Here is a 230,686-nt window from a genome sequence, read left to right on the forward strand (position 1 = left end):
CGACGAGCGACGGCGCGTCGTCCTTCGAAGAAGTGGGCCAGGCCGGAAGCCTGCCCCGGTTCCGGCGGCGGGTGAGCGGCTGAAGCCAGACCCGCGAGACGGAGAGCATGACGCTGCCGGCCAGGAACACGGCCACGCCGGGCGCGAGGTAATACCATGCGCGGATCGCCGTATGGATGCCCGGATCGTTGTAGGCGATCAGGTCCAGATACGGGTTGCCGCCGATGGGCGGGAACGGCACGAGGATCGCGCGCACGGCCGCGACCGTCAGGGCGGCCCCGATGAGGACGAGCGTCCACGGCCTCATCGGCCGGATACCCTTCCCGGAGGGATCGCTGGCACGCTGGCGACCCCGGGAGGGCGGGGGCGGGTGGTGCGCAAGCACACCCGGCCCCGAACCCGTACCGAGCCCTCGGCGAGGGGGGTCGCTAGCGTCACGGCCTGTGACGCCCGCGCGGCACGGGCCGGACAGGCCGTCCCGGCGCAAGACGTTGCCGCGCCGCCGGGTGCGCGTCGGCCGGGGTGCGCACCGCGGAGGCGCCGAAGTGCGCATCGCACCCCCATGTCGTTTGCGCGTTCAGGTACGGCCGCAAGTCGAGGGACGCTCATCGGTAGCGGGCCCCCTGGAGCCGCACCGTCTGCCAGACGATGCCGCGGTCGATCGAGCCGCGCCCGCCCTGCCGCCGCGCCTGGCTTTCGAGCGCTATGCTCCGCTTCAGCGCGGCCTGGAGACCGCCGAACTCCTCGAGGATGTGGACCGCGCCCTGGAGGATCGCCCGTTCGATCCGGGCAAGCTCCTCCCGGATCTCCGGGTCGGGTTTGCGATGGCCGCTGGGCTCGGCCCACCCACGCGTCACGCGCCGCGCACGCTCGAGTTCGCGCGTGGTGCGGGCGACGGTCACGATCTCCGACGACAGGCCCCGGCTGCGGATCGCGCGCCAAAGTCGGGCGTGCGCCTTGCCCCAGGAGCGGAGCGCGGTCGCGGTGTCGTGGCCGGGCTCGGCGTAGACGAACAGGGCGCGGGCCGAGTCGAGCGCGACGGGCAGCTTCAGCGGAAAGTGGCGCCGGGTCGTGCCGGCGGCTCCGCGGTACACCTTGACGGGCAGCAGGTCGCGCTCGATGCCGAGCGCCTCGAACGCGGACACCTTCTCCTGCTCGGTCGGGAGCCACGGCAGGTCTGAGTGCTCGATCACGTAGTCGAGCGAGAGCAGACGCCGCAGCAGCACTTCGGGTGATGCCGTGCGGCGGTGGCGGATGTGCTCCGCGCCGAGCGCGCGGTAGAGACCCCGCGCGTAGATCCGGCACACCCGCCCGATCCCCCGGATGCCGGGCACGGTCTCCTCGGCCGCCAGCCCCTGACGGATCAGCGCGAGTACGAGCCGGCGCGCCCGCTCGTGGTGCGTGTCCAGGAACCGCGTCGCCTGCGCCCGGGTGAACACGCCGCTGTGCAGGCACACGAGTGCGATCCACTCGGCCTTGCGGCCGGTCCAGCCGAAGCGTCTGAGCGCCTTCTCGCGCCCCTTGAGATGCGCGATCACGGCGAATCTCCCGTCACGAGCGCGCGGTCGGCCCGCATGTAGGTGACGAGGAGCCCCATCGGGTTGTGGACGACCAGCTCGGGCGGGACCGAGTCGAGGAACTCGAAGCGCAGCGTGAGCGTCCAGCGTTCGCGCCGCAGCTCCTGTTCGCCGCGCAACTGCACGAGATCGAAGTCGGCCGTCGCGCCGTGCGGCGGCTCGGGCGCGGGATGGATGCGCAGCACGACCTGCTCGACTTCGAGTTCGGTCTCTGCCGTCCCCGCCGCGACGCTCGCGACCTCCGCCCCATCCCTCTGGAACGCCGCGTTCGCGAGATCGGTCGACAGGAACCGGAGGCTGCGTGTCCAGTTCTCCTGCGCCGTCGCACGGCGCCTCGAGTGGAAGTCGTGGACGAACCGGTTCAGGAAGTATTTCGTTGTCGGATCGAGCGGATCGGCCTGCGCGGTCGCTACCTCGTAGGCCAGCGCCTCGGCGCGGCCGACCTCATCCACGCGCACCACAATAGGCTTGGGCGGCTCGGCGCCCGCGATCCTGAGCAGCACCAGAGCGCCGAGAACAACGCTTGCCGAGAGGAAGATCAGGATCCGTCGCAGCTTCCGGTTCGCCTCGACCGCCTCGCCCCAGATCTCGGCGTACTCGCGGCCAGCGTCACGGTCTAGTTTCATCATTGGATCTCCTTCCGTTCAGACGGGGGGCTTGATGGGGGCGGCGGCCTTGCTGGCGCCCTGCATGACGAGGGCGACGAACCCGGACCCGGCGGAGCCGGAGCCGGAGACGAGCATCGAGGCGAGTTCGCCGACCTTGAGGCCGGCCATGAGGCCGCAGACGACGAGCGGCATGAGGACGACGGCCCAGAGCCAGAGCTCGAACGGGTCCGCCGTGCCGGTGCCCATCAGCGCATCGGCGTAGGTCGTGATGTAGCCCATGCCGACGCCCATGAAGACCCTGAGCACGGCCCCGGCGACGACGCCGTAGAGCGTGTAGACCATCATGGTCCGGAACCATCCCCAGAACAGGAACGAGAGCGGCTCGAACAAGAGGAACGCGATGAACACGGGTCCCAAGAGGATCGCGATGGCGATGGCGACCTGCGCCCAGATCACCTGCGCGTAGGTGACGCAGAAGAGCGCGAGCAGGCAGAACACGAGCGAGGCGCCCATCGCGAGCGTGACCAGCGAGGAGAAGATCACCGTGGTGCCGGCGGTCACGATCGAGAGCAGGTTGCCCGTCGACCATGCCGCGCTCAGGTGCGCCGAGTACGCCTGCACGAGCGCGGTCATCTCGGTGTAGCCTGCCGACACCACGTCGGAGAGGAACAAGTTCTGGAACCAGATCCCGCCTCCGGCGACCATGGCCGGGAAGGTGAGCCCCACGCCGGGGATCGGGACGATGTAGTAGTGGAGCAGCGTGCGGGGGATGGCGATCCCGATCACGAGCTTGACGATGTCCCAGGGCTGGAACGTGCCGCTGAACGCGATCTTGAGTCCCGTCCAGGCGACCATGACGGCCGCGAGCCCGCCCCAGAGCTGAAGTCCCAGCGTATGCACATCGGGCGCGGCTCCGCCGACGACGGTGTCGAGCACCACGTCGAGGAAGCTCTTGAAGTCCTGAAGCTGGCCGGGCGGGATCTGCGCCGGGACGTTCGGGTCGATCGACTGCGGAGGCAGTTGCATGGCCGTCGCGCCCCTACCGGTAGAACGAGGGGACCCGGAACAGTAGCCCGTCCCGGAGTGCGGATCGGTTCAGCAAGGCGGCATCCCGCATCGTCTCGGCGAACGTGTTCGCCCGAGCGTGGTCGTCGTGCCAACGGCCAAGCCACTCAAGGCGGGCGAGTTCGGCTTGCCTCGCCCGGCTTGCCTCGGCGGCGGCCTGGTGCGCGAGCACCTGTCCGGCGGCCGCGTTGATCCGGCCCTGGCTCAGAGCGGCGGCGACCCGGGCCTGCTGCAGGGCCGTGTTCGAGAGGTTCCTGTTCGAGGTCAGGTCCGCGAACGAGCCCTGCGCGCTCTCGATGGTCCCGGCGAGCGCGGCCGCCGCGTCCAGCGCTGCGTAGTCGAGGACCCGCTGCCGGTCGGCGGCCTCGCGGGCACGGCGGTAGTCCTCGAGCGCGCGCGTCGCGGCCTGCGGCGGGAGGTTCCGGAAGAGCGCCAGTACGTCAGCCTCCGTCACCCGATCGGCCGTGCCGTGCGCGGTGCGCCAGAGGTTGGTGAACGAGCGGCCGTTGCCGAAGCGCCGGACGGCGTCCACCGTGCCGCGGGCCTGTCCCGTGAAATCGGACCGCCAGCCGAGTCCGTCGCGCACGAGTCCGACGGGGTCGGCGGCGAGGTCGGAGAACGGTTGCAGAAGCGCGTCGATTTCGCCGCGCGCGGCGCGCTCCATGTGGTCGAGCTGGTCTTCAAGTTCCGTAAGCTGGCGGGCCATCGAGCGGATCTGGCTGACCTGGTGCGAGATCTGCGTGATCTGGTTCGCGATGATCGTGGCCCGCTGGAACCAGCTGCCGAAGTCGAACTGCGCGCTCGCGGGCCGGGCGCCCGAGAGGAGAAGCAGCGGAACGAATAGGGCGGGGGTGACGATGCGGCGGCGCATGGGGGAGTCCTTTCGTGTCATCGGGGTGTGGTGCGGGTGGGGGTTGGAACCAGGACATCGGAGGTGAACCAGACGCGGAGCCGGTGGCCCGCGCGGATCGTGATCTCCGGCAGCCGGTTCAGATACCGGTCCAGCATCGAGGCGGCGCTGCCGCCGAGCCCCTGGCCGACGCCCGCCCGGAGTCCGTAGGGCGAGGCCCCGGCAAGCGTGAGCCCGCTCAGCGCGCCGACCGCACCGGCGGCGGCGAACGTCGAGAGGTAGCGCCGGTTGACCTGGTCCCGGAGCGCGCTCTCGCCCGCCTGGTTCAGCCCGGCGAACTCGAGGTCGATCGAGCTTCCGTCGGGCAGCAGGAGCCGGTGGAACGCCACGGCGAGACGGCTCTGGTCGCGGTTCTGGACGGCGCTCGCGGTACCTACGACGCGGGCGCCGCGCGGGACCAGAACCCGCTGGCGGTCGGCCGAGTACAGCGGCACCGACACCATCGCGAGCACCGGGCCGGGGAACTCGCCGGAGAGTTGGGTGAGCAGCACCGCTTCGAGGAACGAACCCTCGGGGATGCGTTCCCAGCCCGGCGGGTCAAGCGGGCGGACCAAACGGCCGGGCTCGGATGTGCGGGGCGAGGGTGGAGCGGCCTGCGGGAGGGGGCCTTCCGCGTTGGGCGCGTAGTATTCTCCGGTTGCCAGCCCGGCCACCATGTCGGCCTCGAGGGCAGCCAAGGACTGCCCGAGGGACGCGAGCGCGCCGTCGAGTGCCGCATCGGGAGACTCGGGTTCCAGAGAAGACACCGCAGCCGCATCCAAGGCCCGGTTCGGATCCCGGTGCGACTGCGCGACCGGAAGCGACCGGAGCGAGCGCCTTCGCCGCTCGATCTCCTCGAGTCGGAGCGCCTCGCGTAGCTCGAACTCGGCTGGGCCGACGCCGGCCCGGGCATTGCCGGCATCCGCCTCCGCGTCTTGTCCGGCTCTCTCCCGTCCGGCGTCATCGGACTGTTGCCGCTCGCTGTCCGCATCGGCCGCCGCCTGCTGGCTCTGGCGCATCGTCTCGGCATCGAAGCGCCCGTCGAGCGCGCGGCCCGTGCGGTCGTCCACGGGCCGCTGCTCCGTGGGCGCGGCTCCCCCGGCCGTATCGTCGGGACGCGACAGCGACGAGGAGAGGAACAGCCCGGCGACGAGCACGGTGATCAGGGCGATCCCGGCCTTCGTGACGATGCCGCCCGGCAGCGCCCCCTTCGGCTCCTTCACCCACTGCTTCCAGCCGCTCATCTCGAACCCTCCCCGGGCTCGAACCGCCAGCGCAGCCGCTCCTCGCCGATCTGGAGCCACCCGTCGCCCAGCACCCGGCGGGCGATGTAGAGGCCGTCCTCGGTGAGGTCGAACGCGACCAGGCTCGGCTCGCCGTCGGTCAGTTCGTAGAGGGCCGGCGACTCCTGTGCGTGCGACCGGATGTAGGTGAAGAGCCCGTCGTGCCACATCGCCTCGATGAGGAATGGCCGCTCGGACGCGCCCCGGTCCAGCCGGTACTCGAACCGCAGGCGTTCGGGGTAGGAAGCGTGGAACGCTTCGATCTCCGCAGCCGCCTGCTCCTGCGCCTCGGCGATCCCGGCCTCGGCCTCCTCGCGTGCCAAGCCCGCGGCATCGGCGGCCTGGGCCGCCATCTGCCGGTACGCCGCCACTTCGCTCCGGGCCACGAACCCCGGAGTGCCGGACATGCCCGCCGCCTCCGCGCCCGCCTCGACGCGGACGACGAGGTGGGGCGGCTCCTCGCCGTGCTCGGAGACGAGGAACGAGTAGATGCGCCCCGACTCGCAGACGAGCGCGACGTTCGTGGCCGCGTCCTCGGCCAGCGGTTTGAGATATGCCACGTTCGCCGCGCCGGTCAGGTGCCAGTACTCCGAGTCGCCGGCCACGAAGTCGAGGATCCGCTCTTCGGTCGGAAGCACGATTACCGTCGTGTGGCGCACGCGCGCGCGGAGCCGGGGGATCCGCTCATTGCCTTCCTCCGGCACCGGCACGCGCAGGTAGGCGGCATCGGCGCTCGTTTGTTGCGCGCAGACGTCGGCGGGAAACGCCGCCACAAGCAGGGTCAGCAGGACGACGACGATCCCCGGCAGGATCGCGGCGGTGGGTGTCTTCATGGGGTCACGTCCTTTTCTTTCATGGGAGTGGGATCGGATGGGTTCGGCCAGGCGAGCACCTCCAGCCCCCGGACCAGTCCGTGCCTCGCCACGGCTTCGGCGCGCCTCTCGGCGTCCAGCGGCGAGGAGGTGTAGAGCCAGTAGCTCTCCGGATCGACTTCGAGCCGGAGCACCGCCGCCTCGTCCGGGCGGCGGAGATACAGTTCGCGCTTGGGCGTCAGCTCACGGATCCGGGCCACCTCCGACTCGTTCAACCGGAATAGCGCCCCGGCCTCGGCGGGCAACTCGGGGTTGGCGAGGAACAGCTTGGTGGGGATCGATTCCAGGAGCGCCGACGCGCCGGGCGTCCCGGTCACGTCCACGGCGGACTGCGTGGCGAGCACGAGCGCGGCGTTCTTCTTGCGCCACGTCTTGGCCGCCTCGGCCAGGTAGTTCAGCACGGCGGGGTCCTGCATGTACCGCCACGCCTCGTCCACGACCATCAGCTTGAGCCGCGCGGTCTCCGCCGGGTCCTCGATCTCGAGGCGCATGCGCTCCAGCAGGTACGACAGCGCCGCCTCGCACAGATCCGCGTGCTCCGCCGCGCCCGCCAGGTCGATCACCTGCCAGTCCCGGAACTCGATATCGGGCGCGTCCGCCGGGGGGTTATCGAAGAACGCGCCCCACGCGCCGCCCTCCGTCCAGCGGCTCAGCGCGGGCCACATCGCGGAAGGAAGCGAACCGGCCAGCACGCTCAGCGTGCGCCGCTCGGCCCCGAGCGCGTACAAGTCCTCGATCCGCGCACGGATCTCGCTCGTGTCCGCTCCATCGGCCTCGTATCCGCCCAGTCTCAGCAGCCGGAGCACCCAGCCTGTGAGGAACTGGAACGTCCTCGTGGTCGGGGGCAGCGCGAAGGGTTGAAGTCGGAGCGTCGGCTCCGCTTCGCCCGGTGCGAGTTCCAGATAGCGGCCTCCGAGGAGGCGGGTCAGCCAGCGGTACGATCCGCCCAGGTCCAGGATCAGGATGCGCGGATCGTACTTGAGCGCCTCGACCAACAGGAAGTTCAGGGCAAAACTCTTGCCCGAACCCGTCGCGCCCAGGATCAGCGTGTGGCCCACGTCGCCACAGAACAGGTCGTAGCGGTACGCCGTCCGCCACGGCGTCTCGAAGGCCGCCAGCGGCTCGCGGTCCAGATGCCGGCTCGTTCGGTTCCCCTTGGGCGGCCCGAACACGGGCGCGAGGCACGCGGCGAGCCCGGCCGATACGAACACCTTCCGCACCTGTCGGCGCCTCGGCTGGGCCGGGAGCCTGGCGAACCATGCGGGAAGCTGGCCGTAACCCTCGCGGATCACCTTCGCGTCGTGCGCGGCGAACAGGCGGCGCACGTCGCCGTCCAGCCGCTCGATCCCTTCGAGTGCGCCGTGGAGCGCCACGGTGAGCGACGCCTCGCCGTAGGCCACGCCGTCGGCTTCGAGTTCGACCAGAGCGCTCCCAAGCCGGTCCGACTCCGCGACCGCCGCCGAATCGACCATCGCCGCCGCCGTGCCCTGCGCGTCCTGCGCGTGCGCCATCATCGAGTAGCGCCGCGAGAAATAGTGGCGCTGTGCGCTTCGGATCCGGCGACGCGCCGATTCGACCGTCCACGGCCGCCATTCGAGCGAGACGGTCGTCACGGCATCGAGGCAGTAGAGGTCTTGGAGCAGGTTGGCATGCGCCTGCCCAGGCGGAGACAGCAGCGAGTACAGGATCACCGGCTCTCCGTCGAGCCGAAGATGCGAACGCTCCGCCTCAAGCTCCGAGAGCGCGAGCCGCCAGTTCATGCCGCTCCCCGTCGCGCCGTCCCAGAACGTGCCGGGCCTGTTGGTCAAGTCGGAAAGGAGGCAGGACGCCTCGTGCGCACCGAGCAGCTCGATGGGTGTGTGTTCGGCCACGAGCGAGCGGCCCGTGTCGATCATCGCCCGGAACCGGTCCGCCGCAGCCTCGATCTCCGAGGCGAGGTAGGTCGCCCCCGTCTTGCCGCCGCGCTTCCGAGGTCGCTTGAGCCGTGATAGCGGTCCCGACCGGGAACTCCCGCCGACCGGACGGAGGCCCGGGTTGTGCGTCCACACCACGAAGGCGTCGAGCCGCTGGACGCGCCCGGCGAGGAACGCGCTTCGCTTGCGCCCCGACAAGGACGCGATGTCCGAACCGTTGTCCTGAGGACTCTCGGCGCGGCTCGGGCCTGAGCATGTGGAACTGGAGGCGCGTGCCGGGACCGAGGCCCGAGAGCAACCTCTGCCAGAGTCCCAGCACGCGGTCGATCTGCTCCGGCGTGCGACCGTCCACCACGGCGGGCCGGATCCGGCCCGCCGCGATCAGCTCGCCCGAACGGGTCAGGCAGGTGCGGCCGTCTTCGAGCCAACCCCAGTAGGGCAGCTCCTCGGCCAGCGAGCCCGCCGCCTCGTGGGCCCGGAGTTCGTCGGCGACCCTCACCGCGAACTCCCACGGACCACGATGTGCCAAGGCTCGTCCGCCCACTTGCCCGGATCGTACCGGGCCGGGTAGCGCGCCGCCGCCCGAAGCACCGCGAGCATCGCCGGATCCCTCCGGCCCGCCAGCCATCCCGCGCCGTAGCAGACCGCGAAAACCAAGCCGCCCGCCACGAGCGAGGCCGTCGCGTTCCACACCGCGACCGCGAGCGTCGCTCCCATCAGGAACAGCCGCCGCTCGACGCCCAGCACCGTCAGCGGACGATTCAGCGCAGAGTAGCCGGCCCAGCGCGTCAGGCCTCGCATCAGAACAGCCAGCCCAGGAAGTTCACCGCCCCCACGGCCATCCCGATCCCGAAGATGATCCCGGCCAGCGTGCGCTTGCTCCCGCCCTCGCCGAACGCGAACATCAGCCCGCCCACCACGATCGCGATCAGCGACAGGCCGCGCGCGATCGGTCCCGTGAACTGCGTCTGAAGCTCGTTCACCGCGTCCACCCACGGGCTCGTGCCCTGCGCGTGGAGCGCACCCGGCGTCAGCATGAGCAGCATGGCCCACGCAGCTGCCCGCATCATCGTCAGCAACCTTCTCATCGTTTCCCGCCTTTCACTGAAGGGGTTGGTGGGCGACGACCTTCCCGCCGCCCCGGTTCGGTTTTCGGATCCCGCGAACGATCCGAGCCGTGCGTGTTTTCGTAGGCTTCCATGAAGGCCAGAATCCGCTCCACCGTCGCCAGCCTCGGCGAACGTCCCCGGCGCACGTCGCCCACGAACTTCCGGTCGCCGACCGCGCGTTCCCCGAACTCCGTTGGCGACATCCCCGTCCTTTGCAGGAATGCCGTCATGCGCCGCTCGAACTCCTTCGTCAGGTTCTTCATCGCCCGAAAACCAAAACACGGCGTGGGCAACGAGCGCAAGATAGTGGGAAATACCCTATTTCCCACGTCGTTGAGAGACAACGAGTTGCGGAATCGGGTTTCCGCACCCCTCCGCCAGCGGGGCGGAAAACACCCCGATGGCCTTGAACCACTGGGCTATCGTGGAATCAACCGACGCTATCCGACACGGTGCCTCGAAACTCCCGTGAAAGGGAATCGTGTGGGTGTCGGCTCGGGGGCTACCCCTACCTGTGGAAGGCGATCGTATTCGGATCGGTGTATGGATCCGATTGCGTTGGCATCGATAAGTGGGTAATTTCCCACTCATGGGACGAAGAAGGAAAGATGCCGATCAACTGGACCCGGTGCGCCGGAGGCTGCTCAGGCTGTTGGACGAGAGCCGCACGACCATGCGCACGGCCTCGCAGGCAATCCAGCGAAACGACGCCTACCTGCACCAGTTCATCCACCGGGGCACGCCCAAGGTGCTGGCCGAGGACGACCGCGAGGCGCTCGCCGAGCATCTGGGGTGCAGCCCCGACCTGCTCAGGCACGACCGAAGGTTGACGCGCCGGGCGCGTCCGAATCCGGCGCCGCCGAGTCCCTACGCGGCTCCGAGGGGCTACAGCGCGGTGCCGGAGATCAATGTGCGCGCGTCGGCGGGTCCGGGCGCGTGGAACGACGACTTCGAGGAGGAGACCGACACCTGGCTGTTCGCCGATCCGCTCATCCGCCACGAGTTCCGGGCCAGGCCAGAGGATCTGCGGATGATCACCGTGGACGGGGACTCGATGGAGCCGGTGCTCTCAAGCGGCGACCGCATCCTCATCGACGTGAGCCTCAAGGTGCCGGTCCCGCCCGGCATCTTCGTCATCTGGGACGGCATGGGGCTCGTCGCCAAGCGGATCGAGCACCTGCCCCACTCCGAGCCGCCCAAGGTCGTGCTCAAGTCCCTCAACCCCGAGTACGACAGCTACGAGTGTGCTGCCGAAGAGGTCCGCGTCGTCGGACGCGCCGTCTGGGCCTCCAGAAGGCTGTAGGGCGCGACGTTCGGATGGCACCCGACTGCACGATCCCGGAAGCGCGGAACGGACCTCGCACCACGCGGTCGCTCCGTGAAGGACGTGCGTTATATTGACGGATTCGATCCCGTACTTGGAGACGGCAGCCATGAACAGCTTGCCCACGCAGACCGGCGGCATGTCGGCGGTCGGCGATTCGCCCGGCGACGGGGCAACGGCTGGGCTGGCATGAGCGCTGCGCCGGTTGGCCCGCGGCCTCGCGGAGATCCAGAGCCGGCGATTTCCGGCGGCGTGCGGCAACTAAACCGATGAGTCGCCGCGAGCGGCTGGTGCGGACCATCCTCGGCGGCCGCTCCGACGCGGAACATCCGCTTCGATGAACTGCGGGCGCTGATGCGGCATCTTGGATTCAACGAGCGGGTGCGCGGCAGCCAGCACCTCTTCGACAAGGAAGGTGTCGTGGAGATCGTTAACCTTCAGAGCCGGGGCGGCCACGCCAAGCCCTACCAAGTGAGGCAGGTTCGGCGATTGATCCTCAAGTACAAGCTGGGAGCGGAAGACTGATGTACAAATTCGAAATCATTCTCTATTGGAGCAACGAGGACGAGGCTTTCGTCGCGGAGGCTCCCGAGTTGCCCGGGTGCATGGCGTACGGAGACGATCAGGAGAGCGCGTTGGGGAACATCAAGGATGCGATGCAGTTCTGGATCGACCGGGCACGGGAGTTGGGACGGCCCGTCCCGGAGCCCAAGGACGATCGTCTCATGCTTGCCTGACTCGCCTCATGAAACATCCTCCTACTCCTCGGCCTCGTGCGCGACGCGGGTGGACCTCGACGTCGAGGCAACGCAGCACTTTGGGGAGACGGCGGCGGCGCGGAGGAAACGGAGCCGATCGAGGCCGCCAACCGCGATGGTCGAGGCCCAACTCGAATCGGACGCAGCCGCCGAACGGATCACGGAGCACCGCAGAGGCCAAGCGGGAGGCCACGCCGATACAGGCGGGGGCCCTCCTCCGCCTCGGCGACCGGGCTGCCGTGGGCCGGTCGCTCTCCCCATGAGGACGGTACCAACGCTCTGGCGCGATCAAGCGCCTAAGCCCGCTTGGGGCAAGTACCGTGACGAGACCGGCGAGTTCCACCCGCTGGAGCACCATTCCGCCGATGTCGCCGCATGCTTCGAGGCCTTGCTTCGCGATCCGGTACTCCGGGAGCGCTTCACGCAGGCGGCGGGCGCGGAGGGCTTCAGCCGCCTCGCGGAAGCGCGGCTCTGTCTCATCGCCTTTCTTCACGACTTCGGGAAGCTGAACGTGGGGTTTCAGTTCGGCGTGCTGGGCGCTGGCTCGCCGGCACCAGAGAGGGTCAATCACATCAAGGCTGCACTCTGGGCTTGCGAGCGCATGGAAATGCTTCAGGCGCTCGGTCTCTTGGACATGGTCGCTTGGGGTGCCGAAGCACTGGAAGAATACCTCCGCGCAGCACTCGGCCATCATGGGACCCCGGGCCGTCAACCGGTTTCACGGCGAGGTCCCGACAAGATCTGGCGCCCGTTCGGCGACTACGACCCGGGCGCGGCCGCGCAATTGCTGGCTCAACGCGCGCGCGAATGGTTCCCGGAGGCGTTCGAAGCAGGTCCCGAGCTCCCGCGCTCGCCCGCACTGGCCCATCTCTTCGCCGGAGTGCTGACGCTCGCCGACCAGCTCGGGTCGAACGAGGAGTTCTTCCCCTTCTGCTCGTCCCCTGATCCGGATTACTTGCAACGGGCCCGTCAACACGCGCGGCGAGCGGTAGCTGAGTCGGGTTTCCGGCGAGAGGATTGGGCCAGCGAGGCGAGAGCTGCCGACTTTAGCGCGGACGCAGACTATCGGAAGGTCTTCGAGTTCGATTCCCCGCGGCCCTTGCAACGGGCTGTGGCCGATGTACCGGTCGACTGCCCGTTACTGATCCTTGAGAGCGAGACCGGGTCGGGCAAGACGGAAGCAGCGTTGATACGTTTTGCCAAGCTATGGAGGGCTGGAAAGGTCGACGGCCTGTACTTTGCGCTCCCTACCCGAGCTGCTGCAGCTCAACTCCATCGACGAGTCCACTCGGCGTTGGAGCGGTTGTTCCCAAGCCGCGCCCAGCTTTCGACGGTCTTGGCGGTGCCAGGCTATCTGAAGGTTGGAGAAACGCATGGGAAACGCGTCGGTCGGTTCGACGTGGCATGGACAGACGATCCAGGCGAGGCGGTGCTGCGTGCGCGATGGTCGGCAGAGAGCGCACGCAAGTTCCTGACTGCCACCGCGGCCGTGGGGACGGTCGACCAAGTCTTGCTTGCAGGGCTGCTGGCTAAGTGGGCCCATTTTCGAGGTGCTTCACTTGCTCGTAGTCTCCTCGTCGTCGACGAGGTTCACGCGAGCGACATCTATATGAGCGAGGTGCTTCGCGCGTTGCTCCGTGATCATCTTGCCGTGGGTGGCCATGCGCTACTCATGTCCGCCACCCTCGGTTCCAGAGCGCGGGATGCCCTCGTCAAGAATGCCACCGCGCGTCGAGACCCGCCCGGTCTACAGCAAGCCAAGGCTCATCCCTACCCTGCGCTGACGCTGGCTCGACGAGATCAGACCTTCTCCGTCCAGAGCTTCGAGCATACGGGGTACACCAAACGGGTTGGGATGACCGCCGAGCCACTGTTGGGGCAGATTGCGGGTATCGCCTCCCGGGCGCTGGGTGAGGCGGAGAGGGGTGGCAAAGTTCTCGTCATCCTCAACACCGTCGGGCAGGCGCAGGCCGTCTTCGCGGAGGTCTGCGGTCAGGGAGGTCAGCGGCTCTGCCTTCAGGTGGAAGATGGCCCCGCCGTCCATCACAGCCGCTTCGCGGTGGAGGACAGGCGACTGTTGGACGCTGCCGTTGAGAAGACGCTAGGAAAGAAAAGGCCGGTGGGCCGTCAGATCGTGATCGGGACGCAGACCCTGGAGCAATCTTTGGATATCGATGCCGACCTGCTCATCTCCGACCTTTGTCCCGTGGACGTTCTACTTCAACGAATCGGCAGGGTCCAGCGGCACGCCCGGACGGAGAGACCAGCTGGCTTCTCCCGCCCGCGCTGCGTGGTGCTCGTGCCGGCGAAGGGCCTCGATGCGGGTCTCGATGGAGGATTGCTCCGTTACGGTCTGGGCATGTCAAGGCATGGGGGGATCTATCGGGATCTCCGGGTGCTGGAACTGACCCGTCGGTTGATCGACACACGACCCCAATGGCTGATCCCGGGATCGAACCGGGAGCTCGTAGAGGAAGCGACGCACCCGGAACGGCTCGCGGCGATCGAGGACGAGTTGGGCGGCCGCTGGCTGGACAAGGCGAACGAAGCCATCGGTAGAGCTGCGGCGGAACAGCTGACGGCGAGGGCGCACCTGCTGAACCGCGGCAGCCGATTCTCCGACCTAGTATTCCCTCCGCTTGACGAGCGAGTGCGGACTCGCTTGGGCGACGACGGTCCGCGCATTAGTCTCTCGGAGCCCGTCGAGGGACCATTCGGCCGATCGGTCAAGACGTTCAATCTGCCGGCACACTTGTTCGGGAAACCCTCCGACCTCCCGTCCCGCGACGAGATCGAGTCGGCGAAGTTGGAGCGAACCGACGACGGGCTGTTTCTCCATGTAGGGTCGCGAACGTTTCCGTACGATCGCAGGGGGATCAGTCCGGCGACGGAGAAGGCATGAACGTCGGGTCGCGGACAACGGACGTTGAGAACCACCGGAAATCATCATCGAGGAAAGCGTCGATGCACAATCTCCTTGCTGAGCAGTTGATCCGTTTCCGCAGCGTGGACGGCTTGGTAGAGGTCGAGTCGCTGCCCGGCGTTTACGCAGCCATGGTTGCAGATCGCGTTGAGTCGTTCCCCGCATTGCGGCCGCACCAGCGGCACGCGTGGCATGCCTTCCTCGCGCAACTGGCCGTCTTGGCCTTGGTGCGAGCCCAGCGACACGAGCCGCCCCAACTCGAAGGCGAGTGGCGACAACTCCTCCGGGCGCTGACCCCCGCTTTCCGCGACGACGCACCTTGGTGCCTTGTCGTTCAAGACCCGTCTCGGCCGGCGTTCATGCAGTGTCCGGCCACCAGCGGGCTTGCCGAGTATAGGAAATCGGTGGACACGCCCGATGACCTGGATCTTCTCGTGACTTCCAAGAACCATGACTTGAAGTCGTCTGTTGCGGCCGAAGCTGCGGTGGACGATTGGCTATTCTCCTTGGTAAGCCTCCAAACAATGAGCGGGTATCCGGGTCGGGGGAACTACGGAGTTGCTCGCATGAACGGAGGATGGTCCTCGCGGCCCTGCTTGGGGCTTGCCCCGGCCGCTGGTGGTGTCGGTGCACATCTTGTCCATGACATCCGTCAAATGATTGATCAGCGGTCAGCTCTGCTCGAGCTATACGAGCAGTATTTCCTAACCGAGAGCGGCGTAGGACTGACATGGCTCGAGCCTTGGGACGGGAGGCATTCGCTACGGCTCGTGGATCTCGATCCCTACTTCATTGAGATCTGCCGACGAGTCCGAATGGTGAGCCACGGGCGGGGATTCGTAGCCCGCTGTGCTTCGTCAAGGGTCCGTCGAATCGCGGCGGCTGAGGCCAAAGGCGCTGTTGGCGACCACTGGACGCCCGTCAAAGTAGGCGACGAGACGAAGGCTTTCTCGGTTACCGAGGCGGGATTTCGTTACGACCGACTCGCCGAGTTGATTCTCGACCAGAGCGCCTACCTGCCCGTGCCGGCAATGTCCATCGGCTCGTCGGAGGGCGACTCTTGGCGCCTCGTAGCTCGCGGCGTAGCGGGGGGGCAAGGGGGTAAGACCAAGGGCTACCATGAGCGGGCCGACATCATCCTGTCCCCGCGAGTAGCCCGTTCGCTCTTTCTCGGAGGCGAGGACCGTCTGACCTTGGAGGAACTCGCAAGACGCCAACTCGCCGAGGTCAAGGAAGTCATCTCCGCCCTGCGCCGCGGGATCGCCATCGCAGCGAGTGGAGGGAAGGACGCGGGACCCGTCGACAGGACCGATCGGAAGGCGGCGGCACCGTACGCCCTGCGGCTCGACTCGTTCGCCGATGCTCATTTTTTTGAAGCCCTCCAGTCGCGCTTTGGAGTACCCGAGGAGCTACAAGCCGGAGCGCGTCGCCGGTTTGTGCGACGCCTGATCAGACGGGCGGAAGCGCTGCTCGGGGAAGCGATTCGAACGGTTTCTTCTTCGGCGATACATCGCTACAGGGCGGAGGCTCGCGCCAGGAGCGCATTTCACTGGCGCCTGCGCGGATCCGACAGCGTCTTCAGCGATCAACCAGATATCTTTGAGACCGAAAGCGAGGAGGAGCCACATGAGACCTGACGATGTTCCGGCACCGGCGGGGGATCGCAGCGCGGATCTCGGTTTGCTCGTTGTACGGTTGGCCGCTCACATCGTGCGTCTCAAGCCGGGACCGGCGGCGGCGCTTCGCCGAGGGCCCCTCGAAGGCGAAGGGAGCGCAGCGCTCTGGCAGTTGATGGCGACCAACGGAATTGAGGGGCGGGGGGATGATCTGCCCAAGTGGGGCACCATCATGCAAGCTATCGCAATACTCACCCCGAGGGGCGGCGACGACAGGAAGCGGTCCGCCCACGATGGAAGCAAGCCGATGGGCGCGGTGCTTGCCGAGGCTAACATATCGGAGTTGCGGCTTGCGCGACTCCTTGCGTCGCGGGGCGAGATGCGCCGGAAGCTAGCTGTCCGCACCTGTCGACGACTCGCCGCCAGTGAATCAGTCAGATTCGATCTGCGCACCCTCGCGAAGTTCATTTTGTGGGACAACGATGAGAGTCAAGCCCATTGGATCGCCCGTCACTACTATAGGATCCCCGCCAAGGCGAGAGACGCACAACTAGGAGATGCTAGCAAATGACGACTTCCCGTTTCCTTCAGATCCACAGCCTCCACGGCTACTCTTCGGTGCTATTGAATCGCGACGATTCCGGGCTGGCAAAGCGCATCGAATACGGTGGGTGTATGCGTACCCGCATATCGTCGCAGTGTCTCAAGCGGCACTGGCGGGTCGCCGATAGCGTGCATGCGCTCACTGGTATCGACGGTGCCCCCACGGCGACTCGCTCGCGCGAGATCGTCACTCTGGAAGTGGTGCGTCCGCTGCGCGAAGCCGAGCACGATGAGGATGTGGTGACCGTGGTGGACAAGGCCTTTCAAACCGCCGTGTATGGGGACAGGGGCGACCAGCGTAGCAGCCGTCAGCCGCTCCTCCTGGGCTCGCCGGAGGTCGAATTCCTCGCCAAGGAGGCGAGCCGGATCGCGGCATTGCCACCGGCGGAGGCGAAGGCTGCCGCAAAGGCTTGGGCAAAGAACTCCCGGGCTAACATGAAGGCGATGAGAGAAGAGTGTCGCCTGCCCGGCGGACTCGTAGCGGCGCTGTTCGGTCGGATGGTGACGTCTGACGTGGAAGCGAACATCCATGCGGCCGTACACGTTGCCCACGCCTTCACCGTGCACCGCGAAGAGAGCGAGAGCGATTACTTCACGGTCGTTGACGATCTCCGGCGGATCGAGGATGATCCCGGGGCCGACCACATTGGCGAGACGGAACTCACCAGCGGTCTCTTCTACGGGTACGTGGTGGTCGACCGTAAAATCCTGCTGAATAATCTGGCCGGGGACATCGAGATGGCGGGGGAGGTCTGTCGACGCCTGATCCACCTTATTGCCACGGTGACCCCCGGAGCCAAGTTGGGTTCGACCGCACCCTATGGGTACGCCAGTTGGATGATGGCGGAAGCCGGAGACCGTCAGCCGCGCAGCCTCGCTGGGGCCTTCCGGCGTCCATGCAGCGCCACCACTCAAGCCGCCGAGAAGGCGTTGAGCGGGCATCTTGCTCGTCTCGACGAGACCTACGAGACGGGCGAGGTGAGGAGAGCTTTGAGTCTCAACTGTGCGGCGATGCCCAATGCGGAACTGGTTTCACTAAGCGGGCTCGCGGATTGGGCGGCTGACGTCATGGCACGAGGGCAAACGTGATGCGGTGGTTGCATTTGAGGTTCGAAGCTCCCCTCGCTTCGTTTGGAGGGGAGGCGATTGATGCCCGAGGCGTGATTCGCGACTTCCCCGCTCAATCCATGCTCACGGGGCTCTTCGCAAACGCCCTCGGCTGGACCCGGGCCATGAAGACGGAGCACCAGGCGCTTCAGGACCGCATCGTGTTCGCGGCCGCCCACGACGAGAGCCCCGACATTCGGCGTCTTACGGACTACCAAACGGCACAGCTCGGCAAAGCTGACAGGGCTTGGACGACAAGGGGGACTCCGGTGGGACGTGAGAGCGCTGCCAGTACTCTTGCCGGAGCACACCAGCGCTGGCGGGATTACCATTCGGACCTCCGACTCTCCCTCGTCGTGCGTCTTGAGCCCGCTGAATCAACCCCGACGCTTGAACAACTCGCGCAGGCTTTGAAACGGCCCGCCCGCCCGCTGTTTCTTGGTCGAAAGCCATGCCTCCCCTCGACCGCGATGTTCCGTGCTTGGGTGGACGAGGCGGATGCGCACAAGGCACTCAGCGCAGTCCTTCCGGCCGGCAGGGACTACTACGCCATGTGGCCACCCCCGGAGACGACACGGGGAGTGCACGCGACAAGGCTTGTTGCGGATGAACGAAACTGGGCGAGCGGTCTGCACGGCGGAGCTCGCAGAATCTGTACGGGCCGCGTGGATGGACGGGAGCGAGTGCGATGACGCACATGGTGTATCTGCCCTACAGCCACGAGGCGTTGGGTCGGTGGAGCGGCGGCAGGCGCTTGATGAGGCATGGGGTTTTCGATGAAGGATACGCTCTCCACGTTCTCCTGAGCGCCGTCTTCGGAAAGGGCATGCTGCAGCCGTTCCGAACGTTCCGGCCATCGAGAGGAGAAGGAGGCGCTCTATACGCGTATTCGGACCTAGACCAAGAGGCCCTCTGCGCTGTGGCCGAGGCCGCTGCACCGCCAGACGGCTTGGAAGTGGTGGATGTTGCCGAACTCCGAACGAAGCCCATGCCTGACCGTTTCTCGCCCGGCCAACGGTTGGGGTTCGACGTTCGGATTCGCCCGGTGCGGAGACTCGCACGCGACCTGTCTGACTCGCAGTCGGGTAAAGTGATCCGCAAGGGCAGCGAAATCGACGCCTTCAGGCTGGAGTTGTTGCGCCGGTCCCCAGATGGATGGAAGGCGTCCGAGGAAGCTCCGGCCGCCCGCGTTTCCCGTGACCATGTCTATGCGGCTTGGCTGGCGGAACGGCTCGCGGGTGCTGCGGAAGTCGACGCTCGGTCCTTTCGGCTGGCATCTTTCCATCGGCTCCGCGTCATCCGCGGAGATGGGCGGGGTCCCGAAGGGCCGGACTCCGTCGTGCATGGCGACTGTGTCGTCGAGGACCCTGCCTCGTTCGCCGCCATGCTCGCCAAGGGTGTGGGGAGGCACAGGGCATACGGCTACGGCATGTTGATCATCCGTCCGCCGGGCACGCCTCCCCGAAGCCGATAGCGACTCATGCTGATTGGACGTTTGGGGCTGGATACCGCGCGAATACCGCATGCCGACCGGCACGGGTTACTGTGGCTTGCCCGAGGGACACTCACCGTACGAGATGGCACGTTGTCTTTCGAACGGATGGAGAAGGCCTCGTCGGGCGACGCGCTGGAACGGGGACGGTACACCATCCCGTTCCAAGGTGTCTCGATGATCCTTATGGGCCCCGGTTCGACCGTCAGCCACGATGCCCTTCGACTCCTTGCTCGGCACGGTACCGCTCTCGCGGCTGTCGGGACTGACGGAGTTCGAATGTACACCGCCCCGCCGCTGATGTCCGGTCGATCGGGTCTCGCGAGAGTCCAAGCACGCTGCTGGGCGGACGAAGAGGCGCGATTGGACATTGCGCGGCACATGTATTCCTGGCGCCTCGGAGAAGTGTTCGCTCACCGCAGTATCTCCGCCCTGCGGGGCATGGAGGGGGCACGTATGAGGGAGACTTACCGCCTCATCGCGCAGCAGGTAGGGATTGAGTGGCGCGGGCGCCGTTACGATCGACAGCGGCCGGGGGCCGCCGACCTACCGAATCAAGCGCTAAACCACGCCTCAAGCGCGGTGGAGGCCGCTGCGGCCGTCGCTGTGGCTTCCACCGCGACGATCCCTCAACTCGGCTTCATCCATGAGGACGCGAGCCAATCGTTCGTCCTTGATATCGCCGACCTCTTTCGCGACTCGGTCCTGATTCCGGCCGCTTTTCGCGCGGCAAAGCAGGCTTCTCAAGGGGCGTACGCGAACATCGAGAGGCTGGCCAGGGAGGAAACGGGCACTACCCTCGCAAGGACCGGGACGATCTCCAAGATGATCACCCGGATCAAACAACTGTTCCCCGACGATGCGGACTGAGTCAGATGCCGGCGACAGTTGTCGTGACAAGGGATGTTGAAGCTCGGTACCGCGGTTTTCTCGCCTCGGTGATGCTGGAGGTAGCGCCTGGCGTCTATGTGGGTCCGAACGTCTCCAAAGCGGTCCGTGAGCGGATATGGGGCGTGCTGGCCAAGTGGTTCAGCTTGCTCGGACGTGGAGCCATCACGATGGTACATCCCGACGCCTCAGCCCCCGGCAAACTCAGAATTTATCAGTTAGGAGACCCCCCAAAGGAGATCTGGGAGGCGGATGGGGTACTATTGGTCAGACATGGTTCGACCGACGAGTCCGATCCAACCTTGGACGCGGTGAGCGAACCGCGCCACGAATGATACGAGAAACACATATAAATACCTTCAGTCGACCTGGAAGTAAAGAGGTTCCCCCGCACGGGCGGGGATAGACCGACAGGACGCGGGGCGAGCACGAGATGCCTGGGGGTTCCCCCGCACGGGCGGGGATAGACCGCGTTCACGCGAGCTTACAGACCGTGGCATCCAGGTTCCCCCGCACGGGCGGGGATAGACCCGTGGACAACCGGATCGCCGATTGGGCGTGTCAGGTTCCCCCGCACGGGCGGGGATAGACCCCCGGCGTAGCTGACGGCGGTCCCAACCGACACGGTTCCCCCGCACGGGCGGGGATAGACCCTATCGGGGCGAGTTGGCCCGCAGCTACCGGGTGGTTCCCCCGCACGGGCGGGGATAGACCTACAAGGACCGGCGCGGCGTCTCGAAGTCGGCGGGTTCCCCCGCACGGGCGGGGATAGACCCCGCCCAGCTCGACGCAGCGGCAGATTGTCCGGGGTTCCCCCGCACGGGCGGGGATAGACCCTCGCGCCACGGCTGGCCTGCATCGACGAACATGGTTCCCCCGCACGGGCGGGGATAGACCGCCTGCAACCGACCGACCGACCGCTCTGCCGCTGGTTCCCCCGCACGGGCGGGGATAGACCGCAAGCAGGCATCCCACCCGAGGAAATGGGCGGGGTTCCCCCGCACGGGCGGGGATAGACCCTCGATGCCGATGCGCTGGCCAAGGCGCTCCACGGTTCCCCCGCACGGGCGGGGATAGACCCGGAAGTTCGGTGGGACGGGGGCGGCACAGCATGGTTCCCCCGCACGGGCGGGGATAGACCCCCGTTCGACGCAGTGCGCCAGCAACTCCTCCAGGTTCCCCCGCACGGGCGGGGATAGACCGCCGGATACGGGGTTCGAGGCGCGCGCGAAAGCGGTTCCCCCGCACGGGCGGGGATAGACCCGTAACCGCGACAACCCCAAGGGGGCATCATGGGGTTCCCCCGCACGGGCGGGGATAGACCCGAGTACCGCTGCGGGACCGCGCCAGCCTCCAGGGTTCCCCCGCACGGGCGGGGATAGACCGCCGAAGAAACTCCCACACCAAGTTGCCACGGTGGTTCCCCCGCACGGGCGGGGATAGACCGCTGAACGCCTCGCCGCCGTTGGGCGGGGCCGGGGTTCCCCCGCACGGGCGGGGATAGACCGACCGGGCATGTGATTCCTTGCGAGCCGACCCGGGTTCCCCCGCACGGGCGGGGATAGACCGCGGCCCGCTACTACGGGATCGTCACCGCCGGGGGTTCCCCCGCACGGGCGGGGATAGACCGACTGCACAGAATGCAGGGAGTGCCTGTATTGCGGTTCCCCCGCACGGGCGGGGATAGACCCGAGGGCGCGTGAGCGTACGCATATTCCAAGGTGGTTCCCCCGCACGGGCGGGGATAGACCGCTGGTAGACCCGCGCACCTACAAGAGCATGGTGGTTCCCCCGCACGGGCGGGGATAGACCCCGGACGCAGGTTGACCGGCTGTACTCGAAGGTGGTTCCCCCGCACGGGCGGGGATAGACCGGAATCGACGGAAGAGCGGATCCGGCGCGAGGCGGTTCCCCCGCACGGGCGGGGATAGACCTTGGGAGTCCGCAAAGGCCGAGATCATACGCGCGGTTCCCCCGCACGGGCGGGGATAGACCGTCCAAGCTCATCGGGATCGAGGTCGGAGCGACGGTTCCCCCGCACGGGCGGGGATAGACCGAGGTAGCCGGCGGCGAAGGCGAGGATGGGCGTGGTTCCCCCGCACGGGCGGGGATAGACCCATCGGGACCGGAGTTCCCCGGCACGAGATCCGGGTTCCCCCGCACGGGCGGGGATAGACCCGCTGGAAGGAACACTACCGGCGAGACCACGGCGGTTCCCCCGCACGGGCGGGGATAGACCTCCTACCGAACGACTCGGCGCATCCGGTCCCTGGGTTCCCCCGCACGGGCGGGGATAGACCCGCGCCATCCGCCTGCATGAAGACGCTCGCCGTGGTTCCCCCGCACGGGCGGGGATAGACCCCCGGCAGGACCACGGACGCGCGTTCCGTGCCGGGTTCCCCCGCACGGGCGGGGATAGACCCCCGATAAGCGCGCTTTGGCTCGCGGCGCTCCGGGTTCCCCCGCACGGGCGGGGATAGACCCCCCCCCAGCTGGAGCACCAATTTACCGCTAGCGGGTTCCCCCGCACGGGCGGGGATAGACCGTCGGTGCGTGACGAGCGGAGCAAGGCGTGGCAGGTTCCCCCGCACGGGCGGGGATAGACCGCGGGCGGCCGGGACGTGGGAGGATGCGGACAAGGTTCCCCCGCACGGGCGGGGATAGACCTCGGGCATAGCTCGATCAAGCCCCTCACGGGTTGGTTCCCCCGCACGGGCGGGGATAGACCCGGTCCTCAGGCGGTCGGCTCGGCAGAGTCGTAGGTTCCCCCGCACGGGCGGGGATAGACCGTGGGGAATCAAGGTCCAAGGGCAAGCGGGTGAGGTTCCCCCGCACGGGCGGGGATAGACCCTACACGCAGATCAGCCGGAAGCTGGTCGTGATGGTTCCCCCGCACGGGCGGGGATAGACCCTCCCCAACGTGCCACACCTGGAGCGTATCGCCGGTTCCCCCGCACGGGCGGGGATAGACCCGTAGTACCGCCTACACCGCCGACGCTCTGTCCGGTTCCCCCGCACGGGCGGGGATAGACCTCACCACCCGTGCAGGCCCAGCGCCCGACGATTGGTTCCCCCGCACGGGCGGGGATAGACCCAGCGTATTCCAATCGGCCACTACTTGGGGCAGGGTTCCCCCGCACGGGCGGGGATAGACCGATGATCGGCGTACACAAGAGGGCGTCATGCGGCGGCCGCCGTCGCCGTTCAATGGACGGGTTTGGTCTGCTTTGAAGTTGCCCCGCTTTCACGGACACCCTTCCATTGGGTCAACCAAGGAGGTGTGTCGTGGCGGCAAGAGCGGGGTGGTATCCGCGGGAGTACCGGGTGTCAGGTGATTACCGTGTCGGTAGCGGGTGAAAAAGTGACAGGTATGGCGGCCGAAAAAGTGACACATCGGTCGTTCCCGTAAGGCCGGGTGGAGCAGCCGCTCCGTCCGGGAACGCAGAACTTGGCGTCTTCCACTTCGAGAGGGAGGCGCCGGTGATCGGATGGGAGCGACGCGTGCTTTTGCGACACTACCTGGACGAAGGACTGACGGTGACGGAGATCTCCCGCGAACTGGGGATCAGCCGTCAGACGATCTATCGCTGGATCAACGAGGGGGAGCTGGACCGGGACCTCGAGGAGGTCCGCTACGGTCCGCGGCCCCCGGTGCCCACGAAGCTGGATCCGTACAAGGCGATCGTGCGGGAGCGGCTTGAGGAGTATCCGGAACTGACGGCGGTCCGGCTGCTGGCGGAGATCCGTGCAGCGGGATACCCCGGCGGCTACACGCAGCTCAGGGAGTACGTCCGGAAGGTCCGGCCCCGTGCTCCGGCCGACCCTCTCGTGCGGTTCGAGACGGACCCGGGAGTGCAGGGCCAGGTGGACTTCGCCCACTTCCGCTTCCCGTGGGGCCGCCGCTACCTGCTTCTGGTCGTGCTCGGCTACTCGCGGCTGTTGTGGCTCCGGTTCTACCCGCGGCAGGACATGTCGACGCTGCTCAAGGGTCTGGAGGCGGCCTTCGGCTTCTTCGGAGGCGTGCCGCGGGAGCTCCTGTTCGACCAGATGAAGAGCGTGATCATCCGGGATCTGAGGGGCGAGGGCGGCCGCGTGACCGAGAACGCCGAGTTCCTCCGCTTCGCCGCACACTGGGGCTTCCGGCCCAGGGCCTGCCGGCCCTACCGGGCGAAGACGAAGGGGAAGGTCGAGCGCCCCATCGGCTACGTTCGCAAGAGCTTCACCTACGGTCGCAGCTTCGCCGGCGACGCGGACCTGAACGCGCAGGCCGAGTGGTGGCTCGGGAGCGTGGCCAACGTCCGGATCCACGGCACCACGCGAGAGCGGCCCGCCGAACGGTTCGAACGCGACGAGCGCCAAGTGCTCAGGCCGCTCGCCCACCGGCCCTACCACTCGCTCGCGCTGCCCGCCGAACGGGAGCCCGAGAAGGTTCGCCGGCTCGCCTCGGTGCCCCGGGTCACCATCGAACGGCGTCCCCTGGCCGAGTACGACCGCCTCGCCGCGGGGGTCTCGTGACGCCCGCCAAGCGGCCAAGCCGCCGCGACCGGATCCGTGCCCAGCTCGCCGACCTCAAGCTCCCCGGCGCGCTCGAGGCCCTCGACCCCATCCTCTCCAGCGTCGACGGAGGCCGCTTCACCGCCGCCGAGGCGATCGAGAAGCTCCTCGCCGCCCAGATCGACCTGCGCAACAACCGCAGGCTCCAGGCCGCCATGCGCGCCTCCCGGCTCCCAGCCGTGAAGACCCTGGCCGACTTCGACTTCAGCTTCCAGCCCTCGATCAAGCGCGAGCAGATCGACTCCCTGCACGAACTCTCCTTCCTCGACCGCAAGGAGAACGTCGTCTTCCTCGGGCCCCCGGGCGTCGGGAAGACCCATCTGGCCATCTCGCTCGCCGTCGCCACCGCCGAGCGCGGACGGCGCATCTACTACGGCGCCCTGGCCGACCTCATCACCTCTCTCGAGGAGGCACAGGCCGCAGGCCGACTCCAGCAACGGCTCAAGGTCCTCACCCACCCGGCCCTGTTGATCGTCGACGAGATCGGATACGTCCCCATCTCGCGCACCGGAGCCACGCTCTTCTTCCAACTCGTCAACCGGCGCTACGAGACCGGCTCCACCATCCTCACCTCCAACCAGAGCTTCGAGGAGTGGGGCCGCATCTTCGGCGACGAGGTCATGGCCACCGCACTGATCGACCGGCTGCTCCACCACTGCCACATCGTCAACATCCGCGGTAACAGCTACCGCATGAGGCAGCACGCCGATGTCTTCAACACCCTCCGCAACAACCCCTCGACCACGGAGGCCGAGACGTCACCTTGAGGCTCGTCCCCTCCGGCCGGGTGTCACATTTTCACCCGCCGCATGTGTCACATTTTCGCCCGCCGTTGACATTACCGTACTTGTACCGACTGTATATCTCCACAAGTCTCGGCTGCACGGCTGCCTATCCGCCTACTGTTCTCTCGATCTGCCAAGGATGCGGCAGTTATTTCGATGTTTCGATTTGTGTGAGCCGGAGTCCCATAGGCGTGGGGGTTGTAACGATTGATAGGTGTCTGGTTAACAGAAATCTCTAAGGATCCATCAAATATGACTGCAGATATTGTCAATACTGAGAACCCTGTCACCATTTCACCCCTCACCGCAGCGCTGGGAGTGCTGGCCGTCAGCTCGTAGCCGGATCCGAACAGCACTCTCGCCACGCACTCGATGCTGTCTGGTCGCGCCGCGTAGGACCACTTGGTCGCACCACACCCAGCTATTGCTACTAGCGAGACAATCGCGGTCGCCGCCAGTGCTTTTGCTCGCTTCATTTCACCCACTACCGACCTCCGGGCTTAAGGCGTAGATAGGAAGCGCCAGAGTCCACGCATGAAGTCGTGAGCGAGCAGGTGGCAACAAGAGCCACCCCTAGGTCGTCGTGCGTTCTCCGGGTTCGGGATCCGCTGGCTGAAGAGGAACTGCAAGTCCTGCTAGCTCGCGGCGGCGAGGGGACCGGGGGACTGCTTCCGGCGTGGACGCGGCCCGATGTCCCTTCGCAACCTCATCCCACTCGTCACACAGGTAAGGTTATCGTGTACACCCGCGCCGCGCCACCTCCGCCACCAGCTTCGCGGGGCTGTCGTCGGGTGGAGTTACCCCGCTTTCACGGACACCTTTCCATTGGGCCAACCAAGGCGGTGTGTCGTGGCGGCAAGAGCGGGGCGGTACCCGCCGGAGTACCGGGAGCGGCTTGTCGAGCTTGCGCAGGCGGGTTGTAGCCCGGGTTTGCTGGCTCGGGAGTTCGAGCCCTCGGAGCAGACGATCCGGAACTGGGTCCGGCGGGCGGACGTGGACGAGGGGTTCCGTAGCGACGGGCTGACGACGGAGGCGCGCAACGAACTGCGGCGCCTGGAGCGTGAGAACAAGCGGCTCAGGATGGAGCGGGACATCCTAAAAAAAGCCGCGGCCTGACCACCGCTGCGCGGCGGTGCCCCGCGCAGGAGAGCGGATCGATCCCCGGCGGGGGTACGCGTTCATGAAGGCGCACCGGGCCGAGTTTCCGCTTCGGGCCATGTGCCGGGTGCTGGGTCTCTCCCCCAGCGGCTACTACGACTGGCTCAAGCGTCCTGCCTCGGACCGCGCGCGGCGGGACGCGCAACTCGAGGCGCGGATCGGGGCGATCTGGACCGGGAGCGGCGAGACGTACGGCCGTCCGCGGATCCACGCGACGCTCAGGGCCGAGGGCGAGCGGGTGGGCCAGAAGCGCGTGGGGCGGCTGATGAGGGGCTTGGGGATCGAGGGCGCGACCAGGCGGCGCTTCAAGACGGCGACGACGAAGAGGGACACCGAGGCCCGGCCCGCGCCGGACCTGGTGAGGCGGGACTTCTCGGCCTCCGGGCCCGACGAGCTGTGGGTGGCCGACATCACGTATGTGCCCACTTGGGCGGGCTGGCTGTACCTGGCCGTTGTGCTCGACGTCTGGAGCCGTCGCGTCGTCGGCTGGGCCATGGCGACGCACATGCGGACCGAACTCGTCGAGGCCGCGCTGGCGATGGCCCTCGCGCGCCGTCGTCCCCGGGGGCGCATCGTCCATCACTCCGACAGGGGCTCGCAGACACTTCTCTCGCCTTCGGGGAGCGCTGCCGCGAGTCGGGCATCGCGCAGTCCATGGGCTCGGCGGGCGACGCGTACGACAACGCCATGTGCGAGAGCTTCTTCGCGACGCTGGAGTGCGAGCTGATCTGGCGGCGCTCGTTCCGTACTGCGTCCGAGGCCCGGCGAGAGGTGTTCGGCTTCATCGAGGGGTTCTACAACACGCGCAGGCTTCACTCGGCCCTCGGCTACGAGTCGCCGGTCAGCTACGAGAGGAACCGTGCGGCCTGAGGCGCACCGCAGGCGCGCACCCGGAGCCTCTCTCCCGCGTCTGAGAAAGACTGACGGGAACAGCTCCGGAGGTGATCAACCACAGAAGTCAACCGTCCGTGAAAGCGGGACAGCTCCACGAGTAACGGGCGGCTGTTGGCGGGGGCAGTATCAAAGGCCATCGTCGAGGGGAGCGGAAACGCTGCACCCAGTCGTGCCAGTGTGAGTGAGCGACCCGGAGTCATGAGGTGTGGGTGGTCGGGGAGCCAATGGCTCTAACATATAGGTCCTTATGCGCCAAGATCCGGGTCACTAACCTCTCTCGTAGGTCTTCCATGTTTTTCCACATGATGTGGTTGTACTGGCGGGTGTCAAAGTGGGGCTCGGTGCCGTCGCGGCAGCAAAAAATGACCTCAAGCCCCAGGCCGTGAGCGAATCCGGCCTCATAGTAGACGCTTCCGCGCGCGCCGTCACTTCCGTGGCTGAAGTCGGCCACCAGAAACCGAGACCGCCGAATCTCCGCGATGACCTTGTTATCGATCTGACCTGAGAAGTGCTCCATGTCCACACGGTACGGTCTGTAGCCCGCTTCTTCGATGGCCGGTCTGATCGCTCGGTCGTAGACCTCCTCCATGGATTCGTCAAACCACATGGCCACAAACGCTTGCCGCGAATTGACCGATTCGGTCGCGAGTTCGGCGAGATGCCGGTACCCGTCCACCGTGACTCGGCAGACGTGGCTATTGGGCTTCAACCGACTGAGCCAGGCCCGCGAAACGAGGTACGCCTCCAAATAGGACAGTTCCGACGCATTGATGCTCTCGGAATGCGCGAGCGCCTCAAGGCCGTCGTCCTGCGTCGACTGGGATGGAAGTATGTAGTCGTGGCCGAGATGGTCGATCCGACCCGCTATGAATCCGAGAAGCCGTTCTGCGCGAGTCCACACCGGCAGGTCTTCGCCGTCCTTGGCCCATTGGAGGCGCTTGTCGTCGACCCGAGGCATTTCGTTCCCGCCGTTCCTCTGGTCAACGAGGAAGGTCGTCAAGCGGGCCTTCCATCTGTCGTCGCAGCTGTCGATCAGCGAGCCGGCGACCGTCCCCGAAATCCAGTATTTCCCGCCGGCTCGCGGAGAATCGACTATCCAATTGTCCCCCATGGGAGGATCGAACGCCGCTGCGGTCCCCCAGATCGGACAGCCATCTTGACATGGCATCACGGTGCCTCTCGTGTGACGCTACTGTTCTGCTGGTCACATCGGCCACCTTCCCGCTCGGCCGGGTGATCATGGGACGTTCCAGTGCCTCCCGAAAGAACGCCACCGGGGCTGCCAGCATTCGAACAGTCCGACCGGCGGACCTCCCCCATCTCGACGAGGCCGCGAATCTCATATCTGGCCTTGATCCATTTCATGACCTGGAAGCTGCCGGGCGGAGCCAGTGCCGGCAATCCCGGTCAACGTCTACAGTGGTGCAGGGGCCGGTCGATCAGCGCGGTGGCCGTGACGCCGAACTCTATCGCGCGAGCCGAACTTGAGTGTACCCTCTATTCATCATTCATCGTCAGGCGACCCAGCACGGGGCGTGCGTACCGCTCGCACCCGCACGACGGGGGGGTCACGTCGCCTCGACGCTTGCGGGCCCGGATTTGTGCGACGGGTCCAACCCACGTTAGCATTCGGGTCCGAAAGCCAAGGAGATGAGCGGATGGACGATGTGATGCTGGAACGCCTAATCGACCGCCTTAACCGCTTCCAAGCTGACGTCTTCGACCGTTTCGACACGATGGACGACCGCTTCAACCGGCTGGAGGCGAAGCTCGATGCCAACACCGACGGGATAAGGGCCCTTGCCGAGGCCGTTGAACTTGTAGCCGCCAAACTCTCCGATCAGATCGCGGTCACGACGGCAACCAGAAGCCCGTGAGATTTCTCACGAATCCACCGATGCAACGCCATGCCTCCGGGCGGCTTACGGTCTGCCTACGCTTTCGATTGACGCGAACAAACCAGCTTCCAGCCACAGGAGCAATCGCCCGCGATCCGTAGCTGCCGCCCCTTGATTAACAAGACGTCTGTACACCCGCCAGAATTGCCGCGTGGCGCGATGCAGGTGGTGCGTGTCGATTTGGATGGGTGGTGGCGGAGGTGCTGACGCGGTTGTTTCCCCGCCGCACGAGACGGCGAAGGCAACCGCCGCCGCGAGGGGTTCGGATTCGAGTCACTCGGCGTCCTCCGGCCCTTCGCTTTCCCCACGGCCCCGCCGAGAGACTCCCGACTTACGCGGTCTCGCCCTTCACAGCTGAACCGGCGAATCTTTCGGCCGAGAGATCGGTTTCATCTCATCCGGCAGCAGATCCAACGGGTAGGGAATTCCCGCTAAACGATCCGGTATTCCGGCTGTAGCGCGACGATCGCGTCGGGTGTCATCCAACGACAAGAAGCGCAGATCGTGCAGTCCCAGTTGACTTGAACGATTTCTTGTCGTGCATCACAAACGCCGATCGACGATTTGCAAGCAGGAGGTCGTCGGTTCGAATCCGATCGGCTCCATTCCCCGCCGTCGAAATCCGCAACAACTCTCCCCGCTGGTCGGATCGCAGGTTCTCCCTCACGTTCGGTGTGGCGCCAGTGTTGCAAACGTGCTAGCATATGTACTGCAATCATGTAGTTGTAAGTGTTGCAATCGTGTCAATGTGAGAAACCTGTCGCCGTCGGATTACCATGCGCCGACTCGAGTAGGGAGGATCACACGGTGGGCCGTCCCCTGGATATCCCTTCTCGATACGTGGTTCGTGAACGTCCGCCGGAGACGACGGGCGAACTCGGGCCGCGCGAGTATTGGCCCAGAGTGGCGGACCGTGAGCTCCGGCAGCGTCTCACCCGATCCGGCGCAGTCCTGATCGAGGGCCCCCGGGCCTGTGGCAAGACGGCCACGGCGAGGCAGGTAGTGGCCAGCCGCGTGATGCTGGATGCCGACGCTTCCGCCCGTCGAGCCGCCGCCGTCGACCCCGGCTTCCTGCTTCGGGGAGAAGCGCCACGTCTCATCGATGAATGGCAGGTCGTCCCTGAAGTCTGGAACCACGTCCGTCACGCCGTCGATGACCGTGCGGGCCGGGGTCACTTCATCCTTACCGGGTCGGCGGTGCCGCCCGACGACATCACCCGCCATACCGGCGCGGGACGGATCGGCCGCCTGCGTCTCCGTCCGATGTCCCTCCTCGAGTTGAAGCGCTCGACCGGCGCAGTTGCCCTGTCGAAGCTCCTGGCGGGAAACCCGATCTCCCCCTCCGCAGCTGAGTTGACCGTGGCCGATCTTGCGGCACTAGTTTGCGCGGGGGGCTGGCCGGGCCACCTGGGCTCGGCGCCCGGTGAGTCGCCGCTCTCCCTCGAGGATGCGATGGCCGAGAATCGCGACTACGTCGGGGAAGTTTGCCGGGTCGACGTCCGTCGCGTGGATGGGCGCGACAAGGACCCGGCCAGAGTGGGGCGTTTTCTTCAATCGCTGGCGCGGAACGTCTCTACCAATGCGAGCGTGGCGACTCTCGTCCGGGACTCGGGCGGCTCCGATCCTCCCCTCGTCAACCATACGGCCGGATCCTACATGAACGCGCTCACGCGCCTGATGGTGGTGGAGGATCAGCCCCCTTGGGCGCCGCACTTGCGGTCGCGGTCGCGGCTAAGAGTCACGCCCAAACGTCACTTCGTCGATCCCTCGCTAGCCGTCGCGGCCCTGAGTGCGACCCCCGAACACCTGCTCCACGACTTCGAGTGGTTCGGCTTCCTGTTCGAGTCCATGGTCGTGCGGGACCTGCGCGTATACGCCCAGGCGGCCGAGGCCCGCGTCTTTCACTACCGCGACAACACGGGATTGGAAGTGGATGCGGTGGTAGACGCCGGACCGGGACGGTGGGCCGCGTTCGAAATCAAGCTCGGCACGGGCCGCATTGACGATGGCGCGCGGACCCTCCTCAAGTTCGCCGACCGCGTAGATACGGAACGGTGCGGCGAGCCCGCGACGCTTGGGGTGATTGTCGGCAGTGGGTACGCGTACACCCGTCCGGATGGCGTGGGCGTGATCCCCGTGGGGGCTCTCGGACCGTAGAAGAGCGAAGACGGCTCAACGGGCCTCGATGAAGAGGTCGGCGATCTCGTAGATCACGTCTCCGAAGACGAGTGCGCCGCCCTGCGGATACCCGATGTCGGCGATGTTCGCGGCGACGGCGATGGCCACCCCGTCATCCGGGTAGATCATGAGCAGCGCGTTGACGCCAGCAGTCCCTGGGGAGTCAGTTCACGTCACGCGGGAGTCGCTTCACGATCACCGTCTGGACATCGAACCCGTCCCGTTCGATGAACGCGGCCAGGCCCTCGGGTCCGAAGGCATCCGGGATTCGCGTCGCCCCGGTGCGAAAGCTCCCCAGGTAGCTGCCGTCGGCCGTGAGGATGTCGATGGGGCCGTCTTCGTGAGGCTCCTCGCCGCGGCGCTGGACCCAGATCCGGCCTCCCCAGCTGGTGCCGAGCCCGCGCACCACCGGTACCTCCTCAAGAAACTCGATGGTCTCGGCCCGTTCGACCCAGCGGTTGCTCCCGCCACCCCCGACCGCGCGCACTCCACCAGGGGTCCGGGTGACGGAACCTCCTCCCGCCTCGGCGATTCTCCGGTCCCTTTCCGCTCTCTCAATGCGTTCGGTAACAGCTTCGGGGAAGAACGGTCGCGTGAGAATGTGGGAAACTCCGTCTTCTGCGCTTGCGATCTTGATTGCGTAGGCAGTGGAATCGGAGAATGCGACCTTCCCGCCGGGAAGCGGGCCCACCCAAAGGCCCGGCTCAAAGGCGCGACGCTCGTCCGCCTCTCCGCGTGGTGGACGCCATCCCTCCGCGATCGTCTCCCGAAGCACGTCGTCCCCGGTGAGAATCAGCCGTGCGATCGGACGCGTGAGCGGACGGGGAGTCCGCTCCGGTCCCCCCAAATACGACGCGCCGGCGAGTTGCGTACCCACGACGACAGACTCGCCGCCGCTCTCGGGCCACATCCAGAAGAACGATACGCGGGCTGGATCGCCATCCGGGCGAACCTGGCGTTCAAATCCTCCGTCCGGGTCAAATACCAGATACGCGCGCTGCCTGGAATCACCGACAACGATCCGACCGTCACGCATGACGGCCATCGTCGTTGCGCCTCCAAATTCGCCCGGTCCTTCGCCAAGTCGGCCGACCACTTGGAGGAGCCCCCCACCGGGTGTCACAACGATGACGCGACCGGCCAGAGCATCGAGAACGTAGAGATTCCCGGCCCCATCGAACGCTACCGTACGGACTCTCCCGAACTCCTGCCACGGCTCTCCATCGGCAGCCCCGACCCGGTAGACCTCCTGGAAGTCGGCCTCGAGCCAGCAGTCCTCGCCCGGGAGTTCGATGATCTCCTGAGCGCCCGCCCGGCCCGGTGCCGACAGCAATCCGATCGCAGCGACGCAGGCGCCAAGCCCCCCTGCTCTGAACTGATCTTTCACAAGCCTCACCGCCTCCGCAGACATCAGTTGACCGTGTGCGGGAGTCGCTTCACGATCACCGTCTGGACATCGAGTTCGTCCCGCTCAATGAAAGCTGCCAGCCCTTCGGGTCCGAAGGCGTCTGGAAGCTGCGTTGCTCCGGTGCGGTAGCTGCCGAGGTAGCGGCCGACCTCGCGCTTCCAGCCCGGCATGGCCGCGAGGTACGCCTGCACGGGCGCGTCCCCGTCACCCTTCGGAATCTGGGGATTGCCGCCGGAGAGAAGTCTCGCGACCAGACCGCTATTCCTCCGTCCGCGCGAACCTCAGGTTCCTGACTCGTCCCGCGTCGACTATCATCGCCTCGTAACGGTCGTCGACGAGTTCGGAGAAGCGGAGCGTCGGCCCGTCCTCGGTCGTGAGCTGCCAGTCCGACTCGGCCACGAGCGCGACCGGGTCCCACCGACCGAGATGCAGCGTTAGCCCGGCCGCGCCTTCCGCCACGATCCGATAGGTCGCGTCCAACTCGGGGCTGTAGAAGGATCCGGCGTAGCGCGTGCGATTCGGAATGTCATGGTCGGATGGAGCCTCCGCAGCATCCTCGCCCCCCGCGATCTCCTCCGTCGTCTGCTCCTCCTCCGCCTCGCCCTCCGCGACCTCCTCGGGCGGGTCCATCGCGTCTTCCAGATAGATCTCGGCCGTGCTCCTGATGAGGGCCGCGGGATCGATCCGTGATCGGTTGCACAGGGCCACGAACGAGTATCCGGTGTCGGGATAGCGAGTCATAGCCGTCCGGTAACCGACCCACGAGCCGCTGTGCCCGACCGTGGCCAGCCCCCGGTCCTCGCCGTGGGAGAGGCCGAAGGCGTAGGGAATCGTGTCGCCGGAGGTGAGCACGGTCCGCTCGTGCATGAGCGCCACCCACTCGAGCCCGCCGACCGTGCCCTCGGTCAGGTTGCGGTCCCACGTGGTCCACTCCTCCACCGACGTGTAGATGCCGCCGTCTCCGACCACGTCGAGCGTCGTCATGTTGATCCGGAAGCCGTCATCGGTCGGCGAATAGCCGGTCGCGCGGTTGGGGACGACCTCGTTGTGGTCGTCGTGGAAGTGCGTGTGCGGCATCCCCAGAGGGTCGAAGAACTCGGCCTTGGCGAACTTCCGCAGGCTCTGTCCCGTGACCCTGGCCACGATCTCGCCGAGCAGGACGTAGCCGGAGTTGCTGTACAGGTACTGGGAGCCCGGAGGAAAGTTGAGTTCGCGCTGCCGGTTGATCGCGTCGAGGATGTCCTCATTGGTGATGAAGTCCTCGCTCCGGTTCCCCGCCAGGTAGAAGAGCCCGAGGTAGTCACGCACGCCGGAGGTGTGGTGGACGAGGTGCCTGACCGTGGGAGGGTCGGTGTAGTCGGGGAATTCGGGGATGTAGCGCTGGACGGGCGCGTCCAGATCGACCTCTCCCCGGAGGGCGAGCAGCGCGATCGCGCCGGCCGTGAACTGCTTGGAGACCGATGCGATGCGGTAGATGGTCCCGGGGCCGTTCGGGATGCCGTACTCGAGGTTGGCGGAGCCGTAGCCGACGGCGTGGACCAGACGGCCGTCCCGGATCACACCCACGGAGCAGCCGGGGCCGTCGGCGCCGGCGTAGTCGGCGAAGACGGCGTCGACCCGGGCGGCCATCCCGCCGTCGCTATCGGGGGCGCACCCCGCGAGCGCGCGGCCCAGGGCTGCCGCGACCAGGAGCGCGGCGACCGCGGCCGGGCCGATCCGCCGAAGGTCGTCGCTCCGCGGGCGTGTGCTCATGACGGCGTCCTCGGCGCGAGGCTGAACGGTTCACGCGCGAACACGCGGCGGACCATGGGCTCGAAGAACTCCAGCGGTAGGGAATCGTAGTCGGGATCGAACGAGCACTGGTCCCAGCGGTGACAGAAGTCCACGGCGTCCTGATACCAGGCGTGGTCGCGGTACTTGTCGCGTGCGTTGGGGTCGCCGCCCACGTGGTGGGCATAGTAGACGCGCTGGAAGAGGCCGTGGTGCCGGACGACCCAGTGCGTGCGCTCGGTCACGAAGGGGCGCAGCAGGAGCGCGGCCAACTCCCCGTGGCTGTGCGGGGCGAGGAGGTCATCAATGTCGTGCAGGAGCGCCGCCACCACCATCTCCTCGTCCGCGCCGTCGCGGTGGGCGCGGGTCGCGCTCTGAAGGGAGTGCTCCAGCCGGTCGACCTTGTAGCCGCCCATGGAGCCGGACAACTCGCGGAGGTGCGCCAGCACGCGGTCGGCGGTCCCCGCGGCGAACTCCTCCTCAAGGCCCGCAAGCATCTCGTAGTCCTCGCGGGTGCCGTCCGCCATGCGGGTGAAGCTCACCACGGGATCGCTCGGCTCTCTGCTGGTCGTCGCCGTACGGGGCATGCCGGTCACACTCCCGGTGAGGGCTCTTCGGGGGGCTCTTCGCCGGGCAGCGTCGGCAGCGGCGCAGGGCATTGTCAAGGGCGCTCGATACCCGGTAGCGTTCGCTACCAGCCGGTCACAACGGAGGGAGGGGATCGACCATGCATCACTCGATCAGCAGCCTCGCGCGGAATGCGGACGCCCTGACGGCAGTCTGGAGCGGTGGCGAACGGACCGATCTTCCCTACCTCTGGCTGCGCGACAACTGCGGCTGCGGCGAGTGCTGCGTCGAGCAGACGACGGAGAAGCGGTTCCACATCTTCCACGTCCCGAGCGACCTGAGACCGTCGACGTCGAGGGTGCCGGCTCCGAGGACGAGGCGATCTCCATCGCCTGGCCGGACGGACACCGCACCCGCTACCGGTCGAGCCAGATCCACGCCCTCCTGAGCCCGCCCCGTCCCGGCTTGCAGTACTGGGACGGCCGTTTCCAGCCACGGAGGTTCGACTATCAGCGGTTCCTGGCGAGCGACCGCGCGGCGGCGGAACTGATCGAGGAGTTTCTCCGCACCGGGGTCTGCGTGCTCGTCGACGCTCCCACCGAACCGGATTCGCTGGAGCATCTCGCGCCCCGTCTGGGCCCGGTCCGCGAGGTGTTGTTCGAGCGCATCCACAACGTCAAGCTCGATCCGAAGGGATACAACATCGCGCACACGGCCCTGGCCGTCGGAGTGCACAACGACTTCACCAGCTACACGTGGCCCCCGAGCGTGCAGGCGCTCCACATGCTGGTGAACGAGTGCGAGGGTGGCGCGTCGACCGTCGTGGACGGCTTCGGCGTGCTCGAGGCGCTACGGAGCGAGCACCCCGACAAGTTCGACGTGCTGTGCGCGGTGCCGGTGCCGTTCCGCATCTTCAGCGACGAATACGAGTGCTATGCGGCCAACCCCATGGTCGACCTGGACAGCGACGGCGAGATCAGCATGATTCGCTTCAACACCGCTCAGATGCAGGCCATTCCCCTGTCGGAGCCCCGGCTGGGCGAGTTCTACGGCGCCTACCACGAACTGTCGCGTCGCGTCAACGATCCCGCCGCCCAGGCCCAACTCCGCCTGGAGGGCGGGATGATCCTCCTGTGCGCCGGACACCGGGTCCTGCATGGCCGCACCGAGATGGTCTCGTCCGGAGCGCGCCACCTGCAGGACGCCTACTTCGAGCACGACAACGTCCGCACCCACCTGAGGCTGCTGCGCCGCACCAGCCGGATCTGAGCGCCGGGATCAGGCCGATTCGGCGTCAAGCCAATTCGGGGTCAGGAAAATTCAGCGCGGACTTCGCTCAGCGGGACAGCTTCGATGTCCCGACCGAGCGAGAACCTCTCCAGACCCGGGTAGACGACGAGCTTGCGGGCAGGCCGCAGGTCCTCACAGGCGCTGTGGAAACCACGCGATATCCTGGGTGCGGTACTTCGCTTGATTTCCACCGCCCAGATCTCACCCGCACCAGCCTCGATGACGAGATCGACCTCCGCTCCGCCCACGGTCCGGTAGTAGCCGAGCGAGGCGTGCGCCGGAAGGGCGCTCGCGATGTTCTCGATAACCAGCCCTTCCCAGCTGCTTCCGGCCACGGGATGTCCCAGGAGAGAGTCCAGCGATTCGATTCCGAGAAGAGCGTGACAGACTCCGCTGTCCCGCAGGTACGTCTTGGGAGCCTTCACGAGTCGCCGGCCCAGATTCCCCCGCCATGAGACCAGCCGCCTCACCAGCAACAGGTCGACCATCAGGTCCAGATAACGGGCGACGGTCACGCCGCTGAGGCTCAGAGACTTGGCCAGACCCGCGGCATTGAACGTCTGTCCCTGGTTGTGGGCGAGCATCGTCCAGAAGCGCCGGAGCGTCTCACTCGGGATCCGCGGGCCCAGGGCCGGAATATCGCGTTCGAGATAGGTCTGAATGAAATCGAGCCGCCACTCGAAGCTGTCCGCGTCGTCTCCCGCCTCCAGGCTTTCCGGGAATCCGCCGCGAGACCACAGATCGTCAAGGCGCTCCGCGCCAACCTCCCCCACATTCAGCGATGTCATTTCGCAGTACGCCACACGTCCGGCAAGGGTCTCGCCGGACTGCCGGAGCAGGTCAATGGAGGCCGAACCGAGGAAGAGAAAGTGACCCGTGCGGCGGCCGTCCCGGCGGCGCCGGTCGATGACGCCGCGGAGCGGCTCGAAGAGACCCGGTACCCGCTGAATCTCGTCGAAGACGACCAGCCGCTCAGCGTTCCGGCGGCAGTACGCGTCGACATCGGCCAGCTTGGCCCGATCCGAGGGTCGCTCCAGGTCGAGGTAGGCGGCGCCCCGCTCACGTGCGATATCGAGGGCCAGGGTTGTCTTGCCCACCTGCCGCGGCCCGGTTAGCACAACAGCCGGGGCCCGCGCCAGCAGGCGCTCTACCCGCAACTTGCTCTCGCGTGGGATTATTCGCATCATAACCATGCAAATCTAATACGCCATGTAAGATTTGTCAGGTTGTTGAGGCTCCGCTACAGAAGGAGGATCGAGGCCCCTTGGAGGAGATGAGCCAAGCTCTGGTCTCGGCGCGCTGGGACGCGGAGTACCGCGAGGGGAGATACGCCGGAGAGCCCCCCCTGCCTTTCGTAGATAGAATCCTCGCCACGATACATGCCAGTTCGATGGCCGAGCGCAGGGGGCTCTACATCGGGTGCGGAAACGGTCGGAACTATCTTCCGCTCGTACGATCGGGACTTCATCTCTACGGACTGGATCTGTCTGCCGAAGCGCTTCGCCAGTTAGCTGCCCGGGAGCCTGCACTGGCCAAGCGCCTGATCTGCACGGACTTCCGGACGTTCGTCAGCCGATGCCGCTTCAGCTACGTCATCGCGATTCAGGTGTTTCAGCACGGCGTTGCCGCCGATGTCGCCGGGTACTTCGCGGGCGTCGGGTCCCTCCTGTCTCCCGGTGGCCTCTTCTTCCTCCGGGTCAACGCCGCATCGACTCAGGTACGTCGACCCCATACGGTCATTGAGCGGAATGATTCCGGCGGGTTCACGATCCGCTATGAGTCAGGTCCCAAGCAGGGTCTTCCTGTCCATTTTCTTACGCGCGACGAACTGCACACGCTGACACGCAATGACTTTGCTGTCGTAGCGGAACCCCGCGAGGGCGTGGCCGTGCGCACGCCACCCGAGACAGGTCACTGGGTGCAGTGGGAAGCGATATGGAAGCGCCTTGACGGCAAATCCGCATGGAGAGGACGGCGAAATGGGCCCTGAACTCTCTCACGATCCGGGAGATGCGCCCGACAACCCCTTTCGGAGGCTGCGTAGCCGAACGCTGATTCCGTGGGTGATCGTCGGCGGCATGGGCCTCGGCCTGGTCCTTGCCTTCGCGGGCCCGTCGTCGGCGATGGATCCCCTGGACTCCCCGGTCAGGGCTCTCATCTCCGGCCTCGCCCTCTATGGCCTCCCTTGGGCGTGGATCGTGTGGGCTTGCCGCAAGGCCGATGTCGATCCGGGCCGGCTCATCGGACGTGTCCCGGCGGGACATAACTGGCTTCCCGCGGCGGGACTCCTCGCGACCACAGTCATGTTCTCGTTCGGTTGGTCGTTTGTGGCCGGCTACGGCCTGTCGCAGCTCGCGCCGGAGTTCGTTGGGTCGCTGCTGACGCCGGAGGACGCGGTCGGGGATTCGATCGCCGTCAGCGTCGTGTGGCCGATCCTCCTGATCACGATCATCCCGGTGACGGAAGAGGTTCTCTTCAGGGGGGTCCTCCTCAACCGCTGGGGAGTGAAGTGGGGAATGGGGACCGGCATCGTCGCGACCGCGGTGATATTCGGGCTCCTGAACCGGTTCGACGCAGTAGAAGCAACGGTCTTGGGCGTTGTCGCCGCGCTGCTGTATCTGCAGTCTCGTACGCTGATTGTCCCGATCGCCTTCCACGCCGCCCACAACCTGGTTTCCAGGGTGGTGGGAGACGCTCTCGCGTGGGAAGAGGGGTTGGCTCCCGCCGCCAAGTTCGAGGAGATCGAGGCGATGGCGCTCCCGGGTGTGGCCATGCTGGCCGTGGCACTCCCCGTGCTCGTCTGGTATATCCGACGCAACTGGCCCTCGCGCGACGCCGGGATCCCCTACATGAGGGAGTAAACTGCCCGTCCCTCCACGACCTGCCTGCTGAGCCTCGGCGCCATTCCTGCCGCTGCGTCGTTGCCATTTCCGCCGTTAGATTGATGCCGAACCTGCCGCTGGACCGACCGAAGGAGGGCCCATGACGACCCCGAGCGATACCACACGCCGCGACTTCCTGATGAGTCTGGCGGGTGCCGGTGCGGTGCTGGCTGCCCCGCGCGCCGTGTTCGGGAACACGCTGTCGGCCCAGGAGACGCTTCCCACGCGCCCGATCCCGGGGACCGAAGAGACGCTCCCCATCGTCGGCTTCGGCTCCTCGAAGCCAGTGCTCGAGATCCCGACCGAAGGGACCGAGCCCGTGGCGGGCGTGATCCGCATGCTCCTCGAGTACGGAGGCCGGGTCGTCGACACCTCGCCGCGCACGCCGGACATCGACGCCGAGTTCGGCCAGGTCCTCGTGGCGCCGGAGTTCAGCGGCCGCCTCTTCGTCGCGACGAAGATCAACACGGACGGGGAAGCGTCGGGCATCGCACAGATGCGTCAGAACCAGGAACTCGTCGCCGGCAGCCGTACCCTGGATCTCCTTCAGGTCGAAAGCATGCGCGACCTGGACGTGCACTGGCCCAACGTGCGCCGCTGGAAGGACTCGGGAGAGGCGCGCTACATCGGCGTCACCACCTCCAGCATTGCCCAGCACGAGGCGTTCGAGGCGTTCATGAGGACGCAGCCGCTCGACTTCGTGCAGATGAACTACTCGGTGATGGAGCCGAACGCGGAAGACCGTCTCCTGCCCCTCGCCCAGGACCTGGGGCTGGGCGTCCTCACCAACCGTCCGTTCATGAACGGCACCTACTTCGGGCGCGTGAGCGGACGCGACCTGCCCGAATGGGCATCCGAGTTCGACTGCGCGAGCTGGGCCCAGTTCTCACTCAAGTACATCCTCGCCCACCCCTCGGTGACGTGCGCCCTCACCGAGACCACGAACCCGGAGCACATGGCAGAGAACATCGAGTCCGCTTTCGGCCGCCTCCCGGACGAAGCCACGAAGCGGCGCATGCGGGAGCTGGTTCAGGACTTCTGACGGTGGAGAGCGTGCCCACACGCCGTCGGTTGCCGGGCGGCGTGTGGAAGCGCCCCTCCGGTTATCGGTGGTATAGCAGCTCCAACCCATGCGCACAGTCAGCTGCAATTCGCAGCGTCGGCCCTACGACGACTGCGAGGTCGGAACAGCCGCCGGAATCGTAGATGAGCGTCAGACTGTCCCCTGACTGCGTCCACGTACCCGCGAAGTCCTTCGTCATCCCCATTCCCGTGGCCACATTCCGGGCGCTCATGTTGCCCGAGAACGTGTTCCCGGACCGGATATCCATGAGCGCGGAAGCAACCATGAACTGAGCGCCTCCAACGGAGACCGCGGCCGGAAGGCCTTCCGCGTTCACGGTCACCAAGTTGTATGACCCCACGGCATTCGGCGAGGCGAGCGAAGTCGAGGCTTTGGGCTCCGTAACCGAGGAGCACCCGCCCAGCACCAGCGCCACCAGAACGATTCGTTTCATCGTGACCCCCTCCCATGCCAGACCTGTCTTCCGTCTGATACCCCGTGTCGCCGTGGGGAGTTCGAACGAAAGGAGCCGCTCTTCTCCTCTCAGACGGCGGACGAAGAACGATCGGACCGCAGCCTCAGATCAGGATCTCACCCTCGAAGAGGACGGGTCCTTCGTCGATCCAGACGGTGGGTGCCCAGTTGATGGCGTCGAAGTGGGTCTTTGCGGAAACCGTGCCGCCGAGGTTGGCGGAGGTGCCGATGCCGATGTGGACGGTGCCGTTCACGCCTTCGTCGTTGAGCATCTCGCCGGTGAACTCGGTGCAGGCGGGGTTCAGGCCGAAGGCGAACTGGGCGAGGTTGTAGACCCAGGGGTCGTCCTGCCGGGCCAGTAGCTCGGCCAGGAAGGCGGCTTGGTCGCCGCCCTCGATGTCGGTGACGAAGCCCTTCGAGATGCGGAAGATCACGGGTTCGCGGATCGGTCCCACGCCGTAGTAGGGGATGCTCCCGTCGCAGACGAACACGCCTTCGGCGGTGCCCTGCGCGGGGGCGCAGTTGGCTTCGATGTTGGGGACTGCCGAAAAGCCGGGGCCGTCCAGCAGGCAGGCGTGGCTGTTCCCGGTCACGCCCTGGAGGCTCATGGTGAGATCAGTGCCGGCGGGATTCGTGACCCGCAGGCGCCCGCCAGCGGTGAGCCTTGCCGCAATGGCGTCACATAGCGGCTTTCGCGCGCGGAAGTCCGTGAACAGCCCGCCTTCGCGCATCATCCGCTCGGTGAATGCGGTCATCGAGAGAACTCGGGCTCCGGCGCCTATGGCCTCGCGGACCGCGCGGGTGTGTGCCAGCGCCAGGGTCACGGGCAGAAAGGCGACGTCGGCGGCCGAGAGCGCCGCGGCCACCGCGGCTCCGGGCTCTTCGTTATCGATCGAACGCTTGGGCGGCAGCACGATGCTCGGGACGGCCCCGGCTTCGAGTACGGCTTCCGCAACGGCCCGTGCGATGGCTAGCCGCTCCGGATCGGTGACGACAACCACGTGCTCGGCGGGCTGCACGTCGGCGCACGTCCGCACGAGGATCCCCGCACCCTCTCTCATGGGCGTCTCATCCGAGTCTCATACCAGAATCTGCTTGTCCTGTTGGACGATCCGGCCATCGACGGCGATGGTCGGCTCCCACATCAGCAAATCGTAGTGCGTCGGAGCCACGATCTCGCCGCCGAGAGTGTAGCTGGTTCCGATGCCGATGTGGATCGTGCCCATGACGCCCTCGTCCTCGAGCATCTCTCCGGTGAGGCGGGCGTTCGGGTTCAGGCCGACCCCCAGTTCCGCCACGTTGAAGCAGTGAGGGTCTACGAAAGACTCCAGGTGCTTGCGGAGGAAGTCGGCCTGCGCGCCGCCGGTCATGTCGACGATCGCTCCGTCGCGGATCGCGCAGACGATGGGCTCCTCGAGTATCCCGATGCCCAGATAGGGGACCGAGGCGTCCATGATGAGCGTGCCCTCGGCCGAACCCGTCACGGGCACAACGTTGACCTCGATGTCGGGCACCGGGGCCAGTTCTCCGGGGTCAGGGATGTTCGTCAGGACGTTCGCCACGCGCCCGGCGATCCCGAAGCGGAGATCTGTGCCGCGCGGAGAAGTGAGGCGCACGGACTGACCCTTCGTGAACGCCGCGCCCAGGCGGCGGCAGACATCGGCCTGCGCCTCGAAGTCCGTCTCGAGCAGAGCGGGGCTGGCCATGATCGCGTCGGTATAGGCCGTCATCATGCACACGCGCGCCCCCGCTTCCAGGGCGGTTCGCATCGCCCGGGTGTGCGTGATCGAGACCCGCACGGGGGAGTAGATCACGGCCGCCTCGGCCATCGCACGCGCGACGGGCGGGGGTGGTTCCTGCCCGTCCTGGTCCCGCATCGGGATGATGCAGACGGTCACGGCGGCGCCGGCTTCGCGGGCCGCTGCGGCGACGGCATCGGCGTAGCGCCGCATCGTCGGGTCGGTCACGACAACGACGACCTCCCCCGGCTGGACGCGCCCGTTCACGTGCACGAGCCGCCGCGCACCGGGGGACAGGTCCACGCCCGCCTCAGCCACCGTTCTGTCAGCCATGGACCCGTCGACCACCGTCCCTCGCGAAGAACTCGTCGAAGCGGCCGTCGAAGATAATCGCAGTGTAGCCGTCTCCGGTCGTGTTCGTCGCGGTGCGCAGCATGTCGGGGATGCCGCCGGAGAGCGCGACCCAGCTCGCGATGAACTCGCCCTGGGCCTGTCCCTCGAGCCCCAGCATGCTCGCGAACAGCGTCGCGCTCCACAGTGCGGTCCCCATCCCGGCCGGCAGTCCCGGGGCGGCGATCGTGAACAGGACGACGGCCGGCCACGCGGCGAGCATCATCATCCAGCTCAACTCGAAGCCGAAGATGTAACTCACGACGAATGGTCCGTATGCGACGTAGGCCAGCGCGCTGGCGTCGAGGTTCGCCACGGCGCCGAAGGGGAGGACGAAATCGGCCACCTCGTCGCGCACGCCGACCTTCTTCGCGTTCGCGAGGTTCACGGGGAGCGTCGCCAGCGACGAGCAGGTGCCCGCGGCGAAGAGGGCGGTCGGCATGTAGTACCCGCTCAGGACAGGCCCCACGGGCCGGCGTCCGACCCTCCGCACGAGGACGAACGTGTAGAACGCCCACCAGACGAGAACGAGCGCACCTGTGTAGGCGGCCATCGTGAGATAGTGCGAGAGGCCCAGGCTCGCCCCGAAGCGCACGCCCAGGGTGATGCCGAAGGCGAAGATGAGCGGGAGCATGACGTAGGCCAGCCTGCCGCCCGCTCGCTCGATGGCGTCGGCGACCCGCCGAAGCACCCGGTAGGTGGGATCGTGCCGGGCGCCAAAGGCTCCGAGCAGAACGCCGGCGAGGATGGCGAGCAGCGGCCACGAGGCACCGCCCTCCCCGAGGCTCCGCAGCATGGCCGCGGCCTCGGTCCACACGCCCCGGTCCCCGGTGGTTAGCGGGATGCGAAAGATCGTGGCGGAGGTCACGACGGCGATGAGCCCGGCGACGGTCGACGTGAAGACGTACCAGAGCACGACCGCTCCCGCGAAACGACCGGCGAGCCCCCGCCGCACGAGCGTGGCGATGGCCGGGCTGAGGGCGGCGAGGATCAGCAGCGGCACAACCGCGACGACCCAGCCGATGAGCGTCGACGTGGCGTCCGCCACCGGCGCCAACGACCCCGGGGAGAGCCCGCCCGCGGCCAGTCCCACCACCAGCGCCAGCAGGGTCCACACATACGTCGGGACGCTGCGAATGACCCCCGGCGTCACTCCCCGGTGTGTCGGCGAACCCGAGGGCGCAACGTCTCGAAGTAGGGCGACATGTTGATGGTATTCATGGCCGAAGCGTAGTGTCTTCAGGAAAAAGCTGGCAACGCCAAGGTCAACGTGCACCACCCCGCTGAGCCCGGAGGGCCCATGGATCGCCCGTCATCCCCTCTCCCGCGCCGCCGTTTCCTCCACCTGACCGGCGCCGCCCTGGGACTCGCCGCAACCTCCGGCTGCGCAACAGCCGCGAGGACACGCAGTACAATCACCGGTGGGCTAGCTGCCGGTGCAGCCACCGACCGCAACTACACTCCCCAGCGCTTCGACCCGTGGATCGAACTCGACCGCGCCGCCTGGACCCACAACGTCCGCGAGGCCGCGCGGCTGGCGAGCGGCCGCCCCATCCTCGCGGTCGTGAAGAACAACGCGTACGGCCTGGGCGACCGGGCGGTCGGGCCGCTCCTCGCCGGGATGCCCCAGGTGGGCGGCATCGCCTCCGTGCGGGTCGAGGAAGCGCTTGCCATGCGGGAGGAAGGGGTGACCAAGCCCATCGTGGTCATGGCCGAGGGATCCGAGGACGAGATCGAGGAGATGGCGCGGCACGACGTGCTCCCGTCCGTCTGGCTGGACGATGCGCCCGCGCGGCTGCGGAGCGTGGCCGGGCGCCTGGGCCGTCCCGTACCCGTCCAGCTCTTCATCGACACGGGGATGAACCGGGAGGGCATGCCGTACACGCGCGCGCGCCGCTGGATCGAGGAGCTCGTGCAGAGCGAATACGTCGACGTGAACGGCACCTACACCATGTTCACCCACGACCTGGACTTCGACCGCGAGCAACTCGCCCGCTTCGAGGAACTCCTCGCCTGGGCCCGTGGGAGGAACCTCCCGCTCGGCACCCTCCACGCTTCACCCTCGTTCGAGTTGTTCCACCTGCCCGAGGCGCACTACGACATGGTGCGGCCCGGGAACGCCCTGTTCGGAAACCACCCCGGCGGCGAGGGCGCTGCGGAAATGGCCGACCTCAAGCCCGTATTCCGCCTGAACACGCGCGTGGTGCGGGTCGAACGCCTCGAGCCGGGCGACAGCGCGGGCTTCAACCGCACCTTCATGCCCGACCGGGCCACCTGGGTGGCGCTGCTGCCGATCGGCCGCACCGACGGCTATCCGTCTCGGGCGAACGGCACCTGCGAGGTGCTGATTAACGGCCGTCCGTACCCGGTTGCCGGAGGGGTCAACTCCGCCCACACCATTCTCGACATCGGCTCGGAGAAGACGGTCGAAGTCGGCGATGTCGCCACTCTCATCGGCCCCGATCATCCGTCCGTGCTTCCCCACACCGTCGCCGAGCGGACGGGGCTCGGGTTTCTCGGCATCATCCAGTCCATGAATCCGCGCCTCCCCAGACGGGTTGTGTAGAGCAATCGCGTGGTGCATCCGCGACTGGATCCGTCCTCGACCGGTAACTTGTACAGGGCTCTGTTCACCGATCCGTTCACCGCACAGCGAAGACAGTTCCCATGAAGGTCGACACGCATAAGGCGAAGTCACTCTTATCCCGCTTGATCAAGCTGGCCCGGAAGGGGGAGGCACAGCGGCAGTCGGGAGGCCTCGAGGGGCGGATCGAGATCGGTCCTGATTTTGACGACGAGGACGAAGAGATCACTGCGGCGTTCGAAGACCCCGAACGCCGCTCAGGCGCACCGGTCTGAGATGGCCGCGATCGCGGAATCGATCTCGGCGCGGGTGTTGAAGAAGTGGACGAGAGGCGGAAATCGCGCTCCTGCCGGACCGGCGACGCGAGGATCCCCTCGTCCTCGCGCAGATCGTTGTAGAGCTGCGTGGCGTCGCACCCATCCGGGAGCTGAACCACGAACACGCCTGAGCGGTCCGGGCGCGACCGGGGGGACGACACCCCCAGCCCGTCCGTGGCGTCCACCGTCTCGATCGCGTGGTCGATCAGCGACTGGATCCGCTCCTCGATCCTCTCCAGGCCGATGTTCTCCATCCACTCCAAGGCGCGGGCGAAGCCGGCGAAATCCGCCAGCCCGCGGGTGCCGAACTCGTACCGCGCGGCGCTGGGGAGCAGCGTGTACTCGCCCTCGTAGTCCATCGTCGCGTGGCTGTGGGAGCCGGCCCAGCTCAGCTGCACGTCGTCCAGCAGTTCCCGGCGGACGAAGAGCGCGCCGGTGCCCTTGGGGCCGAGCAGCCACTTGTGACCGCAGGTGGAGTAGCAGTCGCAGCCGAGGGCGCGGAAGTCGGTGGCGACACAGCCGGGGCCCTGCGCGCCGTCGAGGTGGTAGCGCACGCCGCGGGAGCGCAGGAGGTCTCCGAGTTCGGCGGACTCGTCGGCCCGCAGCGTCCGCCCGTTGTTCCGCGACACGTGGCTGATGCTCACCATCCGCGTCCGATCGGAGAGCTGGCCGCGGACCTCGTCGATGAGGCTCGTGCCCGTGTTCAGGTCGATCTCGCGGATCACGATCCCGAACCGGTCCCTGAGGACGTACCACGGGATGACGTTGGCGGGGTGTTCCTGGTTGGAAATCACAACCTCGTCGCCCGGCTCCCAGTCAAGGCCCCAGGCAGCGATGGCGATCCCCTCGGAGGTGCTGTGTGTGAGCGCGACCTCCTCGGCCTCCGCGCCGAACACGCGCCCAAGCTGGGCCCTCAGGTCAGGCTCGATCCGGGCCATCTCGGTCGAGATGCGGGGCTCGGCCGGGCTCCTGTTCTGGAAGGCCAGCCGTTCCTGAACGTGTTCGATCACAGCCTCGGGAGCGGGACCGATCCCGCCGGTCTGGAAGTACAGGCTCTCCGTCGAGGCGGGGATCTCGGCCCGCGCCCGCGCCACCCACGCTTCCTGCGGATTCCCCGGACCGGCTGGCGAGCGGCTGGCAGCGTCGTCGGGCGCGCCGTCCGACCCGCCCTGGAGGGCAAGCCGTCGCACGGGCATGATCGGAGCCAGGGCCAGCGCGCCTGCCGACCGGCGGAGGAAGTGACGTCGACTCGTGTTCATGGTGCGTCCCCCGGCTCTCCTTCGCTGAGGATCAGCCACCGCAACCTCTCCTCGCTCACGGTTCTGCGCAGCGGAGCGGCCGCCCGGTAGAAGACGAAGCCCAGCGCGGACCAGGCGGCGAGCACGATCCACTCGGCGGGGATGCGCCCCCCTGCGGCGCGGAAGGGCTCCCACGCGGCGACGGCCGCCAGCCCCAGCGCGAGAAGGGCGCTGAGGTACAGGAACGCCCGACCTCCGGGCACGGTGTAGGGGCGCGGCTGATCGGGCCGCGTCTTTCGCAGCCGGAGGACGCCGAGCACGACGACGAGAAAGACCACTCCGGCCGAGATCGAGGCGCCGCCGACGATCACCAGGATCGCGTTTCGCCCGAACAGCGCGCCCACGGCCCCCATGACCGCGACGAATATCACGGCGGTCGACGGCGAGCCGTGTCGCTCATGCACCGCGGCGAGCCGGTGCGGGATCATGTGGGCCCGCGCCATGGCGAACACGATGCGCGTGGCCGCGAAAAAGAGCGCGTTCCATGTCGTGATCAATCCGCACAGCCCCGCGAACAGAACGACGCGCCCGAGAAGCGGTGACGTAAAGGCCGCCTCGATCGCCGCGGCGGCCGGGAGTTCCGCCGCGAGCAGTTGCGGGCGCGGAAGGCTCATCGCGGTCGCCAGGATCACGAGACAGTAGAAGAGGAGTGCGAACACGATCGAGGCGCCGATCACGCGCGGGAGGAGCCGCAGTCGGGCGCCCGACTCCACTTCTTCCATCGCCTGTGGGATCGTGTCGAACCCCGCGTACCAGAACCCGGCGGTCGCGAGCACCACGGCCACGCCGGCCAGCGCGGCGCCCGGTGTCGTCCCCGTGAACATGGGTTCGAGGTTGGCGGCGCTGCCTCCCGCCACCCCGGCGATGACGAAGATCAGGGTGAGGACGATGAGCCCGCCCGTCATCAGATCCTGGAACCAGGCGGCCGTCTTCCCGCCCCGGTAGTTGATGATCGCGATGACGGCCATGACCGCGAGCCCGAGCGCGAGGCTCCACAGCCGCACCTCCTGCCCCAGCAGCGTGTAGATGACCGGACCGCCGAAGCCCGGGACGAGCGCGGAGACGACCCATTCGACGGAGATCGCCTCGAAGGAGGTGGTGAAGATGTAGATGAAGCCGAGGAACCAGGCGCAGGCGAAGCTCCAGCGCGCGCCCCACGCCTCGAACACGTAGGCGACCTCGCCCCCCGTGACCGGGTACGCGGCGGCCATCTCGGCGTAGCAGAGGCCGATGGCGAGCATGCCGAGGCCGCCGACCACAAAGGCGATGATGGCCCCCAGCACCCCGGCGCCGCTCAGCCACGCACCCATGACAGTGATCCAGCCCACCCCGATGATCGTCCCGAAGGCGAGCGAGAAGAGGGAACGAAGCCGGATCCCCCTCCCGAGGACCTCCCGCTCCCGCCCGGAGTCCGACGCGCCGGGCTCAGCCATGGGTTCGGTCACTTGCTCGGTCACGCGCTCGCTCCTGACCTCAGCTGTACTGCGACGGGGTGGCCGAGAGGCCGAGCATCTCGCGCGCCTGCGCGGGCGTGGCGACCTCCCGGTTCAACTCGTGCGCGATCCGCACGGCCCGCTCCACGAGTTGCCGGTTGCTGCGCACTTTCTCCCCGCGCCGGTAGTAGATGTTGTCCTCGAGCCCCACCCGGACGTGTCCGCCCATGAGGGTGGCGAGCGCGGTCATCGGCAGCTGGTGCGGGCCGATGCCGGAGCAGAGCCACACCGATCCCTCGGGGAACTCCCGCACCATGTTCACGACGTTGTCCACCGTGGGCCAACTCGACGTCTGGTAGCCCATCACCGTCTGCACCCAGTACGGCGGCTCGATGAGATCCTGCGCGATGAGATCCCGGATCACCCACCCGCAGCCGGGATGATAGGTCTCGAGCTCCGGCTTGATCCCGCGCGCCTTCATCTCCGCCGCGAAGTGCGCGATCTGCCTGTACGAAAACGGCACGCAGTCGTCGTACTCGATCACCGGCCGGGGGTGCGTGAATTCCTCACCGCGCGGCTTGAGTCTGAACTTCCCCATGTCCGGGGCGAGGTTCAGCGACGCGACTTCCGGATTGGCGTCGAGGCAGGACAGGCGCTGTTCATCGTCCATCCACAGGTCGCCGCCCGTGGTGTTGTTGATGATGATCCCGGGGCAGCGCTCGCGCAGGCGGCGGTTCGCGTCCAGCCACACCTCGGGCGTCGTCGCGCCCTTCCACAACGTCTCGGGGTTCCGGGCGTGGATATGCACCATCGAGGCGCCCGCGTCGTACGCCTCACCCACGGATTCGGCCAGTTCCTCCGCGGTCTCGGGCAGGGCATCGTTGTATTCCTTGCCCTGGATGCCGCCGTTGGAGGCGAGGCAGATGATCACGGGGGGCATCCCGCCGGTGACCCGCTCCATGTAGGCGTAGGGATCGCCGTAGTTCCACGTTTCGCTCGCTGTCTCAGTCACTCGATTCCTCGGCATCTTCCCCCGTATCCGCTGGGTCGGGGGTTTGGGGTGAAGCGCTGGCTGTCGCCTCGCCGGAGGCTCATGATCGTCCCGGGAGCCTTGATCGCGGAACGCGGATTCACAAGAGGGATTCGCGAGAGCCATTCACAAGAGTCGGGGGATGTCATGTCCGAAGCGGTGGGGGTGGTACGGACCGTTGCCATCGTCGGCGCAGGCACCATGGGGCGCCGGATAGCCTACGGGTGCGCGGCGCGCGGCGTCCGTGCAAGACTCCATGATGTCTCCGGCGCGGCCCTCGCCGAGGCGCTGCCGGCTGTGCATCTCCTGCTCGAGGCCGATGCGGAACGCTCCGGCGCCACGCTCGCGGAGGCGCGCTCGCTGGTGGAGACCTGCGACGACCTGGAGGCGTGCGTGCGCGACGCCGACTGGGTCATCGAGACGGTGCCCGAGGATCTCGAACTCAAGCGCGTCGTCCTGGCCCGCATCGGCGCGGCGGCTCCGTCCACCGCCCTCATCGCCTCGAACACGTCATCCCTGCCGGGCTCGTGGCTCGCGGAATCCACGGGACGCCCGGCCCGGTTCACGAACATGAACTTCGGCACCCCGGAGCACCTCAAGGTCGAGGTGATGGGGCACCCTGGAACCGCTCCCGAGACGACCGAAGCCGCCAAACGGTTCCTCCGCCAACTGGGCCTCGTGCCGATCGTGGCCCGCCGTGAGATCCAGGGCTACCCGACGAACCGCATCTGGCGTGCGATCAAGAAAGAAGCGCTGCACCTGATCGCCGGGGGCTACCTGAGCGCGGAGGAGATCGACCGCGCGTGGATGCTCGACTGGGGGACCCCCATCGGCCCGTGCGGCCTGATGGACGCCGTCGGGCTCGACGTCATCCGCGACATCGAGAACGTCTACCACGAGGCGTCGGGCGACCCGTCGGACCGGCCTCCCGAATTCCTCGAGCGGATGATCGAGCGGGGAGAACTCGGTGTGAAGTCGGGGAAGGGCTTCTACACCTATCCGTCTCCCGCCTTCGAGCGGGAAGACTGGCTCACCAGCCCGGACGCCTGACGCCGGCGGGGAGGGCCCCGGACAACCGAATCGGCTTCCGGAGTTTCTCCTCTTACGAAGACCTTCGTTGACAGAGCACGAGGCACCACGTATCGTTTCGTACGAAGATGTTCGTACAAGATCGGTCGAGGGTGCCGAAGAGGGAGGTGGAAGCCGTGAAGGATCCGACGTTCAGCGACCGCGAGTTGGACATCATGAGCGTCCTGTGGCGCAGGGGGTCCGGTTCCGTGAGCGAGGTTCAGGATGCGCTCGAGGATGGGGTCGGCTACACGACGGTGCTCAAGATCCTCCAGATCCTGGAGAAGAAGGGCGCCGTCGGGCACGAGGCCGAGGGCCGCGCCTATCGCTACTTCCCGCTCGTCGCCTCCGAGGCGGCCGGAGAGACGGCCCTGTCCCGGATCCGGGACAAGATCTTCGGCGGGTCGGCGGAACTCGTTCTGGCCCAGCTCATCTCGGGTCGGGAGGTGTCGCCGGAGGAACTGGAGCGCATGCGGCGCATCCTCGATGAACTGGAGGAGAGCGAGCCATGACTCTCGCCACGATGATCTACGGACTGATTATCGCCGCCCTCGTCGGCGGGGCCGCGTGGTTCCTCGACCGGGGTCTCCGAGCCGCCGGACGTCCGACCCGGTGGATCTGGATCGGCGCTCTCGGGGTCGGCGGACTGGCGCCGTTCCTTCCCCGATTCCTTCCCGCCGCAACGCCCGGGGGCGGTCCCGGATCCTTCGCTCTGCCCGTCCACGCTCTCTACCAACTCGGGACGCCGGGAGCGGCGATCCCCGAACGGAGTGGGAACATGCTCGCCGGGATCGGGCCGGAGGACGCTCTCGGAGCCCTCTGGCTCCTGGGCTCCGTACTCGTCCTCATTTTCTTCGCCCTGCTTTGCCTCCGTCTGCGGCGACTGCGGGCGACGTGGGAGCCTCGGGAGGTCTGCGGAGAGGAAGTCCTGCGGTCGGAGCGGTTCGGGCCGGCGGTCGTGGGGCTGATCCGGTCCTGGATCGTCCTCCCGTCGTGGAGCTTCGGACTCGGCGAAAGGGAGCTCGAGATGGTCGTGCTCCACGAACGGGAGCATGTGCGGGCGCGCGATCCCGCACTCCTGGCGGTGGGGCTCCTGCTCGCCTCGCTCTCGCCCTGGAATCCCGCGGTCTGGTGGTCGCTCGCAAGGCTCCGTCTCGCCGTTGAAGGGGATTGCGACCGCCGCGTTCTGGCCCGTGGCACACCGGCGCGAGCCTACGCGCGCCTTCTCTTGACGGTCGCCGCCGGATGCCGGCGGACGCCGGATCCGGTGCCCGCCTTGATTCGTGGCGGTCCCTCCGTAATCGAAAGGAGACTGAAGATGATCAGCACTGCGACTCGGAGGCCCCGAATCCGGGCTTCCATCATGGCCGCCGCGGCCGGGTTGGGTCTGTTCGCGCTGGCCTGCGACACCCCGGTCCCGCAGGGCTTGGACGAGCCCGAGCGCGCCTCGCGTCTGGAAGGCGTCGTCAGCGTGGAAGGAGTCACTAGCGCGGAAACCACTGTCGGCTCGGAAAGAGGTGTCCGTCTGGAAGCGGAGTTCGGGTACGTGGAGGAAGATGGAACGTACCTGGTCCACTCGGGAGAATGGGCGGTCGATCCGGAAGCGGGCGTCGGGTACGTGGACGAAGACGAAGTCTTCCAGGCGCTCGAGCTCGACCCGGAAGTCGAAGCGCGCATGCGCGCAATGGTCGAGCGCCTTGAGGTTGAGGTCGAGAGTACGCGCGAGAAGCTCGCGGAACGCCTGCGAGCGGGCGAAATCAAGAAGGGAACGATCCCCAGAGATCTGTGGCTGCGTCTGGGAACCGTGGCGGACCACCTCGAGGAGTTGTCGGGTCCCGAGTTGAAGGAGACGACGACTGAGTTGGCCATGGAGGTGCGCCGACTCCACGCGGCCTTCGAAGCAGGCGAAATCACGCCCGAAGAGGCGCAGCAAATGCTCCGGACCCAAATGGAGGCCCGCAGGGTCCGTCTGCGCTTGCCCGACAGGCCGCACTGATCCGCGGCCCCGGGTCCGGAGACCGTTGCGGCCCGGCGTCCCCGACGGCACCGTAACTCTGTTCGGTCGCGCCTCCGAGCCTTGACCCGCGGGTCGGCTCGGAGGTGCTCGTCGCGGGACCCTCGGACCCGGGGAAACACATGACTCCGTCGCGTCGCTTCGCGGCTTCGTTTGCCGCCGTCCTGACTCTGGCCGCCTTCACCCCCGCCCCCGCGGCCGATCTCGTTCCCGCCCTCACATGCGACCAGCTGACCGCCATGTCGTGGAGCGGCTTTGTGCTCGACGAGGTATCGGAGGTCGAAGCCGGCGCGAACGACCCGGCGCACTGCCGCGTGCGGGGGACGATCGACGAGGAGATCCACTTCGAACTCCTCCTCCCGCTGGCCGAGGACTGGAACGGCCGCTTCCTCATGGGCGGCGGCGGCGGGTTCGTGGGGAGCGTACAGAACCAGGCGCTCCAGTTCGCGGGGCCGACCTCGGTCCTGAGCCGGGGGTTCGCCACGGCGGGGACGGATACCGGACACCAGGGCCCCGGCATCGACGCGAGCTGGGCCCTGGACCGGCCCGACCGCGAGGTGAACTTCGGCCACCGCGCCGTTCACGTGACGGCGGAGGCGGCGAAGACGATCATTCGCCTCTTCTACGAGCGCGACATCGAGTACTCCTACTTCATCGGCTGCTCCCGCGGCGGCGGCCAGGCGATGATGTCGTCGCAGCGATATCCGGACGACTTCGACGGCATTGTGTCCGGCGCCCCCGCCTACGACTGGCCCGGTCTGGGCGCCTTCTTCCTCCAGACGCAGCAGGCCCTGTATCCCGATCCGAACGATCTCACGACGCCGGTGATTACGGACGAGGCCGCGGCCACCCTCGAAGCCGCGATCCTCGACGCGTGCGATGGTAACGACGGCGTCGAAGACGGGTTCATGACGAACCCCATGGCATGCGACGTCGACATCGCGTCGATTTCCGGACTGACCGACGAACAGCGGGCGGCCGCGGAAGTGATCTACGGCGGCGCCCGCGTGGGAGACCGTCACATCTATCCGGGCTTTCCCTTCGGGGGCGAGACGGACGACGGAGGGTGGAAGCTGTGGGTCACGGGGCGCGAGATGCAGCTCGGTCCGGGCGGACCGAACCTCCACTACGCCTTCGGCACCCAGATGTACAAGTACATCATCTTCGACGATCCGGGCTTCGACTACTCCGCGTACGACTTCAGCGACTACTTCTCGTGGGAGGAGGACACGCGCCGCGCCCGCGGGATCCTGAACGCGACGGACACGGATCTGAGCGGGTTCAAGACGGCGGGCGGCAAGCTGATCCTCTGGACCGGATGGTCGGACTCCGCGATCCCCGCCAGCGGCACGATCAACTACTACGAGGGTGTGGCGGCCGGGGACGAGGAGGCGGACGATTACACCCGGTTGTACATGCTGCCCGGCGTGCTGCACTGCGCCGGCGGTCCGGGCCCGGATTTCGTCGACTGGATCGCCGCCATCCAGTCGTGGGTCGAGGTGGACGAGGCCCCCGAGCGGCTCGTGGCGACGAAGTTCGGCGAGGAGGGCGTGGAGATGCAGCGCCCCGTCTGCCCGTGGCCGGCCTACGCCGCCTACAACGGCACCGGTGACCCGAAGCGCGAGGACAGCTTCGAGTGCGTCGCTCCATGATCACGCTGCGGGTGAACGGCGAGACGCACACGGTCGATGTGGATCCCTCGACGACGCTGCTCTACGTCCTCCGCAACGACCTCGGACTGCGAGGGCCCCGGTTCGGCTGCGGTCTCGGCCAGTGCGGGACGTGCACCGTGCTCATGGACGGGCGCGCAGTCCGTTCCTGCATGCGGCCGGTGTCCCGCGCGACCGGCGAGATCACCACGCTCGAAGGGCTGTCTGCGGCCGGTGAACTGGATCCGGTCCAGCAGGCGTGGATCGACGAGCAGGTGCCGCAGTGCGGGTACTGCCAGAACGGCCAGATCCTCACCGCCAAGGCGCTGCTCGACCGCAATCCGACGCCGAGCGACGAGGAAATCCGCCAGGGGATGAACGGCGCCCTCTGCCGCTGCATGACGTACTACCGCATCCAGTCCGCGGTGAAACGCGCCTCCGAAGCGATGGCCGCCGAGGCCGGCGGGGAGGTGGATCGGTGAGGCCGCCCGCGGAGTTGCCGGCGGGGATCGACAGGGCGCTGGCCCCGTGGGAGGGGAGCACCTCCCGTCGCGACTTCCTGAAGACATCGGGGCTCTTCGTCCTCGGCTTCAGCGGCGTAGGAGGCATCGGCGTAGCGGGACTCGGCCGGCACGGCTCCGGCGATCCCGCGGAGGCGAACCCGTATCCCGATCCGGACTACCTGGTGCTCGACTCATGGCTCGTCGTCCATGAGGACGGCACGGCCACCTTCTACGTCGGCAAGACCGATGGCGGGCAGGGCACAGGGACCGCCATGCGGCAGATGATGTGCGACGAGCTCGACCTCGCCTACGAGCAGGCGACGCTCGTCATGGGCCGTACCGACATGACCGTGGACCAGGGCGGCTCCGGTGGATCCGACGCCATCGAGCGCGACGCGCTGGCGGCGCGGCGGGTCGCGGCCGAAGCGAGACGGGTCCTGCTGGAACTGGCCTCGGAGCGGTTCGAGGTCCCCGTGGGCGAACTCACGGTGAGTGAAGGCGTCATCTCGGCGGCTTCCGATTCCTCGCAAACGGCCACGTACGGCGAACTGATCGGCGGCCGGCGCTTCGACGTCGCCCTCACGGGGAGGAACGTCAACGAGACGACCGGCCTCGCGCCTATCAAGGCGGTCCAGGAGCTGAAGATCGTCGGCCAGTCCATCCCGCGGTACGACATCCCGGCCAAAGTCGACGGGTCGCTCGAGTGGGCGGTCGACGTGAAGCTCCCGGGCATGGTCCACGCGCGGAACGTGCGGCCTCCCTTCGCCGGCGCCCGCCTCGTCTCCGTCGACGAGTCCTCCGTGCGCGACGTCCCCGGCTTGATCCGTGTGGTGCGAGAAGGGAACTACGTCGCGGTCGTATGCGAACGGGAGGAACAGGCGATCCAGGCGGCGGAGAGCCTCGCCGTGGAGTGGGAGAAGCCGGAGACGGCGCCCTTCCCGTCCTCGGAGGACCTCTTCGACTACATGCGCGGAGCGACGCCCGTCGGCGCGGGCAACGGGAATGCTCCCCGTCCGCGCCTGGAGGGCGACCCCGACGCGGCGCTCGCGGGCGCGGCGACGGTCGTCGAAGCCGGCTATGACATCCCCTTCCAGGGGCACACGGCGATCGGGCCGGCCCACGCCTTGGCCGACCCCTCCGACGGGCAGATGACGATCTATACGAACGACATGAAGCCCTACAGCCACCGCACCGGGATCGCCGAGTTCCTGGGCATGCCGCCGGAGCGGGTGCGGGTGATCTGGATGGAGGGACCGCAGCTCTACGGGCGCACGGCGGCGGACGATGCGGGCTTCGAGGCGGCGTACCTGGCCCGCGAACTGGGCCGACCCGTCCGGATGCAGTGGATGCGGCACGAGGAGACGGCGTGGGATACGAAAGGCCCGGCCTTCGCCATTGACCTGCGCGGGGGTCTCGACGAGGCGGGGAACGTGGTCGGGCTCGACTACCGCGCCCGGATCGCCAACTACGCGCACGTCGGGTACAACCAGGCCGACACCGTGCTCATCGCCCAGCTCATGGGGATCCGGCCCGAACGGCCGCCTCCGGGCGGCGGCCGGGGGCCGGACGAGATGTACCACATCCCGAACCGGCGCGAGGAGACGCGGGCCGTCCGTTTCCCGCTCGCCTTCGAGACGCCGCTCCGCACCGGCAACCTGCGCGATCCCAACGGCCCGCAGACGGCCTTCGCCGGCGAGTCGTTCATCGATGAGATGGCGGCGGCCGCGAACGCGGACCCGATCGAGTTCCGCCTCCGTCTCCTGCGCGGCACGACCGATGACGACGCGACGTTCCGGAGGGCCCGCTCCATCGCCGTCGTCGAAGCGGCCGCCGAGGCGTACGGCTGGGAACCGAGGCCCTCGCCCCGCGCGCTGGGAGACGGGCGCATCCTCACGGGGCGCGGCATCTCCTACGCGTACCGCATACAGACGGCTGTTGCCACCATCGCCGAGGTGGAGGTCGACCGGGAGAGCGGGCGCGTGTGGGTGAAGCGCATGGTGTGCGCGCACGACTGCGGCCTCGTGATCAATCCGGACGGCCTCGAGAGCACGATCCAGGGCAACCTCCTGCACGGGATCAGCCGAACGCTGTACGAGGAGGTGCAGTTCGACGGGGAGCGGGTGACGAGCGTCGACTGGCGCACGCACCCGACGATCACACACAGGGACGCGCCCGAGCAGATCGATGTCGTGATCGTGAACGGCGATCCGAACCCGGACCGTCCGGATCTGCCGCACTACGGGGCGGGCGAGCCCTCGCACCGCACGGTCCCGGCCGCCGTGGCCAACGCGATCCACGACGCGACCGGCGTGCGCATGCGCCGCATCCCTCTGCGCCCCGAGCGCGTCCTCGCCGAACTCACGGCGGCGGGCGTCTCTTGAGAAATTGCTTTCGCACGTTTCTCATGCACTCGCGAAATCACCGTAACAGTCTAGGCCTCACGGTTCTAGTTTCGGCGTTCTGCGCGGGATCCGTAACCGCGCAGAGCGCCGAGTTGAGACTGGTCGAGGAGTTGCGGCTGGGACGGGTCGACGGGTCGGGCCCCGACGTATTCGCCAACATCGATGATCTTGCGGTCGATGCCGGCGGCCGGATCTATGTGGCCGACGTGGGCTGGAGGGAGGTCCGACTCTTTGACCGTGACGGACGGTTCGTGCGGCGGCTGGCGCCCGAGGGCGACGGACCGGGCGAGAGGCGGTACTGGCCCGCCGCGGTGTCGACCCGGGTTACGTGGGACGCACTTCGGGACCGGCTGTGGATCGATGACGGTCTAAATCTTCTCGTGCTGGATTCTCTGGGAGCGGAGTACGCGCGCGAAACGCGGGCACCGGGGTTTCTCCCAGGCAACAGAGAGCCCATGGGGACGGTGTTCCGAGTCGATGTACGGGGTCGCCTGTACCAAGTCCTGCAGGGGCCATCCGGGGGCAGCGATTCAACTTACGCTTACCTTGCGCGCGGGACGGCGGATTCGGAATTCACGTTCGTATCTGAGCGTATGCTTCGGATCGAGGCGCGAGCGGTCATCAGGGGACCGCCACGGACGCGGCGAACCCGGGGAGCCACCCACACCTATACCATCGACAGCCACGAGCCTCCGCAGACAGCCTGGGCGGTCTCGCCCGCCGGCGAGCTGTGGGGCACCGGCATCAACGAGCCGCGCCTGTGGGCACTCTCGTTCACGGGAGATACGCTACGCACGATGTCGTTGGCGGGCGCGGTCGGCTCCAAACGGATGGAACTGGACATCTCGCCGGAGGGCTGGTTCTGGATACGGCGCGAGCCCGGCTCCGATGCACGCAGCACCTGGGATCTGCTCGACAACTGCGGTGCGTACCGCGGCTCCGCATCGGTGCCGCACAACGTGTCGCTGACCGAAGTCGGCTCCGGCGGCCGCATCCATGTCGTGGCATCCGATGCACTGGGCGTCGAGTACGTCCTGCGTCTGCGACTGGAGGCGAACGTTGAGGCGCGGCCCTGCTAGGCTAGACTAGGCCAAGACATCCAGCCCCCGGCCCTGCGTCCCGGCGAGTTCGTAGCGCTCGTCGCCCTGTTGATGTCGCTCGTCGCGCTCTCGATCGACGCGATGCTGCCGGCGCTGCCTGCGATCGGCGCCGACCTCGGTGTGCTGCACCGGAACGACACCCAGTTCGTCATCACGGCGGTGTTCCTGGGCCTCGGATTCGGCCAGATCCTCTTCGGCCCGCTCTCCGACCGGATCGGGCGCAGAGCCGCCATCCATGCCGGTCTCCTCCTGTTCATGGCCGGCTGCCTCGTGAGCATCCTCGCGCCGAGCTTCGATGTGATGGTCGCAGGCCGCGTCCTGCAGGGCATCGGGGTGGCGGCCCCGCGCATCGTGACCATGGCCATGGTGCGCGATCAGTACGAAGGCCGCCGCATGGCTCGCCTCATGTCCTTCGCGATGGCGGTGTTCATCCTTGTGCCCACCGTCGCTCCGGCTCTCGGCCAGGGAATCCTGTGGCTCGGAGGCTGGCGGATGATCTTCGGCACGATCCTCGCCGTCGCTGCGATCGCGCTGGCGTGGTTCTCGCTTCGCCAGCCCGAGACGCTGCCCGCCGACCACCGCCGACCCTTCTCCCCGCGGGACATCGGCCGGGCCGTCCTCGAGGTCCTGAGGATCCGCGCCGCATTCGGATACACCCTCGCCGCGGGATGCGCCTTCGCGCCCTTCCTCGCCTACCTGAGTTCGTCCCAGCAGATCTTCCAGGACGCCTATGGAACCGGCGCGCTCTTCCCGCTCTGGTTCGGCGTGGTCGCCCTCTCATTCGGGTGCGCCTCGCTGCTGAACGGACGCCTGGTGATGAAGCACGGGATGCGGCGTCTCTCGAGGGGCGCGACGGCGGCGAGCACGCTGGTCTCGGCCGTCACCTGCGGCCTGTCCATCGTCTTCGACGGGCTCCCGCCATTCTGGCTCTTCATGGGCTACATGCTCATCGCCTTCTTCTGCATCGGGCTCGTGTTCGGGAATCTCAACGCCCTCGCGATGAAGCCGCTCGGCCACATCGCCGGCGTGGGAGCGGCCGTCGTCGCGTCGCTCTCCACGTTCATCGCGGTGCCGGCCGGCGCGCTCGTGGCCCACGGCTTCGACGGGACCATGTACGCGCAGATCGCCGCCTTCGCCGTCTTCGGAGCGGGGACGCTTGCCGCCATGTGGTGGGCCGGGAGCGGCGGGAGCGAGCGGAACGGTCCGTCCCCCGCGCAGGTCAGATCTTGATGTACGTACCGCGCCGGTGGAGGAGCCACATGACGCCCAGCCAGAACACGACCTGGGCCAGCGCCATCGCGAGCGATCCGCCGTAGTCGCCCGCCCACGACCTGAAGGCGTTCTCGTACAGCCACGCGCTCAGCGACATGCCTCCGTCGCCCCCGACCCGGATGCGGGTCAGCGTCTTGGCGAACATGCCGGAGGCGACGAACACCGCGATCGAATTCATCCCGTACACGACGAACGGCGTCACCCACGCCCCGCGCCAGCCGTCCCGGATCCGCTTCGCGTCGATCGCCCAGTACATGGCGCCGAACAGGAGCAGGGCCGTCCCCGCGCTGAACAGGACGTAGGAACTCGACCACAGGTTCTTGTTGATCGGGAAAACTGTATGCCACGCGAGTCCGAGCACGACGAGCGAGGCGCCGGCGATCCACATGCCGCGCGCGATCTTGCCTCTGGAGCGATCAGTCCGCAGCCATTCGCCGCAGAAGATCCCCAGCAGGCACGTCCCGACGGCCGGCAGCGTGGAGAGGAGTCCCTCCGGATCCCACGTCCCCTGCCACAGCCGGTCTCCCATCAGGAATCGGTCGATACGGGCGCCGAGATTACCGTCCGGCGACAGGTCCCCCGCCACGAGGGCCCAGTACCCGAACAGGAGCACGCCCACCGCGGCCCACCGCACGCGGGCGGACCCCCACAGATAGAGCGCCGCCGCCGCGCAGTACACGAGCCCGATGCGCTGCAAGACGCCGTAGAGGCGCATGTCGAACAGGTCGAAGTCCGGGATCGCCCGCATCGCGAGGCCCAACCCGATCAGAATGAGCGAGCGGCGTACGACGTGCCGGAACAGCCGGCTCCGGTCCGTGCCCTCCGCGAGGCGGCGCGAGAAGGAGAAGGGGATCGCGACGCCGACGATGAAGAGGAAGTAGGGGAAGATGAGGTCGGTGGGCGTCCACCCGTGCCATTCCGCGTGGGCGAAGGGCGCGTAGACGTAGCTCCAACTGCCGGGATTGTTGACGAGGATCATCGCCGCGATCGTCAACCCCCGGAACGCGTCGAGCGAGACGACGCGCCCACCCGCCGGTTCGGTCATGACGAACCCCGTGCTGCGCTGGAAGCTGTTCTTCGGGCTACCTGCGAGAGCGGTCTCCGCCGCGACCCCTGCCACCGGCGCCGGCCATGGAGCGGTTCCCGAGGTACCAGGTGAAGTTCAGCATCACGTACTGCGTGAGCGACTCGACCCGGCGCTCCTGGATGAATCCGGGCGAGTTCGTGTACGACACACCCTGATTCTGGCCCAGAAGGTCGAACCCCACCAGCCGGATCTCGGCCTGGTCGTTCAGGATGCGGCGCTGCAGGGAAGCCTCCCAGAGCGCGACATTCCGCCCCGGGCCGAACAGGTCCTGGTCGTAGAGCCTCCACTGGAACTCCGTGCCCAGCGTCCACGCCCCCAGATGGACATCCGCGCTCCCGTACAGCGTGGAGTTGACGTAGTCCTCGTTCAATTCCTCGTTCAGGGAATAGCTGACGTCGCTCAGCGTCACCTTGGCGCCGCCGCGCACGTCGTAGTCCTCCTTGGCGCGGTTCTCAAGTTCGATCCCGACGGTGTGCGAGAGCGACCGGCTCAGGTTCTCGACCTGGTTCACGAACTCGTTCGAACTGGAGTATCCGAGGTTGTAGTTCACGTCCACCTGCCCGCCCATCCAGCGCAGCGGCGTCCCGAAGCTCGCGCCCCCGTCCGCCGACCACGCGCGCCCGAGGTTCACGGGCGAGATCGTCTGGAGCCCCCGCTCCGTCACCGTCCGGGCCTGGGAGATGTCGTTCGTCGTGACGCTGACGTTCGCGTACGTGAACAGGTTGACGAAGCTGAACGTGTCGAAGAAGCGGTATTCCGTCCGCAGACGGTGCGTGTACTCCGGCTGCAGGTCCGGATTCCCCTCCCGGATCCGCAGCGGATCGCGATTGTCGACGAAGGGCTGGAGGTCCGTCATGCGCGGCTCGCGCGTCGAAGTCGAGTAGCGGAACTGAAGCGTGCGCATGTCGTCGAGCTGCAGCCGGTATTCGGCGTTGGGCAGGACGTGCGTGTATCCGTTGGTGATCTCCTCGCTGCGGTCGAGAATCGTGCCCTCGAGGTTCGAGCTCTGGACCCGCACGCCAAATGTGAGCCGTCCCGCCTCGTTGGTACGGTTGAAGCGGAAGCCCCCGCGCAGGTAGCTGTACGTGCGCTCGAATCCGGAGGTGAGGAGCGGGTTCAGCGTCCGGCCGTCAGGCCCGATATCGAACACCGACTGGTTCTCGTCCTCGTCGGTCGCGCTCCGTTCGCCGTAGACCTCGAGCATGGAGCCGGCGGGCATGGGCTGGGTCATCGAGAGACGGACCGAGTGCGTCAGCGTCTGCCCGATATTCGTCTGCTCCTGGAGCACGTCGCCAGCCCGGGCCCGCGGGTTCTCCACGTTGCCCTCGATCGACGACGCGAGGTTCGTCAGGCGGTCGGAATCGCTGAGGTTCACCCGGGCCTCCGCGAAGAGACTCCGTCCGCTGTCGTCGAGTCGCTTTCGCCACGTGAGTCGGGCATCGCCGCCCACGTCGTCGCTGTCCACGTCGTAGTTCGTCGCCGCGGCCGTGAGGAACTGCCCGGTGCCAGAGTGCGTGTCCTGGAAGTCCACGCGATCGAGGAGAGAGGTGCGCGCGTTCAGGTTCCCGCGGAGCCGCAGTTCATGGCCCTCCGCGAGCGTGAACTGAGAATTGAGGTTGACCCGATGGCTCGCGTTTTCGGTGTCCGTGCGCGTGGCGCGATCGACGAGGGAGGAAGCGCTCGTGCCGAGGAGTTGCTCCTGCCTTCGCGTCTCGTTCTGGAAGTTGTCGAGCGCGCTGAGACGGTAACTCGTCCGGATCCAGTTATCGTCGTTCCCGCCAAAATCGTGGTTGACGTTGAGCCCCAGCATGGCGGTCTCGGTGAGTCCGTCGTCGCCTCCGCCGCTGCGGCCGAAATCCCGTCCGCCGAACGACATCGCATCGCCCCACCCGAACCCGGCCTGGTTCACGTTGTTCGCGCTTCCGACGAGGGCAAGCTGCGTGGCGGGGGAGAAACGGTTGATCGACAGGGCGCCCGCGTACGGGATCCCGCCGGCCACCGTCCCGGATTCGCTGGTGGCGGGGAGCCGCGCGGTCGCGCGCTCGCCGAACCCGGGGGAGACGGACGCGTTCTCCACGTCCGCCCCGAGTCCGCCCGACGTACGGCCGAAATAGCCCGACCGCGCCTCTTCCTTGAGTTCCAGGTTGATCGTGCGCTCTTCCTCGCCGTCGGCGATGCCCGTGAACTCGGCCATGTCCGATTCCTTGTCGTAGACCTCCACTCGGTCCACGGCTTCGGCGGGCAGGTTCTGGGTCGCCATCGTGGGGTCGCCCCCGAAGAACTCCCTGCCGTCCACGAGGACGTTCTCGACCTCTTCGCCCTGCGCAGTGATCGACCCGTCGTTCTCGACCTCGATGCCGGGAAGCTGCCGCAGCAAGTCCTCGACCGTAGCGTTGGGCCGCGTGCGAAAGGCGAGCGCGTTGTAGCCCAGGGTGTCCCGCCGGTTCAGGAACGGGACGTGGTCGAGCGTAACGACGAGCGGGTCCATCTCCACCGCCATCACTTCGAGGTTGATGGTGCCGACGTTCACGTCCTCGCCGGTAAGCGAGAGGTCCTGCCGCACCGTTCCATGTCCGAGGAGCGTCACCTGCAGGACGTACTCGCCGGCTCCGAGGCCTTCGATGGCGAAGGCGCCGCTGCCGTTGGAGGTCGTGAACCGGGTCAGCACCGAGTCGGGCTTCGCCAGCGCCACCACCATGGCGCCGCTCAGACCCCCGCCCTGCGTGTCGGCGATCATGCCGCTCACCGTGTATTCGGCCTGGGCCTGGACGGCACGCGGGGTTAGCGCCGCGAATACGAGCCCGCTCGCGAGCAACGCCAGGATCATGCCCGGCCGCGCCACGGACGTCGAAGGAGTCGTCAGCCGCCTCATCGGAGCCCCCCGTCGAAGGGGCGACGCCGGTTGCCGGCGCCGCGCGTAGCTTGGATTTCCTCGATCTTCTCCGCCACGAGGGCTTCGTACTCCTCGCGCGTGACCATGTCTCCCTCCGTCGGCGGTGCGATCTCGACGTCGCCGAGTCCCTCGAGGTTCACTTCTGTCGCCGAGTAGAGCAGGTGCCCACCGTCGACGGAGAGCACGAGGATGAGCCCGGGAAGCCCCCCGAAGTCCGCCGGGCCCGCCTGCACCGGGATCTGGGGCGTGAACCAGGCTTCGATCTCCGCCCCGTTGTGGACGGCCGTCGCCTCCTGGACCATGTATCCGAGGAACTCGCGCTGCTCCGTGCCGAGTTTCCACTGGTACGTGGGCCGATCCCCCCGAGATGAGGAACGTGCGGCCCATGAACTCGCGCGTTTCCGTGATCGCCCCGCTCCCGAAGTCCACGTAGGCCTGGATCATGTCCTCCTGATCGCTGCGCGAAGCCGACTCCATCCGCAATCGCAGCGCCATCCCGAGCGCGCGGCGGTCCATCCGATCCGAGTCGCCGGCGCCGCTCCCGCGCGCCTCTTCCTCCTCCTCCGGATCCGGCATCATGATGGAGTGCGAGCCGTCGAAGAGAAGAACCATGGTGGCCGCGCTCTGCGCCGCGATCCGGTCGCGCAACTCCGCCCAGCGCTCCGGCACGTGAAAGTCGTACTGCACCGAGCGCAGGTAGTGCACGTGACCCGCCTGCGCGCCCAGCGCCGCGGGCGCGATGGCCGCAATGGCCACCGGCAGGGCCGCCGGAAGGAAAAGCTGTAACCGTCGCTCGAACCGTCGTCGTGTAGTCATGGAACCCGCCGTTTGTCGTCCGTTATCCGTTAGATGGGACACACGGCGCCAAGGTCACGTTGTAAGGGCGAGAGTTTACCGATTGAGAGCGGAAGGGCGACCGATTGAAAGTGACTCGGTGTCCACCTGAGAATCAGGTCGGCGCGTCGATCGCCACGCGCCGCACGTCGCGGCGCAGGACGCTGCGCATGCGAGCGAAGAGGAGGACGGCGACCACGGCGAGCCCGGCGGCCAGGCCCCACCACAGGCCGCGCGGCCCCCAGTCGGCGCGGAAGGCGAGGAAGTAGCTCACCGGCACGCCGAGCAGCCAGAAGCCGAGGGCGTTGACGAGGAAGGGCGTGAACGTGTCACCGGCGCCGCGCAGCACGCCGGCCGCGACGGTCTGGAGGCCGTCGGTGACCTGGAAGACGCCGGCGATCGGGATCAGGGACGCGGCGATCGCGATGACCGGGAGGTCGTGCGAATAGAGGCCGGCCCAGAAGCGTGGGAAGAGGAGGAAGGCCGCCGCCGTCGCGAGCATGAAGACGCCGCTGAGCTGGATCCCGGCGGCCGCGGCCCGCCGCGCCCCGCCCATGTCCTCCCGTCCGACGGCGAGTCCCACCCGCACGGCGGAGGCGCCCCCGATCCCGTACGGTACCATGAAGGTGAGCGCGGCGAGGTTGAGGGCGATCTGGTGCCCGGCCATCGCTTCGGTGCCGAGCCAGCCCATCATGACGCCGATCACCGCGAAGGCGCCGAACTCCAGTTGGTGCTGGAAACCGATGGGCGTGCCCAACCTCACCATGCGCGCGAGCGCGCGGCGGTCGAGAGCCTCGCGCCGGAAGCGGCCCAGATAGGGACGCATCGACGGCCACGACAGCGCGAGCAACGCCGCCGCCATGCACCAGCGCGCCAGGCTCGATCCCCACGCCGAACCCACGGCCCCCAGCTGCGGAACCCCGAGGTTGCCGTAGATCAGCACCCAGTTGAGGAAGGCGTTCAGCAGGTTCGCCCCCGTGATCGTCCACACGATCGGCTCCACGCGACCCATTGCCTGCAGACTCTGTCGCAGCACAACGAACGCGTAGAACGGAAGCATCCCGAGGATCGATCCCAGCGCGTAGCCTCCCGCCACCGGCACGACGTCCGCCGGCTGCCGAAGAAACTCGAACACGCGCGCCGCGGGCACGAAGAGCAGTGAAGTAACTACGGTCAGGAAGAGGGTTAGAACGAGCGCCCGCTGAATCCCCCGCGCCGCCGACTCATGGTCTCCCGCCCCGACTCCCTGAGACACGATGGGATCGAGGGCCATCAGCACGCCCATGCCGAAGACGGCGATCTGAAAGAAGTAGAGGTTGCCCAGGCCGACCGCGGCGAGATCGGTCGCCGACAGGTGGCCGACCATGAGTGTGTCGACGACGCCCATCATCATGATGCCGACCTGGACGGTCACGATCGGGAGGGCCAGACGGAGCATGCGCGCGAGGTCCGCGCGGCGCGGGGCGAGATTCATCGCGCCATCCTGCGTCCGACGAGTTGGGAAAGGCAAATCGGGAAAGGCAAATCCGTTGCCGCCCCACAGCGCCGCGGATAGACTCCGCCTCAACCGGCGGGAGGGTCGCCGAGACGGGGAACAGAAGGGGGCGCGACATCGAGATTCTGACGTTCACGGGCGGACCGTTCGTGCAGAACACGCTGCTCGTGGTGTGCGAGGACGGCCGCACGGGGCTCTTGATCGATCCCGGAGCCGCCACACCCGAGGCGCTGGCCGAGGCGCGCGCCCGCGACCTGGACATCGCGGCACTCCTCGTGACGCACGCCCACCTGGACCACATCGACGGCCTCAAGGAGGCGAAGGCGGAGACGGGGGCGCCCATCTTTCTCCATCCGCTGGACCGGCCGCTCTACGACAACGTGGCGAACCAGGCGCTCGTTTTCGGGGTGCCCTGCGTGGAGCCGCCGCCTCCCGACGTCGACTTCGTTCCCGGCGAGAACGTCGCCTTCGGCGGTTCGGAGTTCGAGGTCGCGTTCGTGCCGGGCCACGCTCCCGGACACGTCATGCTAGTCTCCACGTCACACCCCGTCGCGATCGTCGGTGACGTGATCTTCCGGGGTTCGATCGGGCGGACGGACCTGCCGAGCGGGGATTACGGCGTGCTCATGGACTCGATCCGCTCACAGGTGTTGACGCTACCGCCCGAGACGCGGCTCTACCCCGGACACGGCCCCGAGACCACCGTGGGGCTGGAGCGCGACACCAACCCCTTCGTCCTACAGCTCCACAGCGGCCGCTGGGTCTGACCCCCGTCAGACCGAGATCCCTCGCCAGCCGTGACCCCCGCGCCGTGTGGCGTCAGGGGTTCGTGGCTACGGGCTCGAAGGCCTTGAGGACCTCTCGCGTCATGTCCCAGCGGTCGAAGCCCTGCCGGCCGTAGTCGAGTCCGCGGCGGACGATGACCACGTCGTGTGACGGGACGATGACGACGAACTGGCCGCGGTTGCCGGCGGTCGAGTAGGCGCCCTTCGGCACGTCCGTGCGGTCGTCGGGCACGAGCCAGAACTGGCCGCCGTAGAAGTTCCCGGTCTCGGACGTGGCGGGAGCGGGCGTACGCACGAAGTCGATCCAATCCTCGGAGATCAGGCGCTCGTCCTTCCACATCCCGTTCTGGGCGTAGAGGAGGCCGAAGCGGGCCAGATCCCGGGCCGTCGTGTAGACCTGGCTGCTCATGATGAAGTCGCCGAAGCGGTCGGTGCTGAGGTACGTGTTCCGCATCCCGATCCTGTCGAGGAGACGTTCCCGCGGGAACTCGAGATAGGCCTGCGGGTCGCCGATCGCCTGCTTCATCGCGTACACGCCGAGCAGCGTGTCGTAGTTCTCGTAGTCCCAGAACGTCCCCGGCTCCCGCATGAGCGTACGGTTGCGCGCCCCGTCCACCGAACTCGCGCCGGCCCAGTAGGAGAAGCCCGAACCGGTCGCGTACTCCATCCCCCAGCTGTCCACTGGATAGAGTCCGCTCGACATGTTGAGTGCGTGGCGGAGGGTGATCTCGCGCCGGGGATCCGTCTCCGCGGAGCCCGCGTTGTCCGGGAGCCAGTCGAAGGGGAGGGGGTCGTCGAGCCCCAGCTTCCCCTCGTCGACGAGCATGCCGATGAGCGTCGAGGCGATGCTCTTCGCGGTCGACCACGTCCGCGTCTTCGTGAACTTGTTGATGCCGGGGGCATAGCGCTCGTGGATGATCTGCCCGTCGTGCATGACGATGAGGCTGAGCGTCACCTGCTCTGGAGACGCCCGGTCGAATGACCAGTCGGAGGCGGCCTGGAGCGCGACGGGATCGACGCCGGCCGGCAGCGGGCGGCTCTCGACGAGGTCACCGTCGGGCCACGCCATGGCGGCGGGATCACCAGCCAGCGGCGGCGTGCTCAGGATCGGGAGGTCGTCGATGTCGTCGAACGTCTGGTCCGGCGACATGATCACGCACCCGATCCCCTCGCGGAACGCGGCCCGCATCGTCGGGATCGCTCCGGGAGCCCCGATCGCGACGGCCTTCCTCTCCCAGTCCACCTCGTAGTCGCCGCCCTCGGCCGTGCCGACCGGGTCGCTCAGGTAGGCGAGTTCCTGCTCGAAGACCTGCTCCAGCGTCCGCTCTCCTGTGAACAGGCCGTTGCACTGGAGGATGGCCTGAACGCCGCGCTGGATCATCTCCCTTTGCGGCGCGAAGTAGTCGTAGGTCTGCTCCTGCTGGGCAGCGGCGGCGGTCGGAGCGACGAAGACAAGCGCGATGGCCGCAAGCGTGAGGCGTTTCATGACTTCCCCCGAAGGCTGGACGAGATCCCCTGGAACCGGATGAACATTGGGGGGTTCCACGCGCGCGGCCAAGGACTGGCAGGTCGCGCATTCCCGAGCCCGGAAATATCGTGTCCCCGTGATCGACCAGATTCTCTACGGCTGCATTGCGCTCATCGCGCTCACCAATCCGCTCGCCGAGCTGCCCTTCTTCTTCGCGGCTACGGACGGATTTTCGCGTTCGGAACTCCGGCGCGCGGCCGTGAAGGTTGCGGTGGGCGTTCTGATCGTGCTCACCGTCGCCGCGGTCGCGGGAGCGCGCATCCTCGCGGTGTTCGACGTGAGCTTCGCCGCGTTCCGGACAGCGGGCGGGCTCGTCGTCATCCTCGCCGCGCTCGAGATGCTCCGCGGCGGCGGATTCGGAATCACGGGCGTGCGTCGGGCCCCGGGAGAGACGGAAGACCATCTCTGGGTCCCGCTCGTCATGCCACTCATCGCGGGGCCGGCGGCGATCACGGCAGTCATCACGCTGGCGCTCGATGAGGCCGGCGCGTTGATCGGGATTCCCGTCGCCACGCTCATCGCGGTACTCGTCTCAGCCGTGGGCGTGCTCGCGGTCCTGCTGGCAGCCAGCTTCCTCTCGCACGCGCTGAGCCGACGGGCGGTCCGGATCTTCGAGCGCTTCTCGGGCCTCATCCTGCTCGCCATCGGCTGCCAGATGTGCCTCGGCGGCATCCGGGAGTTCTTCGCCGGCTAGCAGCCCTGGGCGCCGGGCCGGTTAGGGGACGATGTCGACGACGATGTTCTCGTCGAAATGAGCGGCGAGATCGGAGAGGAAGAGCGACATGGTGGCGTGGTGCCCCATGAGGTAGCGGCTCACGAAGCGGAAGACGGGACTGTAGACCTCCCCCTCCTCGGTAATCGTGACGGTCGCACCCGCGGTCGTGGGTTCGATCTCGAAGATCCAGCGGCCTCCGAAGGGCAAGCCCTCCGACAGGATCGTCGACACGAGCCGGCTCGGGGGCTCGCTCTCCGTCAACTCCATGGGAAGCGGCCCGGTCGCCCCGAGTTCGAGCCAGGCCGGCTTCCCGTCTCGCGCCGGGAGTTCCTCGATGCTCTCGACGGAGGGCCGCCATTCGGGATACGCCCGGTAGTCGACGACGGTCGCGAAGATCTCCTCCGCGGGGACGGCGAACTCGGCGCGCACCGCCGCCACGTGTTCCTGCGGCAGCGCACTGCCGACGCCGTAGACGACCCCGACCAGGCTCGCGACGACGACGAGCATGCCGATGATGATGCGTTTCAGTGTGCGATTCACGGGATCGTTTCCGTCAACGGGGATCGATGGTCGCGCAGGATGGGCAGCGTGAGGCAGGTCGGGCCGCCTTCACAGGGGATGCAGAGTGCGTCCCCGTCGAAGAGCGTGACGTCGCAGCCCGCCTCTCTCATGAGCCGGACGGTCTCCGGGAACCCGCCGAGCGCGATGCATCGCCGCGGGGCCGTCGCGAGGACGTTGAGGTTCAGTCCTCCCGAAGCCATGAACTCGTCATCCCCCGCTTCCAGACACCGGATGCCGCGCTCCCGCATCACTTCGTAGAGCGCGACGGGGAAGAGTCGGGGGTAGATGAGCGCCAGATCCCGGTCCAGCGGGCTGACCAGCGACAGGAGGTGAAGGCAGGCGGCGCTTCCCTGCCACATCGGGAGGTCGAAGACGAGGACCTGTATTCCGAGCGGCGCCAGAAGATTGCGGAGCTGGTCAATCCCCGCCTGGTTCGTACGGAAGCCCCGGCCTACCGCGAGCGTGGCATCGTCTACCCACAGGAGGTCACCGCCTTCGGCGGTCCCCGGAGCTTCGATGGCACCCATCACCGGCACGCCGAGCCGCCGGTAAAGCGCCTCGTGGCTCGCCACCTCGGGCTGCCGCAGCGTCTTGCCCGGCCGCAGCAGGATCGGGCCGCCGGGCGTCATGAAGGAGGGGTCGAACGGGAACATCGCGTCGGCGAGACCGTCGTCCGCCGAGCCGCCGATCCACTCGACCGCGGCGCCCGAGGCCGCGACGCATGCCGCGAACGCGTCGTACTGGCGGAGCAGCCGGTCGGGCTCGATCGGCCCCGCGTAGTGCCAGCGCGCCGGATCCGCCTCCAGCGTCGCCCGGCCCGGCCGGCGCATCGCCACCCGCCTGAGCGGCGCCACCATGCCGGAAACGCCGAAACTCGCGGTCGCGGCGGTCGCGCCGCCGTCCGGTCGAACGCGGTTCTGCGGCAGCTCGTTCATCTGGCTGAAGCTACCGCGCCGCCGGTACCTTCGCTGGCCACGACGCCCCTGTTCGGCAACCCTTCACGAGGGATTGCAGCCTTGAACCGAAACCGCTTCCGCGACGCCTCCACCTTCTCCGCATACCTGGAGACGGTCGAGAAGAACCGCGACCTGTGGCACGCGCTGGCCCGCCGCGCGGCGGTGGACGAGGCAACGCTGGAGCGCGCCCGCGCCATTCCCGGCCTGTGGCACGTCATCGCGCTCACCGAAGACTGGTGCGGAGACGCGATCAACACCCTCCCCGTGTTCGACCGGCTGGCCGAAGCGGCCGGGAACATCGAACTGCGCGTCCTCCTGCGGGACGAGAACCCGGATCTGATGGATGCCCATCTCACGAACGGGACGAGTCGCTCCATCCCCATCCTCATCGTCTACGACGAGGCGTTCCGCGAGCGGGGGTGGTGGGGCCCCCGGCCGGCGCCGATCCAGGAATGGGTGATGACGGAGGGGATGAAGCTGGAGCCGACGGACCGGTATCGAGAGGTTCGGCGCTACTACGCCCGGGACAAGGGCCGCACCTCGCTGGACGAATTCCTCAGCATTCTGGAGAGCGCGGCCGCCGCCGACTGAGCGGAGGTCAGCCGCTCTCGACCCCTCTGCCCGCCTCGCCACGTCCGCCGCCCCGGGCCCGCATCACGACGAACACGGGGACGCCCGCCACGAGGAGCAGGAAGCCCCAGAACACGGTCTCGGGGCCGGCCCCCGCGATGGCCCAGAAGGAGAATCCGAAGGCGAGGATCGCAACGACCAGCCGCCCCACCGGCGCCGAGGGGCCCGGGATTGCCCCCGCGTCTGCCCTCGCGCCGGAGCCCGCCCTCGCGCCGGAACGCTCGCGCAGGGCGAAGAGCAGGCCGGTCGTGCTGGCGAACACGTAGGCGAGCAGCGTCGCGAGCGTGGAGAGGAGGATGAGGAAGGTGAAGGCCTGCACGAGCCCGCGCGTGTAGTTCATCGCGATGAGGACTGTGGCGACGCTCGCCGCGAAGATGAGCCCGAAGGAGGGCGTCCCTCGCGGACTGAGCCGGGCGAAGGCAGCCGGCAGGAGACCATCCTGCGCGGCGGCCCGCGGCAGCTGCCCGGAGAGCAGGATCCAGCCGTTGAGCGCGCCGAAGCAGGCGATCGTGGCGCCCGCGCCGATCACGAGCCGGCCGGCATTCCCCCAGATCGAGCCGGCCGCGTCCGCGAAGGGCGCCGTGGAGACGGAGAGGTCCGCCGGCGCGATGATCCCCATCACGGCGGAGGTGCTGATGACGAAGATCAGGGCCGCGATCACGGTGCCGAGGATGGTGGCCCGCGGGATGGTGCGGGCGGGATCCCGGACATCGGCCGCGGGAACCGTCGCGGCCTCGAGCCCCATGAAGGCCCACAGCGTGAGCGTCACGGTCGCCGTGACGGCGGTGAGCGGATTCCCTCCCGCGGGGTTGAAGGGCCGGAAGTGTTCCGGCTGGAAGTAGAGGAAGCCGATCGTGCCGATCGCCGCCAGCGGCAGGAGCTTGAGCACGGTGGTGACGAGTTGGACATGCCCTGCGGCGCGCACGCCCCACACGTTCACGAACGTCAGGCCCCAGAGGGCGACGAGGGAGGCGATGCCCCCGGCGACGGGGGAGGCGCCCAGCACGGGCCAGAAGACGGTCGCGTAGCTCACGGTCGCCACCGCGAGCGCCGCGTTCGCGGTGAGCAGCGAGATCCAGTAGGACCACGCGACCCAGAATCCGACGAAGTCGCCGAAGCCCTCGCGCGCGAAGGCATAGGGCCCGCCGACCTTCGGGATCAGCGCCCCGAGCCGCGCCATTACGAGGGCCAGGCACATGGCGCCGCCCGCGCTCACGAGCCAGCCGACGATGCTGATCCCCCCGTACGGGGAGAGCGAGGCGGGCAGCAGGAAGACGCCCGAGCCCACCATGCTCCCGACCACGAGGGCCGTGCACATCCACAGCCCGAGGGCGGGCCTGGGCGTCATTCGGCGCTTCGAGCCGGAGTTGCCGCCGTCCTGGTCGTGTTAGCGGTTGCCCCGATAGCTGCGGACGGGCGGGAGCCGGGCGCCGGTGCCGCCGGGCGGCTCGGTCTCGGCCACCACCTCGAGCGTCAACGTGCCGATGCCGTCGATCGAGGCGCTGACGACCTCGCCGGGCTGCAGGAACCGCGTTTCTCCGCGGACCGCGGTGCCCATGCCGACGCCGCCCGAGGTGCCGTTGTTGATCACATCGCCCGGGTACAGCGTCGCGATCGAGGACCCATACTCGACCAGTTCCCACAGGGTGTGGATCATGTCTCCCGCGGTGGCTTCCTGCATGCGCTCGTCACCGACGTCCAGCGTCTGCCGCAGCCTCTCCATCGGGTCGCCGTAGAACTCCTTGGGAATGATCCACGGACCCATGGGCGCGAACGTGTCGTGCCCCTTTCCGACGAACCAGTCGGAGGTCATGGGGTTGCCCCCGGGCGGCCGCCCGCCCCGGTCGGAGACGTCGATCGTCACCGTGTACCCGAACACATGGTCCTCGGCGTCCCGGGCGTCCACGTACTTGGCGCTGCGCCCGATCACGGCGCCGAGTTCCACCTCCCAGTCCGTGCGGTCGCGGCCGAAGGGGATCACGATCTGGTCGCCCGCTCCGATCACCGCCCCGCGCGTCGGCTTCAGGAAGAGATAGGGGACCCCGCGGTTCTCACGCCGCTGGCGGCGGGCTTCGCGCCGCTCCTCCTCGCTGCCCGCCTCGTTGACGTGGCTGTAGAAGTTGACCGCCGCGTTCAGGATCTTGCCGGGGTACATGATGGGCGGGAGGATCCGCACGTCCTCGAGGTCGTGGACGAAATCGGCCCTGCCGCTCCCCGACACCCCTCCCCGGGCCACGAGGTCATTGACGATCTCGTACAGCCGGAGCCGAACGCCGTACTCGTAGCGGCCGATGAGATCGATCATGTCGTCCGGCGGCGGGACCGGAGGATAGGCGGGGTTTCGCTCGAGCTCCCGGTTCGCCTCCTCGATGTCGACGATGAGGGCGTCGCGCAGCACGAGGGAGACCCGCGGCGCGCCATCGATCTCGAACGTCCCCACCTTGAACGGCTCCGCGATGTCGATCTCCGGCCCTCCCTGGGCCGCAAGCGGAGCAGAGAACGCGAGGGCCGCGGCCGCCAGGAGCGCTCTCATGAGCCGGGATCCCGCCTGTAGCTCCGCAGCGGCGGCAGCCGGACGCCCATGTCGCCCACAGCCGGCGGCCCTTCCACTACCGGAAGCTCGATCGTTCCTATCCCGTCGATCGTTGCCCTGAGGACGTCGCCCGGCCGCAGGAATCGCTCCTCGCCCATGCCGATGCCACCGGAGGTGCCGAGGTTGATCACGTCGCCCGGGAAGAGCGTCAGAATCGAGGATGCGTACTCGATCAACTCCCACAGCGTGTGAATCATGTCCCCGGCCGTCGCTTCCTGCATGCGTTCTCCGCCCACGTCCAGCGTCTGACGCAACTCGGCCATCGGGTCGCCGTAGAACTCCTTCGGGACGATCCACGGGCCCATGGGCGCGAACGTGTCGTGCCCTTTCTCGACGAGCCAGTCCGACGTCGTGGGGTTGCCTCCCGGAGGACGCCCGCCCCGGTCGGAGACGTCGATCGTCACGGTGTACCCGAAGACGGTTGCCTGGGCATCCTCCGAGGCGACGTACTTCGCCGCTCGTCCCATGATCACGCCCAGTTCCACCTCCCAGTCGGTCTGCTCCCGGCCGTGCGGGATTACGATCCGGTCGCTGGTCCCGATCACCGCGCCACGCGACGGCTTGAGGTAGAGGTACGGGATGCCCCGGTTCGCACGGCGCTCGCGGACGGCGTCCTCCCCCTGCCCCTCGGGGGCGTCCGCCGCGACACGGCTGTAGAAGTTGCTCGCCGCGTTCAGGATCTTGCCGGGATACATGATCGGCGGGAGGATCCGGACGTCCTCGACATCGTAGACGTACTCCGCGCGAGTGGGGCCCATGAGCCGCTGATAGGCCACCGTCTCGTTGACGATCTCGTACAGGCGCCGCTGGAGGCCATACTCGTAGCGGCCGATGAGGTCGAGCATGTCGCTCGGCGGCGGGATCCTCGGAAAGGCGCGGTTCCGCTCGAGTGCTTCGTTCGCCAGTTCGATGTCGATGACGAAGGCGTCGCGCAGCACGAGTCCGACGCGCGGTACGTCTCTGATCGCGAACGTCCCCACCTTGAAGGGTTCCACGAGCACGATCCCCGCGACATCCTGGGCGGCAACGGAGGCGGCGGAGCACAGGACCGCGAGGATGGCGGCCGGAAGGGCCCGTGCGGTCCGGTTTCGTCTGAGCAGTGCGCTTCTCATGGGTCTTTCCTCTCGGTTGGGCGGGGAGATTTCACGGGACCAGGCCGTCCATCTCCTCGATCGTGGCTGTGGACGGGCCGCGTTCCGCCTGGAGACGGCGAGCGGTGGCTTCGGCGGCCCGCATGACGCGGAGCAGGTTGTCGGCCGCGAGTGCCCGAAGCTCGCTCTCGGTCCACCCTCGGCGTGAGAGTTCGGCGAACAGGGCAGGGTACGTCGACACGTCCTCGAGTCCCACCGGCCCCCGGTCGATTCCGTCGAAATCTCCCCCTATCGCGACGTGGTCGATGCCTGCCACGTCGCGGATGTGCTCGATATGCCGCACGACGTCGGCCATCGTGGCGCGCGGGCGTCCCTCCGCTGGGCCGACGTAGTTGGTGACGTCCTGGTTCACGAAGGACTCGACGAAGGTGACCATGACCACGCCGCCGTTTTCCGGCAGCCGGCTCAGCACGTCGTCCGGCACGTTGCGCGGGTGGTCCGTCACCGCCCTGGCGGAGGAATGGGAGAAGATGACCGGCGCTTCGGCCACGTCGAGTGCGTCGTGCATGCTTCCCGGCGAGACGTGCGAGATGTCGACCAGCATGCCCAGCCAGTTCATCTCGCGCACCACTTCCTCGCCGAACGCGGAGAGTCCTCCAAGTTCGGGCAGCTCGCAGCAGGAGTCGGCCCAGGGGAGGTTTGCGCTGTGGGTAAGCGTCATGTAGCGGACGCCGAGGGCATAAAAGGCGCGCAGGGCGCCGAGAGAATTCTCGATCGCGTGCCCGCCCTCCATGCCGAGCATCGAGGCGATCTTGCCGCGGTGGAACTGGTCCATCACTTCCGCGGCGGTGACCGCGAGCCCCAGGTCCTCGCGGTGATCGGCGATGATCTGGTTCGCGATGTCGATCTGCTCCAGCTGAATGCGCGCGCCGCCCCCGTCCTCCATGACCGAGGCAGGGACATAGACGGACCAGAACTGGGCCCCTACGCCACCGGCCCGGAGACGGGCGAGGTCGGTGTGCCCGGGCGTCGGTCGCGAGATGTTATAGGCGCGGACATCGCTGGGCGCGTCCGCGTTCCGGATCGCCCACGGCAGGTCGTTGTGTCCGTCGAAGAGCGGGACGCTCGACAGTACGCGCTTCGCAATTTCGAGGTGTTCGTCTTGCGCCCGCGCGTCCGGCGCCGCGAGCCCGAAAACGAGGGCGGATAGAACCGCCACCGTCGGCGTCCCGGTGGGAACTCGCATCATCTTGTACGGACTCCCTTTGAAGAAGGCGGTGGCTTGAACGGAGCCTATACAGGATTCTCGCTCCGCAGACGGCTGGCCGCCAGCGGTGGCGACCTGCCGCGTCCCTGACGGCGTCGTGCCGGGGGTGGCCAGGTGCGAACGCCCTTCCCGAACAGGTATCTTCCAGCATGCTGATCAACTGCGATATGGGGGAGAGCTACGGGCCTTGGGAGAAAGGAGCGGATGAGGTCGTGATGCCGCTCATCGACCAGGCCAACATCGCCTGTGGCGGTCACGCCGGGGACCCGGACACGATGGCGCACACGCTGCGCCTGGCCGCAGAGCACGGGGTCCAGGCGGGGGCGCACCCGGGCTATCCCGACCGCCGCAACTTCGGCCGCTTGAAGCTGGACTGGCCGCCCGATTCTCTCGTACTCGAGGTGCAGGCGCAGATCGGCGCGCTGCAGGCGGTCGCGAGGGCGCTGGGGATCGGCTTGCGGCACGTGAAGCCGCACGGAGCGCTGTACCTGGCGATGATGAAGGATGACGGCCTGCTCACACGCCTGGCCGAAGGCGTGGCTGCCGTGGATCCGTCTCTCGTCTTCGTCCTGCAGGCGACGCCGGAGCGCGAGCGGCACGCGGCGATGTTGGAGCATACGGGCCTTACGCTGGCCTTCGAGGCCTTCGCCGACCGGGCGTACGCGGCGGACGGGCACCTCCAGGCGCGCGGCATCGACGGAGCGGTCCTCTCCGACGCGGACGCGGTTGCCCGCCATGTGGCGAATCTCCTCGACGGGTTCGTGGAGACGCCCGAGGGCCCGCTGGCGGTGGAGGCCGAAACGCTCTGCGTGCACGGCGACAATCCGTCGGCCACGGCGGTGCTCCGCCGCATCCGCGCACTCGTGCCGCGACGGACGTAGACGACTGGTGATCACCTTCCCGGGCCCGGTCAGCGCCCTGGTCACCCTTCCCGTGGCCGCCGATCGGAACGGGATCTCCCGCGTTCTCAATCTCGAACGCCTGGCGCGCGACGCCCTCCCGGATCTTCGGGTCACGATTCCGGCCTTCAACCGGCTCCTGCTGGAGGGCGCGCCGCACAGCTGGGATCCCGAGGAGGTCGAATCTGCGCTGGAGGCCGCTGCGGACCGGTGTCTCGCGGAGTCGGCCCCGATCGATCCGGGCGATCCCGTTTCGCTCCCCGTGTGCTACGACCCGGAACTGGCGCCCGATCTTGAAGACGTGGCGGCGAATGCGGGCGTGAGCGTGGCGGATGTCGCCCGGCTCCATGGCGGGACGAGGTACGCCGTGCTCGCGACCGGATTCGCGCCGGGATTCGCGTACATGGGCGATGTGGACGCGCGGATCGCGCTGCCGCGCCTGGTGACGCCGCGCCCGCGGGTTGAAGCGGGGTCGGTCGGGATCGCCGACCGGCGCACCGGCATCTATCCGGCCGCCGGCCCGGGCGGCTGGCGTCTGATCGGTCGCGTCCCCCCGGCGCTGTTCGCGGATCCGGCCGAGCGCATTGCGCGCTTCCGGCCGGGCGGCACGGTCGAGTTCCACCCGATCGGCCGCGACGAGTACGAGGCGGCCGGCGGATGAGCCCGCACGGCGTCGTGGACCGCCCCGGCCCGCTGTGCACGATCCAGGATCCGGGGCGGAAGACCGGCCGCCGCGCCGGGCTGGCTCCCGGGGGCGCGATGGACCAGCGGGCGTACCTGTGGGCCAACCGGCTCCTCGGGAACGATCCGGCGGCGGCCGCGCTCGAGATCACCCTGGGCGGTTTCGCCCTGCGCTTCGCCGTCGAGACGACCGTGGCGCTGACAGGGGCCGACTGTGTCGCCACGCTCGACGGCGTCGAAACGGGTGTCTGGCGCACCGTCCACGCCCGCCCGGACCAGGTGCTCCGGCTCGGTTACAGCGCGACCGGCATGCGCGCCTACGTCGCGTTCCCGGGCGGTCTGGATGTCCCCGCGGCGTTCGGCTCGTCGTCGGCCGTGGTGCGCGACGGCCTGCCCGGACTGCTCGGTCGGCCCCTGCGCGCGCGCGAACCGCTCCGCTGGCGCGAGCCCGGGCGGGCGTGTCCGGTGCGGCACGTGCCTCGCGAACTCATTCCGCCCACCACGGCCTCGCTGGTACTGCCGCTGATCGTCGGCTACGAGTGGGCCGAGTTCTCGAACGCGGACCGGGAGCGAGTGTTCGACTCGGAGTGGACCGTCGATCCGGCGAGCGACCGCACCGCGGGCCGACTGGCCGGCCCCGCCCTGACCTCGGGGCCGCGCGTCCTCGACTCGACGCCCCTCGTGGACGGCACCGTTCAGGTTACCGGCGATGGCCTCCCGCTCGTATTCATGCGGGACCGCCCGACGATCGGCGGCTACGCGAAGCTCGGCTCCATGAATCCGATCGCGCTCGACGCGTTCGCGCAGGCCCGACCCGGCACGCCCATCCGCTTCGTCCGCGCCGAGCCCGATGCCATCCGCCGCGCGCTCGCCCGGAGAGAGCGGTTCTTCGGGCTCCGCAACGACCTGTAGCGACGTCTCTTGATCGGCGAAAGTTGAACGTCAAGGTCTTCTTGGCTTATGTTCCAGGTTCGGATTCAGTTCAGGTGGGGTGGATCAACGGGGTGGAGGCATCGTGAATACCTGGACGATGTTGCCGCGCTACGGCGCGCGGTCGCTTCGAAATTCGCATCTTTCCATTGCGGCGTCGGCCGTGCTTCTGGCCGCGGCCGTACCCGGTGAGATCGTGGGGCAGAGTCTGCGCGGAGGGACGAGGTCCCTGGACCTTCAGAACCGCGTCGCGCGCCAGCACGACTTCACGTACATCGCCAACCCGGCGCAGCTGGAGCGGTTCGTGGACGCCGGTTACCTCGTGCGAGTGCCCACCTCGGCAGACTACGCACTCCACGAGATCTCGTTCCCCTACGCCAGACCCGAGGTCAAGCTGTTCATCTCCCGGCTCGCCCCGCAGTACCGGCGCGCCTGCGGCGAGCGGCTCGTGGTCACGAGCCTGACCCGACCGAAGAATCGGCAGCCGAGGAACGCCTCCCCGCGCTCCGTCCACCCGACGGGCATGGCCCTCGACTTTCGCCGCCCCGCCGGCAAGTGCCGCGCATGGCTGGAACGGGTTCTGCTCCAGCTGGAGGGATCGGGGGTTCTGGAGGCGACAATGGAGCGCCGCCCGCCGCACTACCATGTGGCGCTCTTCCCCCGGCAGTACGCCACCTACGTCGATGGGATCACGCGCGCCGCCGCGCGACAGTACGCGGCCGGCGGAGGGCGGTACGAGGTGAGGCCGGGCGACTCACTGTGGGAGATCGCCCGCCGTCACGACACGACGGTCCCCCGTCTCCGGTCCGCGAACAACCTCAACGGCAGTCGCATCTACCCCGGCCAGGTACTCACACTTCCGAGCTGACCCGCCCGCCCCCCTGCCTTCAGCCGCCGGCGCTCCGGCGGGGGGGGGCGGCACTGCGGCCACTCGCCCGGCGTGCCGGGGCCGGCCGGCAGCACGCGCGTGTCGCGCGGCACCCGCTCGGGATCCTCGGACGCCTGATAGGCGAGCATGGCGGCGAGCGTCGCGTTATTCCGCAGGTCGTCGAACACGATCTTGTCGAAGGTGTCCCGGTTCGTGTGCCAGGTGTACTGCCGGTAGTCCGGGTAGTTCGACTGCAGACGGAACCCCGGGGCCGGCTTGCAGATGAACGACATGTGGTCGCTGCCGCCGGTCTCGGGCACGCCGGGGATGTCGAGTTCGATGTGTCCGGTGATCTCGGCGGGGATCTTCGAGAACCAGCGCCCGAAGTGGGCCCCGGCACCGGTGAAGCCCTGCATGCGGATGTAGTCGATGCGCCACGTGCCGTTGTCCTGATTGAAGGCGGCCTGCAGCCCATCCACGACCTCGGCGTTGTCCGCCGCGAAGGCGGTCGAGCCGATGAGCCCCTGCTCCTCGCCGCCCCAGTGTCCGACAAGGATCGTTCGCCTCGGGTTGGGGTAGGCCGTTTTCAGGAGGCGCATTGCCTCCATCATCATGATCGTGCCCGTGGCGTTGTCCGTGGCGCCCGAGGCCCCATCCCACGAGTCGAGGTGCGCGCTCAGGACCACGTATTCATCCGGGAGTTCGGTGCCGGGGATCCGGCCCACGACGTTGAAGGCGGGCACGTCGCCGAGGAACTCCGCGCGCGCATCGATCCGCACGCGCGGCGACTGGCCCCGTTCGGCGAGGCGCGCCAGGAGCCCGTAGTCCTCGCAGCTCAGGTGCAGCCCGGGCACTGTCCGGGTCGGCGAACTGAAGATCTTGTCCACGCCCCAGCCCTGCGACCAGCGCCCGGTAAGCAGCGCGCCGGCCCCGGCGTCGGCGATCCGCTGCGCGAAGTCGCGTTCGAGGTTGAACATGGCGTCGAACCACGCGCCACGCGCCTGATCCCGGCTTCCACGCATTCGCTCGACCGTCTCGGGCATTGCGTGGTCCTCCCACGACTGGTCCTCGCGGCAGGTCGGTTCCGCAAACGAGATCGCGACGGCCTTGCCGGCGATGGTCGGAAGCCATGCGTCGAACGCCTCCATCGAGGCGAAGTTCGGCATCAGAATGACGTCCGCTTCCACCGGCCCGTCCGTGCCCGGACTCCAGGCGAGCAGCATCCCCTCGAGCGAACGCACGCGCGGCGAGATCAGATCGATGTGGCTGTAGCCGCGGTCCCACCCGATCCACGTCCCGTATTCCTGCTTCTCCGCCTCTATCCCCCACGCCTCGTACTTCGACAGCAGCCAGTCGGCCGAGGCCTCGTAACCCGGAGAACCCATGAGCCGCGGGCCGATGGAATCCGCCAGCGCCTGGGCGAGATCGAAGGCCTGCGAGCCCTCTCCCATGCCTTCCTCCCACATCTGGCGGATGACGGGATCGTCGGTGGGGAAGGTCTGGGCGGCGACGGTCTGCACCGCCGCCGCGCCGAAAAAGGCCGCCAGCACGAGAAGTGTGTAGAGGCGGATCCGCTTCATCATGATCGGTCCTTTGGCGTGGTCTTTTGCACCGTGTTTTGCGAGGGGATAGGCTGCTTCGGGCGCCAACTCCCGCCCCGGAAACTGCGTTTCCCGGCGGGACCCGGCCACGGCTGGCCGCCACCTGGGAGGATCCCGACACCCGACAGAGGCCATCATCCACTTCAATAGAAGAGCGGCGTTGACGATTCTGGCCCTGGCGCAGGGGGGGGGCTTGGCGGGAGCCGGCGGGGCATACGCCCAGGAACCGGAGCCGGTGCGCCTGTCGGGCTATGTGCGGGTGGCGGAGAACGACGAGGTGATCCGGGCCGCCCGGCTCGACATCACCGAGGGCGGCCTCATCATCGGGACCAACCGGTTCGGGTTCTACTCCATCGAGCTGCCCCCCGGCCGGTATTCGATCCGCGTCGCCAGCCTCGGCTACGAGACCGTGACCGAGGTGGTCGAGCTCCAGGAGACGATGTCGCTGGACTTTGCGCTTCCCCTGCGGCCCGTCGCCGTGTCGGAACTTACGGTGACGACCGACCGCGAGCCGCCGGACCTCGATCCGGAGAGCGTGGACATGAGCGTCATCCGGCTCGACATGCCGACCCTCTCCGAGCTGCCGGTCGTACTCGGTGAGGCGGACCCGGTCCGCACGCTGACCCTCTATCCCGGGATCAGCACGGCGAACGACGCGACGACGGCCATCAACGTGCGCGGCGGCGCGGGTGACGAGAACCTGATCCGCCTCGACGACTCGGAGGTGTTCAATCCGGCCCACGCCATCGGCCTCTTCTCGACCTTCAACTCGGACGCGGTGGGGGACGTCACCCTGTACAAGGGCGGCATCCCCGCCCGGTACGGCGGCCGGCTCTCCTCCGTTCTGGAAATCCATCAGCGGGAAGGCAACTCGCGCGAGTTCGAGGGGGCGGCGACGATCGGCCTCCTCTCCAGCCGCCTGAGCCTGCAGGGACCCCTCCCGGACGGGCGGGGATCGTGGCTCGTCGCGGGGCGCCGGACCTACGCGGACCTCTTCCTCGCCCTCTCGAGCGACCCGTCGATCCGGGAAAGCACCGCCTACTTCTACGACCTCAACGCCAAGACAAACGTGCGGTACGGGGCCACCGGCCAGGTCATGCTGTCCGGTTACGCCGGGCGCGACCGGCTGCGGATCGGAGAAACGGCCTCCGCCGGCTGGGGCAATGCGACGGGCACGCTGCGCTGGAACCACGTCTTCGGTTCCGTCTTCTCCCATCTGACGCTCACGTACAGCGACTACGACTACCACCTGCAGAGCAGCTTCGATGCGCGCGCCGCATCGTTCGACGCGGGGATCAGGAACCTCAGCCTCAACATCGACGAGTCGTGGGACCTGAGCGCGCGCGACAGGCTGGAGTTCGGGGCGGGCGTCCGCAGTTACGAGATCCACCCCGGGGACATCAGCCCCGGAGAGGGCTCGGCGGTCATCCCGCAGGAATTCGAGTCCCGAAAAGGCCTCGCGCCCGAGGCGTACATCGAGCACGAGACGGAGGTCGGGCCGCTCGGGTTGCGCTACGGGGTTCGCGCGAGCGGGTTCCTGCGCCGGGGGGAAGAGACGGTCTATCGCTACGCGGGGGACGCGCCCGTCGTGTATCGGCCCGAATTCGGCCGCTACGAGCGCGGCGCCGTCGTGGACAGCACGCGGTACGGCCGAGGAGAGACGATCACGTCCTACTGGGGGCTCGAACCGCGGCTCGGTCTGCGCCTCGGGCTCACCGACGCCTCGTCGCTCAAGGCGAGCTACTCGCGCACGCGGCAGTATCTGCGGCTGGTCACGAACACGAACTCGCCGACCCCACTCGACCTGTGGGACCCCGTGGGCCCGTACGTCGAGCCGCAGGTCGCCGACCAGTTCGCCCTCGGCTACGTGACGACGCTCTCCCGGGGCCTTTACGCCTTTTCGGGAGAGGTGTACTACAAGGACGCCCGCCACCTGATCGACTACGTGGACGGGGCGGACATCTTCATCACGCGCCGCCTCGAGACGCTCCTTCTCGAGGGAAGCGGACGCGGGTACGGGTTGGAGTTCCTCGTGCGGAGGACCCGCGGCCGACTCACCGGTTGGGCGAGCTACACGCTGGCCCGCTCGGAGCAGCGGACGCCGGGGCTCACGGCCGAGGATCCGGGGATCAACGGCGGAGAGTGGTATCCCTCTCCCTACGACCGGACCCACGACTTCGCCCTCACGGGACTGTACCGGCTGAACGATGACTGGAGTGTGAGCGCGAACTTCATCTTCGCGACCGGCGTGCCCACGACCTTCCCCGTGGCCCGATACCGGTTCGCCTCCCTGATCCTGGGAGAGTACGGCCCACGGAACGCCGAGCGGCTCCCCAACTATCACCGCCTCGATGTCTCGGCCACGAGGCGGTGGGGACGGGGAGAGCTTCAGTTCGGCTTCTTCAACGTCTACAACCGCTTCAACGCCCAGGCGATCGCGTTCCGCCAGAACCGTGATTCGCCCCTCTCCACGGAGGCAGTCGAGACCGCGGTGTTCGGTCTGGTGCCGAGCATCAGCTACCGGTGGAACTTCTGATGGGCGCCCGTGCGCTGGGCCGCGTCCTCGCGTGCGCCGCATGTGTCGCGACGGCGGGATGCGAACGGGTCGTGGACGTCGACATCCCCGCTCCGGAGCCGCGACTCGTCGTGGAGGGACGGATCGAACGCATCAAGGAGGCGCCGAGCGGCAGGCAGCGCATCCGGCTCTCGACGACAGCCGGCTTCTTCGACAACCGGCTGCCGCCGCCCGCGACGGGCGCCAGCGTCATCGTGGTCGATGGGTCCGGCCTCGTTTTCCCGTTCCCCGAGGTCGAGCCCGGCCTGTACGAGGCGGAGAATCTCTTCGCGAATGTCGGGGAGACGTACACGCTCATTCTCGAATATCAGGGCGATACGTACGAGGCCTCGGCCCTGCTGCACGACGTGCCCCCCATCGACTCCCTGTACTTCGAGTTCGAGGAGGAGTCGCTCATCATCGAGGAGGCCGGCTTCCGGGCCGCCATCGACTTTGTCGATCCGGCGGGGGTCGAGAACTACTACCTCTGGGAACAACTGGTGGACGGCGTGAACGAGATTCCACCGGACCCCCAGAACAACCTGAATCTCGTGAGCAAGGATGAGTTCTACGACGGGCGGGACGTCACAGGCTTCCAGCCCAGCGACGAGGTTGCCATCCAGCCCGGCCAGCATGCGGAGATCCGCCAGATCGCGCTCTCGAGGCTGGCCTACGACTACTACTACGCGCTCTTCGAGCAGAACGCGCTCGGAACCGGCAACCCGTTCTCGTTCCCGCCCGCGAACGTGCGCGGAAACGTCACGAATCTGGATCGCCCGTACAAGTATGCGTTCGGCCTCTTCGAGGCGGCCGAGGTGAGCGTCGCGGAGGGGGTCGCGCCCCCCAGGTAAGCAGCCTGCCCGAACACGGAAGCGCCGGTTATGTTGGCCCCGTGCTCAATCCCAGTCTGAAGGCGCGCGCGGGCCGGACGATGATGGCCCTCATTCCCATCGTCTTCACGGCCGCCGGCACCGGTGCGGCGCACGCGCAGGAACCGGAACAGGTTCGGCTGTCGGGCTACGTGCGTTCGACCGTGAGCGACGAGGTGCTGCGTATCTCCCGACTCGAGGTCGTGGAACCCGGCATCTCCATCGCGACCAACCGGTTCGGCTTCTACTCCGTCGAGCTGGTCCCGGGCCGCTACACGGTCCGCGTCTCGCAGCTCGGGTACGAGACGGCCACCCGCGTCGTCGATCTCGAACAGACGACCTCGCTGGATTTCGCCCTCGATCTCCGGCCCGTATCCGTGGCCGAACTCTCCGTGGAGGCGGAACACGAGCCTCCGGATCTCGACCCCGAGACGGTCGAAATGAGCGTGATCCGGTTCGACGCCCCGGCGATCTCGCAGCTCCCCGTCGTGCTGGGCGAAGCCGATCCCGTGCGCACGCTGACGCTCTATCCCGGGATCACGACGACGAGCGACGCGACGACATCGATCAACGTGCGCGGCGGAGCGGGCGACGAGAACCTGATTCTCCTCGACGATTCGGAGGTGTTCAACCCGGCCCACGCCCTCGGGTTCTTCTCCACCTTCAACACCGACGCGGTGGACGACGTCACGCTGTACAAGGCCGGCATCCCCGCGCGCTACGGCGGGCGACTCTCTTCCGTCATGGAGATCCACCAGCGTGAAGGGAACTCCCGCGAGTTCGAGGGCTCCGCCACCGTCGGACTCCTCTCGAGCCGGTTGAGCCTCGAGGGACCGCTGTTCGACGGCAACGGATCGTGGCTGGTGGCGGGGCGCCGAACCTACGCGGACCTGTTCCTCGGCCTGTCCAACGACCCGGACGTGAGGGAGAGCGTCGCCTACTTCTACGATCTCAACGCCAAGGCCAACGTCCGCTACGGAACGACCGGCCAAATCATGCTCTCCGGATACTTCGGCCGTGACCGTCTCAGCGTCGTCAGGGAAGCCTCGGTGGGATGGGGCAATGCAGCCGGCACGCTGCGCTGGAACCAGGGGTTCGGCCCCATCTTCTCGCACGTTACGCTGATTTTCAGCGACTACGACTATCAGGTCCAGAGCGGTTTCAACGCGCGCGCGGCCTCCTTTAGCTCTCGGGTCCGGCACCTGAACCTGAGCGTGGACGAGTCCTGGACGCTGGGGCCCCGCGACCAATTGGAGTTCGGGGTCGGCATCGGGACCTACAACGTGCGGCCCGCGGACGTCGTCGAGGGCGAGGGCTCGGCCGTCGTGCCCCAGGAACTCGACGCGCGCCACGGTCTGGCCCCCGATGCGTACATCGAACACGAGACGGAGCTGGGGCCGCTCGGGTTGCGCTACGGGCTGCGCGCGACGGGGTTCATCCGGCAGGGCGAAGCGACCGTCTACGACTACCTCGACGATGCGCCGGTCGTCTATCACCCGGAACTGGGCCGGTACGACAGGGGTGTCGTGACGGACAGCACGCGCTACGGATCCGGGGAGAGCATCGTCTCCTACTGGGGCCTCGAGCCGCGGCTGGGGCTGCGCCTGCAGGTCGGATCCGCCTCGTCGCTCAAGGCGAGCTACTCCCGCACGCGGCAGTACATGCGGCTTGTCACGAACACGAACTCTCCCACACCCCTCGACCTGTGGGACCTCGTGGGTCCGTGGGTGGAGCCGCATGTGGCCGACCAGGTCGCGTTGGGCTACGTGACGACGTTCTCCCGGGGGCGGTACGCGCTCTCCGGAGAGGTCTACTACAAGCGCGCCCGCCATCTCGTCGATTATGTGGACGGGGCCGATCTCTGGGTCGTCCGAGACCTCGAGACAAAGCTGCTCGAGGGTGAGGGGCGCGGGTACGGCTTCGAACTCCTGCTCAGGAAGACGCAGGGTCGCCTGCGCGGTTGGGCCAGCTACACCCTCGCCCGCACCGAGCAGCGTACGCCGGGGCTGACCGCATCGGATCCCGGCATCGCCGGGGGAAGCTGGTATCCGGCGCCCTACGACCGGACCCACGATTTCGCGCTCACCGGAGTCTACGAACTCGACGATACGTGGAGCGTCGGCGCCAACCTGATCTTCGCGACGGGTTTGCCGACGACCTTCCCCGTGGCGCGCTACGAGTTCGCCGGCGTGGTTCTGGGCGCGTACGGGTCCCGCAACGCGGAGCGTCTCCCCAGCTATCACCGGCTCGACCTCTCGGCCACGAAGCGGTTCGGGAGCGGGGACCTCCGGTTCGGCGTGTTCAACGCGTACAACCGCTTCAACGCGCAGTCGCTCGCGTTCCGGCAGAGGGAGGACACGCGTCTCGTGACGGAGGCGGTGGAGACGGCTGTGTTCGGGATCGTACCGAGCATCAGCTACACATGGCGCTTCTGATGGGCGGGAGAACGCCTGTCCGGCTCGCGGTCCTGTTCGGCTGCATCGCCGCCGCGGCGTGCGAGCGGATCGTGGAGGTCGAGATTCCCGATCCGGAACCGTTGCTGGTCGTCGAGGGGCGGATCGAACTCGTGAAGGAGGCGCCGAGCGGGACGCAGACGATCCGGCTCAGGACGAGCGACTCCTTCTTCAGCAACCGGCGGACGCCACCCGCCGTGGGAGCCGTCGTCACCGTGACCGACGGAGCGGGCGTCGTCTACCCGTTCACGGAGATGGAGCCGGGCCACCACGTGACGCACGACCTCCACGCCCGCATCGGAGAGACGTATTCGCTCTCCATCGACTATGAGGGAGATCGGTACGCCGCTTCGGCGACGCTGCTGGCGGTGGCCCCGGTCGACTCCCTCTATTTCATGTACGAGGAAGCGACGCTGGTCAACGACAAGGAAGGCTACCGGACGGCGATCGACTACACGGATCCCCCCGGCGGCCCGCACTTCTATCTCTGGGAGCAGTTCGTCGACGGGGTCAACGAGCCACCACCCAGTGCCGGCAATCAGTTCAACCTGGTGAGCAGGGACGAACTGTACGACGGCCAGCCCGTCATTGGCATCCAGCCCAACAACGAGGTCGTGATCGAGCCCGGAGCCCACGTCGTGATCCGCCAGATCGCGCTCTCCCGGCGAGGCTACGATTTCTACTACGCGCTCTTCGAGCAGAACGCGCTCGGGACCGGGAACTCGTTCTCGGTGCCGCCCGTCACCATCCGCGGCAACGTCGCGAACACCACCCGCCCGGAGCGCTTCCCGTTCGGGTTCTTCGGGGCGGCGGAGGTGAGCGTGGCCGAGGGCGTCGGGCCCGCACGGTAGCGAGTCCGCCGTGTTCGACGATCCCGGTACGCTGAAGGCCGCCGGGGCGACGCTCGCCCTGGCCGCTCTGTGGCTGGTCGAGGGTGTCCTCCCGATGTTCGAGGGCCGGAGCGCGAGGAGCGGGCACGGGGCGCGGAACCTCGCCCTCGGAGTGGGGAACGCGGCGGTTGCGGCCGTCATCTTCGCCGCCGCCACGCTGTTCGTCACTGAAGGGGCAAGGGAACGCGGTTTCGGCCTGCTCCACCTGCTCGAACTTCCGGCGTGGGCCAGGGTCGTGCTCGCGGTCGTGATCTTCGATGCGTGGCAGTACCTGTGGCACCGGCTCAACCATCAGGTCCGGTTCCTGTGGCGCTTCCACCAGGTGCACCACTCGGACGCCGAACTCGACGCCACGTCGGGTCTCCGCTTCCACACGGGGGAGATCGTGCTCTCCTCGATCGTGCGGCTCGCCGTGCTTCCCCTCCTCGGCGTGACGGTGGCGGAACTCCTCGTCTACGAGGCGATCCTCCTCCCGATCATCCTCTTCCACCACAGCAACGTGCGGCTGCCGGGCCGCGTGGACCGCTGTCTGCGCTGGCTCATCGTCACGCCGTGGATGCACTGGGTCCATCATTCCGACTACCAGCCGGAGACGGACTCGAACTACTCGAGCATCTTCTCCTTCTGGGACCGGGTCTTCGGGAGCTTCCGGCTGCGGTCCGAGCCGCGGGAGATCCGCCTCGGGCTCGAGAACATGAAGCGTACGGAGTGGGGGACGCTGCGGGGGATGCTCTCGATGCCCTTCCGGAGGGGGCGCCGCGAATAGGCGGCGGATGTTGCGAGGGCGAGGCTGGAGGGGGCGCTCTCTCCGCCTCGCCGGCGCTCTTTTCGTCGCGGTGCTGGCGGCGTGCGACAGCGCGGCGGCGCCGGTCGAACCCGGGGATCGCGGCACGGGGCCCGATCCGGTCGCGCCTCCGATGGATCTGTCTCGGGTCTGGGCGACTTCGACCCCCGAGGCGGAGGGGTTCGATGAGGAGTTGCTGGAGGACGCGTTCGCGGATGCGGAGAGTGCGGTGCCGAACATCCGGGCTCTCGTTGCCGTGAGGAACGGGCGGCTCGTTCAGGAGGCGTACTTCGGCGGCATGCACCGGGACTCGGCCTTCGACATGCGGTCCGTCACGAAGACGGTCACGGCGCTGCTCGTCGGCCTCGCCTCGGACCGGGGACTCCTGGATCCGGACGACCTGATGACGGATCGACTGTCGCATCCGTCGCTGCGAACTGAGCATGGCGGCATCCGCGTGCGCGACCTGCTCACGATGACGAGCGGCATGCAGTGGTCGGATGAGGAGGATTTCGGCCCATGGGTGCGATCGGGAGAGCCCGTCGGCTACGTGCTGGACCTGCCCGTCGTCGCTTCGACGGGCCGGCGGTTCATCTACAACACCGGCGGGTCGCACCTGCTGGCCGTGATCGTCGAGAACGTGGTCGACGGGAGCGCGCTCGAGTTCGCCGAGCGGGAGTTGCTGAGCCCGCTCGGCATCGACAACAAACGCTGGCCGGTCATGCAGGACAGCGTGATCGTGGGCGGCGCCGCGCTGGCGCTCCGCGCGCGCGATGCCGCGAAGATCGGACAGCTTCTCCTGCAGGGCGGCCGTTCCGGTTCGGCGCAGATCGTATCGCGAGCGTGGACCGAAGCTCAGATCAGCCGGCTCGTCTCGCTGGGCGACCTCGGCTACGTCCTGCGTGACGCCGGGTATGGCTACCAGACCTGGAGCGACCGCCAGGGCGGCGGCGACGGCGTGTCCGCCTTCGTGATGTGGGGCTACGGCGGCCAATACGTGTGGATCGTACCGGATCGGCAACTCGTCGTCGTGGCCCAGACCCATTGGCGCGGGACCGGCGACTTCGATCGGAGGCAGGCCGACGCGGTGGCCGATCTCGTCGTGCGCCGCGTGGTCGAGTCGGCGCGGCCGATCCGCCGCTAGCGGCGCGCCGTCCCGCAGCGCAACGTCAGGGCCTATGTTCCGCGGGTCCGCTCGATCTCGTCCGGGAGAACGCCTGATGCGCTTCGTCGCCGCTGCTTTCGTCACCGCCCTTTCCGCCGGTGCCCTGACCGCCGGTGCCGGGCCGGCGATCGCCCAGGAGTCGGGGCGGGGGCTGCTCGACCCGCCTCCCATGGACGACAGTCCCGGCATGCAGGTGTTCGTCGCTTCGTGCGCGGAATGCCATGCAGGGCAACGCACGGTGCGCGCCCCCGGGCTCACGACGCTCGGGGCCATGACGCCGCGCGCGGTCCTGAGTTCGCTGGAGGGCGGCCGCATGCGCCGACACGGCGAGGACCTCACGCCGGAGGAGCGCCGCGCCGTGGCGGAGTGGCTCACCGGCGAGACGCTGGTCGAGACCCGCCTCCCGTCCTCTGCCTTCTGTGCGAGCGCGCCGCGGGAGGAGGGGGTCGTGCACTGGTCCGGCTGGGGGGGCGGCGGCGGCGAGACGGGCTTCGTTGACGCGGCGCGGGCGGGGCTGACGGCCGCGGACCTGCCGAATCTCGAACTCGCGTGGGTCTTCGGCTTCCCCGACGTGAGCCAGGTGCGCTCGAAGCCTGCGGTCGTCGACGACCGGATCATCGTCGGCTCGGCGTACGGCGAAGTGTACTCGATCGACCTCGAGAGCGGCTGTGTGCACTGGGTGTTCGCGGGGGACGCCGCCGTGCGCGGTGCGATCGCGATCGGTGACGGCCCGGACGGGGGACAGTCGGCCTTCTTCGCGGATTTCCGGACGAACGTGTACGCGATCGATGCGACGACCGGCGCCCTCCGCTGGCGCGCCACCGCCGGGACGCACGCGGATCACGTCGTCACGGGAAGCGTGGCCGTCCACGATGGGAGCGTGTTCGTCCCGCTCTCCTCGATGGAGATCATCAGCGCCGGCGATCCGACCTACGAATGCTGCACATCCAGCGGCGGGGTCGCCGCCTTCTCGGCGGAGACGGGCGAAGCCCTGTGGGAGTTCCGGACCGTGGCCGAGGAGCCGAGGCACGTGGGCGAGAACGAGGCCGGGACACGGCTCTTCGCGCCCTCCGGGGCGCCGGTGTGGTCCAGTCCGACGGTCGACGCCGGGCGCGGCCTCCTCTACATCGGGACCGGCGAGAACTACACGCGCCCGACGACCGGCGGCAGCGACGCCCTCACCGCGCTCGACATGGAGACGGGCGAGGCCGTGTGGACCTTCCAGGGGCGGGAGGACGACGCGTGGAACATGTCCTGCCTGTCGCCCCGCTTCCAGAACTGCCCCGCCCCGACCGGCCCGGACCACGACTTCGGCATGGCCCCCATCATCGTCACCGCCGAGGACGGGTCCCAGCTGCTGATCGCGGGCCAGAAGTCCGGCATGGTGTGGGCGCTGGACCCCGATTCCGAGGGCGAGCTCGTGTGGGCGCGCCGGGTCGGGAGGGGAAGCTCGCTCGGCGGCGTCCACTGGGGGCGGCAACACGCACCTCTTCCGGGTTCCCGAGGCCGGAGGATCGGTCGAGCAGCTGACGGAGGGGGACCGCCGGCTGGGCAGCTTCTCCTTCTCCGAGGACTTCTCACGTGTCGCCTTCCGGGCCACGGCACCAACGGAACCGGGCGACGTCTGGGTCGCCGACGTAGAGGCGGCGCCGGGCGACGAGGTTCGGCTCACCGAGGTGAACCGCGACCTGCTGGCCGGGATCGAATTCTCGAGCCCCGAGCGTCTCTCCTTCCGGAGCCCGGACGGGACCGAGGTCGAGGGCTGGATGCTCCCGGCGCGAGGCTACGCGGCCGGGCAGGGCGGCTTCCCGATGGTGCTCCAGATGCATGGCGGGCCGCATGGGGCCTACGGCAACACGTTCTCGTTCGACCAGCAGCTGCTGGCGGGGCAGGGCTACATGGTCCTGTTCACGAACCCGCGGGCCTCGACCGGATACGGCGAGGATTTCCGCTGGGGCACGTGGGGCGGCTGGGGCTTCAACGACTACGACGACGTGATGGCGGGCGTCGACCACGCGATCGAGAACTACGACATCGACACGGCCCGCATGGGCGTGACCGGCTACTCGTACGGCGGCTACCTCACGAACTGGGTCATCACCCATACCGACCGCTTCGCCGCCGCCATCGCGGGCGCCTCGATCTCGAACTGGGTCAGCGACTACGGCGTCGCGGACATCCCCCGCACGAAGGAGAGCGAGTTCTTCGGGCCGCCGTGGGAAGAGCGGGGCCTGGAGAACCTGCTGCGTTCCTCCCCCATCATCCACGCGAAGGGCGTGACGACGCCGACCCTCTTCGTGCACGGGGAATCCGACCACCGGGTCCCCATCGAGGAGGCCGAGCAGATGTACGTGGCGCTCCGGAAGCAGCAGGTGCCCGCGAAGTTCGTCCGCTATCCCGATTCCTATCACGGGGGCTGGACCCCGTGGCGCATGGTGCACCGGATGTGGGTCCAGCTCGAGTGGTGGGAGCAGTGGCTCCGTCCCTCCACGACCTCCGACCAGTGAGCGCTCTTCGCCTCGCGTGCCTCGCCTCCGTCCTGGTGCTGGCGGCGTGCCATGCGGAGGTGGATCTGTTGCCCGAGCGCTGGGCCGCCGACTACCAGCGGTACATGGAGGCGCAACTCGTGGACCGGATGGAAGCCGGCGTGGCGACGGGAGAGAACGGAGCGGTCACCGTCGCCTACAACGGGCTCGCGGCGCGCGCCGGACTGGAGGCGCTGAAGCAGGGAGGGAACGCCATCGACGCGGCGATGACGACCTCGCTCATGCAGGTCGCGCTCACCGCCGGCGCGCCGATCAGCTACTTCGACAAGCAGCATCTGACTCACATATCGTTGTGATCGTTGAGCTTACGGGATTCGGCGGTCGGATTCCCGTTGGTTGATTCCCGCCGATTCACTCAGTGTCAGGCGCGGACCCTCGGCCGACTGTCCAGAGCCTTCCTGAGTTGTCCAGCGCGCGGCCTCTGGTAGCACCTGAGCACCGTCTGGGCATCCCGCCAGCCGCCAAGCTCACAGAGCACCTTGAGCGGCAGGTCCATCAGGTCGCTGGCGAACTTGCGCCTCAGCGAGTGCCAGCCCCGCCGCGGCTTCGGCTCCAGTCCCGCGAGTGTCTCGGCCTTCCTCCACCACTGAAAGACGGAAGCGCGCTGCACGCCCCGCGTGGCGTCCCTCGACGAAGGCAGCACCGGGGCATTACCGGTCCCGTCACCGCTCCCGCGCGCTTTTTCCAAGGTCGCGACCGCCTCGTCCGTCAGCGGCGTGACGTGCTCATAGCCGGTCTTCTCGTGCTCGGCGCGCCACCGCACCTCGCGGCCCTCGAAATCGATGTCCCCCCACCGAAGGTTGCGGATGGCCCCGATTCGGTGGCCGGTCTCGTGGGCAAGCACGAACGCGACGTGGAACCGCCAGTCGACCTGCCGGGACACTCCGAGCATCGCCTGGTACTCCTCTTCGGAGAGGACGACCCGGGTGGGGTTCTTCTCCTTGGGCGTCTTCAGGCCCCTCAGCGGGTTCGAGTCGAGAAGGAGCCTCCCCTCCTCGTCCCTGGACTTCGTTGCCCAGTTGAGCACCGCGATAAGGAACCGCAGGTCCAACTCGATGGTGCGGTTGGACACGGGCTTCCCGCTCGGTCCGATCCTGCCCGCCCGGCGCTCCCGGATGAAGCGGTCCCAATCGCGCCGGGACAGGGTCTCGGGCCTTCGGTCCCGCCCGAGGAAGTCGAGGAACATCCTCGTCCCGATTCTGTCCCGGTGCTGGACCCGTTCCGTCTTGGTGGGCGTCACCTCCTCACCGTAGATGTCAAAGAGCTTTTCCAGCGTGAGCGGCTCGGGCTCGGCTTCCGCCTTGCCGTTCAGGTCCGGGCCAACGAACCCGGCGGCGAACTCGTCCGCCTGCTTCTTCGCCCGGGTCCAGTCCTGGTGCCCGAGCGACCGGGTGAGCCTTCGACCGTTCTCGCGCCACTCTATCTGGAAGAGGCCGGTCTTCGGGTCCGGAAACACCCGGACCCGGTTGCGGCCCCACTCGCCGGCGCCGTAGGAGCGCCGACTTCGTTTCGTGCGTGCCATCGTTCGATACCTCCTCGAAGATGGACTGCACGATCTGCGTGTTTGAAACCTCGCGACGCGCGGGCGCGTCGTCCAGAGTTGGCGGCCCGACGCGCTTTCGCGTGAGGCGCTTCTCGGGCCGGTCGTTTCTGCGGGTTACCGAGGAGCCAGATGTGTTTTCGCTTCACGAAAACCTCTGGCCGAGGGACGCCCCCGTACCCCCGAACGACATTCCGCGCGCCACCAGAGGAGGCCGCCCGACATGGCTCGTCCCCGGAAGCCCGACGCCGAGCGCAGGATCCGCACGATCGGGGTGCGCGTCACAACCGCGGAAGTCGCCGAGATCGCCGAGCGGGCCGGAGCGGCCCGCATGACGAAGGGCGGCTACATGCGCCGCAGGGCGCTGGGGCAGCCGGTCCGCGAGGCGGCCGTTCACCGTCTCGGCGCCCGGGAGCGGGTCGAACTCCACCGGATCGGCGTCAATCTGAACCAGATCGCTCGCGCCCTGAACTCCGGGGGCTTCTGCGCCCGACGGGACGCTGGAGGCGGTCGAGAGGGTGGGCGAGCTTGCGGCCGATCTCCTGAGCGGCGAGGCGCTGGACCGATGATCCCGAAGATCAACAGTCTGGGGCGCTCGTTCGCCGGTGCCGCGGCGTACTGTCTGCACGATTCCCCGACGCCGGACGACCGGAGTCCGGAGACTTCGGAGCGGGTCGCGTGGGCCGATACCCGCAACCTCGCGACGTTTCGGCCGGAGCGGGCCGCGCGGCTGATGGCAGCGACGGCGAAGGCGGCCCCCGACCTCAAGCGGCTGGCTGGCGGGTCGCCAGGGGGGCGGAAGCTGGCGAAGCCGGTGCTGCACTACTCGCTCAGTTGGGCGCAGGACGAGACGCCGGATCGGAGGGAGATGAGCCGCGCGGTGGACGGGAGCCTGGAGGTGCTGGGGCTGGACGGCCACGAGGCGCTGGTCGTCGCGCACGACGACACCCGGCATCCCCATGTCCATGTGGTCGCCAACCGTGTCGATCCGGAGACCGGGAAGGCGGCGAAGCTGGGCAACAGCAAGCGCGCCACTGGTGCGCGCGTCCGCCGCGAGGGGTTGCAGCCCGGGCGGGCGAGGCGGGCAAGGGGGCCGCGCGATGAGGAGCGCGTCGACATGGAGGCATGGCGGCGCGCCGAGGCTGAGGCTTGGGAGACGGTCGCGGGCGGGCGCGAGAGGGGCCTCCAGCACCTCGAGAGCCGGGCTCGGAAGGAATGGGCCGAACTGCTCAAGCGGCAGGAGGAGATGCGGCAGCGGCTCGACCGGGAGAGCCGCACCGTGCTCGGGCGGCTCCGGATCTGGCGGCTCGATCGCTCACTCAGGGAACTGGCCGGGGCAATCCGGGGCCGGGAGGATCTGGTCGAGGGCTGGCGCGAGGATCTCGACCGGTACCACAGGGACGAGCGGGCGGAGTTGGGCAAGGCACACGGCGAGAGAGCCCGGGAGATCGAGCGCCGTGGGCACAAGTTCTATCGAAGTAGGCTGGTGGACGCGGAGCGGAACGCATGGGCGGTGCGGGAGACGATGAGGGAGCGCGAACAGACACGGGAGCGGGAGCGCTGCCAGACCATCACCCGCATCGTTGTACCGCCCCCGCCCCGGCCCAGAGGCCCCGAGCGTGGCGGGGGAGGGTTCGAGCGATGATCCTTAACTCCCCGCCCAGGCGAACCCGACCCCGTCCAGCAGACGGTGGGGAGGCACTGGCGCAACTCCGGCCATGCCTTGCGGGCTTATGAGGACAGGTGCCGGAGTATTGATCGATTACGGCGGCATGGGCGCGCGCCGCGTGGATTCCTGCTGGTTCCGGCCAGGCGGAGCGGGGCGGAGACGGACCGCGCGCCGATGGGGGTAGCCTCGGATCGCATTCGACGCCGGGGCGGTGGCCCGAAGGCGAGCCCGGATCGGGTGATCCTGGGGGTTGACGAAGCCCCGCACCCGGCGGCACGCTACGAATTGGTGCCGGTCCGGGTTGGCCCTGTCGGGCGGGGCGAAGGCCGTCGACAGCAGGCGCGTGACGCGGTGCCACGCTGGCGGCGCTGGACGGGGGAGGCTTATGGGATGGCGGATGGTATGGAGGCTCGGCATGGACGGCAGACTCAAAATAATCCTGTCTCCCGCAATAGCTACGGCCATCTCGGCGGTCGCGGTCTTCTTGGCCACTTCGGCGGTCGCGCCGGCATGTGCGCAGCAGGCAAACACGCCGCTCGTCGACGAAATCTCCCCGGATAGCCTCGCAGCGCTGATCTCCGCCGCCGAACAGGGCGACGCTAGCGCTCAGGACCGCCTCGGCGGCATGTACCGGTTCGGGGAGGGCGTGCCGCAGGACTACGCCGAAGCCGTCCGCTGGTACCGCGCCGCCGCCGAACAGGGCGACGACTCCGGCCAGTACCACCTCGGGGCGATGTACGCCTATGGGGAGGGAGTTCCAGAGCACTACGCCGAGGCCGCGCGCTGGTACCGCGCCGCTGCCGAACAGGGCGACCCGACGATCCAGTTTTTGGTGGGCTTCCAGTACGACTTGCGGAGCGGCATTCCAGAGGACAACGCTGAAGCCATCCGCTGGTACCGTGCCGCCGCAGAAAAGGGCTACGCTAGCGCTCAGTACTTCCTCGGGACCATGTACGCCAACGGCGAGGGAGTTCCAGAGGACTTTGTGCTCGCCTATGCTTGGATGAATCTCGCCGATGCACAGGGCGATCTGGCCGCCCAAGTAGGCAAGGATCAGCTGTCACGTCGGATGACCAGCGAGCAAGTGGCACGAGCTCAAGAGTTGAGCGTCGAGCTTCTGCGGACGATAAACCAACCCTGACGCAGTGATCCCCCGGCCCATTGTGGAGCTACCGGAGGCGGGGCCGTGACGGCCGGGATTCTGGACGTTCGCCTCGCGCCCTCGACCCAGCGTTGGGCCCGGGCGTTGAGGTCAGCGTCGGAGACGAACTCCCGGCCGTAGAAGAAGCTCTTCCGGATGTAGCCGATCGGACGCTCCACCTTCCCCTTCGTCTGCGCCCGGTACGGACGGCAGGCCCGTATTCGTCGAGGGTGCGGACATCCCCACCGAGGATAGCCTTTTCGATCCGGGCGAGGTCGCGCCGGATCTCCTCGTCGATTTCGGACGGGCGCGGATACCGCGACCAGTTGGTCAGCACCCTGCTCGTCCTACCGTACTCCTTCCACCTCCGGACGACCGCCACCACTTCGATCTTGAGGCCCAGGTCCCAGAGCGCCTTCCAGAGATCGCCGTGCTTCGCGCCCCACGAACGGAGCGCCGTCGCGGTCTCGTGGCCCGGCTCGGCGTAGACGAAGACGGCGCGCTCCGTGTCCAGCGCGATGGGAAGCCCGAGCGGGAAGAAGCGCCGGAGGCCGCCGAGCGCGCCCCGGTAGACCCGTTGGGGAAGGATCCCCCGTTCGATCCCGAGCGCCTCGAAGGCGGCCACCCGGTCCGTTTCGGTCGGCAGCCACGGCAAGCGGGGATGTTCGAGCACGTAGTCGAGCGCGAGCAGACGCCGCACCAGCACTTCCGGCGACGTGATCCGGCGGCGGCGGTGGTCACCGCCGGCAGCGGCCCTTCCGATGTCGGCCGCTGGGGCCTCCCTCCCGTGTCCATGGCTTCAGGAGAAGAACCCGTGCACCGACCGCAGGACTTCCTCCACCTTCTCGATCCTGAGGACGCAGATCGGCTTGACGATCAGCGAGGAGTGCATCGTGAACAGCTTGGTCGTCTTCACCATCGATGCCTTGGGGAGCCACCCTCGGCGAAGTCGCCGCACCGGAGATGCACCGCATTGGAGTCATCCGTGATGTGCGAGGTGATGGCCGCCAAAACGAGATCCCGCCCAGCGGCGTTGAAGGCATCCGGGGAAAGGACCAGAGCGGGGCGTCTCTTGTATGAAGTGAGATCGGTGAAGGGGAACGAAACGAGAACGATATCGCCCTGCGGGCGTTGATCGGGGCCTTTATCGAGCGCTACAACCGCGGCTGGCTCCTCCAGCGGCACGGGTACCTGACCCCGGCCCGTGCCCGCGAGAAGCTCACCCGCCGGGCGGCATGATGGTTGAGCCGTCCCCTCTTTCCAGAAAATCCGGATCGGTACAATATTCGCCACCAGCTTGGCTGCTGGCCACGCAAACGCCGGGACGAGGAGAAGAACGAATAAGGATGAGCAACGGGGCGCTCCGGATCCCACCGCTAACCGTCGTGGCGATCACGATAGGCCTTAGCCTACTACAGGTGCGGGAGCGGGGTACGTTCCGCACCGGTTGCGCGCCGGATGACGGGACACGGGCTGTACTTGAGGAAGCCTTGGCCGCGCTGGATACTGCCCGGCTGTACCGGCCGAACCTGCCCATCGCGGGGCCGGAACACCGGGCGTTCCGCGCCGCCGACCCGACCTACCCGGATACCGACGCTCTGATTAAGATGACGCTGTATCGCAGCTACTATGAGGATCTGCTGCGTCACGCACTGGATCCGACGCTGGAGCCGCCGAAGCGGGGGCCGGAGACGTCGTATGCGGCCGAACCCTCTCCGGTATACGCCCGGTGGCTTGAGGAGTGCGCGCCATGACTGCGAGACAGCCTCTTCCAATACGTGCCCGTCGGCAGTGTTTCGCCTTGGCTCGGTGAGAGCGCGAGCGAGGAGCCTGGAGGGCGGAGTCCAGAAAGCGAGGCCTTGACTAGTGAAGCTATCGTTGGAGACCCTGTCGTTGCTTCGGCAGGGGATGGAATCCAGCTCGGACACGTCTCGCGTCCTTCTGCGGCGGTCGTCGTGATCATCACGAGCACGTATCTGTCCACCACTCGCGGTCGCTACAGGTACCTCTTCTTCCTACTCCTCAAAGACTTTGATCAAGAACAACGGGAGTTCTCGAACGCTCTGAGGGCAAGCTTGGAGCGCTTCGCACGTCAACTGCAGAGTGAAGGCGCGCTCATACGACCATTCACAGGCGACGTTGAGGCGACTCGAAGGCAGGTTCTTGACAAGCGCTGGACTCGATCCGCGAAGCAGGAGATCAAGAGCACACCAAGCCTGCTGATGATCAACCGCGACTTCGACACATTCGACCCTAGGAAGCATCCGTGGCTCCAGATCAAGATCCCGTTGCGTGGGCGCGAGGAGGAGGCTGGTCGGATGCTCGAGGATGTGGCGAGGCTGATCACCTCTGAGCCGGAGGAAGATGTTTTTCGGCGAGCCCATCGGATCGTACGCAGAGCAAGTCTGGACCTCGGCAGGATTGTGGAGATCAGGCCTAGCGTCTTCGGAGTTAGCCTGAACTCCGAGGGCCTCAGAGACTTTGTACAGCAGGTCGTCGGTTCGAGGCGGGGTCGAAGCGCCAACTACTGATCGCGTGCCTGCCGATCTGGTTGAGGTTGGGATATGACCCCCAGATCCTGGATACCCCACCATTGTGACGTTTGGCCTCCGGGTGCGGTGCTGCTCAGGGTAGAACCTGGCAGTCTGGAAGAAGGTCGACATGGCGCGGCGGCGGTACACGCCCAGGCTGAAGGCCGACAGGTGGTGCTGGAGGTCTTGGGTGGCGAGAAGACACTTGGGCAGGTGGCCAAGGCCTACGGGGTCCCGAACTCGGTAAAGCTCTGGAGGCGGCGGTTCGTGGACCGGGCGCCGGAGTCTTCGCCTAGGAGACGACGGTGAAGGAGTACGAGCGCCGGATCCGGGGTCTGGAGTAGCTGCTGGGCAAGAAGGAGGTGGAGATCGCCCCCCCCCAAGAGACTTCTTGGGCCGGAGCGACTGAGCGTCGCTGAGAAGGCGGCGTTCGTCTCCGGAACATATGAGGCGTGCGGCTTGGCGCCGTCGCTGCGGGCGGTGGGGCCGGAGGTTGGCCGACGCCCCGACCGCGAAACCCGCTACGTTGCGATACACGACCCCGAGGGTGCATCCTTCCCGGCCCCCCCGTACGGGTGGGCCGGAACAGAAGGGCGGTAGACGGTGGCGAGCGGACAGAGTGGCGGCGGATCATACCCCGAGCGGCAACCCGTCTCGGTTCCTGCGGGCTTCCGGGCTCGCATCGCGAGGGCGGCGGAACGGGCGTCGATTAGCCCGGCCGATTGGTGCAGACAAGCCCTACGGCCGGCGCTGGAATCGAGCGAGCGGGCCGCGAGGCGGAAGGCGGGCGGCAAGTGACCCCCCGTGCGGTGATTTTCGGCGTTGGCGTGGCGCTCGCGGCAACGATCCTCCTAGCCCCTCTCGCTGCCCAAGACACAGACTTCGGGAGCATCCCCATAAGAGAGATCGGCCCAGAATCGCAAGAATCGTCGGACCGCTTCGCACTCTTTACAGATTGTGCGCCGGTGGGCGTCATGGATCAAGGGAACCGGCAAGCCATGACGAGCCGCCTGCGAGCGGCGCGAATTTATGATCCCGCCGACAACCTTTCGATGCACCTGCTGACCATCTCCGCTGATCCCGTTGGGAACGGTGGAATCTTCTTCGCGCTAAGATTCCACCGACCCGCCGTTACCCTCCAAGGAGTTATGGGGCGGGCTGTCACATGGAGCACTTTCGCGACTGTCACGGACCTCGCCCGCGTGTCCGGGATGGAGGGCGAGCTTATGGACGAATTCATCGACGAGTATCTACGGGTCAATGAATGCGGGCAGTGACGGGCTGGACGCTGGACGTTCGCGGACTGTCGAGGCTCTACCCCGTGGCCGTCGCTCCGGACGTGCGGCGGGTGCGCTGGTGCGACGGTGACGGCCGCGAGCGGGAGGCGGACGTGTCCGGCCCCGAGGAAGCGGCGGCCGTGCTCACAGCTCACGGGTTCGAGACACGGCGGCGGGCTCCGTGACCCCGAGGGGCGGGGGCGCTGGGAGCGCGTCTAAGCGCTTCGAGGGCCCGGGGGCTCCCGACGCGGGGCGGGGGCCCCCTACCCCCGGCGCGGGACACGCGGAATCCGGGCCGGTTCCGGCTGCGGAGGGCGATTCCGTGGCCTTCCCGGCCCCCGAGGCGGTCCCGAAAACCGTCCTAATGGCTTCGACGGCCGAAACTCCCCCGGACTCGGGGGCCGCTCCAGGTTTCGGCAGCGGTGGATCGAGCGTGGACAACGACAAGAACTGGCCACACATCTGATAGCGTGGGAGAAAGATATGACCAAAGTCGATCTCGTTCAGCGGGCCGCCGATACGGTCGGCCCAAGGGTCACCAAGAAGGACTGCGGCCTCGTGGTCGACGCCTTTCTCGACGCCGTGAAAGGACGCGCTAGTGCGCGGAGAGGGCATCGAGATCCGGGGATTCGGCACCTTGAAGGTGCGGCACCGCAAGGCCCGCACCGCCCGAAACCTCAAGACCGGCGAACCGGTCAGAGTTGCCGCCCGCGCCGTGCCGGACTTCAAGCCATCGAGACTGCTACGCGACCGAGTGACCCGGGGGAACGTCTCTGCATAGACCGGGACATGCGCTCGGTGCCGGGACGCGATGGGCTCAGGGCTGGTTTTCCGCTCCCGCAACTTCCCGCAAACTGAGGTGGTTTTGCCGCTGTTTTGGCGCGGTGGAATCGAATGCCAGACCAACGGCAAGGACGGCAGATCGTGCAGTCCCTATTGAACTTACTTGATTCCTTGCCGTTATCTTCGGCTACCGTACTCCGATACTTCGGCATCATGTCGCTCGTCTACTACGACGCGGAAACGGATCGGGTCCACACGATGAACGCCGAGTGGAACACGGTGCTCGGCGAGGACGATCCGGCGAACATCCCCGGCGGCATCGACCTTTCGTCGCCCGATGGCATGTACGGGACCGCCGTGAGCGGCCGGACGGCGCTGGTCGGCGGCTTCATGAAGGGGGTCGGGGCCGCGCACGAACGGTTCGGACGGCTCCCGTGGGCGGAGATCTTCAAGCCCTCGATCCACGTCGCCGAGCAGGGTTTCCCGATCTCGAAGAAGGTGGAAGGCTATTGGGAAGGACGGGCCGCGGACCTTGCCCGGCTCCCCGAGACGAAGGAGACGTTACTCAAGGAGGACGGTTCGCCCTACGTCGAGGGGGACGTGCTGCGTCAGCCCGTACTCGCCGCGACGCTGCGGGCGGTGGCCGAGCAGGGGACCGACTACATGTACGGCGGGCCGTGGGCCGGGAAGGCGGCGGCCGCGATCCAGGCCGACGGGGGCCGGATGACGGTCGAGGACCTCGCGGCCTACGACGTCATCTGGGACGAGCCGCTCGTGGCGGAGCTGGGAGACGGCTGGGAGCTGTACACGAACCCGCCGCCCAACAGTGGCGGGGTGGCGATGATCGAGGCGCAGCGGCTCGCGGCGGCTGCCGGGCTGCTCGACGGGGGCCACTGGACGGAATCGCCGGAGGCACTGCGGACTGCGCTCGACGTGACCCGCGCCTCGCTGCTCGACTTCCTGCCGCCGGAAATGGCCGCGTCGCTGGTGGGCGGCGAGTTTACTCCGGCGGCGCGCGTCACGCCGGAACACGCCGAACGACTCTGGGACGTCATCCAGGCCGGTCTGCCCTTCGGCAACTGGGCGCCGCGCGGCCCCGGCCACTCCGACGACGTGGTCGCCATCGACGCAGACGGCAACATCGCGGCCATCACGCACAGCATCAACGCGGTCCTGTGGGGCAAGACGGCGATCGTGGTCGACGGGATCACGATCGGGGACCCGGCGTCCTTTCAGCAGGCGCAGATCGCCCGCCTCGAGCCGGGTTCGCGGCTGCCGGCGCCAACGCAGACCGGGATCCTGTTCCGGAACGGGGAGCCCGTGCTCGGCTTCGCCTCGATGGGGTCCGGCCTCCACCAGCGTACCCTCCAGGGGCTGCTCAACGTGATGCGCTTCGGGATGACCGTGGATGAGGCGATCGACACGCCCGACTTCTTCCTGCCGAATACCGACCCGGCGACGGGTCAAATGACCTTCCGCGTGCCCGGCGGCAAGTTCCCGCGCGAGGTCCTCGACGGGACGGGCTACGCCTACGAGGAGATCTTTCCCACGGAGGCCCGCTTCGGGGGCGAGGGATTGTGGGTCGCGATCTCGCGCGATCCGCAGACGGGTGCGCTGCGCGCGGCGTCACACAACCGCAACAACAGCGCCGCGGTGGCGTGGTGAGCCGGCTCAGCGCGTTTACGGCGTCCGTGCTCCTCGCGGCCTGCGCGACGGGCCGCGGTCCGGTCGCGACCCCGTCGGTCCCGGCGGCGGCGCCCGACGCGCCGACCGCTGCAGCGCCGACCCCGTCCCCCGCCGGGACCGCGACGCCATTCGGAACCGTGCTGTTCAACGATTCCCACTTCCATCTTCTGAACTACATCCAGCGCGGCCTGACGGCGCGCGAGTTCCTGGACATGACCGCCGGGCGGGTGGGGCGCGTGGCCATGTTCGGGATCCCGCTGCAGCAGAAGTGGGACTACTTCCTGTCGGGCGACCACGCCCCCGATTACTACCTGAGCACGAACGCCGACCTGTACTACTACTCGTTCGTGGACGCCGTGATCGCGCGGGAGTATCTGTCGCTGCCGGAGGAGGACCGCGGCCGCGTCGACCCCATGATCACGGGCTTCAACCCGGCGGACATGTACGCCTCCGACCACATCGAGCGCGTCCTGCTCACCTTCCCCGGCGTGTTCGCCGGCATCGGCGAGTTCAGCATCCACAAGGAGTTCGTGTCGTCCAAGGTGTCCGGGCACGCGGCCAGCCTGCGCAACCCCGCCCTGGACCGGATCCTGGCCACGGCGGCGGAGATCGGCCTCGTCGTCCTCCTCCACAACGACATCGACCATGTCCGCTCGAGCGACCCGCCGCATCACGCGGAGGAACTGCTGGACCTGTTCGCCCGCCACGCGGAGACGACGATCATCTGGGCGCACACCGGCCTCGGCCGCTTCATCGCCCCGTCCGAGGGCCACGTCGGCTGGCTGGACGGCATGCTCTCCGACCCGCGCCACGACCACGTGGCCCTGGACATCTCGTGGGACGAAGTCGCGAAGTACGTGGTCGGCGATGAAGCGTCCCTCGAAGCGTGGGCCACGCTCATCGAACGTCACCCGACGCGTTTCCTGTTCGGCACCGACGCCGTGGCCCCCGCCGACTGGGACGCCTACGTGGCCAACTACACGGTATACGCCCGGCTATGGGAGCGTCTGGACCCCGAAGTACGGTCCCAGGTCGAACGGCTCAATTATGAGCGCATCTTCGACGCGGCCATCCCCCGCGTCCGCGCCTGGGAACGGCGCCAGCTGGCTGGCCGCACAGGAGGTTGAACTCGGTCGTGGGGCCGCAAACATGGGATTTGCAACACTCTCAGGGGGGGAATCTGCAATCTAAGGCCACGAGAATCTCGCAAACAAGGCCCTGGATAAGCCGCAAACAAAGCCGTGGTTTCGTTGTAAACGAGACCCTGAGAGCGCCGCAAACGAGGCCATGGAGATTGCAAGCGCACTGCTCCAAGGCTATGGTTCGATCATCGCGACCCTCTCAACGCCTGTCGCAAGCCGCTTCGAACCGATGGGATCGATATCAACACCTACGTTCATCGAGTCGCAGATCGAGAACTGACGGAGCGCCTCTCCTGGTCCGGCGGCGTTCTGGTCGAGGGCCCCCGAGCCTGCGGCAAGACAGAGTTGGCGCGACAAGTGGCCGTCAGCAGCGTGTTCCTCGATGCCGATCAACAGGCACGGGACATGATGGCCGTCGACCCGCGGCTCATCCTCGAGGGAGAAACCCCTCGCTTGATCGACGAGTGGCAGGTGGAGCCCCGGATCTGGAACCACGTTCGCCGTGCAATCGATGAACGCGTCGGCAGGGGTCACTTCATTCTCACGGGGTCGGCGGTTCCGCCCGATGACGTAACCCGGCACACGGGGGCCGGGCGCATAAGCCGACTTCGTCTTCGTCCCATGTCTCTGTTCGAACTTGGCCGTTCGACCGGCGGTGTCTCGCTCCGGGACGTGGTCCACGGCGGCACCGTCCGCAGCCCGAACGTGGAGTTGTCCGCCGATCGGCTTGCCGGACTGGTGTGCGCCGGCGGGTGGCCGGAACACCACCGCTCTCCGGAGGAGAAGGCGCTGAGCGCCTGCCGGGACTACCTGGAGAACATCTGCCGGAGCGACCTGCGACGAGTGGACGGCGTCCGGCGGGATCCGGACCGGATTCGCCGTTTCCTCCGCTCGCTGGCTCGGAACATCGCTACGTGCGCATCGCTCGCCACCATCAGACGTGATGTCGCCGGCCCGGATGGGGCGATGACGAATCGCACTGCGCGTGACTACCTTACCAATCTTGAGCGCCTCATGGTCGTAGAGGACCAGCCGCCGTGGTCACCCAGGCTGAGGTCGCGGTCGCGCCTGCGACGTGGACCCAAGCGGCATTTTGTGGATCCCTCCCTCGCGGTCGCCGCGCTGCGGGCAACCCCCGGGCACCTCCTTCGGGACTTCGAGTGGTTCGGTTTTCTGTTCGAGTCCATGGTCGTACGGGATCTCCGCGTGTACGCCCAGGCCATGGATGCGGACGTGTTCCACTACCGCGACGAAACGAACCTTGAAGTCGATGCGATCGTGGACGCCGGGCCGGATCGGTGGGCCGCGTTCGAGATCAAACTGGGGACGGGCCGGATCGACGACGCCGCGCGCAGCCTGCTCAAGTTCGCGGACAGGATCGACACGGAACGCTGCGGGGAACCGGCAGCGCTCGGCGTCATCGTCGGGACCGGGTACGGATACACTCGCAAGGACGGCGTCGCCGTGATTCCGATCGGTGCGCTCGGACCGTGACGTGAGCGATGCCGTGCGAGGGATTTCGGAATCGCTTCTTCCGTTTTGCGACTCTAAACGGAATCTGGATCAAAGGACGCTCGCATGGTTGTAACAACGCCGGCGCCGCGCTGGCGCCGCTGGCTTCGGGAGGCGCGCGACATCTACGAGGGGCTGTACATCGCCCCCTACCGCGCGACGATCCACCGCGAGTACCTGCGGCAGCACGACGCGTTCATGCTCATGGGTTTCTCGGACCTCCTCGGCGTGCCGAACCCCGTGCAGTTCTACATGCTCGAACTCTATCCGTCGCTCATCGAAGAGTTTCACGAGTGGCACGTCCGGGTCGGGATGGAGCACCCGCCCGAGGGTGGCTTCCGCTGTTGCTGAGTGACGAGGGTTCGCGCGAGACCGGAGCGCCGCCGACGACCCCGCTGCCGTTTCCGGACCGGCCCGTCCTCTTCTTCGGCGGCAAGGGCGGGGTGGGGAAGACGACGATGGCCGCCGTCGCCGCGCTGGACATGGCCGCGCGCGGGCACCGGACGCTGCTCGTGTCCACGGATCCGGCGCACTCCACCGGCGACGTACTCCAGGCGGAACTCGGCCACCGCCCGCGGAGAGTGGCCGAAGGTTGCTGGGCCATGGAGGTCGATCCGGAGCGCGAGGCGGACCGTTACATCGAGGCCGTGAAGTCGCGCGTGGAGTCGGCCGCGCCTCCCCGGCTGCTGGGCGAGGTCTACCGGCAGATCGACATCGCGCGCGTCTCTCCCGGGGCGGTGGAATCCGCGCTCTTCGACCGCTTCACGCGGATCCTCGAAGAGGAGGGGGAGGACTACGACCGGATCGTGTTCGACACGGCGCCCACCGGCCAGACGCTGCGCCTGCTCTCTCTGCCCGAGTTGATGACGACCTGGATCGGCGGGCTCATCAAGCGGCGGAAAAAGGTCGGAGCGCTCTCGCAGATGTGGAAGAACGTGGCGGGGTCCGAGGCGGCGGACCTCACGGACGACCCCCTCCTGCAGGCGCTCGAGGACCGGCGCGACCGCTTCCAGGAGGCGCGGCGGGTTCTCACCGATTCCCGGCGGACCGCGTTCGTCTTCGTCCTGATCCCCGAACGGCTGCCGATCTGGGAGACGGAGAAGGCCGTCGCAGCCCTGTCGAAGCACGGCGTCCCGGTCGGCGCCATCGTCGTGAACCTGGTCCTCCCGGAGCGCGGTGGCGGGGCGGGAGAGGACCCATTGTTCGCGGCCAGGCGCGAACGACAGGCTGCCTATCTTGCGAGGATCTCACAGTCTCTCGGAGATTGGCCTGTCCTCCGCGTCGACCTCCAGGACGCCGATCCGGTGGGGGTGGACGCACTCAGGCGGGTTCCCGTAATCGATACTGCGGAGGAGGTTGTCCGATGAGCGCGATCGTCCTGCTGGTGATTGGTCTGTCGGCCTTCCTCACGGGAGTCCTCATCTACTCGCGCTTCATCGCGGGCAAGGTCTTCAAGCTCGACCCGGACTTCGTCACGCCCGCGCACGAGTTCAGGGACGGCGTCGACTACGTGCCGACGAACAAGCACGTGCTCTTCGGCCACCACTTCACCTCGGTGGCGGGGGCGGCGCCGATCGTGGGACCGGCGATCGCCGTCATCTGGGGCTGGCTGCCGGCCTTCCTGTGGGTCGTGCTCGGGACGGTGTTCGCGGGAGCGGTGCACGACTTCGCCGCCCTCTGGATCTCGAGCCGCCACAAGGGGCGGTCGATCGGGACGCTGACCGAGTCGATCCTCGGCAAGCGGGCCCGCGTCCTCTTCCTCCTCATCATCTTCTTCCTCCTCCTCATGGTGAACGCGGTGTTCGCCGTCATCATCGCGAACCTGTTCATGGCGAACCCGGGCGCCGTGGTTCCCGTGTGGGGATCGCTCGTCATCGCGCTCATCGTCGGGTTCCTCATCTACCGCACGGGGACGGGGATCCTCATTCCATCTCTGGGCGCGCTGGCCACGCTGTACGTGCTCATCTGGTTCGGGCAGGACATGCCGTTCATGCTGCCGGACTTCATCGGGTTCAGCCCGACCGAGGCGCAATTGGCCGCGGCGGGAGGAGATGCGGCGGCCGCGGGGGACGCGGCGGCGGCCGACGGGCGGCGCGTGGGGTGGATCGCCATCCTCTTCGCCTACACCTTCGTCGCCTCGGTGCTGCCCGTATGGCTGCTCCTCCAGCCCCGCGACTACGTGAACGGGCACCAGCTGTTCGTGGCGCTCGGGATCATCAGCCTCGGCGTGATCGTCGTGAACCCGGAGGTCGTGGCGCCGACGGTCAACACCAGTCTGCCGGCGGACACGCCGGGTTGGCTGCCGCTCCTCTTCATCACGATCGCGTGCGGAGCGATCAGCGGTTTCCACGGTCTCGTCGGATCCGGGACCTCATCGAAGCAGTTGGCGAAGGAGACGGACGCCCGCTACGTGGGCTACGGTGGGGCGATCGGAGAGGGGACGCTTGCCGTCACGTCGATCATCGCGTGTACGGCGGGCTTCGCGATCTATCTCAGCCGGGATGTGGGGGCGGCGCAGGGCCTCGTCCTGTGGCAGGAACACTACGGGAGCTTCGAGGCGGCGACGGCCGGCGCCACGACCGCCTTCGTGAACGGCGTGGGCGTGCTCGCGGGCGGGATCGGGATCCCGGAGAGCATAGCCGTGATCTTCGCGTCCGTTGTCGTGATCAGCTTCGCGGCGACGACCCTCGACACGGCGATCCGGCTCCAGCGCTACATCATCAGCGAACTCGGCGCCGAGTACAACGTCAAGGCGATCCAGAACCGGTGGGTCGCGACCGCGATCGCCGTCGTCAGCTGCGCGATTCTGGCGCTCTCGGCGGACCGGGGCGCCGGGGGCATGATGATCTGGCCGCTGTTCGGGACGACGAACCAGCTCCTGGCCGGCCTCACCCTGCTGATCGTGTCGCTCTTCCTGATGCGGAAGGGACGCCCCTACTGGGTCACGATGATCCCGATGGCGTTCCTGCTTCTCATGACGACTTGGGCCATGATCATCAACCTCGACCGCTTCTTCGGCACGAACCAGTGGATGCTGCTCGTGATCGGCGCTGCGATCTTCATCCTCGAGATCTGGCTCCTCCTCGAGGGCGCCGCCGCCATCCGAAGGGTCCGGGCGGGAAGGGCTGCGGTCTAGAGGCGTCACGGCCGCCGACAAGCCGCTGGGAAGTTCAATCTGCGATGACCTACATCGGGCATCTCTTCGGGGCCGCTCGACTTGTAGGAGCGCTGGCTGTCGATGTTTCCGAATAACTGACTGGGTGGAGGGCGTGCGATGAGGGTTGCCGAGGCAATAGAGCTGATGACCAAGGCCATGCTACAACGCGTGGTCGACAGCTTTACGAAGGATTTTCCGAAGCCGGATGAGGAGCGGGCACGGGAGATCATTCTGCGGAATACCGGTGAATTGACCGATCCACAGAGAATCGAGGCAGTCCTCCAGTTCGATGGTCGTCTCCAGGACCAGATCCGCCAGACGTGTGTACTCGAAGCCCTGATCGGTTCACCGGACTGCAGTGCGTCGGAGCTGGATGTCGTTGAGCGCGTTACACAGCTTCAGCAGGAAGTGCTTGACGCTGCGGCCTCTCCTCACGCGTTGCGATATGAAGACGCTCGCTCCGTCGAAGTGTTGCGGGCAGTGATGAAGGTTGCAATCGGGGACGCTGTCGTCACCACCCAGGAGTTGGAACTCCTGAGAGTACTCCGCGAAAGCTTGGGCCTCTCCCCCCTCGCCATGCGGATCATCCAGGCCCAATTGGAGCATTTCCCCCGCCAAGGGAACGTTCTCCACAACGCTGCGGAATGCCGGGAAGCCCTTCTCGGCCTCCAACGCTGCGGAATCGTCTTCTATTGCAACCGCGCCAATGGGGGCTTGTATGTGATACCCGAGGAAATCGTTCCGTCGGTCCGGCGCGTCCTCGGTATCGAGCTAAGCCCCCACGCCTGGGAGAAGCTGCTTTCTAACCTGACCGTTGCCCAACTGGCGACGATCCTCCGATCGGTGGGATTGCCGGAGTACGGTACGAAGGAAGCACGGATTGAGAGAGTCGTCTTGGCCGGCGTCAAGCCGAGTGCGGCGTTGGAGTCTCTTTCGAACGAGGATCTGTACAATCTCTGTGGATCAGTGCCTGGCTTGAAGGTCAGCGGTAGCAAGTCCACGAAGATCAAGCGGATCATCCGTCATTTCGCTCACTTGGTGATCAGGGATGTGGCCGAGGAGTCGCCACCCGGCGAGCGGTACTATCAGTACCTGGTGGAGCTGGCGGCCCGGGATCGAGCGAACCTGCTGACAAACCGAATTATCACGAAGGACCGGGAGATCGAGGGGGCCTTCGAGGAGGGCACTCGCTATCTGTTCAGCGAAAAGCTCGGACTCGAACTCCAGCACATGGAGGGAACCGATCACGCGGATGGGTGCGTTGTGTTCGGCAAGACGAAGGAGTTGCTCCTCTGGGACAACAAGAGCAAGGAGACGGTCTACACCTTCCCTCCAAGCCACCTGAGGCAGTTCAAGCGGTACATTCGCGACGCCGAAAAACGTGTCTCCTGCTTCTTGATCATCGTTCCCACGGTGGCGGATGAGGCCTTGGCAAACGCGTTTCGACTAAAGTCCGAGTGCGGGAGCGATACTGATGTGGCGCTGATAGCGGCCGAGGATCTCGTGTGGGTTGCCGAGGAGTGGCGAGCGCGTAGTGCCAAGGAATCGTTCAACCTGGAAGTGTTGAACGCCACGGGTATCCTCACCCGCACCGTCCTCGATCAGCGTATGAGGCTGTTCCTTTGAACAGCTAGGCGGTTGAAGCCGCCGAAGGGCGGGCGCTCAGGATGTCAGCGATGATGGCGTCGTGATGGCGGTGATGGAGGTGGAGGAAGCGTAGCCACTCGGCGGGCGTGAAGTGGCCGAGTACATGGTGGGGGAGCGTGTGCAGACACGCGTCCAACGCCTCCATGCGGGAAGCCAGATCAGTGGTCTGCGCCTGGAGTTTCTCCAACCCCGTCCGCAGGTCGGCGGGCTCCAGACCTGCAGGCAGAGTGAACTCGGGGGCGGGCCCTCGGCCCCGCGGAATCGAGCCGCGCGCCAGGAGCGAGACACCGATCTCCCGAGGGAAGTCCGCCCGCGCCCCCGGGTCCGGGCGCGTCAGCGCATCGGCCACCCAGAGCAGAACCGCGCGGTCGGAGAGGTACAGGTGTTCGAGGTGGTCCCGGACGCTCCACGCCGAGACATCGGGCGCGGCGCACCGGATCTGGCGGGACTGTCAGATTTTCTGTGTAAATGGCCCTCGCACTCATACGGGCACTCGGCCCTCGAACACGATCGACAGGTGGTTCAGGGCGCCGGTCCAGTCCTGAACGGGCCGGGTCCAGCGCTGTGACGCCCTCTCGATCGCAAGGTACAGCACTTTCCTGACCGCCTCCGGGGTTGGGAACGCGCCGCGCTTCCTCGTCACCTTCGTGAGCTGCGCGTTCAGGGCCTCGATCGCGTTCGTCGTGTACATGACCTTGCGGATCTCGGGCGGATAATCGAAGAACGGGGTCAGGTTCGCCCAGTTCGCCCGCCACTTCCGGCTGATCATGGGGAAGCGCTCGTCCCAGCGCTGAGAAAAGGCCTCCAGCGCCGTCTCGGCCGCCTCCAGGCTCGGAGCCCTGTAGATGGCCCGCAAGTCCCTGGCGACCGCCTTGCGCTCCTTCCAGGCGACGAACCGGAGCGAGCCGCGCACCAGATGCACGATGCAGAGCTGGACCTGCGTCTTCGGGAACACCGACTCGATCGCCTCGGGAAAGCCCTTGAGGCCGTCGATCGCTGCGATCAGGATGTCCTCGACCCCCCGGTTCTTGAGTTCGGTGAGGACCGAGAGCCAGAACTTCGCCCCCTCCGCTTCGCCCACCCACAGCCCCAACAGCTCCTTGTTGCCCTCGAGCGTCAGGGCCAGGGCAAGGTAGACCGCGTGCGTCCGGACGTGGCCCCGGGAACGCACCTTCACGTGGATCGCGTCCAGATACACGATCGGGTACACCGTATCCAACGGCCGGCCCTGCCACGCCTTCACGTCCTCCAGGACCGCGTCGGTCACCGCCGAGATCAGCGACGGTGAGACCTCCACCTTGTACAGCTCCTTCAGGTGACCCTGGATCTCCCGCGTCGTCATGCCCCGCGCGTACAGCGCGATCACCTTCTCGTCGAACCCGCCCAGCCGACGCTGGCCCTTCCTGACGAACTTCGGGTCGAACGTCGAATCACGGTCCCGAGGCACCTCGATCTCGAACTCCGACGTGTCCGTCTTCACTCGCTTCCGCGTACGGCCGTTGCGCGAGTTGCCGCCGTTGCGGCCCTCTCTCGCGTGCTTCTCGTAGCCCAGGTGGTCGGTGAGCTCTCCCTCCAGCGCCCGCTCCACCACCCGCTTCGTCAGCGCCTCCAGAAGACCGCCTCCGCCCATGATCTCTTCCGGGCTGCGGCCCTCCAGCAGGCTGTCGAGAAGCTCGTCTACCTCCCGCTCCGTCGCATCCTTCTTCCTCGCCATGGTCTCCTCCCGCTTCCAGAGTCTACTCCATGGCCATTTACACAGAAATCAGCACACTCCCGATCTGGCCGAGGTCGCGCGTTCGCTCGATGCAGCGTTCGATGCCGGCTCGGACCCCTGCCAGGGAGGTTTCTGTCTGATCCGCCGCGGCCAAGGTCAGGTCCCCGCCGCCAACTCGCGCAGGGCGTTCTCCCCGAAACGTTCCGTGGCTGCCAGCGTCTCCCGAACGTCGCGCCATGTGGTGTTGTGATTGATGATGCAGACTCTGAGCGAGAACTTCTTCGCCAGCACCGCCGACGATACGAACGCGGGATCTTCCCAGAAGATCCGGGCGAGCACCTGCCGGTTGACCTCATCCAGAGTCTCTTCGGCCACGTCCCCCCCGGCCGGATTCACCCGGAAACACACGACGCCCAGCGACGCCGGACTCAGACATTCGAGCACCGGGCTCGCGTCGATGTACTCTTCGGCGCGGGCCGCCAGGTCCAGGCCGTTCGCGATGGCGCGTCGGAAGGCGGCCATCCCGAACGTCTGAACCGACATCCAGATCTTGAGGGCCCGCGCGGAACGGCTCATCTGCAGGCCGCGATCCCAGAAGTTGGGATGCCCCGAGCCCCATAGCGCGTCCTGAAGGAAGTCGGGCCGGATCCCGAACGGCTTCTCCAGCGTCGAGACGTCTCTGACGAGGAGGCAGCCGACTTCGTAGGGCTGGAAGAACCACTTGTGCGCGTCGAGACAGATCGAGTCGGCGCGCTCGATCCCGCGTAGCCACGCCTTCCCCCGCTCCGTCACGACGGCGAAACCGCCGTAGGCGGCGTCCACATGCAGCCAGATGCCCGTCGTCTCGCAGAAGTCCGCCAGCGCGTTCAGCGGGTCGATGGCGCCGGTCGCCGTGGCCCCCGCGTTCGCGCACACGGCGATGGGCTCGAGCCCCGCCTCGCGGTCTTCGGCGACCATGCGCGCGAGCGCGTCCACGTCGATGCGGAACCGCTCATCGCTCGGCACAAGACGGGCGTGATCCGGGCGAATGCCGACGATCTTCACAGCCCGCTTGTGCGCGCTGTGACTCTGGTCGCTCATGTAGACGGTGGCGCCCTCGGGATAACCGGCCGCTTCTCGCGCCGCGACCAGCGCGTCCAGGCTCGCCGCGGAACCGCCGCTCGTCAGCACCCCGCCGGCCGTCTCGGGAAGGCCGAGCCAGCGCCGAAACCAATCGATGATGACGCATTCGAGCTGACTCGTCCCGCTGGAGATCAGCCAGTTGCACGAGTTGATGTTGTACCCGGCGGCGAGGAAGTCCGCGACGACGCCGGGCCAGGTGGGAGAGGATGGAATGAAGCCGAAGCAACGCGGATGATCGAGACTGAGTGTAGCCGGCAGAACCTCGCGGGCGGCCCGTTCCATGACCTCCTCCGCTGGCGTGCCCTGCTCCGGCGGGTCCTCCATGAGCCGTTCCGTGAGTTCCTCGTGGAACTCGCCGTCCCAGGCGGCCTCGTTCGCAAGGTTCGCGTTGCGCTGTACGAGGAGCTCCGCAGCCCGCCGGGCCAGGCCCAGCATGGCCTCCGGGGCCATTTCGAGCCAGCGACCCGGCTCGCCGGAATTCCCGTCAGGGGTCATGTCGGAATCGGGCATCGCGGGTCCACGGTGGACGGGGTCGTTCTACCAATGCATCGAGAGGTTGAGCATCACGCTGTTCGACGGACCGGATCCGACGCCGTACGCGTTCCGGCCCGCCTCGACGTTCAGCGCGAGGCCTGAAAGGACGCTCAGGCGCCCGCCCAGGTGGTAGCCGTACAGGCCCTGCCCGGCTCCCTGAAGCGACATCAGCGCCACCGAACCCGGGAAATGGCCCGCGCCGGACTGCCCCGGACCGGGCTGTTCGGACACCACCAGCCTCGCGTACGGCGTGAAGACGCCGCGGCCGTCCAGCGCTTCGACGCCGTACCCCACTTCCGCATCGAGCCGGCGGCTCCCGAACCCGTAGCCGTGCCCGTTCGGCGTCAACCCGGTCGCGCCCTGCGCCCACAGCCGCGCCAGGCCGCTCGCCGTCGATCCCCACGAAGGACTCAGACCGAGCGACAGCCCTCGGCTCCCGCCCTGCGGGTTGAGCGTGATCGATCCGCCGAGCCCCCACTCCTCGTAGTCGCTCTGTTCGTGCGCCACGAGCTTGCGGCCGTGTACCGCGATCGAGAGACCCCGCTCCGAATCGAGGAAGGACAGGCCGCCTCCCAGCTCCATCCCGAACCCGGTTTCGACATCGCCGCCGTCGCGGCGCATGCCGACGCGAAGCTGTGGCTTGACCAGTTCTCCCCCGCCGAGCGTGTAACCCTTGTGGGCTTCGAGCATCACGCGCATACGACTCACGTCGGCGGTGAGTTCGCTGCGTCCCTCGACTTCATCCGAGGTCATCTGCGCCACGAAGCCGTCCGACCGGAGCGCGAGTTCGAAATCGTCCGGATCTTCGGCGCCCACAAGCTCGCCGTGTGCCCCGAGGCCGACCATGCGCATCGCGATGTCGCTCGTGGGGTCCTGCTCGCCGCCGCCCGAAATGTCGAGCTGGCCGAAGCCGTACCCGAGCACGCCCCACAGGGAGAGGCGGTGGTTGATTGCGAGCCGTGCGTAGGGGAAGGCGCTGGTGAGCGACGTCGACACATCACCGACGTCATCCTCCCCGGCGCGGCCCAGCTCGAACCCGCCGGCCCCCCGGCTGTAGGACACGGCGAGCCCGGCGAGCAACGACCCTAACTTGTAGTCCGCCCCGAGAGCGGCCGTGACGACTTCTCCATCATGGACTCCCTCGGCTCCGCCACTGGAGAACCGCGTCATCTCGCCAGCTCCCCAAAGCGAGTAGTTGCCTCCGCCCCCCGCGTCCTGTCCCGGGGAGAGCTGGAAGGAGGTCTCGCCGACGAGCCCCCCAAAGGACGCGGGCAGGAACGCAGTCGGCGCGAGCCGGCCCGCGCCCGGGTCGCCAAAGCCGGCGCCCGCCGCCGAAGCCAGTGAGCCGAGTCCGCCGAACAGCCCGCCCCGGGCGTTCAGCTGGGCGAGGTCGATCGTGCGCCCGCCCACCGTCACCTGGTCGGGTCCCTGGTGCGAGTGCGACACGCGGTCGCCGATCATCTCCATCGCCTGACTCGCCACCGACCGGCCGAACCGGTCGAGCCAGTCCGCGGCCGCCATCTCCGCCTCCGCGGTGGAGAAGTTCCGGTAGAATCCGGCCCCGACGATGAACTCGACGCCCTGGTAGATGGGCAGATCGCTCCTGTGGGAGACGGCGTAGCTCACCTTCGGAGTGCCCGTGTCCTCATCCCCCTGCACCGTCGGATCGTCCCAGAAATACTCGACAAACCCTCCGCCCCCCTGGGCCGTGGCGATGACGTCCCTGACGAAGGCCCTTCCCTGGAAGTCCGTGTTGTCGATGGCTATGCGGCCTTCCCGCCACGGGTCGGCGCCGTGGAAGATGACGTACCCTTCGGGCGTGAAGACGAAGAGATAGATGGGGCCCGACTTGAAGGGGCCACCCTCTTCCCGCAGCACGGCCTTCCATTCGGTTGCGCGTGCGAACCCGACTTGTCCGACAAGCTCGAGCAGCCAGTCGAGAGAGCCGTGAACGAACTGCCTGAGCGTCTCGCGGTCCACGACATCGGCGGCGGTAACTTCGGGGAGCGGGACCGGAGGGAGCGGTTGTCCCGCGCCCGACAGATCCTGGTAATATCCTCCGACCACGACCAGATCCACTCCGGCTACCGGGGAGAAGTGCTGGAGTGCGTAGCTGTCCTTGCAGCGCGCGTCGCTCGGGTCCGCCGGGTCGTCCCAGCACCACTCCACGAACCCGCCGCCGGCCGCCCCGGCGGCCAGCATCTGCTGGACAACCGTGGTCCCGTTGTCGTCCAACACCTGGAACGCGTTCTTGCCGTCAAGGTTGGGGTCTTCGCCGTGGATGAACACCTGACCATCGGTGGTCATGAAGATCAGGTACATGTTGCCTACGTTATAGTCGCTGCCCTCCGTCCTCACCGCCTGGATGAGTCGCGATCCTTCGTTGATGTCGGTGATGGAGGCGGCGACGGAGGCTGCGTAGGTCACAAACCCCCGCAGGGTCTCACGGTCCACTACCTCTCCGGCCGTGACCTTCGGCACTTGTGCGATGGCGGGACGCGCCCCGAGTCCGCCCAGGGCCAGACCCAGCACCGAAAGAAGCAGCGCGGACGACCTTGCGTTTCGCATGGCGGTATCCTTCGCGACGATGTGGGATGGACCGATCGGTCGCATGCGGCATCATAGCCGAAAAGACATCGCGGTGCACTTCATGCGCGAAAGGCGCGTTTCCGGTCAGGAGAGGTGCATTCCGAGCCGTCCGGCTGGGACGCGGGGGCCACCCGGACGCTTCCGGATCCGCTGGCGGGCGGGGTCGGGCGTCAGGGGTCGAGGTCGACCGCGATCTCCACCGCGTCCAGATTCTCCGCGGTCAGTTCGTCTTCGCCCGTGGGCATGCCGTTGAGCTTGAACATGTAGGCGACGACGTCGACATACTGCTCGGTGGGCATCCCGCCGGGATTGTCCTCCGGCATCGTGGCCACGATCTCGTCGACGAGATCCTTCACGGAAGCGCCGGCCCAGGACTGAATGAAGGGTCCCCCGAAGTCTTCCTCGAAGTGGCACTCGGCGCAGATGTTGTAGAACACGTCTTCCCCGCGCGTGGCCTGGTCTTCGCTGAACACGCCCTGCGTCGTGGTGACCGCGGCTCCGGCCTCCGCTTCCTCGCCCCCCTCATCCTGGGCGACGAGGGCGGACCCGCCGAAGACCGTGGCGATGGCGACCGCCGTGAATGAAGCCCGCAGGTGGTGCCGCGATCCCGCTGAGAATATCCGCATTGAGGTATTGCCTCGCTCGATGGTGTCTCGAAAAAGTCGCCCAAACGTGGATTCCGGACCGGGACCGGGGCAAGTGCGGGCGCTCACTTTCCTCCTCCGTCCGTCGTCACGGCGGCATCGTCCTCCGACTCCTCTTCGTCCTCGGGCGGCCGCGGGCGATTCATGCGCAGCGTAACGCCTCCGAAGAACGACGAACCCGAACGCTTGACCTCGTGCGCTCCCTCGTGGAGATAGTCCAGCAGCGCCTGGTCCCATGACAGTCCCGCCTTCGCCACAAGTTCCATCCACGGGCCGTAGGCGGTCTCGTCCGGAGCTTCCGTCGTGCCGCTCCAGATCGTGATCCGGGAGTCGAACCCGAACCGGGACTCGCCGCTCGATCCCTTCAGCGGCATCTGGATGAGCACGCTGTCCGTCATCGGCAGCCGAAATACATCCGGGTCGTACTCCGCCCCGTAGCGCCGGTAGCGTTCGTAGTTGCGCTGGTTCATCTCGAAGACATCGCGATTGGAATTGATCCCGCGCGTGATGTAGTCCCGGATGCTGAATGCCGCGTCCCGGTGCCGGGGCAGGTCGGGACTGTCGACGTATCCGAACCCCGGCATGAACCAGCCCTTGTTGAGGCCCCAGTTGCGTTCGGTGACGCGACCCCGCCGCACCAGCCCCGAGTATTCGCTGAACAGCTGCACGACCTGGTGAGAGGGATACCCGTGCGGATTCAGGAAGATGTCGGGCAGCCAGCGGCCCCACAGGCGGTTCCGAACGGGCGCCTCGGGATAGATGGGATGGTCGTCCCGCGAGCCCGTCGTCGCGTCTATCCCCAGCGAACCCAGGTAACCGGCGTGCAGGATGAAGTCCGGCGTGATCCGGTACAGGTCGTAGGCGAGTTGCGCCCCGTCGGGATTGGTGAACGGGTGGATGACCACGTTCACGTCGTCGAGCTTGGGACGCTGAGCGGGATCCGTCAGGAGGAGTTCCGCGTGCCGCAGGACGTGGCTCGTGGACGAGACTTCGTTGGCGTGCTGCCGCGCGGAATAGATGACCGTGGGCTTGAACGTCGTCGCCTTCACCCGCGACCAGTGCGAAGCCGCGATCGGGGGCATGAGGTCCGCCGCCCAGATATCCCTGCCCAAGTAGGACTCGCCGGCTTTGTACATCGAGACTTCCTCGAAGGCCTCCGCCATCTTTGCGAGGATCTCGTGGCCTTCGGGGGGCGGCATCGGTGTCTCCCACTGGACGAGGCGTTCGCCCTCGTAGCTCCAGCCCTCTGGCAGCAGGCTGCGCCAGTCGGGGAGGGCGTCCGGTGTCCCGTTCGCCGCGAGGTGGGCCGTCCGGCGTGATTCGGGATCCTGTTCGTGGGTCCACTCGGCCCACACTTCGAGCGAGCCGAGTCCGGGCCAGGCCAGCGAGGATGCGTAGAGGCCGGCCGCGCGTAGCGCCTCGACTTCCCGGACTGTTGCCTCGACCTGTTCGGCGGACACCATGCTCCGGTCGACCTGCCGCGGCGGTGCGTAGTGGAGGAGGCTGTCCCGCATGTCGGCGTCGGTATCGACGCGAACGCGCAGGCCGAGGTGCGCGATCCCGGGCTCGCCGGCGCGGACGACGGCCAGCCTCGCGGACGGCCGCTCGAGTCCCGTCTTCGGGATGTCGAGGCGCATGGTGTCGGCTACGCCCGCCTCGTCCTCGAATGCCACGACCACCGCCGGCCGCGAGGTGGCGAACCCCGTGAAGCTCACCCGGAGTTCCGCCGCGCGCCCGTCCGCGCGCGGGCGCATGACCGGAAGGATGCGGCCGGGGAAGGTGAGACCCTGCCCGCGCGAGTTGCGTCCGAGGACGTCGAAGAACTCGATCGTACCGAAGTAGATCTCCTCGTGGAGGGCGTCCATCGGCGCGTGGATCTCGTTGTCGATCTCGAGCCGGTAGTTGGGCTCGCTCATCTCGAGTTCGACCGTCAGTTCGCCGAAGTAGGGGGCGTCCGCGTTCCCGCCCTCGGGGATCCCATCGTGGCGGTCCATCACGTAGTCGTAGACGGCCGGGAGGACGACGCTCTGGTAGTGGTCCCAGAAGGCCTCGGGGTCGGTGACGATGCGTTCGTCGACCAGCGTGCGGTCGCCCGCTCCGGCGCGGATCCAGCCCGTCGTCACGCGGACGTGCTCGTAGTCCTGGAAGCGGTCGAAGTACGGTCGCAGGACCCAACGGGGCTCGAACCCACCCGACAGGATCCCGCTGCCGGCGGAGTCCGTGACGTTCACCCTGTACGTCTCCCCCTCGGTGGTCTCCTCGAAACGGATCTGCTCCAGGTCGAGACCGAGTTCACGCGCGAAGACCTCGTCGATGGGGAAGATCTCGTGCAGCCAGCGGACGGGCGTGTGAATCGCCTGTTGAGGCCACTCTGCCGGCGGATCGTTGCGGCGGAAGCTGATGACGATCTCCGCCACGTCGCGCCCCTCCAGCTGGGGGAGGATGACCTCCTCGAGCCACGAGTAGCCCTGCTTGAAGGCGGAAATGATGCGGACCTCGACGGCGTCGGCCGGCGTCCCCGCCTCGATCAGCGCGTCTCGCGCCTCTCGCTCCAGCTGGCGGCGGATCTCCGGCGGCTCGCTCAGGCGGGCTTCGATCCGGATGGGGTCGGTGGCCGAAGCGGATGCGGCCGCCGGGAGGACATGGGCGCGGAAGAGTTCCCGGAAGCGGTCGACCTCCGAGGGGAGCGCGAGCGTGTCCGCGAAGATCGTGGCGGCCCGCTGCACATCGCGTTCGTCGATCGTTACGCCGATCTGCGCGGCGTCGGCGAGCCCCAGCGTTTCCGCGGCCCGGGCCTGCACATGCGTCTCGAGGCCGGGGTCCGCCTTCTCGACGGAGAGCAGCACGTCCGCGCGGGCGACCTGCCGATCCGCGAGCTTGTCGGCGATGCGGCCGAGCTTGTAGAGGCCGATCGCCGCCTGGCCCACGGGCGAGTGGCCGGACAGGGCGTCCCACAGGCCGCGCTCGACGTCGTCGATGGTCGGGCGGTCGTCGCCGCGCTCCGCGAGGTGCGGGAAGGTCCGGGCCAGCTGATCGAGCGCGCGCTCGGCCCCGGCGGCGTCCGCGCCGGAAACGACGAGGGCCGGTTTGGACCCGAAGGCCGCCGGGACCACCTCGATGAGCCCCTCGCCGGGGGCGAGCGAACCCGGATCGATCTTCGCGCTGTCGGCGAGCTGCCGGGTCAGGGCGTTGTCCACCCCGGTGAGTACGAGCGTGGGCCGGGCGGCGGCCCCTTCGATCGTCGAAGCCGGCGCGACGAGCGGCACCGTCAGCCCGGTCGACTCGAGCCCGAGCCGGCCGGCCAGATCCGGCAATCCGCCGCTGCCCCCCTCGCCGGGCGCGAGCATCGCGTCCACGCGGTTCGGCAGTACGCCCCCGCCGAGCAGCCCCTCCGACGTATACAGGTTGGAGAGGTCCATCTCCTGCTTGCCGCCGCTGCCCGGCCGGCCCGCGATCGGCCCGGGGGCATCCGGCGCCGCGCGCCCGGCGATCCTGATCGTGGGCCCGCCGACCAGCCGCGCCTCCACCGATTCGAGACCGGGGTAGGCCAGGCGACTCTGCCGGGCCTCCGCCTCGGTGGACTCGTCGCCTGCCTCTGCGTCTTCGATCTCTTCCGGCTCGTCTGCATCGGGCGCTTCTTCGCCAGCGGCAAGTGCGCGGAGGAGTTCCGCGGCAGCGCTCCGATCCGCCTCATCCACTTCGATCTCGGCGATCACGCGACCAACGCCCGCCTGCCCGGCCCGGACCCGTGCCTGGGTCAGGCGCACGGTCGCCTCCGTCACGCCCCCGGCTTCGATCGTCTCGGCGAGATCGTCCCGCACGGCGTCCAGCCTCGCGGTCGAGAGCGTTCGCGTGTGGGGCAGGACTCCCGCGAACAGACGGGCCCCGGCGCGCAGTCCTTCCTCATCCCCACCGACCACGAGCACCCAGGTGCGTCCGTCCTCCTCGCGCACGGTCACGGCCCCTTCTCCCGAGTCGAGAGAGGTTGGATCGATGCCCGGCGTCCTCAGGCCGGCGGCTTCGAGCCCTCCGCGCCCCACGACGATCCCGATCTGACCGTCGTCCGGGTTCCGCGACAGCGGCAGGTCCATCGCCATCGTCTCGAACCCCAGCCGAGCGGCGACCTCGGCGGCCGCGGCCAGAGCTGCCGACGAGGGATCATCCCCCAGAACGAGCGCCGCGTTCACGAGATCCGGCACGCTGTCGCCGTTCGTATCGAGCACGAGCGTCCCCAACTCGAACAGCGTGGCCAGATCCGGAGCCTGCTGGGCGGAGAGCGCGCGGGAGGGGAAAGGCGTGGCGAACACAGCCACAAGCGCCAGCGTGACCCAGAGAAACCGCCGGTGGGGCTTCATCATGTCCCGTCCTTCCGGGGTTCGACCTTCACGTCGTTCGCCAGCACGCCGACGCCCTCAACCTCCACTTCCACCCGGTCGCCGGGAGATAGCGTCGAGGTCTTCCCGGGCGTTCCCGTATAGATCACGTCGCCGGGAAGCAGCGTGAAGTAGCGGCTCGCGTAGGCGATGATCTCGGGGATGGAGAAGATGAGATCCGAGGTGCGCGCGTCCTGCACGACCTGGCCGTTGAGGCGCGTGCGCAGGCGCAGGTTCTCCCATGGCGCGCCGGTTACGATCCGCGGTCCGAGTGGACCGAACGAATCGCTGCCCTTGGCCCTGAGCCACTGGAGGTCGTCGCGCTGCCAGGTGCGCTCGCTCACATCGTTGCCCGCGGTCACCCCGAAGATGTGGTCGTGCGCCTCTTCCGGACTGATGTGACGCGCCGCGCGGCCGATCACGACGACGACCTCTCCTTCGGCGTGGACGACCTCCGCGTCCGGAGGAATCTCGATCGTGGCGCCCGGCCCGACGAGCGAACTCGGCAGCTTGGCAAAAAGACCGGGCTCCGTGGGCTCCGGGCGAGTGCCGATGGGGCTGTTGTCGAGGTGGCTACGGTAGTTCAGGCCCACCGCGATGACCTTGGACGGGGTCGCCGGCGCGAGGAGTCGAAGCTCCTCGAGCGGCATCTGCTTCCCGGTGCGGACCTCCCCCTCGAAGGGTGTCCCGGCCAGTTCCTCGACCACGCTTTCCTCGATGATCCCGTCCGCCAGGACTTCATCGTCCATGACGCCCCATCGGGCCCCGGCGTCCGTGTGGCCTGTGGCGTCCGGCGCGAGGTAACGGACGTACGCGGTCACCGCTCCGGCCCGATCACCTCGGCCCGGGCCATGATCAGCCTTCTCCGGTGGGAATGTGCTCGGCGAGTTCGACCTCGAACACGAGCGGCGAGTAGGCGGGGATCGCCGGTGGCCGACCCTCCTCCCCGTAGGCGAGATCGTAGGGCAGCACGAGCTTGCGGCGCTCGCCCATCCGCATGCCCGTCACGCCCTCCACCCAACCGTCGATCAGAGCCGTCGAACCGAGGATCATTTCGAGCGGTTCAGGCGGGGCGTGGTCGTGGCTCGAGTCCACCTTGCTCCCGCTCGGAAGCCAGACGGTGTAGTGCACGCCCATCTCGTCGCCGTAACCGGCCGGCGGTCCGCTTCCCTCCTGCAGCACCTGAACGAAGAGGCCGCTCTCGGTCTCCTCCATCGCATCGAGATCAACCGCGAGTTCATCGGCGAAGGCGATTTCCCGGACGTCCGTGATCACGCCCTCGGGCGTCCCTGAGGTCTCCGCGGCCGCCGGCGCCTCGTCGACGCTCTCCGCCGTGTCCTCCGCGTCCTCCGCCGCGTCACCTGCGCAGGCGATGGCGAGCGGTGCCAACAGCAGGGCTGCTGCGGCACGGAGCCGGTTCGATGTTGTAACACGCTGCATGGAGAGCCTCCGAGTGGGGGAAAGTGGCGAATCGCTCGAATGTAGCGGCCTTTCAACGCGGGCTGCTAGTATCGAGACATGAAAACTCACGCGACGTTTCGACCGATGTTCCGCCCGGAGTTCCGCTCCGTTTCACGCGCCTCCTTGGCGGCTTCACTCGTCCTGCTCGCCACCGCCTGCGGCCCCCGTCCCCCGGCGGACGAGGACGCCGCCGCTGCGGCCGCGGAAGCCGACCTCACGCCCGCGCAGGAACTCGTGGCGAGATCGATGGCCTTCCACGACCCGGAAGGGGTCTGGGGAAGCCGCCCCATCTCGATGTCGTGGGTCGGGACCGACGGAGAGGGGGCCGAGCGCGTCGCCGTCGACCTGGAGTTCGGTGCGGACGAGCGCGATTTCGCCTTCTCGGGCCGCTATCGCGGATCGACCATGGAGTACGAGACGACGGCCGATGGCTGGTCGGCGACCGTGGAGGGGGTCCCGCAGGCTGATCTCCCCGAGGCGGATCGCGAACGCCTGCGGCTCCATCGCGAGGGGGGGATGTTCTGGCGCAGCTATTACGGGTTCCTGGCGGGCCTCCCGATGAAGATCTCCGACCACGGTTCCCACCTCGATCCCGAGGTCATCGAGACCACGTTCATGGACCGGGAGGTTCACGCGGTCCGGGTCACCTATGACCCCGACATCGGCGGCGACACGTGGTACTTCTACTTCCAGCCCGGGACGGCTCAACTCGTGGGTTGCCGCTTCTATCACGACGAGAGCGCGAACGACGGCGAATACATCACGTTCGAGGGCCTGACCGAGGGAGGCGGACTGCGTTTGCCGCGTCTGAGGGGATGGTACGTGAACGCGGACGGCCGTCATCTGGGAACCGATGAAGTGGGGACGATCCAGGTCGGTCCATGACCCGGGCCGGTTCGTGACGCCGGACCGGAGGTGTCGCCGCTGCGCCATGGCGGTTGCCGTCGTCGGCGCGGCCCTCGCGGCGGCCGTGTGTGCCGAGTCCGCGACGCCTCCTCCGCCTCCTCCGCCTCCCATGGCGAGCGGCGATTGCGTCCTGTCCTTCGTGATCGACGGGGATTCCGTCCGCTGCGCCGATGGCCGGGAAATCCGCCTCCTCGCCATCGACGCCCCCGAGATGGCCCAGGAACCGTGGGGCGCCCGCGCCCGCGAGGAGTTACTCCGGGTGGCCCCCACGAACACAGCGCTCAGCGTCGAGTACGACGCGGTCCGGGTGGACACCTTCGACCGGGACCTCGCCTACCTCTTCCTCCCCGGCGGAGACATGCTGAACGAACACATGGTGGTGAGCGGGTACGCGCTGGCGTTCATCATCCCGCCCAACCGCCGCTACGAGGACCGCATCGAGGCTGCGAAAGCCGCCGCGGAGGCCGAGGGGAGGGGGCTGTGGGCGGAGTGGGGCTTCACCTGCCGGCCCGCCGACTTCCGACAGGACCGCTGCTGACGGTCGGAGCGGTTCGTCAGTCGAGCGATTTCATGAAGCGTGACTCGATCCTCAGGTAGCTCGCGCCGCCGCCGGGAACCTCCGCGAAGATCTCGCGCCACTCCGGCGTACCGAGGACTGCCGGGAGTCTCTCGTCCCGTTCCTCCTTCGACGCCCAGCGGATGACCCACGTGACGTTCGCCGAGCCGAGTTCGTCCTGCTCCGCGCCCCGGACCTCGGCCGCGATCCCGGATTCGATCCAGAACCCGACGATGTCCAGATGCTCGCGCAGGTAGCGGATGTACTCGCCGTTGGCGACCTCGGCGTACTCGTCGTACCGGGCCGGATCGAAGTGGTAGTTGCGGATCTCGTAGATGGCGCCGTCCTGCGCTTGCGCGTCCGCGCCGGCGGCCATGGCCTCCGCGGCGGCGGGCTCGCCAGCCTCGGCGGACTCGGCGCCCGCGAAGGCGGCGATGCCGATCATGCCGACGAGAAAGATGGCGCCGAGCGCGAGGATCCCGGGGATTTGTCTCGAACCTGACATTCGTGCCTCCGATCAGCCCGTCGTGCGGGCGAGGGCGTCGACAAAGCGGTCGACCTGCTCCGTCGTGTTGTATACGTGTGTGGAGATGCGAATCGCGTTGTGGCCGTCGCGCTGGTGCTCGTCGATATGGGACGAGATGCTCGCCTCGAACGCCCCCACCGCGGCCACGGCGTCGAGACCCTCCTTCTCGAAGATCGTCGATCCGGGCGCGCTCCGGTCGCGTGCGCCGCTGAGGAGCGTGACGCCGCTCATGTCCGCGAGGCGCGATTTCAGGTGATCCGAGAGGGAGCGGCAGCGAGCCTCCACGGCCTCGAGTCCGAGTGTGGCGACAAAGTCGACCGCCGTCCCGATCGCGGCGCGCACGGGGAACGCCGCGGTGCCCGGGGGACCGAACTGCGGCTGATCCGGGGTGGCGTCGGGCGCGAACGCGGTATGGATGCGGTCGCGCGCGTCGCGCCGTACAAAGAGGAAGCCGGTCCCGGCGGGCGCCAGCATCCACTTGTGCAGGCTCACGCTGTACGCGTCGCAGCCAAGGGATGTCAGATCGATGGGGAACTGGCCCACTGCCTGCGCTCCGTCCACCAGACTGACGAGTCCCCGCTCGCGCGCGAGGCCGCATATCGCCCGCACGGGATAGAGGTGCCCTCCCCGCGTCACGTGGCAGAAGGAGACCGCCCGCGTGCGGGGCGTGATCGCGTCCTCGAACCGGGAGAGAATCTCCTCCTCGGGGGGCAGAGGGCTGGGGATGAAGACTTCGTTCACCCGGATCCCCTCCCGCACCTGCCGGAACTCCCAGGGACGGCGACCCGCCGGATGTTCCTGGGTCGTGATCAGGACTTCGTCGCCGGGGCCCAGCGCGACTCCGACGCTCTGGAGATGAAGCGCCTCCGACGCATTTCGCGTGAGCGTCAGTTCGTCCGTCTCCACCGAGAACAGGGCGGCGAGACCGGGCATGACGTGTTCCGTGATGCGGGCGCTCAGGTCCGAGCGGCCGCGGGCGGGGAGTTCGGCCATGGCCCGGTACCCCGCTGCGACCGCATCCACGACCTGCCTCGGCGGCATGCCGATGCTCGCGTTATTCAGGTAGGCCGTGCCCGGCTCGACGAGAAAGTGGGCGCGCACATCCTCCCAGTCCGCGTCGCCCGTCCCCGGCGGGGTCCGGAGCGGTGGCATCTCTGTTGTCGACGCCTCAGCCCCGTCCCAGGCAGCGCAGGCGGGCAGGCCCAGGGCCGCGGCGCCCGTCGCCCCGAGGCGGAGCCAGCCCCTCCGGTCCATCAGGCCGTAGCGGTCATCTCCGGCACCCGCACCGGTCATGGGCAGCACGCGGAACTGCGCGTGAAGGACATCGAGTTTCCGCTGGGGAAACGCAGCGTCAACAGGTCGCCGTCGATCTCGACGCCGGTCGGCTCGAACGGTCCCTCGCCGTCCCGCGCGGTCATCGCAAGCGGGCTCGCCGGAAGTCCCGCCATCGTGCGTCCGTACGAGAGGTGGTGGAGGTGTTCGAAGGTGAGCGTCTCGCCGTCGAAGGTGTAGCGTCCGCCTTCGCCGGAGCCGCGCCTGGGCTCGTTGCCATCCATGACGAAGAAGAGGACCTGCCACTCGCCGTCCGTGAAGATGATGCGCCCGCGCACGGGGTGCCGGTCGCCGCTCGAGAGAACGTATTCGTCCGCGGCCCAGGCCCCCGCGAGGGCATCGGCCTGCGACGATAGCGGCCCCGCGGCTTCCGGTGGCGAGGAGCTAACGAGGCTCCCGACCAACCCGGCCAGACAGAGGGAGGATCCGAGGAGCGTAAGGGGCGGTGTGGGCATAGGCTGCGTCTCCGGGTCGCCGGGGATCGTTCGATCCGCAACGTGACGCGGCCCGCGGCGAGCGACAAGCGTCGGCCGGGGAGCCGCGAACTGGCGGGGTCGCCCGGTCCCCGTGATCGGCGTACCGTGAGATCGTCCACCGGAATTTGCCGGAAGACCAGGGGCGCAACCCAATCGAGAGGGTCGAACGATGCGAACGGAGCGGCGAGCGTTGAGCGTGGCCTGTGCACTCTTCACCCTGGCGGTGGCGGCGTACGGAGCCGCGTTGGTGGCTGCGGTCGAGGTCGAGGCCCAGGAAGTCGGACCGCCGAACGGGGCGCTCGTCATCGTGGGCGGGGCCATGCGGAGTCCGGAGATCGCGGAGCGCTTCGTGCAACTCGCCGGCGGGACGGATGCGCGCATCGTCGTCATTCCCACGGCGGGCGGGGCCGACTCCTACGGTCCGTCGTTCGGCGGCGTGAGACCCTTCCAGGCGGCGGGGGCCGCGCACCTCACGGTCCGCCACACGAATGATCGGGACGAGGCGAACAGCGAAGCCTTCGTGGCCGCGATCCGTGAGGCGACCGGCGTGTGGTTCACGGGCGGACGCCAGTGGCGTCTGGTCGATTCCTACGCGGACACGCGGACCGAGGAGGAGTTGTGGGCGCTCCTCGAGCGCGGCGGCGTGATCGGCGGGTCATCGGCCGGGGCGACGATCCAGGGGTCGTACCTGGCCCGCGGCGATACCGCCACGAACACGATCATGATGGGGAGCCACGAGGAGGGCCTCGGCTTCCTCAGGAACACGGCGATCGACCAGCATCTCCTGTATCGGAACCGCCAGTTCGACCTGCTCGAGATCATCGAAGCCCGGCCCGAAATCCTCGGAATCGGGATCGACGAGAACACCGCCATCGTCGTGCAGGGTGACCGCTTCGAGGTCATCGGAGAGTCGTACGTCGTCATCTACGACAACCAGAGCACGCTCGACAGCGGTGGCCTGTTCTACTTCCTCGCGCCGGGCGATCAGTACGATCTGGCGGAGCGTCAGGCGTACCGCCCCTCTCGCACCCTGACGCCGCTCGGCCGGGTCGAGGCGCGCCCGTGGCCGCGCCGCCAGCCGGAGCGTTGACCCGGGAGGAGAATCGGGTGAGGCGAGGGCTCGTCCTCCTCGCGCTCATCGCGGCCGGGGAGGCCGTCTTCTTCCTCCCCTTCGTCCTCGCGCGCGTCTTCCGGCCGACGCTGCTCGACGTGTTCGGGATCACGAACCTGGAACTGGGGACGGCCTTCTCGCTGTACGGCGTCGTCGCCATGGTGGCGTACTTCGCGGGCGGCCCGCTCGCGGACCGGTTCTCGGCCCGCCGACTGATGGCCGTGGCGCTCCTCGCCACCGGCCTCGGCGGGGTCGTGCTCGCCGGCTTCCCGACACCGCGGACGATGAACATCCTGTGGGCCTTCTGGGGGATGACCACGGTCCTTCTCTTCTGGGCCGCCATGATCCGGGCCACCCGCGAGTGGGGCGGTCGCACGATGCAGGGACGCGCCTACGGCCTCCTCGATGGTGGCCGCGGACTCCTCGCGGCGCTCGTGGCGACGATCTCCGTGGCCGTCTTTGCCGCACTCCTGCCGGGTGAAGCGTCGTCGGCCACGCCGGAGGAGCTGGCGACCGCCTTCCGCGGCGTGATCTGGGTCTTCACCGGGATCACGCTGGGGATCGCGGTGCTCGTCTGGCTCTTCGTGCCCGACAGTACGCCCGACAGCGATACCGGCGGCCGACCGAAGCTGACTCTCCAGGGTGTGCGGGCCGCATGCCGCATGCCGGCCGTGTGGCTGCAGGCTCTCATCGTCATCTGTGCCTACACGGGGTACAAGGCGACGGACGACTTCTCGCTCCTGTCCCGGGACGCGCTCGGATTCGATGACGTGCAGGCCTCGACCATCGGCACCCTGGCGTTCTGGATTCGCGCCGCGGCAGCCGTGACGGCGGGTTACCTCGGGGATCGCCTGGACGCCTCCCGCGTCATCGTCGGCGGCTTCGCGATCCTCATCGGTGGCTGCCTGCTCATCGCTTCGGGGGTCGTCGTGCCCGGGCCGGCCTGGATGCTCATCGTGACGATCGTGACCACGAGCGTGGGCATCTACGCGCTTCGCGGCGTCTACTTCGCCCTGTTGGCCGAGGGCGCCGTGCCGTTCGCCTACACGGGGAGCGCGGCGGGCGTCGTCTCCGTCCTCGGCTTCACCCCCGACGTCTTCATGGGACCCCTGATGGGCGTGCTGCTCGACAACTCACCGGGACTGCCCGGGCACCAGCACGTGTTCGCCGCCGTGGCCGGCTTCGGCGCCATCGGCCTCCTCGCCGCCCTCGCCTTCCGCCGCGTCACGCGCGCTTCCCAAGCCCGGGCCGAGTACTCGCAGGGGGACTTGGGCGGCACGGCCACCGTCGTTGGTGACATCGTGGGCCCCGCCGTGCCCGAGGACCAATGGGAGGCTCTCCGCGATAACGACCCTGCCGACAACTAGGGCACGAGGGCGGTCTCCCGCTTCCTGAGGACGAACAGCCCCTCGCGCATGCTCGACACGATGATGTTGCCGGAGGGGAAGAACGGGTAGTTGCTCCAGGATCCCGCGAAACCCGGCGCGTCCGGGCTCCCGCGTACCGTGTCGAAGAAGCCGGCCGGCACGGGGTTCTCGGGGTCGGAGATGTCGAAGATGCGGAGTCCGCTCACGTAGTTCGACTGGTACATGAGGTCGCCGCGGATGTAGAGGTTGTGGTCCGAGGCCGCGTTGTCCTGCACGAACTCCCGGACGAGCACCGGGTCGTCCAGGTCCGCCACGTCCCATACCAGCGTGCGGGTCCCGTCAGTCCCGCCCGACAACTCGTCGAGTTCGTCGTTCAGATAGAAGTAGCGCTGGTCCTCCGACAGCCACCCCTGGTGGGAATAGGCCACGTTCGGGTAGGCGGCGTTCGAGATCGGCGTCGGGTTCTCCTTGTCCGTCACATCGCCGATGCCGAGCTTCGTCGCGCTCGCGTTGAAGCACACTTCCTTGCCCGCGTGGTCCTCGTCCGGACCCTCGTAGATCACGCACTGCGCGTCGTGGGTGTAGCCGCCTGAACCGGCGTTCCCCGTCTCGGGGTCCGCGAAACAGCCGGCGAAGGTCGGGTTCCGGGGATCGCGGATGTCCACCATGTGCAGCGCGCCGCCGCACGTCTCGCCCCCGCCGCTGCCGCCCACCACGTAGGCGAAGCCCGATTCTTCGTTGATGACGATGTTGTGCGCGGAGGCGAACTCGGCGTAGTGCGCGTCCTCGTCGAAATCCACCGGGGGGTTGGTCACGTCCCGCAACCGGGTGAGGTCGAACACCTGCATCCCGTGTTCGCCCGCGTTGTCCGCCACGATGAACGTGTGGTCGGCGTAGACCTTCATGTCCCGCCACAGGTTGGGCGTCGCGCCCTGGGTGAGGGGGAGGTTGCCGAGATAGACGGGATTCCCGGCGTCCGTCACGTCGATGAAGGAGGTCCCGTCGAACCGTCCCAGGATCGCGTACTCGCGGCCCGTCTGCGGATCGACCCAGCCCCAGATATCGCTCACCATGATCCCGCGCGCGCCCCCGACTTCACTGGCGGGGAGGAAGGAGACGAGGTCCACCTCGGAGCAGTCGAATCCCGCCACCATCCCGTCGTCGGAGCAGCGCTGCTCTGCGCCGGTCACGGCGGCCAGCCCGGACTCGGACTCGTGGATGGGAGTGGCCTCGCTCCAGGCGCCGCCGGTCTCCCGCTCGAAGATGAAGCCGATGCCCTCGAAAAACTCCGACCCGGGGGCGCCGACCACGGCAAGGCCGTCGCCTCCGGCCACGGCGTTGCCCATGAAGCCCATGAGCCCGCGAGTCTCGGCCTCCAGCACCGCCTCCTCGCCCCACTCGCCATCGTCTCCGGACCGGAGCACGTGCGCCGCGCCCGCAAAGGCATTGGTGCCGGGCGCGCCGACCACGAGTCCCCCGGCCGCCCGGGCGAGAGAGTAACCGAAGAAGGCCGCCGGAGAGGGCGAAGCAGCCCCGATCGTGCCGGTCTGGGACCACGCTCCGTTGGCGTCCGCCGCGAAGCGGAAGACGGCTCCCTGCGCCTGATTGCCGATGGGCGAGCCGAGGTACGCTTCTCCGTCCAGGAGCACGGCGGACAGGCCCGCCACGACGCCTCCGGCCGGTGTCAGGCGCGCGACCTCATTCCACGCGGTCCCGGTCCGGCGGAACACGTAACCGGTCCCTGCCTGCGGTGGGGACGGCGCGGCGTACTGGTTGAGCGAGAAGGGCCCCGGGGCGCCCACGAGCGCCAGGTCGCCCTCTACGCTGACGGCGGCCCCGAAACGGGCGTCGGCCGGCGCGTCCGATCCGGTGAGTTCGACCGAAGTCAGGCCCATGTCGGACTGGACGTAGGCGAACACGGAGCCGCTGGCCCCGCGTCCCGGCGCCCCGATGACGCCGAACTGCGCGCCGCCCCCCATGGCCACGGAAGAACCGAAAGCATCGCCCGGCATCGCGGACGGCGCCTCCAGCCTCTCCAAGAGACTCCACCTGTCGCCTTCGCGGACGAAGACGTATGCGGCCCCCCGACCCTCGTTCTCCTTCGGAGCGCCCACCACGAGCATGTCGCCCTCGATGGCCAGCGCCTCCCCGAAACCGTCTCCGTACACGCCGCTCGGCGCCGATATGACGGCGGTCTCCGCCCAACCGTCCGTGCCACGCCGGAATACATGGACGCTGCCGGCTTCCGAACCGGGCATCGGGAAGGCCGCGAACTCCCCCGGTCGCGACACGAAGATCTCGCCGCCGGAGACGGCCGCCGCCGCCCCGAAGCCGATCAGCGGGGCCGCAATGGCCTCGCTCAGGCTGCCGGCGTGGGTTTGCGCCGCCCCGGGAGCGAAGGGTCCCGTGGCGAGAAGCGAGATGAGTCCGGCAACGGCGGAGAATCGAAATCGAGGAGACCGCATCTGACTCTGCTCCTGATGGACGATGATCTGGATACGTGGACAAAACCCCGGCGCGGTGCCCGGGAGGTCGCTAAGGTAGGGTCGACGCCCGTGCGCCGTAACCGTCTCGCGGCGATCTTCCGAGCCCCAAAAGGAGGAAGGAATGAGGGATCTTCCAGGGCAGGTCGGAGCAGGCGGGTTGGCGCTCATCGTCGTCACTGCGCTGGCAGGCTGCGGGACATCCGCGAGGGAAGGCGACGATTCGGTCTTGCACGTGGACACCCTGCGCGGCGGACGGATCCTCGTCACCAACCCGGACCCCTTCGAGACGCCGCCCCCGCGACCGCAGTTGCGACCTCCGGCTCTCGTGGAGGACCTGCGCATCGGGTCCGTCGATGACCCCTGTTCGTCCTTCGGCGAGGCGTTCTCGATCGCTGTCGACGATGAGGACCGCATCTACGTCGCCGACCTCCAGTCGAGCGAGATCCGTGTATTCTCTCCGGAAGGGGCGTGCCTCAGGACCTTCGGAGGTGCGGGCGACGGACCCGGAGAGTTCTCCTGGCTCGCCGGCATCGCCTGGCAGAGGCCTGGTCTCCTCTGGGCAATGGACGCGATCAAGTTACGCCTGACCGTATTCGATTCTCTCGGGAATGCACTGGAGACCCACCGGTTCGGCCACCCTATGGGCGCCAGCCTACCCTGGCCGATGTGGGTGGCCGCGGATACGACGCTGCACATCTCGAATCCGGGCGCGGGCACCATCGAGAAGTACGGTTCCGGCCCGGGACTCACGGTCCTGGGCGCTTTCAGGAAACCGACGGTCGAGTACGATTATTACGCTCCGTCTGCACGCACCTCCGGAGACGGTCGAGTGACACTGCAGGAGCTGTCAACCGTCCCGCATTCGCCCGAGATCGTGTTCACCGTAGATCATGAAGGAGAGGTATGGCTCGCCAACCAGGCCGCCTTTGACCTGCACGAGGTCAGCTATGCCGGAGATACGGTCCGTACGGTGCGACTGCGACGGCCCCCGCCCAGTCTGGAGGGCCGTGAGCGCGACAGCCTCGCAGCCGCCACGGGTCTCGACGCGCGGCGGCTGCCCGAATACAAGACGGTTCTCGAGGCCGTGAACGTGGGTGCCGACGGCTGGATTTGGGTCACCGGGGACGAGCGCACGATAGAAGCATGGGACGTCTTCAACGCGAACGGTGTCTATCAGGGCGTTGTCGTCCCCCCGGTCCCCATCGAACGGAAGCCCTTCCCTGTCTACGGGGCAGGCACGATCACCGGAGTCACGAGGGGCGAGCTGGACGTGGAGTACGTGGTGCGTCTGCGCGTGGTGCGGTGAAGACCGCCGTCCGACACCCGCTTCAGCTCTAGCGGAAGCGGATGCCGATGCCGAACTGGGCCTGCCACTGGGAGGCGCCGATCTGCGGCAGGTAGGGCACCGAGGCGCGGACGCCCCCCGTGTCGCTCGTCTGTAGCGGCCCGGCGTAGCGGGCGCGGAGCGGATCGTCCGGCTCGGGCACCATGTTCTGAAGGTCGAAGTCGTCCTCGATCCGGTCCTCGACGGTTAGCAACTGCACGACGGGGTTCACGGTGTGGACGTGTCCCCAGTCGCGGTTCACGAGGTTGAGGACGTTGAGCACGTCCAGCGTCACCGAGATCTCCGCGCCCCCCACCCGGACGGGCTGGCTGAAGCGGAAGTCCAGCTGGTGTGACCACGGCGTCCGGCACGCGTTGCGGTGCAGGATGCGCAGCCGGTTCTCCTGGAGGCAGGGTTCCTGCGCCACGAGTTGCTCGAACAGGATGCCGCTGACGGGCGTCCGTCCTCCGCCGGGGAAGTCGAAGGCCCCCCCGCTCACGAAGATGAGGTCGTTCGCGAGGTCGAGTGCGCGCCCGAATCCGGGGTAGGTGTCTCCGTTGATGTCGTCCGCATACACGTAGGAGTACGGCCGCCCCGATTGTCCTATATAGAGCAGGGACAGGCGGCCGCCTCCGATCAGCTCCGGAAGGGCGGCCGTCGCGCTTGCCACGAGACGATGGGGCCGGTCGAACAGCGAAGCCTGCCGCTGGGGATCGTTCGGGTCGCCCTCGACCGCGGTGTACCCGAAGTTCGCGATCGCATCGAGCGAGGAGAGGCTGCGCACGTCGGCGGAACGGTTGAAGGCGTAACCGACGTCTGCGGACAGCCGCTCGCCGAACTGCTTCCGGAGCCGCGCGCTGAGGGCATACGAGAAGTTCAGGGCCCGGTCGCCGATCTTGATGACCTGTCCGAAGCGCGGGTCCACGCGGATGGGAAGAAAGATCGGTTCGCGCGCGCCCGGCGGCTCGCCCGGCGGCGGATCGACGAACTGGCTCCCGGCGCCAGGGTTGGCGAAGGTCTCGCGCGTCCCGTAACCGAACCCGTACGTGAACCCGTTTTCTTCCGTCCGGTCACCCGCGGGAAAGGCGGGTCCGATGTTCATGTCCTGGAACGCGATCTGGTTCACGGCCCGCGTGTAGATGCCTTCGACCGAGAGCACGAACCCTCCGGGCAGACGCTGGTCGACCGCGAGCGAGACCTTGAAGTCGCGCGGAAAGCGGAAGTCGGGATCGAACAGGGTGACGATGGGGACCGCGGACTCGCCGCCGGTGCCGTCCGCGCAGAGGGCCGGAGGTGGGGCGAGAGGATTGAAGGTGGGGACGATCTCCGGGTCTGGAACCCCGAGGTTCCGCCGTCGGCAGGTCAGGAAGACGGACGACAGACCCGTGTTCTGGTAGGCGTTCGCGAGCCATGCGAAGGGCGGTCGGCCGGTGAACAGCCCGGCTCCCCCGCGGATCTGCGTCGTGCGGTCCTCCCCGAGGCCGAGGTTGAAGCCCGCCCGCGGGGAGAAGAGGACGGTCCCCCCGGGAAGGTCGCTCGTGCTGAATCCGAACGAACTCTCCACGTCCGGGTTGTGTGCCGGCACGTCGGGCATCAGCGGCACGTCCATCCGCAGGCCGACCCGGACGTTCAACCGCTCCCCGATCCGGGCCTCCTCCTGCACGAAGGCCGACAGTTGGTGGACGCTGAAGTCCGAGGTGCCGGCGTCCTCCGAGAGCGGCACATGGACGACGTATTCCGAGGGGGTGTTCGCCTCCAGGTCGTCCGCCGAGCGGAAGTAGTAGCTGCCGAGGCTGCCCGGCAGATACTCGCGCTGGATGGAGAAGCGCTCGAACGCGGCCCCGAGCGTCAAATGATGGTCTCCGAGCGAAAGCGTGAGCGCGTTGGTGAGCTGCAGGATGTTCTGGTCGAGTTCGCCGTCCGGCCCGGAGTAGTTGGACCCGGCCCGCAACGCGCGCCGGAATCCCGCCCCCGGCACCCCTGCCTGGAGGTCGACCTCGACGCGGGGATAGAGAGAGTTCGCGGTTTCGCGGTCGCGCAGGAACTGCACGTTCACCATGAGGTCGTTCGAGAGCCGTGGACTGAGCGTCGCGAGCCACTGCGCCCCGAACGACTGGTTGCGCGAATCGATCTCCCGTCCGGTGGACGACATCTCGTATGCGTCGCCGGGGAGGCGGTTCGTGGCCGGATCGTCCGCCGCGTAGGCGAGGTTGTAGCGGAACATGAGGGAGTGGTCCGCGTTGGGTCGGGCGTCGATGCGGGCGAACAGGTTCGCGAGGTTGTTCTCCAGCGTGTACAACCCGGGCTCGCCCGCATCCACGCCGTAGCCCGAGAGGATGCTCGCCACGCGGCCGACCGAGTCGGGGTCGAGCTTCGTGCGAACGATCTCGTCGATGCCCACTGTGAAGCCATCAGGCGGCCGCGTCCGGCTCTCGAGTTCGCCCGCGACGAAGAAGTGGAGGCGGTCGCGCACGATCGGCCCTCCGAGATCGAAGCCCGCGAACGCATTCTCCAGATCCCCCGGCGCGCGCGGGAGCCCGCCGATGACCGCGTCGCCGACGAGCGCGTCGTTGCGGAAGAAGCCGAACGCGGAGCCGCGGAACTCGTTGCCGCCCGTGCGCGTGACCGCGTTGAGGACGCCGCCGGTGAACCCGGACTGCCGCACGTCGTACGGTGCGGTGAGGACCTGCAGTTCCTCGATCGCCGCGAGGGGGATGACACGCCCCCGCGCCTGTCCGCCGGCCACCCCGGTGGGCGAGAGGCCGAATACGTCCTGGTTGAGGGCGCCGTCCACCTGGATGTTGTTGAAGCGGATGTTCGACCCGGCCACGGAGGTCCCCATCTCGTCCACCGCCACGAGCGGTGAGAGCCGGGCGAACCCTGTGAAGTCGCGCGAGAGGGTGGGGAGTGCCTCCAGCGTCTCGCGGTCGACCACGGTCGTCGAACCCATCCGGGTGGGGTCGAACTCCGGGTCCGTCTCGACGCGTACGGACAGCTCCTGCACGGGAACCGCCGTCTCGGAGAGTCGGACGTCGAGCCGCAGGCGCTGCCCGGCGCTGAGCGTCAGATCCTCGCGCGTCACGGGATTCAGCCCGATGCGCGTGACCTCGAGCGTGTACGGTCCACCGGGCCGAAGGTTGGCGATGCTGAAACGTCCGGCCTCATCGGTGAGGATCGTATGAGTGGCGCCGGTCTGGGTGTGGAGGAACTCGACTCGGGCTCCGGCCACCGGGGCTCCGTCGGCGTCGAGCACGCGTCCGGCCACGCCGGCCGTAGTAACCCCTTGGGCCAGGACAGAGGGCGCTTGGACGCCGAGGCCCACCAGACCCACGACGAGGCCTGCCAATGCAGCGCGGATAAGGCGACCCAAGGCGATCCTCCTCAAGTAGGATAATGCTTCCGAACAGAACCTATCGGAAACGGATGCCGATCCCGAACTGGGCCCGCCACTGGGAGGCGCCGAGCTGCGGCAGGCCAGGGAACCGCGGCCTTGACTCCCCCTATGGACAGGGCCCCTGCTAGGCACTCCCCCAAAGAACAACGCGTGAACGCCCGGCATTGGGGCAGCGGCTCCACGGAGCAGACTACCCGCACCGTCGGCTCGTCACCTATTGTCGGAGCCGTGAAGACCAAGAGCTCCACGCTGACGTTTCGCGCGATCCTGGGTCCCCGAGGCCTCGAGCGAGACCGGTCGGTCGAGATCGCTCCGGACGGGACGATCGAAGCGATCCGGGCGGTTCGCGCCGGCGGTGCCACCTACGACGGAGGGCTCGCGATCCCCGGCATGCCGAACGCGCACTCTCACATCTTCCAGTGCGCCCTGGCTGGCTTCGGCGAAGAGGCGCGGGGGGACGATTCCTTCTGGAGTTGGCGCCGAGCCATGTACCGACTGGCCGGTTCGATCACGCCGGAGCAGTTGTTCGACATCGCTCGGCACGGGTACGCCCGCATGCTGCGCGCGGGCTTCACCCACGTCGCGGAATTCCACTACCTGCATCACGGTCCGAGCGACGTGCGCGGGCCCGAGACGACGCAGGCCGTGCTCGCGGCGGCTGAGGAGGTCGGCCTCCCCGTCAGCCTGCTGCCCGTCTACTACCGGACCGCCGGGTTTGACGGGACGGTGGCTCACGCAGGGCAGCGCCGCTTCGCGCACGATTCGGTGGACGACTTCATGGCCACGGTCGAGGCACTGGGCGCCGCAGTGGCGGGCGTGGCGCCGCACTCGCTCCGGGCCGTGCCCTCAGCCGATCTGGTCGAACTCGTGGCGGGGGTCGACGCGACGCTGGGCCGCGCAGCGCCGCTACACATTCACATCAGCGAACAGGAACTCGAGGTCGAGGAATGTCTCGCGGCGCGGGGCCGTACGCCGATCGACCTGCTCGCGGACATGGTCGAACTGGGTCCGCGGTGGAGTCTCGTACACGCGACGCACGCCACGGAGGCGGAGCGTGCCCGGCTCCGGAGCGCGGGGGCGAGGGTCGTCCTGTGTCCGATCACCGAAGCACACCTGGGAGACGGGATCTTTCCGGCCCGCGAGCATTTTCGCGGCGGTGGCGCGGCCGCGGCGGGGTCCGACGCGAACGTCCGCATCTCCGCGATCGAGGAGGCGCGGCAACTCGAATACGGGCAGCGCCTGCGGGATCGGCGGCGTGCCCGGCTGGCCACGGAAGCGGGCGCGGGGCCGGTCGTCTGGTCGTGGCTTTCGCAGGGTGGCGGCGAGGCGGTGGCGGGCGGCCCCGCCCCTGCGGACGGCCGCCGGGCTCCCATGCGGCTTGGACGAATCGAACCGGGCTACCGGGCCGACTTCGTCGTCCTGGACAGGGAAGGCCCCCACACGTTGGGGCACGATTGGGAGACCCTCATGGACGCGTGGCTCGTGGCGGGCGACGAGCGCGACATAGAGGCCGTGTTCGTGGGAGGAGAGCGCCGCGTCGAGCGCGGATCGGTGGCTGGCGAGGCCGAGATCCGATCCGCGTTCGGGAGGGCGATGCGGGAGATCTGGCGGGCGACCTGATCCCGGCTCGTGCCGGGGCCGCCCGCCCCGCGCTCAGGCGGCTGCCCGCTCCAGTTCCATCGACCACCGGCCACGCGTCGCGAGGCCGTTCATGCGTGCCCGGTGCGCAAACGCGGCCCGGGCTGCCGCCCCGTTCTCCGCGCTGCCGCCCCAGGCCTGCAGTGGCGCGGCCTGCAGCGCCCGCCCGTATGAGAAGCTCAGATTCCAGGGCGTGTCATGGCCCGCGTTCATCGCGTTCAGGTGGGCCGTCGCCTCGATATCCGACTGTCCCCCGGACAGGAAGACGATGCTCGGGACCGCCGCCGGCACGGCCCGCTTCAGACAGCGGACCGTCTTCTCGGCGACCTCGTCGACCCCGGCCCGGTCCGCGCACAGCTTGCCCGAGAGGACCATGTTGGGCTTGAGTACCGAGCCCTCCAGCAGCACGCGCTGGTGGAAGAGGGCCATGTAGACCTGCTTGAGCGTGGCCTCCGTCACCTCGAAGCAGCGGTCGATATCGTGGTCGCCGTCCATCAGCACTTCCGGCTCCACGATCGGGACGAGCCCCTGCTCCTGGCTCAGCGCCGCCATGCGAGCTAGCGCATGGGCGTTCGCGCCGATGCAGTAGGCGCTCGGGATGGAGCGGTCCCCGCCCCGCCCGATGTCGATGACCGCGCGCCACTTCGTGAAGCGGGCCCCGAGTTCGTAGTACTCGGCCAGCCGCTCGCGCAGCCCATCGAGTCCTTCGGTCACCTTCTCGCCCGGCGCTCCCGCCAGAGGGTGCGCCCCCTTGTCGATCTTGATCCCCGGGATCGAGTCTGCATCGGAGAGCAGTTGGACGAGCGGCGTGCCGTCCGCGGCGGACTGCCGCAGCGTCTCATCGAAGAGGATGACGCCGGAGATGCAGTCGCTCAGTGCATCGCTCGTCCGGAAGAGCAGCTCGCGATAGTCGCGCCGGTTCTCCTCCGTCGACTCGACGCCGATACCATCGAAACGCTTCTTGATTGTGCCGGAGCTTTCGTCGGCCGCCAGGATCCCCTTGCCCTCGGCCCCGATGGCTTCCGCCACCTCCACGAGCTGCTGCGTCATGTCTCTCCTCCGCCCTCGTCCGGGGGACGATGGATCAGGTTGGATCTGCGGGATCGTCCTCGAGCGTCCAGATCACCGGCGTTACCGGCGAGGCCGCCTGGTTGAAGATCATCTTCACGATTATCGGTCCGGGCTCAGTCGTCTCCAGATGTTCCACCCTGAAGTCGTAGCAGCCCGCCTCGACCATAAAGTCCCGCTGGTCGCCGGGCTGGATGGTGCCCTCGATGGGGTGGTCCGTGTCGAAGAGGTCGTTGCCCCAGTCGGACGTCCCGCACGGACGCGCGAAGACGAATAGCACGGGCCCGAGCAGGCGGTTGACGACCCGCACGAGGGACGGGCTATCGAACATGGGCTCGGGGGTCACGGGGTCGCTGTCCCCGCAGGCCGCGAGCGACAACCCGATCGCAATGATGGCGATGACTGCGTACCGCTTCTGTTTCACGCACCACATCTTGCATTCCTCCATGGCCGCTGTGCTGGACGGCGCGGCGACTTGCGCGGGGTCCGCCCGCGATCCGCGCCCGCTCTCGGCCGGATGAATAGTACTTTGGGAAAGATACATCGGAGCCGGGTGCAGTCCACCCGACACATAGCGCGCGCTTCGCGCTGCACCGATCTTACATGAGAGAACGTTCGAACCCCTCCGTGAACGACACGGCTTAGCGACGTGAGCGACCTGACCGACAGGCCTGCCGTCTGGTTCCATACCTTCGGCTGCAAGGCGAACCAGTACGATACGGAACGGATCCGCCAGGAGCTGGAACTCCGCGGCGCGGACACGACGCTCCACGCGGCCGCGGCCGAGGTGGCCGTGATCAACACGTGCACCGTCACGAACCAGGCGGACGCGAACGCGCGGCGACTCGTTCGCCGGCTGCGCCGCCAACGTCCGGATCTCCGCATCGTCGTCGCCGGCTGCTCAACCTCCTTTCGTGAAGCCGAGTACCACGCGCTGAAGGAAGTGGATGGCGTGGTGCCCGGACACGATCCGGCCGCCGTCGCGCGACTCGTGCCGCAGTTGGGAGACGCTGCCGCGGGCGCTCGGGTCACAGCGGTCGGCGCGGACGCTCCGTTCGCCCCGCTGCAGCGGAACGCGCGCGGCACCCGGGCCTGGCTCAAGGTCCAGGACGGGTGTGACCGGAAGTGCTCGTTCTGCGCGACCCGGATCGCGCGCGGCGCCTCGGTCTCGCGCCCGGTCGACGAGGTCGTGGCCGAAGCCGCGATCCTAGCCCGCGCGCACCCGGAACTCGTGATCACCGGCATCCACATCGGCCACTACGGGAAGGATCTCGATCCCGGCTCCGGGTCCGCCGGCCCCGCCAGTCTCGCGACGCTGTGCGAACGGCTGCTCGAGGAGGTCCCCGCACGCATCCGCCTCTCCTCCATCGAGGCGACCGAGATCGACGACCGACTCGTCGATCTGCTTGCGGCATCGGAGGGACGCCTGGCGCCCCACCTGCACGTGCCGATGCAGAGCGGATCCGACCGCGTGCTTCGCCTCATGCGCCGCTGGCACACGCGGGAGGCCTATCGCGTCAGGGTGCTCACGATCGCCGAGCGACTGGGCGCCATCGGTTCCGGCGCGTTCGGCCTCGGCGCGGACATCATCGTCGGGTTCCCTGGAGAGGGGGAAGAGGAATTCGAGGAGACGCGCGCCCTCGTGGAGGAGTTGCCCTACACGTACCTGCACGTCTTCCCCTACTCGGTCCGGGATGGAACCGTGGCGGCAAGCCTTCCCGACGGGGTGCCCGGCGACGTGGCGGCAGCCCGCTCACGGACGCTGCGCGAACTCGCCCTCCGGAAAGGCCAGGCCTACAGGGAAACGCGGGTCGGGACCATGGCCGACATCGTCGTGGAGGGGCGGGACGACCGCGTCGCCGGCGTGACGGGCGACTACCTGCGGGTCGAACTCCTCGGCCGCGCGACCCCCGGCGCTCGCTTCTCCGCCCGCCTGCACGGCCGCGCCGGGCGGCTGACAGCCGAAGCCCCGGCGGCGGTGGCTGCGGTCTAGCAGCCCGTGGCAAAAGCCCCGCTGCGTTCGAGCGGCGCTGCATCTCGCCTGAACCGCTCCGCTCTGCGTCGCTCCTCGGTCAAATAGCGCTGCTATTCTCCCTCGTCGCTCCTCTCCCTAGAGGGCCCCCCGCCGAGCGCTTCACCGCTCTCGGCGCTGACGCGGGATTTTGCCACGGACTGCTAGCTCTCGGAGCGTCCGGGGGGGATGGTGCGCGGACTCACGAGCGACTCCCCGCCGTCGACGACGAGCACCGCGCCCGTGATCCAGTCGCCGCCCGGCGAGCACAGGAAGGTGATCATCTGCCCGATGTCGTGCGGGTGGCCCAGCCGCCCGGCGGGGATGAAGCGCTCGGCGAAACCGGCGCCGGAGCGAGCGCCGAACATGTCGACTTCCTCGCTCGGGGGCGCCTCGAACGCCTTCTTCACGCCCTCCGTGGGGATCGGACCCGGCGCGATCGAGTTCACGTTGATCCCGTCCCGCGCCCACTCGATGGCGAGCGTGCGGGTGAGGGCGTCGACCCCCGCCTTGGCCGCCGTCGCGTGGGCCATGAGCGGCCAGCCTCGGTAGTACAGCGTCATCGAGATCGACACGATGCGCCCGTACCCCTGCTCGACCATGACGGGGTAGACGGCGCGGCAGGCGTGGAAGGTGCCGAACAGGTCGATCTCCACCACGGCGCGCCAGCCGTTCGGCGACAGATCGGCCGTCGGCGCGTAGAAGTTGCCCGCCGCATTGTTCACGAGGATGTCGATGGACCCGAGCGCGTCTCGCGTCTCGCGCACCGCGCGTTCGAGCGCCGCCGGTTCGCGCACGTCCCCGACCGTCGGGAGCGTCCGCACGCCGTGGCTCGAGGCGAGGCGTTCCGCCGCCTGCGTCACCCGCTCCTCGTTGCGGCTGAATATGCCCACGGAGGCTCCGGCCGCTGCGAGGCACTCCGCGATCCCGTAGCCGATGCCGCTCCCGCCGCCCGTGATGAGCGCGGTGCGGCCCGAAAGGACATCCGGTGCGAAGAGCGCAGAGGCCCCGGGCTTCCCGTCCATGGCTTTCCTCCTAGCGGAACATGCTGCGGGCGACGAACCAGACGTTCGCCGGCCGTTCGGCGAGGCGGCGCATGTACCACGGGAACCACGCCCGCCCGTAGCTGATCAGCACCCGGAGCGGAGTTCCTTCGCGCACGAGCCTCCGCTGCTCGCGCCGCCCGATCCCGTACAGCATCTCGATCTCGAACCGGCTGCCGTCGAGGCCCGCGGCCCGCGCGTATTCGGAGAGCGGCTCGATCATCGCGGGATCGTGCGTCCCGAGGCCGATGAATCCATCCCCGCCGCCCCCGAGATGGTCCATGAGGCTCCGCGCGAGAGCCAGGTAGCTCTCGTCCACGTCCCGCTTGTCCGGGAAGGCGATCGCGGCCGGTTCCGCGTACGCCCCCTTCACCAGCCGGATGCAAGGGCCGAATTCCATGATCGATTCCAGGTCGTCCGCAGTCCGTCTCAGGTAGGACTGAATGCAGAGCCCGACATTCGCATGCCGGCGCCGGACCGTCCGGTAGAGCGAGAGGGTCGCGTCCAGGTAGGCGGACCCCTCCATGTCGATCCAGAGCGTGCCACCTGTCCCGGCGCGCGATGCCAACTCCGCGACGTTCTCGCACACGAGGTCGAAGTCCTGGTCCAGCCCGAGGTGCGTGGGCTTGATCGAGACCTCCAGATCGAGCCCCATCTCCTCCGCCAACTCCATCGAGCGCACGTACTCGGCGACGGATTCGCGGGTCTCCTCGGCGGTCTCGACGTTCTCGCCCAGCGTCGTGATGAGAGTGGGAATGCCTTCCGCGCGCAGCCGGTCAGCTTCGGCGAGCGCGTCCTCCAGCGTCTCGCCCGGCATGAACTTGCGGACGGCGCGCCGCACGAAGCGGCGTTGGGGGAGGCGCTGCGAGAGCCACGGGTTCGTGGAAGCCCACAGCAGCGCCTTCCGCATCGTCTCCATGCGCGGGCCGGTCCCTCCCCCGACTAGCTCCGCAGTCCGGACTCGCCCGAGTCGGAGACGTCGAACCCGATCCACATCCCCGTGACCGCGTGGGCCGGGACAGGGCAGACGAGCGCGTACTCGCCGGCCGCGGACGCCGTAAAGGTGATGCTCTCGGTACCCCCGCCGGGGGCCGTGGCCTCCGTCATCGAGGTCGCATTGGACGTGATGGCGCCATCGAACACGGGGGCCGCGTCGTCGAACATGGCCGGGTAGCTCGCCGCCTTCGCGAGGACGCTCACGCTGTGGTAGTTGACCGGGTCCCGGTTCTCGAAGTTGATCGTGACCGTGTATCCGACGGGCACGACGACGCTGGCTTCGCCGTTCGCGTAGCCATTGAAGTTCCAGCGGTTGTTCGCGTCGGTCGAGCCCGCGACGAGATCGATCGTGACCGTGCGCGCACCGTCATCCACCGAGATCCAGTCCGCGGCCATCGCGCCCGAAGAGGCCGTAGCCGCCTCCGTGGCGGGAGCGGGAGCGGGGGCCGGGGCGGGGGAGGGCTGGTCACCCTCGCCGCCGCCGCATCCGAAGAGGGCGAAGGCCCCCAGAATCAGTATCGTTGATCGCTTCATCATTTTATTCGCTCCGGAGTTCTTCCGTGATCGGATTCGTGAAACGTACGTCGGAGGTGCGTCCCCACGGGCCGGTAGCATTCCTGTGCCGGTCGTGTCGTGGGAAGCGCCCGGAATATACTGGATCTCGATCCCGGGGTCACGGTAGCGCGGGCCCGGAAGCGCGCGGCAACTGGCGCGAGCCCCTGGAGCGCCCCATACTAGCGCATTCAGGCGATTCCGGGGGATCCCCGTTCGATGGTCGCCACGACCCTTGCGCCGGCCCGACGTTCCGCAGGCGCGAGATCCGTTCTCCGACCGACAACCCCCCCGTTACCCGGCGCGGTCGTTTCGGCCCCGGGGAGTTCTCGAAGTCGCGAATCCCGTCCGGCTTCGCGGAGAATACAACAAAGAGTTGGTGCATTGACGAACAACAGTTCACAGCCCCGTGGCGGCTCCTCGAGCGGGGGTAAAGGGCAACCCGGCGGCAAAGGCCCACGCAGGGGCCCACCCAAAGGCCAGGCGAAGGGCCAGGCCAAGGGGCCGGGCGGGCGTGGCGGAAGGAGCCGGAACCGGCGGCGCCGTTCGCGCGGACGCCGCAACCGGGGAGGCCAGGGCTCCAAGCCGCAGGGCGGCGGCCAGCAGGGTGCGGTCGCCGAAGTTCCGGAGGGTCCGAAGGACGGCTACCTCGGACTCATCGAGCGGCTCGGCAACGGCACGGGCTTCATCCGCCGCCAGCACGCCGGGTACACGCCGAGCGACGAGGACATCTACGTGAGCCCGAAGATGGTCTCCCGCTACGATCTGCGGACGGGAGACGAGATCTGCGGCCAGGCCGGCCGGCCCCCGCGCCCCGGCAAGAGCCCCCCGCTCCGCCATCTCCACACCGTCAACGGCCAACCTCCGGACCAACTCGGACGGCGCCGACAGTTCGACCGCTTGAGCGCCATGCACCCCGATCGACGCCTGCGGCTGGAGTGCGGACTTGAGCGCCGAGGACAGCCCGACTACACGAACCGGATCATCGATCTCATCTGCCCCATGGGGATGGGTCAGCGGTCCCTCATCGTCGCGCCCTCCAAGGCAGGCAAGACGATGGTCCTTCAGTCCATCGCCGAGGGCATCTCGAAGAACCATCCGGATTCGAAAATCCTCATCCTCCTCGTCGACGAGCGTCCGGAGGAGGTGACGGAGATGGAGGCGACCGGTCTCGGCGAGGTCACGGCCTCGAGCTTCGACCACCGGGCGGAGCGTCATGTGCAGGTCGCCGAGATTACGCTCGAGCGCGCGCGTCGCCTCGCGGAGTTGGGGCAGGACGTTGTCCTCATCCTCGACTCCATCACGCGGCTCGCACGCGCCTACAACACAACGGAGGAGGGCAGCGGGCGCACGCTCACCGGCGGGATCGACGCGAATTCCCTCGAGAAGCCGAAGCGCTTCTTCGGCAGCGCGCGCTGCGTCCCGGAGAGCAAGGGCGGCGGATCGCTCACGATCATCGCGACGGCGCTCGTCGATACCGGCTCCCGCATGGACCAGGTGATCTTCGAGGAGTTCAAGGGGACGGGGAACAGCGAACTCGTCCTCGACCGGGATCTGTCGGACCGCCGGATCTTCCCGGCCATCGACCTCAACACGAGCGCGACGCGCCGCGAGGAACGTCTGATGAGCGACGACGAACTCCTCGTCGCACAGGCGATGCGGCGCGAACTGAGCACGTATCCGCCCGTCGAAGCGATGCAGGAAGTCCTCGGCCTCATGCGCCAGACCGACTCGAACGAGGAACTCGTCTCGAAGCTGCGCCAGCGAATCTAATGGGTAGCCGCTAGCCGCCAGCCTCCGCGTCAGCGCGCTCGCGGGCGCGTATCTTCTCCCTGTGGGCGAAGTTCAGCACTTCGTAGGCCGTCGCGAGGATCAGACCCAGTTCCCGCCGGTCGAGGTCCGCGCGCTGAAACATGTTTCGGAAGCTGCGCATCTTCGGGAGCGGTTCGATCCCGTGGAAGAGGCCGATCTCCTCCATCGCCCGCTCCCAGAGGTCGAAGAACTCCTCCAGTTCCGCGTGCGAGGCGGGCGGAGTCCGCTGGCGCCTCTTCCCGTCCAGGTCGCGCGCCTCCCAGTCGGCGCGGCCCAGCGCCGCCTTCCGCAACTCGTACAGGATGATGACCGCCGCGTGGGCGAGGTTCATCGACGTGTGGTCCGGGTTCGTGGGGATGCACACGAGACCGTGGCAGAGGTCGAGCGCCTCGTTGGAGAGGCCCCGGTCCTCGCGCCCGAAGACGACGGCCAAACCCCCGTCGCGGCCGCCGCGGCTCGCCGCCGCTTCTTCCGGACTCCACCAGTCCTGCCGCGTGGAACGCCGTCGCGCCGTTGCCCCGAGCACATAACTCACGTCTGCGAGGGCGGCGGGAAGGTCGTCAAAGATCCGGATGCGCTCGACGACGTCCTCGGTGTCGTGCGCGATCCCCGTAATGCGCCAGGCGTCGAACTCCCCGGGGTTCACGAGGCGGAGGCGCGAGAAGCCCATGTTCTTCATCGCGCGGATGACGAGCGCGATGTTGACGACATCCTGCGGCTCGTGGAGGACGATGCACGTCCGCTCGAGCCGTGCGGGGCCCTCGCTCACTTCCGGGTCAGGCCCTCGGGGCGCGAGCCCTTCCACTTGCGGCCGCGGCGCGGACGGAGCGCGGGGTAGCCCGTCTCGCCGCAGCCGTGGCAGGTCTCGGCATAGGCGCCGATCGCGCCGCCGCAGACAGCGCAGTGCACGCCCACCTCGTCCGGCGCGAAGGACAGCGGCTCGCCGCACTTCTGGCAGGTCTGATCGGACAGTCCCACGGGCTCGCCGCAGTCCGGACAGTCCATCCGCTTGTCATCGCGCGGGCCGTCGATTGGATCCTCCTCTTCGCGCGCCCTCTCCGGAGCACCGCGGGTCGGGTGACACTAGCTTGAGCGGAACCCGCCATGCCGCGGGACACCAAGCTACGGCGGAGAGCGGTTTTGGGGCAGGACCAGATCGACAGGGTTGGCGACGAAGTCGGCGGCGTGCCCGAGGCGGAAGGCGGGACGCACCTCGGCCCCGCGGTCTGGATCTGCGGCGGGCTCATGATCGCGACCGGGATCACGACCTCCATCCTCCTCCTGCGCGACTTTGAGTCTGACAGCTATCTGTATCTCGCCTTCTACTCCATCCCGGCGAACACGGCCATCTCCGTCTTCCCTCACGAGCCGGTCCTCATCTACTTCGGGAAGGTCGCGGACCTGTGGCTCGCCGCGGCGTGGGCCACGCTCGGTACGGCCATCGCGGGGGTCATGGACCACCTCGTCTTCGTCCCCCTCCTGAACCTGCAGAACATCCGGGCGTACAAGCGGAAGAGGTTCTATCGGAAGGCGATCTCCTGGTTCATGAGGTGGCCATTCGCCACGATCGTGGCGACGGGTTTCGCGCCCATCCCCTTCTTCCCCTTCAAGTTTCTGGCGTTCTCTATCAAGTACCCCATGTGGAAATGGGTTACGGCGCTGGTGGTCGCCCGTTTTCCCCGCTATTACCTTCTCGCCCTCCTCGGGGCGACGATCCCGATCCCGAATTGGGTGCTGATCGCCTGCGTGGCCGTGGTCTTCGCGCTGTACCTCGTGAAGGTCATCCCCGCAGGGTACCAGCGTTGGAGGGGTTGATCGGATGCCGAACATCTCTGGTGCCATTGCCGCGCGCATGCTGGCGCGGGGTATCCGCAACCGGATTCAGAACAAGCCGCTCTCCGTCTCGTTCGAGATCACGCACGCCTGCACGGCGAACTGCTGGCACTGCAACTGGGGCGGCCCCATCAAGGAAGAGCGCCTCGGGGCGGAGGATTACGCGGCGATCTGCCGGGAACTCCGGCCCGTCGTGTCGCACGCCTCCGGGGGGGAGCCGCTCGCGCGCGGGGACGTCTACGACATCGTCGATGCGATGACGAACAAGGGCGGCCTGCCCTGGATGATCGTGGTCACGAACGCGTCGAATCTCACGCCGGAGCGCTTCTTCCGCCTCAAGGACAGCGGGATGCACCAGCTGTCCACCTCGCTCGATTTCCCGGATGAAAGGCACGACGAGTTCCGGCGCATCCCCGGGCTGTTCGAGCGAATGGCGAAGGTCGTCCCCGAGATTGCCCGCAGGAGCGAAGACGAGGACGACATCCTGCTCAACGTCTGCATTACCGCGTGGAACTACCGGGACATCGGCGACATGGTGCGCGTCGCGAAGGACTGGGGCGTGCCGATCAACTTCTCCGTCTACACCCACCTGAGGGTGCAGGACCGGGACGGGCTCATCGAGGGAGACGGGCTGGACGGGCTGGCGGACAGCCTGCAGGAGGTCATCGACCTCCGGAACGCCGGATATCCGGTCTACACGACCCCGCGCGTACTGTGGAAATTCCATCGCTTCTTGACGGAGGGGGGGATCCCCGGCTGTCAGGCGGGACGTCGCTTCCTCGTCATCAATCCGGACGGAAGGCTCACGCCGTGCGCGATGGTGATGGCGTACTTCGACCGGCAGGAAGACATGCTGGAGAAGTTCACGAAGCAGAACGCGTGCCAGCAGTGCTACATCTCCACACGGGCGAACACCGAGAAGAGCGTCAAGGAATTCGTGCAGGACAACACGGACGCCCTGTTCAGGATGCTCACGCCCTGGCGCACCTGAGCACCCGTGCCGCAACCGCGAACAGTGGCGGCTTCGGCTTTGACACGCGACGGGGTTGCGGGGTAACATCGCTGGCCCCGCAAGGGGACTTGGGGCGGTAGCTCAGCTGGCCAGAGCGCTGCGTTCACATCGCAGAAGTCGGGGGTTCAAGTCCCTCCCGCCCCATTCGCCGTGGCAGTCAGCGCGACCTGCGGGTGTAGCTCAGTTGGTAGAGCGTCAGCTTCCCAAGCTGAAGGTCGCCGGTTCGAGACCGGTCACCCGCTTTTTTCCCTCCAGCCGCTTCCTTGGCCGCTCAGGAGGCGTGCGCCTCGGCCCGGGCGCCGGAAAAGGTGCCGCTGACCATCGCCGGCACTCCTTCCATGCCCATCTCAAACGTGCCGCTGATCTCATCCCCCGCCGTCGTCCCCTCAAAGGAAAGCACCACAGTCTGTCCCTGCTCCGTGACGTTTACGCTGAAGTCGAAGGCGTCTCCATCGACCGAGATGTCGGACATGTCCGCCGACCTGCTCTCTCCCTCCGCTTCGCCCGTCCAGCTTCCGGTGAGGGCTCCGTCTTCCCCCGACGCGAAGGTCCACGTCATGTTGAACGTCGGGGCGGTCGGCATGGCGGGGATCGCGGTCGTCACGTCCCACGTTCCGATGAGGCCCGACTCCTGTGCCTGCGCTGCGCCGGACATCGCGGCCATCGCTGCGAGCGCCATGGCAAGTGCAGCCTTCATCCGAAAGGTCGTACGTCCGATCCTCGTCATTACATCCCTCCCTTCGTGCGGCCGCCCTTAACGGCGCCGCCGATCTGAAGCCATTCGTCGATTCGAAGCTCGAAGGTGCCGGTCGCCACGACCTCGGACAACAGACCCTCGACGTACGGTCTTCTTTCCCCCGATGGTTTCGCCGCCGGTGGGCGCGAGCTCGACGAATCTGCGAAGCAGGTGAGTCAATCCCACCCCCGACTCGCCGCAGCCATTCCTGATGGATTCACAGCTCCAAGGGCAGTACCTTGCCCGAGAGCAGCCCGTTCCGCGCGAGACCCTCAAGCGCGGGCAACGGCGCCGTCCCGGAGGGGTGGCAGAGCGGCTGAATGCACCGGTCTTGAAAACCGGCGGGCGCAAGCCCACGTGGGTTCGAATCCCACCCCCTCCGCTTCGGATGTAGACACAATCCCATGTATTACAACAGATTGTGAGCTGTCGCCATGCTGTGCGTCCCACGATAAGTCCCCCTCCTCGAGCGAGAAGGATCGGGACGCCAATATAACCCGCAGGACCCCGGAGGCTGGGCTGTTGGATGGATGGCAATCCCGTGAGACCGATTGCGGGCGGGGCACGCCCGAGCCGAGCTGCTTGTCGAGCCGCCGAGCCCCTCAACGAGGAATTGGCGGCCATGTGGTGGAGGACGGCATCATGGGTTGGGATGGGGGCTTCGACATCCGGGACACACCTTCGGGGTTGGTCACGACTCGTCTGGAGCAAGGCATCGACGTGCTGGGCTTGATGGGCGTCAGGGTGAACCCAAGTAGCAGACAGCGCGAGGCCCTGAGGCGGCTGAAGACGTTCGACGGGTATGGGATGTTCGACCCGAAGATCGATGCGGCGAAGCGCGTGGCGGAGGATCTGGTGCTAATCGTGTCGGCCGCGTACGGATGTCGCCGCCCCGATACGCCGTTCTCCCACGACAAGCTGAAGCGGATGCTAGACGACGCCCTAGTCCCATCTCGTCGACGGAGTCCGGGGCGCGATTGGCAGTTCGAACTCCTTCTGGCCGCCATGTTCCACCTCGGTGGCGCCGAGGTCATGGCGGGCGAGCCGGACTTCAGGATCACGTATCGGGGCGAGACCATCGGTGTTGCAAGCGAAGCGGATCACCAGCTTGAAGCCGAACAAGCTGAGCATGCGTTAGCAAGGCAGTGCAGCAGATCAGCGGATCCGGTCTTCGGGGTTGGATTGCCCTCAACTTGGACAGGCGATTCGAGTTCCGCGCAGCGCGTTGACGACGGGGAACTCCTCCGCGTCACATCCGATGTGTTCAACACCGTACAGGAGCAGATCTGCGATGATCGCTGGGATTGAGAATGCGTGTTGGGGCTGATTCTCTGCGGGCAATCTACGGAGTGGGCTCCTTCCGTCGGGGACGACGCGCCGCGCTTCACGACGGCCTGGATCCAAAGGTGGATGCCCCTGACCGATGATACGATGACCGAACCCGCCGCCCGACACTTCGTGAGTTCTCTGCACGGTGCCATGGAGGTGAAGCTTAGGGAGATCTGGCGAGAAGATTTTTCATGGCGCATGTGAGGTGGCGTGAGTCTCGCGTGCCGTCGCAGGGTGGGATGTTCACCCCGACCCTTGACGACGAGGCAAGCCGTGGCGAGCCGGTCGGCCGAGCGTTGGCGTCGGCTCACGGGTGACCGGTCGTCTAAGTCGCTGGCGAGCGTCGCGATTCGGGACCGAAACCGGGCGCTGAGGCGCTGGCTTAGGGCCGTTACCGGTGCTAAGAGCGTGCCCCGTGTATAACACGGAGGCTGACGAGGGGCGCGCCCCTTCGATCCCCAAGGCATCCCGCGCCGCCGCGCGGAGACCGTGCGCCAGAGGCTTGGCACCGTTCGTCTGCGCGGGCGAATCTTGGGGGTTGGCCATCGCGCCGTAATCGGCGGCGCGCCGACTTGGCGGCCATGGTCGCGGCCCAGTCGAGGGCATCTCCAAGACCCAGAGCCGACCGTGAAGCCGAAATGCGGCTCGCCGGATTGCGAGGCCCGGAATCTCCCGCGGGACTGTCAGATTTTCTGTGTAAATGGCCCTCGCACTCTCCCGCGCCCGAACGTGCCAACCGGAGATCGGCAACCTACCTTGGGCCTCCTGCACATCGCCCCGGGAGGTCAGAATGTTCAGGTTCTTCTTCATGGTCACGCTGTTGGTCCTGCCCATCGGCGGATTGGACCACGCGACAAGCACCGCCGACGCACCTTCCGAGCGGAAGGACAGGCGGATCGACGACACTGCCCTGCTCACGATCGGCGACGACCCCGACGAGGCACTCCACGAGGTGATCGGTGCGGTGCTCATGGACGATGTCCTCATCCTGGCCGAGAAGAGCACATCCTCACTGCGGTACCATGATCGGGCGACCGGCCAGCTGCTCCACACGGTGGGCGGCGAGGGAGAAGGCCCGGGCGAATATGTGAGCTTGGACCTCGTTGAGGCCATCGGCGACAAGCTCTACACGTTCGATAACCGCCTCTGGCGCGTGACCGTTCGCGACCGCTCCGGCGCGCTGGAGCGAACGGTGCCCATCCGGCCTTGGGGGAACCACAGCGCAGCGGATGTCAAAGGGTTCTTCCCCGATGGATCCATCCTCGTCTCGGCGTGGGCCTTCGGTTGGGCGGAGGCACCCATGATTCGCCGGTTCAACATTGAACTGGGGAGGCATGATCCGGCCGGGACCTTGGCTGAAAGCCTCGGGACGCACTTGGGCTCCGAGCACTACGCCTCCCCAGAGACCATGAGCATCTACCCCTACCGCCGTGAAGTGTGGGTGGTCGTCGTGGGCGACAGATACCATGTCGTGGACAACACGGATCCGGTGATCCGGGCATTCGACGCCACGGGGAATCCGGTCAACGAACTGGATCCGTACCAGCCCCTCGAGCCGAGGACGCTCACCTCCGGCGGCCGCGACTCCGTTCCCGACCTGGACGGCATCGACCCGGACGACTTGCCTCGGTTCTACCCCTACTACGGACGGCCTCGGGCGGTTGGAGGGGCGCTGTGGGTGCCTGATTACGATGGCTTGGCTCCGGGTGGCGGGAGCGGGTGGACCGTGTACTCACCGGATGGCGGGCTCGTCGGGCGAGTGGCCGCATCGGAACTCGACATCATCGTGCTGGCCGCGGACGACGACAATGTGGCCGTCCTGACCCGCGACGCATTCGACGTTCAGACGGTGGAGCTACGTCGGCTGACCGAGCGGCCCTGATGGGTAGGCCGACCTCCATCTTGCGCGGCCGAACCATGTTCCGGATTACTTGGGGGTCGATCGCGTCTACAGGGGGAGGCACGGTAGTGTCAGGCTGCGTATCGGCCCGCGTCCTCACGAAAATCATCGCGACCCTGGTGTTTCCGAGCCTCGCAGCCGCGCAGCAGTCGGCGTGCGACGCGCCGTGGCAACTCGTGGAGACCCTGCGGCTGGGCTCCTTTGACGGCGAAGACGCCCTGAGTCCGATTCGGGCCATGAACACTGGACCGGATGGTCGGATCTACCTGCTTCAGAGCTGGGACTACTCGGTATCCATATTCCTGCCCGATGGACGTCCGGCAGGCCGCATCGGGCGGGCGGGCGGTGGACCCGGCGAGTTCGGATCTCCACCACAGAGGATGGGCTGGCGGGCGGATACGCTGTGGGTGAGCGACCGGTTCACGACACAGTTCTTCCTCGCGGACGGCACACCGGTCCGTCAGATCGGCTTCAAGATACCGATGCCGACGGAGGGATCGACGTTCGCGCCCGGCACGCCGCTTGCCGACGGGACATTCTTGCCGTACCGCACCGTCAACGAGCAGGCAGAGCGGTTCCTGCTCGCACGTCAAGTTCCGCTGCGGCGGCTGTCCTCCGCCGGCGAGATCGTGGACACGATCGCCATCGTCAAGCGCCACCTCGCTGACCATGTGATCCACAGGGAAGAGGACGACCGGGGCTTCGGCTTGATGAGCCCCCACCCGTTGACGCCCTCCAATGAGGAATCTTGGCTTCCCGTGGTCACCGAGGCCGACGGATCGGCGGTGGTGTACATCGGGGAGGTGCGCTCAGAGGACGAACACTCGACCTTCGACCTCCTCAGGATCGGGATTGCCGGCGACACTCTGCTCCACAGCGCCGTGCCCTACGAACCGCTGCCGGTGACGAGGGAGGAGCGGGAACTGATGCGGGAGTGGTTTGCCGCCGGCATCGCCGGGGACCGTACACCCGAACGGCTGAGGCCCCCGTGGGGCGTCCGGGACGCGGAACGCCGGAGGCGGATCGCGAGCGAGCTCATCACGTTCCCCGAGACACATCCCCCGGTTGGAAGGATCTTGGCCGGCAGCGACGGTTCGATCTGGCTGCTGCGAGAGACCTGGCCCCGCGCCACGAACCTGTGGGAGATCTACGACGAACAGGGCCATCTGGAGGGAAGTGTGCGAATAGAGGCGCTGCAGGACGGGTATCGACCGTACATCTTCCACGCTAGCCGAAACGAGATCTGGGTCCAGATCCGGGGCGCGCTGGATGTGCCGTACGTTGTCCGGTACGAGCTTCACCCAAGCTACTGACAGGCAGTCGGAGGCCCTCCGCACGGGGTTATCGACGCCGTAGACACCGTCAATGAGAGAACCACCGCGTGCTTCGTACCGAGCGGATCGATCTCGTAACCGTAGAATCGTCCGTCCCGCGCATCGGTTAGGACGAACCCGACCGGGACCTCCAGTCGATATCGGAACGACCCGTCATACGAGAAGGCATCCCAGTACCGGGCGGAGCTATCGAGCACATCCCAGCCCAACTGGACGGGCAGTTCCCTGATCTCGTCCGCTGTGAGCGGGCGAGCCACCCAAACGGTCTCGGATTCAGGATCGAATCTTGCATCCAGAAAAAGCGGGTATCGGTCGTTGAATGGCGATGGCTGCTCGGAGCGTCCTCCGCGCGCCGCGTTCGTCAACTGCCTTGCCACGTCTGTCGGAACCTCCGTGGCCAGCCCCCCCAGCCTTCGCTCGAGACTTCGCATTCGCCTCGCGAGCACCGGTTCGCGCAGAGCTTCCAGACAAACGCGATCTTCTTCCGACAATTCCATGCCGGCGTCTTCCGCGAAGACGAACCGTGCGAGGTTGTTCCCCGCCAAGTCCCGCACTCGGATGTTGCCCCCCTGACGGTCTAGAATGGCGACGGTGCCATGCCGATTGCCCTCCACAACGAGCGTTCGGGATGCCCAACCCCGTCGGTCCTCGTCCACGGCCCAAGAAAAGGCCGGCTCCATGGCCTCGCCGGTCCACAGATTGAGACTCATCGTACGCGGCTCGGAGCCGAAACCCCAACTCATCACCGCGGCACCCAGCACTTCGTCACCGGGAGACAGCAAGGCCCACGGGAACCCTTGAAGGACATCCAGCGGATTCGAGTCCAGCCAAGTACGACTGGGGATGTCAATGATGTTTACGCGGCGATGACGAACATCCGGCACCCAGAGCCTGTCGGCCACAGCCACCGCATGGAGGATGCCTCCGGAGAACTCACCCGGCCCCTCTCCGGCCGACCCGACCCGCCCCAGCCACTCACCACCGTCATTGAAGAACGCAACGCTGCTGGACAGTCGGTCCACCACGGCAAAGCCGCCGGGCGTGGCGGCCACCCAAGTCGCGTCGATGATTCCGCGTTCGGCCGGTACATCTTCGTCCGAAGCAGCCGGAACGCGAGCTACCAGCGCAGCTTGTCGAACCTGACCTTTGACCGGGCGGACGGTCGCCAACGTCGTCCGGGCAGCGGCGTCCGGTAACCCTTGCTGCCGTCCCTGGACTTCCGTCGGCGACAACACGGCGACCAGCAGCGCTGCCGACAGGGTCACGCGATAATGTCCTCCCGCCCACATGGCCGGGCTGCTCACTCGACGCCACACATCACCGCTCCGTTTGATCGATCACGCGGCCGTCGGGCAGTGCCAAGTCGGCCCGGACCACTCCCGTCGTCATCGGGTCCATGGTAGTGCGCCGCACGAATTCGCCTCCGGGGTTCAGGAGGTCGATCTGTGCGAGCCCCATCACCGTGTAGGAGCCATCGCGGGCGACGATCAACCCTCTGGGGGAGTTGAACTCGCCGGGCCTTCACCCTGCCCTCCCACCGTGCGGATCAGCGATCCGTCCGGCCCGACCACAAGGACGCGGGCGGACTGACTGTCGAGGATGTGCAGATTGGCCTCTCCGTCGAATCTCACGGCCCGCACGCTGCCGAAGGTGTCCCAGTCGTCGCCGACAGGCGAGCCCACGGTGAAGACGTCTTGGGTGACGGCGTTCACCATCACGTCGGGGCCGTCGAGGGTACCCGCAGCGCCGATGGTCGGACCAGCTCCGCCTTCGGCGCAAGCCACTAGGAGGGCGAGGGCCAAGGGCGGCAAGGCAAATCGCGAGCGGGTGCGCGCTGCATCCTTCGTCGGAGGGGACTGTCAGATTTTCTGTGTAAATGGCCCTCGCACTCATACGGGCACTCGGCCCTCGAACACGATCGACAGGTGGTTCAGGGCGCCGGTCCAGTCCTGAACGGGCCGGGTCCAGCGCTGTGACGCCCTCTCGATCGCAAGGTACAGCACTTTCCTGACCGCCTCCGGGGTTGGGAACGCGCCGCGCTTCCTCGTCACCTTCGTGAGCTGCGCGTTCAGGGCCTCGATCGCGTTCGTCGTGTACATGACCTTGCGGATCTCGGGCGGATAATCGAAGAACGGGGTCAGGTTCGCCCAGTTCGCCCGCCACTTCCGGCTGATCATGGGGAAGCGCTCGTCCCAGCGCTGAGAAAAGGCCTCCAGCGCCGTCTCGGCCGCCTCCAGGCTCGGAGCCCTGTAGATGGCCCGCAAGTCCCTGGCGACCGCCTTGCGCTCCTTCCAGGCGACGAACCGGAGCGAGCCGCGCACCAGATGCACGATGCAGAGCTGGACCTGCGTCTTCGGGAACACCGACTCGATCGCCTCGGGAAAGCCCTTGAGGCCGTCGATCGCTGCGATCAGGATGTCCTCGACCCCCCGGTTCTTGAGTTCGGTGAGGACCGAGAGCCAGAACTTCGCCCCCTCCGCTTCGCCCACCCACAGCCCCAACAGCTCCTTGTTGCCCTCGAGCGTCAGGGCCAGGGCAAGGTAGACCGCGTGCGTCCGGACGTGGCCCCGGGAACGCACCTTCACGTGGATCGCGTCCAGATACACGATCGGGTACACCGTATCCAACGGCCGGCCCTGCCACGCCTTCACGTCCTCCAGGACCGCGTCGGTCACCGCCGAGATCAGCGACGGTGAGACCTCCACCTTGTACAGCTCCTTCAGGTGACCCTGGATCTCCCGCGTCGTCATGCCCCGCGCGTACAGCGCGATCACCTTCTCGTCGAACCCGCCCAGCCGACGCTGGCCCTTCCTGACGAACTTCGGGTCGAACGTCGAATCACGGTCCCGAGGCACCTCGATCTCGAACTCCGACGTGTCCGTCTTCACTCGCTTCCGCGTACGGCCGTTGCGCGAGTTGCCGCCGTTGCGGCCCTCTCTCGCGTGCTTCTCGTAGCCCAGGTGGTCGGTGAGCTCTCCCTCCAGCGCCCGCTCCACCACCCGCTTCGTCAGCGCCTCCAGAAGACCGCCTCCGCCCATGATCTCTTCCGGGCTGCGGCCCTCCAGCAGGCTGTCGAGAAGCTCGTCTACCTCCCGCTCCGTCGCATCCTTCTTCCTCGCCATGGTCTCCTCCCGCTTCCAGAGTCTACTCCATGGCCATTTACACAGAAATCAGCACACTCCCCGTCGGAGTCGACATTCGGGCTTCTCCCGCGTAGGCGCCCTTGGAGTCATCCGCAGGTTCATGCGGCACCCCATGGGCCTGTCCCGCGACGAAACACCGCCACCGGGCACCGGCGTCTGTTGCGTCATGAACACGATGGGTTGCCCCAGCCAGACGCTGATTGGACGACCAAGCCGCTTCGCGGGTCTGTAGCGCATGTTCATGGCGACGATGCCGGCGGCGTCGTCCAGCGCTTCATGGCCGCTCGAAACACTGACTTCGTAGGCCATGACTTCACCCAACTCGCCGATCTGCAGCCGCAGCACCACAAGGCCGCCCACGCCCCGCGCTCGCAGTTCAGGCGGATATGATCGCTCGAGCCAACGCCCGACGTCGTCGGGGTTGAGCAGTTCAGGCGGTTCGTCCCACGGCTCGCATGGCGGGCCACCGGGATCGAGTGCCGTCGAGGCGACAGCCTCCGGCCGGAACTCGACCCACTCCGAGATCCAAGCCTCCGTCGGAAGACCCCGATCCAGCGCGGGATCGTACTCCATCACGTCTGCGACCTGCATCGCGGCGCAGTCCAGAGCATCCTGTTCGCTGGGCGTCTTCACCGCCCCTGACGTGCCGTTGCCGGCGCTGTCGACATGCACCCACACCTCAACTCGGCCCCCCTCTCCCCGGGCGAAGAGGTCCCTAGGATAGGCTTGGACGATCATCGCTCCCACCTCGGTGGGGTTCTTGAGGACGGGCGGTACTTCCACGGGCGTGCGTCCCGACGGAGCGTCAGGATAATACCGCAGCGGCACTCGGGCCGTGCACGAAACCAAGCCCAGCGCGATCAAGCACACGACTGATGGTCGGCGGTTTCCGTGGATGGTGTACCCCCCCGATCAGGCACCGAAACGGGGCTCTCAAACGAGCTCGAAAATGGCGAGCTGACACTGCCCGGTGCAAGCGGTCAGCCCTCAATTCGTCGAACCAGCATGTCAACCAACGATCGAGTGGAGTCGATCCCGCAGGGCAGGGCGGGCCGAAGGCTGAAAGCGGCGAGGCGGGTGCCGCTGGCGGCGTGCGGCGGCATTTCCCCTCCGAGATGCCCGTGGTGGGGAACCTGGTGGGGAACATAAGGGCCGTGGGATCACCTGAGAGCGAAGATCGCCGGTCCCCGAGGTAACCCGGGGGGGCGAGTGGCATGCGACCGCGCGGCAGGAGCGTCGGGGTACGTCTTCGCCGTCCTCGGGGCGGGCCACCAAGAGGCCGGGGAGCTTGCCAGCGACGACCCGGTGGACGCTGTTCCGGGCGGCGGCCCGGGAGGCGGTTTCGGCGGCTCCGCCGAGGGCTGGCTCACGCTCTTAAGGGGCGTAAGCCAGCATACCCCGTGTATAACACGGAGGCTGACGAGGGGCGCGCCCCTTCGATCCCCCCTGTGAGGTCCGCGATCCCGACCGGGTCGCGGGTTACGGACCGCCGCCCTGCCGGGCGAGGCGCAGGCCGTGGTCACCCCGCTGCGGAGGTTTCGCCCTCCCCATGGGGCACTCGATGCTGCAACGGACTTGGCCGCCACGGTCATCCGCTGCACCTATGGCGGCGCTCATGGCCTTCCCGCGAGGGTCGCTGGAGAGGGAGCGACCCCGGAGGCGGCGGGGTGTGCGCATCCCCACCTTACCGCGATGCCCGCACCGGGCATCGACCGATGGGTCGCAGCCAAGCCTTCCAAGGCCCGGATCGGCAGCGGAACGATCCGCCAAGCGTGACGCAACCGAAACATGGCCAGCGACATGCGGAACCGGTGGGGGTTTGGGCGGAATGGCGAAATCCGTGTACATGCACCTCAACCCCCGATGCAGACCCGTGGACCGGCGCAGGGCGTAGGAGGAATGGCCGAAGAGTGGAGACGTCACTGCTTCGTGTGGAAGCACAAGGTCAGTCACGCCAACCTCGACCCCCGAAGGAGGCGCCGCGCGCACCCGCAGCACAGCGCTTGCCGGGAGGGCTACTAGGCCGGATTGGCTCCCATCTTCAGGGTTCCTTCGATCACCGCACCCTCTTCAATCACAATCGTTTGAGCGTCGAGGTCACCCTCTACGCGACCGCAGGCTCGCACCTTCAGGCGCGAAGAGATCGTCAGATTCCCCTCAACACGCCCCAAGATCACGGCGTCCTCGGCGGAGACAATGCCTTGAACCACGGCGTTCTCGCCGACGACCAGAGCCGCGCCGGCTTCCACATCACCTTCGACATGGCCTTCAATATGAATTGCGCCCGTGGTCTTGCAGTCACCGATTACGGACATCCCTGGACCGATGATCGAACTGGTGTCGCTCGACGGCGAGGAGCTCTTATTCAGCATCTTGGAGCCTGGCGTTGGAGTTGAGTTTGTCGCACATCCGAGGAGGGCGAGAGAGTCCGCTTGCGAGGATCCGTCCAGTTGGCGACCTGGACGCCGCCGACACTCCGCTTACAGTTGTCTCCGGCGATCTCGGTCGCACAGCCACCATACAGCTTTAGACCTGCTGTCGCACGTAAGCAACGTATGCGACCGACCGCAGGCTATGCAGGGTTTGGATCTGACCGGGCACCGCGGAGGAATCGGAATCCGCACTCCGCCGCCGGGAACGACATCGAACACCATGCCGGGCGAGAAGTAGACGTGCGCGTCGGGGAGCAGACCGAACATGTCCGAAGGATTCTGTGCCTCCGTCGTAACCTGCCGCCCGGGGCGTGGTTCCCAACCCTCGGGGAATGGAACCGTAACCGCCTTTTCCCCCTCGTCGAGCGACACTCGGTAGAGCGTGCGGTCCCCAGAACTCACGGGTGCTTCCCCTTGGGTGAAGCTCGCCGTCGCACTTCGTGTCAGGAACAATTCTGCACCCTCCCGACCGTATCGCACCGTCTGGCGTCCGCATCCGCAAAGCGGACGGAGGGTTCCTACGATCCGTCGGCCCGAAGATGAGGTAAGCGCGGTGTCCATCGTCGACAATCACGCCCTCGGGCCGGGCCACCATGTGTCCAACCCGCCGAGGCTCGCCCGGGCCATCGCCCATGCGCTCGAACTCCGCCGTCAACGCACCAGTCCCGTCAACGACGACGAGCCAGGTGGAGGACCCGACGCTGGGGGTCCAAGGGGGGCGCAGCCAACCCCTTGCCAGTCCGCCGTGTTCAACACGGAGTCGGCTGGCTTGCTTGCTTGCTTGCTTGCTTGACTACCTAACGGTGTTCGAGCCGGCGGGAACGCCGTCCCAAGGCCTACAACGCAGCGGCCTCGAAGGGCTTTGTCAGTTCCGGATGCGCCGCAACGTTGGTCCACTCGAATGCTGAGGCAACTCGAAGGCTCGAATGCCGACTCAACACGCGGCGAGACCTCGACCGGTTCGCCAGTTCTCGGATTGCCGCACGTTCCCCTGCGGTGTCGCACCTTGAAGGTGCCCGAAACCCCAGGTCCCGATGTGGTCGCCACACCAGCGTTTCGCTCACGGCGTCGAGGATATGTGACGCAGCAAGTCTCCAACGAGACTTGGTCGGCCTAACGGGGCCTCGCGCTTGGACCGGCGGGTGACCGCTATCGGCGCGGAAAGAGTGGTTTTGGGGTGATCCACGGCAACCCAGTACCAACTGTCAATGGCGGCCGAAAATGTGACACACCCGGCCGGAGTTGACGAGCCTCGGGGGGTGTATCGGCCCCATCTTGCGGCGTACGCGGTCGCATCTCGGGATTGACGTGAGTCAACGGCAATTCAGAGCGTTTTGAATTGGTCGGCAGGGCGCAAACGCTAACGAAACTTGTCCCTCGTCGCCGGAGGCGATGGCAAGACCGTCTTGACGGCGGGTTCGGTATGGTCGAATCTGGCTTCGGAAGTGAACTGCTCGGGTCTAGCGAGATGCCGACTCGCGATCGTTACGAGAGAGGCTTCTTCACCGTCGACTGTGGGCCAAGGAATTGGAGGGGAACGTGGGAAAGTACATGTTGCGGACAAGCTACACGCCGTCCGGCTTGAAAGGTCTGATTGCCGAGGGAGGCACTGGGAGGCGTGAGGCCTTGCGCCAAACCGTGGAGAGCATCGGTGGCACGCTGGAGGGGTTTTACTACGCTCTCGGCGACGACGACCTCTACTTGATCGCCGACCTTCCGGACGAGACAGCAGCCCTGTCATTATCGCTGAACATCGCGGCAGCCGGGGCCCTTACGGTCGCCGTGACTGTTCTGGTCGACCCGGAGACCGTTGACGAGGCGGTCGCGCGGGGCGTCGCGTATCGCCCACCGGGAGCTTGATGGGCTCATCCCCTCTTCTGGGGGTCTGGGCAGACCATATTTTGACTCAGTGAGGGTCCGGCTTCCGGGGCTGATCCAGGTTCCGGAAATGTGTGGAAAGAGCGTTGTGATCGAAGATTCGGCATCGAGGTTCCGTTGTAGCTGAGATAGGTTTCGCCGCGACCTGTGCGACTTGCATCCGCGACCGGGTTACCGGGTGATGGGTCATTTTGGAGTAGCTCTTGGGTTGCCTTGGTCGGGGCGTAGGCGGCCCTTTTCGCGTTATTTCGCTTCGGTGCCCGTCAGGACCGGTCGGGGACGGGGATGCCGTAGCGCTCCAGGGTCTGCCGCACCGTCGGGCGGCCGAGGCGGACGCGGTCATCGTCGAGCAGGTAGGAGAACAGGTAGCCCGCGCCCAGCATCAGGATCCCGATCAGGAAACAGTACATGACCGCCCGGTCGGGGTAGCTGTCCTTCAGGTATCCGACGTACAGCGGGCCGCAGATGCCGGCTGCCGCCCACGCAGTCAGGATCGCGCCGTAGACCTTCGACATGTTCCTGGGACCGTACACCTCGAGGATGAACGACGGCATGGTCGCGAACCCGCCGCCGAAGCAGAGCAGCACGTAGCACACGAGCGCCGAGAACACCCACGGGTTGGACTCGGTCATCAGGACGCCGAACACGACCATCTGGCTCGCGAGCAGCATCCGGAACACCGCCACGCGCCCCACGCGGTCGGAGAGCCACGCCCACAGGATCCGTCCCAGCCCGTTGCACACGGAACTTGCCGCGATGAGCGTCGCTCCGTACTCCGCAAGCACCGCTGGTTCGACGCTCGGATCGGCCAGCCCCCACACCTCCTGGAGGAGTTCGGACTGGAAGCTGATGACCGAGATGCCCGCGGCGATGTTGAAGAAGAAGACGATCCAGATGATGACGAACTGGCTGGATTTCAGGTACGGGGCCACCTGTGCGGGCTGCTTCCACGGCGCGACCTGGGCGGCGGGGGGGTCGTCGATGACCAGGCTGCTCGGGATCAGGATGCAGGCGAAGACGATCCCCAGCCACAGGAAGGTCTGCGCAAGGTCCCCCTCCGTCTGCACGACGAGCAGGGGCGCGAGACCCTTGCTCAGGAGGAGCGCGCCGATGCCGAAGCCCATCACGACGATGCCCGTGACCAGTCCCTTCCGGTCCGGGAACCACTTCGCGGCCGTGGTGACGGGCGTCACGTACCCCAGTCCGATGCCCATCCCGCCGATGAACCCGTAGCCGAGGTAGAAGAGCAGGATCGAATCCAGCCGCAACGCGACGCTCGCCACGACGTAGCCACCGGCGAACAGGGTGCTTCCGATGAGGGCGAGACGCCGGGGCCCCACCTTGGGCAGCAGCTGGCCGGCCCAGGCCGCGGCCGTTCCGAGGGAGAAGATCGCGATGCAGAAGGCCAGCGATCCCTCGGTGAACGTCCAGCCGGCCTGCCGGACAAGAATCGTCTGAAAGAAACTCCAGGCGTACACCGTGCCGAAGCAGACCTGCAGGACGGTGCAGAAGAAGGCGATCGCGACTCGGGGCGCCTTCCAGCCCTCTGTGGATGAGGCCACGTCAGTCCGCTCCCGGCGCCGTCTCGCCCTTCACGGCGTGCAGCATGAGGCGGGCCATCTCCCCGATCTCGTCATCGCGCGCCAGCACCTTCGCATCGGTCGCCGCGGCTTCGTCGCGGCGCGCCAGCGTCACCACGTAGGAGAGCAGATCCTCCAGCGGCGTGACGGCGAGCCTCACGAACCAGATCGAGCCCAGGATGCCGACGATGAGAATGATGCAGATGAGGTATATCTGCTGCCCGGTGGCCCGCTGGATCTTCAGCCGCACGAGGTCCAGGTCCATCCCCACATGCACCGTGCCGGCCTGGCCAGCCAGGATCGGGCTCCCGACCTCGACGAAATCGCCCATCCCCGGCAGGCTGCGCTCGATCGGCTCGGTGGCGTGCGGGTCGCCCTCGCGGATCACGTCCGGGACGCCCGGCACGAACGTGTGGGTCAGGATCTCGCCGGTGTCGCTCGTGATGTAGATGTACCGGATGCTCTGGATCTCGACGAACTGGTCGATGAGCGACTGCAGCGTCGCGAGGTTGCGGTTGAGGAGGATGTCGACGCTGGAGTCGGCGATGTTCTTGGCGATGTTCGCGCTGTTGCTCTCGTACTCCTCCGACAGCTGGCTGGAGACCGTGCGGATCGAAAGGGCGGAGGTGGAGAAGACGATCGCCCCGAAGAGGACGAAAATGCCGAAGCGCGTCCTCCGAAAGAGCTTCTTGATCCGGATCTCGTTTGATTCCGGCTGGTTCACGAGGCCCCGTCGCTCGTCGCGTTCAGGCCGAACTTGGCTTCCCAGTCGTTGAGGGTGACGAAGCGGCCGTCCTCCACGACGGTGTGGTAGACGCTCTGGAGGCCCTGTCGTCGATCGGGCCCGAACGAGACCATTTCGCCGATCCCCAGATCATAGTTCCGCACCGAGAACACCGCGTCGTTCAGCTTGCCGCGCTCCGGTGTGCCGTCAATCCGACGCAGGATTTCCGTCAGCAGCTTCGCATCCAGGTATCCCTCGAGGCTCGTGAAGCTGTACGGGAACGGGTCGTACGGTTCCACCACCAGCTCTTCCGGCACCTGTGGATCGTAGCGGTCCATCAGGTCCCGGTACTCGGGCACGGACGGAATCGTCGTGTCCTCGTAACTGGGCACGACCTGCGAGTTCACGAGCCACGGCGTGTAATGGGCCGGGTCGTCGCGGCTGGCCTCCACGAGAAGGGAGAGCAGGTTCTCGCTCCCCACGAAGGAGAGGTTCGCGATGGGCACGTGCAGACCCAGATCCATCGCGTCGCGGGCGAAGGCGGCGCAGGCGGCGTACGCGCCCACGCAGATGACCGCATCGGGCTCGGCCTCCTGCAGGATCTCGACCTGCGGCCGCATGATGCTCGTGAACTGCGTGCCTCGCCTGTAGGTGGCCTCGCCTGCAATCGTCTCCCCGTGCCGTGCCAGCGCCGCCCTCACGCCGGCCCAGCCGCTGCGCCCGTAGGCGTCGGCCTGGTAAAAGACGGCGATGCGCCGCCGCCCGATGCGGACGAAGTTGTCGACGAGACCGGCCGTCTCCTGGCCATAGGAGGCGCGCAGGTTGAACGCGAACTCCCCGTACGGCGCTTCCCGCTGCGGCTGGGCGCCCGTGAACGGAAAGAAGATGTACATCTGCTGGTCCTGGAACTTCTTCAGCAGCGGCAGGACGCGGGTGACGGTCGGCGTGCCGACGTAGCCGAACAGCAGAAAGACTTCGTCCTCCAGCATCAGCTTGAGCGTGTTCTCCACGCACGGATCGGGCTGATAACCGTCGTCGTAGAGCTTGAGGGTGATTCGCCGCCCGTTGACGCCGCCCTGTTCGTTCACTTGGCCGAAGCAGGCCATGGCGCCGCGGTAGAGTTCGGTGCCCAGTCCTCGCGAGGGCCCGGAGAAGGCCGCGGACACGCCAAGGAGGATCTCGTCGTCAGGCTGCGCGCGGCTCCTTCCGCTCCAGCGCAGGCCGGGAGCGAGCGGTCGGGAGGGGGCGCCGAGAGAGGCGTTGAGCGATGCCGCGAAGGGCGCGCCGAGCAGACCGGCGAGACCGGCGCGGATCGCGGAGCGGCGCGTCAGGAGCCCGCCGGACGGAGGGCCCTCAGAGTCCGGGGATCGAGAAGAAGACCGCACACCACGAACTCCCCCGGTTAGGTCGATTTGATTGAGGCTGTCGCTTACGCCCGACATGCCTAGACCTCCGTTTCGATCATCGACCGATCCGACCAATAGTCGAAGTCTATCACAAGCAGACATAGATTCAAAGCACGGCGGCACCGGTCTGCCGAACTTGACCGGCGATCAGAAGAAGGCGAACGCTTGGACTTTCAGGGACCAGTCGGAATGATCGCCGGACGTGTAGAAATCCACGTTGGTGGAGATCCCGTTCCGGCCCACGAAGTAGACCATCACGCCCGGGGTCACGACCGTACCCGTGACCTTGTCGGGATCTTCGGCACCCGAGTCGACCCAGCTAACCCGGACCATCGGCTCGACCGCCGCGAAGTGTGACTCGGGCGCCAAGGGGAAATACCAGAAAGCCATGAGCTGAAGGGCCGAGAACTTCGCGTCGTCGTCCAGCTTCCAATTGCGGCCCTGCAGGGCGTTGACCATGAGATGGGGACCGTCGAGCCAGGTCCCGATCTCCACCTCGGCCCCGTAGGCCGGCACGCCCATCGTCTCGCCATGCGAATCCAGCGTCTCGTCCAGGGCCAAGTAGGCCGACACTCGGCTGCCGGCGGCCGGGAACACCGAGAAGCGACCGGAGGCGGACTTGCCGCGGTTCACGTCCCTGTAGCCGATTCCCTCACCGTTGGTGAGTGTGAACCGGTATCCGAAACGCTCCCCGAAGCGACCCTGCGCGAGGATGCCCGGCTCGTAGTTGTCCAGCCCCAATGCGCCGGTCAGACGACCAAAGGAGCACACGCTGCCCACACCGGGGCAGTGATCGACGCCGGTGACCCGAGCGTCGCGCTCGATGATCGGGAGCCAAGCGTTCGGCACGAGCCAGAACTCCGAAATCCCCTTCTTGAACTGGCCCAGCTGTACCTGCAGCGCTTCGCTCGCCGTAAGTTCGAGGTAGGCCTCTAGCACCGTCGACCCGTCGATATCGTACTGCGCGCGTGCCGCCACCAGATCGTTCAGCCGCCCGTCCATCGTCACCCACGCACGGCGGATGAAGAACGATGAGGGCGTGTCGTCGACGCTCGATGCCTCGAACTGAGCTTGGATCCTGGCGCCGATGGTGACGCTGGACCCGCCGCGTGCCCCAATTTCCTGTGCGTTCAGGGGCCCGGCGATCACAAGTGCCAGTCCCAAGCCGACTACGGCTGCCACTCCGCTGAAAGGTATGCTCATGTGGATCTGCCCTCTCGAAGAAGGTCCCGGGCGGCCCGGTCACGGTCGAAGATAGCTGCCTCTGGCCAGACCGCCAGCGCCGTTCTCTTGCGCAGTACCAAAGGGGGATCCCGAAGACCGACAGTTTGGAGAGGCGAAGCCCGAACCTCCGAAGCGTGGGGACCACAAGCGCGAGCCGGTGCCTATCGCAGTCAGCTTCCCAGCCACAGAAAGGGTTGGGCCAGATGGGGACCGAATTGTGCTTCCTTATGCTCCATGTCGAGAGCAGGGTCCAACCAGATGTAGACCTCAATCGGGGGACGGAAGAGCCTGCACCTCTGTTCGATTTGAGCGTCGGTCTCGCGACGGGACGCCTTTGATCGTTGCCAAGAACGCTGTTTCGTACCCCCCTTGTCCGTACCTGTCCGGTTTGCGTTCAGGCAGGGTCCGCTCCTGCGGGCCTGGCAAGGTAGCGAGCCCACTGCTCCATCACCTCCCGCCGCCGCGCGAAAAGGGTTCCTCGGGCGTATGCGGCCTCCACCTTGTCACGTACGACGTGGGCCAAGGCCGCCTCGGCAACCTCCCTGGCCACGCCGGTGTCGCCGCACCAGACTCTGAACGACGTGCGGAACCCATGGGGCACGGCGGCAACGCCGTTCTCCCTGAGCAGCTTCGAGAGCGTGCTGGCCGAGAGTGCCCGATTGGTCGGAGAGGGGAAGACCAGTCCATCGCCGCCTGCGTGACGGCGAGCCTCGCAGAGGACCTCGATCGCCCTCGGAGTCAGCGGCACCCTGTGTGTACGCCCGGACTTCATGCGGTCGCCCGGGACCGTCCAAGTCTCCGTCCCGACGTCCATTTCCTGCCACATGGCGTGGCGGACCTCGCCCGACCGCGCCGCCGTCAGAACCAGAAACTCGAAGGCGAGCTTGGTCGCGGGCCATGCCCGCGAAGCGTGGATCGTCTCAAGCGCCGCGCCCACGTCCCCGTGCGGAAGTGCCCGGAAGTGCTGACGGCCCTTCCCGTGGCGCGGGAGGGCCGAAGCGATAGCGTCACCGGCCGGATTGCTCTCCCGGTAGCCCTGAGCCACCGCCCACTTCATGATCGCGCCGATTCGCTGGCGCACTCTCCGCGCGGTCTCCGGCTTGCTCGACCAGATCGGGAGCAGGACCTCCATCACGTCCGCCGTCGTGATCTCGTCGATCCCCTTCCCGCCCAGCCGCGGCATCGCGTAGTCGCGAAGACTCGCCCGCCACTGACCCTCGCTTCTCCCGCCGGGACGCCAAGACGCACGGTGGATGGCGATCACCGTCTCGGCTGCTTCCTTGAACTTCGGCGAGGCCTCTCTGGCCAGCCTCGGATCTTCGCCGGAGCGGGCCGACTTGCGGTACTCGAAAGCCTTCTGGCGGGCCTCGGCGAGCGTCACATAAGGGTATCCGCCCAAGCCCATATCCACCCGCTTTCCGCCAACGGTGCCGCGCCAGATCCATTGCTTGCTCCCGGAGGGAAGCACCCGTAGGATGAGGCCGTGCTGGTCCCCGTATTTGTCTGGACCGGTCTTGCCGCTGTGACCGACGTTGCGGACGAACAGGCCGGTGAGTCCGGTCGCTGGTTTCGGTGTCTTCGAGGTCATTGCTCTTGGTTACCGTCTCATCTGTTGTCCCACGGTACGTCCCACATCGTGTTCAAGAATACCCGGAACATCACGGGACGTCAAGGGACGGCATGGCGGGTGTAACATTCTTGGGGAAAGGGATTTAGGACACGTTACGGGATCAGCATGGACTGCACGGGAATGGCGGGGAGGCGGACACCCCCTCCGCTAAGAAGTAGGGCGCAAGCCCACGTGGGTTCGAACCGAGCGACCGAAGGGAGCGAGCTCGGCGAGCGTAGCGACCCAACCGAGCGCCCAACGGGAGCGAGCTCGACGAATCTGCGAAGCAGGTGAGTCAATCCCACCCCCTCCGCACCCCACTCCCCTGCGGGGGGCCATGTCAGGCTTTCCCCCTCACAGTATTATCTCCCCCCAACGCGGTGCGGGGCGGTACGAGGTCGATCCCACGCTTGTTCAACGGGGTCCTTCCGTCTCGAAGCCAAACCAGGGTGGCTGGAGACGATCAGCTTGATCCACACGGAGGCGAAGAGGCGTGTCGCGATCACGGGCGTCGGGATGGTCACGCCTATCGGTCTCGACACGGACACCACCTGGGATGCGCTTCTCCATGGCCGGAGCGGCGCGGGCCCGATCACGCAGTTCGACGCGTCCGATCAGGCCGTTCGCTTCGCCTGTGAGGTGAAGGGTTTCGATCCCCTTCAGTACCTGGACAGGAAGGGCGCGCGCCGCGCCGACCGCTTCCTGCAGTTCGCCATTGGCGCGGCGACGCAGGCCATGGAACAGGCGGGGTTCGGCGACGGGCTTGCCCACCTGCCACCCGATCGGACGGGGGTCGTCGTCGGCGTTGCGGTCGGCGGGCTCCCGTTGCTGGAGGCACAACACAGGAAGCTCTTGTCGAAGGGACCGCGATTCGTCTCCCCTCTTCTAATCCCGATGTTCATCCCGGACATGACCGTTGGACTCCTGTCCATCGTGTACGGGGCCCGCGGCCCGAACTACGCGACCGTGTCGGCCTGCGCTTCGAGCGGCCACTCGCTCGGACTCGCCTTTCGCTCGATCAGGAGGGGAGAGACGGATGTGATGATCGCCGGGGGCACGGAGTCCGCCATCACCCCGCTCGCGGTCGCCGGCTTCGCGTCCATGGGGTCGATGTCGACGCGTAACGACGATCCGGCGGGAGCCTGCCGCCCGTTCGATGCCGGCCGCGACGGTTTCGTGCTGGGCGAGGGCGCGGGGATGCTGATCCTCGAGGAAATGGAACATGCGCAGGCGCGTGGTGCGGAGATCCTGGGGGAGATCGCCGGCTTCGGGCAGAGCGCGGACGCGTATCACATGACGGCCCCCGCTCCGGACGGGGTCGGCGCCCGTCTGGCCATGCTACAGGCGATCGAAGATGCCGGGCTCACGGCGGCCGACATCGGCTACATCAACGCGAACGGGACCGCGACGCCGGTCGGCGACGCGGCCGAAACGACGGCGATCAAGGAAGTACTGGGCGATCACGCGCGATCGGTCGTGGTGAGCTCTACGAAGTCGATGACGGGCCACCCGCTCGGAGCGGCCGGGGCGATCGAAGCCGTAATCTCCATGCTCGTCTGCAAGCACGCCGTGATTCCTCCGACGATCAATTTCGAGGAGGCGGATCCCGAGTGCGATCTCGACTACGCACACGGCGGTCTCATCGAACGTCCCGTCCCGGCGGCCCTGTCGAACTCCTTCGCCTTCGGCGGGCACAACGCCTGTCTCGCCATCCGCCGCTGGGACGGCGCATAGCGTCGGTTCGATTGCCATATATATGGCGTCGATCATATGGTTCTACCATATCACGCGTTCACAGTCCCGGTTGAGAGTCCGATGAAGACCACGCTTAACCTGAACGATGAAATCCTGGGGAGAGCAAGAACGAGGGCGGCACACGAGGGCATCTCTTTGACCCGGTTCGTCGAGGATGCGTTGCGCACGAAGCTGATGGACGACAGCCGGAAGGATCCGGCCTTCAAGCTCGAACTCAAGACTGTGCGGGGGGACGCTCCGCCCAAGGTGGACATCTCCGATCGCGAGGCGCTCTACGACGTTCTGGATCGCGCTTGATCGCCGTCGACACCAATGTTCTGATCTATGCGCATCGAGTTGAGACCGAGCTTCACGCCGTAGCCGCCCGGGAGTTGATCGCGCTCGCCGAGGGCGCAGCTCACTGGGGCCTGCCCATCTTCTGCGCGGTGGAATTCCTGCGGGTCGTCACCCACAGGCGGGTCTTCAGCCCGCCGTCAACGTTGGAGCAGGCCGCGGATTTCCTCGACGGCGTCGTCGCTTCGCCGAGCTGCCGCGTCGTCCTGCCCGGCGCCGGCTTCCTCGGTCTGCTGGCTGCCACGGCCCGCGGGGCCGACGCACGGGGAAACCTGTTGTTCGACGCGCAGATCGCCGCGTTGTGCCGGGAGCACGGGATCTCCGCGATTCTCACCAACGACCGTGACTTCGAACGTTTCGACGGCCTCGAGGCGCGCTACCTCAAGCGCTTGGCGCCCTGACGAACCGTATCCCGGGAGGTTGCACGATCGCCGACGAATGGCGTGTGCGGCTACGCGCCGAAGATGCGCCGATGGAGCCGGAGGTTGTGCTCTGCGATGAGCTTCGGGACTTGTATGGCGTTCACCATGAGCCAGACGAAGCTGCCGATGCCCCAGACGATCGCGACCGAGTAGAAGGTCCACGCCCGACGCACGAAGTCGTCAAAGCCGCCCGAGACATCTCCCATTTCGGCTGACGCGAAACCCACGAAGAGCTACAGCATGCCGGCTACCATGGCGACGGTAAAGACAAGTTGGGCCACCGCCTGTTCGCGTCGTCCCAGGTAGAAGTTGTGCGCCCCCAGCACTCCGAACACGACCAGCAGAATGTAGGCGACGATGGGCGACTGTTTGTGCGCCTCGTACTGAACGACTCGTTCGTCCATCTTCCAACCTCCTGTGGCGATGAGAATTACGAACCAACTTCCCGGCATGCCGTGGGCTCGGCAACGGCCAGGCCACCAGCGGAACGCCTTGCGGGTTCAACGGGCCTCGGGCGACAATTCGCCTCGCGCCGAACGCCCGGCCCGACTGATGCCGCGCGACGTATCCCGGTACCCCTGAAGAGGTCAGACATGCGTTACTCGAAGCTCCCGGCAGCCGACACGCACCTCGGGCAGCGGGGGATCACCTACCCGACGCTGCGTCCCTCCGGCGACGGAGAAGAGGGGACGGACTGCGCGCGTCGGGACCCGCGCTGACGATGGCGAACAGCGTCGCCATCCTCGGCGCGGGGAATATCGGGCGCGCCATCGCCGAGGGGCTTGTGGCCGCGGGCTCGCACGCTCCATCGGAGGTCCACGTCACGCGCCGGCGCACGGAGCGGGTCGCGGATCTCGCGGAACGGGGGTTCCGTGTGTCGTCCGACAACCCGGCGGCCGTCGCGGCATGCGACACCGTGATCGTCGCGGTCCAGCCGCAGGCCCTCGACGCGGTGCTGGCGGAGATCGCTCCGCATGTGGACGCCGCCCGGCATCTGCTCGTGTCCGTCGTCTCGGGGGCGGCGATCGCGGCGCTGCGCGGGCATGTGGGCCCCGACGTCGCAATCGTTCGCGCCATGCCCAACACGGCGGTCGCGCTGCGCGAGTCGATGACGTGTCTGGCAGCCGAGCCCGCCCACGCCGGGGCCCTCGACCGGGTGGCGAGTCTGTTCCGGGCCGTCGGGGCCACGCTCGTCGTGGAGGAAGAGCACATGGTCCCTGCCACCGCGCTCTGCGCCTGTGGCGTGGCGTTCTTCCTGCGGGCGGTGCGCGCCGCCTGCCAGGGCGGCATCGAGATCGGCTTCCATCCCGAGGAGGCGCTGCAGATGGCGGCCCAGACCGCGCTCGGAGCCGCGGCCCTCGTACGGGATCAGGGCCGTCACCCCGAACGCGAGATCGACAGCGTGACGACGCCGCGCGGCTGCACGATCGCCGGCCTCAACGAGATGGAGCACCGCGGCTTTTCCTCCGCCTTCATCAAGGGGATCACGACGTCCGCCGTGAAGGCGGAGTCGCTCTACGCCGGTGACTGAGCAGACGCTCTATATCGTCGCCGTCCTGTGCCTCGTCATCGCGGGCACGGAATGGCTCGTGCGCCGCAGCTTCCTGCGGCACGGGGGCACCGCGCTGATGGTCATCATCTTCACCGCGCTGATCGCGAACTTCGGCCTCCTCCCGACCTCGTCGACGGAGGCGGACCCGGTCCCGGCGTACGACGCGATCTTCGGCAGCGTCGCCCCGCTCGCGATCGTGTGGCTCCTCCTCAAGGTCAACTTGCGCGACATTCTTCGCGCCGGACTGCCGATCATCACGCTCTTTCTCATCGGGTCGCTGGGGACCGTGGTCGGCGTGATCGCGGGCATGGCCCTCGTGGACGGACCGGAACGGATCGGCCCCCTGTTCGGTCCGCTGGGAGGGATGTTCACGGGCACCTACACGGGCGGCAGTGTGAACTTCAACGCGGTCGCGCTTCGTTACGACGTGATGCGCGAGGGCGTGCTGTTCGGCGGGGCGTCGGCCGTGGACTCTATCATGACCACGGTTTGGATGGCCGCCACGATCGCGATTCCCCGCTGGCTGCGGCCGCACTGGCCGAAGTCGGGCCGGAGCTGGGGCGGGTTGGCCGCCGCCGCGCCGGATTCCGCCGACCGGGCTCCCGATCTCGGAATCATGGAGGACACCGAGCGCGTGCACCCGGTCGACCTGGCTCTCGTCCTCGCAATCGGCTTCGGGACGCTGTGGGTCTCGCAGCGGCTGGAGGCGTGGACGGCGACGCTCGGGTTCCCGATCCCGGACATCCTGATCCTCACCGTAATCGCGCTCATCCTCGCCCAGTTCCGGGCCATCACGGATCTCGCCGGGAGCCGGACGCTGGGTCTCTTCTCCGTCTACCTCTTCCTGTGCGTCATCGGGGCGCACTGCGACGTCCGGGCGCTGGCCGACATCGGCCCGCTGGGCCTCGCGCTCCTGGTCTTCACCCTCACGATCGTCGTCGTGCACGGGGCCATCACGTTCGGCGCCGCCCGACTCCTCAAGCTCGACGTGGACATCGCTGCAGTGGCCTCCCAGGCCAACGTGGGCGGCGGGACCTCCGCCCTCGCGTTGGCGCGAAGCCTGGGCCGCGGCGATCTGGTGCTCCCGGCTGTCCTGATCGGGTCGCTGGGGAACGCCGTCGGTACCTTCCTGGGGCTGACTGTGGCTCGTGTACTCCCCGCGTTGCTCGGATGAAACGGATCCTCGCCATGAGAGTCGGAACCCTGATCGCCGTCGCCGCGGCCCTCACCTCGAGCCTCTCCGGGGCGAGAGCCCAGAGCTACGACCTCGTCCTCGCGGGCGGGCGCGTGATGGACCCCGAGTCCGGGCTCGACGCGGTGCGCCACGTCGGGCTCCGCGACGGGACGATCGCGGTGATCTCCGAATCTCGGCTGGAGGGCGAGACGGTGGTCGACGTGTCGGGCCTCGTCGTGGCACCAGGGTTCATCGACCTCCACGCGCACGGCCAGGACCTCTTCTCCAGTCAGCTGCAGGCCCAGGACGGAGTCACGACCGCGCTCGAACTGGAAGGCGGTACCGGCGACGTGGAGGAGTGGTACGCGAGCCGGGAAGGGCAGGCCGTCATCCACTACGGGGCCACGGCCTCGCACGGGGCGGCGCGCCGGCTCGCGCTCGGGGGGCGGGAGCAAGCCGTCCGGCTGGCGGCCGATCTCGAGCAGGTTGCGGTGATGGAGAACCGGTTACGGGACGAACTTGGACGCGGGGCGCTCGGGATCGGTTACGGCATCCAGTACACCCCCGGGGCCCGGCGCGAGGAGATCCACCGGATGTTCGAACTCGCGGCGGAGGAGGGCGTGACGAACTTTGTCCACATCCGCTACGCCGGGATGGTCGAGCCGGGAAGCTCGATCGAGGCGGTGCACGAGATGATCGCGAACGCGGCGGCGACCGGGGCTGGCGTCCACATCGTCCACATCGGGTCGAGCGGTCTGGGGCAGGTGCCGACGCTGCTGTCCATGATCGAGGGGGCGCGGGAGCGCGGGCTCGACGTGACAACGGAAGTCTACCCCTACACGGCCGCCTCGACCGACATCCGGGCCGCGATTTTCGACGCCGGCTGGCGCGAGCGCTTCGGCTCGGACTACGGCGACATCGAGTGGGATGCGACCGGTGAGCGCCTCACGGAGGAAACCTTCAACGAACGCCGCCAGACCGGCGGCCGCATCATCGCCCACATCATCCCGCAGGAGATGTTCGAATTCGCCGTTGCCCATCCGATCGTGATGGTGGCGAGCGACGGCGTCCCGTTCGTGGACGGCCAGGGACATCCGCGCGGCGCAGGGACCTTCGCCCGCGTGCTCGGGCGCTACGTGCGCGAGGAGGGACTCCTCACCCTGATGGACGCGATCCGGAAGATGACGCTGATGCCCGCGCAGCGGCTCGAGAGCTACGTCCCGCAGATGGCGGCGAAGGGTCGCATCCGGGTGGGAGCGGACGCCGATCTCACGATCTTCGATCCGCAGACCGTGATCGACCACGCGACCTTCGAGGCGCCGACGCAGCCGTCCGGCGGGATCGAGCACGTCATCGTCGGCGGCACCTTCGTCGTCCGCGACAGGGAACTCGTCGAGGGCGTCTTCCCCGGCCGAGCCATCCGCCGCGACTAGCCGTTACGGCGGGCCAGGCGCTTCTGTCGGCGCCGCCGCGGGGCGGCTTATTCTTCGCGACCCCGCGCGTGACGGGGAGTCCGTACGGAATATGAGACACGTCGGCTTCGAGGCCGACATCCCGGTTCGGAGGCCGTTCCCATGCGTTCGATCAAAGCGATAATTCCCTTCCCACACTTTCCGCGAGGCGCGTGGCAGCTGCTTCCGGCGCTGGTCCTTGCGGTCCCGGCAGGGGAGATGCGTGCGGCCCCGCTTCAGGAAGACGCGGGCGCCGAGGCACAGGACGAGACATCGCTCTACCAGTCGATGCGGTGGCGCAACGTGGGTCCGTTTCGCGGCGGTCGGGCGGTCGCCGCGGCGGGGGTCCCCGATGACAGGCTCACCTACTACATGGGCACGGCGGGCGGCGGTGTGTGGAAGACCTCCGATGCAGGTATCAGCTGGCGTCCCATCACCGACGGTTTCGTGGCCACCTCCTCCGTCGGGGCCGTGGCCGTCTCCGAGTCGGACCCGAACGTCGTGTACGTCGGGATGGGCGAGCACTCGATCCGCGGCGTGACGACCTCGCATGGCGACGGCGTCTACCGCTCGACGGATGCGGGCCGCACATGGAAGCACATGGGTCTCGCCCCCACCCGCACGATCTCCCGCATCCGGGTGCATCCCGAGAATCCGGATCTCGTCTACGTCGCCGCTCAGGGATCGCCCTTCGCGCCGACGCCGGAGCGGGGCATCTACCGCTCGGCGGACGGAGGAGAGAACTGGGAACTCGTCCTCCATGTGGACGAGAACACCGGGGCCTCGGACCTTGCGATGGACCGCACGAACCCGCGCATCCTCTACGCCTCCATGTGGGACCACGACCGCGATCCGTGGTACATCCGCAGCGGCGGTCCCGGCTCCGGATTCTGGAAGTCGACGGACGGCGGAGACACGTGGGAGGAGATCAACGCGGGTCTCCCCGAGATGATGGGGAAGACGGCGATCGATGTGTCCCCCGCGGATCCGGATCGTGTGTGGGCGCTGATCGAGGCGGATGAGGATGTCGACGGCGTATACCGCTCCGATGACGGAGGGAAGACGTGGGCCCTGGTGAGTTCCGAGCGCCAGCTGCGGGGCCGGGCCTGGTACTACATCGAGATCTATGCCGATCCGCTGGACCGGGAGACCGTCTATGTCATGAACTCGCCCTTCCTCAAGTCGATCGACGGGGGGCGCACGTGGGAGACGATCCAGACGCCGCATGTCGATCATCACGACCTGTGGATCAACCCGTTCGACGGCCAGGTCATGCTCTCCGCCAACGACGGGGGAGGGACGGTCACCTTCAACGGAGGTGAGACCTGGTCGACGCAGGAGAACCAGTCCACGGCGCAGATCTACCGCATCGCGGTGGACAACCAGTTTCCGTACCGGATGTACGGCGGGCAGCAGGACAACACGAGCGTGGGCATTCTGGGGTGGGCGACGCACTCCGGCGGGTTGGGCTGGAAGGACTGGTTCGATGCGGGAGGCGGGGAATCGGCCTGGGTGGCGTTCGATCCGGACAACCCTCGCTACCTGTACGCGACTTCGATCCAGGGGATGATCTCGGAGCTGGACACGGAACTCGGCTCCTCGCGCAGCGTGCAGGCCTACCCGCAGTTCCAGCTCGGCATGGATGCCGAGGACATGCGCTACCGCTGGAACTGGAACGGGCCGGTCGTGGTGTCGCCGCACGATCCGACGGTGATCTACCACGGGGCGCAGCATCTGCTGCGGTCGAGCGACCGCGGGGTGACGTGGGAGGAGATCTCCCCCGATCTCACGCGGAACGAGCCCGAGAAGCACGTCGCGGCGGGCGGGCCGTTCACGAACGAGGCGGCGGGGGGCGAAGTCTACAACACGATCGTCGCGATGGCCGAGTCGCCGCTCGAGGCCGGGACGATATGGGTGGGAGCGGACGACGGCCTCGTCCATATCACGCGTGACGACGGGGAGACGTGGACCGACGTCACGCCGGAGGGAATGCCCGAGGGGATGGTGAACTCGGTGGATCCGTCGGCGCACGAGCCGGGCGGCGCGTACATCACGCTCGCCCGCTACAAGTTCAACGACTTCGCACCGTACATCTACAGGACGGCGGACTACGGACGGAGCTGGCAGCGCATCGACGGGGGCATCGCGTCTGACCAGCCGGAAGCGTGGGCGCGCGTCGTGCGCGAAGACCCCGAGCGGCGCGGACTGCTTTTCGCCGGGACGGAACTCGGGATGTACGTGAGCTTCGATGACGGCGGCTCGTGGCGCAGCCTGGATCTCAACCTGCCCCTCACGCAGATCACCGACCTTCAGGTGCAGGCGGGGGATCTGGCCGTGGCGACGCAGGGGAGAGGCTTCTGGGTGCTCGACGATCTCTCGCCGCTGCGGCAGCAGGCGGACGCCGAAGCCGCCGGCGGGCACCACCTCTACACGCCGTCCACCGGGTACCGCGTGAGCCAGGGTCTCGGAGGTCCGGTCGGTCCGACGACTACGGGGCAGAACAAGCCACCGGGCGTCGCGATCGACTACGTCGTGGGTGCCGCGCCGGAGGGGACGGAAGCCGAGGAAGGGTCGGACTCGGGAGTGGCCTCCGAGGGCATCCGGCTGGTGCTGGAGATTCTCGATGCGGAGGGCGCGGTGATCCGAACCCTCACGACGGATACGGCCATGACCGCCACGGGCGTCCGGTACGCCCGGGCCCCCGCCGCGCCGGGTCACAACCGGGTGTTCTGGGATCTGCGCGTGGAGAGCGGGCCGAGAGTCACGGAGTCGTACGCGTTCTTCGGGGACGCGCAGGGCTATCGCGTGATGCCGGGGACGTACGGCGCCCGCCTGACGGTGGGAGACGCCCCGCCGCAGACCCGGTCGTTCGAGGTCCGCGGGGATCCGCGGATCCCGGCTTCGCAGACGGATTTCGCGGCGAACGGGCGCTTCCTCGAGTCGGTATTCGGGGCGGTTGTGAACCTGCACATCGGGTTGAACGACATCCGGGACGTGCGCGCGCAGGTGAACGCGGTAGTCGGGCAGGCGGCGGAGGCCGGCCTCTCGGGCGCCGAGGCGCTCGAGGCGGCGGGGATGACGCTCGCGGATTCGATCACCGTGCTGGAGGACAGGTTGTTCCAGAAGCGGCGGGCGGCGCAGCAGGACATGGTCGCCTACGAGGCGCTGCTGAACATGCAGCTGACCTCGCTCATGGGAGAAGTGGATGGCTCGGACCTGCCTCCTCGCGCCGGCGTGCTGGAGAGGTGGGGCGACCTCGAGGCCGAGTGGATCGTGGAAGAGGCCGCGCTCTCGCGCGTGCTCGGCGAGATGCTCGATGCGTTCAACCAGCTCGCGCGGGACTCGGGCGTCCCGGCGGTCATCACCCGGGGCCGGCCGCGGGCCGTTTCGTAGTCGGCGCATCACGGACTGCGCCGCGAGCCGTGCCGCGAATCGTGTCGGGCAGCGCATGAGCGCCCGACTGGCGATCGACGGCGGCACCCCGGTCCGCACGGCGCCCTGGCCATCGTGGCCACGCTCCGGGGCGGCGGAGCGGCGTGCCCTGGCCGAGGTGCTCGAGTCCGGCCGCTGGGGGCTGGGCGGCCGGGTCGTCCCGGAGCTCGAGGCCCGCTTCGCCGCGCTGCACGGGGCCCAGCACGCCGTGGCCTGCTGCAACGGCACGATGGCGCTTCAGGCCGCCCTCGTCGCTGCCGGGGTGCAGCCCGGCGACGAAGTCGTCACGAGCCCGTACAGCTTCGTGGCGACGGCCCACGCCGCCCGGTCGCTGGGCGCCGTTGCCGTGTTCGTCGACGTGGAGCCGGGCACGCACAACCTGGATCCGACGCTGATCGAGGACGCGGTCACGGAGCGCACGACGGCGATCCTGCCAGTTCATATCGGCGGACGCCCGGCCGACATGGATCGCGTGAACGACATCGCCGCCCGCCACGGCCTCCAGGTCGTCGAAGATGCCGCGCAGGCGGGGCTCGCGAGCTGGCGGGGCCGCGCGGTCGGCACGCTGGGCGATGCGGGTGCTTTCAGCTTTCAGTCGAGCAAGAACCTCTCCGCCGGCGAGGGCGGAGTGGTCCTCACCGATGACGAGGAGTTCTTCCGCCGTGCATGGTCCTGGCATGATTGCGGCCGCGACCCGGCGGGCTCCCCGCACGAGCACGCCGCGACAGGCCTCAACCTTCGCATGACCGAGTTCCAGGCGGCGCTGCTCCTGTGCGGTCTGGACCGCCTGCCTGCCGAGCAGGCCATCCGCCGGCAGGCCATGGACGCGCTTGCGGCGGGTCTGGCGGAAATCGGGGGCGTGAAGACGCCGGACCGTGACGAGCGCATCACGGCCCACGGCTGTCACATCTTCATGATCCGGCTCGATGAGTCGGGGCTCACGGCGGATCCGTGCGACGGCCGCGACAAACGCCGGGTCATCGAGGCGCTCCGCGCCGAGGGGATCCCCGCGCATCCGGGCTACACCACGCCGCTCGAACGGGGGCTTCCCGTATGCGAGCGGCTCTGCCGCACCACAATCTGGATCAAGCACGAGGTCCTGCTGGCGGGGGCCGCTCAGATGCAGGACGTCGTGGACGCCTTCGCGAAAGTTCTGGGGCGCAACGGCAACAGGGAGAGGCGATGAAGAGCTACCAGTTCCGCGAATACGGCGAGGCGCTCGGATTGGCCGAACGGCCGACGCCCGAACCGGCGGGCACCGAGGTGCTCGTCCGCATCCGTGCGTGCGGCGTCTGCCACAGCGACCTGCACCTGTGGCAGGGCTACTTCGAGATGGGCGGCGGCCGGAAGCTCGACGTCCGGGCGGTGCGCGAACTGCCCTTCACGCTGGGCCACGAGATCGTCGGCGAGGTCACCGCGGCCGGACCGGATGCGGAGGGTGTCGAGATCGGCGACGCCCGGGTCGTCTTCCCGTGGATCGGGTGCGGCGGCTGCGATTTCTGCGACAGCGCCCGTGAGCATCTCTGCAACCGCCCCCACGCCCTCGGCACGCACCTCGACGGCGGCTTCGCGGACCACGTTATCGTCCCGCACCCGCGCTACCTGTTCGATTTCGGGGACGTTCCGCCGGAGTTGGCCTGCACGTACGCGTGCTCGGGGCTCACCGCCTACAGCGCCCTCCGAAAGGCGGAACGGTGGCTGGAAGACCAACTCGTCATCATCGGCGCCGGCGGGGTCGGTTTCGCCGGCATCCAGATCGCGAAGGCCCTGTTCGAGGCCGAACTCATCGTCGTCGAGGTCGATGACGCGAAGCTCGAAGCGGCCCGGCGGGCGGAGGCCGCGCACGTCGTGGACGCCCGCGAGGACGACGCGGCCCGGCAACTGAAGCGACTCACGAGAGGCGGCTGCGCGGCCGTGGTCGATTTCGCCGGCTCCTCGGCGTCCGCCGCCCTCGGCTTCCGGAGCGTCGCCAAGAGCGGCGGCCTCGTAGTGGTGGGCCTCCTGGGCGGCTCTCTCCCGGTGCCGCTGCCCCTGCTCGTCCTCAAGGACCAAGCCGTGGAGGGGTCCGATCTCGGAAGTCTCGCCGAGATGGCGGAACTGATGGCGTTGGTCCGCGCCGGGAAGGTGGATCCGATTCCCTACGCGACGCGGCCCATGTCGGAGGCGGAGGCGAGTCTCCGGGATCTGGAGGCGGGGAATGTCGTCGGAAGGATCGTCCTCACCACCTAGGCGAGGGCTGCGTGGGAGCGGCGGCTGCGGCGGCGCCTCCTCAGCAGTCGACGATCTCGATCCTGTCGGGTTGGTTCGGCACCGCGCACAGAAACTCGAACGGCTCGTCCCCCACGGCGTCGTAGGAGTGCGGCGTACCCGCCGGGATGTAGACGACATCCCCGGCCTTCACGTCGTGCATTTCGTCCCCGATCGAAACCCGGGCCTGTCCCCGGAGCACGTACTGCTCGTGTTCGACCGCGTTCGTGTGCCGGGGCATCCCGCCGCCCGGCTGCATGACGAAGCGCCTGAGCGCGAAGTTCGGTCCCTGATCAGGCCCGATGAGAACCTGCGTCTCCGTGCCTGACCCGGCAGCGACAGGCGTCAGCCCGAACTCCGATACGTGTCGAACGCTCACTGCTTGGCCTCCTGGACTCCTCGTCACACCTGATCGCACGTTGCTGCGCAACCCGGCGGGTGCGGCGAGAAACTTGCCCGTCGATGGGCCCCGTCGCCAGATTCGACGGCCTCGCGGGCGTAGCTCAGTTGGCAGAGCGTCAGCCTTCCAAGCTGAAGGTCGCCGGTTCGACCCCGGTCGCCCGCTTTTGAACGGAATCTCTCGACGTGACACTCTCCCTCTTCCGTCCCCGTTCCCGAGCGGGAAATCTTGCGCTACGTTCGCCCCGAATATCTGACCGTATTCCCGAGCGGGAAAAATAATGTTGACAGGGGATGTGAAGACAACCGATATTCCCGATCGGGAATATCATGAAAAAACGAACCGTCACACCTGCTGATATCGGCGCAATCGTCCGTACCACGCGCAAGAACGCGGGGCTGCGTCAGCATGAGCTTGCGGGCACAGCGGGGGTGGGGCTGCGCTTCATCGTAGATCTTGAAGCCGGGAAGCCGACCGCGCAGATCGGAAAGGTCCTCCAGGTTCTGGCGGCGCTCGGCTGTTCGGTCGACGTCGTTCCCCCAACCGAGACTGACGCGACCGTACCCGCCGACGCTCTCGATACATGAACCGCGTTCTCGACACTTGGTGGGATGGACGGCTTGTCGGCCGATTGACGCAGCCCCGGCCCGCCGCCCTGGAGTTCGCGTACACGGACGACTGGCTGCGGGACGACCGGGCCCCGGCGCTGTCCGCGTCGCTGCCCAAGCGTGCAGAGCGATATTCCCGCCGCGAATGCCGCCCCTTCTTCGCCGGCCTCCTGCCGGAGGAAAGCCAGCGGGACCGGGTGGCAAGGTCGCTGGGCGTCTCCCCCCTGAACGACTTCGCCCTTCTCGATCGTCTCGGCGGTGACGTTGCCGGAGCGCTCCAACTGTTACCGCTCGGAGAACTGCCAGCGGGGCCAGACTCGAGCTATTCGCCCCAACCCCTTGACGACGCGGCATTGGTCGACGTGCTCGACAAGCTGCCATGGCGGCCCCTGCTCGTCGGCGAGGAAGGTCTGCGTCTATCGCTGGCCGGGGCCCAGTCGAAACTGCCCGTCGTCACGGTCGACGATCAGATCGCCCTTCCGGCGCCGGGGCAGCCCACGACCCACATCCTGAAGCCGGCGATCTCCGACTTCCCCGACACGACGGAGAACGAAGCCTTCGCGATGCGGCTCGCGCGAGCCGCCGGCCTGACCGTCGCATCCGTAGAGCCTCGACGAGCAGGGGACCGAACGTTCCTACTGGTCGGGCGATATGATCGATCGACCGACCCTGGTCGTGTGCGCCGTGTCCATCAGGAAGATTTCTGCCAAGCCTTGGCGGTCGCACCCGAGATCAAGTACGCGAGCGAGGGAGGTCCGACGCTGGAAGACGGCTTCGCGCTTCTCCGTCGTGTCGCGGCTCGTCCGGCTGTCGAGATTCTCAAGCTCCTCGACGCTGTGATTTTCAACCTGATCGTCGGCAACGCCGACGCACACGGGAAGAACTTCTCACTCCTGTATGACGCGGCCGGACCTCGTCTCGCGCCGCTCTACGACCTCGTGATGACAACCGCCTACCCGGAGCTGTCACCCGCCCTCGCCATGCCCATCGGAGGGTGCACCGCACTCGCCAGGATGGACTCCCGCCGTTGGGCGGCCTTCGCGGAAGGAGCGACGCTGGGGCTCCCCCTGATCCGCCGAAGAGTTGAGGAAATCGCGGAATCCGTGACCCGCCAAGCACGCGAAGTAGCCAATACGCTGATGATGCCGGGACTGGATGGGGAAGTGCTCCGTGGTCTTGCCCGGACAGCTGCCGCCCGGGCCGACCAAGCTGCCACATCAATAGGAGACCGAAGAGAGTGACAGTGGCTGCCTCGCGCATCCCCCGGGCATCTTGCGGGCGAGTGATGCCGGCCTGAGCTTCGACGGCGTGCGTTCGGAAACACCGATCCCTCAACGACGGACGTGACCGATGGCATCAGGAGCGACGGAGCCTCAGCACGCGATCCAGTACGAGCCGGACGAGACCCCGCCATACAAGATTGCGATCGGCCTCGCGCTCCAGTACGTCGTCCTTACGATCGCCGGCATCGTCATCACCGTGGCCATCGTCGTGCGGGCGGCGGGCGGCAGCGAATCGTACCTGGCGTGGGGGAGCTTCGCGGTCCTGGTCGTGAGCGGCCTGACGACCGCCGTACAGGCCAGACGCCTCGGTCGCATAGGTGCGGGTTACATCCTCCTCATGGGGACATCGGGGGCCTTCATCGCGGTATCGGTGACGGCGCTCGTGCAGGGAGGTCCCGGGCTGCTCGCGACGCTGGTCATCGCATCTTCCCTCTTCCAGTTCGGCCTCTCCTGGAAGCTGGCGCTTCTGCGGCGGATCATCACTCCGGTCGTGGCGGGAACCGTGATCATGCTGATCGCGGTGACGATCATGCCCCTCCTGTTCGAGCTTCTGCGCCAGGTTCCGGAGGGCTCGTCGTCAGCCGCGGCGCCAATGACAGCGCTCGCCACAGTGCTCGTCACCCTCCTCATCGTACTGCGCGCCAGCGGCGTGTTGCGGCTCTGGGGACCGGTGATCGGCATAGTCGTCGGGTGCGCGGTCGCGGTCTCATTCGGCATCTACGACTTCGGTCGCGTCGCCGAGGCGCGGTGGTTCGGTCTGCCTGCGGGGGGCTGGCCCGGTTTCGACTTCAGCTTCGGCCCCGCCTTCTGGACCCTCCTGCCGACCTTCGTTTTCGTGACCCTGATCGGGGCGGTCGAGACGGTAGGCGATGGCGTCGCCATCCAGCGCGTGTCATGGCGGAAGAAGCGCGCCACGGACTTCGGAGCCGTGCAGGGCGCGGTCGCCGCCGATGGGCTGGGCAACCTCCTCTCCGGGCTCCTCGGCACCGTCCCGAACACCACGTACTCCTCAAGCATCTCGCTCGTCGAGATCACGGGGGTAGCGGCTCGCCGGGTCGGCATCTGCATCGGGGTCACCTTCTGCCTGCTGGCCTTCCTGCCGAAGGTTGCCGCGGTCGTACTCGCCGTCCCGGACCCGGTGATCGCGGCCTACGCGATCGTTCTCATCTCGATCCTGTTTGTCATCGGAATGCGGGTCGTGATCCAGGATGGCATCGACTATCGCACGGCAACCATCGTCGGCGTCTCCTTCTGGGCCGGCGTCGGGTTCCAGGAGGGCGTTTTCTTCACCGAATCTCTGGGGCCCCAGCTGGCGCCGCTGTTGGAGAACGGAATGACGGCGGGAGGCCTCGTCGCGATTCTTCTCACGTTGGTTCTGGAACTCCTCGGCTCTCGGCCCATGCGGGTCGACACGACGCTGAACGTCGAAGCGCTGCCCGCCATCCGGAACTTCCTGGACAAGTTCTCGATCCGCCGGAAATGGCAGATGGAGATGAGCGATCGGTTGCTTCAGGCTGCCGAGGAGACGCTCCTCATCCTGCTCGAACAGACGGGGGGCGTGGAGGATGCCGAAGAGGGTGCTCGTGACCGGCGGCTGCGCCTCGTCGCCCGGAAGTGGGGAACGGGCGCCGAACTCGAGTTCATCGCCGCCGGCGGGGAAGGCAATATCGAGGACCAGATCGCGGTGCTGGCCAGCCATGGCACGGAGGAGCCGCAGGAACACGAACTTTCGCTCCGCATCCTCCGGCACCTCGCGACCTCGGTCCGGCACCAGAAGTACCACGGGGCCGACATCGTGACGGTGAACATCGAGGGCCCGCGGGGAGGCTAGCTGTGGCGGGCATCCCGAGCGCCTCGCGAGTGGGGCTTGCTGTGTTGGCGCTGCTCTCGCTGAACGCGTGTGAGGTGCGCGACGCGGAGGCCGACTCACCCCTCGACTGGACCTTTACGCCGACGCTGCGCCTGGGCTCCACCTCGGGCCCGGACGCGCTTTACGGCGTGGACGACCATTCGATCACGCTGGGTCCGGAGGGCACCTTCGTTGTGCTTGACAAGGGGAACTATCGCGTCCTCACGTTCGATCCCCGGGGGACCCTGGTGGGTGAATTCGGTTCACAGGGAGACGGCCCCGCGGCGTTCGGCTATCCGGTCGCGATCCTCGGTCCCCGGAATGACACGATTCGTGTGCTCGACGGTCCATCGTCCAGCTACAAGGTCTTTGACTCCGGCGGCGAATTCCTCGGGCAGGAGTCTGTCGACAGGATCTTCGAGTTGAGGAATCAGCAGAGACTGGTCGAGGGAGGGACGGTCATCATGCGAGGGGTGGGCTATCGTTCGGTCGGATCCCCTGTCCGCGATCGGCTTTTGCTGGTCCGCGGTCCGGCGGACACGCTGGCCCTCGCGACCCTCGAGAAGCGGGCCAGGGCCGATTTCAGCGTGCCCGAGTGTCGGGTACTGTCGATGCCGATGTCGCCACTGTTTGATCCAACCGTCGTTTGGGATGCGAGGGGGGAGGTGGTGGCGGTGAACGATCAACCCGAGTACGTGATTCAGATCTACGAGGGAGAAACGAGCAGCCGAAGCCTGGAGCGACCGATCGCTCCAGCCGCCGTCAGCAGAGAAGATGCGCGGGGGAGGATCTCCGGGGGCAGGGTCTTGGTTGTCGCCGGGCAGCGCTGCCGGATCGATCCCGAGGAGGAGTTGGAAACGCGAGGGTTCGAAGAGCGGCGACAGGTCGTTTCGGCCATCCGGGTCGACGGCGACGGGTGGGTCTGGGTCCGCCGGCACGCGGCTCCGCTATCCGGGCCGGATCGCCTCGTCACGGACGTCTTCGACCCCGAAGGCGCCTATCGGGGCACCTTACCCGAGGGGTCCCCGTGGCCGGCGACTTTCACGGCGGACGGTCGGGTCATCGCGCTGGAGACCGACGAGCTGGAGATCCAGAGTTTCGTCGTGTACTCCGTCGGGCGAGACGGAGGCTAGAGTGGTCCGCCGCCGGCCGCAGCGAGTCGGATCAGGTCAGGGAACGAGTCCCTCGGCCGTCGCCAGCAGGCGGTCGCGATCGAGGAGTTGCCCACCGAGGATCACGGCGTGGACGCGGCGGGCATTGGCGATGTCCTCGAGCGGACTGGCATCGAAGAGGACGATGTCGGCCAGCTTTCCGTGCGCCAGCGTGCCCCTGTCGGGCAGGCGCAGCGCTTCGGCGCCCATCCGGGTCGCGGCGATCAAAGTCTCTGCCGCCGTCATCCCGGCCTCCACATGGGTTTCCATCTCGCGCTGATAGGCGAGCCCCGGGGGCGCGTTGGCCACCAGGCCGTGCGAACCCATCGTGACGGGTCCGCCGGCCTTCGCGTAGCGCACCGTGAACGCGGCCATGTTCCGCATCGCAGCCCACTGCACCTCGCGGCCCTCCTCGTCGAACGCGGGCTCGAACACGGCCAGCGTGCCGTCGAGGTTCACGTTGCGCTCCAACATGAGCTCGATGAGCGCGTCGGCGCGCGGGCCGGCGGGATCCAGCGCTGCCCAAAGCGCCATACCGCCCTCGCCGCGGTGGATGCTCTCACGTAGCACCGCCTGCCGGAACTCCTCCGCCTGTTTCGGCGGGACGAGCGACCGCCCGACCGAGCGCGTGTGCTCGATGCCGTCGAGCCCGAGCCGGATTGCGGCGACGGGGTCGACGATCTCGAGGTGACCATGGACCGGCACGTTGCGGCGGTCCGCCTCCTCGATGATCGCCGCGACCTGGGACACCGAAAGCCGGAAGTACACCTTCAGCGATGTCGCGCCGGCGTCCATGAGTTCGTTGGCGGCGAGCCGCGCGTCCATGTCATCGAGAAGGACCCGGGAGATGGTGGGATAGGCCGTGTCCCTCCCGTCCAGAATCGGGCCGGAATAGAGGAGTCTCGGCGTCGGATACCCCTGGCCGCGCACGTCCGCCAGCCATGTCTCGTTATCCGAGATCCACTGTCCCATCTCCCGCTGCGTCGTGACTCCGTTGGCCAGGAAGAGGAGTGGGAGCTCGGGATTCGCGTCGGTCCCCGTCCCGTCGATGGACGCGTGAGGGCCGGGAGAGTAGTGGAAGTGGAGGTCGATGAACCCCGGCGTGAGGAACTTCCCCGAGGCGTCGAGGCGCTCGGCCCCCGCCGGGATCTCCACCTGTCCCGCGGGCCCGATGCGCTCGATCCGGTCGCCGCGGACGAGGACCGTTGCGTTCTCGTGGAGGGCTCCCGTGCCGTCGAACACGGTCCCACCCTCGATCGCCAGCCAGCGATCCTGGGCCTGAAGTGAAGCGACTCCCGCCAACATCCCGCAGAGAACGAACGAAGCTTGGATTGCGCGCATGACGACGCTCCCTCGATCAAGTCCGGTGCCTGTGCACCCGCGTTCCAACGCCCCGGGGCGACCGACTCTACGCTGACAGAGATCACTGTTCGACACAAGGACTCGTCGGGGTGGGACGGGTGATGGGGGTGTCGGCGATTGCTTGCTGGTGAACGCCGCGACGCTGCTCGGGCGCGCGGGGTGCGGGATCGTCGCGGGGTGGGCGTGTCGCAGGTCAGCGGGCTCGTGGGCGTTCAAGGCTGGCGCAAGCGCCGACACCCCCATCACCCGCCCGTCGCCGATGAGATGGGGGGGGGAGTTGGCCGGGCGTGCTTGCTGGTGGACGCTGCGACGCTGCTGGAGTGCGCGGGGTGCGGGATCGTCGCGAGGTTGGGCGTGTCGCAGGTCAGCGGGCTCGTGGGCGTTCAAGGCTGGCGCAAGCGCCGACACCCCCATCACCCGCCCGTCGCCGATGAGATGGGGGGGGGAGTTGGCCGGGCGTGCTTGCGGGGTGCCGAAGGGGAGGGGGGGAGTGTCGGCGGGGGCGCCAGCCTTGAACGCCTGCCAATCCGTTCCGTGGTCTGGCTGCCGCCCCGCGACGGTGTGTCCCGCGGGCTGCGGGCATCCCTGCGGCGTTCACCAGCCAGCCGGCGCCGACACTTCCCCCCTCCCCACCCAAGCCGCGCGCCGACCTTTCCGTCCCGGACGACCGAATCTACGCTGGGAAGGATACCCGCTCGACACAAGGAGGACGCAATGCGGCAGAGAACACGCATGGGAGTGTGGATTCTCGGGGCGGTGACGATCCTCCTCGCGGGCGGCAGGCCGGCGGCGGGTCAGGACCGGGACGCGCTGTCCGAGGAGGTGAGGTCCTATCTCGCCGTCTCCTCGCCCGTGGTAGCGCTCGAAAACGTGCTCCTGTTCGACGGCTCCGGCGGACCCGCACGCTCAGGGCAGACCATCGTCATCCGCGGGAACCGGATCGAGAGCGTCGGCGCGGCCGGCGAGGTCGAGATCCCCTCGGGTGCGGAGCGGCTGGATCTGGAAGGCCACTCGGTCATGCCCGGGATGGTCGGTCTCCACAACCACATGTTCTACTACCAGTCCACGCCGCGCGCCTCGCAGATGCAGTACTCGGGTCCGCGCCTCTACCTCGGGGCCGGGGTCACCACCGTGCGGACGACGGGAAGCGTCGCGCCGTATCAGGATCTCTCGTTGAAGGGCGCCATCGAGAGGGGAGAGACGCCGGGTCCCCGGATCCTCATCACCGCCCCCTACGTCATCAGCCCCGGTCCCGACGAGCGCCTCCGGGATCTCGGGATGTACGCGATCCGCGACGAGGAGGCCGCGCGCCGCTACGTCCGGTACTGGGCCGCCGAGGGAGCGGAGTGGATCAAGGCCTACACGCAGATCACGCGCGAGGCGCTGGGCACGATCATCGACGAGGCGCACCGGCAGGGGATCAAGGTGACGGCGCACCTGTGCTCGGTGGGTTTCCGCGAGGCGACGGCGCTGGGGATCGACAACCTCGAGCACGGCCTGTGGGCCAACTCCGAGTACGACACCACCCGCGAGCCGGACCGGTGCAGTCCCAACTACCAGCGAAGCATCGCCGAGTTGGACATGGACGACCCCCGGGTGGCGGAGACGATCTCCGAGATGGTCGCCGCGGGAGTCGGTATGACCTCCACGCTGGCCGTCGCCGAGCAGGCCACGCCGCTCGTGCCCGACCTCACGGAGCGCGATCTGGAAGCGCTCCCCGGCCACGTCGTGGAGGCGGAGATGGAGCGCCGGTCGATCTTCCGGACGACGGAGATGCCGTGGATGATTGACCTGTTCGAGAACCTGCTCGAGTTCGAACTCGCCTTCGTGGAGGCGGGGGGCGTGCTCGCGGCGGGCGTCGATCCGGCCTGGGGCGCGCTACCCGGATACGGCGACCAGCGCAACTTCGAGATCCTCGTCGAGGCGGGGTTCGAGCCGGCCGCCGCCGTCCGCATCATGAGTGCGAACGGGGCCAGCATTCTGGGTCTCGACGACGAACTCGGGACGGTCGCCCCCGGCAAGCTCGCCGATCTCATCGTGATCGAGGGGGACATCGGACTCCGGCCTTCAGACATCCGCAACGTGCGGATCGTCTTCAAGGATGGCCTCGGCTACGACCCCGAAAAGCTGACCGCCGCCGTCGCCGGCCAGGTGGGCGTCCGCTGACCGTCGCCGGAGATCCGCCGCATCTGCGTGTCTAGCGGATCTCCACGTCGTCCAGTTCGAAGGTGAACGATCCGAGCGGTGCCTGGGCCACGAACGCGAGGCCGGCGATGATCGACGGGTTGGCCGTGGCGAAGCTGTCGAGCGGGATCTCGATCACGGCCCACTCCGGTCCGGCGACAAACGGGACCATGGGCGGCACGGTCGCCGCCGCGCCGGCGCCGAACAGCATCACGGCGTAGGAGCGTCCGTCCCCGCGAGTCCGGAATCGGAGGGTGGTGCGGCCCGTGAAGTCGACGGCCTGCATCGGTTGCGGTCCGGTAAACCAGATGGCGCCCGCCCAGGGGAACGGGAATCCGGTCTTCGTCTCGCCGCGCACCACCAGAGCGCCGGCCTCCACGGCCAGTTCGGCGGCGGAGGCGCCGCCGTTCATCGCGTCCGTCGTCACCTGCCAGCCGAAGCCGAAGCCGGCGTCCATCCCGTCCTCGAAGTCGACGACGATCGGTCCCTCCGGAGGCGGCGCGACCTGCGGACCGGCCCCCGCCGCGGCGGCTTCGCGCCCGACCGCGTAGCCGTCCTTCCAGATCGTGACGATGTCGGTTGAGCGTGACACGTCGCTCTCGACATCGCCCCGCACGAGCACGAGGTCGGCCACGTAGCCCTCGGCGATGCGGCCGCGCTCGGGGACGCCGAACGCGTCGGCGGCCACCGAGGTCGCCGACGCGAGCACTTCCGCGCTCCCCATGCCGGCGCCCGCGAGGAGGCGAAGCTCTCCGTGCATCGAGATCCCGGCCCCCGTCCCGGGGTTCGGTACATCGGTTCCTGCCACGACCCGCACGCCGGCCGCGTGCAGGCGGCGCACGTTTTCGAGCGCTGTGCCGGCGCCCGGTCCCTCGAGCGACAGCGACCGGTCGCTGATCGTCTGCCGCTGCATCGGCGAGACGAGCGACGCCTCGAGCTCCTCGAGGACCCGAAGGCCGGTGGAATCGCCGAACATGCCGGCGATGACGGACAGCGTGGGGACGACGAAGACCCCCGCCTCCGCGAACCGTCGCGCGTCTTCCTCGGAGATGACGGCGTCGATCCAGACGTGGACCAGACCGTCCGCACCCAGCGCGACCGCGTCGAGCGCCCGCTCGATCCCCGTGACGTGGACGACGGCCAGCAGTCCCTCCGCGTGGGCGGCGGCGATCAAAGCGCCGATCGTCTCACGGTCGAGAGCCGGCATCTGTATCTGACCGCCGTAGGCTGTCCCGTCCTCCGAGACGATCTTGATCCAGTCGGATCCCTCCTCCTTTCGCGTCCGAACCCAGGCCGCGGCGCCCGCGGGATCCGTAAGCGGCTCCACCGCCATCCCGAACTGCGTGCCGTGACCGCCGGGCGCCGTCGCCAGCATCCCCGCCGAGAAGAGATCGGCTTCGGCCGTACGCGCGATGTCATCCCGGGCGGATTTCGCGCCGGGGAGGAGGGTGGAATCGGAGAACTGGTCGAGGACGGAGGTGACGCCAAAGCGCAGCGCGTCACCCAGCGTCCCGCCGAACGTGTGGACGTGGCCGTCGATGAGGCCGGGTAGCAGCGTGTGGCCGCGCCCGTCCACGCGGGGCAGGTCGTCCGGCAGCCGGAGCCTCGATCCGAGCGCGCGCACCCGACCGTCCTCGATCCAGATATCCTGATTCCGCCTGAACGATTCGCCGTCGAACAGCGTCACATCCACGACCGCGAAGCGACTCTCCGGCGCCTCCTGTCCCGGGGCGGCCGCGTCACCCGGAACCGGGAGCGTCGCCAATGCGGCGACGAATCCCACGGCCGCGGCCACAGGAATCCACAGGCTTCGGATACCGGATCGGTTCCCGGCATTCATGACTTTCCTCCCGGGCGAAACGAGACAACGCCGGTCCCCGCCCGCCGGAACCCGAACGCGGCGACGGCGAGCAAGGCGAGCGATTGAACAGCGAGCACCAGGACGTGCAGCAGCGTGGGCTGTCCCCCGTCCATGGCGATGATCTTGAGCGCAAGCTGCGCCTGGTGATAGGCCGGAAACACGTTGGCGATGTCCTGCAGGGCCGCCGGAAAGACCGTAATCGGAATCCAGAGTCCAGACAGCATGGCCATGGGAAAAAACACGAGGTTGGTGATGGCCACTGCGGCACGCCCCCTCGCCCACGCTCCGACGGCGAGCCCCAGAGCGCAGAAGGGGATCACTCCGGCGAGCACGACTCCGGCGAGAGCGAACCATTGCCAGCGGTACAGCATCACGCCGGCCCCATGGGCGCCGAGAAGGAAGATCCCGAGGACGACGACCGCTCCGAAGGCGATCGCCATCGCCACTTTGGCGAGCAGATAGGCGGCCGCCGGCATCGGCGTGGTCCGCTTGAGGAGAAGGACGCCCGAGTCGCGTTCCATGGCGAGTCCTGCGCCGAAACCGAACAGCGAGGGCCCCAGGGTCCCGAAGACGCTGTACGTCGCCAGCATGTACGTAGGCGCAGCGACGGAAAAGCTCCCCGCGCCCATGACCACGCCGAAGAACAGGTAGAAGATGAGGGGGAAGAGCAGCGTCGGGATCGCGAAGGCGGGATCCCGCAGCACCATCAGGAACTGGTACCGCGCCTCCAGCACGTAGATGCGCCCACGCCGCGCGAGCGTCGCCGCCGTCACTGGGCCGGCTCCGGATCGCCGGACTCTCGTGTGAGAGCGAGGAAGGCCTCTTCCAGTCCGGCGCCGACCACGGTCAGGTCGCGGAGGGCGGGGTCCCGGTCGAAGAGTTCGCGCACCAGCGCCTCGGGGCGGGAGGTCAGGACCTCGAGGTGTTGGCCTCGGGTCTCGGACCTGACGACACCGGGTACGGACGTCACGACATCTGCCGTAACGCGGGTCACGCAGCGGACCAGGCGCGCGGCGGTGCGGGACTTGATCGTCGACGGCGCGCCTTCCGCGATGACCCGCCCGCGATGGAGGACGACGATTCGATCCGCGAGCGCGTCGGCCTCTTCGAGATAGTGCGTCGTCAGAACGGTGGTCCGGCCGGACTCGCGGTGCCGGCGAATCTCCTCCCACAGCCCGCGCCGGACTTCCACGTCGAGGCCCGCGGTGGGCTCATCCAGGAAGATCAGCTGCGGGTCGCCACACAGGGCAAGCGCGAACATGACCCGCTGCTTCTGCCCCCCGGAGAGCTTGCCGAACCTCCGTCTCTCCAGTCCCTCGATCCCCGCCATGGCGAGCAGACGGGCCGCCGACGCCGGAGCGGGATAGTAGGCGCGGAAAAGGTCGATGTGCTCGCTCACCGTCAGCGTATCGGGTACGCCGGAGATCTGGAGCATCGCGCCTCGGCGCGCTCGAACCTCGGGAGCGTCGGGTCGCCGCCCGAAGACGGTCGCTTTTCCGGTCTGCACGGGCAGGCTCCCGAGCAGCAGATGGATCGCGGTCGTCTTGCCCGCCCCGTTGGGACCCAGCACCGCCAGCACCTCGCCGCGCCGGATCTCGAGATCCACCTCCTCCAACGCGACCACGGATCCGTATCGATGCGTCACACCCGAGAGACGGGCGATGGCTTCTTGAGACATCCTTCGCAGACCTTCTTCGTCGTGGACGGCCCTGCGGGGATCGGGCCTTTCCGCGGAGCTTACGAACCCGCCGGCCGGAGGTTTCGGGACGCCCGGGATCAGAGGTCCATCACCCGCTGGATGTCCCGCGAAACGGGCTCGGGCTTCGTGAGGAAGGAGATGGAGAGGAAGAGGACGAGGGACACGACGAGCGCCGCGGCGCCGTGGTCGACGCCGTACGGCAGACGGACGTCGAGGCCCCGGAGGCCGAAGTTGACGAACAGACTGCTGATGATTGCGACGTTGGCGGCGAGCGCGTTGGCCCGCTTCCAGTTCAGCCCGATCGCGAGGACCGGGAGGAGGCCGGCGGCGAACGTCCCCCATCCGAAGGCGCCGAGAAGGGCCACCAGGTCGCCCGTATAGAGCGCGATGAGCGCAGCCACGAGCGCGAGCAGGGCCGTGATGACGCGCGCCCAGACGAGTTCGTTCCCGAGAGAACGTCCCCGGATCGCGATCGGCAGGTCGTGCATGACGGCGGCGGCGCCGATGTTCAGAAACGCGTCCGCGGTGGACATGATCGCCGCGAGCAATGCGGCGAAGACGACGCCGGCGAGCAGCGGGTGGGTGAAGGTCTGCAGGAACTCCGCCGAGGCGGCGTCCGGGGTCGCGAGCGCCGGGTGCGCGCCCGTGATCACCAGCGCGCGCATCGCGAAGCCGATCCCGATCCAGAGCAGCGCCGCCACGCTGTAGGCGAGGACGCCGAGCGGGATCACGTAGCGCAGTTCCTTCAGGCTCCTGAGCATCATGAACTTCGTGATGATGTGCGGCTGCCCGCCCACGCCGATGCCGAACACGAAGAACCAGGCGAGCGCGCCCATGATGCCGATCGTGCCCCAGGGCCCGCTCGCGGCGCGGTCGTCCGCCGCCACGATCCGACTGATCTCGGCCATCCCCCCGTCGAACGTGCCGAGCACCGTGATGAACACGAGGGTGGAGGCGACGATCATGATCACGCCCTGGATCACGTCCGTGTAGACGGACGCGACGATCCCTCCGGTGACCGAGTAGAAGATGAGGACGGAGCAGGAGATGGCGACGCAGAGCGCGAGGCTCGGCTGCTCGAACACGCCGGCGTCCGACAGCACGCCCTGCAGCACGATCGACATGGCCAGGATCTGCGTCGCGAGGTAGCCCAGTACGCCGAGCAGGATCACAACCGCCACGGAAGCGCGCACCGAACGTCTGCCGTAGCGGGCCGCCGCCACATCCGGAAGCGATATGCATTCGCGGAGCTCCGTCACCATCCGAATGCGCTTCGCCACGAGGTTCAGCACGATGATGTTGGAGATGACGATCGTGCCGAGAATCCAGATCGAACTCGTCCCCATCGAGTACATGAGCCCGGGGCCGCCCACGAAACCGAACCCGCTCATCGTGCTCGAGAAGATCGCGAACGCGGTGACGAACATCCCCAGTCTGCGTCCCGCCACGAAGAAATCGCCGGCCGACTTCGTGCGCCTGAGCGACCAGATGCCGACGCCCACGCAGAGCGCCAGGTACGCGATGACCGCGAGCAGCGTGATCAGGGCGCGGTATTCCTCCACGGGCCGCTAGCTCCCGCCCTCGGGGGAAGAACGGGTTCGGTCCTTCGCCTCCGCGACGATGTCGTCGAAACAAGCCTGTTCGTCGGGGCCGAAGTAGGCGTCCTCGAACCTCCAGGTGATGAGGAGGAGCGGGATCCATGGCGCGAGCGTGAGCCCGTACACCAGCAGGGAGGTCGGCGCGGTGAACCCGAGGACGATCGTCGTGTCTCCGGCCGCGTAGGCTCCGAAGGACCACATGAGGATCACGAAGAGGAGGAGGTAGCCCACCATCCACGCGTGAACCGCCCGGTGGATCCAGTGTCCGCTCCGGAACCCGATCAACATCGTAACCCACATGGTCCCGAGCATGACGATGCCCGCCATGTACGCGGCCCACGACGGGGTGCCGAGTTCGCCAGCATCGATTCCCACCTGCATGGGGCCGTACTCGGGATGGGGGAGCGGGGCCGCGCGCCCGGCTCCCGTCACGACCGCGATCACGATCAGTCCGAGCAGGACCGCGCAGAGCGCGAGCAGCAACGCCATCAGACGCGTCATGTGAGGCGTATCGCGGATCGGAATCCCCCCGGGTCCCCATGGATTTGAAGAGCGCCGCAGTTTGCCACGGCGTCGGCCCCGACGCGAGGCCCGACGCGACGGTGCCCGCCGTCTCTGCGCGCTGGACTTGAGGGGTCGGTCCTGTGAGTTTGGCGCTCCCTCGGCGTGAAGACGCCGGGGACCAGCCTCACGACCACTCACCGACATCACTCACAGCGTGCGGAGACGACATGACTGCATCAGCGCGGGTCGCCATCACGGGGGCCGCAGGCAATATCGGATACGCCCTTGCTTTCCGGATCGCGGCGGGGGACATGCTCGGGGGCGACCAGCCCGTCACCCTTCAACTGCTGGAGATTCCGCCCGCCCGCGACGCTCTGCGCGGCGTCGAGATGGAGCTCAACGACTGCGCCTTTCCGCTCCTCCACGGGGTCGTTGGGACGGCGGATGCGAACGAGGCGTTCGAGGGCGTCGACTACGCCATGCTCGTGGGCGCCAAGCCGCGGGGACCGGGGATGGAGCGCGGCGACCTGCTGGCCGACAACGGGAGGATCTTCGGCCCGCAGGGGCGCGCGCTGAGCGATCACGCTTCGCCCGACGTGCGCGTCCTCGTGGTGGGAAACCCGGCGAACACGAACTGCCTCATCGCCGCCGCGAACGCGCCGAAGCTGGACCGCCGCCAGTTCGCGGCCATGACCCGCCTCGACCACAACCGGGCGATCAGCCAGCTGGCCGAGAAGACGGGTACGCACGCGACGGAGATCCGTCGCATGACGATCTGGGGCAACCACTCCGCGACGCAGTACCCGGACATCAGCGAGTGCACGGTGGGGGGCGCTGCCGCCGCCGATCTCGTCGATGAGGCCTGGTACCGGGACACCTTCATCCCGAAGGTCCAGAAGCGGGGCGCCGAGATCATCCAGGCGCGCGGCGCGTCGTCGGCGGCCTCGGCGGCCTCGGCCGCGATCGACCATGTGCGGACGTGGGTGCATGGCACGCCGGAGGGCGACTGGACGAGCATGGCCGTACACGCGGATGGCCGCTACGGCGTGGCCGAAGGCGTGGTCTACTCACATCCGGTGACGTGTGCTGACGGCGACTATACCGTGGTCGAGGGCCTCGACGTGGGCGAGTTCAGTCGTTCGCGCATGGAGGTGACGGACGCGGAACTCCGCGCCGAACGCGAAGCCGTCGCCTCCCTCCTGGGATAGCGGTGATGGCCAGCGCCTTCGCGAAGGGACTGACCCCGATCCTGAACGTCTCGGACCTGCAGGAGAGCTTCGCCTGGTTCGAGCGCTGGGGATGGAAGAAGAGCTGGGAGTGGGGCGATCCACCGGACTTCGGCGGCGTCACCTGCGGTGAGTGCCAGATCTTTCTGTGTCAGAACGCTCAGGGCGGTCGGGGGCGAAGCGGCGTCGAGAGGACCTTCGGGCCCGGCGGAGATGATGCGGCCGACCAGGGCGCGTGGATGTCGGTCTGGGTGGACGATGTCGACGCGGCGCAGCAGCGGTGTGTCGAGGCGGGCGTGGAGATCACCTGGCCGGCGACGGACATGCCGTGGGGCGTGCGCGAAATGCACGTGCGCCACCCCGATGGTCACGTATTCCGCATCAGCCGCGGCGTCGACCTCGACTAGCGGCTCGACCTCCGTCTGTCACGGAGAACCCGGGCCGCCGCTGCGGCGCCCGGGCGCCCGTTCAGTCCGCCACCCGGGTGGGTCCCGGCCCCGCACAGGTAGAGTCCCTCGATCGGGGTCCGGTAGCGGGCCCAGCCTGCCACCGGACGGCCGAAGAAGACCTGGTCCAGCGTCATCTCGCCGTGGTGGATGTTCCCCTCCGGGAGCGCGAAGCGGTCGGCGAGGTCCGCGGGCGTGGACACATGCCGGTGCAGGATCGCTCCCTCCAGGTTGGGCACGTACTCGGCGAGCGTTGAGACGACCGCGTCTCCCATCGCCTGGCGCCGTCCGTCGTCCCAGGGCCCGTCGGCCAGCTGGAAGGGTGCGTACTGGGCCGCTACGGACAGGATGTGGCGCCCTTCCGGTGCGAGCGGCGGATCGAGCGCGCTCGTGAGGACGGCATCGAGGACGGGCCGAGAGGACGGTCGGCCGTACTTGGCGTCGTCGTACGCACGCTCGATGTAGTGGATGCCTGGTGCGACTGTCAGGGCGGCGCCGGCGAGCAGGGCGGCTTGTGCCCGGTCCCCGCCGGAGCGCACGCGCGGAGGCTCTCCCAGCGCGAGGTGCACCTTTGCGATGACGCCGCGGTACTTGATGTTGTCCAGCGCGCGGACGAACTCCGGCGCCAGTTCTCCGGGGTCGACGAGGCCGAACAAGGTCCGGCCGGGATCAGCGGACGAGACGATGCGGGACGCCGTGATCTCGCCGCCTCCGGCGAGGACGATGCCCGTCGCGCGCTCATCTTCGACGCGGATCGAGGCCACCTCGTGGCCGAGGCGGATCTCCGCCCCGGCTGCGGCGGCGACGCGCTGAAGAGCGGCGCCGAGCGTGCTCATCCCGCCGCGCACCTGCCGCCGTCGCCGGACGACTCCGCCAGCGCCCACCATGTGGTGCAGGAACATGTAGCCGGTGCCCGAAGCCAGCGGTCCCTGACAGATCCCCCGCACCCCGTCCGCCGCGAGCGCGCCCTTGAGCGCGTCGCCCTCGAACCACTCGTAAAGCAGTTCTTCCACGGTCATTGGGAGAAGCCGCATGAGTTCGAGGGCATCGCGCCGGCCCACCCGGTTCATCTTCACGCCGAGTCGCAGCAGTTCCCACAGGTCGCCGCGATCCGCCCCCGCGAGTCGCGGAGGCAGGGTGCTGTACAGCACCGCAAGCGCCCGGCTCGCCCGCGACATCGCGGCCACGAAGTCCGGCCAGCGAGCGGCGTCCCGGGCGGAGAAGAGCCGAATCAGATCCGCCGTCCTCCCCGCGTCCGCTTCCAGCACGAGGGCCTCCCCGTCCGGCTGCGGCGAGACGACGCAGGGAGCGGGAGACATGATCTCCAGCCCGGCGCCCTTCGGTCCCGTCTCTTCGAGGCCGAGGTCCGCCATGACTCGCGGGTCGATCCCCGTCAGGCTGTGCGCGCCCGTGTCCACGTGGTAACCGGGCCAAAGCTCCTCTGTGGCGGCGCACCCGCCCGGTGTCTCGCCGCGCTCGACGACGACCACGCGGAGCCCGGCACGGGCCAGATACGTGGCCGCGATGAGGCCGTTGTGCCCCGCTCCGATGACGACGGCGTCGCACGCGCTCACCGGCGCCCCCTCCGCAGGTCCCGGAGGATCTCGAGCGCGGCGAGCCGCCCCGAGGCGCCGCAAACGCCGCCCCCCGGATGGGTGCCCGAGCCGCACTGGTAGAATCCGCGCACGGGCGTCCGGTAGTCGGCCCACGCGGGGGAGGGACGGAAAAAGAAGAGCTGCTGCGGCGTGAGCTCACCGTGGAAGATGTTCCCCTCGGTGAGCCCGAGTTCCTCCTGCATGTCCAGCGGCGTGAGCACCTGCCGATGGAGGATGGAGGCCTTCAGGTTCGGCACGTACTGGGAAAGCGTGTCGACGACAGCGTCCCCCAACGCCTCCCGCTTTACGTCGTCCCAGCCGCCCTCGATGTCGAAGGCGGCGTACTGCACGAAGATCGACATCACGTGCCGTCCCGGTGGCGCCATCCCGGGGTCGATCATGGACGGGATCACGATGTCCATGTACGGCTGCCGCGAGAACCCGCCGTACTTGGCGTCGTCGTAGGCGCGCTCCAGGTAGTCCATGCTCGGACTGATCGAGAAGGCGCCGCGCAGGTGCGGGCCGTCGCCCGGCAGGCAGGAGAACTCCGGTGCTTCCGAGAGCGAGAGGTTGACCTTTCCGGAGGAGCCGCGGATCCGGAAGCGCCGAATCGCCTTCACGAGGTCGTCTGGCAGTTCCTGCGGGTCGAGCAGGTCGAGGAACGTGCGCTTCGGATCGACCCCTGACACGACCGTCTTCGCCCTGAGCTCCTCGCCGCCCTCGAGCACGACTCCCCGAGCCCGCCCGTTTCTCGCGAGCACGCGCTCGACCGTGGCCCCGGTCCGAATCTCGGCCCCGTGGGATCGCGCGGAGGATGCGATGGACTCGCTGACCATCCCGTTTCCGCCCCGCGCGAATCCCCACGCCCGGAAGACGCCGTCGATCTCGCCCATGTAATGGTGGAGGAGGACATACGCCGTCCCCGGCGATCGAGGGCCGAGGAAGGTGCCGATGATTCCGCTTGCCGACATCGTCGCCTTGAGCACGTCCGACTCGAACCACTCATCGAGGTAATCGGCCGCGCTCATCGTCCCGAGCTTGAAGAGGGCGTGGAACTGCTTCTCCCCGAGGCCGCGCGCGTGCCGTCCCAGCGTGAGCAGGGTTCTCAGGTCGCGCAGGCCGGGGGAAATCGGATCGGGCGGCACGATGCCGAGGAAAGGCTTTACCGCCCACGCGAGCTGGTACATGAGCGTCGCGAAGTCGTCGTACGCCTCCGCGTCCTTCGGAGAGTGGCGATACAGGTCGCGCCGGGTCTGGTCGTGGTCGGCCCACCGCCCCAGGTAGTCGCCGTTCGGCAGCGGCGTGACCGTGCTCTCGAGCGGAAGGATCTCCAATCCGTGCCGGGCGAGTTGGAGATCGCGGATGATCTCGGGCCGCAGCAGGCTCACGACGTAGGAGGCGACGGAATACTTGAAGCCGGGGAAGATCTCCTCCGTGACGGCGGCCCCGCCCACGAGATGCCGACGTTCGAGCACGACCACTCGGAGCCCGGCCCGGGCGAGGTAGGCTGCGTTGATGAGGCCGTTGTGGCCGCCCCCGACGATGATCGCGTCGTACGTATTGGCTGCCGTCACGGGGTCGCCCGCTTTCGTTCGGGATCGAAGAACGGGGTCTTCGCCACCGTGGCCCGCGCCCGGCGCCTCCGGTGCTCGACCGTGACTTCGATCTCGAGTTCGGTCCCGATCGCGGCGGACTCTGCCTCGAGGTGGGCCAGCCCCAGGTAGGTCTTGAGCGTCGGTGACCATCCGCGGCTCGTGGCGTACCCCACCTGTCGGCCGCCCGCGTAGAGGGGCACGCTGTCGCGCTGCGTCGTGCCCGGCAGTTGCGGGGGGAGGCCCGCCTTCGCGTACGCCGTCTCGAGCGACTCCCAGTCGAGGGTGATTCCGCAGAAACGCCACGCGGGGGGGCGGGCGTGTTCAGCGCGGAGCGCCGCCCGGCCCACGAAGTTCGATGCGTCCAGCGCCACGGTCCAGCCGAGGCCGAGTTCGTACGGAGACGACTTCTGGTCCTCGATGATCGCCCGGTGGGCCGGAATGAAGTCGACATCGACGAGGAGCAGGCCGGCCTCGAGGCGCGCCATGTCCAGGGCCAGCATGCCCGCCGGGGCGAGGCCGAACGGATCCCCGGCCGCCGCCAGAGCATCCCACAGCGCAATCGCCCCGTCGGCGCCGACCCAGATTTCGTAGCCCAGATCCCCCGTGTAACCCGTGCGCGAGATCTCCGCGGGGACCCCGGCGATCCGAGCCGACATCACGCGGAAATAGCGGAGTTCCGCCACGTCACCGTCGGTGATCCGCTGGAGGAGGTCGCGCGAGCGCGGCCCCTGGAGAGCCAGCGCGGCCACCTGTTCCGTCTCCTCCTCGATTCTCGCGTCGAGTCCCCGGGCGTTCTCGTACAGCCACTTCAGCGTCGGTTCGGCCGAGGTGAGGCGAAAATCGTTCTCGCCGAGCCGGTGCAGGGTGCCGTCGTCCCGCACCTTCCCGGCCGCGTCGCACCAGGGCGTGTAGTACACCTGGCCGATCTCCAGCCGGTCCACGTCCCGCGTGACGACGCGGTTCGCGAGCGCCGCCGCCCCCGGCCCCGAGAGCCGGTACTTGTAGAGCGGCGAAACATCGATGAGCGCACAGGCCGAGCGGATGGCCTGGTACTCGTGTTCGTGCGTGGGCTCGTATGAACCCGCCGACAGGTGCCCGGCCCAGCGCCGCCAGTTGCCGGCCTGGCACAGTGGACCCGTTCGTGCGTGAAAGGGCGTACTCCGGACGACAGAAGGCGCTGGCACGTAGTGTTCCGCGGGCTGCCGGTTGCCGGCTAGCCCGGGAGCCGCAGGGCCACGAGTTCCGCTGGTACGCCGCGCCCCGCGACGGCGGCGACGATGTACTGCCTGCCCTCGTGCATGTACGTCATCGGGACGCCGGTCTGATGGGACGGCAGTTCGATCTCGGCCAGGATCTCGCCCGTCTCCTTGTCGTGCGCCCGCAGGAGGCCGGTGAGGTCCGGAGACATCGTCCCTCCGCCCGTTCCCGCGAAGAGCAGCGTGCTCGTCGCGAGGAGTCCGGCCCGGCTGGGTCGCCCGGTGCGCGGGACGTCGACGCCCTCGAGCGCCGGATGCTCCTCGACGAACGACGGCGTGTGATCGTTCGCGACCTGCCACACCTTCTGCCCCGTCTTCATGTCGAGCGCCGTGATCCGTCCCCACGGCGGCTTCAGAATCGGGAGCCCCTGCGGGCCACCGACGCCACGGGGACGTCCGGCGATGTAACGCATGTTCGACGCCTCCGGATCGTTGACGAGCCCGATCACGGAACCGCGCGTCGCGGATCCCACGAACAGCCTCTGCGTCTCCGGGTCGTACGCCGCGCCCGGCCAGTTCGCGCCGCCCAGGCTCCCCGGCGTGATGAGCGTGCCCTGGTTGCCCCCCTCGACGAGCACCGTCGGCGGCGTGAACAGTTCGCCCAGGGTGAGGTTCTTGGCGATTTCCAGCGCCTCTGCCTTCAGTTCCGGCGTGAGGTCGATGAGGTCGTCCTCGGTCGCCCCCTGCATGTCGAACGGCACCGGAAGCGTCGGGAAGGGCTGAGTCGGCGCGTACCATTCGCCCGGCACATCGCCGGCGGGCACGGGCCGCTCCTCGATCGGCCACACGGGCTCGCCCGTCACGCGATCGAACACGTACGTAAAGGACTGCTTCGTCACCTGAGCCACGGCCCGGATCTCCCGCCCGTCCACCGTGATGTCCATCAGGACGGGCGCCGCCGGCGGGTCGAAATCCCATATCCCGTGGTGAACGGTCTGGAAGTACCACACCACTTCGCCGGTGCTCGCGTCCACGCACACGAGGCTCTGCGAGTAGAGATTGTCGCCGGGACGGTGGCCCCCGTAGTAGTCCCCGGTCCCCGCCTCCACCGGAAGGTAGACGTAGCCCAGTTCGAGGTCCGCCGTGAACGGCGTCCAGACCGCCGCGTTCCCCGTGTAGTCCCAGGATCCTTCCTCCCAGGTCTCGTGCCCCGGATCACCCGGCTGGGGGATGGTGTGGAAGGTCCAGAGTTGCTCGCCTGTCCGCGCGTCGAACCCGCGCACGTGGCCCGGAGGCATCTCCTTGGTGGGAGGACGGCCGCCCTGTGGGAGGGCGGCCCCGACGACGATGACGTCTCCGACGACGACCGGCGGCGAACTCGAGCCGATGCGGTCGTTAACAAGATCGAGCTCGCGCCCGAGTCCCAGCTTGAGGTCGACGATCCCGCCGTCGCCGAAGGCCGGGTCGGGGAGGCCGGTCTTCGCGTCCAGCGAGACCATGTGGTAGGCCGGGGTGATGAGGAGCACCCGCTCCTCGACGCCGTCCGTCCAGTAGCCGACGCCTCGACCGGAGTTGCCGCGCGGCGCGTTCCTGCCGCGCTCTCCCTCGTCGAGCCGATACAGCCAGAGCGTCTCCCCCGTCTCCGGATCGATCGCCACCGCCGCCCGCCGGAAGCCGGCGGTGGCGTAGAGCGTGCCGTTCGCGTACAGCGGGGTCACGCGGTAGTAGCCCTCGGGCGTGGGCCCGAAGTTGCGCGCCTGCCAGCGCCACGCGATCTCCAGCTCTCCGACATTCGAGGCGTCGATCTGGTCGAGTGCCGAGTAGCGCGTCGACCCGGCGTCGCCCGCCCAATAGTGCCATTCTCCGTCCGCGGCTCCGGCCTGGGCGGCCACGGGCGGCGATCCGACGGCCAGTCCGGCGCCCAGCACCGCCAGGCTCGCCCACCTGCTCGCTTTGCTGCGACTTCCCCTCATCGTGCACTCCACGGGACGAGTGTGAAGCTCCGGCCCAGCGCCGAGGTTCGGCCCGGCCACGCCCTACAGTCCGTTGCGGCGCCCCGGCGGGCAACCGTGCCCCGCCGTGCATATATTCATCGATTCCTCACGCCCGGAGACGCACGATGCTGCGAAGACTTGTGTCGCCGACAGTAGCCGCCGTGTTGTGCCTGTCGTGCAGCGGAGGTGCGGTCGGACCCTCGGGGAACCTGTGCGACTTGCGGCACGAGGTCGAAGTGTGCGTGGACCGACCCGAGTACCGGTCCAACGAGTCCATTGTCATCACCACTCGCAATCTGTCCGACCGTCCGATCTTCAGGGATGCGTGCGGGATGTCCACGTCTCGGGTGCCGGATCCCGAGGACGAGTTCACGCCGTTCTACAGTCCGCGGCGCAATTGCGGCGTATCGGTTACCCGGGAGATAATCGTCGAGCGCATGGAGAGGCTCGGGTCCGGAGAAGCGACCCGGGATACCCTGCAATTGGGTTACGCCCCGCAGGACTTCTTTCGCGTGCAGGTGTGGCTCCTGACTCCGAGCGGGGACCTGGCTTTCGACACGCCGGCCGTCAGCGGCGTGTTCGTCATCTTCCCCGGGGCCAACAACTGAACCGGTTGACGTAGTTGTCCCGACCCGCCCGCTTCCCCCGTAGATTCCGAGGGATCACGAATCCCCGACCCCCCGAACGGAGCCGAGACATGTCACGCGCGCTGCCGCTGCTGGCCGCCGTTCTCGTCCTCTCGTGCGGCGAGGATGCCACCGGACCCGTGGGTTCGCTCTGTGCTACCCAGCACGGTCTCGAGGTGTGCGTGGACCGGCCCGAATACGAGCCCCGGGAGTCGATCGCCGTCACCTCCCGGAACGTTTCCGGCGCTCCGATCTTCAAGGATTCCTGCGCGACCAAGGCCGTGGGCGTGACGAACCTCGAAGTGGAATTCGAGGAGTTCTACAACCCGACGTTGCACTGCGGTCGCGGGGCCACGCGCGCCGACATCGTCGAGCGCATGGTCGCACTCGAACCCGGAGACTCGACGCAGGACACCGTGACGGTTCCGTTCTTCGCCTTCCAGGGTTGGTATCGCGTCAACGTGTGGATCCTGGACGCGGAAGGGAACCTGGCGGAGGAGACGCCGGCGGCGAGCGGGGTTTTCCAGATCTTCCCCTCCGTCGGCGAATAGTCGCCATGCCTCGTGCCCCTCACCGCCGGGCCGACGCACGATCTGCCCTACAAGGCCGAGCGGTTCTGGTCGGGCTCGGCGCACTGGCCCTCTCCCAGACAACGGTAGTCGGAGTCCCGGCAGTCGCGGCCTCGGTCCGCCAGACGTCGGCGGGAGTGCGAGAATACCAGGCGCCGCCCGCGGTCTCTGCCCCTGTGATCGACGGATCGCTGGACGACGAAGCGTGGCGCGACACGCCGTGGACGGAGCCGTTCGTGGACATTCGCGGCGGGGACTGGCCCGACCCCCATTTCGCGACGCGTGCCAAACTGATGTGGGATGAACGGTTCCTGTATGTTGGCGCCGAACTGGAGGAACGACACCTTTGGGCCACGCTCGCCGACCGCGATGCGATCGTGTACCGGGAGCACGACTTCGAGGTGTTTCTGGATCCGGATGGCGACGGCCTCGCCTACTACGAACTCGAGATCAACGCGCTCGGGACCGAATTCGATCTCTTCCTCGACAGGCCGTATCGCCGGAAAGGAAGCGCGAATATCGCCTGGGACATGGAGGGACTCCGAACGGCAGTGCGCCTCGACGGCACATTGAACGATCCCTCCGATGAAGATAACGGCTGGTCCGTCGAGATCGCGATTCCGTGGGCGGCGCTCCGTCCCCCGGGAACACCCGCGGAGGAGGCGGCTGAGGCGCCACGTCCCGGAGACACCTGGCGCGTGAACTTCTCCCGGGTGCAGTGGCCCCTTGTGGTGACGGACGGGGCATACCAAAAGGAGCGGGAACCCGAGGACTGGAGCGACCATCCCGAGGACAACTGGGTGTGGTCGCCGCAGGGAGAGATCGACATGCACATACCGGAGCGGTGGGGTTTCCTGCGCTTTGTCGCAGACCGCGGAGGCTCACGATGAAGCGCCGCGACTTTGTCCGGGCCGCCGGCGGCGCGGCGGTGCTCGGGGCGGCGCTCCCCGCCTGCGCCCCTCCGCCCGAACCGGAGGCCCCCTTCACGCTGTGGACGTGGGTTCACGGCAACCGCGACCGGGACGCCACCGCGTGGCGCGAGCGGTTCGGCCGTCTGCGCGAGGCCGGCTTCCACGCGGTCCTCGTGGGCGGTGGCGACATCGACCTCGTCTCGGCGGCCGCCCGAGCGGAGGGACTCGAGTACCACCGCTGGTTCTGGACGATGAACCGCAACGGCGACGCCTGGGTGCGGGAGAATCACCCGGAGTGGTTCACGGTGAGTCGGAACCTGGAGAGTTCGCTCGAGCACCCGCCCTACGTCGGCTACTACAAGTGGGTCTGCCCGTCTCGCGGACCCGTGCGCGACTACCTGCGGGGCCGGATCGCGGAGCTCGCCGCCAACCCGGCGGTGGACGGGGTCCACCTCGACTACGTGCGACACTGCGACGTCATCCTCCCGCGCGCGCTGTGGGAGACCTACGATCTCGTGCAGGATGTCGAGCACCCGGAGTTCGATTTCTGCTACTGCGAGGTCTGCCGCGAGCAGTTCCGGGCTCTCGACGGAAGGGACCCGCTCGAGATTCCCGACCCGCCGGCGGACGAGGCCTGGCGCCGCTTCCGCTGGGACTCCGTGACGGGCGCCGTCCGCGCACTCGCCGAAGCCGCCCACGAGCAGGGGAAGCCCATCACCGCTGCGGTCTTCCCGACCCCATCCATCGCGCGCACACTGGTCCGGCAGGACTGGGACCGCTGGCCGCTCGACCGCTTCTTCCCGATGCTCTACCAGAGTTTCTACCTGGAGGACATCCCCTGGATCGGCGAGGGCGTGCGCGAGGGCATCGCGGCCCTCGAGGCCACGAACCGAGACGTGCGAGGGGGAGCCGCCACGCCGCTGAACGCCGGACTCTACCTGCCCGCGCTCGATCCCCCCGCGCTGGCGGAGGCCGTCGCGACGGCGCGGGACGCCGGAGCTGCCGGGGCGTCGCTGTTCGAGATGGATGGCCTCACCGACGAGCACCTCGCCGCCCTCCGCGACGTGACAGGCTAGCCGCAGGGCTCTTGTCCCCCGGGGACGGCGCCATCAACATCGATGTACCGCGACGGGCCACCGCCAACCGCAGGAGTCTGCCATGTCTCGCCGCACTCGCCCCATCCCCGGGCTTGGAGTTGTCGCCTTCTTCGCCGTGTTCGCTCTGGCGATCCCCCTGTCCGCCCAGCAACGCGCGATGACGATCGTGGACCTCATCGACATCCCGGGTCTGGCCGATCCCCGGATCTCGCCCGACGGATCGGAAGTGCTGTACGTGAGGACGGACACCGACTGGGAGGCCAACGGCACGGCTTCCCACATCTGGCGCGTCGCCATGGACGGGACCGGAACGGTACGCATGACGAACGGCGAGGGCGGAGAATCGAGCCCGCGCTGGTCTCCCGATGGCTCGCGGTTCGCCTTCATCGCGAACCGGCACGACACGGAGCACAACCAGGTGTTCGTGATGCCGACCCGGGGCGGCGAGGCCGGGGCCGTAAGCGAGCATCCGACGCCGGTGAGTTCGATCTCGTGGTCCGGCGACGGCGCCTGGATCTTCTTCATCGCGGTCGATGAGAAGTCGGAGGCCGAGAAGGCGCGCGAAGCCGTCAACGACAACGTATTCCGCTATGAGGAGGACAAGCTGCCGACCGGACTGTGGCGCGTTTCGATCGACGGCGGCCTCGCGGAGCGGGTGACGGAGCCCGGCCTGATGGTCCGCGGCTATTCGATCTCGCGCGACGGGACGCTGCTCCTCGTGCAGTTGGCGCCCACGGCCCTGTACGACGACCTGCTCAACTCCGAACTGTGGGTCATGAACCCCGACGGGTCGGGCGGTCGACAGATCACCGACAATCACGTGGGCGAGGTCGGCGCCTCTCTCTCGCCGGACAACCGCCACGCGCTCTTCGTCGCGAACACGAACGACGAACTCAGCGACTTCTACTTCAACCAGCGCCTGTTCGTCGTCCCGACCGACGGCGGAGATCCGGTCTCCGTGGTGCCGGGCGGGAGCTTCGACGTCAACGCCGCGATGTGGTCGCGGGACGGCCGCTCGATCTTCTTCCGCGCGAACACGGGCGTTCGCCAGCAGATCTATTCCGTGCCCGCCGATGCCTCGGACGCGGGGCGGGCCCAAGCGGTCACCGAGGGAGATCACTCGGTCGGCGCCTGGGACTACCATCCCGCATCGGGCACGCACCTCTATTCCGTCAGCAGCCCGACGAACGCCGGGGATCTGTGGGCGATGGCCGGATCCGGGCAGTCACGGCAGGTCACCCACCTGTTCGATTATCTGGCCGAAGAGTTCCGCCTGCCGCGCATGGAAGCCGTACAGTACGCCGGCGAGGATGGGGTCGAGGTGGAGGGTCTCATCTTCTATCCCATCGACTACCAGGAGGGCGTGCGCTACCCGCTCGTCGTGCAGACGCACGGAGGCCCCCCGTCCTCCGACAAGTTCCGTTTCGCGCGTTCGAGCAACTATGAGACCGTGCTCGCCGCGCGCGGATGGTTCGTCTTCAAGCCCAACTACCGCGGGTCCACCGGATACGGCGACGACTTCCTGCGCAACATGATCGGCAACTACTTCGACCAGGCGCACAAGGACGTGATGGCCGGCGTGGACCATCTCATCGAGCGCGGACTCGTGGATGGCGACCGCATGGCAAAGATGGGCTGGAGCGCCGGCGGCCACATGACGAACAAGATCATCACCTGGACCGACCGCTTCAAAGCGGCGTCCTCGGGCGCCGGGGCCGTGAACTGGATGTCGATGTACGCGCAGTCCGACGTCCGCATCTACCGCACGCCGTGGTTCGGGGGCACGCCCTGGTCGGAGGACGCCCCGATCGAGCAGTACATGGCCGACTCGCCGCTGTTCGAACTGCACAAGGTCGTGACGCCGACCCTCGTTCTCGTGGGCGAGAACGACGAGCGCGTGCCGATGCCGCAGTCCGTCGAACTGTACCAGGGCCTGAAGCACAACGGCGTCCCGACGCACCTCTATGTCGCACCGGAGCAGGGCCACGGCTGGGTCGAACTCCAGCAGCGGCTGTTCAAGGCCAACGTCGAACTGGACTGGTACTACCGCTGGGTTCTGGGCGAGGAGTACGAGTGGGAAACGTCCCCCGTCCACCCCGACAAGAAGGAGGCCGTCACCACCGCCGGCGGTTGAATGTGTACATGTAGTTGCATATGTTTCTGTACATGATCAAGGTCAACATTGCCGAGGCTCGAGCGGACCTGTCCCGGTACCTCGCCAGGGTCGAGCGGGGAGAGACGGTCACGCTCTGCCGCCGAAACGTGCCGATTGCCGAGATCCGGCCGATACGCGTCGCGCCCTCGCGCGACCGTCCGGTCGGGATCGACCGCGGCATGAAGGTGCCCGCGAGCTTCTTCGACCCTCTTCCCGATGACTTGCTCCAAGCCTTCGGAGGCACGAGCGGCGAGTCGTGAAGCTGCTCCTCGACACCTGCACGTTCCTTTGGCTGGCTGCGGACGACCCGCAGCTGACGGCGTCCGCGAGAGCGGAGTGCGGGAAACCGGAGAATACGGTCTACCTGAGCGCGCTTTCGGCCTGGGAGATCGCGATCAAGCATCGACTCGGCCGACTGCCTCTCCCTGAGTCGCCCGTGCGCTATGTGACGAGCCGACGCGAATGGCTGGGATTCGAGCCGCTGGCCTTCGACGAGGCGGCGGCGGCCCACGAAGTGCTGCTGCCTTCCCACCACACCGACCCGTTCGACCGTGGCCTGGTCTCTCAAGCCATTCTCAACGGCCTCACGATCGTCACACCGGACGAGGCGATCTCCGCGTACCCGGCGCCGGTTCTCTGGTGATCCCTCACCCTCGGCGAGGCCTCAGAAGGCGAGCATTCGGGTCATCTTGAGGGTGAGGCTGCGGCCCGGGGGGGTGCCGTCGCCGGTCGTGATCCGCTGTTCGTTCCACACCAGGTAGAGGTCGCTCAGCGGCGCGTGAATGAGGTTGAAGCGCACGTTCGAGTTGAAGACGTCGTACGCCGGGTCGTACTGGATCAGCGCGTCGACGAACATGTCCGGGTTGAACGAATAGTTGGTGCGCACCGTCCACAGCGTCCGCACGAAGCTCGCGTCCGGGAGGTCCAGCGTCGCGTCCGTCCGCGTCATCCCCACCGAGGCCCGGAAGGCATGGGACGGCTTGAAGTTCATCGTCAGCGACACCGACTTCTGCGTCCCGCTCCACAGTTCGCCCAGCGTGCCCCGCCAGCGGAAGGAGAACATGCGGCTCGCGTCCGTCCCCCCCGTCAGCGACCACGGGGCCCAGCTGTAGGAGCCCGCGGGGATGGGGTCGATGCGGCGGTCGAGCGTGAACGGCCGGTCGATGCGCTCGAAGCGCGGGTCCACCTGGATCTGAACGTTGCCTCCGTTGTTCATGAAGAAGGTGACGCCCGTGTGCAGCCACTTGGCGAGCATCCGGTTGTCGAGATCGTCGTAGTAGTGCCACTCGAGGTGAGGGTGGATCTCACGTACCCCGAGCCGGCGCGCGAACTCGTAGCGGGGCCGGATCCCCCAGTCGACGAAGTACTTCCGGAACCCGGTGCGCCGGAGGAAGCCGAGGTCGTTCTGGAAGTCCGGCGACATCTCCATGTAGGCGAGCTTGAAGTGCAGGAAGTTGCCGTCGTGGCCGATCGACGCGCGTACCGTGTGGCCGCCCCGCTCACCGGCGGGTGACGGCGCGACTCCCGCTTCGCCCCGGGCCGTGCCCCCCGGCCCCTTCGCGTCCGACGTCAGGTAGTACACGCTGAGATCGACCTCGCGCGGGAAGCGGATGTTGGTGTCGGCCCCGTAGATCCGGTTGAAGTCTTCCGCGCCTCCGTCCGCCGCGCGCCGGAACATGAAGATTCCGCCGATTTCAGAGGACTGGAACACGTTCCTCCGCGCCCGAAAGAGACCGAAATCGCTGCCCGGCACCCCCTCCACATCGCCCGTCCGCATCGCCATCGCGCCGAGTTGGAGCCCGGCCGTGTTGCCCGTGAGACGCACGCCGCCGCGGATCGGCTGGGTCCTGCCATCCTCCGTGAGCCCGATGCGCCGGCTGAAGAAGGGGAGGAGGTCCTCGTCCACGCGGGGCAGGAGGTTGCCGCGGGTGTTCCGCGCCTGGTCGCCCATGAAGAAGAGCCCGGAGTTCTCGAGGAAGAAGCGGCGTTTCTCCGGGAAGAAGAGGCTGAACTGGGTGAGGTTCACGCGCTGCTCGTCCGCTTCGACCTGGGCGAAGTCCGGGTTCACGGTGACGTCCAGCGCGAGGCCGCGCGTGAGGCCCCACTTCACGTCGACGCCTCCCTGGAGTTCCTGGTCGAACGAGGGGCCGCCCGTTCCGCGGACGGTGTTGGCGAGCCCGTACGGGGTGAGGCGGAGGTCGCGCCCGGCGCTCCGCGTCGCGGGCAGTCCGGTGAGCGTGCCGGCGAGCGACAGCCGCGTGAGGCCGTACGCGCGGGGCACCGGGGACCAGAAGGCGATCTGGTTGTTGCGCCGGATGCGGCGGCTGAAGTTGATCCCCCACACGTCCCTCGCGGAGGCGGAGCGGATCGACCGGAAGGGGATCTCCATCTCCACGGTCCAGCCTTCGTCGTCCCGGCGGGTCTCCACCCGCCAGATGGCGTCCCAGCTCGCGTTGATCTCGCGGCCCTCGTTGGCGATCTGGCGGTCGGCCCGGGCACCGGCCGGGTTCGTCACGAAGACGTAGCCGTTCCGGCGATCGTGAAACGTGTCGAGGATGACGGCGAACGCATCCTGCGCGCGGTCGTCGAAGTCCTTGCGGATATCGTTCACCACGAGCCGGTCGGGCTGTGCGTCGTGCAGGCGGGCGGCCACGTACAGGTTGCCGTCGCCGTGCGCCACCCAGACGTGCGTGTGCTCGGTGGCGGGCAGCCCTTCGTCCGGCTCCGCCTGGATGAAGCCGGTGGCCGGCTCGGCCTGCCAGGCGGGCTCGTCCAGGATCCCGTCCACGCGGATCGGGGCCGTCAGCGCCCGCGCGACGAGCGTGGGGCGGGGCAGCGATGCCACGCCGGTCTCCGCCTCCCCCGGGGCCGGCGGCTCCTGCGCAACGACGGGGAGAGCCACGAGCAGCGCGGCGAGCACGACTGGAACGAGGTCGCTTCGTGGCCAGGTCATCGGATCTCCGGCGAACCGCCCGGCCCGGCGCCGGGACCGCACCATCCTACGTTGCTGGACGAGTTCCGGGGAGGTCCGTACCCTCCCTGCCGGTAGCGGGGCAACGCTCACGATGGCGGGACGACCCCATCCGCTGGCGGGACACACCCTTGGCGACGGGGAGATGAGATGAAGAGCGCGTGGAACGATCAGGAGGCCGCCGAGCTCGTCGAGCGCTATGCGGTCGACGGAGTCGGGGAGGACCTCGCGCTCCGGGTCTACACGACGCGGCTGCTGGGGGCCGAGCCGCGGCTCGTGCTGCACGGGGGCGGGAACACGTCGGTCAAGTCGAGGGCGCGGGATGTGACGGGCGCCGAACTGGACGTGCTGTACGTGAAGGGCAGCGGGTGGGACATGGGGACGATCGAGCCCCCCGGACTTCCCGCGGTGCAACTCGACCCACTCCTCGGGCTGGCGGAGATCGACACCCTGTCCGACGAGGACATGGTCAACCTGCAACGCCGCAACCTGCTCGATTCGAAGGCGCCGAACCCTTCGGTGGAGACGCTCCTGCACGCGTGGGTGCCGCGCACGTTCATCGACCACACGCACGCCAATGCGGCCCTCGTTCTCACGGACCAGCCCGAGGGGGAGGAGATTTGCCGCGAGGTCTATGGCGACCGCGCCGCGATCGTCCCCTACATCATGCCCGGCTTCGATCTCGCAAAGGCCGCGAAGGCGGCGGCGGACGCCCATCCGGAGGCGGAGGGGCTCGTCCTCATCAAGCACGGCCTGTTCACCTTCGGAGACACGGCGCGGGAGGCGTATGAACTCATGATCGAGTTCGTCAGCCTCGCCGAAGCGCGCATCGAGGGTGGGCGCAGGACCGTGTTCGCCAGCGCCGCAACTTCTGGCGCGGTTGCTTCCGCGAGCGAGATCGCGCCCGCCATCCGTGGCATGCTGGCGAACCGGCGGGAGAGCAATGGGGCGGAGTGCGAGCGCTTCATCCTCGAGCACCGGGCCAGCCCGGCCATCCTCGCCTACGTCGTCGGCGAAGAACTGTCGCGCTACAGCCAGATCGGCACGGTCACGCCCGACCACGCGATCCGCACCAAGCCGCTCCCCGTCGTGCTCCCCGCGCCACCCGCTGGCGACCTCACCGCCTGGACCGGAGAGGCGCGGGCCGCGGTCGACGCCTACCGGGCGGCCTACACGGCCTACTTCGAGCGCCACAACCCGCGCTACGGCGGGACGAAACGCATGCTCGACCCAAGTCCGCGCGTGGTCCTGGTGCCGGGTGTGGGTCTGTTCGCGAGCGGCCGCGACGCGCGGGCCGCGGCCGCCGCGGCGGACCTCGCCGAGACCACTGTCGATGTCATCGCGGACGCGGAGAGCATGGACCGCTTCGAGAGCATCACCGAGGCCGAGCTGTTCGACATCGAGTACTGGTCGCTCGAACAGGCGAAACTGGCCGGCGCGAAGGAGAAGACGCTGGCCCGTCACGTCGTGGTGGTCACGGGCGGCGCGGGCGCGATCGGGCGGGCCACGGCCACCGCGTTCCGGGCCGCCGGCGCCGAGGTCGCCCTCTTCGACCTCCCCGGCCCCTCGCTCGACACCGCCGCCGGGGCCGGTGCGGGGCTCGCGGTCCCATGCGACGTGACAGACGATGCGTCCGTCGACCGCGCGTTCGATATCGTCGCCGCCCGCTTTGGAGGCGTCGACATTCTCGTCTCGAACGCCGGGGCGGCCTGGCGCGGTCCCATGGCGGACGTGTCGGACGACGTGCTGCGAGAGAGCTTCGAGTTGAACTTCTTTGCCCACCAGCGCGTCACGCGGGCGGCGGTGCGCATGATGCGCGCCCAGGGGACGGGCGGCTGCCTCCTCTTCAACGTTTCGAAGCAGGCCGTCAACCCGGGCCCGGACTTCGGCCCGTACGGTTTACCGAAGGCGGCGACCCTTGGACTCGTGCGTCAGTACGCCATCGAACACGGCTGGGAGGGAATCCGATCGAACGGCGTCAACGCCGACCGCATCCGGAGCGGCGTCCTCACCGACGAGATGATCGCGGCCCGCTCCGAAGCGCGCGGCGTGACCGAAGATACCTACCTGCGGGGCAACCTCCTCGGCCGCGAGGTCAGGGCCGAGGATGTCGCCCGGGCGTTCGTCTCGCTGGCCCTCGCCCGCGCGACGACCGGCGCGATCCTCACCGTGGACGGCGGCAACGTCGCCGCTGCCCTCCGATGACCCGAAGCGGTCGCGTGACCCTTCGTGTGCAGGTGAACCTCCTCGGCCAAGTGGTCTCGCTCGCGGCGTACTTCGTCCTGGCCGCCTGCGCGCCGCAGTCGGAGGGGCCCGGATGGCCGGGCGATACTTGGCCCGTCTCCACGGCGGAAGCCGAGGGGTCGACCCTGCCGCGATCGACTCGCTCATCGCCGATATCGACGCGGGTCGATACGGCCTCATCGACCAATTCCTCCTCATCCGCAACGGCCGCGTGATCGCGGACCGGCACTGGGACCACGCCGAGACGTACGCCGAACTCCTGTCCGCGCAGGAGGACACCGTCGACCATCAGTACAACTACGATCATCCGTCGTGGCACCCGTATTACCGGAACACCGACCTGCACTCGCTCCAGTCCGTCACCAAGAGCGTGACCTCGGTCGCGTTGGGGATCGCGGTGGACGAGGGCCACATTCCGGATGTCGAGGCGCCGGTCTGGCCGTACTTCGAGACGTATGGCGTCGATCTCGCGGATCCGCGCCGCGCCGCCGCCTCGCTGGAGGACTTCCTCACCATGCGGAGCGGGATCGACTGGGCGATCCCGGGCCAGACGTACGACGACGACACGCACCCCACGACGATCCTCGAGGCGAGCGACCGGTGGATCGACTACGTCGTCGCGCAGCCGGTGGGTACCGAGCCAGGGACGCGCTTCGACTACAACGACGGAGTGAGCGTGCTGCTCGGAAAGATCGTGCGCCAAGCCGCGGGACAGCGCTTGGACGCTTGGGCGGAGGAACGCCTCTTCAGTCCCATCGGGATCGAAGAATACTACTGGAAGATCACCCCCGACGGCGAGGTGGACAGCGAGGGCGGCCTCTACCTTTCCACGCACGACGTGGCCCGGATCGCATACCTCATGCTGCGGGGCGGGGAATGGGACGGCCGTCAGATCGTTTCCCGGCAATGGGTCGAAGCGTCGACCTCACCCGTCGTCCCCGCCGTGGCGCCCGATAACGACCGGCTCGACACGGGCTACGGATACCAGTGGTGGGTGCCTGTGCACGAGAATGGTGAAACGCGGGTATTCGCGGGGAACGGATACGGAGGGCAGTTCGTCCACGTCGTCCCCGAATACGAACTGATTTCCGTCTTCAACGGCTGGACGCTTCACGATCAGCCCGAACTCTTCAGCTGGACGGCGCTTCAGGACCGCATCCTCCCCGCGATCGTCCCCGCGAACGACGCCTCCCCTTGAACGGCGGGCTTCGGCGCATGGGGCCTTCGCCGGAGCATTTGGCGGGCCGAATCTACTTTGCTGCGGACACGAGGCACGGGTAGCTTCGAGAGCAGACGTCAGTGCTCCCGCCCGCCTGCTCCCGCCTGGAGACAGATCATGAAATCATCGCGCCGGCTCCTGGTCGCGCTCTTCTCGATCAGCTGCGTGACACCCGTCCCCGTTCTGGCTGGACAGACCGTGGTGGGTTTCCGCGCCGGCCTCACCCGCAGCACGCTCTCGTTCGGAGACACGCCAATACCGGTACTTCAGGAATCGCGATCGCGGGCCCGTTTCGGAGTGTCCGCGACCGCCCCGGTCACAGGCGGCCTCGGGATCCGGTTCAGCGGGGGCTACGTTCAGGCGGGGGGTGGCTTTGCACTCGACCTGTCCGGGTTCGTCCCCGGTCTGGATCAGGACGACGTGCCGCCAGACGCGAGGATCAAGGCCGGGCTTGATCTCGACTACCTCCGTTTCTCGGCTCTTGCCAGGGCCGCGTTGCCCATGGAAGGCCGTCGGGTGGCGGTCTATTTCCTCGCTGGACCGTTCGTCGGATTCAGTTCCGGCTGCAGCATGTCCGTCGAGGCACAAGACGTGAGCATAGGCGTCGACTGCGACGAAGCCGATCTCGACTGGCCGGGTACAGATTTCGGAATGTCCGGTGGCGCCGGCCTGGAAGTCGGTGTTTCGGACGGCATGGGAGTGTCGATCGAGGCCCTGTACGACCTGGGTCTGAAGGACCTGGAGGACGCGAAGACCCGTGTCCTTTCCGTTATGGCGGGACTCGTCTTTTCTCTGTGAGGCTCTTCCCGCATCGAGTCGGTCATCGACCGGAGGTGCACGCCTGAAGATCTCTCCGCTTCCGATGGCTGCTCTCCTTTTCCTCGGAGGTCTGGCACCCGCATCCCCCCTTGGCGGGCAGACCACTGTTGGCATTCACGCCGGACTGACCCGAGCGAGACTGGCCGACCTGGAAGCTCTGACGGAACAGGAATCGAGGTCCGGCATCCGCCTGGGAGTGTCCACGACGGTGCCGGTTTCGGGCAGCATGGGTCTTCGATTCGCGGGGAGCTACGTCCAGGCCGGCGGAGGACCGCGGGTCCCGCAGCTCGAGGTCGACTACTTCCGTATCTCGGCTCTGGCGAGAATCGGGCTTACGCAAGCGAGCCGCAGGGGGGGCGCGTACTTCCTGCTCGGACCGTACTGGGGATTGCGGACGGCCTGTTCCGCTTCGGTCTCCGGGGGCGGAGCGAGCTTCAACGCCGACTGCGACGCTACCGATATCCGGCTCTCAAACACGGACTTCGGTGTCTCGGGCGGGGCGGGCCTGGAAGTGCCCGTTGCGAGCCACATGGGAGTGGCGCTCGAATTCCTCTACGATCTCGGGATACAGGGCCTGGGTGGCTCCGCTCCGGGTCTGGGTGGCTCGAAGACGACCCGTGTCTTCTCGATTCTCGCGGGACTCGTCTTTTCTCCCTGACTCAGGCGGGTTCGAGGCGAGCGGCGTGATGCTCGATTTCGGCGGCCAGCTGCTCCATCTCGGCGAGGACGGTGGCCTCGTCGATCGTCTCGAGGGTCCGGTCGCGCATGACCCAGCGGCCGTCGACCATCACCGAGCGCACATCGTCGCGGCCCACCGTGTAGACGAGGTGGCCGTACACGTCGTACATCGGCATCAGGTGGGGTCGTGCCAGATCGATGAGGATGAGGTCCGCGCGGTAGCCCTCCGCCAGCCGTCCCACTTGCTCGCCCAGTCCCAGCGCCTCCGCCCCGACCGTCGTCGCCATGCGGACGACTTCGCGGGCGGGCGTGAGCATCGGATCCATGTGAACGCCACGCTGCAGTAGCCCTGCGAAACGCATCGCGGTCCACATGTCGAGGTCGTTCGAACTCACCGGGCCATCCGTGCCGATGGCGACGGGAATCCCTTCCTCCAGCAGGCGGGCGACCGGCGCGATCCCCGACCCGAGCTTGAGGTTCGAGAGCGGGTTGTGGAGAACCGCCGCCCCGGAGCGCCGGAGACGCGCGAAATCGTCGTCGACCAGGTGGACGCAGTGCGCGAGTACGGTGTGGTCGTCCAGAGTGCCGAGTTCATCGAGATGGGCGACGGGTGTGTGCCCGAAGCGTTCGGTCGTCTGCCGCACCTCGGTCGCCGTCTCGGAGCAGTGCGTGTGGAAGAGGGCTCCCGCCCGGTCCGCCAGATCGCGGGCCGCCCGTAGACCCTCCGGCGAGACCGTGAGCGCATTGTGCGGCTGCACACACGGGGTGATCAGCGGCTCGGCCGCGTAGCGCTCCAGCCAGCGCTCGCCCGCGGCGATCCGGCGCTCGACCGCCAACCCATCGGGTCCGTCGAAGTCGAAGAAGATGGGTCCGGTCACGAGCCGGAAGCCGGCCCCGAGCGCCGCGTCGGCGGCCGCCTCCGGGAACCAGAACATGTCGAGCGCACATGTCGTCCCGCCGCGGATCATCTCCGCCATCGAGAGCCGCGCCCCCAGTTCGACGCTCTCCCGGCTGACGAACTCGCGCTCGGAGATCCACAGCCGCTCCAGCCACGCCTCGAGCGGCAGCTCCTCCACGAGACTCCGGAAGAGGGAGTCCCCCAGATGCGTGTGCACGTTCACCAGTCCCGGCATGAGCAGCTTCCCGGCGGCGTCGATCGTCTCGGCGGCGGTCACGCCTTCGAGGTCCGCGCGCGTTCCCACCGCGACAATCACGCCGTCCCGCACCGCGACGGCGCCCGTCTCGAGGATCCGTTCTTCGGCGTCCATCGTCAGGACAAGAGGCCCAAGGAGGAGAGTGTCTACAGGTTGCATGGATGGTTCCGGGGAGGCTGATCGTTTGGCGCGGCCGGGTGGGCGCAATCTCTATCCCCGTAGAGGGGATTTCAAACGGTCCGCCCTATCCTGGCGGCTGGATCGCTTGGCCGTCCTCAGGCTCGGTCGCTAGATTCGCGGCGCGGTTCCCGGCGAGCAGGCGGGTGCCGCTCCGGCCCCGTAGCTCAGGCGGATAGAGCGCGGGATTCCTAATCCCGAGGCCGCTGGTTCGAGTCCAGCCGGGGTCATTCTCGCTCAGTTCCCGACCACGTTGACCCGCATGTACCAGATGCGTCCCGCGACACCGTAGGGCGACTCCGATGGGTACTCCATCGTCCAGAGTTGAGCCACGGCGTCGTCCGGGAGCCGGTTCGGCAGCCGGTCGAACAGGTTGTTGGCCCCGACGCCCAGCTGGATGCGGTCGCCCACGCGGAAGCTGAACTCCAGGTCGGCGATGGCCGCCGCGTCGATCGTGACGTTCTCCTCGAAGATGAACGGCGTTGTGACGGAACCGATGTGGTTCACGCCGAACCTCGCACCGAACCCCTTTGCGAAGCGCAGGTCGGCGCTGACGCCGATCCGCTGTCCGGGTTGCGAGTCCTCGATCAGCGTCTGCTGGGTGTCTCCGATGAAGTTCTCGTTGCGGTTGGCGGTGATTTTCGTGTTGTTCCGGTGCAAGCTGGCCGACAGGTCCGCAGCCCCCCAGTCCATGCCGCGGAAGCGCCAGCTCGCCGCCAGGTCGAACCCCTGCGTGCGCGTGTCGATCGCGTTGGTCCAGAACGCCACGGCGTCCACCGGCCGACCCTGAAACTGCGCGCCGGGCCGCAGCCCGTGGCTCGGATCGAGGCTCCGGGTCAGGGCAATCGCGTCCTTGACGGCGACGCGGTAGTAGTCCGCCGTCACCAACAGGCCGGCGTCGTTGGAATAGACGAGTCCGCCCGTGAGGCTGAGCGACGTTTCGTGGTTCAGCGAGCAGGCTCCGAAGTCCGAGCACGCGATCGGATCGCCCTCCGGCAGGAATCCGGCGCTTACCAGACCCTCGCTGCCGCCCACGAAACCGATCGTGTTGAATCCCCGCTGCGGCAGCCGTGGCGCCCGGAAGCCGGTGGAGACCGCGCCGCGGAGCGCGGCGCCCGATTCGCCCAACTCCAGGCGGCCGGCCAGCTTGCCGGTCAGCGAACTTCCAGCGTCGGTATAGTGCTCATAGCGAAGAGCGCCGCCCAAAGTACGCCCGCTCGGCGAGCGCAACTCCATATCCGCATACGCTCCGACGCTGTTGCGGTCCTGTTCACTCAGCCGGGCCGAGGTCGGGCTGTAGCCCGGGTAGCCCTGTATCCCGCAGCTCGCGTAAACGGTCCCGTCGTTCTGGTGATGGGCCGCCGGAAAGCTGCCGGGCGTATCGCTCGGTCCGCACGCCCACGAAGCCCGGTCGCCGGCTTCCATCCAGTACGAGTCCCTCCGAAACGCTCCGCCAACAGCCAGAAACGCCGGGGTCGAACCCACCTCGAGTTCCCGCGTCGCGTCGGCGTTCAGCGTCCACTGGCGCACGTTGAGCCCGCCGCTGAACGTGTTCCTGGGTCCGGCGTTGGCCGCGATCGAGGCTCCGTCGGCCCCGGGGTTCCCCGCCAGGTACTCGGCCGCGTAGGACGGGTTGATCGAATTCGCGGCGTTGAAGGCGAACCGGCCGTGCCCGAACCCGAGGCTGAGATCTCCCGACCACTCGCCCATGTCGCCGCGCAGCCCCGCCACGGCGGACTTGTCCATGAGGTCCGACTCCTCGATGGGGAAGAAGCCATCCGGATAGACGTAGCTGACCGAGCGAGGCACCCAGTCCGCCTTGCGGTACAGGCCGTCCGAGACCGCTTCGCGCCCGGAGTATCCCCCGAAGGCATAGAACTCGGCCGATTCGCCGAGAGGGATCGCGGCATTGGCCATGAAACCCGCGCCCTTGTAGTCGGGCTCGCCGTTTCGCTGCAGCTGGATGAGCTTTCCACCATCCGCACAGGGGCCGTAGGACGGGTCGGGACCGAAGCAGGTGGGTGCGGCGCCCGCCCGGTTCGTGACCTCCTGGCGCGCGATCTCCATCGTGATGTTGAAGAAGCCGTCTCCGAGCGGAACCCCGGCGTTGGCCGAAGTGAACAGCCTCATGCCGTCCCCACGCGAGGTTCGGCCGAGGTAGGTGGCCGCGCTCACACCGCTGGCGTCGTCCTTGAGCACGATGTTGATCACGCCCGCGATGGCATCCGAGCCGTACTGCGAAGCCGCGCCCTCGCGCAGCACTTCGATCCGCTTGATGGCGTGGACCGGAATGGCCCGCAGATCGGTCCCGGTCGTCCCCTGTCCGGCCGCCGCGAGCAACTTCGCGAATGCGACTCCGTGCCGTCGCTTGCCATTGACGAGAACGAGCACCTGGTCGCCGTTCATGCCGCGCAACGTGGCTACGTGGAGGGCCGCGCCATCGCCGGCGGACAACCGCGTGGAATTGAAGGACGGCGCGATCTTGCCCAGCACCTCGCCAAGGTCGACCTCCCCCATGCGCGCGATCTCCTCGGCGCTGTAGATGTCCACGGGGACGGAGAGCGTGGCGGGATCCTCGACCCCCGCCCGTGAGCCCACCACGACCTCGAGCTGCTGCACCACGACGACCGTGTCCGGCGGTTCCTGGGCCGCTGCCGAGCCGGTCGAAGCAAGGGTGACAAGGACCGCCGGGGCGAGGAATGAAGTCGGGCGGAAGAAGGACCGGAGGAATGACGAAGCGTTCATGATCATTATTCTCCGTCGGAGTGCCCTGCAGGACCCGGCGCCTCGGCACTCACGTCAGCTCGCGGATTTCCGGGACGCGACACCGGCACCATTATGCAGGAAACGATCCGCGGATTACACCCCTCCGGGAGGCACCATGGCTCGCAGCCGACTCCGTCCGTCGTTCATCCTTACGGGAATCGCGGTCCTCGTTCTCGGCTACCTCCTGGTGCAAGTGTCCAGCGGGCCCGGAGATGCCGTCGTCGCCCCAGGTCCCGGTTCACACGACGACCTGCTGCAGCTGTTCGACGAGTGGCGGGAGTTCGAGCGCCCCGATTTCCTCGACGGAGTGCCGGACTACTCGGGAGAGGCAATGGCGCGCCAGCAGCAGGAACTCCCGCAGTGGCGGGTGCGGCTGGGCGGCGGGGCCCCGGCGGACTGGTCCATGGCGGAGCAGATCGACTGGCACCTGGTTCGCGCCGAGATGAACGGCCTCGACTTCGATCACCGCGTGCGGCGCCCGTGGGCGCGGGACCCCGCCTTCTATGTCACCATCTTCGCGGCGGAGAGCGACGTGCCGGCCCACGAGGGCCCGGTCATCCACGGCTGGATCGACCTCTGGACTTACGACTATCCGCTCTCGGAAGCGGACGCGGCCGAAATCGCCGCAGGCATCGGCGCGATCCCGGCGCTGCTGGACCAGGCGCGGGGGAACCTCGCGGACTCGAACGCCCGTGATCTGTGGCTGGGCGGCCTCCGGGCCCTTCGGGGTCAGGTGCGGGACCTCGACAACCTCGCGGCGCAGGTGGCCGGGACCAGCGCCGCGCTCGACCAGGCCATCGCCAACGCGCGCACCGCTTCGGAGGCGTTCATCGCCTGGCTCGAGGAGGAGGCGCCCTCCCGCACCGGTCCGTCGGGGGTCGGACGGGAGAACTACACCTGGTACATGCAGAACGTGCGCCTCGTCCCGTATTCGTGGGAGGAACAGGTCACGATCATGCGGCGCGAACTCGCCCGCGCCCACGCCTCGATGCGGCTGGAGGAGAACCGCAACCGGGACCTGCCGGAACTCGAACGCATCGCCTCGGCGGAGGAATACGACCGACGGCTGAACGAGTCCGTCGACCGCTACATGTGCTTCCTCGACGAGGAGGAGGTACAGACGACGGCGGAGTGGATGGACCCCGCCCTCCGCGCCGTCAACGGGAGCTTCACCCCCGCCGAACCCGGCCAGATCCGGAACTTCTTCTCCGAGGTGAACTACCGCGACCCGGACTCCTTCCGGCCGCACATGCATCACTGGATCGAACTCGCGCGTATGCGTGTGGACCCCCACGCGAGCCCGATCCGGGCCACGCCGTCCCTCTACAACATCTTCGACTCCCGGTCGGAGGGACTCGCCACGGGCGTGGAGGAGATGTTCATGCATCTGGGGCTGCTCGAGGGATCCCCGCGGTCGCGCGAACTCACCTGGGTCATGCTGGCGCAAAGGGCCGCGCGGGCGCTCAGCGGCCTCTACCTGCACGGCGGCGTGTTCGACATGGAGGAGGCCGTGGCCCACGCCATGAAATGGACGCCGCGAGGGTGGCTGCCGGACGGCGACCTCGTGCGAGGCGAGCAGAGCCTCTACCTGCGGCAACCGGGGTACGGGACGAGCTATGTGACAGGGAAGATCCAGATCGAGGAACTGCTCGCGGAGTACGCCATCCAAGAGGGCGAGGATTTCAGCGTGAAGCGATTCTTCGATGCCTTCTACGATGTCGGGGTCATCCCCATCGTCCTCACCCGCTGGGAGATGACGGGGGAGAAGGATCCCATCCTGGGCGCGAACTGACGCGGCCGATGGCATGCGACGCCGCCTGAGGGCGACCTGATGAGCGCGACCTGGATGCAGACGGCGCGGCGACTCCTACCGCGGCTCGCAAGACTCTCGCGAGAAATCCGGCCGACGTTCCATCTCGGCTCGGTGAACGAGCTGAGCGTCGGGCGTCTGCGCGATTTGGACGTCGAAGCCGTCCTGTGGGACGTGGATGGGACGCTCATGGCGCACCACGCGGGACGGGTGGATCCGGCGCTCGCGGCCGGGTTCGAGGACCTGCTCGGCGCGCCGGGGCTGCGGCACGCCATCGTCTCCAACTGCCAGGAGGCGCGCTTCGCCGAGTTGGGGGAGATCTTCCCCGCGATTCCGGTCATGCTCGGATATGAGACCGGGGCCGGGGCGGCGTTTCGAGTGCGGCGCGGGCCCGCGGAGTCGTGGCGCGGCCCGGGCGCGGCGGCGGCTTCGTCCGCCGGCGGGCGGGCTCCCGGCGACCTGCGGCCGATCCGCAAGCCGAGCGGCCGGCTGGTACGAGCCGCGCTCGAGGAACTGGACTTCGCGGATCGTCCCCAGGCGGCGCTGATGGTGGGGGATCAATACTTCACGGACATCGCGTCGGCGAACCTGGCCGGGGTCCGCTCGGTGAAGGTGCCGACGCTGCACCGGGCCAGCTTCCCGGCCCCCGTCCGCTCATCACAGCGGCTCGAGGCCGTGCTCTACCGGCTGAAGTACGGCCTTCCGCGGCCAGGCGGCGCTTGAACGATCCGACCCTCGCCGCGCTCGAGCGGGAGGTCACGGCCTGCCGGAAGTGTCCGCGGCTCGTCGAATGGCGCGAGCGGGTGGCGCGGGAACGCCGGGCTGCCTTTCGCGACGAGACCTACTGGGGGCGTCCCGTGCCGGGGTTCGGCGATCCGGCCGCGCGGCTCCTCATCGTCGGGCTCGCACCGGCCGCGCACGGCGCCAACCGGACCGGGCGCATGTTCACCGGCGACCGGTCGGGCGACTGGCTCTACCGTGCCCTTCACCGCGCCGGGTTCGCCTCGCAGCCCGACTCGACCGCCCGCGACGACGGGCTGGTGCTCCGGGGCGCCTGGGTGACCGCCGCCGTGCGCTGCGCCCCGCCCGCCAACAAACCGACCGCCGGGGAGCGCGAACAGTGCCGGGGCTACCTCGAGCGAGAACTGGACTACTTCGCCGCCGCCCCCGTTATCGTCGCGCTGGGCGGGTTCTCGTTCTCGGCGCTACTGAGGATCTTCCGCCAACGCGGGGAAGCCGTCCCGCGGCCGGCGCCCCGATTCGGACACGGCGTTGAGGTCGAGATCGGGCGCCGTCTGCTGATCGGCTCCTATCACCCGAGTCAGCAGAACACCTTCACGGGCACGCTCACCGAGCCCATGTTCGACGCCGTATGGACCCGCGCGGCCGAACTGGCCGCCGTCCCGCGCTGAGCCAACGCCGGATCAATGGCATCGGGTGGATCTTCAGGCGACCTCGATATCGGTGAGTCCGAAGTCGTTTCCCTTGAACAGCAACGGCTCGCGTGTGGTCCTCGCGAGCGCGTACGCGAAGCAGTCCCCCAGGTTCAGCGCGGCCGGATGGTTCCCCTTACCGAAGCACCGCCACGCATCCCGGGCAACGGCAGCCTGCTCCGCCGTGACCGGAACGACCTCCACCTGCGCCAGCTCAAGGAACCGGTCGAGTTCATGGCCGGCCCGGATCCCGCCCTTGCCCTCGGCCACGATTGCGGTCTCGAGCAGCGTCGCAGCGGAGATGCGACGCGACGCAGCTTCGACGATGGTTCGCCGATAGCGAACTCCATCGGGTTCATTCAGCAGGATCGCGAGAATAGCGGATGTGTCGATGATCACTTGGGCGCGCCGTGCTCGTCATACAGTAGATCTCCGTGGTCGGTGGAAGAGATCCCCGGACCGATCAACTTCGAGCACCGCTCGCCGATGGTGCGCAGGTCCCGCATGAGCACATCCGCGTCGCGCAGTCGCTTCTCGCGTTCCAGGCGTTCCTTCAGGGCGATAGTGATGGCTCCCGTCTTCGTATCTCCGGTCAGCCGTGCCAGTTCGTCGGCCAGCCGGCACGTCTCCTCGTTCTTGATGTTGAGGCTCATCATCCACCTCTCAACACTAGATGGTAGAAACTGTCCCCGCGATTCTACCCTACCTCGTGCCAAGACCCGCGGCAAACCGGCCCTCACGCCGCGCCTCGGGCTCCGGCTGACTGCCTACTCTTGCCCGGAACAGCCGTTTCCGGTGCATGTTGCGGGGTCGCGGACGCTGGCCGCCCGCCGGACGCTCCGTGGGGGGCGGCGCCCGCAAGTTCAGGAGACAGAGAGATGAGGAACATCCTCCCGCGAATCACGGCCATCCTCGCCGTCGTGCTCGGCGCCGCCGCCGGCCTGTATCCCGAGGGGGCGGCCGCGCAGGACAAGCCCACGCTCGGCGCGGACGACTACGACCAATGGGAGAGCCCGGGCCAGGCCTCGCTCTCGCCGGATGGACTGTGGCTCGCCGTCACGGTTCGTCGCGTGGACGAGACTTCGGAGCTTCGCGTCCACCGCACGGACTCCGACTCGGTCGTCATCGCCGCGGAGGGCTCGCGCTCCGAGTTCGGTGCGGACGGAAACTGGCTCGTGTACGCCATCGGCGTCTCCCCGGACGACCGAGAGCGGCTCAGCGAGCGGGGCGATCCCATCCGCAACGGCGCAGGCCTCCTCAACCTGCGGACGGGGGAGCAGGACGAGATCGAGGCGGTGCAGTCGTTCTCCTTCTCCGATGACGGAAGATATCTGGCGCTCCGCCGCTACGGCCCCGAGGAAAGCGAAAGCGCCGGTGCCGATGTCCTCGTTCGGGATCTCGGTGGGGGCGGGCCGATAAGTTTCGGCAATGTTTCCGGATTCGCCTGGCAGGAAGATGGGAACCTGCTGGCGATGACGGTCGACGCCGGGGAGCGGGTCGGCAACGGAGTCCGGCTCTACGATCCCGAATCCGGGCGCATCCGCTCGCTCGACACGGACGAGGCGACGTACCGGGAACTGTCGTGGCGCGAGGATGCTCCGGATCTCGCCGTCCTCAAGACGTATGAGGACGAGGCGCACGAGGACACCGCGCACGTGGCGCTGGCGTGGCGCGATCTCGATTCCGACACCCCCCGGACGCTCGTCCTCGACCCGCGCGAGCCCTCCGAACTCCCCGGAGGCACCCGGATCGTCGAACACCGCATCCCCTCCTGGTCCGACGATGGCTCCACGATCTTCCTCGGTCTCCAGGAGCGGATCCCGGTCGAGACGGCAGCCGAGGACGAGGAAATGGAGGGGGAGGACGGAGAGGAAGGGGAAGGGGAGAACGGGGCCGAGCCCGATGATGAGGAGGAGAGCCCAGGCGTCGAGGTGTGGCACTCGCTCGACGTCGATCCGATTCCCCAGCAGCGCGTGCGCGAGAGCCGCTTGCGGCAGGAGCACGATCTCGGTGCCTGGGATCTGGCCGACGGTGGATTCCTCCTCCTGGGGGGCGATCACGCGGACCAGGCCGAGATCGCCGACGGCGGGCGCCACGTGCTGGCCCGCGACGAGACGCCGTACGACGTCGACGCGATGTTCCGCCAGCAATTCCACGACCTCTACGCCGTCGACGCGCGCACCGGCAGCCGGGAGCTCGTCCGGGAGCGGGTGACGATCGACATGGGCTCGAGCCCCGGCGGCCGCTACGCGGTCTGGTTCGAGGGCGCGGACTACTGGACGCACGACCTCACGACCGGCGAGACGCGCAACGTGACGGAAGGTCTCGCCGGCACATTCGTGGACCTCGACCGGACGCCCACCCGCGAGCAGATGGGTCCCTTCGGCATCGCCGGCTGGCTGGAGGATGACGCGGCGCTGCTCGTGAACGACCGCTTCGACGTGTGGGAGGTGAGCCCCGATGGCTCCGGCGGCAGGCGGCTTACCGCGGGCGCGGAGGACGAGGTACGGCACCGCGTGTTGCGGCTCGACCGCGAAGCCGACGCCTTCGCCCCGAGCGAAGCTCTCTATTACTCCACCTACGGCGAGTGGACGAAGAAGGCCGGGTTCTCGCGCGCCCGCCGGGGAGACACGCCGGAGCCGCTGATCTGGGCGGACGCGAGCTTCGCGGGCGGCCTGCTCAAGGCGGAGGACGCCGACGTGTACGCCTTCCGCCGCGAGCGGTTCGACGACTCGCCCGACTACTTCGTCACGGGTCCCGACCTCGACGAAGCGCGGCAGGTCACCCGCACGAATCCCTTCCAGGAGGACTACGCCTGGGGCCGCACGCAACTCATCGACTACGAGAACGAGTGGGGACGCCCGCTCCAGGGCGCGCTCGTCTATCCGGCCGACCATGATCCGGACCGGACGTATCCCATGATCGTGTTCCACTACGAAATGCTGTCACAGGGTCTCCACCGGTACGTCGTTCCGGACCCCACGCGCTACTACAACGTCCAGATCTGGAGCCAGGAGGGGTACTTCGTCTTCATGCCGGACATCGTCTATCGCGACCGGCGTCCGGGACAATCGAACGTGGAGACGCTGCGCCCGGCGGTGGCGGCGGCGGTCGAGACCGGGATGATCGACGCCGACCGCGTCGGACTCATCGGCCATTCGTGGGGTGGGTATCAGACGACGTTCTTCGTCACGCAGGACGATCTCTTCGCGGCCGCGGTGGCGGGGGCGCCACTGACCAACCTGATGAGCATGTATCTCTCCTTCTACTGGAACAGCGGGGGGACGGACGCCCGGATCTTCGAGATCAGCCAGGGTCGCATGCAGGTGCCGTGGTGGGAGGACTGGGATTCCTACTTCAACAACTCTCCCCTCCATCACATTCAGAACCTCAACACGCCCCTCCTCATCGAGTTCGGGACGGAGGACGGCGCCGTGGAGTTCAACCAGGGCGTCGAGTTCTACAACGCGGCCCGGCGCGCGGGGAAGCACATGGTGATGCTCGTCTACGAGGGGGAGAATCACGGACTCGCGAGGGAGCCGAACCAGCGCGACTACCAGAGCCGCATCCTCCAGTGGTTTGCCCACTACCTGAAGGGGGAACCGGCCCCGGCCTGGATCACCACCGGCGTCCCCTATCTGGAGCAGAAGGACGGCCTCAAGAAGAAGAAGGTGAGCTGACCATGATTCTGCGCCCCGATCGTACTCCGGCTGGCCTGTGCCGGATCTCCGTCCGCGCGCTGGCGTCGGTGGCGGCGCTGAACGTGGCCCTCGCGGCGGCCCCTCCCCGCGTAGAAGCCCAGGCCACCGGCTCGCCAGCCGGCGAAGCCCGAGCTGTCGAACGGATCGCGGCCGGGCTGACGTGGCGCCTGATCGGGCCGGCGATTTCGGGCGGCCGCATCGCCGACCTCGAGGTCGTGCCCGGCACGCAGTCGCACATCTACGTGGGGGCGGCCTCCGGCGGCGTCTGGAAGAGCGTCAACCACGGCACGACGTGGACGCCGATCTTCGACGACGCGGCCAACCTGTCGATTGGGGATATCGCGCTCGCCCCGTCGGACCCACTGGAGGTGTGGGTGGGAACGGGAGAGCCGAACAACCGCAACAGTTCTCCGTGGGGCGAGGGCGTGTACCACTCGTCCGACGGAGGGAAGACGTGGCGCCTCACCGGGCTGGAGGAGACTCGCCACATCGGGCGCATCGTCGTCCATCCCACCGATCCGGATGTCGTGTGGGTGGCGGCGTTGGGGCATCTCTTCGGTCCCAATCCCGAGCGCGGCGTGTACCGGACCACCGACCGCGGCGAAACGTGGCAGAAGGTTCTCCACATCGACGACGACACGGGGTTCGTCGACCTCGCCCTGAATCCGGCGGACCCGTCGGTGCTCTACGCGGCTGCCTACCAGCGGCGGCGGCGCGCGTGGGGGTTCGCGGGCGGCGGACCGGGGGGCGGCATCTACAGGTCGACCGACGGCGGCGACTCGTGGGCGGAGGTGACCGAGGGCCTGCCGGAGGGAGACAAGGGACGGATCGGGCTCGCCGTCTCCGGGCGGGACCCGGCTCTGGTCATGGCCGTGGTGGAAGCCGAAGAGGGCGGGATTTTCGTCTCGCGCGATCGCGGCGAGAGTTGGACACGGGTCAACGAACTCAACCAGCGTCCCATGTACTACAGCCAACTCCGCATCGACCCCAACGACGAGGAGCGGGTCTGGCTCGTGGCGGGGAGCCTGCACCGCTCGGGGGACGGCGGCGAGAACTTCGAGGCGCTGCCGATGGAGATCGAGTACAACACCGGCGTGCATGTGGACCACCACGACATGTGGATCGATCCCGGGGACTCGCGCCACATGATTCTCGGAAACGACGGCGGGCTCTATTCCACGTGGGATGGCGGCGACCACTGGACGTTCATCGGGAACATTCCCATCGCCCAGTTCTACGACATCGACCTCGATCTGGCGGATCCGTACCACGTCTACGGGGGACTGCAGGACAACAACTCGTACCGGGGTCCCAGCCGTACGCGGCGGTATCAGGGGATCATGAACCGCGACTGGCAGGTGCTCGATTACGGCGACGGGATGTACGCGGAGACCGACTGGTCGGATCTCGGCACCGTCTACGTCACATCGCAGAACGCCGGGATCGTGCGCGTCAACCTGGCCACGGGCGACCGCAAGGCGCTCAAGCCCTTCCCGCCCGATACGACGGTCTCATATCGCTTCGACTGGAAGTCGCCGATTCTCGTGTCTCCGCACGACGCGAGTCGGGTTTATCTGGGCGGAAACCGCCTCTTCATCTCGGGCGACCGGGGGGAGAGCTGGCGCGCGACCGACGACCTCACGCGGCAGATCCATCAGGACAGCCTCGAGTTGATGGGCATGCGCCCGGATTCGACCACGCTGTCGAAGCACGACGGCGCATCGGGATACGGCGAGATCACGGCCGTGGCGGAGTCCCCGGTCGAGCAGGGCGTGCTTTGGATCGGCGCGGACGACGGATCAGTCCGAGTGAGCCGGGACGGTGGGGGGACCTGGGAGGATCTGACCGACCGGGTGGCCGCGGCGGCGGGGCTCCCGTTCCCGTACTACGTGAGCTGGGTCGAGACTTCGCACGCGGCGGCAGGCCGGGCTTACGTGAGCCTGGACGGCCACTGGGACGACGACTACCGACCGCTCGCCGTGGTGACAGAGGACTACGGCGACACATGGCGGTCGCTTGACCGAGGGACGACCTGGGCTCCGCTCGGCTCGGGGCTGCCTGCTGTGCCGGTCGACGACATCGAAATCCACCCGCGCGAGAACGACATCGTGCTCGGCACGCACGGCCGCGCCATCTGGATTCTCGACGACATCTCGCCGTTGTCTCAGGGGTCGGCTGCGGTCGCGACGAATGACGCGGCCGTGCAGCTCTTCGCCCCGCGCCCGGCGGCGCTCTTCCTGTATCGAAACGACGTACCCTCGATGGGCCAGGGGTCGTTCCGCGCGGAGAACCCCGCCTTCGGCGCCAACATCGACTACCGGCTGGCGGAGGCGACGGATGACGGCGTCTCGATCGAAGTGCTGGACGGCGACGGCCGGCAGGTCCGCACGCTTGGCGGCCCGGGCGCCGCGGGTCTCAACCGCGTGACGTGGGACCTGCGTCACGATCCGCTGCCGCACGACACGACCCGGTACGAGGTGCCCAGTCTGGACGCGGGCCCCGCGGGTCCGTTCGTCCTCGCGGGCACCTTCACGGTACGGCTGTCCGCTGGCGGCGAGACGCGCGAGCAGTCGCTGGAGGTCCGTCCCGACCCCGAACTCCCGGTATCCGCGGAAGAACGGCTCGCCCGTCACGAGTTCACGATGACCCTCTTCGACCTCCAGAGGGTGGCCTACGAGCGGGGCATCGAGGCGTACGACCTGGAGCGTCGGGCTTCGGACGTGCTGGAGGCGCTGGAAGGCGCGGAGGAGGTGGCTCCGGAGGACCTCGATCGCGCGCGTGAGCTGGCGGACGAGATCGAGCAGGTCGCCGATGACTGGCGCTCGCTCAACAGCGACATCCGGAACTGGTGGACCGGCTTGCGCGGCAAGTTCGATGGAGGGGTCTCAACGACCGGATCACTGGCGGGGCCATCGGATGATCACCGGCGCCGCCTGGAGCAGATCCGCGGAGAGGCCGAGGCGGCGTCCGCCCGGCTGGACACCGCGCTCGAGGAAACGGCGCCACAACTCGACGCGCTACTCTCCCCTCCCGAGCGTATCATCTGATACCGAACCAGACTCGGCCAATGGAGTAGGACAGCATCGGGCGACTGGTACCGGAATCAAGACAAGGATGGGGGCGGGATGAGCAAGACGAACTTCAAGCTGCTGGCTGGCCGACTCGTATGGCTGATCGTACCCGTGATCGCGGCTCCGTCCGCGCTTGCGGCGCAGGCCTGCCTCGGCTTCAGCGGGAGTGGATTCCTGAGCGGCTCGGGCGCCGTGTGGCGGGAATCGTCCGACGATGTCAGAGGCCTTGGGGGGGGGGCCGGGCTCGATCTGGGGCCGGTGGCCGCCACGGGCCACTACCTGAAGTTCTCGGGTGCCGACGAGTTCGATCAGGAGTTCGACTTCGAGGATGCGCGGGCGACCATCGCGCTCAAGCTTCCGATACCCGTACTGGCGCTGTGCCCGGTCGTCACCGTGGGGACCGGCGGCGTCCTGTCGAGGAACTTCAACGACCTCCCATACGAGAGCGATACCGTCTACGGGGCCGGTGCGGCCGTGGGGCAACGATTCGGCGCCCCGGGCTCCGGCCTCGCGATCATTCCCTCGCTGATCGTGAGTGTGGAGAACTACTCGGTCGACCGGCTCTACGACGACATCGTGGAGGGGGCCAGAGAAGTCAGCGCCGTCGTCCGGGGCGGCGTCACGGTCGAGATCGGAAGCCTCTACGTCCGGCCGCACGCCGTGTTTACCACCGCCGACGACAGTTA

At 67.7% G+C, this 230,686-nt stretch carries 195 protein-coding genes, 5 tRNA genes, 4 pseudogenes and 1 CRISPR repeat array (2 of these 205 only partly in view); of the genes and pseudogenes, 113 read left to right on the plus strand and 91 right to left on the minus strand.

Annotated features, from left to right (window positions below; all coding sequences use genetic code 11):
- The 11 genes from ACOOGH_RS15530 to ACOOGH_RS15580 form a co-directional block, all read right to left on the minus strand.
- A protein-coding gene (locus ACOOGH_RS15530) for a type IV secretory system conjugative DNA transfer family protein (RefSeq protein ID WP_420449783.1) crosses the window boundary here: on the minus strand, positions 1-307 show its start. It extends 1,721 nt beyond the left edge of the window; only the first 307 of its 2,028 coding nucleotides appear in the window; its start codon is at positions 305-307; its stop codon lies off the left edge, out of view.
- Between the two features lie 298 nt (positions 308-605).
- Positions 606-1,538: a hypothetical protein gene (locus ACOOGH_RS15535; protein ID WP_420449784.1), complete on the minus strand. Its 933-nt coding sequence runs from the start codon at positions 1,536-1,538 to the stop codon at positions 606-608.
- On the minus strand, positions 1,535-2,206 hold the full coding sequence (locus tag ACOOGH_RS15540) for a VirB8/TrbF family protein (protein WP_420449785.1): 672 nt from the start codon (positions 2,204-2,206) through the stop codon (positions 1,535-1,537). Before ACOOGH_RS15540 ends, ACOOGH_RS15535 begins: the two co-directional genes overlap by 4 nt.
- A 15-nt stretch (positions 2,207-2,221) precedes the next feature.
- Positions 2,222-3,211: a type IV secretion system protein gene (locus ACOOGH_RS15545; RefSeq protein WP_420449786.1), complete on the minus strand. Its 990-nt coding sequence runs from the start codon at positions 3,209-3,211 to the stop codon at positions 2,222-2,224.
- A gap of 13 nt (positions 3,212-3,224) precedes the next feature.
- Complete coding sequence (locus ACOOGH_RS15550) at positions 3,225-4,121, minus strand: hypothetical protein (RefSeq protein WP_420449787.1); 897 nt, start codon at positions 4,119-4,121, stop codon at positions 3,225-3,227.
- Positions 4,122-4,138: 17 nt separating this feature from the next.
- The gene (locus ACOOGH_RS15555; RefSeq protein ID WP_420449788.1) at positions 4,139-5,383 is read right to left on the minus strand and encodes a TrbI/VirB10 family protein; all 1,245 of its coding nucleotides are present in this window, start codon (positions 5,381-5,383) and stop codon (positions 4,139-4,141) included.
- Positions 5,380-6,255 (minus strand): TrbG/VirB9 family P-type conjugative transfer protein, encoded by an 876-nt coding sequence (locus ACOOGH_RS15560; protein ID WP_420449789.1) that lies wholly within the window; start codon positions 6,253-6,255, stop codon positions 5,380-5,382. Before ACOOGH_RS15560 ends, ACOOGH_RS15555 begins: the two co-directional genes overlap by 4 nt.
- On the minus strand, positions 6,252-8,405 hold the full coding sequence (locus ACOOGH_RS15565) for a VirB4 family type IV secretion system protein (protein ID WP_420449790.1): 2,154 nt from the start codon (positions 8,403-8,405) through the stop codon (positions 6,252-6,254). The genes ACOOGH_RS15560 and ACOOGH_RS15565 overlap by 4 nt, the downstream gene beginning before the upstream one ends.
- 297 nt (positions 8,406-8,702) lie before the next feature.
- Positions 8,703-9,008, minus strand: coding sequence for a VirB3 family type IV secretion system protein (locus ACOOGH_RS15570; protein WP_420449791.1), 306 nt, complete (start codon positions 9,006-9,008; stop codon positions 8,703-8,705).
- Positions 9,008-9,295: a TrbC/VirB2 family protein gene (locus ACOOGH_RS15575; protein WP_420449792.1), complete on the minus strand. Its 288-nt coding sequence runs from the start codon at positions 9,293-9,295 to the stop codon at positions 9,008-9,010. Before ACOOGH_RS15575 ends, ACOOGH_RS15570 begins: the two co-directional genes overlap by 1 nt.
- Entirely contained in the window at positions 9,292-9,660 is a 369-nt protein-coding gene (locus tag ACOOGH_RS15580; RefSeq protein WP_420449793.1) for a hypothetical protein, read from the minus strand. Before ACOOGH_RS15580 ends, ACOOGH_RS15575 begins: the two co-directional genes overlap by 4 nt.
- Before the next feature lie 245 nt (positions 9,661-9,905).
- Here ACOOGH_RS15580 and ACOOGH_RS15585 point away from each other — a divergent pair, with 245 nt between their 5' ends.
- From ACOOGH_RS15585 to ACOOGH_RS15650, 14 genes and pseudogenes are all read left to right on the plus strand, one after another.
- Complete coding sequence (locus ACOOGH_RS15585) at positions 9,906-10,619, plus strand: S24 family peptidase (protein ID WP_420449794.1); 714 nt, start codon at positions 9,906-9,908, stop codon at positions 10,617-10,619.
- Positions 10,620-10,994: 375 nt separating this feature from the next.
- Positions 10,995-11,165, plus strand: coding sequence for a hypothetical protein (locus tag ACOOGH_RS15590; protein WP_420449795.1), 171 nt, complete (start codon positions 10,995-10,997; stop codon positions 11,163-11,165).
- Entirely contained in the window at positions 11,165-11,377 is a 213-nt protein-coding gene (locus ACOOGH_RS15595) for a type II toxin-antitoxin system HicB family antitoxin (protein ID WP_420449796.1), read from the plus strand. The genes ACOOGH_RS15590 and ACOOGH_RS15595 overlap by 1 nt, the downstream gene beginning before the upstream one ends.
- 280 nt (positions 11,378-11,657) lie before the next feature.
- The gene (cas3, locus tag ACOOGH_RS15600; RefSeq protein WP_420449797.1) at positions 11,658-14,300 is read left to right on the plus strand and encodes a CRISPR-associated helicase Cas3'; all 2,643 of its coding nucleotides are present in this window, start codon (positions 11,658-11,660) and stop codon (positions 14,298-14,300) included.
- Positions 14,297-15,958, plus strand: coding sequence for a CRISPR-associated protein Cse1 (locus tag ACOOGH_RS15605; protein ID WP_420449798.1), 1,662 nt, complete (start codon positions 14,297-14,299; stop codon positions 15,956-15,958). Before cas3 ends, ACOOGH_RS15605 begins: the two co-directional genes overlap by 4 nt.
- Positions 15,948-16,508, plus strand: coding sequence for a type I-E CRISPR-associated protein Cse2/CasB (casB, locus tag ACOOGH_RS15610; RefSeq protein WP_420449799.1), 561 nt, complete (start codon positions 15,948-15,950; stop codon positions 16,506-16,508). Before ACOOGH_RS15605 ends, casB begins: the two co-directional genes overlap by 11 nt.
- Positions 16,505-17,629, plus strand: a complete 1,125-nt coding sequence (gene cas7e / locus ACOOGH_RS15615; protein WP_420449800.1) for a type I-E CRISPR-associated protein Cas7/Cse4/CasC — start codon at positions 16,505-16,507, stop codon at positions 17,627-17,629. Before casB ends, cas7e begins: the two co-directional genes overlap by 4 nt.
- The gene (cas5e, locus tag ACOOGH_RS15620; protein ID WP_420449801.1) at positions 17,629-18,339 is read left to right on the plus strand and encodes a type I-E CRISPR-associated protein Cas5/CasD; all 711 of its coding nucleotides are present in this window, start codon (positions 17,629-17,631) and stop codon (positions 18,337-18,339) included. Before cas7e ends, cas5e begins: the two co-directional genes overlap by 1 nt.
- A 65-nt stretch (positions 18,340-18,404) precedes the next feature.
- A complete protein-coding gene (locus tag ACOOGH_RS15625) occupies positions 18,405-19,121 on the plus strand; it encodes a type I-E CRISPR-associated protein Cas6/Cse3/CasE (protein ID WP_420450147.1) in 717 nt (238 codons plus the stop codon).
- A 6-nt stretch (positions 19,122-19,127) separates the two neighbouring features.
- Positions 19,128-20,009, plus strand: coding sequence for a type I-E CRISPR-associated endonuclease Cas1e (gene cas1e / locus ACOOGH_RS15630; protein WP_420449802.1), 882 nt, complete (start codon positions 19,128-19,130; stop codon positions 20,007-20,009).
- 5 nt (positions 20,010-20,014) lie between these two features.
- Positions 20,015-20,362 carry a type I-E CRISPR-associated endoribonuclease Cas2e gene (gene cas2e, locus ACOOGH_RS15635; RefSeq protein ID WP_420449803.1) on the plus strand — a complete coding sequence of 116 codons (348 nt, stop codon included), beginning with the start codon at positions 20,015-20,017 and terminating at the stop codon, positions 20,360-20,362.
- 46 nt (positions 20,363-20,408) lie between these two features.
- A CRISPR array of direct repeats spans positions 20,409-23,182; the repeat unit is 28 nt; unit sequence GGTTCCCCCGCACGGGCGGGGATAGACC.
- Between the two features lie 346 nt (positions 23,183-23,528).
- Positions 23,529-24,542, plus strand: coding sequence for an IS21 family transposase (gene istA, locus ACOOGH_RS15640; protein ID WP_420447255.1), 1,014 nt, complete (start codon positions 23,529-23,531; stop codon positions 24,540-24,542).
- Positions 24,539-25,348: an IS21-like element helper ATPase IstB gene (gene istB / locus ACOOGH_RS15645; protein ID WP_420447254.1), complete on the plus strand. Its 810-nt coding sequence runs from the start codon at positions 24,539-24,541 to the stop codon at positions 25,346-25,348. Before istA ends, istB begins: the two co-directional genes overlap by 4 nt.
- Positions 25,349-26,215: 867 nt before the next feature.
- Positions 26,216-27,394, plus strand: a pseudogene (locus tag ACOOGH_RS15650) (IS3 family transposase).
- A 220-nt stretch (positions 27,395-27,614) separates the two neighbouring features.
- On the opposite strand, the gene ACOOGH_RS15655 reads toward ACOOGH_RS15650, so the two are convergent.
- Entirely contained in the window at positions 27,615-28,418 is an 804-nt protein-coding gene (locus ACOOGH_RS15655; RefSeq protein ID WP_420449804.1) for a hypothetical protein, read from the minus strand.
- Positions 28,419-29,076: 658 nt separating this feature from the next.
- Between ACOOGH_RS15655 and ACOOGH_RS15660 the strand changes: the two genes are divergently transcribed.
- Entirely contained in the window at positions 29,077-29,295 is a 219-nt protein-coding gene (locus ACOOGH_RS15660) for a hypothetical protein (RefSeq protein ID WP_420449805.1), read from the plus strand.
- Positions 29,296-30,156: 861 nt separating this feature from the next.
- Positions 30,157-31,473, plus strand: a complete 1,317-nt coding sequence (locus tag ACOOGH_RS15665; RefSeq protein WP_420449806.1) for an ATP-binding protein — start codon at positions 30,157-30,159, stop codon at positions 31,471-31,473.
- A 15-nt stretch (positions 31,474-31,488) separates the two neighbouring features.
- Here ACOOGH_RS15665 and ACOOGH_RS15670 read toward each other — a convergent pair whose 3' ends face one another.
- From ACOOGH_RS15670 to ACOOGH_RS15690, 5 genes are all read right to left on the minus strand, one after another.
- The gene (locus tag ACOOGH_RS15670) at positions 31,489-31,623 is read right to left on the minus strand and encodes a hypothetical protein (protein ID WP_420449807.1); all 135 of its coding nucleotides are present in this window, start codon (positions 31,621-31,623) and stop codon (positions 31,489-31,491) included.
- A gap of 34 nt (positions 31,624-31,657) precedes the next feature.
- The gene (locus tag ACOOGH_RS15675) at positions 31,658-32,890 is read right to left on the minus strand and encodes a hypothetical protein (RefSeq protein ID WP_420449808.1); all 1,233 of its coding nucleotides are present in this window, start codon (positions 32,888-32,890) and stop codon (positions 31,658-31,660) included.
- Between the two features lie 14 nt (positions 32,891-32,904).
- Entirely contained in the window at positions 32,905-33,093 is a 189-nt protein-coding gene (locus ACOOGH_RS15680) for a hypothetical protein (protein ID WP_420449809.1), read from the minus strand.
- 67 nt (positions 33,094-33,160) lie between these two features.
- Complete coding sequence (locus ACOOGH_RS15685; RefSeq protein WP_420449810.1) at positions 33,161-34,654, minus strand: serine hydrolase domain-containing protein; 1,494 nt, start codon at positions 34,652-34,654, stop codon at positions 33,161-33,163.
- Positions 34,651-35,259, minus strand: a complete 609-nt coding sequence (locus ACOOGH_RS15690; RefSeq protein ID WP_420449811.1) for an HD domain-containing protein — start codon at positions 35,257-35,259, stop codon at positions 34,651-34,653. Before ACOOGH_RS15690 ends, ACOOGH_RS15685 begins: the two co-directional genes overlap by 4 nt.
- Before the next feature lie 140 nt (positions 35,260-35,399).
- Here ACOOGH_RS15690 and ACOOGH_RS15695 point away from each other — a divergent pair, with 140 nt between their 5' ends.
- Both ACOOGH_RS15695 and ACOOGH_RS15700 read left to right on the plus strand, forming a co-directional pair.
- Entirely contained in the window at positions 35,400-35,687 is a 288-nt protein-coding gene (locus ACOOGH_RS15695) for a gamma-butyrobetaine hydroxylase-like domain-containing protein (RefSeq protein ID WP_420449812.1), read from the plus strand.
- A 17-nt stretch (positions 35,688-35,704) separates the two neighbouring features.
- On the plus strand, positions 35,705-36,508 hold the full coding sequence (locus tag ACOOGH_RS15700; RefSeq protein WP_420449813.1) for a TauD/TfdA family dioxygenase: 804 nt from the start codon (positions 35,705-35,707) through the stop codon (positions 36,506-36,508).
- A gap of 41 nt (positions 36,509-36,549) precedes the next feature.
- Here ACOOGH_RS15700 and ACOOGH_RS15705 read toward each other — a convergent pair whose 3' ends face one another.
- Positions 36,550-37,722, minus strand: coding sequence for an ATP-binding protein (locus tag ACOOGH_RS15705; RefSeq protein WP_420449814.1), 1,173 nt, complete (start codon positions 37,720-37,722; stop codon positions 36,550-36,552).
- 80 nt (positions 37,723-37,802) lie between these two features.
- Between ACOOGH_RS15705 and ACOOGH_RS15710 the strand changes: the two genes are divergently transcribed.
- The 3 genes from ACOOGH_RS15710 (at position 37,803) to ACOOGH_RS15720 (ending at position 40,453) form a co-directional block, all read left to right on the plus strand.
- Positions 37,803-38,519, plus strand: coding sequence for a class I SAM-dependent methyltransferase (locus tag ACOOGH_RS15710; RefSeq protein WP_420449815.1), 717 nt, complete (start codon positions 37,803-37,805; stop codon positions 38,517-38,519).
- Positions 38,509-39,390 (plus strand): CPBP family intramembrane glutamic endopeptidase, encoded by an 882-nt coding sequence (locus tag ACOOGH_RS15715; protein ID WP_420449816.1) that lies wholly within the window; start codon positions 38,509-38,511, stop codon positions 39,388-39,390. The genes ACOOGH_RS15710 and ACOOGH_RS15715 overlap by 11 nt, the downstream gene beginning before the upstream one ends.
- A gap of 121 nt (positions 39,391-39,511) precedes the next feature.
- Positions 39,512-40,453 (plus strand): aldo/keto reductase, encoded by a 942-nt coding sequence (locus tag ACOOGH_RS15720; RefSeq protein WP_420449817.1) that lies wholly within the window; start codon positions 39,512-39,514, stop codon positions 40,451-40,453.
- Between the two features lie 61 nt (positions 40,454-40,514).
- Here the strand turns inward: ACOOGH_RS15720 and ACOOGH_RS15725 are convergent, their stop codons facing one another.
- The 4 genes from ACOOGH_RS15725 to ACOOGH_RS15740 all read right to left on the minus strand — a co-directional run bounded on the left by ACOOGH_RS15725 (position 40,515) and on the right by ACOOGH_RS15740 (position 44,230).
- Positions 40,515-40,928: a lipocalin family protein gene (locus ACOOGH_RS15725; protein ID WP_420449818.1), complete on the minus strand. Its 414-nt coding sequence runs from the start codon at positions 40,926-40,928 to the stop codon at positions 40,515-40,517.
- Between the two features lie 124 nt (positions 40,929-41,052).
- Positions 41,053-42,009, minus strand: coding sequence for an aminopeptidase (locus ACOOGH_RS15730; RefSeq protein WP_420449819.1), 957 nt, complete (start codon positions 42,007-42,009; stop codon positions 41,053-41,055).
- Positions 42,010-42,027: 18 nt separating this feature from the next.
- Positions 42,028-43,020 carry an aminopeptidase gene (locus tag ACOOGH_RS15735; RefSeq protein WP_420449820.1) on the minus strand — a complete coding sequence of 331 codons (993 nt, stop codon included), beginning with the start codon at positions 43,018-43,020 and terminating at the stop codon, positions 42,028-42,030.
- On the minus strand, positions 43,013-44,230 hold the full coding sequence (locus ACOOGH_RS15740) for a cation:dicarboxylate symporter family transporter (RefSeq protein ID WP_420449821.1): 1,218 nt from the start codon (positions 44,228-44,230) through the stop codon (positions 43,013-43,015). The genes ACOOGH_RS15735 and ACOOGH_RS15740 overlap by 8 nt, the downstream gene beginning before the upstream one ends.
- 147 nt (positions 44,231-44,377) lie before the next feature.
- Between ACOOGH_RS15740 and alr the strand changes: the two genes are divergently transcribed.
- Positions 44,378-45,643, plus strand: coding sequence for an alanine racemase (alr, locus tag ACOOGH_RS15745; RefSeq protein WP_420449822.1), 1,266 nt, complete (start codon positions 44,378-44,380; stop codon positions 45,641-45,643).
- Positions 45,644-45,719: 76 nt separating this feature from the next.
- Here alr and ACOOGH_RS15750 read toward each other — a convergent pair whose 3' ends face one another.
- The 3 genes from ACOOGH_RS15750 to ACOOGH_RS15760 are packed head-to-tail and all read right to left on the minus strand — an operon-like array spanning position 45,720 to position 49,721.
- Positions 45,720-47,237 carry an aminotransferase class V-fold PLP-dependent enzyme gene (locus ACOOGH_RS15750; RefSeq protein ID WP_420449823.1) on the minus strand — a complete coding sequence of 506 codons (1,518 nt, stop codon included), beginning with the start codon at positions 47,235-47,237 and terminating at the stop codon, positions 45,720-45,722.
- Positions 47,234-48,733: an APC family permease gene (locus ACOOGH_RS15755; RefSeq protein ID WP_420449824.1), complete on the minus strand. Its 1,500-nt coding sequence runs from the start codon at positions 48,731-48,733 to the stop codon at positions 47,234-47,236. Before ACOOGH_RS15755 ends, ACOOGH_RS15750 begins: the two co-directional genes overlap by 4 nt.
- Positions 48,734-48,749: 16 nt before the next feature.
- Positions 48,750-49,721 (minus strand): 3-keto-5-aminohexanoate cleavage protein, encoded by a 972-nt coding sequence (locus tag ACOOGH_RS15760; RefSeq protein ID WP_420449825.1) that lies wholly within the window; start codon positions 49,719-49,721, stop codon positions 48,750-48,752.
- Between the two features lie 165 nt (positions 49,722-49,886).
- On the opposite strand from ACOOGH_RS15760, the gene ACOOGH_RS15765 reads away from it, so the two are divergent.
- The 8 genes from ACOOGH_RS15765 (at position 49,887) to ACOOGH_RS15800 (ending at position 59,705) form a co-directional block, all read left to right on the plus strand.
- Positions 49,887-50,789: a 3-hydroxyacyl-CoA dehydrogenase family protein gene (locus tag ACOOGH_RS15765; RefSeq protein ID WP_420449826.1), complete on the plus strand. Its 903-nt coding sequence runs from the start codon at positions 49,887-49,889 to the stop codon at positions 50,787-50,789.
- Between the two features lie 155 nt (positions 50,790-50,944).
- Complete coding sequence (locus tag ACOOGH_RS15770; RefSeq protein ID WP_420449827.1) at positions 50,945-51,319, plus strand: BlaI/MecI/CopY family transcriptional regulator; 375 nt, start codon at positions 50,945-50,947, stop codon at positions 51,317-51,319.
- Entirely contained in the window at positions 51,316-52,803 is a 1,488-nt protein-coding gene (locus tag ACOOGH_RS15775) for a M56 family metallopeptidase (RefSeq protein WP_420449828.1), read from the plus strand. The genes ACOOGH_RS15770 and ACOOGH_RS15775 overlap by 4 nt, the downstream gene beginning before the upstream one ends.
- A gap of 140 nt (positions 52,804-52,943) precedes the next feature.
- Entirely contained in the window at positions 52,944-54,473 is a 1,530-nt protein-coding gene (locus ACOOGH_RS15780; RefSeq protein ID WP_420449829.1) for a tannase/feruloyl esterase family alpha/beta hydrolase, read from the plus strand.
- A complete protein-coding gene (locus tag ACOOGH_RS15785) occupies positions 54,470-54,952 on the plus strand; it encodes a (2Fe-2S)-binding protein (protein WP_420450148.1) in 483 nt (160 codons plus the stop codon). The genes ACOOGH_RS15780 and ACOOGH_RS15785 overlap by 4 nt, the downstream gene beginning before the upstream one ends.
- Entirely contained in the window at positions 54,949-57,354 is a 2,406-nt protein-coding gene (locus ACOOGH_RS15790) for a molybdopterin cofactor-binding domain-containing protein (RefSeq protein ID WP_420449830.1), read from the plus strand. The genes ACOOGH_RS15785 and ACOOGH_RS15790 overlap by 4 nt, the downstream gene beginning before the upstream one ends.
- Positions 57,355-57,467: 113 nt before the next feature.
- Positions 57,468-58,454, plus strand: a complete 987-nt coding sequence (locus ACOOGH_RS15795) for a hypothetical protein (RefSeq protein ID WP_420449831.1) — start codon at positions 57,468-57,470, stop codon at positions 58,452-58,454.
- 72 nt (positions 58,455-58,526) lie between these two features.
- Positions 58,527-59,705, plus strand: a complete 1,179-nt coding sequence (locus ACOOGH_RS15800; RefSeq protein ID WP_420450149.1) for a multidrug effflux MFS transporter — start codon at positions 58,527-58,529, stop codon at positions 59,703-59,705.
- Here ACOOGH_RS15800 and ACOOGH_RS15805 read toward each other — a convergent pair.
- The 4 genes and pseudogenes from ACOOGH_RS15805 to ACOOGH_RS15820 all read right to left on the minus strand — a co-directional run bounded on the left by ACOOGH_RS15805 (position 59,695) and on the right by ACOOGH_RS15820 (position 66,035).
- A complete protein-coding gene (locus ACOOGH_RS15805) occupies positions 59,695-60,792 on the minus strand; it encodes an acyltransferase family protein (RefSeq protein WP_420449832.1) in 1,098 nt (365 codons plus the stop codon). The two genes, ACOOGH_RS15800 and ACOOGH_RS15805, sit on opposite strands and share 11 nt — an antisense overlap.
- Positions 60,793-60,829: 37 nt before the next feature.
- The gene (locus ACOOGH_RS15810; RefSeq protein ID WP_420449833.1) at positions 60,830-63,661 is read right to left on the minus strand and encodes an outer membrane beta-barrel protein; all 2,832 of its coding nucleotides are present in this window, start codon (positions 63,659-63,661) and stop codon (positions 60,830-60,832) included.
- A gap of 41 nt (positions 63,662-63,702) precedes the next feature.
- Positions 63,703-64,068 (minus strand): annotated as a pseudogene (locus tag ACOOGH_RS15815) (GLPGLI family protein); the annotation flags it as partial.
- A 608-nt stretch (positions 64,069-64,676) separates the two neighbouring features.
- Positions 64,677-66,035, minus strand: a complete 1,359-nt coding sequence (locus ACOOGH_RS15820; RefSeq protein ID WP_420449834.1) for an MATE family efflux transporter — start codon at positions 66,033-66,035, stop codon at positions 64,677-64,679.
- 170 nt (positions 66,036-66,205) lie between these two features.
- Here ACOOGH_RS15820 and ACOOGH_RS15825 point away from each other — a divergent pair, with 170 nt between their 5' ends.
- Positions 66,206-66,823: an MBL fold metallo-hydrolase gene (locus ACOOGH_RS15825; RefSeq protein ID WP_420449835.1), complete on the plus strand. Its 618-nt coding sequence runs from the start codon at positions 66,206-66,208 to the stop codon at positions 66,821-66,823.
- Between the two features lie 52 nt (positions 66,824-66,875).
- On the opposite strand, the gene ACOOGH_RS15830 is transcribed toward ACOOGH_RS15825, so the two are convergent.
- Positions 66,876-68,327, minus strand: coding sequence for a serine hydrolase domain-containing protein (locus tag ACOOGH_RS15830; RefSeq protein ID WP_420449836.1), 1,452 nt, complete (start codon positions 68,325-68,327; stop codon positions 66,876-66,878).
- 118 nt (positions 68,328-68,445) lie between these two features.
- Between ACOOGH_RS15830 and ACOOGH_RS15835 the strand changes: the two genes are divergently transcribed.
- On the plus strand, positions 68,446-69,063 hold the full coding sequence (locus ACOOGH_RS15835) for a MarC family protein (protein WP_420449837.1): 618 nt from the start codon (positions 68,446-68,448) through the stop codon (positions 69,061-69,063).
- A gap of 21 nt (positions 69,064-69,084) precedes the next feature.
- On the opposite strand, the gene ACOOGH_RS15840 is transcribed toward ACOOGH_RS15835, so the two are convergent.
- Both ACOOGH_RS15840 and ACOOGH_RS15845 read right to left on the minus strand, forming a co-directional pair.
- Complete coding sequence (locus tag ACOOGH_RS15840) at positions 69,085-69,624, minus strand: SRPBCC family protein (protein ID WP_420449838.1); 540 nt, start codon at positions 69,622-69,624, stop codon at positions 69,085-69,087.
- On the minus strand, positions 69,621-70,580 hold the full coding sequence (locus tag ACOOGH_RS15845; protein WP_420449839.1) for a dimethylarginine dimethylaminohydrolase family protein: 960 nt from the start codon (positions 70,578-70,580) through the stop codon (positions 69,621-69,623). Before ACOOGH_RS15845 ends, ACOOGH_RS15840 begins: the two co-directional genes overlap by 4 nt.
- Positions 70,581-70,661: 81 nt before the next feature.
- On the opposite strand from ACOOGH_RS15845, the gene ACOOGH_RS15850 reads away from it, so the two are divergent.
- Positions 70,662-71,192: a thioredoxin family protein gene (locus tag ACOOGH_RS15850; protein WP_420449840.1), complete on the plus strand. Its 531-nt coding sequence runs from the start codon at positions 70,662-70,664 to the stop codon at positions 71,190-71,192.
- Between the two features lie 7 nt (positions 71,193-71,199).
- On the opposite strand, the gene ACOOGH_RS15855 is transcribed toward ACOOGH_RS15850, so the two are convergent.
- From ACOOGH_RS15855 to ACOOGH_RS15870, 4 genes are read right to left on the minus strand one after another with little or no spacing between them, the layout of a single operon-like run.
- Positions 71,200-72,579, minus strand: coding sequence for an amino acid permease (locus tag ACOOGH_RS15855; protein WP_420449841.1), 1,380 nt, complete (start codon positions 72,577-72,579; stop codon positions 71,200-71,202).
- Positions 72,580-72,618: 39 nt separating this feature from the next.
- Positions 72,619-73,764: a fumarylacetoacetate hydrolase family protein gene (locus ACOOGH_RS15860; protein WP_420449842.1), complete on the minus strand. Its 1,146-nt coding sequence runs from the start codon at positions 73,762-73,764 to the stop codon at positions 72,619-72,621.
- On the minus strand, positions 73,761-74,936 hold the full coding sequence (locus ACOOGH_RS15865) for a fumarylacetoacetate hydrolase family protein (protein ID WP_420449843.1): 1,176 nt from the start codon (positions 74,934-74,936) through the stop codon (positions 73,761-73,763). The genes ACOOGH_RS15860 and ACOOGH_RS15865 overlap by 4 nt, the downstream gene beginning before the upstream one ends.
- 31 nt (positions 74,937-74,967) lie before the next feature.
- Positions 74,968-76,161 (minus strand): dipeptidase, encoded by a 1,194-nt coding sequence (locus tag ACOOGH_RS15870; RefSeq protein ID WP_420450150.1) that lies wholly within the window; start codon positions 76,159-76,161, stop codon positions 74,968-74,970.
- A 170-nt stretch (positions 76,162-76,331) separates the two neighbouring features.
- Here ACOOGH_RS15870 and ACOOGH_RS15875 point away from each other — a divergent pair, with 170 nt between their 5' ends.
- The 4 genes from ACOOGH_RS15875 to ACOOGH_RS15890 all read left to right on the plus strand — a co-directional run bounded on the left by ACOOGH_RS15875 (position 76,332) and on the right by ACOOGH_RS15890 (position 79,560).
- Positions 76,332-77,063, plus strand: coding sequence for a 5-oxoprolinase subunit PxpA (locus ACOOGH_RS15875; RefSeq protein WP_420449844.1), 732 nt, complete (start codon positions 76,332-76,334; stop codon positions 77,061-77,063).
- Between the two features lie 7 nt (positions 77,064-77,070).
- Positions 77,071-77,742, plus strand: a complete 672-nt coding sequence (locus ACOOGH_RS15880) for a 5-oxoprolinase subunit B family protein (protein ID WP_420449845.1) — start codon at positions 77,071-77,073, stop codon at positions 77,740-77,742.
- Positions 77,739-78,674, plus strand: coding sequence for a biotin-dependent carboxyltransferase family protein (locus tag ACOOGH_RS15885; protein ID WP_420449846.1), 936 nt, complete (start codon positions 77,739-77,741; stop codon positions 78,672-78,674). Before ACOOGH_RS15880 ends, ACOOGH_RS15885 begins: the two co-directional genes overlap by 4 nt.
- 103 nt (positions 78,675-78,777) lie before the next feature.
- Positions 78,778-79,560: a DUF5715 family protein gene (locus ACOOGH_RS15890; protein ID WP_420449847.1), complete on the plus strand. Its 783-nt coding sequence runs from the start codon at positions 78,778-78,780 to the stop codon at positions 79,558-79,560.
- Here the strand turns inward: ACOOGH_RS15890 and ACOOGH_RS15895 are convergent.
- Positions 79,527-81,143, minus strand: a complete 1,617-nt coding sequence (locus ACOOGH_RS15895) for a M28 family peptidase (RefSeq protein ID WP_420449848.1) — start codon at positions 81,141-81,143, stop codon at positions 79,527-79,529. The two genes, ACOOGH_RS15890 and ACOOGH_RS15895, sit on opposite strands and share 34 nt — an antisense overlap.
- Before the next feature lie 178 nt (positions 81,144-81,321).
- Here ACOOGH_RS15895 and ACOOGH_RS15900 point away from each other — a divergent pair, with 178 nt between their 5' ends.
- From ACOOGH_RS15900 to ACOOGH_RS15940, 9 genes and pseudogenes are all read left to right on the plus strand, one after another.
- Positions 81,322-83,697: a TonB-dependent receptor gene (locus tag ACOOGH_RS15900; RefSeq protein WP_420449849.1), complete on the plus strand. Its 2,376-nt coding sequence runs from the start codon at positions 81,322-81,324 to the stop codon at positions 83,695-83,697.
- The gene (locus ACOOGH_RS15905; protein ID WP_420449850.1) at positions 83,685-84,566 is read left to right on the plus strand and encodes a DUF4249 domain-containing protein; all 882 of its coding nucleotides are present in this window, start codon (positions 83,685-83,687) and stop codon (positions 84,564-84,566) included. The genes ACOOGH_RS15900 and ACOOGH_RS15905 overlap by 13 nt, the downstream gene beginning before the upstream one ends.
- A gap of 41 nt (positions 84,567-84,607) precedes the next feature.
- A complete protein-coding gene (locus ACOOGH_RS15910; RefSeq protein WP_420449851.1) occupies positions 84,608-87,019 on the plus strand; it encodes a TonB-dependent receptor in 2,412 nt (803 codons plus the stop codon).
- Positions 87,007-87,888: a DUF4249 domain-containing protein gene (locus ACOOGH_RS15915; RefSeq protein WP_420449852.1), complete on the plus strand. Its 882-nt coding sequence runs from the start codon at positions 87,007-87,009 to the stop codon at positions 87,886-87,888. The genes ACOOGH_RS15910 and ACOOGH_RS15915 overlap by 13 nt, the downstream gene beginning before the upstream one ends.
- A gap of 10 nt (positions 87,889-87,898) precedes the next feature.
- Positions 87,899-88,693 carry a sterol desaturase family protein gene (locus tag ACOOGH_RS15920; protein ID WP_420449853.1) on the plus strand — a complete coding sequence of 265 codons (795 nt, stop codon included), beginning with the start codon at positions 87,899-87,901 and terminating at the stop codon, positions 88,691-88,693.
- Positions 88,694-88,700: 7 nt separating this feature from the next.
- A complete protein-coding gene (locus ACOOGH_RS15925; RefSeq protein ID WP_420449854.1) occupies positions 88,701-89,855 on the plus strand; it encodes a serine hydrolase domain-containing protein in 1,155 nt (384 codons plus the stop codon).
- Between the two features lie 208 nt (positions 89,856-90,063).
- Positions 90,064-91,260: pseudogene (locus ACOOGH_RS15930) on the plus strand (PQQ-binding-like beta-propeller repeat protein); the annotation flags it as partial.
- A 292-nt stretch (positions 91,261-91,552) separates the two neighbouring features.
- Positions 91,553-92,383 carry an alpha/beta hydrolase family protein gene (locus ACOOGH_RS15935; RefSeq protein WP_420449855.1) on the plus strand — a complete coding sequence of 277 codons (831 nt, stop codon included), beginning with the start codon at positions 91,553-91,555 and terminating at the stop codon, positions 92,381-92,383.
- Positions 92,380-92,718 (plus strand): hypothetical protein, encoded by a 339-nt coding sequence (locus tag ACOOGH_RS15940; RefSeq protein WP_420450170.1) that lies wholly within the window; start codon positions 92,380-92,382, stop codon positions 92,716-92,718. The genes ACOOGH_RS15935 and ACOOGH_RS15940 overlap by 4 nt, the downstream gene beginning before the upstream one ends.
- Before the next feature lie 65 nt (positions 92,719-92,783).
- On the opposite strand, the gene ACOOGH_RS15945 is transcribed toward ACOOGH_RS15940, so the two are convergent.
- Positions 92,784-93,944, minus strand: a complete 1,161-nt coding sequence (locus ACOOGH_RS15945) for a tyrosine-type recombinase/integrase (RefSeq protein ID WP_420449856.1) — start codon at positions 93,942-93,944, stop codon at positions 92,784-92,786.
- A gap of 241 nt (positions 93,945-94,185) precedes the next feature.
- On the opposite strand from ACOOGH_RS15945, the gene ACOOGH_RS15950 reads away from it, so the two are divergent.
- Positions 94,186-95,607 carry a relaxase/mobilization nuclease domain-containing protein gene (locus ACOOGH_RS15950; protein ID WP_420449857.1) on the plus strand — a complete coding sequence of 474 codons (1,422 nt, stop codon included), beginning with the start codon at positions 94,186-94,188 and terminating at the stop codon, positions 95,605-95,607.
- 439 nt (positions 95,608-96,046) lie between these two features.
- Complete coding sequence (locus tag ACOOGH_RS15955) at positions 96,047-96,772, plus strand: tetratricopeptide repeat protein (protein ID WP_420449858.1); 726 nt, start codon at positions 96,047-96,049, stop codon at positions 96,770-96,772.
- 50 nt (positions 96,773-96,822) lie between these two features.
- On the opposite strand, the pseudogene ACOOGH_RS15960 reads toward ACOOGH_RS15955, so the two are convergent.
- Positions 96,823-96,990 (minus strand): annotated as a pseudogene (locus ACOOGH_RS15960) (IS21 family transposase); the annotation flags it as partial.
- Positions 96,991-97,684: 694 nt separating this feature from the next.
- Complete coding sequence (locus ACOOGH_RS15965) at positions 97,685-97,951, minus strand: type II toxin-antitoxin system PemK/MazF family toxin (protein WP_420450151.1); 267 nt, start codon at positions 97,949-97,951, stop codon at positions 97,685-97,687.
- Positions 97,952-98,118: 167 nt separating this feature from the next.
- Here ACOOGH_RS15965 and ACOOGH_RS15970 point away from each other — a divergent pair, with 167 nt between their 5' ends.
- From ACOOGH_RS15970 to ACOOGH_RS16025, 12 genes are all read left to right on the plus strand, one after another.
- Complete coding sequence (locus tag ACOOGH_RS15970) at positions 98,119-98,526, plus strand: hypothetical protein (protein WP_420449859.1); 408 nt, start codon at positions 98,119-98,121, stop codon at positions 98,524-98,526.
- A gap of 201 nt (positions 98,527-98,727) precedes the next feature.
- On the plus strand, positions 98,728-99,303 hold the full coding sequence (locus ACOOGH_RS15975; RefSeq protein WP_420449860.1) for a hypothetical protein: 576 nt from the start codon (positions 98,728-98,730) through the stop codon (positions 99,301-99,303).
- A gap of 794 nt (positions 99,304-100,097) precedes the next feature.
- Complete coding sequence (locus ACOOGH_RS15980; RefSeq protein ID WP_420449861.1) at positions 100,098-100,580, plus strand: hypothetical protein; 483 nt, start codon at positions 100,098-100,100, stop codon at positions 100,578-100,580.
- The gene (locus ACOOGH_RS15985; RefSeq protein ID WP_420449862.1) at positions 100,568-100,765 is read left to right on the plus strand and encodes a hypothetical protein; all 198 of its coding nucleotides are present in this window, start codon (positions 100,568-100,570) and stop codon (positions 100,763-100,765) included. Before ACOOGH_RS15980 ends, ACOOGH_RS15985 begins: the two co-directional genes overlap by 13 nt.
- A gap of 458 nt (positions 100,766-101,223) precedes the next feature.
- Entirely contained in the window at positions 101,224-101,361 is a 138-nt protein-coding gene (locus tag ACOOGH_RS15990) for an HU family DNA-binding protein (RefSeq protein ID WP_420450152.1), read from the plus strand.
- Between the two features lie 215 nt (positions 101,362-101,576).
- The gene (locus ACOOGH_RS15995; protein WP_420449863.1) at positions 101,577-103,028 is read left to right on the plus strand and encodes a gamma-glutamyltransferase; all 1,452 of its coding nucleotides are present in this window, start codon (positions 101,577-101,579) and stop codon (positions 103,026-103,028) included.
- Positions 103,025-104,176, plus strand: a complete 1,152-nt coding sequence (locus ACOOGH_RS16000) for an amidohydrolase family protein (RefSeq protein WP_420449864.1) — start codon at positions 103,025-103,027, stop codon at positions 104,174-104,176. The genes ACOOGH_RS15995 and ACOOGH_RS16000 overlap by 4 nt, the downstream gene beginning before the upstream one ends.
- 291 nt (positions 104,177-104,467) lie before the next feature.
- The gene (locus tag ACOOGH_RS16005; RefSeq protein ID WP_420450153.1) at positions 104,468-105,685 is read left to right on the plus strand and encodes an ATP-binding protein; all 1,218 of its coding nucleotides are present in this window, start codon (positions 104,468-104,470) and stop codon (positions 105,683-105,685) included.
- 84 nt (positions 105,686-105,769) lie between these two features.
- On the plus strand, positions 105,770-106,054 hold the full coding sequence (locus ACOOGH_RS16010; protein ID WP_420441910.1) for a cory-CC-star protein: 285 nt from the start codon (positions 105,770-105,772) through the stop codon (positions 106,052-106,054).
- Positions 106,048-107,070, plus strand: a complete 1,023-nt coding sequence (locus ACOOGH_RS16015) for an ArsA family ATPase (protein WP_420449865.1) — start codon at positions 106,048-106,050, stop codon at positions 107,068-107,070. The genes ACOOGH_RS16010 and ACOOGH_RS16015 overlap by 7 nt, the downstream gene beginning before the upstream one ends.
- Positions 107,067-108,839 (plus strand): carbon starvation protein A, encoded by a 1,773-nt coding sequence (locus tag ACOOGH_RS16020; protein WP_420449866.1) that lies wholly within the window; start codon positions 107,067-107,069, stop codon positions 108,837-108,839. The genes ACOOGH_RS16015 and ACOOGH_RS16020 overlap by 4 nt, the downstream gene beginning before the upstream one ends.
- 138 nt (positions 108,840-108,977) lie before the next feature.
- A complete protein-coding gene (locus tag ACOOGH_RS16025; RefSeq protein WP_420449867.1) occupies positions 108,978-110,486 on the plus strand; it encodes a hypothetical protein in 1,509 nt (502 codons plus the stop codon).
- Positions 110,487-110,490: 4 nt separating this feature from the next.
- On the opposite strand, the gene ACOOGH_RS16030 is transcribed toward ACOOGH_RS16025, so the two are convergent.
- The 8 genes from ACOOGH_RS16030 to ACOOGH_RS16065 all read right to left on the minus strand — a co-directional run bounded on the left by ACOOGH_RS16030 (position 110,491) and on the right by ACOOGH_RS16065 (position 122,923).
- The gene (locus tag ACOOGH_RS16030) at positions 110,491-110,946 is read right to left on the minus strand and encodes a DinB family protein (protein ID WP_420450154.1); all 456 of its coding nucleotides are present in this window, start codon (positions 110,944-110,946) and stop codon (positions 110,491-110,493) included.
- Between the two features lie 42 nt (positions 110,947-110,988).
- Positions 110,989-112,221, minus strand: a complete 1,233-nt coding sequence (locus ACOOGH_RS16035) for an IS256 family transposase (RefSeq protein ID WP_420438216.1) — start codon at positions 112,219-112,221, stop codon at positions 110,989-110,991.
- A 156-nt stretch (positions 112,222-112,377) separates the two neighbouring features.
- Positions 112,378-113,838 carry a pyridoxal phosphate-dependent decarboxylase family protein gene (locus ACOOGH_RS16040; protein WP_420449868.1) on the minus strand — a complete coding sequence of 487 codons (1,461 nt, stop codon included), beginning with the start codon at positions 113,836-113,838 and terminating at the stop codon, positions 112,378-112,380.
- Between the two features lie 42 nt (positions 113,839-113,880).
- A complete protein-coding gene (locus tag ACOOGH_RS16045) occupies positions 113,881-116,445 on the minus strand; it encodes a cache domain-containing protein (protein ID WP_420449869.1) in 2,565 nt (854 codons plus the stop codon).
- Between the two features lie 191 nt (positions 116,446-116,636).
- Complete coding sequence (locus tag ACOOGH_RS16050) at positions 116,637-117,092, minus strand: c-type cytochrome (protein ID WP_420449870.1); 456 nt, start codon at positions 117,090-117,092, stop codon at positions 116,637-116,639.
- Between the two features lie 83 nt (positions 117,093-117,175).
- Complete coding sequence (locus ACOOGH_RS16055) at positions 117,176-121,468, minus strand: M14 family zinc carboxypeptidase (protein WP_420449871.1); 4,293 nt, start codon at positions 121,466-121,468, stop codon at positions 117,176-117,178.
- Positions 121,465-122,304, minus strand: a complete 840-nt coding sequence (locus tag ACOOGH_RS16060) for a fumarylacetoacetate hydrolase family protein (protein WP_420449872.1) — start codon at positions 122,302-122,304, stop codon at positions 121,465-121,467. Before ACOOGH_RS16060 ends, ACOOGH_RS16055 begins: the two co-directional genes overlap by 4 nt.
- A gap of 34 nt (positions 122,305-122,338) precedes the next feature.
- Positions 122,339-122,923: an FKBP-type peptidyl-prolyl cis-trans isomerase gene (locus ACOOGH_RS16065; protein ID WP_420449873.1), complete on the minus strand. Its 585-nt coding sequence runs from the start codon at positions 122,921-122,923 to the stop codon at positions 122,339-122,341.
- A gap of 78 nt (positions 122,924-123,001) precedes the next feature.
- Between ACOOGH_RS16065 and ACOOGH_RS16070 the strand changes: the two genes are divergently transcribed.
- Positions 123,002-123,829, plus strand: a complete 828-nt coding sequence (locus tag ACOOGH_RS16070; RefSeq protein WP_420449874.1) for a DUF6503 family protein — start codon at positions 123,002-123,004, stop codon at positions 123,827-123,829.
- Between the two features lie 46 nt (positions 123,830-123,875).
- Positions 123,876-124,388 carry a thermonuclease family protein gene (locus ACOOGH_RS16075; protein WP_420449875.1) on the plus strand — a complete coding sequence of 171 codons (513 nt, stop codon included), beginning with the start codon at positions 123,876-123,878 and terminating at the stop codon, positions 124,386-124,388.
- Positions 124,389-124,404: 16 nt separating this feature from the next.
- On the opposite strand, the gene ACOOGH_RS16080 is transcribed toward ACOOGH_RS16075, so the two are convergent.
- From ACOOGH_RS16080 to ACOOGH_RS16090, 3 genes are read right to left on the minus strand one after another with little or no spacing between them, the layout of a single operon-like run.
- Positions 124,405-124,911 carry a hypothetical protein gene (locus ACOOGH_RS16080; protein ID WP_420449876.1) on the minus strand — a complete coding sequence of 169 codons (507 nt, stop codon included), beginning with the start codon at positions 124,909-124,911 and terminating at the stop codon, positions 124,405-124,407.
- Between the two features lie 12 nt (positions 124,912-124,923).
- Positions 124,924-126,225, minus strand: coding sequence for an aminotransferase class V-fold PLP-dependent enzyme (locus tag ACOOGH_RS16085; protein WP_420449877.1), 1,302 nt, complete (start codon positions 126,223-126,225; stop codon positions 124,924-124,926).
- Complete coding sequence (locus tag ACOOGH_RS16090; protein WP_420449878.1) at positions 126,222-126,719, minus strand: hypothetical protein; 498 nt, start codon at positions 126,717-126,719, stop codon at positions 126,222-126,224. Before ACOOGH_RS16090 ends, ACOOGH_RS16085 begins: the two co-directional genes overlap by 4 nt.
- 217 nt (positions 126,720-126,936) lie before the next feature.
- Here ACOOGH_RS16090 and ACOOGH_RS16095 point away from each other — a divergent pair, with 217 nt between their 5' ends.
- Together ACOOGH_RS16095 and ACOOGH_RS16100 are read left to right on the plus strand one after the other, a co-directional pair.
- Positions 126,937-127,830 carry a cyanophycinase gene (locus ACOOGH_RS16095; protein WP_420450155.1) on the plus strand — a complete coding sequence of 298 codons (894 nt, stop codon included), beginning with the start codon at positions 126,937-126,939 and terminating at the stop codon, positions 127,828-127,830.
- Positions 127,831-127,847: 17 nt separating this feature from the next.
- Positions 127,848-129,218, plus strand: a complete 1,371-nt coding sequence (locus tag ACOOGH_RS16100; protein ID WP_420449879.1) for an MFS transporter — start codon at positions 127,848-127,850, stop codon at positions 129,216-129,218.
- Here the strand turns inward: ACOOGH_RS16100 and ACOOGH_RS16105 are convergent.
- Positions 129,215-131,683, minus strand: a complete 2,469-nt coding sequence (locus ACOOGH_RS16105) for a choice-of-anchor B family protein (RefSeq protein WP_420449880.1) — start codon at positions 131,681-131,683, stop codon at positions 129,215-129,217. The two genes, ACOOGH_RS16100 and ACOOGH_RS16105, sit on opposite strands and share 4 nt — an antisense overlap.
- Positions 131,684-131,825: 142 nt before the next feature.
- On the opposite strand from ACOOGH_RS16105, the gene ACOOGH_RS16110 reads away from it, so the two are divergent.
- Positions 131,826-133,010 (plus strand): hypothetical protein, encoded by a 1,185-nt coding sequence (locus tag ACOOGH_RS16110; RefSeq protein ID WP_420449881.1) that lies wholly within the window; start codon positions 131,826-131,828, stop codon positions 133,008-133,010.
- 28 nt (positions 133,011-133,038) lie between these two features.
- Here the strand turns inward: ACOOGH_RS16110 and ACOOGH_RS16115 are convergent, their stop codons facing one another.
- On the minus strand, positions 133,039-136,398 hold the full coding sequence (locus ACOOGH_RS16115) for a TonB-dependent receptor (RefSeq protein ID WP_420449882.1): 3,360 nt from the start codon (positions 136,396-136,398) through the stop codon (positions 133,039-133,041).
- A gap of 252 nt (positions 136,399-136,650) precedes the next feature.
- Between ACOOGH_RS16115 and hutF the strand changes: the two genes are divergently transcribed.
- A complete protein-coding gene (gene hutF / locus ACOOGH_RS16120; RefSeq protein ID WP_420449883.1) occupies positions 136,651-138,042 on the plus strand; it encodes a formimidoylglutamate deiminase in 1,392 nt (463 codons plus the stop codon).
- Positions 138,043-138,075: 33 nt separating this feature from the next.
- On the opposite strand, the gene ACOOGH_RS16125 is transcribed toward hutF, so the two are convergent.
- Positions 138,076-139,110 carry a class I fructose-bisphosphate aldolase gene (locus tag ACOOGH_RS16125; RefSeq protein ID WP_420449884.1) on the minus strand — a complete coding sequence of 345 codons (1,035 nt, stop codon included), beginning with the start codon at positions 139,108-139,110 and terminating at the stop codon, positions 138,076-138,078.
- A gap of 34 nt (positions 139,111-139,144) precedes the next feature.
- A complete protein-coding gene (locus ACOOGH_RS16130; protein WP_420449885.1) occupies positions 139,145-139,552 on the minus strand; it encodes a hypothetical protein in 408 nt (135 codons plus the stop codon).
- A 225-nt stretch (positions 139,553-139,777) separates the two neighbouring features.
- Between ACOOGH_RS16130 and ACOOGH_RS16135 the strand changes: the two genes are divergently transcribed.
- On the plus strand, positions 139,778-141,121 hold the full coding sequence (locus ACOOGH_RS16135) for a MiaB/RimO family radical SAM methylthiotransferase (RefSeq protein WP_420449886.1): 1,344 nt from the start codon (positions 139,778-139,780) through the stop codon (positions 141,119-141,121).
- 182 nt (positions 141,122-141,303) lie between these two features.
- Here the strand turns inward: ACOOGH_RS16135 and ACOOGH_RS16140 are convergent, their stop codons facing one another.
- From ACOOGH_RS16140 to ACOOGH_RS16150, 3 genes are read right to left on the minus strand one after another with little or no spacing between them, the layout of a single operon-like run.
- Positions 141,304-142,164, minus strand: coding sequence for an SDR family oxidoreductase (locus ACOOGH_RS16140; RefSeq protein WP_420449887.1), 861 nt, complete (start codon positions 142,162-142,164; stop codon positions 141,304-141,306).
- A 10-nt stretch (positions 142,165-142,174) separates the two neighbouring features.
- Positions 142,175-143,101, minus strand: a complete 927-nt coding sequence (locus ACOOGH_RS16145; RefSeq protein WP_420449888.1) for a proline dehydrogenase family protein — start codon at positions 143,099-143,101, stop codon at positions 142,175-142,177.
- A gap of 23 nt (positions 143,102-143,124) precedes the next feature.
- Positions 143,125-143,715, minus strand: a complete 591-nt coding sequence (locus tag ACOOGH_RS16150; protein ID WP_420449889.1) for a sulfocyanin-like copper-binding protein — start codon at positions 143,713-143,715, stop codon at positions 143,125-143,127.
- Between the two features lie 399 nt (positions 143,716-144,114).
- Here ACOOGH_RS16150 and rho point away from each other — a divergent pair, with 399 nt between their 5' ends.
- Positions 144,115-145,503, plus strand: coding sequence for a transcription termination factor Rho (gene rho / locus ACOOGH_RS16155; RefSeq protein WP_420449890.1), 1,389 nt, complete (start codon positions 144,115-144,117; stop codon positions 145,501-145,503).
- Positions 145,504-145,513: 10 nt separating this feature from the next.
- On the opposite strand, the gene ACOOGH_RS16160 is transcribed toward rho, so the two are convergent.
- On the minus strand, positions 145,514-146,311 hold the full coding sequence (locus ACOOGH_RS16160; protein WP_420449891.1) for an RNA methyltransferase: 798 nt from the start codon (positions 146,309-146,311) through the stop codon (positions 145,514-145,516).
- Positions 146,308-146,547 carry a double zinc ribbon domain-containing protein gene (locus ACOOGH_RS16165; protein ID WP_420449892.1) on the minus strand — a complete coding sequence of 80 codons (240 nt, stop codon included), beginning with the start codon at positions 146,545-146,547 and terminating at the stop codon, positions 146,308-146,310. Before ACOOGH_RS16165 ends, ACOOGH_RS16160 begins: the two co-directional genes overlap by 4 nt.
- Before the next feature lie 135 nt (positions 146,548-146,682).
- Between ACOOGH_RS16165 and ACOOGH_RS16170 the strand changes: the two genes are divergently transcribed.
- The 4 genes from ACOOGH_RS16170 (at position 146,683) to ACOOGH_RS16185 (ending at position 148,629) form a co-directional block, all read left to right on the plus strand.
- Positions 146,683-147,357: a hypothetical protein gene (locus ACOOGH_RS16170; protein ID WP_420449893.1), complete on the plus strand. Its 675-nt coding sequence runs from the start codon at positions 146,683-146,685 to the stop codon at positions 147,355-147,357.
- A 4-nt stretch (positions 147,358-147,361) separates the two neighbouring features.
- The gene (locus ACOOGH_RS16175; RefSeq protein WP_420449894.1) at positions 147,362-148,366 is read left to right on the plus strand and encodes a radical SAM protein; all 1,005 of its coding nucleotides are present in this window, start codon (positions 147,362-147,364) and stop codon (positions 148,364-148,366) included.
- 91 nt (positions 148,367-148,457) lie between these two features.
- Positions 148,458-148,531: transfer RNA gene (locus ACOOGH_RS16180), tRNA-Val, on the plus strand.
- Between the two features lie 25 nt (positions 148,532-148,556).
- Positions 148,557-148,629 (plus strand) — tRNA-Gly (locus ACOOGH_RS16185).
- A gap of 29 nt (positions 148,630-148,658) precedes the next feature.
- On the opposite strand, the gene ACOOGH_RS16190 is transcribed toward ACOOGH_RS16185, so the two are convergent.
- Positions 148,659-149,114, minus strand: coding sequence for a hypothetical protein (locus tag ACOOGH_RS16190; RefSeq protein ID WP_420449895.1), 456 nt, complete (start codon positions 149,112-149,114; stop codon positions 148,659-148,661).
- Positions 149,115-149,421: 307 nt separating this feature from the next.
- On the opposite strand from ACOOGH_RS16190, the gene ACOOGH_RS16195 reads away from it, so the two are divergent.
- The 4 genes from ACOOGH_RS16195 to ACOOGH_RS16210 all read left to right on the plus strand — a co-directional run bounded on the left by ACOOGH_RS16195 (position 149,422) and on the right by ACOOGH_RS16210 (position 153,665).
- A tRNA-Ser gene (locus tag ACOOGH_RS16195) sits at positions 149,422-149,505 on the plus strand.
- Positions 149,506-149,765: 260 nt separating this feature from the next.
- Positions 149,766-150,431 carry a hypothetical protein gene (locus tag ACOOGH_RS16200; protein ID WP_420449896.1) on the plus strand — a complete coding sequence of 222 codons (666 nt, stop codon included), beginning with the start codon at positions 149,766-149,768 and terminating at the stop codon, positions 150,429-150,431.
- A gap of 811 nt (positions 150,432-151,242) precedes the next feature.
- Entirely contained in the window at positions 151,243-152,334 is a 1,092-nt protein-coding gene (locus ACOOGH_RS16205; RefSeq protein WP_420449897.1) for a hypothetical protein, read from the plus strand.
- An 86-nt stretch (positions 152,335-152,420) separates the two neighbouring features.
- The gene (locus ACOOGH_RS16210; protein ID WP_420449898.1) at positions 152,421-153,665 is read left to right on the plus strand and encodes a hypothetical protein; all 1,245 of its coding nucleotides are present in this window, start codon (positions 152,421-152,423) and stop codon (positions 153,663-153,665) included.
- On the opposite strand, the gene ACOOGH_RS16215 is transcribed toward ACOOGH_RS16210, so the two are convergent.
- The 7 genes from ACOOGH_RS16215 to ACOOGH_RS16245 all read right to left on the minus strand — a co-directional run bounded on the left by ACOOGH_RS16215 (position 153,659) and on the right by ACOOGH_RS16245 (position 160,308).
- Positions 153,659-154,951 carry a hypothetical protein gene (locus ACOOGH_RS16215; protein ID WP_420449899.1) on the minus strand — a complete coding sequence of 431 codons (1,293 nt, stop codon included), beginning with the start codon at positions 154,949-154,951 and terminating at the stop codon, positions 153,659-153,661. The genes ACOOGH_RS16210 and ACOOGH_RS16215 overlap by 7 nt on opposite strands.
- A 52-nt stretch (positions 154,952-155,003) precedes the next feature.
- A complete protein-coding gene (locus ACOOGH_RS16220; RefSeq protein ID WP_420449900.1) occupies positions 155,004-155,177 on the minus strand; it encodes a hypothetical protein in 174 nt (57 codons plus the stop codon).
- Positions 155,174-155,497 carry a hypothetical protein gene (locus ACOOGH_RS16225; protein ID WP_420449901.1) on the minus strand — a complete coding sequence of 108 codons (324 nt, stop codon included), beginning with the start codon at positions 155,495-155,497 and terminating at the stop codon, positions 155,174-155,176. The genes ACOOGH_RS16220 and ACOOGH_RS16225 overlap by 4 nt, the downstream gene beginning before the upstream one ends.
- 78 nt (positions 155,498-155,575) lie before the next feature.
- Positions 155,576-156,808: an IS256 family transposase gene (locus ACOOGH_RS16230; RefSeq protein WP_420438216.1), complete on the minus strand. Its 1,233-nt coding sequence runs from the start codon at positions 156,806-156,808 to the stop codon at positions 155,576-155,578.
- 48 nt (positions 156,809-156,856) lie between these two features.
- Positions 156,857-157,612 (minus strand): energy transducer TonB, encoded by a 756-nt coding sequence (locus tag ACOOGH_RS16235; RefSeq protein ID WP_420449902.1) that lies wholly within the window; start codon positions 157,610-157,612, stop codon positions 156,857-156,859.
- Positions 157,613-158,847: 1,235 nt separating this feature from the next.
- Entirely contained in the window at positions 158,848-159,201 is a 354-nt protein-coding gene (locus tag ACOOGH_RS16240; RefSeq protein WP_420449903.1) for a bactofilin family protein, read from the minus strand.
- Between the two features lie 711 nt (positions 159,202-159,912).
- On the minus strand, positions 159,913-160,308 hold the full coding sequence (locus ACOOGH_RS16245) for an HU family DNA-binding protein (RefSeq protein ID WP_420449904.1): 396 nt from the start codon (positions 160,306-160,308) through the stop codon (positions 159,913-159,915).
- Positions 160,309-160,800: 492 nt separating this feature from the next.
- Here ACOOGH_RS16245 and ACOOGH_RS16250 point away from each other — a divergent pair, with 492 nt between their 5' ends.
- Positions 160,801-161,121, plus strand: coding sequence for a GYD domain-containing protein (locus ACOOGH_RS16250; protein ID WP_420449256.1), 321 nt, complete (start codon positions 160,801-160,803; stop codon positions 161,119-161,121).
- A gap of 281 nt (positions 161,122-161,402) precedes the next feature.
- Here ACOOGH_RS16250 and ACOOGH_RS16255 read toward each other — a convergent pair whose 3' ends face one another.
- From ACOOGH_RS16255 to ACOOGH_RS16275, 5 genes are all read right to left on the minus strand, one after another.
- Positions 161,403-162,701: an OFA family MFS transporter gene (locus tag ACOOGH_RS16255; protein ID WP_420449905.1), complete on the minus strand. Its 1,299-nt coding sequence runs from the start codon at positions 162,699-162,701 to the stop codon at positions 161,403-161,405.
- 1 nt (position 162,702) lies between these two features.
- Positions 162,703-163,443 (minus strand): hypothetical protein, encoded by a 741-nt coding sequence (locus tag ACOOGH_RS16260; protein ID WP_420449906.1) that lies wholly within the window; start codon positions 163,441-163,443, stop codon positions 162,703-162,705.
- Positions 163,440-164,885 (minus strand): ABC transporter substrate-binding protein, encoded by a 1,446-nt coding sequence (locus ACOOGH_RS16265; protein ID WP_420449907.1) that lies wholly within the window; start codon positions 164,883-164,885, stop codon positions 163,440-163,442. The genes ACOOGH_RS16260 and ACOOGH_RS16265 overlap by 4 nt, the downstream gene beginning before the upstream one ends.
- Positions 164,886-164,996: 111 nt before the next feature.
- On the minus strand, positions 164,997-166,052 hold the full coding sequence (locus ACOOGH_RS16270) for a porin (protein WP_420449908.1): 1,056 nt from the start codon (positions 166,050-166,052) through the stop codon (positions 164,997-164,999).
- Positions 166,053-166,467: 415 nt separating this feature from the next.
- Entirely contained in the window at positions 166,468-167,661 is a 1,194-nt protein-coding gene (locus tag ACOOGH_RS16275; RefSeq protein ID WP_420449909.1) for a tyrosine-type recombinase/integrase, read from the minus strand.
- Positions 167,662-168,150: 489 nt separating this feature from the next.
- On the opposite strand from ACOOGH_RS16275, the gene fabF reads away from it, so the two are divergent.
- The 3 genes from fabF to ACOOGH_RS16290 all read left to right on the plus strand — a co-directional run bounded on the left by fabF (position 168,151) and on the right by ACOOGH_RS16290 (position 170,171).
- Complete coding sequence (fabF, locus tag ACOOGH_RS16280) at positions 168,151-169,416, plus strand: beta-ketoacyl-ACP synthase II (protein WP_420449910.1); 1,266 nt, start codon at positions 168,151-168,153, stop codon at positions 169,414-169,416.
- An 81-nt stretch (positions 169,417-169,497) separates the two neighbouring features.
- Positions 169,498-169,734 carry a hypothetical protein gene (locus ACOOGH_RS16285; protein WP_420449911.1) on the plus strand — a complete coding sequence of 79 codons (237 nt, stop codon included), beginning with the start codon at positions 169,498-169,500 and terminating at the stop codon, positions 169,732-169,734.
- Positions 169,731-170,171, plus strand: coding sequence for a TA system VapC family ribonuclease toxin (locus tag ACOOGH_RS16290; RefSeq protein ID WP_420449912.1), 441 nt, complete (start codon positions 169,731-169,733; stop codon positions 170,169-170,171). Before ACOOGH_RS16285 ends, ACOOGH_RS16290 begins: the two co-directional genes overlap by 4 nt.
- Positions 170,172-170,221: 50 nt before the next feature.
- On the opposite strand, the gene ACOOGH_RS16295 is transcribed toward ACOOGH_RS16290, so the two are convergent.
- Positions 170,222-170,419 carry a hypothetical protein gene (locus ACOOGH_RS16295; RefSeq protein ID WP_420449913.1) on the minus strand — a complete coding sequence of 66 codons (198 nt, stop codon included), beginning with the start codon at positions 170,417-170,419 and terminating at the stop codon, positions 170,222-170,224.
- Positions 170,420-170,425: 6 nt separating this feature from the next.
- The gene (locus tag ACOOGH_RS16300; RefSeq protein WP_420449914.1) at positions 170,426-170,596 is read right to left on the minus strand and encodes a TM2 domain-containing protein; all 171 of its coding nucleotides are present in this window, start codon (positions 170,594-170,596) and stop codon (positions 170,426-170,428) included.
- A gap of 189 nt (positions 170,597-170,785) precedes the next feature.
- On the opposite strand from ACOOGH_RS16300, the gene ACOOGH_RS16305 reads away from it, so the two are divergent.
- From ACOOGH_RS16305 to ACOOGH_RS16335, 7 genes are all read left to right on the plus strand, one after another.
- Positions 170,786-170,911: a hypothetical protein gene (locus ACOOGH_RS16305; RefSeq protein ID WP_420449915.1), complete on the plus strand. Its 126-nt coding sequence runs from the start codon at positions 170,786-170,788 to the stop codon at positions 170,909-170,911.
- A 2-nt stretch (positions 170,912-170,913) separates the two neighbouring features.
- Positions 170,914-171,723 carry a pyrroline-5-carboxylate reductase gene (proC, locus tag ACOOGH_RS16310; protein WP_420449916.1) on the plus strand — a complete coding sequence of 270 codons (810 nt, stop codon included), beginning with the start codon at positions 170,914-170,916 and terminating at the stop codon, positions 171,721-171,723.
- Positions 171,716-172,918 carry a DUF819 domain-containing protein gene (locus ACOOGH_RS16315; RefSeq protein ID WP_420449917.1) on the plus strand — a complete coding sequence of 401 codons (1,203 nt, stop codon included), beginning with the start codon at positions 171,716-171,718 and terminating at the stop codon, positions 172,916-172,918. Before proC ends, ACOOGH_RS16315 begins: the two co-directional genes overlap by 8 nt.
- Positions 172,919-172,932: 14 nt before the next feature.
- The gene (locus ACOOGH_RS16320; RefSeq protein WP_420449918.1) at positions 172,933-174,351 is read left to right on the plus strand and encodes an amidohydrolase family protein; all 1,419 of its coding nucleotides are present in this window, start codon (positions 172,933-172,935) and stop codon (positions 174,349-174,351) included.
- Between the two features lie 141 nt (positions 174,352-174,492).
- Positions 174,493-177,762: a WD40/YVTN/BNR-like repeat-containing protein gene (locus ACOOGH_RS16325; RefSeq protein ID WP_420449919.1), complete on the plus strand. Its 3,270-nt coding sequence runs from the start codon at positions 174,493-174,495 to the stop codon at positions 177,760-177,762.
- A 55-nt stretch (positions 177,763-177,817) separates the two neighbouring features.
- On the plus strand, positions 177,818-178,987 hold the full coding sequence (locus tag ACOOGH_RS16330) for a DegT/DnrJ/EryC1/StrS family aminotransferase (RefSeq protein ID WP_420449920.1): 1,170 nt from the start codon (positions 177,818-177,820) through the stop codon (positions 178,985-178,987).
- Entirely contained in the window at positions 178,984-180,030 is a 1,047-nt protein-coding gene (locus ACOOGH_RS16335; protein WP_420449921.1) for an alcohol dehydrogenase, read from the plus strand. The genes ACOOGH_RS16330 and ACOOGH_RS16335 overlap by 4 nt, the downstream gene beginning before the upstream one ends.
- Positions 180,031-180,070: 40 nt before the next feature.
- On the opposite strand, the gene ACOOGH_RS16340 is transcribed toward ACOOGH_RS16335, so the two are convergent.
- Entirely contained in the window at positions 180,071-180,427 is a 357-nt protein-coding gene (locus tag ACOOGH_RS16340) for a cupin domain-containing protein (RefSeq protein ID WP_420449922.1), read from the minus strand.
- A gap of 113 nt (positions 180,428-180,540) precedes the next feature.
- On the opposite strand from ACOOGH_RS16340, the gene ACOOGH_RS16345 reads away from it, so the two are divergent.
- The 5 genes from ACOOGH_RS16345 to ACOOGH_RS16365 all read left to right on the plus strand — a co-directional run bounded on the left by ACOOGH_RS16345 (position 180,541) and on the right by ACOOGH_RS16365 (position 185,321).
- Positions 180,541-180,613: transfer RNA gene (locus ACOOGH_RS16345), tRNA-Gly, on the plus strand.
- Positions 180,614-180,777: 164 nt separating this feature from the next.
- Positions 180,778-181,035 carry a helix-turn-helix transcriptional regulator gene (locus ACOOGH_RS16350; RefSeq protein WP_420449923.1) on the plus strand — a complete coding sequence of 86 codons (258 nt, stop codon included), beginning with the start codon at positions 180,778-180,780 and terminating at the stop codon, positions 181,033-181,035.
- Positions 181,032-182,297 (plus strand): type II toxin-antitoxin system HipA family toxin, encoded by a 1,266-nt coding sequence (locus ACOOGH_RS16355; RefSeq protein ID WP_420449924.1) that lies wholly within the window; start codon positions 181,032-181,034, stop codon positions 182,295-182,297. Before ACOOGH_RS16350 ends, ACOOGH_RS16355 begins: the two co-directional genes overlap by 4 nt.
- Before the next feature lie 109 nt (positions 182,298-182,406).
- The gene (locus ACOOGH_RS16360; protein WP_420449925.1) at positions 182,407-184,170 is read left to right on the plus strand and encodes a uracil-xanthine permease family protein; all 1,764 of its coding nucleotides are present in this window, start codon (positions 182,407-182,409) and stop codon (positions 184,168-184,170) included.
- 2 nt (positions 184,171-184,172) lie between these two features.
- A complete protein-coding gene (locus ACOOGH_RS16365) occupies positions 184,173-185,321 on the plus strand; it encodes a hypothetical protein (RefSeq protein ID WP_420449926.1) in 1,149 nt (382 codons plus the stop codon).
- Positions 185,322-185,357: 36 nt separating this feature from the next.
- Here the strand turns inward: ACOOGH_RS16365 and ACOOGH_RS16370 are convergent, their stop codons facing one another.
- Positions 185,358-186,680 carry an amidohydrolase family protein gene (locus ACOOGH_RS16370; protein WP_420449927.1) on the minus strand — a complete coding sequence of 441 codons (1,323 nt, stop codon included), beginning with the start codon at positions 186,678-186,680 and terminating at the stop codon, positions 185,358-185,360.
- Between the two features lie 735 nt (positions 186,681-187,415).
- Here ACOOGH_RS16370 and ACOOGH_RS16375 point away from each other — a divergent pair.
- Entirely contained in the window at positions 187,416-188,867 is a 1,452-nt protein-coding gene (locus ACOOGH_RS16375; RefSeq protein WP_420449928.1) for an amidohydrolase family protein, read from the plus strand.
- A gap of 31 nt (positions 188,868-188,898) precedes the next feature.
- Here ACOOGH_RS16375 and ACOOGH_RS16380 read toward each other — a convergent pair whose 3' ends face one another.
- The 5 genes from ACOOGH_RS16380 to ACOOGH_RS16400 form a co-directional block, all read right to left on the minus strand.
- Positions 188,899-190,725 carry a CIA30 family protein gene (locus tag ACOOGH_RS16380; protein ID WP_420449929.1) on the minus strand — a complete coding sequence of 609 codons (1,827 nt, stop codon included), beginning with the start codon at positions 190,723-190,725 and terminating at the stop codon, positions 188,899-188,901.
- On the minus strand, positions 190,722-191,519 hold the full coding sequence (locus ACOOGH_RS16385; RefSeq protein WP_420449930.1) for an ABC transporter permease: 798 nt from the start codon (positions 191,517-191,519) through the stop codon (positions 190,722-190,724). The genes ACOOGH_RS16380 and ACOOGH_RS16385 overlap by 4 nt, the downstream gene beginning before the upstream one ends.
- On the minus strand, positions 191,516-192,424 hold the full coding sequence (locus ACOOGH_RS16390; protein WP_420449931.1) for an ABC transporter ATP-binding protein: 909 nt from the start codon (positions 192,422-192,424) through the stop codon (positions 191,516-191,518). Before ACOOGH_RS16390 ends, ACOOGH_RS16385 begins: the two co-directional genes overlap by 4 nt.
- Before the next feature lie 98 nt (positions 192,425-192,522).
- Positions 192,523-194,007, minus strand: coding sequence for a sodium:solute symporter family transporter (locus ACOOGH_RS16395; protein WP_420449932.1), 1,485 nt, complete (start codon positions 194,005-194,007; stop codon positions 192,523-192,525).
- A 6-nt stretch (positions 194,008-194,013) separates the two neighbouring features.
- Entirely contained in the window at positions 194,014-194,544 is a 531-nt protein-coding gene (locus ACOOGH_RS16400; protein ID WP_420449933.1) for a hypothetical protein, read from the minus strand.
- A 230-nt stretch (positions 194,545-194,774) separates the two neighbouring features.
- Here ACOOGH_RS16400 and ACOOGH_RS16405 point away from each other — a divergent pair, with 230 nt between their 5' ends.
- Both ACOOGH_RS16405 and ACOOGH_RS16410 read left to right on the plus strand, forming a co-directional pair.
- On the plus strand, positions 194,775-195,755 hold the full coding sequence (locus ACOOGH_RS16405) for a malate dehydrogenase (RefSeq protein ID WP_420449934.1): 981 nt from the start codon (positions 194,775-194,777) through the stop codon (positions 195,753-195,755).
- A 5-nt stretch (positions 195,756-195,760) separates the two neighbouring features.
- Complete coding sequence (locus ACOOGH_RS16410) at positions 195,761-196,180, plus strand: bleomycin resistance family protein (RefSeq protein WP_420449935.1); 420 nt, start codon at positions 195,761-195,763, stop codon at positions 196,178-196,180.
- Here ACOOGH_RS16410 and ACOOGH_RS16415 read toward each other — a convergent pair.
- The 4 genes from ACOOGH_RS16415 to ACOOGH_RS16430 are packed head-to-tail and all read right to left on the minus strand — an operon-like array spanning position 196,177 to position 202,578.
- Positions 196,177-197,793 carry a phytoene desaturase family protein gene (locus tag ACOOGH_RS16415; protein WP_420449936.1) on the minus strand — a complete coding sequence of 539 codons (1,617 nt, stop codon included), beginning with the start codon at positions 197,791-197,793 and terminating at the stop codon, positions 196,177-196,179. The genes ACOOGH_RS16410 and ACOOGH_RS16415 overlap by 4 nt on opposite strands.
- Complete coding sequence (locus tag ACOOGH_RS16420) at positions 197,790-199,388, minus strand: phytoene desaturase family protein (protein WP_420449937.1); 1,599 nt, start codon at positions 199,386-199,388, stop codon at positions 197,790-197,792. Before ACOOGH_RS16420 ends, ACOOGH_RS16415 begins: the two co-directional genes overlap by 4 nt.
- Positions 199,385-200,593, minus strand: coding sequence for an aminomethyltransferase family protein (locus ACOOGH_RS16425; protein WP_420449938.1), 1,209 nt, complete (start codon positions 200,591-200,593; stop codon positions 199,385-199,387). The genes ACOOGH_RS16420 and ACOOGH_RS16425 overlap by 4 nt, the downstream gene beginning before the upstream one ends.
- 29 nt (positions 200,594-200,622) lie before the next feature.
- Positions 200,623-202,578: a PQQ-binding-like beta-propeller repeat protein gene (locus tag ACOOGH_RS16430; RefSeq protein ID WP_420449939.1), complete on the minus strand. Its 1,956-nt coding sequence runs from the start codon at positions 202,576-202,578 to the stop codon at positions 200,623-200,625.
- A gap of 146 nt (positions 202,579-202,724) precedes the next feature.
- Between ACOOGH_RS16430 and ACOOGH_RS16435 the strand changes: the two genes are divergently transcribed.
- From ACOOGH_RS16435 to ACOOGH_RS16465, 7 genes are all read left to right on the plus strand, one after another.
- A complete protein-coding gene (locus tag ACOOGH_RS16435; protein ID WP_420449940.1) occupies positions 202,725-203,207 on the plus strand; it encodes a hypothetical protein in 483 nt (160 codons plus the stop codon).
- 89 nt (positions 203,208-203,296) lie between these two features.
- Entirely contained in the window at positions 203,297-203,776 is a 480-nt protein-coding gene (locus tag ACOOGH_RS16440; RefSeq protein ID WP_420449941.1) for a hypothetical protein, read from the plus strand.
- A 194-nt stretch (positions 203,777-203,970) separates the two neighbouring features.
- The gene (locus ACOOGH_RS16445; protein ID WP_420449942.1) at positions 203,971-204,684 is read left to right on the plus strand and encodes a carbohydrate-binding family 9-like protein; all 714 of its coding nucleotides are present in this window, start codon (positions 203,971-203,973) and stop codon (positions 204,682-204,684) included.
- Entirely contained in the window at positions 204,681-205,781 is a 1,101-nt protein-coding gene (locus tag ACOOGH_RS16450) for a hypothetical protein (protein ID WP_420449943.1), read from the plus strand. The genes ACOOGH_RS16445 and ACOOGH_RS16450 overlap by 4 nt, the downstream gene beginning before the upstream one ends.
- An 82-nt stretch (positions 205,782-205,863) precedes the next feature.
- Positions 205,864-207,936: a S9 family peptidase gene (locus ACOOGH_RS16455; RefSeq protein WP_420449944.1), complete on the plus strand. Its 2,073-nt coding sequence runs from the start codon at positions 205,864-205,866 to the stop codon at positions 207,934-207,936.
- Positions 207,937-207,956: 20 nt separating this feature from the next.
- Complete coding sequence (locus ACOOGH_RS16460) at positions 207,957-208,217, plus strand: type II toxin-antitoxin system Phd/YefM family antitoxin (RefSeq protein ID WP_420449945.1); 261 nt, start codon at positions 207,957-207,959, stop codon at positions 208,215-208,217.
- A complete protein-coding gene (locus ACOOGH_RS16465; RefSeq protein ID WP_420449946.1) occupies positions 208,214-208,600 on the plus strand; it encodes a type II toxin-antitoxin system VapC family toxin in 387 nt (128 codons plus the stop codon). Before ACOOGH_RS16460 ends, ACOOGH_RS16465 begins: the two co-directional genes overlap by 4 nt.
- 21 nt (positions 208,601-208,621) lie before the next feature.
- On the opposite strand, the gene ACOOGH_RS16470 is transcribed toward ACOOGH_RS16465, so the two are convergent.
- Complete coding sequence (locus ACOOGH_RS16470; protein ID WP_420449947.1) at positions 208,622-210,910, minus strand: DUF5916 domain-containing protein; 2,289 nt, start codon at positions 210,908-210,910, stop codon at positions 208,622-208,624.
- 168 nt (positions 210,911-211,078) lie between these two features.
- Here ACOOGH_RS16470 and ACOOGH_RS16475 point away from each other — a divergent pair, with 168 nt between their 5' ends.
- The 4 genes from ACOOGH_RS16475 to ACOOGH_RS16490 all read left to right on the plus strand — a co-directional run bounded on the left by ACOOGH_RS16475 (position 211,079) and on the right by ACOOGH_RS16490 (position 215,868).
- A complete protein-coding gene (locus tag ACOOGH_RS16475) occupies positions 211,079-213,133 on the plus strand; it encodes a bifunctional aldolase/short-chain dehydrogenase (protein ID WP_420449948.1) in 2,055 nt (684 codons plus the stop codon).
- A 112-nt stretch (positions 213,134-213,245) separates the two neighbouring features.
- A complete protein-coding gene (locus ACOOGH_RS16480; protein WP_420449949.1) occupies positions 213,246-214,370 on the plus strand; it encodes a serine hydrolase domain-containing protein in 1,125 nt (374 codons plus the stop codon).
- A gap of 138 nt (positions 214,371-214,508) precedes the next feature.
- The gene (locus tag ACOOGH_RS16485; protein ID WP_420449950.1) at positions 214,509-215,189 is read left to right on the plus strand and encodes an outer membrane beta-barrel protein; all 681 of its coding nucleotides are present in this window, start codon (positions 214,509-214,511) and stop codon (positions 215,187-215,189) included.
- A 64-nt stretch (positions 215,190-215,253) separates the two neighbouring features.
- Complete coding sequence (locus tag ACOOGH_RS16490; protein WP_420449951.1) at positions 215,254-215,868, plus strand: outer membrane beta-barrel protein; 615 nt, start codon at positions 215,254-215,256, stop codon at positions 215,866-215,868.
- Position 215,869: 1 nt separating this feature from the next.
- Here the strand turns inward: ACOOGH_RS16490 and ACOOGH_RS16495 are convergent, their stop codons facing one another.
- A complete protein-coding gene (locus tag ACOOGH_RS16495) occupies positions 215,870-217,201 on the minus strand; it encodes an amidohydrolase (protein WP_420449952.1) in 1,332 nt (443 codons plus the stop codon).
- Between the two features lie 174 nt (positions 217,202-217,375).
- Between ACOOGH_RS16495 and ACOOGH_RS16500 the strand changes: the two genes are divergently transcribed.
- Positions 217,376-217,449 (plus strand) — tRNA-Arg (locus tag ACOOGH_RS16500).
- Between the two features lie 7 nt (positions 217,450-217,456).
- On the opposite strand, the gene ACOOGH_RS16505 is transcribed toward ACOOGH_RS16500, so the two are convergent.
- Entirely contained in the window at positions 217,457-219,964 is a 2,508-nt protein-coding gene (locus ACOOGH_RS16505; protein WP_420449953.1) for a TonB-dependent receptor plug domain-containing protein, read from the minus strand.
- 136 nt (positions 219,965-220,100) lie between these two features.
- Here ACOOGH_RS16505 and ACOOGH_RS16510 point away from each other — a divergent pair, with 136 nt between their 5' ends.
- Genes ACOOGH_RS16510 through ACOOGH_RS16520 form a run of 3 tightly spaced genes read left to right on the plus strand, consistent with a single transcriptional unit; the run spans position 220,101 to position 223,207 of the window.
- On the plus strand, positions 220,101-221,777 hold the full coding sequence (locus tag ACOOGH_RS16510; RefSeq protein WP_420449954.1) for a DUF885 family protein: 1,677 nt from the start codon (positions 220,101-220,103) through the stop codon (positions 221,775-221,777).
- Positions 221,778-221,816: 39 nt separating this feature from the next.
- The gene (locus ACOOGH_RS16515) at positions 221,817-222,518 is read left to right on the plus strand and encodes an HAD hydrolase-like protein (protein ID WP_420449955.1); all 702 of its coding nucleotides are present in this window, start codon (positions 221,817-221,819) and stop codon (positions 222,516-222,518) included.
- Positions 222,515-223,207: a uracil-DNA glycosylase gene (locus ACOOGH_RS16520; RefSeq protein ID WP_420449956.1), complete on the plus strand. Its 693-nt coding sequence runs from the start codon at positions 222,515-222,517 to the stop codon at positions 223,205-223,207. The genes ACOOGH_RS16515 and ACOOGH_RS16520 overlap by 4 nt, the downstream gene beginning before the upstream one ends.
- A 33-nt stretch (positions 223,208-223,240) precedes the next feature.
- Here the strand turns inward: ACOOGH_RS16520 and ACOOGH_RS16525 are convergent, their stop codons facing one another.
- Both ACOOGH_RS16525 and ACOOGH_RS16530 read right to left on the minus strand, forming a co-directional pair.
- Positions 223,241-223,627, minus strand: coding sequence for a type II toxin-antitoxin system VapC family toxin (locus ACOOGH_RS16525; RefSeq protein ID WP_420449957.1), 387 nt, complete (start codon positions 223,625-223,627; stop codon positions 223,241-223,243).
- Positions 223,624-223,884, minus strand: a complete 261-nt coding sequence (locus ACOOGH_RS16530; protein ID WP_420449958.1) for a type II toxin-antitoxin system VapB family antitoxin — start codon at positions 223,882-223,884, stop codon at positions 223,624-223,626. Before ACOOGH_RS16530 ends, ACOOGH_RS16525 begins: the two co-directional genes overlap by 4 nt.
- A 222-nt stretch (positions 223,885-224,106) precedes the next feature.
- Between ACOOGH_RS16530 and ACOOGH_RS16535 the strand changes: the two genes are divergently transcribed.
- From ACOOGH_RS16535 to ACOOGH_RS16545, 3 genes are all read left to right on the plus strand, one after another.
- Positions 224,107-226,908, plus strand: coding sequence for a prolyl oligopeptidase family serine peptidase (locus ACOOGH_RS16535; protein WP_420449959.1), 2,802 nt, complete (start codon positions 224,107-224,109; stop codon positions 226,906-226,908).
- Positions 226,909-226,910: 2 nt separating this feature from the next.
- On the plus strand, positions 226,911-229,976 hold the full coding sequence (locus tag ACOOGH_RS16540; RefSeq protein ID WP_420449960.1) for a VPS10 domain-containing protein: 3,066 nt from the start codon (positions 226,911-226,913) through the stop codon (positions 229,974-229,976).
- Positions 229,977-230,054: 78 nt separating this feature from the next.
- Positions 230,055-230,686, plus strand: the 5' portion of a protein-coding gene (locus ACOOGH_RS16545; RefSeq protein ID WP_420449961.1) for a hypothetical protein. It continues 37 nt past the right edge of the window; the window shows 632 of its 669 coding nt (coding positions 1-632); the start codon lies at positions 230,055-230,057; the stop codon falls past the right edge of the window.

The sequence above is a fragment of the Candidatus Palauibacter sp. genome (assembly GCF_965213655.1).
Taxonomy (GTDB): Bacteria; Gemmatimonadota; Gemmatimonadetes; order Palauibacterales; family Palauibacteraceae; genus Palauibacter.

Coding starts and splice junctions, on each gene's coding strand:
- ACOOGH_RS15540 (WP_420449785.1), bottom strand. CDS start 2,206: ATGATGAAACTAGACCGTGACGCTGGCCGCGAGTACGCCGAGATCTGG.
- ACOOGH_RS15545 (WP_420449786.1), bottom strand. CDS start 3,211: ATGCAACTGCCTCCGCAGTCGATCGACCCGAACGTCCCGGCGCAGATC.
- ACOOGH_RS15550 (WP_420449787.1), bottom strand. CDS start 4,121: ATGCGCCGCCGCATCGTCACCCCCGCCCTATTCGTTCCGCTGCTTCTC.
- ACOOGH_RS15555 (WP_420449788.1), bottom strand. CDS start 5,383: ATGAGCGGCTGGAAGCAGTGGGTGAAGGAGCCGAAGGGGGCGCTGCCG.
- ACOOGH_RS15560 (WP_420449789.1), bottom strand. CDS start 6,255: ATGAAGACACCCACCGCCGCGATCCTGCCGGGGATCGTCGTCGTCCTG.
- ACOOGH_RS15570 (WP_420449791.1), bottom strand. CDS start 9,008: ATGCGAGGCCTGACGCGCTGGGCCGGCTACTCTGCGCTGAATCGTCCG.
- ACOOGH_RS15575 (WP_420449792.1), bottom strand. CDS start 9,295: ATGAGAAGGTTGCTGACGATGATGCGGGCAGCTGCGTGGGCCATGCTG.
- ACOOGH_RS15585 (WP_420449794.1), top strand. CDS start 9,906: ATGGGACGAAGAAGGAAAGATGCCGATCAACTGGACCCGGTGCGCCGG.
- ACOOGH_RS15590 (WP_420449795.1), top strand. CDS start 10,995: ATGCGGCATCTTGGATTCAACGAGCGGGTGCGCGGCAGCCAGCACCTC.
- ACOOGH_RS15595 (WP_420449796.1), top strand. CDS start 11,165: ATGTACAAATTCGAAATCATTCTCTATTGGAGCAACGAGGACGAGGCT.
- cas3 (WP_420449797.1), top strand. CDS start 11,658: ATGAGGACGGTACCAACGCTCTGGCGCGATCAAGCGCCTAAGCCCGCT.
- ACOOGH_RS15605 (WP_420449798.1), top strand. CDS start 14,297: ATGAACGTCGGGTCGCGGACAACGGACGTTGAGAACCACCGGAAATCA.
- casB (WP_420449799.1), top strand. CDS start 15,948: ATGAGACCTGACGATGTTCCGGCACCGGCGGGGGATCGCAGCGCGGAT.
- cas7e (WP_420449800.1), top strand. CDS start 16,505: ATGACGACTTCCCGTTTCCTTCAGATCCACAGCCTCCACGGCTACTCT.
- cas5e (WP_420449801.1), top strand. CDS start 17,629: ATGCGGTGGTTGCATTTGAGGTTCGAAGCTCCCCTCGCTTCGTTTGGA.
- ACOOGH_RS15625 (WP_420450147.1), top strand. CDS start 18,405: ATGAGGCATGGGGTTTTCGATGAAGGATACGCTCTCCACGTTCTCCTG.
- cas1e (WP_420449802.1), top strand. CDS start 19,128: ATGCTGATTGGACGTTTGGGGCTGGATACCGCGCGAATACCGCATGCC.
- cas2e (WP_420449803.1), top strand. CDS start 20,015: ATGCCGGCGACAGTTGTCGTGACAAGGGATGTTGAAGCTCGGTACCGC.
- ACOOGH_RS15660 (WP_420449805.1), top strand. CDS start 29,077: ATGGACGATGTGATGCTGGAACGCCTAATCGACCGCCTTAACCGCTTC.
- ACOOGH_RS15670 (WP_420449807.1), bottom strand. CDS start 31,623: ATGATCTACCCGGATGACGGGGTGGCCATCGCCGTCGCCGCGAACATC.
- ACOOGH_RS15685 (WP_420449810.1), bottom strand. CDS start 34,654: ATGAGCACACGCCCGCGGAGCGACGACCTTCGGCGGATCGGCCCGGCC.
- ACOOGH_RS15690 (WP_420449811.1), bottom strand. CDS start 35,259: ATGCCCCGTACGGCGACGACCAGCAGAGAGCCGAGCGATCCCGTGGTG.
- ACOOGH_RS15695 (WP_420449812.1), top strand. CDS start 35,400: ATGCATCACTCGATCAGCAGCCTCGCGCGGAATGCGGACGCCCTGACG.
- ACOOGH_RS15705 (WP_420449814.1), bottom strand. CDS start 37,722: ATGGTTATGATGCGAATAATCCCACGCGAGAGCAAGTTGCGGGTAGAG.
- ACOOGH_RS15710 (WP_420449815.1), top strand. CDS start 37,803: ATGAGCCAAGCTCTGGTCTCGGCGCGCTGGGACGCGGAGTACCGCGAG.
- ACOOGH_RS15715 (WP_420449816.1), top strand. CDS start 38,509: ATGGGCCCTGAACTCTCTCACGATCCGGGAGATGCGCCCGACAACCCC.
- ACOOGH_RS15720 (WP_420449817.1), top strand. CDS start 39,512: ATGACGACCCCGAGCGATACCACACGCCGCGACTTCCTGATGAGTCTG.
- ACOOGH_RS15725 (WP_420449818.1), bottom strand. CDS start 40,928: ATGAAACGAATCGTTCTGGTGGCGCTGGTGCTGGGCGGGTGCTCCTCG.
- ACOOGH_RS15730 (WP_420449819.1), bottom strand. CDS start 42,009: ATGAGAGAGGGTGCGGGGATCCTCGTGCGGACGTGCGCCGACGTGCAG.
- ACOOGH_RS15735 (WP_420449820.1), bottom strand. CDS start 43,020: ATGGCTGACAGAACGGTGGCTGAGGCGGGCGTGGACCTGTCCCCCGGT.
- alr (WP_420449822.1), top strand. CDS start 44,378: ATGGATCGCCCGTCATCCCCTCTCCCGCGCCGCCGTTTCCTCCACCTG.
- ACOOGH_RS15750 (WP_420449823.1), bottom strand. CDS start 47,237: ATGAACACGAGTCGACGTCACTTCCTCCGCCGGTCGGCAGGCGCGCTG.
- ACOOGH_RS15765 (WP_420449826.1), top strand. CDS start 49,887: ATGTCCGAAGCGGTGGGGGTGGTACGGACCGTTGCCATCGTCGGCGCA.
- ACOOGH_RS15775 (WP_420449828.1), top strand. CDS start 51,316: ATGACTCTCGCCACGATGATCTACGGACTGATTATCGCCGCCCTCGTC.
- ACOOGH_RS15780 (WP_420449829.1), top strand. CDS start 52,944: ATGACTCCGTCGCGTCGCTTCGCGGCTTCGTTTGCCGCCGTCCTGACT.
- ACOOGH_RS15785 (WP_420450148.1), top strand. CDS start 54,470: ATGATCACGCTGCGGGTGAACGGCGAGACGCACACGGTCGATGTGGAT.
- ACOOGH_RS15800 (WP_420450149.1), top strand. CDS start 58,527: ATGTCGCTCGTCGCGCTCTCGATCGACGCGATGCTGCCGGCGCTGCCT.
- ACOOGH_RS15805 (WP_420449832.1), bottom strand. CDS start 60,792: ATGACCGAACCGGCGGGTGGGCGCGTCGTCTCGCTCGACGCGTTCCGG.
- ACOOGH_RS15810 (WP_420449833.1), bottom strand. CDS start 63,661: ATGATCCTGGCGTTGCTCGCGAGCGGGCTCGTATTCGCGGCGCTAACC.
- ACOOGH_RS15820 (WP_420449834.1), bottom strand. CDS start 66,035: ATGAATCTCGCCCCGCGCCGCGCGGACCTCGCGCGCATGCTCCGTCTG.
- ACOOGH_RS15830 (WP_420449836.1), bottom strand. CDS start 68,327: ATGAAACGCCTCACGCTTGCGGCCATCGCGCTTGTCTTCGTCGCTCCG.
- ACOOGH_RS15845 (WP_420449839.1), bottom strand. CDS start 70,580: ATGAACGAGCTGCCGCAGAACCGCGTTCGACCGGACGGCGGCGCGACC.
- ACOOGH_RS15855 (WP_420449841.1), bottom strand. CDS start 72,579: ATGACGCCCAGGCCCGCCCTCGGGCTGTGGATGTGCACGGCCCTCGTG.
- ACOOGH_RS15860 (WP_420449842.1), bottom strand. CDS start 73,764: ATGAGAGCGCTCCTGGCGGCCGCGGCCCTCGCGTTCTCTGCTCCGCTT.
- ACOOGH_RS15865 (WP_420449843.1), bottom strand. CDS start 74,936: ATGAGAAGCGCACTGCTCAGACGAAACCGGACCGCACGGGCCCTTCCG.
- ACOOGH_RS15870 (WP_420450150.1), bottom strand. CDS start 76,161: ATGCGAGTTCCCACCGGGACGCCGACGGTGGCGGTTCTATCCGCCCTC.
- ACOOGH_RS15875 (WP_420449844.1), top strand. CDS start 76,332: ATGCTGATCAACTGCGATATGGGGGAGAGCTACGGGCCTTGGGAGAAA.
- ACOOGH_RS15885 (WP_420449846.1), top strand. CDS start 77,739: ATGAGCCCGCACGGCGTCGTGGACCGCCCCGGCCCGCTGTGCACGATC.
- ACOOGH_RS15895 (WP_420449848.1), bottom strand. CDS start 81,143: ATGATGAAGCGGATCCGCCTCTACACACTTCTCGTGCTGGCGGCCTTT.
- ACOOGH_RS15915 (WP_420449852.1), top strand. CDS start 87,007: ATGGCGCTTCTGATGGGCGGGAGAACGCCTGTCCGGCTCGCGGTCCTG.
- ACOOGH_RS15925 (WP_420449854.1), top strand. CDS start 88,701: ATGTTGCGAGGGCGAGGCTGGAGGGGGCGCTCTCTCCGCCTCGCCGGC.
- ACOOGH_RS15945 (WP_420449856.1), bottom strand. CDS start 93,944: ATGGCACGCACGAAACGAAGTCGGCGCTCCTACGGCGCCGGCGAGTGG.
- ACOOGH_RS15950 (WP_420449857.1), top strand. CDS start 94,186: ATGGCTCGTCCCCGGAAGCCCGACGCCGAGCGCAGGATCCGCACGATC.
- ACOOGH_RS15955 (WP_420449858.1), top strand. CDS start 96,047: ATGGACGGCAGACTCAAAATAATCCTGTCTCCCGCAATAGCTACGGCC.
- ACOOGH_RS15970 (WP_420449859.1), top strand. CDS start 98,119: ATGAGCAACGGGGCGCTCCGGATCCCACCGCTAACCGTCGTGGCGATC.
- ACOOGH_RS15985 (WP_420449862.1), top strand. CDS start 100,568: ATGCGGGCAGTGACGGGCTGGACGCTGGACGTTCGCGGACTGTCGAGG.
- ACOOGH_RS15995 (WP_420449863.1), top strand. CDS start 101,577: ATGTCGCTCGTCTACTACGACGCGGAAACGGATCGGGTCCACACGATG.
- ACOOGH_RS16010 (WP_420441910.1), top strand. CDS start 105,770: ATGGTTGTAACAACGCCGGCGCCGCGCTGGCGCCGCTGGCTTCGGGAG.
- ACOOGH_RS16020 (WP_420449866.1), top strand. CDS start 107,067: ATGAGCGCGATCGTCCTGCTGGTGATTGGTCTGTCGGCCTTCCTCACG.
- ACOOGH_RS16025 (WP_420449867.1), top strand. CDS start 108,978: ATGAGGGTTGCCGAGGCAATAGAGCTGATGACCAAGGCCATGCTACAA.
- ACOOGH_RS16035 (WP_420438216.1), bottom strand. CDS start 112,221: ATGGCGAGGAAGAAGGATGCGACGGAGCGGGAGGTAGACGAGCTTCTC.
- ACOOGH_RS16040 (WP_420449868.1), bottom strand. CDS start 113,838: ATGACCCCTGACGGGAATTCCGGCGAGCCGGGTCGCTGGCTCGAAATG.
- ACOOGH_RS16045 (WP_420449869.1), bottom strand. CDS start 116,445: ATGCGAAACGCAAGGTCGTCCGCGCTGCTTCTTTCGGTGCTGGGTCTG.
- ACOOGH_RS16050 (WP_420449870.1), bottom strand. CDS start 117,092: ATGCGGATATTCTCAGCGGGATCGCGGCACCACCTGCGGGCTTCATTC.
- ACOOGH_RS16055 (WP_420449871.1), bottom strand. CDS start 121,468: ATGATGAAGCCCCACCGGCGGTTTCTCTGGGTCACGCTGGCGCTTGTG.
- ACOOGH_RS16065 (WP_420449873.1), bottom strand. CDS start 122,923: ATGCAGCGTGTTACAACATCGAACCGGCTCCGTGCCGCAGCAGCCCTG.
- ACOOGH_RS16070 (WP_420449874.1), top strand. CDS start 123,002: ATGAAAACTCACGCGACGTTTCGACCGATGTTCCGCCCGGAGTTCCGC.
- ACOOGH_RS16075 (WP_420449875.1), top strand. CDS start 123,876: ATGGCGGTTGCCGTCGTCGGCGCGGCCCTCGCGGCGGCCGTGTGTGCC.
- ACOOGH_RS16080 (WP_420449876.1), bottom strand. CDS start 124,911: ATGTCAGGTTCGAGACAAATCCCCGGGATCCTCGCGCTCGGCGCCATC.
- ACOOGH_RS16085 (WP_420449877.1), bottom strand. CDS start 126,225: ATGACCGGTGCGGGTGCCGGAGATGACCGCTACGGCCTGATGGACCGG.
- ACOOGH_RS16090 (WP_420449878.1), bottom strand. CDS start 126,719: ATGCCCACACCGCCCCTTACGCTCCTCGGATCCTCCCTCTGTCTGGCC.
- ACOOGH_RS16105 (WP_420449880.1), bottom strand. CDS start 131,683: ATGCGGTCTCCTCGATTTCGATTCTCCGCCGTTGCCGGACTCATCTCG.
- ACOOGH_RS16110 (WP_420449881.1), top strand. CDS start 131,826: ATGAGGGATCTTCCAGGGCAGGTCGGAGCAGGCGGGTTGGCGCTCATC.
- ACOOGH_RS16125 (WP_420449884.1), bottom strand. CDS start 139,110: ATGACGCAGCAGCTCGTGGAGGTGGCGGAAGCCATCGGGGCCGAGGGC.
- ACOOGH_RS16140 (WP_420449887.1), bottom strand. CDS start 142,164: ATGGACGGGAAGCCCGGGGCCTCTGCGCTCTTCGCACCGGATGTCCTT.
- ACOOGH_RS16145 (WP_420449888.1), bottom strand. CDS start 143,101: ATGGAGACGATGCGGAAGGCGCTGCTGTGGGCTTCCACGAACCCGTGG.
- ACOOGH_RS16150 (WP_420449889.1), bottom strand. CDS start 143,715: ATGATGAAGCGATCAACGATACTGATTCTGGGGGCCTTCGCCCTCTTC.
- ACOOGH_RS16165 (WP_420449892.1), bottom strand. CDS start 146,547: ATGGACTGTCCGGACTGCGGCGAGCCCGTGGGACTGTCCGATCAGACC.
- ACOOGH_RS16175 (WP_420449894.1), top strand. CDS start 147,362: ATGCCGAACATCTCTGGTGCCATTGCCGCGCGCATGCTGGCGCGGGGT.
- ACOOGH_RS16190 (WP_420449895.1), bottom strand. CDS start 149,114: ATGACGAGGATCGGACGTACGACCTTTCGGATGAAGGCTGCACTTGCC.
- ACOOGH_RS16200 (WP_420449896.1), top strand. CDS start 149,766: ATGGGTTGGGATGGGGGCTTCGACATCCGGGACACACCTTCGGGGTTG.
- ACOOGH_RS16205 (WP_420449897.1), top strand. CDS start 151,243: ATGTTCAGGTTCTTCTTCATGGTCACGCTGTTGGTCCTGCCCATCGGC.
- ACOOGH_RS16230 (WP_420438216.1), bottom strand. CDS start 156,808: ATGGCGAGGAAGAAGGATGCGACGGAGCGGGAGGTAGACGAGCTTCTC.
- ACOOGH_RS16240 (WP_420449903.1), bottom strand. CDS start 159,201: ATGCTGAATAAGAGCTCCTCGCCGTCGAGCGACACCAGTTCGATCATC.
- ACOOGH_RS16265 (WP_420449907.1), bottom strand. CDS start 164,885: ATGTCGGGCGTAAGCGACAGCCTCAATCAAATCGACCTAACCGGGGGA.
- ACOOGH_RS16270 (WP_420449908.1), bottom strand. CDS start 166,052: ATGAGCATACCTTTCAGCGGAGTGGCAGCCGTAGTCGGCTTGGGACTG.
- ACOOGH_RS16275 (WP_420449909.1), bottom strand. CDS start 167,661: ATGACCTCGAAGACACCGAAACCAGCGACCGGACTCACCGGCCTGTTC.
- ACOOGH_RS16285 (WP_420449911.1), top strand. CDS start 169,498: ATGAAGACCACGCTTAACCTGAACGATGAAATCCTGGGGAGAGCAAGA.
- ACOOGH_RS16300 (WP_420449914.1), bottom strand. CDS start 170,596: ATGGACGAACGAGTCGTTCAGTACGAGGCGCACAAACAGTCGCCCATC.
- ACOOGH_RS16305 (WP_420449915.1), top strand. CDS start 170,786: ATGCGTTACTCGAAGCTCCCGGCAGCCGACACGCACCTCGGGCAGCGG.
- proC (WP_420449916.1), top strand. CDS start 170,914: ATGGCGAACAGCGTCGCCATCCTCGGCGCGGGGAATATCGGGCGCGCC.
- ACOOGH_RS16320 (WP_420449918.1), top strand. CDS start 172,933: ATGAGAGTCGGAACCCTGATCGCCGTCGCCGCGGCCCTCACCTCGAGC.
- ACOOGH_RS16325 (WP_420449919.1), top strand. CDS start 174,493: ATGCGTTCGATCAAAGCGATAATTCCCTTCCCACACTTTCCGCGAGGC.
- ACOOGH_RS16330 (WP_420449920.1), top strand. CDS start 177,818: ATGAGCGCCCGACTGGCGATCGACGGCGGCACCCCGGTCCGCACGGCG.
- ACOOGH_RS16335 (WP_420449921.1), top strand. CDS start 178,984: ATGAAGAGCTACCAGTTCCGCGAATACGGCGAGGCGCTCGGATTGGCC.
- ACOOGH_RS16350 (WP_420449923.1), top strand. CDS start 180,778: ATGAAAAAACGAACCGTCACACCTGCTGATATCGGCGCAATCGTCCGT.
- ACOOGH_RS16355 (WP_420449924.1), top strand. CDS start 181,032: ATGAACCGCGTTCTCGACACTTGGTGGGATGGACGGCTTGTCGGCCGA.
- ACOOGH_RS16360 (WP_420449925.1), top strand. CDS start 182,407: ATGGCATCAGGAGCGACGGAGCCTCAGCACGCGATCCAGTACGAGCCG.
- ACOOGH_RS16370 (WP_420449927.1), bottom strand. CDS start 186,680: ATGCGCGCAATCCAAGCTTCGTTCGTTCTCTGCGGGATGTTGGCGGGA.
- ACOOGH_RS16375 (WP_420449928.1), top strand. CDS start 187,416: ATGCGGCAGAGAACACGCATGGGAGTGTGGATTCTCGGGGCGGTGACG.
- ACOOGH_RS16380 (WP_420449929.1), bottom strand. CDS start 190,725: ATGAATGCCGGGAACCGATCCGGTATCCGAAGCCTGTGGATTCCTGTG.
- ACOOGH_RS16390 (WP_420449931.1), bottom strand. CDS start 192,424: ATGTCTCAAGAAGCCATCGCCCGTCTCTCGGGTGTGACGCATCGATAC.
- ACOOGH_RS16400 (WP_420449933.1), bottom strand. CDS start 194,544: ATGACGCGTCTGATGGCGTTGCTGCTCGCGCTCTGCGCGGTCCTGCTC.
- ACOOGH_RS16405 (WP_420449934.1), top strand. CDS start 194,775: ATGACTGCATCAGCGCGGGTCGCCATCACGGGGGCCGCAGGCAATATC.
- ACOOGH_RS16410 (WP_420449935.1), top strand. CDS start 195,761: ATGGCCAGCGCCTTCGCGAAGGGACTGACCCCGATCCTGAACGTCTCG.
- ACOOGH_RS16430 (WP_420449939.1), bottom strand. CDS start 202,578: ATGAGGGGAAGTCGCAGCAAAGCGAGCAGGTGGGCGAGCCTGGCGGTG.
- ACOOGH_RS16435 (WP_420449940.1), top strand. CDS start 202,725: ATGCTGCGAAGACTTGTGTCGCCGACAGTAGCCGCCGTGTTGTGCCTG.
- ACOOGH_RS16440 (WP_420449941.1), top strand. CDS start 203,297: ATGTCACGCGCGCTGCCGCTGCTGGCCGCCGTTCTCGTCCTCTCGTGC.
- ACOOGH_RS16450 (WP_420449943.1), top strand. CDS start 204,681: ATGAAGCGCCGCGACTTTGTCCGGGCCGCCGGCGGCGCGGCGGTGCTC.
- ACOOGH_RS16455 (WP_420449944.1), top strand. CDS start 205,864: ATGTCTCGCCGCACTCGCCCCATCCCCGGGCTTGGAGTTGTCGCCTTC.
- ACOOGH_RS16460 (WP_420449945.1), top strand. CDS start 207,957: ATGTTTCTGTACATGATCAAGGTCAACATTGCCGAGGCTCGAGCGGAC.
- ACOOGH_RS16470 (WP_420449947.1), bottom strand. CDS start 210,910: ATGACCTGGCCACGAAGCGACCTCGTTCCAGTCGTGCTCGCCGCGCTG.
- ACOOGH_RS16475 (WP_420449948.1), top strand. CDS start 211,079: ATGAAGAGCGCGTGGAACGATCAGGAGGCCGCCGAGCTCGTCGAGCGC.
- ACOOGH_RS16480 (WP_420449949.1), top strand. CDS start 213,246: ATGGCCGGGCGATACTTGGCCCGTCTCCACGGCGGAAGCCGAGGGGTC.
- ACOOGH_RS16485 (WP_420449950.1), top strand. CDS start 214,509: ATGAAATCATCGCGCCGGCTCCTGGTCGCGCTCTTCTCGATCAGCTGC.
- ACOOGH_RS16490 (WP_420449951.1), top strand. CDS start 215,254: ATGGCTGCTCTCCTTTTCCTCGGAGGTCTGGCACCCGCATCCCCCCTT.
- ACOOGH_RS16495 (WP_420449952.1), bottom strand. CDS start 217,201: ATGCAACCTGTAGACACTCTCCTCCTTGGGCCTCTTGTCCTGACGATG.
- ACOOGH_RS16505 (WP_420449953.1), bottom strand. CDS start 219,964: ATGAACGCTTCGTCATTCCTCCGGTCCTTCTTCCGCCCGACTTCATTC.
- ACOOGH_RS16510 (WP_420449954.1), top strand. CDS start 220,101: ATGGCTCGCAGCCGACTCCGTCCGTCGTTCATCCTTACGGGAATCGCG.
- ACOOGH_RS16515 (WP_420449955.1), top strand. CDS start 221,817: ATGAGCGCGACCTGGATGCAGACGGCGCGGCGACTCCTACCGCGGCTC.
- ACOOGH_RS16530 (WP_420449958.1), bottom strand. CDS start 223,884: ATGATGAGCCTCAACATCAAGAACGAGGAGACGTGCCGGCTGGCCGAC.
- ACOOGH_RS16535 (WP_420449959.1), top strand. CDS start 224,107: ATGAGGAACATCCTCCCGCGAATCACGGCCATCCTCGCCGTCGTGCTC.
- ACOOGH_RS16540 (WP_420449960.1), top strand. CDS start 226,911: ATGATTCTGCGCCCCGATCGTACTCCGGCTGGCCTGTGCCGGATCTCC.